Raw genomic sequence first — 230686 nt, 5'->3', positions numbered from 1 at the left:
CTTTTTCCCTGATGGCCGATAATAATTCCTTTCTGGCTTTCGCGCGAAACATAAATTACCGTACGGATATTGATAATCTTCTCCTCTTCTTTAAACTCTTCAACCTCAACTTCAACCGAATAAGGAATTTCTTTTTGGTAATGCAGAAGAATTTTCTCGCGAATAATTTCCTGCATAAAAAAGCGCTCGTTACGGTCGGTTAATTGATCTTTCGAGAAAAAGGCCGGACCTTCGGGCAAGTGCTCCAATATACGATCGAAAATAGGTTCGATATTAAATCTTTCGAGTGCCGAAATCGGAAAAACATCTGCTCCCGGAAAAGTGTTCGACCAGTGGTCGTAAAGTTTTAATACCTCTTCCTGGTTCGACAGATCGATCTTGTTTAGCAACACGATAACCGGCATGTTCGACTTACGTACTTTCTCGATGTACTCCGGATTTTTGTCTACCTTTTCTTTCACGTCGGTAACAAAAAGAATCACGTCGGCATCGATTAAAGCCGTATCAACAAACCTCATCATCGATTCCTGAAGCTTATAACTGGGCTTCAGAATACCGGGAGTATCGGAATAAACAATCTGGAAATCTTCGCCACTTACAATGCCTTTTATGCGGTGGCGTGTGGTTTGCATCTTTTGGGTGATGATAGACAGTTTTTCGCCTACCAGTGCATTCATAATTGTTGATTTACCCACATTCGGGTTGCCAACAATGTTCACAAATCCTGCTTTATGTGCCATTATTTCAAACTATTAGGTGTTCCTTCCCTTTCGGGATTTCTCTGTTATTTTTTAAAAATCGGCACAAAGATAATCGAATTCAACAAATTGCGCTCGCAACGGCATAATATTTTGATTTTCAATGCAAAAGTTTCACACAGGCGCTCGTATCCACAATCGCAATTCCTTTGATTTCAGGCTGATTTTTCGTAACTTAATTGATCCGACAGCTTTGCTAAAAAATTTTCGCCATGGATTCAATTGCTTTTTGGGACAAGGTTGGAATCTCCGTACGCGCAAGAAAAATTCTTCAAAAATTATTGGCTGAAAATCCGGTTCTGGAAAAGATCATCAGAAATGCTGACAACGTAGTTGAAATTCATGAAGCTTTGCGTAATTGGGTTTTGCCCATTTTAAAACGCAATCCGGCTGCCGAGAGCTATTACCTGGGCACATCGGCTGATGAAGAACTGGCCGAAAAATTGAACTGGCAGGATTTGGCGGCTATTCGTATTCTAGATTATATCGACAATGCGGGCAGGGAATTTCCCGATCAGAATATTGGCGGGCAACTGGCTCAAACCAATCCTTTTAAAATGCTGTGGCTGGCAACACACAAAGGAATCAGTGGAGCGGAAGCTGCCTTTTTCGAAGACATGCTTCAGTTGTTTCGCCAGTTAAATGATACACAAATCCGAACGCATCCCACAAAAAAACAGGTAGAAAACTGGATGCAAAAATACCCTTCGGGACTCGATCCGGTGGTGGAAGATCTGCGACAAGAGAACAAAATGCGGATCATCCGGATTTTGATCGATAAAATCGATAGTGGCGACATTTCCAGCCAGAGATATTCCTTTGGATCAGGATTAAGTTTTGCCGAAAAGGAAAAGCTGATGAACAAGTGGTGGCTGGATAGTAATTTTCACTTACGCTTTGCCATCCGTTCTCCGGAACTGCTGAACGAAATGCTCGACTACACGCTCACCGAAGAAACAATGAAAGTGCTTAAAAAGGCGAGGAGCAAAGGCATTCCCTTTTTTGTAAATCCTTATTACCTGTCGCTTTTAAACTCGTACATCCCCGATTATGTGGTGGGTGCCGACATGGCTATGCGTAGTTATGTAATTTACAGCAAACAACTGGTTGAGGAGTTTGGAAAAATTGTTGCCTGGGAAAAAGAAGATAAGGTGAAACCCGGCGAGCCAAATGCTGCGGGCTGGTTGCTGCCGTCGCACAATATTCACCGGCGCTACCCAAAAGTTGCCATTTTTATCCCCGATACGGTTGGTCGCGCCTGTGGCGGTTTATGTGCCAGCTGCCAACGGATGTACGATTTCCAGAGCGGGCGTTACAATTTTAATCTCGATAAACTGAAGCCACAAAAAACATGGAAAGAGCGTCTGCCCGTATTACTCGATTATTTTAGAAACGATGCCCAACTTCGCGATATTCTGATAACCGGTGGCGATGCTTTAATGAGCAGTAATAACAGTCTGAAACAAATTCTTGATGCCGTTTACAACATGGCTCTGGCGAAAATTGAAGACAATAAATCGCGTGCCGAAGGAGAAAAATATGCCGAAATTGTTCGAATCCGGATCGGAACGCGTTTGCCGGCATATTTGCCACAACGTATAACTCCCGATCTTTGTAAAGTCCTTTCAGCATTTAAAAAGAAAGCACAGAAAGCGGGCATAAAACAGTTTGTTGTTCAGGCGCACTTTCAGTCGCCAATGGAAATAACTGCGGAATCAAAACGAGCCATTCAGTTGCTTCTTGAATCGGGCTGGGTGGTTACCAACCAGGAAGTTTTTACCACGGCAGCTTCACGGCGCGGACACAGTGTAAAACTTCGCCAGGTTCTGAATGAAATCGGCGTACTTTCCTACTACACATTTACCGTAAAAGGATTTAAAGAAAACAAAAGCAATTTTACCCCGAACTCACGCCTGATGCAGGAACGAATGGAAGAAAAAATATTCGGAACGATACCGGAAAAAGAAATGGACTTTGCGCAACATCTTTTAGTTCACCCGGCTAAAATTGTGGAGAATATAAAAAAGCTGCACCGGGAAACTCAACTTCCTTTTTTATCTACCGACCGAAGTATTCTGAATTTGCCGGGAGTGGGAAAAAGTATGACATTCAGAACCATTGGCATAACGCGCTATGGCCGACGGATTCTGGAATTCGACCACGACCCGACACGCGTTCACAGCCCGATAATTCATAAAATGGAAAAGGTAATTGTTATCGAGTCAAAATCACTCGACGAATACCTGGAACAGCTTGAAGAAATGGGTGAAAACCGTGAAGATTACAACGGTGTTTACGGTTACACCATTGGCCACACCGAACCACGGATGGCCATGTACGAATACCCGGAATATGACTACCGGGTAACCGAAGAAATTACAAATCTGGAAATCTGATCACTGATTTTCCTTCACATACTTCATTACATTTATAAACGAGTCGCTGTAAAGATCATCGCTATTTTCGCTTACATACTGCAGCAGTTTTTTATGCACATCGGCTGCGGTATTTAAATAACCACCGCCCACACTGTGAAACATGAATACCACAATTGTTCCTTTTGCTTTGGCTTCCTCAACCTGTGCGATCAAATCTTTAATATCCGGATCAACCGATGTATAACTTGGTGTTTTCCATGTTTTGTACCCATTCATGGCTTCTGGGATGGGACCATCGCAACGGGCAGCCACAAACATATTTTTTATCGAATCGGTGAAATCCACTCCGCCTGCAACATAGTCACTACAGGTGTATCCGTATGATCGATCTGTCTTTCCGTCAACAGCTTTTAGCAAGGTGTTGGCTGTTTTTAACTCGGCAACAATTTGTTCGGGTGTATATGTTCTCAGGTCGTACTCGGGTTTTACCCAATCCCTCCCGGCACCATCGCAGGGATGAAACAAAGTGTGGTTACCCAGCTCGTGTCCGCGCGTTGTAATGGCGCGCCACTCTTCGGTTCGGTTATATAAACTTGGTGAATTGCCGGTGCAGAAAAATGTTCCTTTCAAACCAAACTCATCCAATTGCGGAACGGCAACATCCAAATGGCAATCCAAACCATCGTCGTAAGTAAAAACCACAGCCGCTTTGGTGCCGTTTGGCCACTTAAACTGCGCATTCGAGCTGAATGCAAAAACAGTCAGCATAACGATCAAAAGTGTTCTCATAGCTCCAAATCTTCAATTAATTCGTCACTCAATATTCCTGATCCTATTTCGCGTACTTCGCCGGTCATGCGGATTTCCCAGTCTTCATCAATTTCGATGGCCAGATTTCCACCCGGCATTTTTATGGTAAGGTTTCGTTCGGTCAATCCACGTTTTACAACTGTGCAAGCCACTGCGCACGATGAACTTCCTGATGCCAGCGTCCAGCCCGCACCGCGTTCCCAAATCATCACTTCCACTTCGTTTGGCGAAACAACTTTTGCAAATTGTACATTTATGCGGTTCGGGAACATCGGATTCGTCTCAATTTGCGGTCCGAAAGTTTTTATTTCCTTTTCATCCAATTCATCCTTTAAAACTACGCAATGCGGATTGCCCACCGACACGCAGTTAATTTCGTATCCACGGTATTCCAATTCCAGTGTCTCACCGATGCATTCCTCCTTTTCGCAATTAACAGGTATTTTTTTCGATTCGAAAATCGCCTTTCCCATATCAACTTTTATGGTGAATGCCTTGTTATTTTTCTCCTCAATCACCTCTGCCCGCACCAATCCGCCTGGCGTTTCAATGCTAAATGATTTTGATAAGGCAAAACCATAATCGTACAAATATTTGGCAAAAATACGCAGGCCATTCCCGCTTTTCTCCGCCTCCGAACCATCGGGATTCAGAATACGCAAACCAAAATCGGCTTTCTCACTCGGCACTTTCAAAAGAATGCCATCGGAGCCAATGCCAAAGTGAACATCGCAAATGCGAATTATTGCTTTTTCGGTTAATTCAAAAGTTATCTCATCCTGGTTCAAAACGATATAATCGTTGCCCAGACCGTGTGACTTTACAAAGAAGTTTTGCATCTCAAATAAATTTTTCCCAAAATTAACAGAGTTTGCCCAATCCTCAGCCGGCAACAAGCATTAAATTAATCTAAATAACCACAAAGGAATTCGCCGTAAAAATACTTGCCGATAGTTTTTTTATCTTTACGCTTCGATTTGGAACATAGTATAAAATAGACAGATATGGCAAAAATTAACGAGAATTACCTGAAACTTCAGGCGGGGTATCTTTTCCCGGAAATTGGGCGCAGAGTGAGCGAATTCATCGAAGCCAATCCCGATAAAAAAGTAATTAAAATGGGTATCGGCGATGTTACCCAACCATTGGTCCCCAGTGTTGTAAAAGCTTTTCACGAAGGCGTTGACGAGATGGCCAAAGGTGAAACGTTTAAAGGTTACGGACCGGAACAAGGTTATGCGTTCCTGCGCGAAGCCATTGCAAAACACTCGTATCAGGAGAAAGGCATTGATATTTCTGCTGATGAAATTTTTGTTTCTGACGGCTCGAAATGCGACACCGGAAATATTCAGGAGATTTTTGGCAACGACAATAAAATTGCGATTTGCGACCCGGTTTACCCGGTTTATGCCGATACAACGGTAATGAGCGGAAAAACAGGAACTTGCCAGGCAAACGGTCATTACGAAGGAATAATTTATATGCCTTGTACAAAAGAAAATGGCTTTATTCCTGAGCTGCCGACCGAAACTCCTGATCTGATTTTCCTTTGCTACCCGAACAACCCAACAGGAACAGTAGCTTCAAAAGAAGAATTGAAAAAGTGGGTTGATTATGCCATCGAAAAAAATGCGATAATTCTTTACGATGCGGCTTACGAAGCTTTTATCACCGAAGATGGAATTCCACGTTCGATTTATGAAATTGAAGGCGCGAAAAAAGTTGCCATCGAATTCCGCAGTTTCTCAAAAACAGCAGGTTTTACCGGAACACGTTGCGCGATAACCGTTATACCAAACGAGTTGGTAGCTTACGATTCAGAAGGACAAGCGCACCAGGTAAAAAAATTGTGGAACCGTCGTCAATCGACCAAGTTTAACGGTGTTTCTTACCCGGTTCAGAAAGCGGCTGCTGCCATTTACACCGAAGAAGGCAAAAAAGAGGTAGAAGAAGTAATTGCTTACTACCTGGAAAACGCCAAAATAATGCGTGAAAGTCTGGCCGAAATTGGCTACGAAGTTTACGGTGGTGTTAATGCTCCTTATGTGTGGGTGAAAACCAAAAACAACATGACATCGTGGGACTTTTTCGATAAAGTTTTAAACGAAGCGAACCTGGTTGGAACTCCGGGATCCGGTTTTGGTCCTGCAGGTGAAGGTTATTTCCGCTTTTCAGCTTTTGCCGACCGCGAAAATGTACTGGAAGCAATGGAGCGTGTTAAGAACTTAGCGTAACAAACTACAGATAAAGAAAAAACCGGACTGCAAACAGTCCGGTTTTTTTTATGTTTTAACAATTCTATTTTTAAACGTTAGCGTTCCTTTCTTCCGGGATAAACTTTTAGTGCCTCGGTTAAAATCTTCAAACAAACGCCCAAATCGTTCTTGTTCAACACATAAGCAATTCTCACTTCATCCTGTCCTTTATCAGAGCCGGTGTAAAAACCCGAGGCCGGTGCTAGAAAAACGGTCTGTCCTTCGAATTGAAAATCGGATAATAACCACGCACAAAATTTATCGGCATTGTCAACCGGAAGACGTGCAACGGTATAAAATGCCCCCATCGGAATTGGCGAATACACACCATCGATGCGGTTCAGCCCGTCGATCAAAAACTTTCGTCGCTGAACATACTCGTTGTAATTATTCAGCATGTATTCCGGATCGGCATCCAATGAAGCTTCGGCAGCAATTTGCCCGATAAGCGGCGGGCTCAAACGTGCCTGGCAAAACTTCATCACATTCTTTTTAACATCTTTGTTTTTGGTGATCAGGGCACCAATCCGCAAACCACATTCGCTGTAGCGTTTCGAAACAGAATCAACCAAAACAACATTTTGCTCAATTCCATCCAGGTGGAAAGCGGAGATATAAGGAGCGCCGGTGTAACAAAACTCGCGGTAAACCTCATCGGAAAACAAATACAGATCGTATTTTTTCACCAGGTCGCGAATGGCATTCATTTCCTGTTGCGTATACAAATATCCGGTTGGATTATTCGGATTGCAGATCATAATCCCCTTGGTTTTTGAGGTGATCAGCTTCTCGAATTCCTCTATTGGAGGTAATACAAATCCTTCTTCAATGTCGCCCGGAATCGATTTAATCTTCGCTCCGGCAACAATTGCGAACGCTTCGTAGTTGGCATAAGCCGGTTCGGGCACAATAATTTCGTCGCCCGGGTCGAGACAACTCATAAAAGCAAAGGTTACCGCCTCGCTACCTCCCGAGGTAACAATGATATCATCAGCCGTAACATCAATATCAAATTTGTGGTAATATTTCGCCAGTTTCTGACGAAACGATAAAATTCCTTCACTCGGAGTGTATTCCAATATTTCCCGGTCGATCGACCGGATGGCCGCGAGTGCTTCAGGAGGTGTTGGTAAATCGGGCTGACCGATGTTTAAATGGAACACTTTAACCCCTCTCTCTTTAGCTTCATGAGCTAACGGAGCTAATTTCCTGATTGGTGAATCAGGCATTATCCTTCCTCTGTCTGATACTGTCGGCATGTTATATAATATTTTTTAAAAGCAAGCAAAGATAAGATTATCAAACTGAAAACAATAATCTAAAATTTCAGACAAATTAATATCTTATTGCAAACTTAACTTGTAATTTCTAAGTATATGATGTCATACATGTTACTTTTACAATAAATTGTTCCAAATCCTGAGCATTTATCATGTTTTAGTCATAAATAGTGGTCTATTTTTGAACTCAGAAAAAACTCAAATATTTACTGTAATGATAATTGGAGTACCAAAGGAAATTAAAAATAACGAAAACCGTATTGCACTTACACCTGCCGGTGCTGCGGAGTTGGTTAAACATGGTCATGAAGTATACGTTCAGGCCGGCGGTGGTATGGGTAGCGGTTTCCAGGATGAAGCCTATATTGGAGCCGGAGCCAAAATGCTTCCAACTATTGAAGATGTTTACGGCATTGCCGAAATGATCATCAAAGTAAAAGAGCCGATTGAGGAGGAATACAAGCTGATTAAAGAAGGACAAATTCTTTACACTTATTTTCACTTTGCATCGTGCGAGCCTTTAACACATGCCATGATCGCAAACAAATCGATTTGTTTGGCTTACGAAACTGTTGAATTGCCTGACCGTTCGCTTCCGTTGCTTGTACCAATGAGCGAGGTTGCCGGTCGTATGTCAATTCAGGAAGGCGCTAAATACCTTGAAAAAACTTATGGTGGTTACGGTGTACTTCTTGGTGGAGTTGCCGGAGTTCTTCCTGCTAAAGTTTTGATTATTGGTGGTGGTATTGTGGGTACCGAAGCAGCTAAAATGGCTGCCGGATTGGGTGCCGATGTTACCATTATGGATGTATCGTTGAAACGCCTGCGTTACCTCGACGATATTATGCCTGCTAACGTAAAAACAATGATGAGTAACGAGTTTAACATTCGCGAGATGGTCAAATCGCACGATGTTATTATCGGTGCTGTTCTTATTCCTGGTGCCAAAGCGCCACATTTGGTTACCCGTGATATGCTGAGCACAATGAAACCGGGTACTGTTTTGGTTGACGTTGCCGTTGACCAGGGTGGATGTTTCGAAACTACAAAAGCAACAACTCACGCCGACCCAACTTATGTAATCGACCATGTATTGCATTACTGTGTGGCCAACATGCCGGGTGCTGTTCCACGTACTTCAACAATTGCGCTTACCAATGCTACACTTCCTTATGCTATTGAAATTGCAGGCAAAGGATGGAAACAAGCATGTATCGACAACGAGCCATTACGTAAAGGGCTGAATGTTGTTGACGGAAAGGTGGTTTACAAAGGCGTTGCCGAAGCTTTCGACTTGCCTTACGAAAGTGTTGAAACCGTTCTCTAAAAACCAATACGAAATAATTTCAAAAAGCCTTTTCCATTTATTTGGGAAGGGCTTTTTTATGCGTAATATATTGCTACTGCTCATTCACTTGACTGCAGATTTTTTTTCACTTGACATCTCTTTAGACTTCAATTGTGTCCGTTTAAAAGATCACTTGACATCTTTTTATACCTCACCTGACGTTTCTACAATTTCATCAAGTCCATTTTTTTTTCGAACGTCTTAATCTTTGCGAACACGCCTTTTGTTCAGATTCGCTTTTCGAAATTAATAGTATCTTTAAATCACAATTTTGCTGCCGATGAATAAAACCAAACAGAAGATTTACGAGATTATTTTTGAAGCTGATACGCCGGGGGGAAAACTTTTTGATGTGGCGCTGTTGTTTATTATTATTATAAGCGTTGCGCTGGTACTGCTGGAAAGTGTACCTGCCATCCGCGATAATCATTTACAATTACTGCATATTCTGGAATGGTGTATTACCATTATTTTCTCCATAGAATACATTCTGCGCGTTGCCATTGTTAAAAAGCCGATGCGTTACATTTTTAGTTTTTACGGCGTCATCGACCTTTTATCGGTTTTGCCCACTTACATTGGGCTGGTAGTTGCCGGATCGCACAGTTTAGTGGTAATTCGTATTCTCCGCTTACTCCGCGTTTTCCGAATATTAAAACTTACACGGTACACCGAGGCAGGCCGCTCGCTGGCGAAAGCCATTTGGCACAGCCGCGAAAAAATAAGTGTGTTCATCTTTTTTGTAAGTATGCTGGTTATCATCATCGGCACGGTTATGTACCTGGTTGAAGGGCCGGATCATGGATTTACAAGCATTCCGCGCGGAATTTATTGGGCAATCGTTACCCTAACAACAGTTGGTTATGGCGACATTAGCCCGGGAACGCCACTGGGCCAATTTCTGGCGGGTATTGTAATGATTATGGGCTACGCCATTATTGCCGTTCCAACGGGTATTGTTACTGCCGAGATTATCAATCCAACCAGCGATAAAAACACACAAGTTTGCCCGCAATGCCTGCATCCATCGCACGACGACGATGCTGTTTTTTGTAAAAAATGCGGTTCGCGGCTTAATCCTTAAAGAAACAAACAGTGATAGCATCACTTAAAGTGATACTATCACTAAAAATTGTGTCCGTTAACAATCTCGGTGTAATTGTGAATATTTAAACCCGACAAATCGGAAGCAGTTCTTTTTGAACGATTATTTTTGTGGGAAATATTTGAAAAATGAGGCAGTATTTAGATCTATTGGAAACTATTTTAGAGAAGGGAGCGGTTAAAGAAGACCGCACGGGAACAGGAACGATCAGCCGTTTTGGGCACCAAATGCGTTTTGATCTGAGCGAAGGTTTTCCGATGGTCACAACCAAAAAGCTGCACCTGAAATCGATTATTTACGAATTGCTTTGGTTTTTGAAAGGCGATACCAATGTAAAATATTTGCAGGATAACGGAGTACGAATCTGGAACGAGTGGGCCGACGACGACGGTAACCTCGGGCACATTTACGGCTACCAGTGGCGCAGCTGGCCAACACCCGATGGCGGCCACATCGATCAGATTTCGCAGGTAATTGATGCTATAAAAAACAATCCCGACTCGCGACGCCACCTGGTTAGCGCCTGGAATGTTGGCGAACTGGACAAGATGAACCTGCCACCGTGCCACATACTTTTCCAGTTTTATGTTGCCGACGGAAAATTGTCGTGCCAACTGTACCAGCGTAGTGCCGATGTATTTCTGGGCGTTCCGTTTAATATTGCATCGTACGCATTACTAACCATGATGATGGCACAGGTTTGCGATCTTGAACCAGGCGATTTTGTGCATACTTTTGGCGACGTACATATTTATTCCAATCATATTGAGCAGGTAAAATTGCAGCTATCGCGCGAACCTTATCCGCTGCCTCAAATGAAGATCAACCCGGATGTAAAAAGTATTTTCGATTTTAAATTCGAAGACTTTGAGTTGGTTGGTTACCAGTCGCACCCGCACATTAAAGGAGCTGTTGCCGTTTAAAACAATCTTAAAATGACAAATAAAATTCAAAAAAATATCTCGATAATCGTTGCTATTGCCGAGAACTTTGCCATTGGCAAAAACAACGATCTGCTGTTTCATTTGCCAACCGATTTGAAACGCTTTAAAGAAATTACCAGCGGCCACACCATTATTATGGGGCGTAACACTTTGTTGTCGTTACCAAAATGGCCACTGCCAAACCGCCGACACATTGTTATTACCGATAAACAAGACGATGTTTTCCCGGGCTGTGAAACGGTTTTCTCTATCGACGAAGCCATTGAAAAAGTGAAAGATGAAAAAGAGGCTTTTATCATCGGTGGTGGCATGATTTACAAGCAGTTCTTCCCGGTTGCCGGCAAACTTTACCTTACGCTGGTACATAAAACTTTTGATGCCGACACCTATTTCCCCGAGGTTAATTATGCCGAGTGGAATGAACTAAAACGCGAAGATCTGCACGACGAAAAGAACGATTTTGACTATTCTTACCTTGATTTAGAACGAAAATAATTTTGCGTTTGTAGCCTGGCTACTCAAATTTTAGAACATGAGAAAAAAAACTGCTTTGGTTGTAGTGCTGTGCGCTGTCAGCCTGTTTTTGTTTGCCCAAAAGCCACTGTTAAACCTGAAGTACGAGCAAAATTACACGCCTACTTACGACGAAGTAATCAATATGCTCGAACTGCTCGATTCGAAGTACGACAATGCAACACTAGTTGAAAACGGCTTTACCGACATTGGAAAACCATTGCATACCTTCATTATCAACAGTGAACCGGAATTTAATCCTGAAAAAATAAAAGCTCAGGGAAAAACAGTTTTGCTCATTAACAATGGCATTCACCCGGGCGAGCCGGAAGGAATTGACGCCTGTCTGCAATTTGCCAACGATATTCTGCGCAACAAAAACGGAATGAAAAAGTGGCTCGATAACACAGTAATTGTCATCATTCCGGTGTACAACATTGGCGGACACCTGAACCGTGGCAAATACAACCGCGCCAACCAGGCCACACCTTACGAAACCGGCTTTCGCGGAAATGCAAAAAACCTTGATCTGAACCGCGATTTTGCCAAGTGCGATTCGGAGAATGCCCGGTCGATAAACAAAATTTTTAATGAATGGGATCCCGATGTTTTTCTGGATACTCACACAACAAACGGCTCCGACCATCAATACAGCATTACTTTAATTACGCCATTCCCCGATTATTTTCCACCGGCGCAGGAAAAATTTCTGCGTAGCCAGATGATCCCCGATATTTATGAAAAAATGGAAGAGGGCGAGTATAAGCTGATTCCATATGTGAACTGGCTTAATTACCAGCCGCTGTCAGGAATTCTGCTATGGCAGGATTCGCCGAGGTATTCGTCGGGTTATGCCAGCCTGTTTAACTGCTACGGAATGATGACCGAAAACCATGTGTACAAAGACTTTGCCGACCGCGTAAAATCGTGTTACCAGTTTATTGTTGCATTAAGTGAGTTCACGTCAGAGAATTCGGAAGAAATTATTGCCAGCCGCAAACAGGGAACCGAAGAACTGTTAAAGATGCCTACCTACCCCATTTCTTACCAGGTAGACACCACGCAATACAGCACATTAACTTTTGATGGTTACGAAACCAGCGAAGAAATTATTGACAAAGTTACCGGCCTGCCACGTTTTGGCTACGACCGCTCGAAACCATTGTCGAAAGAAATTCGCTATTACGATACCTACAACACAGTGGAAGAAATTACCATTCCGGAATACTACATTCTTCCGCAAGGCTGGACCGAAGTAATTGAAAGATTAAAACTGAACGGCATTGAAATGGTACCGCTAAAAAATGATACGCTTATGGAAGTAACGGTTGATTATATCGACGAATATTCAAGTCCTAAGCAACCGTTTAACGGTCATTATATTCATAACGAAGTGACTACCAGAAGTGAGGTTCAACAAATAATGTATTACGCCGGCGACCTGTTAATTCCGGTTCGTCAACGCAAAATGAAATACATTTTGGAAATGCTGGAACCCAAAGCGATGGACTCATTTTTCCGCTGGAACTTTTTTGATTCCATTCTTGATCAGCGTGAATATTTTTCGTCGTATGGATTTGAAGAAAATGCGCTGAAATATTTAAATGACCATCCCGAGTTTAAAAAGCAGCTGGAAGAAAAACGTAAAGCCGATCCGGAATTTGCAAAGGATCACCGGGCACAGTTGAACTATATTTATAACAACACCGAATGGGCTGAAAAAACCTATAAACGATACCCGGTAGCAAAAATCTATTAAAAATAAAAAGGCCTGATTTTCGAGAATCAGGCCTTTTTATTTATGAAAGCAGTTTGCCCAGATTCGCAAACTTGTTGTTGTAATCTTCAACCGAAAGTCTGATCACCTCAAGCGCCTCATCGTGCCCGTAGGTTGCAGCAATTTCGGTGTTTGAATCAACACCCGGCATATCCTTATAGGTAAGGAAATAATGCTCCAAACGCTGAATTACAATTTCCGGCACCTGCGACACATCGGTAAAATGACCATACACGGTGTCGTTGTCCAAAACCGCAATAATTTTATCATCTGCCTGATCGCCGTCAATCATCCGGAAACCACCAATCGGACGAGCAGTTACCAGCAAGTCGCCATGCGCCAGATCCTTTTCGGTAAGCACACAAATATCAATCGGGTCGCCATCGCCTTTTATGCCTTTTCGGTTCACTTTCTGCGAACAAAATTCGCCCACTTTGGTACCACAATAGGTTTGCGGAATAAAACCGTATAAAGCGGGAACAACATTCGAGAATTTTTGTGGCCGGTCAACACGCAGGTAACCACTATCCTTGTCAATTTCGTATTTTACCGTATCGGTTGAAACCACTTCTATAAAAGCGGTTAATTCTTCGGGGGCATTATCGCCAATTGAAACACCGTGCCAGGGGTGCGATTTATAACGCAATCCCATCAATCTTCCGATGGGATCGGAAAGTCTGTCTACCATCTTAGTTAAATTATGTTTTACTATCTCAAACCAATAGTACGACTTTTGGTTCATACTAATCGGCACAAAGGTGATTAAATTTTTGTTACGTCACAACTGTCTCAGCTCTATTTCCAGCTATATCAACAGTGGCCAGCGTAACATTACCCGGCTCGTCGAGAGTAATACTAAAAGGCTTGCTTTTAAAGAGCTGAGGTTTGTGTTCCACCTTGCCCAGCAACTCCCCATCACGGATAATTTCGTAATGCGATATGGGCTCGTCATCGGCCAAAGCCGTGTTCCAGGTTAATTTGCCGTCAACGAATTTTACATCGCGCGGAGCAGAAAGAGATTCTTTCTCAATGGCCTGAAAGTAGTTACTTCCCGGCTTCACACTTTTGGCTTGCTCCTCAATCCGTTTTCGCTCTGCAGCACTCATTCCGTCGGGAGCTATTTGTGCCGCATAAAAGTTCTGTACGAGCTGGCATTTCATGGGGTCGTCATCAATTTGCCCGATTCCGATAATCAAGGTATGAACACCCGGTGTAGTCAGCGAATATTCAATAAGCGGCTTGCTCGGCAATTCATCGGTACCCACTTTTCGGAACACATCGGCAGGTGTTTGCGACCAGCGCGGTTCTTTATGGTACATGGCTGCATCGGCAAAAACTTTCATGCCGATTATTCCCATTCCTTTGGCTTCGGCAATCGGAATAACATTATTCTGCATGTTCATTTTGGTTTTGTCGTTGGCATTAATGGCAATCAGCATACCATCTAAAATGCCGTATTCATCGCGCTGAATCATATCCATCATAGCCGGTGGATTTGCGTGCCCCGAGAAACCAATATGTTTGATCAGCTTTTCATTTTTCGGATTCATCCCGGTCAGGTTGGTTCCGTCGCGTAAATCGCGAAGGGCGACCAAAGCACCAAAATTTCCATCGGGATCAAGCGGCGTTTCCAGTCCTTCGTAAAGCACATCAACCTCATCGGTATTATGCAAAGTATGGCATAGCACCATATCCAGGTAAGCGCCATCCGGGTAATAACCTTCTCCATCGCCAAACAACTGGGTTAACGAGCGTTTTACATCGTCAACCGCACATTGTACATTTTCGCCATTCGACCAGTTACTGACATTCTCCCGCTCGGGCCAACCCGATTTTCCCCAGCGCATAGCCGTTTTACTGGTCAACCAAATTGATTTGCGCAGCGCTTCGTTGTAACCATCATCTCCGGGAATGAGGTTCAGGTGTTTAAAAGCTTTGTGGAAATTCAGCTGGCTGTCGGCGTATAGGTTGGAGGTATCGAAATAATTAATGCCAAGCTCAAATGCTTTTAAAATAATAGGAACCGGGTCAACATCGTCAGGAGTCCACTGGATAGATGCCTGCCCTCCGAGACCAAGTGTGGTTACATTAAAACCCAATTTGCCAAAAGGGCGCGTCATTGGCTCCGGTAATTTTTCGGTATTACAGGCTCCAAACGACATAGCTGAAACCGCTGCTGTTGTGGTTGCCGAAACTTTGATAAAATTTCTTCGGGTTACGGGATACTTTTTTGATTTAGTCATGACAGGTAGATTTTGATTTCTATAAAATTAAATGAAATCAATTGAACTACCTAGTTTTCAACGGTAAAACAATTGCAACTAAAAGACAAATTCCATTAATAACTTACAAATCCGACAAGGGCATAAACCAGTGCGGCCTGCCAGTTTATGGCAATTTCGTTGTGGCTGTACGATTCCTGCTTATCCACCCAATCGGTTGCTGAATGCCCACCGCCAACCAGATACCCCGGCCAGGGTGCATCAATCGAATCGGCTCCCGAACGACGGTCGTGCGGAAACATTGGCGGATTGATTCCCAAACCGGTAACGTACGATCGATTATAGTAATTCTTTCCGAAGATGTGATCGACAATACCAATGGCCGCTTTTTTGTATTTTGGGTTAGGCTGAATAAGATTAGCCACCTGCAGGTTTACGGTTTGGCGGGCAACAGTTCCGTTGCAGCCCCAGTAGTAGCGGCCGCCAAGCGCACGCGAATACACATCAGCTTCTGCTTTTTCCACCAAGGCATCGGCATTGGCAATGATATTCTTTTTTATTGCAGCTTCTGCTTCCGTATTTTTTCCTTTGCGCGAAGAAAGTGCATAGGTATACATCGCCAGGTTCGACACATTTGACCAGTCCCAGTTCTCTTCTATTTTGTAATCGAATTCGGCGGCCCGTTTTTCAAAATCGCTCAAACAGCTTTCGTCGCCGGTAGTTGCCCATAGCTCGGCAGCTGCCCACAAGCGATCGTCACTATCTCTTGTCTGGTAACCTCCGGTTTTAAAATCACCCTGAACAAAACGTTTGGCCTCCGGGTTTTCCTGCAAAAAACGATAACTCACCCACGCAGCATCCAAACATTTTTGTGCGTAGGCCGCATCGTAGGGTTTAAAGTAGCGGGCAGCCATGGCCATTATTCCCACAAAATCGGCTGTTGCTGCCGAACTCCATTCCGTAAAATACCGTTTGGCATCATCGTCGCTGGCCATTATAAAACCTGAAAAGTTTTTTCGTGTAAGTTTATGCGATACCCTACCCGAGCCATCGGGATACTGCATTTTTAATATCCAGTCGGTTTCCCATTTCAGCTCCTGCAGAAAATCGGGGAATCCGGGTGCTGTTTCGGGAATGTCCAAATCCATTTTTTCGAGCTGAGGTTGAAAATGGTCCCAGGCATAAAACAATACACCTAGTGAAACACCTGCATTCACCACATATTTTCCATGATCGCCGGCATCGTGCCAGCCCCCTGTACCATCACGTTTCGAACCTTTCTTTCCGATATAATCTTCGTATGCATCATCGAGGTGACAAACATCCTGATGATAATGATTGCCTGCAAATTCGCCGTCAACAGCCATTCCGCAGCGCCATAAATAAAAGGCACGCATACTTGTTACTGCGGCAAAATTAAAGGCATCGTTTGCGATTTTAAATTCATCTGAGCGCCCAACTCCGGGAACTTCGAGGTAGTAATCGCCCGGTTTTTGAAAGTCGGAGAAATCAACATTCCATACTTCCTGATCTACATCTTTCTGATAGTTTGGCCCTGTTGTTTTGCCTTCAAAGACCACGTCGCCGGTTGCAAGCGAAACAAGTTTAAACGAAGTACACGATTGCGGAACAACAGCCGATTTTGGGCCATTGGTTAGAAAACCCAGCGAATTTAAATGAATGTTTTGTGCTAACAACGATGAGACAATGCTCAGCAAAAAGAGCAGTAAAAGAACAGGCTTCTTCATTTTGTGGTTTTATTGATTTAGGCTATGAAGATACAAATTTTAGCTTATTGTTTAGATGACAGAGTGAATAATATAAGCTTACAAATTGCTTCTCTGCCAACTGGCGGATCACCCAAAGTGAGACCATCACCAAACTGGTTTCGAAATCCCAGAAATCATTCTGCGTAAATCAGCGAAATCTGCGAGCCATCTCTCTTCAGCGAAAATCAAAAAAAAATCAGTGTTATCCGCGTTCCAAAATATTCGCAAGTGATAGCCTCACTTAGAGTGAGACCATCACCAGAGTGCGGTTACCCGCCCCAGTTCTCACGATCCAGACTGCGGTAATGGATGGCTTCCGAAAGGTGATCGGCCTGCACATTTTCTGCTCCTTCGAGATCGGCAATGGTGCGCGAAACTTTATTTACATTATTTTATATGTTGCATGTAAAATACTGTCTACTTACCACTTACTAAATGCATGAATTATAAAATGTCAAAAAATAGCTGTTTTTTTGATGTTTTTGGGATTTTCTCACTTTTCGCTGATTTGCTCCTTAATCATACTAACAGCAGGCGATTGATAGACCCTGACTATGTGGTGCAAATATTCCATATACATCCTCTATTCTTAAACTAATTGGCCAACTTCCCTTTATTCATAGGACATACAGAGCTGTCTTTCTCATTCTGTGATTCCTATTTCACCCCCCTTACCCAAAAATCCCAAAAAATATACGTCCCTCGGGTGGGATATGGTTTCACTTTTATTGTTTTTCCCAGACACTCCCCCCACTGGGAGCTGACATATACCCTACTACCTCACGATCATTGGAAGCGCTCTGATTCTCTTTATTAATACATGATGATTTTACCAAGGTAGTATGTAGGCTACTTCTAATAATATTATACTTACCTCATGAAGTTTGATGTTTAGTTTTATTAGCTGAATAATTGAAAAGGAGTTATTCACTCTTGTCTATATCACCTTTTGGACTGCATTATAATGGACATACTTTTTCTGGGATAAAACATTCCTGAATCCCACCTATTATTTCTCCTTATTACCTACCTAAATAAGACAACTTTTAAACTAATCGATTCCAAGTTCTCTGTGCATATCTCTCATGTCATTTCCAAATTCAATTTTACTTAGAGCAGCCTTACGTTTATCTTCTGGCAAACATTGGATACAAGTTGAAAATTGAATGCTTTTGTAATTTTCTTTACATTTTGGACATAACTCCATATTGTACAAATCAAAGTAAGAAGCACATTTTTTACAAGCAGTTATTGTATCTTCAAAGGATAGGTATTTAATGTTGTCGTTTAGATAAAGTAGAAATGCTTCTTTTTCAATCGTTTCAGAGTCTTTATTCTTAGCTTGTTCTCTTTGCAACCAATACCTTATATTTTTAAGGTTATGCTTGTTTTTCCATTTCTTAGACACAAAGCACTTATCTCTTACTTCGGTTGCTTCTTCATTTTCATAAAAAGTTAAAATAAGCTCATCAACAGACTTATAAACTGTTTCATCAAATTCGTACCGACATTCTGTACAAAGATATTGTGGAGATTTTCTTGTTCTTTTGTTAGGATTTCTACTCTTACATTTTGGACATAATGGGGCAGGAACATATTTATAATTTTTTAGTATGTGTGCCTTAAATTCAAATTTATCAAGATCGGGATTAGTGTCAATGTAATCTTTAGCATGTGCACTTGTTACGTCTTTTGTATATTCAGAATATTTTTTTGGGTGGGAAAGATGCTGTAATGTTAATGTTTCGTTACTACCACATATTTCACATTTATCTTTAATGATTTCAGACCTTCTGTCTTTCCAGTCTTTCGTATGCCAAGAACGTTTTCCTTCCTCTAAAGTATTCCAACAATGTGCTTTTGCGAGTTCTAAACTAATTTCATTGTTCACTAAATGATTTCTTAGCTCTATGAATTCGTGATAAGTCAACATATCAAATCTTGTTTATTGTTTTTAGATAAACTGTCGTTCAAATCTCCTTCTAATTGCAAATTGCATGAGTAGTGGCAGACTGGGTAGTAATTTCCGATCAATCCGCTACGCAGTCTTAGCGGAATACAAACCTTGATATTTACCACATCGTCTACCATTACTAATACAAAATGTTAGCCACTGGGCTATATTACTTTTCTTTATATGTCAGTTTATATTTTCCTAATTTTAAAAGGCAAATAAAAACTAAAGTCGCTTTATCAAAAGAATAGTTACTGTATGGATAGAAACAGTGAGCTACATTATTTCTAATGTTCCATCCTTTTTTAGTAAAAACATATGTAAATAAAGAAATATCCTCTGCTTTAAATAGTTTCGTGATTATTTTATTTTGCAAAAGTTCTTCTAATAGTTGTTCCTGTAATTCTCCACGTTTCTCCGTTGTGGTTGTTCCTCCTTGAAGTCTAATAAAGTCGCGTATTGCCCCCTCGAACTTTGTTGTTAATGAATCAACACACAAAACATAATTTTGAAGATTATCCTTTGACATCATAACAGCCCATTCAATCTGGGAAAAATAGTCGTGTAGCCCTGGAGCTAAAAGACTTAGCCAATCTGATTTTTCGTCTATATCTCTTTCATTTAATTCTTTTGGAAATCTTTGTCCATACCAAGAATTTGCTTGTATGAAATTAAATACCGAATGATAACTAATTTTACCCTTTAGCATTCCATAAGCGAACACTTTAATAATCAATGGAAAAACAAAAAGACTAAATTGTATTGTATAATTTCTAAATCTCTCGTTTTCTTTCACTTCTTCATCAGAAGCGTGCTTGTGATTAGAATTAATGTCAAACGTACTCGTTGAACAAAATTGATGAAAGGATTTTTTAAAACCTTCTTCTGTCATTTTATCAAGGACTTCCTCTTTTATTAACAGGTCATCACCAGAAGCAAAATACGTTAAAATCCCTTCAATAGGCATTTCAAGTATTAATTCTGATTTGCGATTTAGATAATCATTTAATAATTGAGTTTCTTTTTCAGGTAATTTTGATTCAATATGACCAAGCTCAAACCTATTTTTCAAACGTGTATATTCCTTTAAACATTCCTCATGTTTTTCTAATTCTCCAGCCTTTTTATAGTATTTAGCTTTTTCACCAAAAGAAGTATATCTAATAAAATCCTTCTCATCAGGATGCTGGTTAATTATTAAGTCTTGATTTTCTGCAAGAAGCTTGTAAAATACTTTTGGCGATTTTTGTACTTTTTCAGAAAGCTTGATTGCTGTGTTTAATGTTGTTTGGTTTGAAAAGAAACTGCCCTCACTACTAAATTCAATCCAATCAGTTATACACTCAAGTGTAAATTCGAGTTCTTTAGGTTTAACTAATGAATTGGCCATTGCTATTTCTAACACATGAGATTTAATATAATTAGGCAACTTGTTTGACTTTAACAAACTGAGAACATTCTCTTTAATTGATTCTATTTGCTGTTTTGTCTTTTCGCCAATAAACAGAACGCATTCAACAAATATGCTTATCTTATGGAAACTCTCATTATCAGAATCATTTGCCAAAGTGTCAATATTTTTAAGGTAACAATCAATAGAGATTTTAGCATATTGGTTATTCCGAGTGATATTCCAAAGGGCGTGAGAATATCGGCTTTTAATCCATGGATTTTCAACGGACTTTAATCTTTCTTGTAAGTATTTTATTTCTGAATCAGTAAACTTATCTAAGTCAGGATATGATTTAATATCGCCCTTCGAGTCTACTCTTGATAATTTAGGACTTAAATCACCATTATTTAAGGAAAATGCCAAAATTTTTCTTTCGGTTTTTATTCTATCTTTATATTCATCGTCAATCTTTTCTTCAATCGGCTTTAGTTGCTTTAATAAATCCCAAGTATCAATTGATGTAATAGATTCTAAATCCGTATAGTATTTTTCTAATATCATCTTCTTCGTTTTCAACGTGATTATTGGTTTCCTGCCTTGTGGCTCGCGTTCACATGTATGTGGTCAGGCGGGATTTAGAAAAGAAATCCTGCCAGACCCGCAGGAGGCGGCAACACTGGTTTGACTTGCCAAACAGAGATGAAATCCGCCTGCCATATTACAATTTGTTAGGCAACGTAATTATTCAATCTTTTCTATGTTTTTTGGCAAACTTCCTATCCGACATTTCATTTTTTCATAAATGTAGTATTTAAGCTTGTTTTGAAAATTGTATAAATCTTTCCCTTGAATAGGAAAGTCTGGTCCCCAATAAATATCACTTATTCTGATTCTGGGAATTATTGACCAGAAAATTTCTTTGCGGTCATTCAGGCCTTTCTCAATAAAGTTACCATTCTTGTCGCAAAGAGGTAACTTGAAATATTTTATTTTACTGTGTGGTTTTGCTGGTTTAAAGTCTTGATAGATTTGTCCTTTGAAAGGTATGGAATGTAAATCAGGATATAGAGTCAATATTCGTATCTCATCTTCTTCTGACCAATCATGTGATTTGTGTAAACTTAAAAACTGATTTAAATCTATTCCATAGAATACATGGCGATTCTTTACTTGTATCTTTTCCCATTCTTTTGTTAAAGTATTAAAATCACTTAGTTTATCATAGTGAACTTTTGAAAAATAAAAATATTCCCATTCTTCGACTGGATTTATTATTTCAAATTCTATTGCTACACCTTTTCCTTTATCACCATAATTTTGCCAAAAGCTTTTCTTCTTTATCGCTTCATGAGATGTGCTGGAAAATATGAAAGAATATTCTTTCGTGATATTTATACTACCTTTTATCTTTTCATTATCTATTCCTTGAATTTTGTAGATATCTTTTAGTTTATCTACAGCGTAAGAATATTCATTTTCGTCATTGCTATTGTGGAGGTTGTAAAGTCGTAAGGCATTTTCATTTATTATTGAAAACAAAACTGGCAAAGAAGTAAAATGAATTACCTTTTTATTTGAAGAATAGAAATAACGAGTACCCAAAAGGTTTCTATTTTTTGTAGAAATACGTGCTTTAAAATTTATTGGTCCATTCATCTCTGAGCAAGAAGATGAAAACATACCTTCTAATTTTATATTGAATTTTGTTTCAATGAGTTTCCGAAACTCACTTTCATATTTGTCAATTTCTATGTATCTCTTGTCATTCATTTTTATTTTGCCTAACGGTTGACTTTAGATTATATGCTTGTTTAAATAGAATAGTAACATTGTACACTATAACTAACCACACGCATTAATTATTTAGATTATTATGTTACGGTTTTTAAATTTCAGGTAATGGTTTCTAAAAAGAAAACTGATGTGATATATGAAGACAACACGAAAATCATTGGAAGGAATCCTAAGCCAGACACGTTTAATGAAATTCATAATTTTAGTTTTTAAGATTTGTTATTTTTGATAAAAAATTATTTGCCTTTATAAGCAATTCCTCTTCTTCTGAATTATAATTAAATCTTTGTCTGTATCTCGTGTGTGTGGTTTTGAAAAACATTACTGTAACTGATTTTTTACTTGGAGGCACAATAATCGAAAGGATTGATACGACAATTATACTTAATGGAAGGTAGAGCAAAGTCCACCACTTAAAGATCATAAATAAGATAACAGCCAGAGCCAACCACAAGACAGTCATTAGATACGTGCTGTATAAAAACCATTTAGGCTGCATGATTACCTCAAGTTTATTCTGCTCGGATTTAAATGGTGACATCTTAGCAGAAAGCGAGTTTAGAGTAAACCTTATTTTGCCATAAACTCCCGACATTATTAATATTATTACGGAGATTATCAATGCTGTTTGTTGTTCCATCTTTGTGCTTTTTAAAAGGTTGTTTTTAACGTGCTTATCTTTGTTGTATAGAGATTATAAAATCAAACAAACCGCGAAAGGAATATACTGAGTATTATCCAGACGGAAGGGTGAAGAGTGTTGGCGTTACTTTCTATCGTGAAGCACAGATTTTAACCGAAGAAGAGCGAGATCGACTATATCAGCAGTTAAAACGGGCGGCTTCAATGTGATTTCGCTATTTTCTGAACAGTGAAACGAAAGAGTGCCAAAAGATTCTTCCAACAGCGCATTTAACTGCTTTTTTCCGATATCTGTCTTTATGGTATAAATATCAGACACTCTAGCTTTTATTATAGTCTCATTGTCAGACACGGCACTATAAGTCCATATTATATCAGTACCCAATTCGTAATCATTTGCATTAAATTCTAATATGTATTCCAAATCTAAATTTTGGTTTATTGCGGATGGATTCAAATTCAACGATCTAAGTCCACTTTCTATTCTCATAAACTCCATATCATTTAATTTCGCGTGTTCTAATTTAAACTTCACCATAACGTATAGATATGTTGCAGTATGCTAAACATCTTATTAGTTATTACTGTTTTTAAGTATTGTAGGATGTGTGTTATTTCTCATTATTCGGTCTAAAGGACTTTTTATATTTGCAAGAGACTTAAAAACTTTGAATTTAATAAAACTTATACAAATTGAACTGAAGATCAATAAAATTATGCTCAAGAGACAATATGAGAAAAGTTCAATCTGGTCTTATTTCAATTCTTTTATTTCCAATTGCTCTCAAACCAAAAGTTTTATGACACAGCGAATCACTCTTGCCAAACAAAACTTATATCTATAATCTCAATACCACATGAGCCAAAAGAGCATTTTAAAGCCCCATACCGTGCTTAACATAACAAATAAACAAATTACGCCTAACGATTGAGAAAAACTCTAAAATAGGCCTTAAAATAGCTCTCAGCAATACATCATGCTTCTTCATGTGGTGCAAATTCTTAATCCTTCTACTTTATGAAAGAGATTGGGCTTTTAATTCCGCTTCTCTTCTTCTCTGTTCTATTCTTTCCTTCTCCATTCTAACCACATGAGGTGGTTTGTTTTCTCTATAGGTTACAGTTCCACGACTATGCCTAATAAAATTTCTAATCAGCTCCATTTTTACGTTTCCACTTTTGAAACTTTCAAAGCCCATATTTATCCATTCCTTTGTAAATTCCATATCGATTAGAAGTTTATCATCATCACTAAAATGATTCAAAACCTCTAGTGTTAATTCCTGACCCCATGTGAGGTTTTCTTTTTTAAACTCAAGTGATCTTTTATACTCTTTAATGTAGCTATTAAAGTTTTTACTTTTAAATAAAACTTTGGGATTAAGATGTCGCTTCATTTTTTCTGATTTATGCCACTCCTCAAATTTTAAATTAATAATACCTTTCGCAGTTTTAACTGTAAGACCATCTTTTTCGATTCTATCTCTTAAATGCTTTGATTCTTCATCCATAGGATCAAATTCAATTCCTACTTTTTGGGAAAAGTATTCGCAGACTTCTGTCACCCCCTGCTCGGTTTCTACCGAGCTAAAAAGGGGGGACTTTTTTTCCTTTAGTTTTTTTTGTTTTCTATTATTGTTATTAACATGGGTGGTTTCTCCATCCTTGGGCATGGGGTTATTTTCCACCCCTTCACAATGGGGGTTTTCTCCATCTATGGTTGATCTTTCATTTACAATCCAACTCCATTTATGTCCATTTCTTACACTCTCTATGTAACCATATTCTTTAAGGTTTCTTTTCATTACTTTGAATTTATCCACTCCAACCCCACACTTGTCTCTCATGAAGTCCATGTTAAATTCAAAATTGTCTCTGTTGCTTAAAATTAGACACATTAGCCTGAATTCGTCACCTGTTAATCTTTTATCCTTTAAAAGTCTGTTGTCTATTCTTGTGAATGGATTGTCCACATCTTTTTCAACTCGGTTGTAAGTTATCTTCTTATTCATTCCATTTCCTCCTTTTCTTTAGTTTATTAATCATTTATCCATGAGGTTTTAATATTTTTCTTCATCTGGCATGTAGATGTGAATACGTTTTCTATTGTGCCTCTTCTCAAATGCTACACTGCAAACCTTTATGTATTCTGAGCCGTTTTTAGAAACCTTTTCATAGTTTGTAGCTTTGAGACTTGCCTCTATTGTTGGATTAATTCTGAAACTATCTTCTTTCTCCTTGTCGTAACGCTCTGCTATCTCTTTAACCTTCTTTCCCTTCTTTATCAATCCTCTGTCCAAAAGACGATTAATTTTGTGAATCTTTTTTGCTGTTGGGTTAAGCTCCCTTTCATTTTCCAATGTTTTCATACTTCAATCTTTCTAAATATTTGACAATAAAAAATCCCTGCACTTTCATGCAGGGACTTTCAATAACTTGAATGGTGTTTTAATGTGCCTGGGATTACCTTATGAGGTCACCAGTTCGGGGATAGTTCCACTTCCATAACATAATTGACAGTCATCATTCATAAGGCTTCTTTTAAACGATCCTGAGCCGCTTAAAAGCTCCTTTGCTATTTCCTCAGCTTCTTCCATTGATGCTGAACGAATGTGGTGACCTTGAATTTTGAATAATTTCTCTTGTCCCTCTATGACTCTTCGAGTCTCTTCTCTCTGCTTATTCTTTCTTTCATGCTCTTTAGCTTTCAGTCTTTTCGTTATTCGTTCAGCTGATTGTTCAGCTAACTTTTCAATTTTAGCCTTCTGATCCTCGGTCAATTCTCTCCTGCTTATCTTCTGAGTACTTGGAGTTATCACCCTTTGCCTCCCATACCTATCAATTTCAATAATCATAATGCTTTGATTTATAGGTTAATTACTTTCTTTTCGACCCTACTCGCTATACCATGAGAATTAGGTTGTAGTATTCTAGCCTTCTCCTCATCTGTATACTTGAAGTTATCTGGCAGATTTTTAACCCTTTCTGACTTATCTAATACATTTTGTAGATATGTCAATCCATTCTCATGAATTTCAAGTATATAACCGTGCTCTGATCTGATTAATGATCTACTTACCATACGGTTAACTGTTAAGGCAATTGCAACCTTTTTAACATCGCTATAATTATCCACTTTATAACCTGCAACTATAAGTGCCTCTGCTAATGTATCAGGAGTTATAATTATCGCGTTGCCGTTTCTTAGAAATGTTTTGTAAATAGCTTTAAAAATTTCCTTTGTTGTTTTGGTCTGTTCAATTGTTTGAGATTTCTTAACTAGTTTAAAGGCTTCCTTTCCGCTTTTGAAGCTTGTTGTGTTTTTATTTCCAAAAGCATCGACTGAGCGGTAAGGAATGATAACTTCCATTTCCCTCAATAGTTCAAAGACCAGCTCTTGGTCTTCGATTGAATGTTTTTTCAACTGACCCAACAATGAGGATTTTTGAAACGCTGGGGTGAATAACAGGTTTGGTAAGATCTTGGTAGCAATTACTAACAATTCAGACTCTGTTAATTCCGTTTTTTGAGGCTCTTGTACCTCTGGAGCTTTGTTTAGCTCCCTTTTTTTCAATTTAATCATACTGATTAATTTTTATAATTATAAACTTGTGCCTTAAGCACGTGAATTCTAAAAAAATATTGGGGCGGTTTCAATAATGAATAGCCGCCCCAATCACCGTATTACGAAAAACTTAAATGAAGTCTTTTTAAAAGAAGGGTTTAATCAATACTTTACTGCAAATATGACATTGGGATTGTCAGAAGTTCGATTGACTACCAGCAGGAATATTTTATTAATTTTTCCACTGTCCCTTCAATTATATAACGACCTGAAGAATTAAAAATCATACATTTTTAGAAAAAAATGCACTTTTTTCATTCCTTACTTATCAATCACTTAGAATATCATTACTAAATTCTCCCCAGCAATCCCTATTAATTGACAGATTGAAAGTTTGCCCTTTTGCACCTGCATAGGTCACAGAGTCTTCAATCCCGCTATTAACAAAGCATTGTTCTAGTTCATCTTCTTGACTTAATTGATTAATTAGTTTTCTAGCTTTTTCCTCACCTTTCTCCTCCGCAAAATACCACATCAGTCTTTCTGCACTCTTCTGTTTACCCATATATAGAAACATCGTAACCTGCTCAATCAATGTTTTTTCTTTGGATGCCTTTCTCGAACGTTCCATGGTCTCTTTAATTAGTTGCCTCTTCTCTTGGTCTTTTTGAATTAATTCTAAACCATCTACATGAAATTTTTCATGTTCGTTTTCTTGAGTTTCCCAATTTACTTTCTCACTATTGCGATGGAAGTCATGGTTAATATATTTTGCTATGTATTTTGAAGGTTCTGCTCCTCGTAAATACAGACTTATGAATCTATCCTGAATCAAATCCTTTTTCTCCAACGAGGTCACTTTATTAATCTTCATTACTTTTTTAGGTTGCATTCTGAAAATGGTTTCATACTCGCATAAAAACTGACTTAATTCCATTTCAGAATCCCAGCTATAAAGCTCATTTTCCTCAGCCTGTCTGCACTTTTTGTGATCACTGTTTGGATCATCCCAAACAAAGTGATCATTGCGGTATGAACTCAAAACACGCTTGGATGGTTCGATGTCTTTCAAATATGCCTGTTCTACTTTTGCCACATTTGATTCAGGTGTGGGAAGACTACCTACTCCGTACGCCCTGTCTTGAATCTGTGCAATAGTTAGGTTGTATTGGCTCATTACCCAATCCAATCCATAATTTAAAATCTGCTCACTCAATACGCTCCCAGTAGGTGCGCTTTTTCTTTTTTCTACTACCATAAATCTCTCTCTCCTCTTTTTTACAACTGTCTCGAATCTTCATTTTCTCAACTGTCAATTTGTTACTACTATTTGTATTTAACTTCTCTTTTATTTTGTTCACTTTTTCATTTTTGAAAAAAAAGAGGCAGTCAATTCGCATTAAGTGTCATACACTTCTATTTCGCTTAATGCATTTTGACTGCCTCTTCTGAGACTAAACAGCTTCAACAAACTGCTTAACACGTGGGTTTTTGTCATGCCTCCACTATGTACGTGGTCGGCCTACGTGGGCTTCGTTAAGCCCCAAATTTTACAAATAAAAATAGAGCACCCGTTAAGATGCTCTCACTATCTAGTGTTTTATTTTCTGTGTGCAAATTAACATAGAATTATTTTAATTTCCAAATAAAAACTACAAACGAAACTCACCGTTGCGAATCATCCATCCAATCTCAGCTCCATTACGTTTTCGAAATAGAAATTTAAACCAACCTTTAATCTGTATCTCAACCATGCCTTCCCAAACCAATACATGCTCCAATATAGATGCTAGTTCAGACTTGAATACCTCCTCATCTGTAGAAAAATGACTAATGTCGGAAGATAGTGTGTTGTCAACTGAACGAATGAAGCCCTCATAATCAAATATCTTTGTATTTATTGCATTAATCTGACTCTCTAGACTATCTTTCTTTTCATGGTAGTTTTCCTTGCTTATATCACCATCCAAGTATACGTCTAACAAAGCACTAAGCCTCTTTTTTACTTTCTCTATATCGGCTTTTAGAACAACTATTTCAGCTTGTTTTAGTTCCTTATCAGTCTGTAACTGTTTGCGCTTATCTGCATCCTTTGATGCCTTTGCATACTCCTCCACATGTTGTCTTACCACAAAATACAACCATGGCCGATTGATTTGTGTTTTGCATCCGTTGGAACATTTGTAGAGGTTCGCCCTTTGCGATGGATTAACTACTTGATGCATGGTCGAACCACACTTCTTACACTTTATGAGCCCCTGTAGTAAATTTACATTCACAGTATTGTTCCCTGCATATTGTTTTTTACTATCGATTGAATCATTAGCTTTCTGCCATAACTCGGAACTGACTATTGAAGGAACTGGAATAATAATATCCTTGTATTTTCTCTCACCCTTAAAAAATGAATTTCTTGCGATAGAATGAACGGCAGCTGGAGTCCATTTTTTGTCACCTACATTGGCATTAAGGTGTGCAGCTATTGAACGTGAGCCAATACCCTTGGCTAACATATTGAAGATAGTTCGAACGTTTTCGGCTTGTACCTCATTTACCTGTGGGCGTTTATCAACTGAATCGTAGCCGTATATCTTACCGTTAAAATCACCTCCTTGTTTTGCTGCTGATAACTTTCCTGATTGTATTCTCGTTGATAATTGCTCTGCCTCCATCTCTCCAAGAGCAGACAGTATATTAATTGTTAGTGTAGCTATAGAAGTCTTCTTACCGTGCTCATCAAGTGTTATTAAATTGTCTTTCTTTATGTACAGGCATATTTTGTTCGCTACTGTACTCTCAAAAAAGTCCACCACCTCTTTATTATTACGACCTAATCGTGATACCTCATGGCACAGTATGTGTTTTATGCTGTTCTCTTCGATGTATCGGAGCATTTCCATATACTGAGGTCTTTCCTTTGCCTCAGTTCTTGATCCGCTTATTTTCTCAGCGAATACCTTTGATACTTCTATATCCAATGCTACCGCCCATTTAGTCAACTCTTCAACCTGTCTTGTATAGTCCTGATCTTCGCTACTTACACGCCCATAGATAACACCAATCTTTTTACTCATATTTGTATTGCTTCAATTCAACGATACAAATATAATATTTCCTATATGCTTTATATTATTTTTCACATCTTTTAAAATACGGTCGTAAGCACGGGCCGAGAGGCCAAGCCGGTCCATGGCATTTTTAATCAGGTTATTGCTTTCATTGTCGAGCACCACATATTCGCGTATCAGTTTCGAAGTCATTTGTGCGTTGGCGTAAACTCCCTGATGTTCCGCAAAACGATTCTCCTGAATTTTCCGGGCAGCTAAAACCCGCTCCCGAACAGCTTCACTATTCTCTGACGACTCCATCTCCGATAGTTTTTTGAACGGAACGGGAACCACCTCCAGATGAATATCGATGCGGTCGAGCAACGGCCCCGAAATTTTATTGAGGTACTTTTGCACCACTCCCGGCGCACAAACGCACTCTTTTGTGGGGTGATTGTAATACCCACACGGACACGGATTCATGGAAGCTACCAGCATAAAACTTGCCGGGTACTCCACCGAAAATTTCGCTCGTGAAATGGTAATATTCCGGTCTTCCAGCGGTTGGCGCATCACTTCCAGCACTGTTCGTTTAAACTCCGGCAATTCATCGAGGAATAAAACGCCATTGTGGGCCAGGCTAATTTCTCCCGGTTGTGGATAATTTCCGCCGCCGACCAAAGCCACGTCAGAAATCGTGTGGTGCGGACTCCGAAACGGACGGCGGGTCATCAATGATGTTTCTTTATCAATCTTCCCAACTACCGAATGAATCTTTGTGGTTTCCAGCGCTTCTTTTAACGAAAACGGAGGTAATACTGTGGGAATTCGTTTCGCCAACATCGTTTTTCCGGAACCGGGAGGCCCTACCAAAATAATATTATGAGAACCTGCCGCTGCAATTTCCAAAGCCCGTTTTACATTTTCCTGTCCTTTTACATCCGAAAAATCGAGTGGGTTATTATTCACCTGAGCATAAAACTCGGCACGGGTATCGATTACGGTTTGCTCAAGGCTTCCTTCATCATTTAAAAAGTCGATTACTTCTTTAATGTTTTCGGCACCAAAAACTTTCAGGCGATCGACAACAGCTGCTTCGCGTGCGTTTTGTTTGGGCAGAATAAATCCTTCAAAATCCTCGGCGCGGGCGTTAATGGCAATGGGTAAAACACCTTTTATGGGCTGCAAAGTTCCGTCGAGCGAGAGTTCGCCCATTAGCACATACTTTGATAATTTATCGTGATTAATTTGTCCCGATGCAGCCAAAACAGCAGCTGCCAGCGGCAAATCGTAAGCCGATCCTTCTTTACGGATATCGGCCGGAGCCATGTTAATGATGATTTTCTTTTTGGGCCATTTGTAGCCGTTTAGGCGCAAGGCAGATTCAATTCGTTGCTGACTCTCTTTCACCGCACTGTCGGGCAGCCCCACAAGCAGGAATTTAATTCCGGTGGTTACATCAACTTCAATGGTAATTGTAGTGGCATCAATGCCGAAGACTGCGCTTCCGAAGGTTTTAACTAACATAAACGGGGATTTAGTTTAATATTAGTTAAATGTAATAAAAAGCGCTGAAATTTAAAAGGTTAGTTCTAGTACAGTTTTTTGCGTTTTACCAGATACGAAAACAAAACTTCCTTAAAATCGTTGTTGATATCGGCTTCGGCCAAATCGATCTGGTATTGCCCACACCTTACTTTCAGGTCGTCGAAATACTCGCTAACCGTATTGGTGTAGTGCTGTTTTACTTCCGAAGGATTAAACTTAACCACCTGCCCGCTCTCCAAATCAACAAACTTGTGCGGACGGTTACTAAATTCAAACTCCCGCTCCAATGAATGATCGGTCACATGAAAAAGAATCACCTCGTGTTTGTTGTAACGCAGGTGTTGAAGTGCCGAAAACAACTCCTCGTTTTTCGAGCTGTCGAGCATGTCGCTAAAAATAATTACCAGCGAACGTTTATGAATATTCTCGGCAATTTGATGAAGCACCTGTGTGGTATTGGTGTTTTTTCGTAAAACGGCATTTTCGGGCTGAATGAGCTCCGAAAGTTTTCCGTACATCACCTCGGCATTTACCGATGAAATTCGTGGTGACGAATGAAACTCAATTTCGTCGGAAAAAAGTGTAAGACCAACGGCATCGCGCTGTTTACGCATCAGGTAAATTAATGCAGCGGCCGTGTAAACCGAAAAAGCCAGTTTGTTGTGTAAATGCTTTTTCCCTTTTGTATAAGGGAACAACATGGATGAAGAAGTATCGACAACCAACTGGCAACGCAGGTTGGTTTCCTCTTCGTATTGTTTTACGAAAAGTTTGTCGGTGCGCGCAAACAATTTCCAATCGACGTGCTTGGTCGACTCGCCCTGGTTATATAAGCGGTGTTCGGCAAATTCAACCGAAAATCCATGAAAAGGACTTCGGTGCAATCCGGTTATAAAACCTTCAACAACCTCGTGAGCCACCAGCCCCAGGTTATCAAAACGGTGAAATTGTTCTATGTCGATGAGATTCTTCAAAATGATAAAAAGAAAAGCAATGTTGTTCTATTGAACACCCTTCGATTACGCTCAGGGTGACGCTTAGTCGAAGTCTGGTAATTCCAAACAAAAACTGTCATTTCGGAGATGGGAAAAGTTCACTCTTTAATAAGAGATTTCTTCTCGCCTACTCGTCGAAATGACAGTTTGAATTAAATGCTATTACAGCAATGCTTCCAGCTTGTCGATAAAAGCTTGTTTTGGAGCAGCACCAACTTGTTTGTCAACAACTTCGCCGTTTTTCACAAACAATACTGTAGGAATGTTTCTGATTCCGTATTTCATTGCAACATCCTGGTTGTTGTCAACATCAACTTTACCGATTACTGCTTTGCCTTCATACTCCGTCGACATTTCTTCAACAATAGGTGCAATCATTCTGCAAGGGCCACACCAAACTGCCCAAAAATCGATCATCACCGGTTTGTCTGAATTCATTACCAATTCTTCAAAATTGGCATCTGTAATTTCTAAAGCCATATTATTATCTTTTTATTGTTGTATATCGTATCTCTGTTTTGCAAAACTAATTAATTCTGACACTCATTTCCGGTTGCTCTTCAAAAAAGTTCAGAAATCCATCCAAAGGATTTACCCTTGTAGTTCTTGAAAACATTTCAATGTACATATTGTTCTCGGGATCAAAAACATTAAATTTCAGCAGGGCTTTTCCTTTGTATTCTCCGGCCAACTGCTCAACGCGTTTTACAAAGTCTTCGGTTAATACTTTTAGCGGTATGTTAATGGTTAGACTTTTAATATATTTTTCGCGCACATCGTCGAGCAACTCAATGCTGTTCACTTTGTACTCGTAAAAATCGCTGTTAAAACGCTGCTTCACCGAACCTCTTACCATTATAAACAGCCCCACTTTACAGAATTTACTGAAGTTTACATAGTCATTTCCAAAAAAGAAAAGTTCTTTTGAATCGGTGTAGTCAGTCAGGGTCATAACGGCATACATATTTCCGTTTTTCGACTGCCCTTCGCGCGCTGCCGTAACCATTCCACCAAACGTAAAGTCTTTCCCCTGGTATTTCGAGATATCGTTGTTCAGGTCTTTCAGCGCCACATCTCTAGAGCAGAAATTGGTGATCTCCAAACGGTAATCATCAAGCGGGTGTGCTGTTAAATAAATCCCGATCAGGTTCTTCTCTTTCTCCAGCAGAATTAACTTTGCCCACTCGTCAACTTTTGGGATTGGCGGCTTTTGAATGTCCTGCCCGCCTCCCATTCCGCCGAACAAACTTTGCTGTGCACTTTGGGCTTCAAGCTGAACACGGTTACCATAACGAATCAGTTTTTCGATAAAATTAGTATCGTCGTTCTCATTTTCACCGGCAAAAAAGCAACTGCGGTTTACCCCTTCCAGGTTGGTGAAAGCTCCGGCCATAGCAAGTGCTTCGAGGTTCTTTTTATTAACCGACTGAAGGTTTACATGCTCCACCAAATCGTAAATGGTTTTAAAATGACCTCGCTCGTTACGCACATCAATAATATGCTGAACCGCTGCGGATCCAACCCCTTTAATAGCTCCCATCCCAAAACGGATATCGCCTTCAGTGTTAGCAGTAAATTTGATAAAACTCTCGTTAACATCCGGGCCAAGTACGTTCAGTTTCATGCGCTTGCACTCGGTCATTAACTTGGTAATATCAACAATATTATTAAGGTTTCGGCTAAGGTTGGCCGCCATAAACTCGGCCGGGTAATGCGCTTTTAAAAAGCCTGTCTGGTAAGCAATGTAAGCGTAACAAACCGAGTGCGATTTGTTAAATGCATACGAAGCAAATGCCTCCCAGTCTTTCCAGATTTTATTGATTACTTCGTCGGTCTGTTTCCCTTTGTTTTTACATTCGTCAACAAACTGCCGGTTAGCTTTACAGCCGTCAACAAACTTAACCTTAAGCTTTTCCATTACCGACATAATCTTCTTACCCATCGCTTTACGCAGCGTATCGGAGTCACCACGCGTAAAACCCGCCAGCAAACGCGAGAGTAACATCACTTGCTCCTGGAACACGGTAATACCGTAAGTATCGCTCAGGTATTCTTCCATCATCGGCACATCGTAATCCACTTTCTGTTTACCGTGTTTACGTGCAATATAATCGGGAATGTATTCCATTGGCCCCGGACGATAGAGCGCGTTCATGGCCACCAGGTCTTCAAAACGGTTAGGCTTCAAATCGCGCAGGTGTTTTTTCATACCGTCCGATTCAAACTGGAAGATGGCAGTGGTTTCGCCATGACTAAAAAGCTCGAATGTCTTTTCATCATCCAGCGGAATTTCGTTGATCGGAACTTCAATTCCTTTCGACAGCTTGATGTTTTCCAAACACTCTTTTATAATCGACAGGGTTTTCAGTCCGAGGAAGTCCATTTTCAGCAAACCGATGTCTTCCACAAAACGCCCGTCGTACTGTGTTGTAAGCAAATGCTCTTCGTCTTTGGTAGGCATCAACGGAATATGATCGGTTAGCGGATCACGGCTGATTAAAATTCCACAGGCGTGCACCCCGGTATTTCGCACCGAACCTTCCAGCTTCTCGGCATAGTTCAGCGTATCAACAACCAAAGGAATAGGCGAATCCTTTTCCCTTGCCAGTTCGGGGCTCTCTTTAAACGCCTTTTTGAAACTCATTTTCGGAGCTTCGGGGACCAACTTGGCCAAACGATCGGCTTCAGGTAAGGGCAATTTCAGCACACGGGCCACATCACGAATGGAAGACTTGGTAGCCATAGTACCGAACGTACAAATGTGAGCCACCTTATCCTGCCCGTATTTATTGGTTACATATTCCAATACCAGCTGTCGTCCGTCATCATCAAAGTCGATATCGACATCGGGAAGCGATATACGGTCGGGATTCAGGAAACGCTCAAAAAGCAGGTCGTATTTAATCGGGTCGATGTTGGTAATTCCGGCGCAATACGATACTGCCGCTCCGGCAGCCGAACCACGCCCCGGACCTACAAGAACGCCATTATCTTTTGCCCAGTTAATAAAGTCCTGCGTGATAAGGAAGTAACCGGGATAACCCATTGTTTTAATGGTATTCAGCTCGAAAATCAGGCGTTCTTCCACACTCTTCTCAAGCGGATCGCCATAACGTTCTTTTGCCCCTTCGAATGTAAGGTGCTCTAAAAATGCCGACTCCAGTTTTACACGAATTACCTTATCGTATCCACCCAAACGTTCGAATGCCGAATCGCCAAATTCTTCGCGCAAATCAGCTTCCGAATATTTTTCTTTAAAACTTTCCTCTGTTCCAATTTCTTCAGGAATGGGAAACATGGGCATAATCGGCGCACTATTCAACTCAAAAGACTCGATTTTTTCGGCAATTTCGTTGGTGTTCGCCAAGGCCTCGGGAAGATCTTTAAAAAGCTCATTCATTTCGGCCTGCGTTTTAAACCACTCCTGTTTGGTGTAACGCATCCGGTTCGGATCGTCAAAATCTTTCCCGGTATTCAAACAGATCAGCAAATCATGCGCTTCCGCATCCGATTCGTTAGTGAAGTGAATATCGTTGGTAGCAATTAATTTCACCCCCAATCTTTTAGCCAGCGGAACCAGTTGCTTATTTACTTTTACCTGCCAGTCGTACACCTCTTCGCGCTCGCGTTGCGATTGCGCCGGATGCCGCATCAATTCCAGGTAGTAATCTTCGCCAAACAGTTTTTTATACCAAAGAACAGCGTCTTCGGCCGCCTTTATATTATTGGCCATTATATGCTGTGCAATCTCGCCTCCCAAACAGGCCGATGATGCAATCAGTCCTTCGTGATGTTTTTCCAGCAACTCCTTATCAATACGCGGCTTGTAATAAAAACCGGTAGTAGTTGCTGTCGATATCAGCTTGATGAGGTTAATATAACCAACCCTGTTTTTTGCCAGTAAAATAAGGTGATGCCCCGAGCGGTCGACCTTATCGCTTTTATCATTAATTGTGCGGGCAGCCACATATGTTTCACATCCTAAAATGGGTTTAATCTCGGCCTTTGAACAGGCGGCATGAAACTCTTTTATGCCAAACATTGTTCCGTGATCGGTTAAAGCCAAAGCCGGCATATTATCCGATTTTGCTTTGCCAACCAGGTCGCCGATGCTGGCAGCACCATCCAGAATAGAATATTGCGAGTGTACGTGTAAATGCGTAAATGGAACCATAAAAACTATGCTAAAAAAGTTTTTAAAGATACCAATTCTCGCAGCCTTATCCGGGGGATGTTAATAATTTTTGATGGATTTTTTGGAGCAAAAAAAGCCCCGATACTTTGATCGGGACTGCTAGTCAATATTTTCAGCGATGAGCTTTGCCAGCTGCTCCATTTCCTCTGGTGGGAATTTTGTTTTGTCGGCAAAGTTCAGCAAATCATGTTCGCTTTGCATGGGCACCAAATGAATGTGTGCGTGTGGCACTTCGAGACCCAAAACCATTACCCCAACTTTTTTGCAGGGAACAGCGTTCTCCAGTCCTTTGGCCACTTTTTTGGCAAACATTTGCAAACCTGCGTAGGTTTCATCATCCAAATCAAAAAGGTAGTCTACCTCTTTCTTCGGAATTACCAAAGTGTGTCCTTTTGCAGTTGGGAAAATATCGAGAAAAGCAAAGTAATTCTCGTCCTCCGCTACTTTGTATGAAGGGATCTCACCATTGATAATTTTTGTAAAAATGCTTGCCATCGTTCTTAAATTGAAATTTCTACAATCTCAAAAGGTATTACTCCTGACGGAACTTTAATTTCAACCACATCGCCAACTTTTTTGCCCATCAATCCTTTGGCAATTGGCGTTTGTACCGATATCTTTCCTTCTTTCAGATTCGCTTCACTTTCGGGAACCAAAGTATATTGCATAGTTGCATTATTCTTTATGTTCTTGATGGTTACTTTATTCAGAATCTGAACCTGCGATGTATTAATTTTCGACTCGTCGAGAATCCTGGCATTGGCCACTTTATTTTTTATCTGGGCGATTTTAGCCTCAAGCATACCCTGGGCATCTTTAGCTGCATCGTACTCGGCATTTTCCGAGATATCTCCCTTTTCAATGGCTTCGCCAATCTGCTTCGAAATTTTAGGACGCTCAACAGTCATCAAGTGTTCCAGCTCTTTCTTTAGCTTTTCTAATCCGTCTTTTGTTAAATATGTTACTTCGGACATTTTGTATCCTCCTTTATTTAATTGTTTCGCCTCAACGTAGGCATAAAAAAATAGAAAGAATCCCGATCTGCCCGGAACTCTTCCTTTTGCAAAATTATATAATTTCTTGAATATTAAAATATTCTAAGCAAAAAAATATCGAAAACGGGTGATATTTACGCAGTTAGACATACTTCCTATTGATAATCTCGCTATATATCACGGCTTTCTTCAACGAAAACTTCTCACCCAGTATCAACGACTTCTTTTTCGTTTTTTTTGGTTGCTCAACTTTTCGCCTTAGCGGTGCTGATTTTCTTACTTCAGTACTATATTGGTATGCCGGACGAATTTCCTGTACTGGCTCTTCTTCTACCATTTCGTCCAGCACTTCCTGTGGTTGTGGCTGACGTGGCATATCCTCATTGTCATCCATCAGCATTTCCCAAAAATCCTGTGCACTGCCGGTTTCGGAAGCGGACTCTCCGGGTGCGGCACTCTTTTTACGTGTTTTATTTAGAATGCCAAACACGGCAACTATCAAGGTCAATATGATAACTACTATATCATCCATAATTTTCTATCAGCAATAAATTGTATTTTTGGCTGTTCAGTTCATAAAAGTACGAAACGTGTACGGAAATAAAAATTTTCGCGTTAAAGAATAATACTGATTATTAAAAACATTGAGCTATTGGCTCGCGCACTCCCAATGACTTTGTTTTTATATCGGCATTAACCAATTTGAAAATAATTCAAAATAGCTTAATCATTTTCAAATTGGTGTAACAAAACAAATTTAGCATCATGCAAAAAAAGAACATCAACAGGAAGTCGGGGTATTCGGGAATGAAGTATTTGTTTTTTATCGCACTAACTTTTCTGATGTATTCGTCGTGCGACGAGATTGATTCTGAGATTCCGGATGTCCCAGTAAGGATTGAACTCAACCTTAATAGTCCATTATATAACGACTTAACTTTTCCTGGCAACACAATGCTGTTAAAAAATGCAGGATTTGGCGGAATAATCGTCACCTGCTTAACCGAAGGCGAACATTTCGCCTATGACGCAGCGTGCACCCACGAAATCCTACCATCATGCCAGGTCGAGCCAACAGGCCTTATCGGAACATGCTCATGCTGCAGTTCTGAATTTCAACTCTTCTATTCTGCCACTCCTGTCAAAGGGCCGGCAGCCGCCCCTTTAAAACAATACAACATATCGCTTGTCGGAAATACATTAAAAATATACAACTAAAAATGGGCTCCACTAAGTGAAACCCATTTTCTATCGTATAAAAATTTCTTCTTAATATCTGTAGTGCTCGGGCTTAAACGGACCTTCTTTTGAAACGCCCAAATAAGCGGCTTGCTTTTCGGTAAGCTCAGTCAGTTTAACACCAATTTGCGCTAAATGCAAACGGGCAACTTCCTCATCCAGCTTTTTCGATAATGTGTAAACACCCACTTCATAATCATTCTCCCACAAATCAATTTGTGCAAGCGACTGGTTGGTAAACGAGTTACTCATTACAAACGACGGGTGCCCGGTTGCACACCCCAGGTTTACCAAACGACCTTCGGCCAACAGGTAAATACAGTGGCCATCTTCGTAAGTATATTTATCAACCTGCGGTTTGATGTTTACTTTCTCGATGCCCGGCCATTTTTCCATCCGTGCTACCTGAATTTCATTGTCGAAGTGGCCAATATTACAAACGATCGACTGATCTTTCATTTTTGCCATGTGCTCGGCAGTAATTACATCGCAGTTTCCGGTGGTGGTAACATAAATGTTTCCTTCGGGCAATGCATCTTCCATTGTTTTTACCTCGAAACCTTCCATGGCAGCCTGCAGCGCACAAATCGGATCAATCTCGGTAACAATTACGCGGGCACCATAACTGCGCATTGAGTGTGCACACCCTTTACCAACATCTCCATAACCGGCAACTACAACCACTTTTCCGGCAATCATTACATCGGTAGCACGTTTAATACCATCGGCCAGCGATTCGCGACATCCGTAAAGGTTATCGAATTTTGATTTTGTTACCGAATCGTTAACATTAATAGCCGGTACCAACAACTCTCCTTTATCGGCCATCTGATACAAACGATGCACTCCGGTAGTTGTTTCTTCCGAAACACCTTTCCATTCGGCTACCGTGCGGTGCCATTTTTGGTTATCTTCTTTTAATGTAGTTTTCAGCAACTCGAGAATTACCTCTTCTTCCTCGCTTGACGCGTCAACATCCAAAACACTGGCATCTTTTTCGGCAGCATAACCTTTGTGAATCAACAAGGTAGCATCGCCACCATCGTCAACAATCAATTGCGGGCCTTTTCCATCGGGAAAACTCATTGCCTCGCGGGTGCACCACCAGTACTCTTCCAGTGTTTCACCTTTCCAGGCAAATACAGGCACTCCGGCTTTTGCAATAGCTGCCGCCGCGTGATCCTGAGTTGAAAATATGTTACAGCTTGCCCAACGAACATCGGCTCCAAGGGCAACCAAAGTTTCAATTAAAACAGCAGTTTGCACGGTCATGTGCAAGCTACCCATTACACGCACGCCGTTAAGCGGTTTGCGCGGGCCAAATTTTTCTCTGATGGCCATTAATCCCGGCATTTCCTTCTCCGCGATCTCAATTTCTTTTCTTCCGAATTCTGCCAATGAAATATCGGCCACTTTGTAATCTAGTTTTTCCTGAACTGACACAGTCATATCTTATTACTTTAATTTTTTCAAATAAAAAGGGGTGCAAAAATAACAATTTCTGCAACAAAAAAGTTGAAAATCAACGATAAGGATTAGTTACCCATGTCGGAGAAGAACTTCACGCGCATTAAACGAATGTCATCTTCCGAGTATTCTTCTTCGCCTAATTCCTCCAGCGCATCCTCGATGGAGTCGGTTTGGGCCTCGCGGAAATATTCAAAAATATCCTCCTGATGATCTTCGTCAATCACATCATCAATGTAGTAATCGATATTTAATTTGGTTCCCGAATTCACAATCGCCTCCACTTCGCCAATCACATCGCTCACCTCAATTCCTTTTGAGTCGGCAATATCTTCAAACGACAATTTGCGGTCGATACTCTGAATGATAAACACCTTCATTTTCGATTTGTTGGCTACGGTACGTACCACCAAATCTTCCGGGCGTTCAATCTCATTTTCTTCCACATACGATTTTATGAGCGCCACAAACTCTTTTCCATACCGGCGGGCTTTCCCCTGTCCAACTCCCTGAATATTTTGCAACTCCTCGGTAGTTACCGGGTATTGAATAGACATGTCGGCCAACGACGGATCCTGGAAAATCACAAAAGGCGGCAAATTGTGCTTTTTGGCTATCTTTTTCCGAAGGTCTTTCAGCATAGCAAACAATTGCGGATCGCCACTTGCTCCTCCCGAAGGAGCACCTCCCGCACTGTTTGAATCATCCTCTTCTTCGTATTCGTGGTTTTTCACCAACATAAAGCTATGCGGCTTCTCAAGGAACTCATGCCCTTTTTCGGTAACCTTTAGCAAACCGTAATTTTCAATGTCTTTGTTGATGATTCCGGCTACCATCGACTGGCGGAACACAGCATTCCAAAAACGTTCGTCATGTTCTTTACCTGTACCAAACGATTTTAGCGTGTAATGTTTAAACGATTTTATGGCAGCAGTACTGTTGCCAATCAGGATATTGGCAATATGGTCGCCTTTGTATTTTTCGTTTACTTCCAGAATGGCTTTCAGGGCGGTAACAATTTCGTCTTTCGCCTCAATCTGCTCCTTCGGGTTCAGACAATTATCGCAGTTTCCACAATTATCCGTTCTGTAGTGCTCGCCAAAATAATGCAACAATATTATGCGGCGGCAAATGGCCGACTCGGCATACGAAACGGTATCCAACAAAAGTTGTTTACCGATCTCCTGCTCGGCAACCGGTTTCCCGTGCATAAACTTCTCCAGTTTCTGAATGTCTTTATAACTGTAAAAAGTTATGCATTGTCCTTCGCCACCATCACGACCGGCACGTCCGGTTTCCTGGTAATAACCTTCCAGACTTTTGGGAATATCGTAATGTATTACAAAACGCACATCAGGTTTATCGATACCCATACCAAAAGCAATGGTAGCCACAATCACATCCACCTCTTCCATCAGAAATTTATCCTGATTTCCTGAGCGGGTAGTGGCATCCATACCGGCATGATAGGCAAGTGCTTTAACTCCGTTCACCACTAAGGTTTCGGCCAGCTCTTCAACTTTTTTCCGGCTCAAACAATAGATAATGCCCGATTTGCCTTCGTTTTGTTTTATGAATTTTATAATCTGCGTTTCGGTTTTCACCTTTGGACGCACTTCGTAATAAAGATTCTCGCGATTAAACGATGCCTTAAAAACCTTTGCATCCAAAATACCGAGGTTCTTTTGAATATCGTGCTGAACCTTTGCAGTTGCCGTGGCTGTAAGTGCAACAATTGGCGACTTCCCTATTTCTTCAACAATCGGTTTTATCCGTCTGTACTCCGGTCTGAAATCGTGTCCCCACTCCGAAATACAATGCGCCTCATCAATGGCGTAAAACGATATCTTTATTTGCTTAAGGAATTCAATATTTTCTTCTTTTGTCAACGACTCAGGAGCAACATAAAGCAGTTTTGTTTTCCCGGCCAGCACATCTTCTTTTACCTGGGTAATGGCTGCTTTTGAAAGCGACGAATTCAGAAAATGCGCAACACTGTCTTCGGCATGTGTACCACGAATTGCATCTACCTGATTTTTCATTAGGGCAATTAAAGGGGAAATCACGATGGCAGTGCCCTCGAGAATTAAGGCCGGCAACTGATAAATCAACGACTTTCCTCCACCTGTAGGCATCAACACAAAGGTGTCTTTCCCGTCCATCACACTTTTAATCGCTTCTTCCTGTTGCCCTTTAAAACGATCGAAGCCAAAAAAACGCTGCAACTCTTCTGCTAATACAACTTTTTTACTCATATGTCCAATCTCCCAATATCTCTAGCATAAGTAAATTCTAAATTATTAAAAGTAAGCAAAATGGCAATACAATTTAATAAATTTTATATTTTAAAATAAGATGTATTTGATAAAGACTAACATTATGTGAAAAGTTTGAGCCGTGCAATATATAAGTAATATTTGAGATTTTAAATGCGAAAAATTCGTGTACATTTGTGAAGTTTTTTTTTGAAAACCAGAATTCATGAGCGAAGAGCGTACTACCAAAAAACAAGGCGAAGAAGGTTCAAAAGGAGAAATGTCCTTTCTTGAACACCTGGAGATACTTCGTTGGCACATTATCCGGTCGTCAGCGGCCATTGTTATTTTTGCCATCGTAGCATTTGTTATGAAATCGTTTATTTTCGATGTGGTTATCCTTAGTCCGAGAATGCCCGACTTTTGGACCAACCGGATGTTTGCCAAACTGGGCGACATGGTTGGATCGGAGGCATTAAAAATTAACCAGGTACCATTAAAAATGCAGAGTATAAAAATTGCAGGGCAGTTTTCTACGCATATTATGGTATCGATAATTGCCGGATTGATCATAGCTTCTCCTGTTGTTTTTTACGAATTCTGGCGTTTTATTAAACCCGCACTATACGAAAACGAACGAAAACATGCAGGAGGTGCAGTATTCTTTACTTCCGTATTATTTTTACTGGGTGTATTGTTTGGCTACTATTTAATTGTGCCCTTATCGATTCACTTTTTAGGTACCTACCAGGTAAGTAGCGAGGTTGAAAACACGATTAATCTCCGGTCGTATATCGGATCGGTTACATCTATATCGCTTGCTGCAGGAGTGGTTTTCCTTCTTCCGATTTTCTCTTACTTTTTAAGTAAAGTTGGACTTCTTACTCCTGAATTTATGAAAACATACCGACGCCATTCATATGTGGTAATGTTATTACTGTCGGCGATTATTACGCCGCCGGATATTTTTAGCCAGATTATGGTTTGTTTCCCACTGGTTTTCCTTTACGAAATAGGTATTGTCATTTCGCGCCGCGTAGTTAAAAATCGTGAAAAAGCAATGGAAGCCATGTAATTCCGTCAAAAATTGACGTTATTTGAACCATTATGATTCTTCGAGCAGAAAATATCGTTAAAAAATACCGAAAAAGAACCGTAGTAAAAGGAGTTAGTTTTCAGGTTGAGCAAGGTGAAATTGTAGGACTGCTGGGACCGAACGGCGCCGGTAAAACCACATCATTTTATATGATTGTTGGATTGATTCAGCCCTTTTCGGGAAAGATCTTTCTCGACGAAAAGGAGATCACAAAACTTCCAGTGTACAAAAGAGCACAGCGAGGTATTGGCTACCTGGCCCAGGAAGCTTCAGTATTCCGTAAGTTGAGTATTGAGGACAACATCAGGGCAGTGTTGGAAATGACTGATTATTCGAAAGAGTATCAGAAAGAAAAACTGGAAACATTGCTTGATGAGTTCAGTTTGCAGCATATCCGGAAAAGTAAAGGTATTCAGCTTTCGGGGGGTGAGCGACGCCGTACAGAAATTGCACGTGCACTGGCCATCGACCCGAAATTCATTTTACTTGATGAGCCTTTTGCCGGGGTTGACCCGATTGCGGTGGAAGACATTCAGCAAATTGTAATGCAGCTGAAAGAGAAAAATATTGGCGTGTTGATTACCGACCACAATGTACACGAAACACTGCGTATTACAGACCGCTCTTATCTCTTGTTTGAAGGAAATATCCTAAAAGCAGGAACAGCTGATGAGTTGGCTGCCGATGAGGATGTGCGCCGTGTTTACCTCGGTCAGAACTTCGAATTACGTTAGGAAAAACATTTTTACATTTTTTTTTATTTTTTTGTTTGCAGATTAAAAAATGTTTCTTTCCTTTGCAGCGCTAAAATAAAAACGGCGCTTTAAACGAAAAGCAAACCGATTTTAGCTGAGAAAAAAATCCTGAATAAATTTGGTCGATTACAAAAATGATGTATTTTTGCAGTCCCAAAATTAAGGGAGTTAAATAGGAAGGCCCGTTCGTCTAGGGGTTAGGACGCCAGGTTTTCATCCTGGTAGCAGGGGTTCGAATCCCCTACGGGCTACTAATTTTTAAAAAGAGAGAAAGAAAGAAAATGGCACATCATAAGTCAGCATTAAAAAGAATTCGTCAAGACGAAAAAAAGAGAGTACACAACAAGTACTACGCAAAAACTACACGTAATGCGATTAAAGCTTTGCGTAATGCTACTGATAAAGCTGAAGCAGAGAAAATGTATCCTTCAGTTGTTGCTATGATTGATAAATTAGCGAAACGCAATATCATTCATAAAAACAAAGCTGCAAACTTAAAATCGAAATTAACTACACAGGTTAATTCATTGTAAGAAGAGAAAAACCACATTATATAGAAAACCTCTCCGAGTTTCGGGGAGGTTTTTTTTGTGTTTCATAATCCCGTATGTTCTGTAACTATAATTTAGTATTTCCGAAATAACTAATTATAATTAATTTTAGGATAGAACTCCGGGACAAATGGGAGAATACAAAAAACTAAATATAAAAGACTGGGCTGTTGAAGATCGTCCGCGCGAGAAGTTACTAAACAAAGGACCACGATCGCTAACCGATGCCGAACTTATTGCCATATTGATTGGCTCGGGCAATATTGAAGAAACAGCCGTAGAACTCTCCAGGCGCATTTTAGCATCAGCCGACAATAATTTAAACGAACTGGGCCGTAAAGGCATCGATTACCTCACCAAATTTCAGGGAATTGGCGAAGCAAAAGCCGTTACCATTGCTGCTGCACTAGAGCTGGGCAAACGCCGGAAAGAAGCTGATGTATTCAATAAAAAGCAAATTACCGGAAGTAAAGATGCAGCTGAATATTTCCAGCCCATGCTTGGCGATCTGAATCACGAAGAGTTTTGGATTTTGCTTCTTAACCGCGGCAACCGGATAATCGACTCGTTTATTGTAAGCCAGGGAGGAATTTCAGGCACCGTAATCGATGTGCGACTGATATTAAAAAATGCGCTGGAAAAAATGGCCTGTGCCATTATTCTTTGTCACAACCATCCTTCAGGAACCATGCAGGCATCAAATGCCGATCTGAATATTACCCGTAAAATTAAAAGTGCGGCTGAAATTATGGATATAACGGTGCTCGACCATATTATTATTGGCCAGAACAATTACCTGAGTTTAGCCGACGAGGGAATGTTAAACGAATAAACCGAACGAAAATGATACTTTTTTATTCCGACGAAGTTAACCCACGGATTGAGTACATTGCAAAACTGATTTTCGCGAACATTTTGCAAACGGAAATTGCGTTTACTCAGAATTCTGCGGAATTTCGAAAGTCGGAAATCCCAAAGATCAACTATTCGTGCGAAAAATTTGGCAACGAATTTTACATTAAACCACATAAACTTATTTTTCAGAATGCACTTATAAAACCTACCATAAATTCGGTTTGGTACGAGGGTGAAAAATATTTCTGCGAAACGTCAAAAGACTCCGACTTGCCTTTCGATCCCTTTGCAGCGTCGTTTTATTTGGTTACCCGCCACGAAGAATACGTCGATAAAAACCGCGACAAACTGGGGCGTTATCCATACCAGAACAGCATATTATCGAAATATAATCTAATGCAAAAGCCAGTTGTAAATATCTGGGCAAAACTGTTGGGCAAACTGCTGAAAGAAAAATACCCGGAGTTTAGCTACAGCGAATCGAAATTTAAGTTTATTTCCACCATCGATGTCGACAATGCTTACGCTTACCAAAACAAAGGCTTTTTGCGAACAACAGCGGCCAGGGCAAAGTCGCTGATAAAAGGCAACCGGCAAGACACCCTAAAACGTAAACGGGTTTTAGACGGTGAAGAATCCGATCCGTACGACACCTACGATTACCTCGACAGTGTTTTTGCAGGAAACGAGGATAAGGTAAAATTTTTCTTTTTACTGGGCGATTACGGACGCTACGACAAAAACATTGCCCACACCAACAAGGAATACCGGGAATTGATAAAAAAGACAGCCGAAAAATACGACGTTGGTATTCACCCATCGTATGGAAGTAGCAGGAAAAAAGGCAAAAAGAAAGTAAAATTGGAAAAACAGCGACTGGAAGAAATTATTGGGAAAAGCATATCCAAAAGTCGCCAGCACTATTTACAACTAAAATTTCCGAAAACATACACCCGATTAATAAAAGCCGGAATTGAAGAAGATTACACACTGGGTTATTCAGCCCAACCGGGATTCAGGGGTGGTATCTGCACGCCCTATTGTTTTTACGATCTGAAACATGAATCGGTAACGAACCTGAAAATCATACCGTTCAACATTATGGACGGGACGTTGCGCTATTACCTGCAGTTGTCGCCGGAACAAGCTTTTGAAGAAATAAAAAGGATTATGCGGGAAGTTAAAAATGTTGGTGGTACATTTGTAAGTGTCTGGCACAACGAAACCGTAAACGATTTGGGAACATGGAAAGGTTTCAGAGAAGTGTTTGAACAGATGAACAAACTGGGATTTGAATGGGCGAATGAGTAGCCGGCATTTTTAAATGAGCAGCGTAAAAAAGATTCACTATATAAAACATGCACAAATCGATTCCGAGAAATGGAATCAATGCATTGATGGTGCGTTAAATTGCAGAATTTATGCCTACGACTGGCACCTCGACAGAACTGCCATTGAGTGGGATGCCCTGATTTATGGCGATTACGAATATGTAATGCCGCTGCCCTTTCGAAGCAAACTGGGCATAAAATACCTTTATCAACCACTTTTTTCGCAGCAGCTTGGAATCTTCCCTCCTCCATCGAAAGCGATTTTTGAAACATTTATTACAGCCATAAAAAATCGTTTTAAATACGTCGATGTGCAACTAAATGCAGTAAATATTCCCGGAGAAAATGACGGTGATATTTTTTTCGAACGTAAAAATTACCTGCTTTCGCTAACAAAAGATTTTAAATCGATCATTTCCGGCTACTCAAACAATACAAAACGAAATATTGCCAAAGCACAAAAGCAGGATCTTTCAATAATTGAAGGTATCCGGTTTGAAGATTACCTCGAATTTAAATCGAAAAATCTACCTGCCGGAGTTGATCAGTCGGCTGTCGCCAAACTGAAAAGCCTTATCGCTTTTGGCGAATACAAAGGCTTTGGAAAAATATACGGCGTATACACTCCGGGAAATGAACTTTGTGCAGCCGTTTATTTTTGCCGCTGGAAAGACCGTGTGATCTATTTTAATGCAGCCTCAAACGAAGAAGGGAAAAACACGGGAGCGATGTATTATCTGGTCAACCGTTTTATTGAAGACAATGCCGGAAAAAATCTGCTGCTGGATTTTGAAGGATCAATGATTCCGGGAGTTGAACGCTTTTACGCAGGTTTTGGAGCAAGACCCGAAACCTACTTTCAACTTAAATATAATCGTTTACCTTTGCTGCTAAGGTGGCTTAAACGATAATTGGCAATGAGGAATTTCCCGCGTTTAGTAAGTAAAAAACTGAGTCCGCTGTTTTCAACCCGAAAACTTCTCACAGCAATAACGCCTCCTTTTTTGCCCTTTTACCACACCGTTAGCAACCAGCCTTTACCACACATTTTAAATTACCCGGTAATTGATGAAAAACAGTTTAAGCAGGAACTCGATTTCTATTTGAAATATTTTAAACCTGTTTCGCTGGAAGAGCTAACAAAATCGGCCAAACCCGGCACTTTTCATTTAAGTTTTGACGACGGACTAAAAGAATGTACCGAAATAATTGCACCTATTCTTTTACAGAAAGGAATACCGGCAACTTTTTTTGTGAATAGCGGTTTTGTCGACAACAAAGAACTTTTTCATCGGTACAAAGCCAGTTTAATTGCCAATAAAATGCGCACACAACCTGATGCAGAAGCAGAAAATTACCTGCACGAAAACGGCATTCCACTAAAAGCATTATTGCAAACTCCATACTCAAAACGAGAAATACTTGATTATGCAGCAGAGTTACTTGAAATCGATTTTCAATCGTTTTTGGAGACACAAAAACCGTACATGACTACCGTCCAAATTAAAGAGTTGCATAACAAAGGTTTTTCCATTGGCGGACACAGTCATAAACACCCCGAATTCCGGAAGATTTCGGAGAAAAAACAGCTGAAGGAGATCAAAAAAAGTATGAAGTGGGTGGAGGAGAATGTAAATCCAAAAGTAAAAGCCTTTGCGTTTCCGTATACCGATGATGGCGTTTCCGGAAAACTGATAAAAAAGATACACGACAACGGATGGTGCGATATTAGTTTTGGGACGGCCGGCGTAAAATACGACGAAATCTCCAACCATTTTCAACGCTACCCCGCTGAACAACCGGGTGATTTTGAATTGAATATAAAAGCAGAATTTCTTTATTTTAAACTCCGCAAAACAATTGGCAAAGCAACAGTAAAACATTGACTTTACAGGTAAAAAAAATACGACTCAGCGAGCTGGAAAATTTTGTGAACAGCAAAGAATTTCAGAATTACGAAGTGATTCCCATTTCAACAATTCGCGCCCAATCGTATCTTGCCAATCCACACGGACATCCTGACGACATTGTACTTTATCTTGGTTTTACCGACAATAAATTGGTGGCCTTCCGAAGCATTTTTGCCGATACGCTCATTTCTGAAGATCAACTGATTCGTTTTGGGTGGTGCAGCGGAAGCTGGGTACACGAACAACACCGCCGCCTAGGTTATTCCGAACAACTTCTGCGCGAAGCATATAACGACTGGGACAAAAAACTGGCCTTCACCAATTACGCTCCCAATTCGGAAAAACTGTATTTAAAAACCGGCCTCTTTCAACCGATTCACCAGTTTGAAGGAGCGCGTTTGTATTTGTATGCAAAAACTACCAAACTTTTTCAGGCCAGAATAAATCCTGTTGCTGCAGTTCTATTCAAAATAACCGATTTTTTTATTGAGCTAATAGTTAATGTATTTGGCATCTTTTATAAGCCCAAGACAAACTCTACGGTATTATTCTCAGAAATTGAAAAACCGGATGAAGCCTGTTATCAGTTTATAAAATCCAACCCGGCTAACAGTGTTTTCAAGCGGAGAGAAGCCGAGTTAAAATGGATTTTTGAGTATCCCTGGCTGACACAACAAAAAAATGATGAAAGCTCCCGCTACCCTTTTTCATCTTTTTCGGGAAACTTTTACTACAGAACAGTTAAAGTGAAAAGAGACAATAAACTGCTGGGCCTTTTTATTTTCTCGGTACGCGAAGGTCATTTAAAAACACTGTATTTTAACCTCACCGAAGATTGCACAAAAGAAATTGCCGCCTTTTTAAAAAAATATTGCCTGAGTAATAAAATTGAGCACATTACTATTTATAAAAAGGAGCTGACAGACCAGCTTTTAAGTAGAAAATTCCCATTTTTGTACGCGAAAAGATACGGGCAAAAAATATACAGTACTTTTCAGGTATCAAATAAAAAGCAACATACATTTCAGGATGGTGACGGAGATCTCTTCTTCACCTAAAAAAAAAATTATGAACGTTCGAGTTTTAGGCAACACCCACTCCATTTTAGATCAGTATCTGGCAGAAATTCGGGATACAGGCATTCAAACCGACCCACTTCGTTTTCGTGATAACCTTAACCGTATTGGTGAAATTTTTGCATACGAAATAAGCAAAGAGATGCAGTTTGAAGTGAATGACGTTGTAACACCACTTGGCGTTGCAAAAGTTCCGAAATTATGCCAACAACCGGTTTTAGCAACTATTTTACGTGCCGGATTGGCCATGCACAACGGTTTGCTGCGTATTTTCGACCGGGCAGAAAATTGTTTTATTTCAGCCTTCAGAAAATACACCGAAGGAGGTGAATTTGAAATTGAATTTGAATACATGGCTTCGCCTTCGCTTGATAATAAAGTGGTTATACTTTCAGATCCGATGCTGGCCTCGGGAAAATCGATGGAAATTGGTTACGAAGCATTATTCAGCAAAGGAAAACCGGCGCACATTCACCTGGTGGCTATTATTGCCAGCGAAGAAGGAGTTGAGTATGTAAAGAATGCCATTAAAGACGAAAATGTGACTTTATGGCTTGGGGCTGTCGATCCTGAAATGACTCCAAAATCGTACATCGTTCCGGGACTTGGCGATGCCGGAGATTTGGCATTTGGCGAAAAAATCGATTCAAAATAGAATAAACAAGAATGCCAGCCCTTTACAGGACTGGCATTTCTTGAAAAACTCTCTCAAACTATTCTTTTGCAATTCTATCTTAAAAATATACCTCAACGGTAATATTCTCTCTTCCAAATCCTTTGTCGCTCAAAATCTCCATCGAGTCGAAGATCATATCGCTGTTTCCGCACAGGTAAAAGGAGGTATTTTTATCAAAATCTGTCTTTTTCAGGTAATCGGTCACCCTGCCGTTAAAATCGCCGCTTTTATCGCGCGATGTGCAAAGTGTGTAATTTCCTTTATTGTAATCTTCCTGCTCGTAGCCTTCCTCAGCATAACGAACCCCGTGAATTAACTGGTAATTCAAACCCGGATTACTTTTTACCATGCTATGAAACGGCGCAATTCCGGTTCCGCTGGCAATAAAAATATGCTTGTGCGTATCTTTATTTTTCACATCCAAACCAAATTTTCCGAAAGGGCCGTGCACTTCTACCATGTCGCCAACTTTCAGGTGTTTTAGTTTTGGTGAGAAGTAACCACCTTCAACTTCTTTTACCAACACCTCCAGGTTTTCCCCTTTCTCGGCACTGTAAATCGAGTATTCGCGGCTCTGATAGTCGCCTGTAATCGACAGGGACACATGTTGTCCGGCAACAAATTCGAAGCGACTTTTAGGTAAAGACAACACAAAAGTGTGTTCTGTTAATTTCCTGATTCCAACAACCTTATAATAATTTGTATCAAGCTGTACTTCTGGTTTCATATCAATTGTCATGATGTATCTAATTTTTTCTTCGACACAAAAATATGTGCAATTATTGATTTAAAGACTTTTTGGTATTCTATTTCACCGATAGTTTTAGAGAATTAACCGATTATTAACACGAATGTTCAATAGTGTGCCATAATTTTGGATAGAAATTTTCGAATATAGATCTCAATTTCTTAAAAACCAAGTAAGCAGAAAAAATGAAAGGAGTCCCGATTGATCGGGACGAGTCAAATCTTATACCATAGAAAACAAACAATAAGAAACCAATGAAAACATTAATCACCTACTGCACCACACATGGATGTACCGAAAAAACAGCTACCGAACTAAAACAGTTTTTGGGAGGCGAAGTTTTATTGATTAACCTAAAAAAAGAAGCGGTTAATGACCTTTCTTCCTTTGACCGGATAATTGTTGGCGGCTCTATTCATGCCGGCCAGATTCAGAAAAAAGTTAAAGAGTTTTGCAACGACCATCTTGAAACGCTGAAAAACAAAGAACTCGGCTTGTTTATTTGTTGTATGGAAGAAGGCGAAAAAGCGGAAATTCAGTTACACGACGCTTTCCCCGAAGGGTTGTTACTAAGTGCCAAAGCAACAGCATGCCTGGGCGGAGAGTTCGATTTTAATAAAATGAATTTCTTTCAGAAACTTATCGTAAAAAAAGTGTCGAAGGTAGAAAACAGTGTTTCGCACCTTAACCACGATGCCATCAAACGTTTCTCGCAGCAAATGAACCAGATTTTTAATCCGTTTATGTTTTTTGTTTAGAAGTTCAGGTAATAATCACGCGTTAACCTTTTAAATTTTTCGTTCCACGATCCATCATTATTATAGATTGTCAGGTGGTCAGTTACTGTAGCTGATTCCTTTTTACTCACCTCCAGTAAAACCCGGTTCGCCGGTTTTTTCTCGTTGGGAGCGATCATCGTAATTCTCGTTAAATAGAGATGGTGTTGCTGTGCCAGCCTTTCTATTTCCTTTACTGCCTGTTCGGGAAAAATAAATGCACATCGCCCCTCGTCCAATAACAACTGCGAAGTACACTGTAATAGCGTTTCGTATGATAAACTATCAGTATGCCGTGCTAAAGACCGGCTTTCATTACCCGCTTTTAACGAATTCTGAAAGAAAGGAGGATTTGACACAATCAAATCGAATTGCTGTGCAGTTTCAGCGGCATACTTTTGTAACGAAACATTCACTACTTCTACCCTGTTTTCCCAGGGCGATGCAGCTACATTTTCAGCAGCTTCTTCGGCAGCATTGTTTTCAATTTCGATCGCAGCGATTTGGGCTTTGGAGCGCTGTGCCAGCATCAGGGCAATTAAACCGGTTCCGGTTCCAATATCGAGAATCGTGTTACAGTCGCGAACATCAGCCCACGCCCCCAGCAGAATCCCATCGATTCCTACTTTCATGGCCGAACGTTGTTGTTCGATACGGAATTGTTTAAATTGAAAATAATTGTTTCTGCCCATTACATTATAAATCGCTTAATGCCATCTTTTAACCGCAGCACATTAAAATTCAACAACAATCCTAGCTTAAAATCCCCAACCTTCAAATAGGTAAGTACCTGTGCAAAATGAACATCTGTAAATGTTTCAACTGCTTTTAGCTCAATTACAATTTTGTTTTCTACTAACAGATCGATCCGATAACCATGATCTAGTTTTATATCTTTATAAATAATAGGTAGTGGCTTTTCCTTCTCAACATTCAAACCTAATGCTGTCAACTCATAATAAAGACATTCCTTGTAAGTGGACTCCAGTAGGCCCGGACCAAGTGCCTTATGAACTTCAATAGCTTTACCAATAATTAAACCAGATAATTCATTTGTATCCATCTCCTTCGTGTTTTGGTGAAAAAATAAAGTTACACAAAGATTCACCAAGACCACACAAAGAGCCACAAAGTTTATTTTACTTTGTGAATCTCTGAGTCTCCTTCGAGTTCTCTGTGTAATAAAGAAACAAAGGTTAAAATTTTTCGAAAACACCCAACCCAAACAAGGCAAAATCATATTTAATCGGGTCGTCCGGATCGAATTCACGCAAAGTGCTGGTAATTTCTTCCACCGCTTTCCAGTCGTTGGATTTTCGTTGTAGCAGCCCTAGCTTACGCCCCACATTTCCGGTATGCACATCAAGCGGTAACATCAAGGCCGATTGCGGAATTCCTTTCCATAAACCAAAATCCACTCCCGATTTATCGTTACGACACATCCAGCGCAAATACATGTTCAGGCGTTTGGCCGACGCCCCTTTGGTAACATTCGAAATATGTTTGCGTGTTCGTTCGCCTTCCGTTTCGAAAAATACAGAATGGAAGTGTGCCAATGCAGATTTTACTGTCTGTTCCTGTTGAAATCCACGTTCAAAAATGGCTTGCAAACCATTGTGATTTTTATAAATATTTCGCAGCGAACGAATAAAATAAATACAATCGTCGCCGTTAAATGTGCGGTGCACAAACTTTTGGAGGCGGTCAAGCTCCTTTTCCGAGGCGTTTAATACAAAGTCATGTGGCTGATCATCGAGCAAAGCCATTAAACGCAAGGCATTTTTTATAATAGCCGACCGGTTTCCCCAAGCAATGGTTGCTGCCAGAAAACCGGCAATCTCAATATTTTCTTTTTCGATAAACTGCTTGGGAACCTGAATCGGATCGGTTTCAATAAATTCGGGTTGGTTGTACTCTTCAACTTTTTCGTCGAGGAAATCTTTTAGATCAGCTATTTTCTCCATTCTTCAATTTTATGAAAAGATTGATACTGGATACTGGATCCCCCGACGCTTTCGGTCGGGATTTGGCTGTGGCCGATTTTCAATTCGCTTCGCTCAACTGGATACTGCGACTGCTCACTGGCGACTTTTTTCACTCGATAATTCCATCTTTGATGTGGATGATCCGGTCGGACTGTTCGGCAAAATGATCATCGTGCGTAACAATAATAAAAGTTTGCCCCAAATCGTCGCGTAATTTAAAAAGCAGGTCGTGCAATTCGTCGCGGTTGGTAGAATCAAGGTTTCCCGATGGTTCATCGGCCATTACCACCGATGGGCTGTTTATCAGCGCACGGGCCATCGCCACCCGTTGTTTTTCGCCACCCGACAATTCAGATGGTTTATGTGTCATGCGGTCGGCCAGTCCCAAATAATCGATCAGTTCTTTTGCACGCGCTTCGGCTTTTGCCTTTGGTGTTTTGGCAATAAAGGCCGGAATACAAACATTTTCCAAGGCTGTAAACTCGGGCAGTAAATGATGAAACTGAAATACAAAACCAATTTCGCGGTTCCGAAATTCTGCCAGCTTATTATCATTGAGCTCAGATATTTTCGTGTCGTTAAAAAAGAGTTCACCGCTGTCGGGTTTACTTAGTGTTCCGAGAATTTGCAACAGAGTAGTTTTCCCTGCCCCACTGGCTCCAACGATGGAATAAAGTTTCCCTTTTGGAATATCCAGGTCAATTCCCTTCAGCACCTCAAGTGCTCCGAACGATTTTGTTATGTTTTCAGCTCTTATCAATGCAATTATTTATAGGATAAACACAAATTTTACAGCTTTAGTATTTCGTACAACACATATGCGAGGTAAGCCAATAAAAGTACAATTCCTGTAAGTTTCCCCACTTTCCAGCGTTGAACAAGTAAAAGTACGATCAGTAACAATACCGATCCTGACAAAATGAGCGACGAACCCAACAGGTTTCCACCGGCTTCGATAGTACCTCCCGAAATAAGCATTACGAGAATGAAAGGGAATCCCAATCCTACCAGAATATCGAAAATATTCGAACCAATGGCATTACTAACAGCCATATCGCCACGTCCCTGGCGTGCCACAATTAGTGATGAAAACAAATCGGGAATAGAGGTTCCGATTGCCAATACGGTAAGTGCAATTATCGCTTCAGGAATATTTAATTCGTGCGATATAACAACAGCCAGCTCAACCAACACCCAACTTAATGCGGCAATTAAAACGATGGAGACAAAAAATACCAGGTAGTAACGTTTGGGTTTCGGAAAAATAAAACAAAGTACATGATCGAATGGCGCCAGAATTCCTTTCGGATTACAATCGGGTTCTTCTTCCTCATCACGTTGATTGTCTTCGTATTTAAACCACTTTCGCCAGTATACCACAGAAATTACATACAGCACATAAACGGCCAGAAAAACGCCGGTTTCCCACATTTCCAGTTTTCCGTCCCAGATAAAAACCACCAGGAGAGCCACCGAAAGCGAATAAAAAATAAGATCGCGAATTACCGGACTTTTTGTTAATGTAGCTTTTCGCACCAATGCCGATGCACCAACAATTACCAGCAGGTTAAAGATGGCACTACCTACAATGCTGCCGATACCGATTGCCTGGTGTTCGCCGGGTTTTATAACGGCAAACAAAGCCACGAACAACTCCGGGGCACTCGACCCCACAGCCATTAATGTAGCTCCGGCGGCATCGCTTGATAAGCGCAGGTCTTTCGAAATTTTATCCAAAGACGATATAAAAAACAAATCGACAACACGGGCAAGCAAAATAAAGCAAGCCAGCAACGCCAATATGGAAAGTATAATCATTAAAATGATTTTTTGTGTTTAATCCTTCAACTTGTCGGTAATACCTTTTTGTATGTCAGTAGTTTCCTTTTTTACCGTTGAAGAAACCTCATCAATGTCCTTTTTAATATCAGAAGTATGGTTATCGAGTTCGCGTTTTATTTCGTTTGTGGCTTTCTTAAACTCACGCATTCCTTTCCCCAGTGTTTTGGCAATATCGGGTATCGCTTTCGATCCGAAAAACAACAATGCCAATAGCATCACCAAAACTATCTCACCACCACTTATGAATAATAAATACTGCATCGTTAAAATTGATTTAGATCACAAATATATAAAAAGTTGGAAGTCGGAAGACCGAAGACGGAAGATAGTTTTTGAAACTTGAATACATAAATTTAAAAGAAGAATTCCTGTTCCTTTATTGCCAGAAAAAAAGGATGTCATCCCAATTAAGCGATGACATCCTTTGTATAAATTCAGTCTTCCGTCTTCCGACTTCGGACTTTGGTCTTCAAACTATTTTTTGCGTTTTGCAACTACTTTGGCAACACGGCTACGTGTGTCGTGTGCAATTGGTGTTGCAATGAAAAGCGATGAGTAAGTACCCACAACTACACCTACCAACAAAGCGAATGTAAAGCCTCGAATGGTAGCTCCACCAAATAAGAAAATAGCTAACAATACCACAAAAGTTGACAGCGATGTACTAAATGTACGACGCAGCGTGCTGTTTAATGCAGCATCAACGTTCTCTTCACGGTCGCGTTTTGGGTGCAAGCCCAGGTACTCCCTGATACGGTCGAATACAACCACGGTGTCGTTAATCGAGTAACCCAGCACTGTTAGAATGGCCGCGATAAACGCCTGGTCGATTTCCAATGAGAATGGCAGTACTCCTGATAATAATGAGAAGATACCCAATACGATTAACGAGTCGTGTGCCAATGCAGCAACGGCTCCCAAACCATATTGCCAGTCGCGGAAACGAACAAGGATATAAAGGAAAATAATGATCAGCGAGAAAGCGATTGCAATAGCTGCATCCTTACGGATATCATCCGAAATGGTAGGACCAACTTTTTGTGAACTCTGCTGATAATCCTGAGTAAATTCTTCAAGTGTTACCGACTGGTCGATCAGGTCGGCATCCTGCAAACCTTTCATTAACAAAGCTTCCACTTCGTTATCAACATCTTCGCTGCGGTCTTCGATTCTATAGTCGGTAGTAATTTTAATGTCTTCGCCCGAAGTTTTCACTTCCGGTGCTGTTCCGAAAACATCGGCCAGTGCTGCCCGTACTTCTCCAACTTCAACATCTTTCTGGAATTCTACAATATACGAACGACCACCTTTAAAATCGATACCGTAATCCAAACCACGAACAAAGAAAGATCCGATAGAAATCAGAATGAATACACCTGAAATCACATAGAACATTTTTCTTTTCTCGAGGAATTTAATTTTCATATTACGCAACCAACCTTCTGTAGCTGTTGAAGCAAACAAGATACGGCCGCCTTTTTTCAATTGCCATTCGAAAATCAAACGGGTTAAGAAAATTGCCGAGAACAATGAGGTAAGAATACCAATGATCAGCGTTGTAGCAAAACCTTTGATCGGACCTGAACCAAACAGGTAAAGTACAATACCGGTTAATAAGGTAGTAACCTGACCGTCGATAATTGCTGAGTAAGCATTTTTATAACCATCGGCAATGGCCAGTTTCACACCTTTACCGGCGCGCATTTCTTCCTGAATACGTTCGTAAATCAGCACGTTGGCATCAACCGACATACCAATGGTAAGTACGATACCTGCAATACCAGGCAGTGTAAGTACTGCACCCAATGAAGCAAGAATACCAAAGATAAAGAACATGTTGGCAACCAGTGCGATGTTTGCAGCCAAACCTGCATTTTTGCTGTAGAAGAACAACATGTAAACCAATACAAGCGCAAAAGCAATTACAAATGAAAGTAAACCACTGTTAATCGCTTTCTGACCCAGTGAAGGACCAACAATGTCTTCCTGAATGATACGTGCTGGAGCCGGCATTTTACCCGACTTCAGTACGTTTGCAAGGTCTTGTGCCTCTTCAATACTTTCCAGTCCGCTAATACTTGAACGTCCTCCGGGAATCTCGCCATTTACATTTGGGAATGAACGAACATAACCATCAAGAACAATTGCAATTGATTTACCAACGTTTTCTTTAGTCATACGTTGCCAAACCTTAGCACCTTCTGCATTCATTTGCATAGCTACTTCAGGGTTTGTGCCAAATTGGTCGAAGTCCTGACGAGCATCGGTAATTACACCACCATCAAGAGGTGCTTTTCCATCGCGGGTAGTAACTTTTAAAGCAATTAAACGGTAAAAATTACCCGCTTCATCCATCGATTTTGCAGTCCATGCAAACTTCAGATCGCGTGGGAATACACTTTTGATTTGTGGATTATTCAGGTAAGAATTAATCTTTGCTGTATCTTTCGCATTGGCTATACCTACAGCCGGGCCAGGGTAAAACTGACCGGTTTGCTGATCAGCACTTGGATTCAACAACGCGAACAACGGAAATTGCTCTTTGTACGCAGCTAAATTATCAAGTGTAGCAGTAGTATCATCGGCGGCACCGGCTTCCAGTTCCGAAAGCAAAGAGTTCTCTTCCGATTCGTCGGCAGTTGTTTCAGCCTCTGTTGTTTCAGCAGTAGCCTCATCGCCACTTTTTTCTTTTCCAAGAACTTCCAACTCTTTAATTCGCTCGTTGGCCTGAGCCAGATATGGATAAACCTCCTGGTTTTCGTATGTTTCCCAGAACTCAAGGTTTGCAGTTCCCTGCAACAGGCTACGAACACGGTTCTGATCTTTTACACCCGGCAATTCAACTAAAATTCTCCCGCTGGTTTGCAGGTTCTGAATATTAGGTTGTGCTACACCAAAACGGTCGATACGTGTACGGATGATATTAAAAGCATTGGCGATTCCAGCCTTGGTTTGCTCATCGATAATTTTTAGAACATCAGCATTACTGGTGTTAAAGTTTATCTGATCGCGCAATTCCAAAGTATTGAAAACTGAAGCCAGTTTAGCGTTCGGATCAATTTCTTCGAAAGCTTCGCCAAACAGTGCTACAAAGTCTTTTGTACTGTTTTGCTGGTTTTTAGTTGCCAGCGCCAAAGCAGCGTTAAAAGTTTCGTCGTCGCTGTAGTTCGACATCGCACGGATGATATCCTGTACTTCAACCTGAAGTGTAACGTTCATACCACCTTTAAGGTCAAGACCCAGGTTCAATTCCAGCTCCTGAACATCTTTGTAAGTAAATTTTTTCAATCCAAGGAAGTTGTAAACCACTTCACTTTTCATCGAATCAAGGTATTGAAACTCTTTTATTTCGTCACCTTGTGCATATTCAATGGCATCATCTTTTACCTTGTTCGATACCCAGGTAAATGATAATTGGTATAAACATACCGCTGCCAACAGAATTGCAAATGTTAAAACTGCACCTTTGTTTTGCATTTTAATTTGAATTTAAATGTTTATTGATATTTTTTATTTGATTGATTTCAAGCTAATTCAGGCACACATTGCACCTGTTATTCTTTTAAACGAATAAAAGAATTACGATAAAGCGTCGGCGTCTTCTTCGGGGGAAAAGACGTGATTTTGAAATACCAGGTAGTGATAGGATGAGATAAGCGGGGTAGTTTGTATAACTGCCTCTGCTTTTAAAACCTGGTAATTACGAATGGAGTGATAATTGCGTAAAAATTTGTCGTGTAACTGAGGTTTTGTATGTTTCGAATACACACGATCTTCGAATGTTTTTATAGTATTTGTAGAGGTTTGAGCAATCAGGTAAACAGCACTCTGTTCATTACTCTGCTCCTGCGATTCGGCCTGAATCTTTAAAACCTCTTCAGGATTATTTCCAAAATAATTATCCAAAACTAAGGCAGCCGCAATAATTGCCATAAACATGGCCATGCGAACTACAATACTTCTGGTTATTTTAATTTTAGAAATCATACTTTAAACTTCTCGTCTGCAACAACTTAAAACATTTGTCGTAAAAAAAACTTTTTACACTGGTTTTTACACCTTATTTTTAAGCGGAGCAAATATACCGAAATACTCCAGCTTTCCAAAAACGACAGCTGTTATTTTGAAGTATTTCGTTTAACGCCAACAATTTATGATGAATGTATTTGTATATGGATCGCTGCTGTTTCCTGAAATAGCTGATGGTTTGTGCGGGCAAAAGTTAAAATCGGAAAATGCAACTCTTAATGGTTACGCGCGCTTTGCTTTAAAAGGGGCCGACTATCCGGCAATTATAAAAAAAGATAACTTCACGGTAAAAGGAAAAGTACTTCGCAACCTCGATGAAAATGCGATATACCTGCTAACTTTTTACGAAGGCGATGAATATGGGATGGTACCGGTTAAAGTAGAAACCAATTCAGGAATTATAAATGCGGTTGCTTTTGTTTGGATGGCCGGAAATGAATTTTTGGAAGACTTTGACTGGGACGAAGATAAATTTGAATCGGAATCGCTGGCATTTTACCGCGACGAAATTGTTCCGGCAACACGGGCAGAATATTTCAGCAGAAATTAGTTGGGCAGAATGTGTTCAAGAATAGGTGCTGTATTCCGAAATTTGAATTTAAACTCCTTATTTTTACCCTTCTTGCAACACTAACCAACTAAATTAAAACGTCATGATCAAATCTGCTTTCTTTCGTTTAACCACCGCTATTTGTGTTTTATTAATCAGTTTAAATTTTGCCATGGCACAAAATAAATTAGGAATCTTTGACAACCACACCGATATTGGAGCCTGCAAACACCCCGGTTTTGCTTCGTTTAATGCAAACGACCAAACATACACAATCGGTGGATCGGGATTTAATATGTGGTTTTCCGACGACCAGTTTCATTACCTGTGGACAACACTTCAGGGCGATTTTATTTTGCGCGCCGAAGTAAAATTTCTTGGCAATGGTGTTGATCCGCACCGCAAAGTTGGTTTGATGGTTCGGAATAACCTCGACAGCAATTCGCCACATGCCAATGCAACCGTTCATGGCGACGGGCTTACATCTCTGCAATACCGAAAAACTGCAGGAGCAGATACAGAAGAAGTTAAGTCGGAAGATCAGGCACCGGATGTAATTCAGCTGGAAAGAAAAGGCTCAACTTTCATTATGTCGACAGCCAGGTTTGGCGAACCGCTTAAAGTGGTTCAACTTGACAATCTTTCGCTCGACAATGAAGTTTATGTGGGAATATATGTTTGTGCACACAACTCAGATGTTATGGAAAGTGCTGTTTACCGGAATGTGCGAATCATACGCCCCGAAAAAGAAGACTATGTGCCTTACCGGGATTACATTGGAAGCAACCTTGAAATACTGGATATTGAAAGCGGATTGCGAAAAGTGATATATCATTCGGCACATTCGATTCAGGCACCTAACTGGACTCCTGATGATGAAAAGCTGATCTATAATTCAAAAGGACATTTATTCACCTACCTGTTGGCAACAGGTGAAATAAATCCGTTGAATACCGGTTTTGCCACCAGTAACAACAACGACCACGTTTTAACTTTCGATGGAAGTTTGCTGGGCATTTCGCATCACAGTGCTGATAACGATGGAAAATCCACGATTTACTACCTGCCGGCCAAAGGCGATTCCACACCTGTTCAGGTTACAAAAACAGGACTTGGTGCCTCGTATTTTCATGGTTGGTCGCCCGATAAAAAAACGATGGTCTTTACCGGCGAACGAAACGGGCAATACGATATTTACAGCGTGGATGTTGAAAGCGGAGAAGAGACACGACTCACCAACTTCAAAACACTTGATGACGGACCGGAATACAGCCCCGATGGGAAGTACATCTTTTTTAATTCGGCCCGAAGCGGAAAAATGCAATTGTGGCGAATGGATGCCGATGGCAAAAATCAGGTACAGCTAACCGACGACAAATACAACGACTGGTTCCCGCATGTAAGCCCGGATAAAAAGTGGATCGTATTTATTTCATTTCCTGAAGATGTTGATCCTGCTGATCATCCGTTTTACAAACACTGTCTGATTCGCTTAATGCCATACGAAGGTGGCGAACCACGCATTATAGCCTACATTTACGGCGGACAGGGATCGATAAATGTTCCGAGCTGGTCGCCCGACAGCAAGAAGATTGCGTTTGTTTCGAACAGCGATTAAGTATTACCCAAACCAGATAAAAACTTATATATCATGCTAAAAACACATGTTTTTTTCTTCGCTTTAATTCTGTTACTACTTGGCTTGGGGTGCACGAATATTAACCGCAGTCCGGTTGAAGCAGGAAAGCTGGAGAATGAGATTTATTCCAGCAACTATTTCAACCTAACGATGAGCGTTCCGGGAAATTGGAAAGTGAACACTTTGGGCAAAGTGGAGAAAAAAGCAACTCCGGCAGACGAAAATAAAGCGGACACTACATTAGTGGCCAACTTGCTCATTATTTACCAGGAAATTAAAAAGGAAGAGTTTAAACCCAATCTTTCAATGATTGCAGAAAGGTGTATACTTTATCCCGAAGTTAAAAATGAGAACGACTATTTAGCGCAGGTTAAAAAGCAATATGCAAATTTAAATCCCATTACTTCCGAGATAGAGAAAACGATTTTATCAAACGATGTTGAGTGTTTTACTTTCGATCTTACCATGACAATTCAGGAAATGACGATGCAACAAACTCATTTCGCCTTGAAAAGGAATGATTTTTATATCGATATCACGATCACTTATCAAACAGATAAACAAAAGCAAGAATTGGAGGCAATTGTAAATTCGTTAAAACTAAATTAACGCCATGCGTAATCCTTTAAAATCCGGATTATTTACTCTGACAACTTTAGTACCCGTCGTTTATAATCAATAACGGCATTGTATTTCAGCAGGAAATCGCTTCCCAGCAAACCGCAGATTTTATAGTCGCTTACTTTTTGGTACAGCTCGTTAATGTGATCCATGTCCATCAAGGCAACTTTCATATTGCCGACTTTTAGCTTTCCAAAAAACAATGGTTTTATAATACCCAGCGATGTTTTTAAAGGTTCCTCGCTCATATTAGCTGCATGAAGCTCTTCGGTACCTTCCTCTTCCGACCAAATAAATTCAGCCTGGTTTTTATCAAATACCGATTTTGAGGCCCCGGTATCAATCACCCAATAAGCGGTTTCGCTTCCTTCGAATTGCGTGGGAAGAATTAAATGATAGTTCGAGGATTCCAGCTCTATAATGTCGATAGGTATTTTCGTTCGCATGGCTTCAAATTTAAAACAAATTAGCACAAAAAAAGGCCCGCAATAAGTGCGAGCCTCTGTATGCTGTAATTCTTTTTCCGAATTATAGTAAAGCGTTTACTGCAGAAACACCCTCTGCACTTGCAGCCAATTTTTCTTTTTCAGCATCGGTCAATTCGATTTCAACGATTTTCTCGATACCGTTTTTACCGATGATACAAGGAACACCGATTGAAATGTCGCTTAAACCATACTCGCCTTCAAGAAGAGCTGAACATGGGAACATTTTTTGAGAATCCAATGCAATGGCGCGAACCAATTCTGATACTGCTGCACCAGGAGCATACCATGCGCTGGTTCCCAGCAATTTTGTTAAAGTAGCACCACCAACTTTAGTAGCTTCAACTACTTCAGCTTGTTTTTCTTCACTTAAAAATTCAGTAACAGGAACACTGTTACGAACAGCTTTGTCGATTAACGGAACCATACCGGTATCGCTGTGTCCACCGATTACCATTGCAGAAATGTCAGACTGTGCGCATTCCAATGCTTCAGCCAATCTGTATTTAAAACGTGCGCTATCTAAAGCTCCACCCATACCGATAATACGGTTTTTAGGAAGACCTGTAGCTTTGTGTGCCAGGTAAGCCATTGTATCCATTGGGTTACTAACCACAATAATGATTACGTTTGGCGACTCAGCGATCAATTTTTCAGCAACGTCTTTTACAATTCCGGCATTAATACCGATCAACTCTTCACGAGTCATTCCCGGTTTACGTGGAATACCACTGGTAATTACTGCAACATCGCTACCAGCTGTTTTAGTGTAATCGTTAGTGGCACCAACGATGGTTGAGTCAAAACCGTTTAACGAAGCAGTTTGCATCAAATCCATTGCTTTTCCTTCAGCAAAACCTTCTTTGATGTCAATCAATACTATTTCTTCTGCAAAATCTTTAATTGCGATATACTCGGCACAACTTGCACCTACTGCACCTGCTCCAACTACTGTTACTTTCATTTTACTAGTGAGTTTTATTATTATAAAATCGTGTTTTCTTAAACAATTGTCTGTCAAATTGTTTTAAGGCACGCAAAGTTAATTTTTTTTCGCTATGACGGAAATAATTCAGAGTCCCCAAAATCGGTTTAACAAATTGGTAAAACATAAGATTTATGGCTCAAATCCAAAGTGATTTTTGTCACTTATGTTTGATTTTTACGAATTCGAAGCGGAATGGTTCGGCTAATTATGGCAACGCTCAAAATCGCTTAATTAAACCAGTAAGTCATTTTTAAAACCACCGCCCTGTTTCGTGAGTTCCAGTTTCCGGTAAAATAATTGTCTGTATAAACCAGGTAAATATCCGAAACGGGCTGGTAACGCCACTGAAAGCGCGAGTTGATATTCAGATTGTCGATTTGTTCGTTGTACTGCACAAAAGTCGACCAGAAAATTTTATCGGTAAAAGTGATATCCATTTTCGGGCCCACCAGCCAGAATTTTTCGCGGCTAAACGGATCGCCCAAATCCATATCGGTGTAGTTAAAATTCATGGTCAGGTTTACATAGGGTTGAAAGCGGTAACCGATCTCTCCCTGGATGTACTGAATATCGCCACTATAGAAACTACCTTTTGAGGCTTCGGCCTGCCAGGTAAACAACGACTTGCGGGTAGATTGATAGGAAACAGAGAAGAGTCCAAAATCATATTCCGATCCTTCGGGCAAATAATGTTCAGGATCCTGTGTAGGATTAAAATCGTTTCGTAGCTGTACAAAATGGTCGGTATATTCAAACCCCAATTCTGCACGGTTTGCAAAGGTTAACTCATATTCGAACTGGTATTGATGTTCTATCAAATCCTTATCAGGATTAAAATAGTTATCAAGTTTTATACTCGGTCCATGATTTACCACTTTTTTATTGGGCACAAAAGTATAACCGGCTGAAGCACCAATAAAATTATATCCTGTACGGCGCACATATCCGGCCTCGGCACGATAGTTTTCGCCTACCGAAGTTTCGAAAAGGCCCAGGTTCAGGTGCTGGGTTTTATACATTAACATGGCTCCCTGTGCATATTGTTTGTCGGGATTATCGGGTTGAAACGAACGGTGGTAAAAGAACTTTCCGTCCCAAACATTGTCTTTGCTGGCCAGGTTATAATCAAAACCAATCACCCGGTTATACATGCTGGTGTCCGATGGCACATCAAAATATTCTTTGTTAACGGCAATAAATCCAAGGCTCGACCGCGTAAACATTTTCTTCTGAACAGAAGCCACAGTAAAATTCCGCGCCAGGTTTTCACCGGTTTCCTCGGTAGTCATATTCATAAAGCCTACCCGCCAGTCGTTGCCAATTTTCCCACTCAGTCGGGCACCGGCAAGTACCGGGGCATCCAAACCAATTCTGCGCGAAAAAAACGGAGTTAAAGTATGCGAATAACCATAACTTGAAAAAAGGTCGCTGTTCTCGAGAAAGAACTGCCGTTTTTCGGGGAAGAACAATTCAAAACGGTCGATATTGGTAACCTGCTGATCAACTTCAACCTGTGCAAAATCGGGGTTATACGTCAGGTCGAGTGTCATCGACGATGAAATACCAACTTTGGCATCAAAACCAACATCGGTACGGTAATCGGTACTTGTGCCGGCCTCAAAATCTTTTGCTGCGCCACCCAATAAATACGGAATTACTGAAAATTGCATTTTTGATTTTGGTAGCGGCTCCTCAAACTGCATACGCCCGGAGTAAGCCAGCGAAGCCGTTGGAAACTGCCTTGGCACAGGCGCCCATGCCGACTTTTCGTTCGATTTCAAATCCAATCGGCTAAAGTTTACGTTCCATTCCTTACTTCCTTTCGGATACCGAACCGATTTAAACGGAATACGCATTTCGCTCACCCAACGGTTGTCGTAATGTTTGGTTTTCATTTCCCATTTGCAGTCCCAATCCAACGAAATACTGTGTCCGTTACTCATGGTACCGTCCCACTTGGCTCCCGAGGCCGAAACCCCAAATGAAAAACCGTTTGTCTGATCCAAAAATGTATCGAAAAATATAAGCAGGTTATCGTTATTTCCAAAGCTAAAATCGCGGCGGAACGATTCCATCACACGATCGCCGGGAATGGTGTCGTAAAATATTTGTGCTACGTACAAAGCTTTGTCGTCGTAAGCCATCATCATTGTTGAAGGCTGCGTGGCAAAACCGGTATCAACAGGTAGCACCCGGTAAAACTTATCTGCTTTTTGCGCTTGTTTCCAGTCGTTTTCGTCAATTACACCATCAATATTTATTACGTCCTGCAATTTCTTTACGCGATAAACATAGGCTTTATTGAAGGTATTTATCGTTGTATCCGATTTTGAGTTATAATTGTTGGCAACAGCAGTATATGCCAAAAATACACAGAGAAATAAGACCAAAGGCAACTTCATAAGAAACAGCTTTAATTGATTTAGGTATAATACGTTGGCGACAAAGATATCAAATTGTCGGAATTACAATGTGCAAATTGTCAGGTTAGATAAGTTTTACAAATAAAAAGCCTCCGACTTTTCAGCCGGAGGCACAAAAAACAATGTTCAAGCAAGATCTGCTACAAGGTGATTGCTACACCGTTGTAGAAATCAAGTATTTTCGTGCGGAAAATGTATTCGTATTTTGCTTGTATCAGATCCGACTGAGCATTGGTCAGATTTGTTTTACTCTGATTGTATTCTACCGAATTGATCATTCCCACGTTAAACTTTTCTTCGGTGTAACGGAAAGCTTCTTTCATTGAAGCCACCGCTTTATCGGTAGAAATGTAACGATTAAATGCAGCCAGCGCATTGGTGTACACCTGCTCAATGTCTCTGCGCAAAACATTGCGGTTTTGTTGTAACTGGTACTCGTAATCCGCAATTTGCAATTCTGAGTTCGAAATATTGTTCTTCACCTGGAAACGATTGAAAATCGGGATACTCAAAGTTAATCCCAAACTCGAGCGGCTGTTGTTTTTCAGCTGTTCGCCTAAATCAATGCGGTTTCCTTCAAAGTCTTTGTACTGGTTGTTATACTGGTTGTAATAGTTGGCGCCAAAACTCAAACTCGGATAACGATATCCCTTGGCAATTTCCAACTGTTTCATGGCACTTTCAACACGCAACTGTGCCGCTTTTATTTCGGGGCGTACATTAATTGCGTTGCTAAACACATCGTAAGCGTTTATCATGGTAAGGTTGGCCTGAACTTCGGGCAATACGGGCTCTTTAATCTTAAAACTTTCGGCCATGGGTAATTCCAAAAACTGGTACAAATTCAGGTAAGCCAACTGAACACGGTTTTGTGCATTTACCAAATCCAGCTCTTCGCGAGCCAGCTGCGCTTCAATTTCAAGCAAAGCTCCACGTGCTTCACTTCCTGCATCAACAAGCTGACGGGTGCGATTAATCTGCTGTTTGGTTACCTCGATGGTAGCCTCGGCAACCAGTTGTACCTCCTGCGCAAAAAGAATTTCGAGGTATTCGGCTGCAATAGCCAGCATAATATCGTCTTTTGTTTTTTGCAGATCGGCCAATGTTGCCTGCAAATCGAGCTCACGCATTTTAACGGTGTTGCTAAGCGTCATTCCGTTAAACAGTGTCATGCTGGTATTTAACCCTCCGGCTACACTAGCCGAGTTAATATTGTCGTAAGTATTGTCGTAGGTTAACGAACGGCCAAAACTAAAATCGTTGCTCACCTGGCCATTCAGGTTAGGCAGCTTATCATCTTTTGCCTGCTTAACCAGCGTTTCGTTGTAACGTGTATTTATCTCCTGCCGTTTTACCTGAAGGTTGTTTTGAATGGCGTAATCGAAACAGGTCTGTAAATCCCATTCGTTTTGCGCCTGCAGATTCAAGGCTCCGCCCGACAGTAATATTCCTAAAAATAAGGTTAAAAGATTCTTCATCATGTATTGTTTTTTGTTTTGCCACTAATTTACATAAAGCAATGTGAATTACCTACTGTTAGCCATTATTGGCTTGTGCTTCCTGAACTTTCTTCGGATCAATCTTTTCACCTTTAACTTTATCCTCTACATTCAATCCTTCGGTAATTTCAATATTTATCCCGTCAGAAAGGCCTGTGTGTACCCAACGTTTTTCGTAGTTTGGTTCTTCGGCCGTACCTATGTTCACCTCAACAAACGACGAGTCGTTCTCAAATTGAAGCAAACCTTCGGGAATAACCATCACATTGTCTTTGCGCTCCAGAACGATATTGGCGTTTGCACTGTATCCGGCACGTATAAACTGGCCTTCCTTCAGTTTCACATTTGCTTTAATCTCAAACTGAATGGCACCGTTTTCTTCCACACCTTTTGGCGAAATATATTCCAGAACGGCAGCAAATTTTTCTTTGTCGATAGCACCAATTTCCAGTTCAATTGGCATTCCTTCGCGAATTTTACCTACTTCTGTTTCGTCAACATTTCCTTCAAATATCATATCGCTCATATCGGCAACCGACGCAATGGTAGTTCCTGCGTTAAAGGTATTTGCCTGAATTACCGAGTTACCTTCTTCAACCGGAACATCCAGAACCATACCGTCGATGGTTGAGCGCACAAGCGTATTAGTAGCCGTTTCAGCCTTTTTTGTTACACCGTTTTTAATTAATTCCAGATTATTTTCGGCAGCGGTTAATTCTTCTTTTGCTGAATCGTAGGCCACTTTTGCAGCTTTAAACTCTTCGTAGGAGATCACTTCTTTATCAAATAATTTCTGCTGACGGTCGTAATCGATCTGTGCATCTTCAAAACCAATTTTTGCACGGTTTACACGAGTTTCGGCCGAATTCAGTGTCACCATATCAGGAATAATTTTGATACGGGCAACCACCTGCCCTTTGGTAATTTTATCGCCGGCTTCAACAAACAATTCATCAATAATTCCTGAAACCTGCGGAACGATCTCAATTTCAAAACGTGGAACCACCGAACCGGTAGCCACCGTTTTCATTACTACCTCGCTATAAAACGGGTTCTTGTTTTCAAAAAAATCTGTTTTCTTTTTCGATTTGTTGTACAGGAAGAAAAGCGTTCCTCCAAATATTGCAACCAATACTACAACTCCTAAAATTTTAAATACTTTCTTCATGGCTAATTTGCTTTTATTGTTTTTTGTTTCAATTTATCCTTAATCATTAATCCTTTTTTACTCGTCGCGCAAAGCATCAATCGGTTTAATACTTACCGCCCGCCGCGCCGGAATTAATCCGGCAAAAATTCCGGAAACCACCAGTACTGAAAGCGCTCCAACTGCCATTTGGAAACTGATCTCAGGGCGGCGGAAGAAAATATCATCTCCGCTACCGGCATTCATTTCCAACGCCATATTCAGCAGCTCAAGCAGGCCGACACCCAGCGCCAAACCAAGGTATCCGGCAAGTACGGTGAGGAAAACACTTTCGGCAACAATGTGAAGAATCACTTTCCCCGGAGTGGCACCAATGGCGCGCTGAATACCAATTTCCTGCGTGCGTTCTTTAATAATTACCAGCATAATATTGCTTACGCCAATTACACCGGCCAGCAAAGTTCCGATTCCCACGATCCAGGTTAGGATCTGAATTCCGGTGAAAAGTCCCATATATTTTTTCCACTCCACCTCTATGTTAAACGACCCAACAGCCTGTTGATCGTCGAGTGCAACACTGTGGCGTTCTTTCATCAATTCTTTTAAACGGCTTTCCACTTTACTCACTGGCACTCCGGGTTGCGAGGTTACCGAAAAAAAGTGCACATCGTCGCCCATGTTATAGGTCTTTTGCATGGTTGTGAACGGCATTATTATGGTTTCATTTTTCCGGCCACTACCAATATTTACGCGGGTTTCGCCTTTTACCACACCAACCACCTGGAAGTAAACGCCGTTAATTTTCAGGTATTGTCCAATTGGATCTTCGTCCTTGTCGAACATGACTTCCACCACACGTTCACCAATGTTTACCACTTTTCGCGAATGTTGAATATCGATGGTATTGATCAGTCGGCCCTGCAGCGGTGTCCACGGATCGATTTTGAAAAACTCGGGATAATCACCATAAATGTTAAAGGCGCCTGTTTTTTTACCGCGAATTACATTATCTCCGCCTCCGCTGCTTGGTCCGAACAATCGTGGCGACAAGTATTCAATATCGCTGATGTTGGCTTTTATGTATTCAATATCTGTATTTTTGTAGTTCCAGCGTCGTCCCCGTTGAAATCCTTTATAAGGCACGCTGGTGCGCTCGGTCCAGAAGAATGCCGAGTTAGATGCGAAAGCTTTAATTCCGTCCATCACCCCATTTTCAAGGGCACGACCGGCTCCCGACATAATTATCAGCATAAATATTCCCCAGAACACACCGAAAGCGGTCATAAAACTGCGCATCCGGTTTTTCTTTAAAGCGCTTAATATTTCTTTCCAAAGGTCTAAGTCGAACATTGTTTTCTGCTTTTGTTTTCGTTTCTGTTATTCGTCGCGCAAGGCTTCAATAGGTTTGATTTTTGCAGCTCGTTTTGCAGGAATATAACCCGCAATAGCTCCGGCAATTACCAGTAATAATGTTGCCGATAGGGCAATTCCCAGGTCAACGGTCGGGTTGCGGAACAAGGTTTCTCCATTTCCGCCGTTAGTTGCCGCTGAAGCTTCAAATTGTTTCTCTACGATAAAATTCAAACCTTCCATCAATCCGGTTCCCAACACCAGTCCGATGTATCCTGCAATTGTTGTGATCATTACGGCTTCCAAAAGGATTAATCCAATTACCGAAGCAGGACTGGCACCAATGGCTTTTCGGATGCCAATTTCTTTTGTGCGTTCTTTTACCACAATCAGCATGATGTTGCTTACGCCAACCACACCGGCAATCAGGGTTCCTATTCCAATAATCCAAATGAAAATATCGATCGCCTGGAAGATCTTCATGGTTTGAATTACATCTTCCAGTTTACTGTACGATCCCATGGCCGATTCATCCGTAGCGTCGAATTTATGTTTGCGCGCCAGTCTCTCCCGAACACGGTTTTCAATGGCCTGGCTTTCTTCTATTGTTTCGGCGTTAATGGTTAAGGCAAAATTATGCAGGCGGTTTGATCCGTTAAATACTTTTTGCCCCGTAGTAACCGGTATGTATGCATTTCGGTGACGTGTACCTCCTCCTTCTTTACAAATTCCAACCACTTTAAACGGAATGTTATTTACACGAACATATTCACCAACGGCCTCTTTACCATCAAAAAGTGCATCGTAAATATCTTTCCCCAACACCACCGATTTTCGGGTCTGATCGATATCAACCTGGTTCACAAAACGACCTTCTACAATTTCAATCGACTCAACATCTTTTAAATCAGGATGACAAGTTATAGCTGAATACTCGCCGTATTCGCTTCCGTAAGAGAATAAGTTTCCGCCAATATAATAACGGCCCGAGGTGTGCTCAATTCCTTCCAAATCTTTCAGGATATCGTAATCGGCATTGGTAAAACGGATTTCCCTGTTTTCCTGCATGCCTTTGTAAGGTATGCTGGTACGGCCACTCCACAACCACATGGCGTTAACGGCATCGCGCATAAAGTTTTCCGACACACCGTTGCTTAATCCATTACCGGCCCCCAGAAGGATCATCAACATAAAAATCCCCCAGGCAACGCTAAATCCGGTAAGGAAAGTGCGCATTTTATTTTTTTTGATGGTGGCAAAGATCTCCTGCCATTTATCAATATCGAACATGATAGCTTAAGTTTAAAGTGATAAGTATAAGAGCAAACTGCCCACTGAGACTGAAAACTGCGACTGCAGACTTCTCTAGGCTGTTTCCAGTTCTTTGGCGTAACGATGCTGAAAGTTTTTCAAATCGCCGTTTTTAATGATCTCATCGATCCGGCCATCTTTCAATCGGACAATTTTCTGGGTCATCGAAGCAATATCGTGCTCGTGTGTTACCAGAATAACTGTAATTCCGTCATCGTTAATTTCTTTCAGAATATCCATTACCTCGTACGATGTGCTGGTATCGAGTGCACCGGTTGGCTCATCGGCAAAAATAATTTTTGGCTGAGAGATAAGTGAACGTGCAATCGCTACACGTTGTTTTTGTCCGCCCGACATTTCGCTGGGTAAGTGCGTCGCCCAATCCAGCAAACCAACTTTATCGAGGTATTCTTCTGCAATTTTGTTTCGCTTTTTCCGATTCACTCCCTGATAATACAGCGGAAGCGCCACATTTTCAAGAGCGTTTTTAAAAGAAATCAGGTTAAACGACTGGAATACAAAACCTACTAACTCGTTGCGGAGTTTGGCGGCTTTCTTTTCCGACATATCTTTTACCAACGATCCGTTCAGATAATACGATCCTTCATCGTAGTTATCCAAAATTCCAAGGATGTTAAGTAAGGTTGATTTCCCGGAACCCGATGACCCCATTATGGAGACGAACTCTCCGGATTTGATTTCGAGGTCGATTCCTTTTAATACATGCAACGAGTTACTACCCGTTACGTACGACTTGTGAACATTGTTTAGACTAATCATGGCTTGAACTTGTTTTCTGTTTATCCGACTATTAAAAGCCGTTGATTTTTGTTTTCGAACTAAAGTTGATGAAAAAAAGGCTTACCCGAGGTCTTTTTTCGACGAACGACCTATTTGGGCATGTAAAAAAATATTTTTGAACGTTTTTTGTTTTTATAGCTTTAAAGCTTGCTTGTTTTTTCAGTTATGTGACGCACAACTTTTTGATACGTTACAATGATTTTTTGTTTTTTTGATATGGTGTTCAGAAACCTGCGATCTTTCCGTATTTTTGGCTTCTAATATTTCAGTACATGGGAACAAAATCAGTTTCATTTAAATTACCCACCAACTACAGCCCCGAATTGCTGCAAGGCCAAATTGCCAAAACACTTCGGATTAAGAACTTTTCGTACGAGCTGGAGACAAAAAGTTTGGATGCCCGGAATAAATCGAACATTCACTGGTTGGTAAAAGCTGTTGTATCATCGCCTGAAATTAAAGGGGACGAGCAGGTTGAAAAAGAAAAGCTGGAAATACCTTACAGGAAAAGCAATAAAAAAATCGTGGTTGTTGGTAGCGGCCCAGCCGGTTTCTTTAATGCTTTTGTATTACAGAAAGCCGGTTTTGATGTTACGCTGATCGAACGCGGCTCAGATGTTACAACACGTGGCAAAGCCATTTCCAACTTTGAACGAACCGGAACTTTCAACGCACAAAACAATTACGCTTTTGGTGAAGGTGGAGCCGGAACTTTCTCGGATGGTAAACTCACTTCGCGCTCTAAACGCATATCTAAAGAAAAGCAGTTTATCCTGTCGAGTTACGTGGAAGCCGGTGCACCGGAAGAGATTCTCTACATGACACACCCGCATTTGGGAACCGACAACCTCAGAAAAATAGTGCAGAATCTGCGTGAATCTTTTGAGAGTCTTGGAGGCAGATTTCTCTTTGAAACAATGCTGGAAGATGTGGTAATTACCAATTCGAACGTAAAAGAGGTTATTACATCCAAAGGTAATTTTCCGGCTGATGCGCTTTTTATTGCTCCCGGTCATTCTGCTTTCGAAACCTATAAAATGTTGATCAGAAGAGGCATTCCTTTCCGCACTAAAAACTTTGCCATTGGCAGCCGGATGGAACACACACAGGAAATCATCAACAGGGCACAGTGGGGAAAACCGCAACTTCCGGGAGTTAAAGCCGCCGAATACCGCCTCACTTCACAAGCCGACGGCAAACATTCGGTTTTTTCGTTTTGTATGTGCCCGGGCGGCATGGTTGTTCCGGCAGCGGCTTACGAAAATACCAACATCGTAAACGGCATGAGCTATTACAGACGCAACGGCAATTTTGCCAATGCTGCCTGCGTAGCCGCCATTCATCCTGATGAGCTGGCAGGAAAAACAGTTTCACCCATTGAAGCGCTGGACAACCTGCAAAAACTGGAAGAGAGTTTTTATCAATATGCAAACGGTTATGCTGCGCCTGCATGTTCTATCAACGACTTCCTGAAACAGAAAGGAAAAGGCTCGCAGTTTGAAACCAGTTACCCGCTGGGTTTAAAACCAGCTCCGCTATGGGACTTGCTGCCCAGGCCGATTGTAGAATCGATGCAGGTCGGTTTGCAGGATTTTATTCGTAAAATGCGTGGTTTCGAAAATGGCAACCTTTTAGGTTTCGAAAGTAAAACTTCATCACCCGTTCAGGTAATTCGCGACCAAAGTGGTCTATGCGAAGGATTCGAGAATATTTACATCGTTGGTGAAGGCAGCGGCTATGCCGGCGGAATTATTTCGAGTGCCGCCGATGGCATTAAAGCGGCCATGCATTTCATCGAACAAGCATAATTGTAAACTTCCGGTTAATTAGAACGTCCTTTATTTAGATTGATTCTACAAGATCGAAAAATTAGTTAATTTTGTTGTCCTTAAATAATACGAAAAACATGGCAGAAAAAAATCTACCTTTTAGCAAAGAACAGCTTGAAAGCATTATTGAAAACCACCCTACTCCGTTTCATATTTACGATGAGAAAGCAATGATTGAAAATGCACGTAATTTCAAAAAGGCATTTTCGTGGAACGAAGGTTTTAAGGAATATTATGCAATTAAAGCCGCGCCAAATCCATACCTGATGAAGATTCTGAGAGAGGAAGGTTTTGGAATTGACTGTAGTTCTGTTGCTGAGCTGGAACTGGCCAAACGTATTGGAATGAGCGGCGATGAAATTATGCTGACTTCGAACGATACGCCGGCATACGAATTTCAGCTGGCTAAAGATTTGGGCGCCATTATCAATCTCGATGATATTTCGCACATCGACTTTGTTGATAAGCATGTAGGATTGCCGGATACGATTTGTATGCGTTACAATCCGGGAAGTTTGAAAGAAGGTAATGTAATTATCGGACATCCTGAAGAAGCCAAATACGGTTTTACCCGCGACCAAATGATTGAAGGCTATAAGATCCTGAAAGAAAAGGGTGTAAAACATTTTGGTATTCACACCATGGTGGCTTCAAACGAACTGGAGTCGTCTTATTTTGTAGAAACTGCCGAGTTGCTGTTTAACTTAGTGGTTGAAGTTTACGAAAAAACAGGCGTAAAAATTGAATTTGCCAACATGGGTGGCGGAATTGGAATTCCTTACAAACCGGGTGAAAAACCTGTTGACATGGAATTTGTTAGCGCCGGGGTGAAAAAATGCTATGATGACATTATTGTTAAAGCCGGACTTGCTCCGCTGAAAATATTCTTTGAATCGGGTCGTGCCATTACCGGCCCTTACGGTTATTTGGTAACCAAAGTTCGTCACATTAAAAAGACCTATAAAACCTATGCCGGTTTGGATGCCTGTATGACCAACCTGATGCGCCCTGCACTTTACGGTGCTTACCATCACATTACGGTTATGGGAAAAGAAAATGACGAGGCAAATGTAAAATACGACGTAACCGGATCGTTGTGCGAAAACAACGATAAATTTGCCATCGACCGCATGTTGCCCGAAATTGAGCAGGATGATATAGTGGTTATTCACGACACTGGAGCACACGGCCATTCGATGGGGTTTAACTACAACGGAAAACTAAAATCTGCCGAATTGCTACTTCGTGAGAATGGCGATGTGGTTGAAATCCGTCGAGCAGAAACAATCGAGGATTATTTTGCAACGCTCGACTTCGATGGAGTGAAAGACTTTTAAAAATTCATACTTCACAATAAATTAATGAGGCCGGGCGACAAAACCCGGCCTTTTTTGTATTTTTAAAAGCACACTAAACAACAAACAATGAAGATAGGATACGACGCAAAAAGAGCATTTCTGAATACCTCCGGCCTGGGCAACTACAGCCGGAATACCCTGAATGCCCTTCAGAAATATTTTCCAGATCACCATTATGCTTTGTTCTCGCCTGAAGTTAAAGCAGCAATGCTTGAGCAGCAGGATAAGTTTGAGGTGGTAGCACCTGAAAATGCACATTCAGGATTTAAAAAAGCGATTTGGCGCTCGATACAATTGAGTGATGAAATTAAGGATCACAACCTTGATCTGTTTCACGGATTGAGCAACGAACTTCCCAAGGGAATTCATAAAACCTCCATCCCTACGCTGGTAACTATTCACGATCTGATCTTTATTCGTTATCCCGAATTTTACAAAACACTCGACCGGGCTATTTATTTCCGCAAAACAAAATATGCCTGCAATGCCGCTACCAAAATTTTAGCCATTAGCCAGCAAACCAAAGACGACATTATCGATTTTATAGATGTTGACCCGGAAAAAATAGAGATTCTCCATCAGGCCATTTCGCCCCTGTTTTTTGAGAATGCCAACACCGGAAAGATCAAGGAAAAATATAAGCTGCCCAACGATTTTATTTTGGCCGTTGGTACGGTGGAAGAGCGGAAGAATCAGCTTTCGATAATTAAAGCACTGGTTGAAAAGAACATCAAACTTCCGCTGGTTTTGGTCGGAAATCCAACATCGTATTGTAACGACATTCATAAATACATTGCCGAAAAGCAACTTCATAACCGGGTAATTTTTCTGAAAAATATTCCTGAAGCAGATCTGGCAGGCCTCTATCAACTGGCACAATTATCCATTTATATTTCGGTATTCGAAGGTTTCGGATTGCCGGTAATCGAATCAATGGCTTGCGGCTGCCCTGTAATCACATCAAAAGCTTCGTGTTTACCTGAAACCGCCGGCGATGCTGCTGTGCTTTGTTCGCCACAAAACATTGACGAGTTGGGCAACAACATTGAAAAGATACTTACCGACACCAATTTTCGTAAGGAACTAATAATGAAAGGACGCGTGAGAGCCAATGAATTTCAACCCAAAAAATATGTTGAAAAATTGATTTCTTTGTACGCCGAATTAATAGGATAAAAACAAATCCCCCTATCGTCACTTCGTTCCGAATGTCTCCGTCAGCTGACGGAGGACAGGAGCGCCGAAGAAGCGACAGGGGGTAAAAGCTATACAACAAGAGGACTATGCACAACGATTTAAAAAAAGCGGTTGAAGTTTTGAAGAGCGGGGGTATCATTCTTTACCCAACCGATACCATTTGGGGCATTGGCTGCGATGCCACCAATGCTGAAGCTGTACAACGCATTTACGATATAAAAAAACGCGAAGACTCGAAAAGCATGCTGGTTTTAATGGAGAATCCGGCTTTGCTCGATCGTTATATCGATGAAGTTCCGGAGGTAGCCTGGGATTTGGTTGACGTAAGCACAACCCCACTCACTGTAATTTATCCGGGAGCAAAAAACCTGGCTGCCAATTTAATTGCCGAAGACGGCAGTATCGGTATTCGGTTTACCAAAGAAGAGTTTACGCGTCAGCTGTTGCAACGTTTTCGCCGGCCTATCGTATCAACTTCAGCCAATAAAAGTGGCGAAAAATCGTCGGTATTTTTTGATGATATTTCGGAGGAAATAAAACAAGCGGTTGATTATATTGTGGAATACCGGCAGGATGATCGTATGCCATCGAAAGCATCGAGCGTAATAAAACTGGGGCCGGGCGGACAAATCGAAATTCTCAGAAAATAAAAAGGCCATCTGAAAAACAGATGGCCTTAAATATTTTAATTCCGTCCGGATTACATACTTTTTACGCGTCCTGATCCGGCAACAGATGCATCAACTCTGGGATTTCCTTTATAATATACACTTCCCGATCCGGCGACTCTTGCTTTTAACGTGCCATTCGATTTCACGTTACTATTGCCCGATCCGGATGTGCTAACGGTTACATCTTTGGCTTCAAATCCATCAGCTTTAAAATTACCTGACCCTGAAATGGAAACGGATAATTCGTCGGCAACACCATCGCTGTCAATCGTAATATTACCCGAGCCCGAAATAGCTCCTTTTACTTTGTCCGATGTCAGGTCTTCAATTTCAATATTTCCACTGCCACTAACAGCCAGATCGATAATACGTGCTTGAATTTCGTTAGCTAAAATATCTCCCGAACCCGAAACACCCAGTCCGTTAACATCCGGCACAGTGATGTAGATATCTATTTTGCCGGGTTTGTAATTGCGCTGAAAAATACTTTTACCCGGAAAACGAATGATCAGTTTACTCCCGCTTACTTCGGTAATAATGTCTTCAAGTGTCGACTGTTTAGCTTCTATGCGCACACTTTGCGGACTGCCTTGTTTTAGATGTACCGTTCCCGGAATTCGCAAACTTATCTCCGAGAAACTTGAAACATCGCGTGTTTCTTCTTGTGCCTTAACGGTTGAGGCCATAAACAAGCCCATTACAAAAAGGCTAAATACTAAAATTCTGGTTTTCATGTTTTTACTATTTAAATTTCTAATTCTTAATTTTCAATATCCGCACTAGACCTGGCATTCAAATTCGGCCAGAGCCAGTGATCTTTCCGGCCAATATTATTATTACGTTTTAATGACGCGACATTCGGAATAAAGTTGCACACGCCACAAAAATAATTGCACTTTTAAACGTATAAAGAAGCAATTTATGAAACAGAAACACAGCGTACCGGTGCAGATTCGGTTTAACGACATCGACCTGATGGGCCATGTTTACAATGCCAAATACCAGGAGTTTTTTGATCTGGCCCGTCTAAAATATTTCGGAACAGTTTTAGGCGACCTTATTAGCTGGACACACAAAGGATTGGTTATTGCTTCGGTAAAAGTGGATTACATGCAACCGACCTATCTCGAGGATGAAATCCATGTTGAAACATCGGTATCTTCGCTTGGCGAAAAGAGCCTGGAGATGACACAGGCGGTATACAAAAACAATGGCCCTGAGCCGGTGGCAATATGTAAATCGGTAATGGTTTGTTTTGATATGAAAGCCAGAGTTTCGGAAACAATCCCAAAGGATTGGAGAGATAAATTTGTGGATTTTGAGCCCGACTTAAGCGTCAATCAGTCCGTCGGGTAATTTTAAGGTTAGTGTACTTTCACTTTCGCTGTACGAAACGAGCATCTCTTCGTGAAACGGGATTAACAACTCCTCGCCCCGGTACGAAACCGTAAAAACAATATTTCCGGAGTAGTCATCCACCTGATCGATTACACCAATTTCGCCCAGTTTGCTATCGATTAGCATGAGGCCTTCAAAAGTCGATTCGTTTTCATCCTGCTCATCGATAATCTCCGAATGAAACAGGTAAGCGCTCGCCCCGATCAGTCGTTTGGCGTATTTTTCGTCGTCAACCCAATCAAACTTTACAATTGCCGTTTTGGACGACCGGAAACGAAAACCGTCTTTCTCCACAAAAAAAGGTACCAGCAAACCATCCAGTTCTACAAAAAAGCGGTCGCTATCTTCCACTGAATATTCAAACTGTTCGTCAAACTCCAGGACTACTTCGCCATGCACGCCATGCGTCTTTCTGAAGAATCCAACTTTTTGGCAATCGGTTTTTGGTATCGTTTCCATACTTCAAAAGTAAAGCATTTTCACTTGAAACGGTAGTTATAAGTAGAAAGTTCCAAAAATTTGCAACATAATTTTTAGCCAGAGGGGCTAAACAATAGATATTAACACAAAAAAACCATCCGTCAGCCGACGGATGGTTTTCTATAATAAGATGAGTTGTCTTTCTTAAGATTCCGCACCTTTTTCTTCTTCTGAAGTCTCAGCTTCAGCTTCAGGAGTTTCTTCAACTTCAGCAGTTGCCTCTTCTTCTGCTTCTTCAGCAGCGGCTTCAGCTTCAGCTTCTTTAACAGCAGCTTGTGCTTCGGCAGCTAATTCTGCTTCTCTTGCAGCAATAGCGGCAGCTCTTTCTTCGTTGACTTTCTTCTCAGCTTCCAGTTGTTTTTCAGCTTCTGCAGCGGCATTACCGGCCAAACGGTCGATTTTTGCCTGAATTTTAGCATCTTTTGCTGCAATCCAGCTTTCTAAACGTTTTTCAGCTTCAGCTTCATCGAAAGCTCCTTTTTTAACTCCACCCATCAGGTGTTTTTTGTACATAACACCTTTGTAAGACAAAATTGCTCTTACAGTGTCGGTTGGTTGTGCGCCTTTAACAAGCCAGTCGTAAGCTTTGTCAAAATCGAGATCGATAGTAGCAGGATCAGTGTTAGGATTGTACGTGCCAATTCTTTCAATGTACCTGCCATCTCGTGGCGCCCTGCTATCAGCTACTACAATGTGGTAGTATGCGTAGCGTTTGCGACCGTGTCGCGCTAATCTCATTTTTACTGGCATAATTCTATTTTTTAATTTTGAAAAATGTGGCGCAAAGATAGTATAAATTTCTGTTCCTGAAACTTTTGCAATACAATTTTCAAAGTCGTTTCATTTCTTAACATCTGAACTCAGAAAACGACACCAAAATTAATTCTCGCCAGCCTGTGCTTTGGCAGCATCTACCATGTCTTCGTTAGCTGTAATGGTAAACTCTACCCTGCGGTTTTGAGCTTTTCCTTCTTTGGTATCGTTGGTTGCCCGTGGCTGCGATTCGCCCATTCCTACCGAACTTAAACGCGAAGCCTCAATTCCCTCCGATTTTAAAAAACCAACAACCGATGCTGCACGCTTTTCCGATAAGGTTTGATTGTACGATTCGGCACCATCACTGTCGGTATGTCCGATGACCAGTATATCGGTATCCGGGTATTTATTGAATATCTCAACCAGTTTACCCAGGTTGTTTTGCGAGGCACTTGTAAGCTTTGAACTATCAAATTCAAAACGCACATCGGCATTTTCGTCCAGAATTAACTGAATTCCTTCTTCGCTGCGCACCACCTCGGCACCGGGCATTGTTGTTTCAATTTCTTCGGCCTGTTTATCCATTTGTTTACCAATAATTGCACCGGCACCACCACCAACAGCAGCCCCTACCAGAGCGCCTGCCGCACGGTTATCTTTTCCGCCAATTAACGCGCCCAAGGCAGCTCCTGCAGCCACTCCGATTCCTGCACCTTTTTGCGAACTGTTGGCATTTTGCAATGAGCTACAACTATTTAAAAACATTCCGGCAATAAAAAAACCGAGAACTAATACTGTAATATTCTTCATAACTGTGATCTTAATTTTTTACGAATTGATAATAAATTGAAATGATGTCGCCCTCGAATGCAGCATCCTGTGCCAAAACAAATTCGGTCTCCGATTCGGAAATTAATTTTAGCTTATAACCGGCAGTTACATCTTTTGGCTTCACCCCATCGGGAATAAATTTCCATAAGAAGTAAATGTCCTGGCCATCTTCTTCCATAAACCATTTAATTGAATGGGTGGAATTCACACAAGCCACATCCATAAAAGAGTATGTTCCGGAATTGTTATTGCTAACGAAGCTCCAATGGCTGCCCTCGAAACAATCGGGCGATGCCTGGTTAAACAACTCTTTAATTTCCACTTTGTTTCCCTGATCGGTTGTAATCGAAGACAATGTCCAGTTGCCTTTTAAACCTTTCTGCGAACTCCTGACTTGTTTTGAAGTGCTGCACGCCGCCAATAAAGCCACAAGCGCCAGCAAGAGAAATGTTTGTTTCATGTTTATTCTTTTAAATTTTGTATGTTTTGAGAACGAAATTTTTGTGTTTGTACAAGTTACGACAATCAATTTTGCATTCAAATACTTTAAATACAAAAACAAAAAAGGAGACATAATGTTGTATCTCCTTTTCTGATTTTTCATAAAAAATTAGTGATACTATCACTTGTAGTGATAGTATCACCAGCCTCTTCAAATTATCTTATTTCGTACTGTTGCTCGTAGTATTTCTGGTAGTCGCCCGAAGTTACATTCTCGAGCCATGCGGTATTTTCGAGGTACCAGTCGATGGTCAATTCAATACCTTCTTCAAACTGCAACGATGGCTCCCAGCCCAGTTCGTTTTTAATTTTGGTGGCATCAATGGCGTAACGCAAATCGTGGCCGGCGCGGTCTTTCACATAGGTAATCAGCTTTTCCGATTCGCCTTCCGGGCGGCCCAGCTTTTCATCCATTTTGCGGCACATCACCCGAATCAGGTCAATGTTTGTCCATTCATTAAAACCACCAATATTGTAGGTTTCTCCAGTTACGCCTTTATGGTAAATTACATCGATGGCCCGGGCATGATCAACCACCCACAGCCAGTCGCGAATGTTTTCGCCTTTACCATAAACCGGCAGCGGTTTGTTGTTTTTTATGTTGTGAATAAAAAGCGGAATTAATTTCTCGGGAAACTGAAACGAACCATAATTATTCGAGCAGTTTGAAATAACCGCCGGCACACCAAAAGTATCGTTATAGGCACGCACAAAATGATCGGAACTGGCTTTTGATGCCGAGTACGGACTATGCGGATCGTATGCGGTTTTTTCAGTGAACATACCTTCTTCGCCCAACGAACCATAAACCTCATCGGTTGAAATATGGTAGAAACGTTTGCCTTCGAAATTATCCTTCCAGATATGTTTTGCAGCGTTCAGCAAATTAACTGTGCCAATAACGTTGGTAAAAACAAATTCGGTCGGGTTCGAAATCGAACGATCAACATGCGACTCAGCTGCCAGGTGAATCACCCCGTCGAACTGACGCTCTTCAAACAGTTGCTGAATAAACTCACTGTCAACAATATCGCCCTTTACAAATTCGTAATTGGGTTGGTCTTCAATATCTTTTAAATTATTAAGATTACCTGCGTAAGTCAGTTTATCGAGGTTTACAATTTTGTAATCAGGGTAGTTATTTACAAATAAACGAACCACGTGAGATCCAATAAATCCTGCACCTCCGGTAATTAATATTGTCTTGTTCATCTTTTATTATTTTGAAAATCAAAAGTAGGCTTTTCGCCAGATATAGAAAAATACTTCAACAAGAAAAAGATGAAGGATGACACGGCACATACCAAGGCTGATTCTCTATCAACTATAGTTGGCTCTTAATCATCTTTGGTTGGTTTTATATCTACCTTAGTTGTTTCTTATTCGACCATGGTTGATTCACATTCATCTTTAGTTGTTTTGAAACCTACTATAGTTGGTTTACAATCATCTTTAGATAGTCCGCTATCAACTTAGGTTGACTTACAATCATCTTAGGTTGAAACAGAAACAGAATAGGTTGATTAATAATCAGAACAGGTTAAAACAGTGGGTAGTTACTTTCGCATCTTTCTGATTTGTTGAATAAGGGGATGGTCTTTGCCCAGCAGCCCGGCCAGCAACTCTACGGTTTTCGAGGCCTCCTTGTAAGCTATGGAAAGCTTCTCCTGCGATTTTCTGGTTGCATCTTTTAACCGGGCAGCGGCATCGATTTGTTCGCCTTCAGCATCCCGGGCCTCTTTTAATGTTTCTTTTAAGGTATTTATCCGGCTTGTAGGATCAAAACCGTGTTTTGTAATAAGGTCGAAACTCTCCTGGGTAATAATTGCCATTTGATTAACAAAATCGCGCTTTTGTGCTTCTTTTAAATACGCCATTGAAATTGATTTTGGGTTTTACATCGTTTAAAAATGAGACGTTTGAGCTTATAAATGTAGTCAATAAAATAAATTCGATAAATAATTTAGTGAGCAAATGTTGCTAAACAGCTGTTGTGAGTCCGTAACAAAAATCAAAAACAGAGATATATTGAGGTATCTGTTTCAACTATAGCGACACGAATGGAATACGGTAATTAATTATATATTTATATCGCTTAAATTAAGAAATTAATGAGAATCAAATCAAAGCCGGTACTTTTTACAGGGATTACAAGCGGTATATCAATAATCTTTCTGTTATCTTTCATTCAATTCTTATTCTTAAAAATTAATCCTTTTACTTTTCCATCCCTGGCATTATCCATCGTGTTTGGTGGAATTACCGGATTTTTTATTGCGCTTCTGATTAACAAGAACCAGAAAAAAAACAGAAGCATACAGGAAAGTGAAATTAAATTCAGAACACTGATTGATTTGTCGCTCGATGGAATATATGTGGAGAATGAGCGTGGGGAAATTTTGGATTGCAATACCATGGGACACAAAATGTTTGGTTACACCCGCGAAGAGATGCTACAGCTGTCGATAAGAGATCTGGTCCCGGATGAATTTGCTGAAATGCTGCCCGATGTAATTCCTGAAGAAATGGCAACGGGTGAGGTTTATGTGGAACGCGTAAACAAAAAAAAGGACGGGACGATTTTCCCGACCGAGATAAACACCAAATTTATTAACCTTAACGGAGATAAACGTTTGATCGTTTATGTAAGAGACATCACCGAGAGGAAAAAAGCAGAGAATGAACTGAGAGAGCTTATCGCCTCAAAAAACAAATTGTTTTCGGTTATCGGACACGATCTGAGAGGCTTTTACAGCAATATCGTGAGTTTCTCTGATATATTACTTACCGAATCCGGATTGGAAAAAGAGCAGGATCAACAATTTCTTTCGCATATTCAGCAATCAGCGAAACAAGCCGACGAACTGCTTCAGAATATACTCGACTGGGCTTCGCTCGAAACCAACCAGATTAAATTTAATCCTGTTCTGGTATCACTGAGTAAGATCATCGGGGAGGTTAGTCTCCAGGTTTCGAACAGAGCCGAGTTAAAAGGTGTACGAATTATTAGCCAGGTCCCTGACGATCTTTCGATTTATACAGATAAAAAATTCCTTGGCCCCATTTTGCGCAATCTGTTGGCCAATGCCATTAAATATTCGTTTGAAAAGGGAAATATTTATATTGATTGCCAAATAAACGAAAACGGTACACCCGTAATTTCGGTTAAAGATGAAGGAACAGGAATGAACCCGGACAAGTTGCAGAATATTTTTAGAGAAGGTACTGCCGAATCGTTGCCGGGAACCGGGAACGAAAAAGGGACTGGCCTTGGACTAAAGATTTGCAAAGATTTTACCGAAAAACTTAAGGGTAATATTTATGTTGAATCAGCTACCGGAAAAGGAAGTACCTTTTACATTGAACTGCCACAGCCGCAGCAAACAAACGGCAAATGAACTGCCTCGCAGCAAGCTAACGAGGTATCAATACTGAGTGTAGTTTAATAACGATGAAAGCATCGAAGTATTAACTCATTTATCCCGATACGCTCCGCTACCGGGATTAGTTCGACCATCAAATTACAGCTCGTTTCTCTCCTGTAATTTGGGCCTCACTAAATAAAATCGCCGGGTAACGCTGCATAAGCTGCAAGTCGCCCGGCGAAATGTATGCAATTATGATTGTCTTACTTTATTCCACGCACTTTTTTCTCCCAGTTCCAGGCCGAAAGTAGTGTTTCTTCTGTTCCTTTTTCAGCTTTCCAGCCCAGTTCTTCGTTGGCAAAAGTAGTGTCGGCCCAAATTTTTTCGATATCGCCTGCACGACGACCAACAATTTTATAATTCAGTTTAACACCGGTTGCTTTTTCAAAACCGTTTACAATCTCCAACACCGACAAACCATTTCCGGTACCAAGATTGAAAATTTCGTAGTTCTTTTTGTTTTTGCCTTCCAGTAGTCGCTCAATAGCTACCACGTGCGCTTTGGCCAAATCAACCACGTTAATGTAATCGCGAACGGCCGAACCGTCAACCGTATCGTAATCGTCGCCAAACACTTTCAGCTCGTCGCGTAATCCGGCAGCTGTTTGCGTAATAAAGGGCACAAGGTTTTGTGGTACGCCCAGTGGCAATTCTCCAATCAGTGCGGTTGGATGTGCTCCAATCGGGTTAAAATAGCGCAGTGCAATTCCTTTTAACTGTGGAAATGCAGCAATACTGTCGCTTAAAATATCTTCGTTAACACGCTTGGTGTTTCCGTATGGCGACTCGGCGTCTTTGCGTGGCGTATTTTCAGTAACAGGCAACACATCAGGCTGGCCGTAGACCGTACACGACGACGAGAATACAATATTTGCCACATTGTATTTCAACTGGCAATCCAGCAGGTTCATCAACGACATCAGGTTGTTGCGGTAGTACAACAAAGGTTTTTGTACCGATTCGCCAACTGCTTTCGAGGCTGCAAAATGAATAATTGCCTCGATATCGGAATTACGACTAAAAAACTCGTCGGTTTTTGCAGCATCCGCTAAATCAAACTGTTCGAATGCCGGTTTTATTCCTGAAATTTTTTCGATGTTATCCAGTACATCAATACTTGAGTTTGAAAGGTCGTCGACAATTACCACATCGTAGCCCGAAGCCTGTAATTCAACAACGGTGTGCGAACCAATGTACCCGGTTCCGCCTGTAACTAAAATCTTTTTTGCCATCACTTTTATTGATTTAGCCAGCAAAAGTAGAAAAAAACGATACAGAAATCTACACTTTGCCCACTTGTTGAGGAGGCTTTTGTAAAAACTTAATTTTTGGGCAGTTGCAGTTTACCCTTTGTTTTGTAATTTTACCGCCTAAATTCATTCAAGTGAGCTTCGGAAAAGAAATATACACACTTCTGTTACAGCACGATATTGTAATCATTCCCGGATTGGGGGCTTTTGTCTCGGAATACCGGCCGGCAGAAATCAGCGATGAGAGCGACGAGATTAAACCTCCGTCGAAAACCATTTCGTTTAACGGGCAACTAAAAAACAACGACGGTTTACTGGTTGGCCATATTGCCGAAAAACTGCATATATCGCATTTTAATGCATTGGTTCGTATTGAAAAAGAACGCGACGAAATGCTTTTTAAACTCGACAAAGGCGACGAGGTTTTTGTTGAAGGAGTGGGTACACTTTCGCACAACGAACAGGGAGAAATTGTTTTTGAGGCCTCGGAAGAAGAGAATATGCTGCTCGATTCGTTTGGCCTTGGCGCCATGTCGATAAGCGAGCCCGAGCCTGTGGAAATACCGGAAGAAGAAACCGTTGAAACCACAGAGGAAGAAACTGCTGTTGTGGAAGAAGAACAACAAAAGGCTGAGCCGGAAGTATCAGAGCCCGAACCACAGCAAGAAGAACCTGTTACCAAAGAGCCGGTGGTTGAAGAGCCGGAAATAAAAGAAGAAAAACAAGCAGTTCAAACAAAGGAAAAAGAAGCAAAAAAGAGAAAGCCGTGGCTGTTTCTGCTCATAATTATTCCTTTACTTGCCGTTTCTGTTTTTATTTATTTGAAAGGATTTAACAACACCAATGGAGACGAAGAAGAAATGCTGCCTCCAACAAAAACTACCGAAGAATTGACGATTGAACAAGCACCGGTTGCTGTTGATACTGCCTCAACAGACTCGGTATTAATAGCCGCAGAAGACTCGACGTTGGCTGCCGACACCACACAAAACATACCCGAAGCTGTTGAAATGACGACTGAAGAACAGGACTCGATGAAGTATTACCTGGTTGGCGGAAGCTTTTCGGTAAAAGAAAATGCCGATAATTATTTGCTCGAATTGCAGCAAAAAGGATACGAAGCCTTTCATGTTGGGAAAAAAGGTCGTTTCTTTATTGTAGGTATTGCCGGCTACAAAACTTTTAGCGAAGCCGATGCTGCAAAAGTGAAATATATGGAAGACAATCCGGGGTCGGAAGTTTGGGTTTACAGAAAATAAACATTTACACTTATCTCAAATAATCGTAAATGACTGAAAAAAAAGGAGCGGATTGATAGAACAAAGCAACATTTTAATTAATATTGGGTTACTATTTAACAGTTAATCCATTAAAATAATAAACAACTCAACGCTAATTAAAAACTGTAACTATGAATATAGCGCTCTGGATTATCCAAATTATTATTGCCGCTCTCTTTCTTACTACAGGTTCGCTGAAACTTGTTTTGACCAAAGACAACCTGATAAAAGTTTTCGAATGGATCGAAGATTTCACCGAACAACGACTGCGGTTAATTGGAGCGTTTGAAGTGCTGGGCGGATTAGGGCTTTTCCTTCCAGGCGTTTATTCTACACTCGAAATTTTAATCCCCATTGCGGCCATCGGGCTTACCATTATTATGGTTATGGCCACCTTTGTGCATTCAAAAAGAAAAGAAACAAAAGACCTGATATTTAATATCATCGTTTTGGTTCTGCTTTTGCTTGTTGTTGCCGGACGATTATTCCTTGTTAGGTTATAGCGCATTCCCCTTTAATTCGGTTCGTTTTTATTGATTATAACGTTCAGCTAAAGTTAGCTGTGCGTATAACTATTTATGGTTACGCTTCGTACATAATGAAACCATTTTGAACATAGTAATAACCAAAAAAACGAAAGTTATGCCTAACAGTGTTTACAAAATTGTCGAGCTGATTGGAAGCAGTCCCGTTTCGTGGGAGCAAGCAGCACAAAATGCCATAAGCACGGCATCTAAATCATTGCGCGATTTACGAATTGCAGAAGTGTGCCAAATGGACATTCATATTACCGAAGGTGAAATTGAATGTTATCGTGTAAAACTAAAAGTATCGTTTAAGTACGAAAACTAATCAGTTACAGGAAACATTCCCCAAACGAATACGCTTGAAGCATCCGAAACAATTCCCGGAGTAGCTTTCGGGAGACAAATGGTTTTGGCTGTAAGCAACAATTCATTTTATATACAAATCGCCTCAAAAGGAAAGTTGTTAAACTGCCGGATTGTTGCCCTATTCCAACATGTTAGCAATGGCCTTGTTAACCACTTCATCGGGCAGATCGTTTTGCACAGTTACATAACGCACTTCACCTCCCGCCTTTTCAGTTTGAAATAGATTGGGCACCGCCACATAAAGCGCCACCAGATCATCCCAAAGCTGCAGATGCTCTGCTTGCATTCGCGAAACAATCTCCGGATGTTGGTGCACCCAGGCAATCTGTTGTGCATACTTGGAGTTTGCGTTTTTGATCGTTTTTAGGTATGCCTCATCAACATTGTAATGATCGGTGCTATTCCCTACCACTTCCAGCGGAATGTTCTTTTGCTTGAAATAAGTGTAACTCTCCGGCGACACCGACTCATTAAAATCGGTATCGACATACGGATTGTTGTACCAAACAATTCGTTCGATTTTGTCTGCATATTCCGGATGTTGTTCTACCAATTCGGCATAAGTTTTTAACGATCCTAAGGCTACCAAAGTAATTTTTTCGGGGCAGTCTTTAAACACCGATGAAATTAATTCTTCCGAACTGACTTCAGGAGAAGTAGACTGCGATTTTTCGTCGGATGCCCATTTTATTTTTTGTGTGTACGCAGCCCAGGGCGGCAAATCTTTTTCAAGTCTTTTATCCAATCCTACCGGAATTCCCTCGTGATGATAAGCCGCCAGCAATTGGTGCACCTTAACAAAAATGGAATCGGGAGCCAGCGTTCCCTGCGAGCAGGTGATGGCTAAAACCCGGGCATCGTTCTGCGCCAAAAACATTGAAATCGCCCGCATGTCGTCAATCGCTCCATCGGTATCAATTATTACGTGGTATTTGGGTTTGCCGGAATGCGCCGACACAAACACATTACAAACAAGGCTGACCAACAACAGTGCTAAAATCTTTTTAAACATGGGCGAACGGTTATTTTGATTGACTAATGTATTGAATATTTTGAACATCATTTGCTTTACAAATCTCAGCACGGAGCGAATTCATATAAAACGAACGCTAACGACGCTGATTTAACTGACATGCGCAGATTGGAAACCAAAGAAATACGCTCTACAAAACAATCATGATTACCGGGAATCACCTACAGGAATGAAAGTAATTCAAACTTTCAGCCAACTCTCCCTCACTCCCTCTCTACGCGTAGAGAGGGACGATTGTGTCGAAGGCACAATCAGGGTGAGTCTATAAATTTTGAAGCAGATTTTGCTATTTATTTTTATTGGACTTTCAGAAAAAAAGCGCTTAACGGTTTAATCCGCTAAGCGCTCATCTCGAATAACTTTTTCAAGCTGTGATTTCGGTTACTTTATTCAACAGCTGCTTTCTGGCTATACAATTTTAATGGTTTCTCCCATTATTTCGAGCACATCGCCTTTCACCAGTTTGGCTCTTTTTCTGAACTCGGGCTCGCCATTGCGGATAACTTCGCCATCTTCAATAATGATTTTTGCGTGGCCTCCCGTTTGCGCAATTCGCAAAAGCTTCAACAGTTTTACCAGTTCAATATATTCGGTGCTCAGCTGAAATTCGCGCATTATATTCCAAGTTTTGATTTTACCGCATCCGGAATGGCATCTATGTGCACCATAATCCCGATGGTTTTCAGGCGCACGTAATCTTCCGTCATGTGCAGGTAGCCACCGTAAGCGTTACTATCGGCACCCCACGAGTTTTTGGTGTAGAAACAATCTTTTCCTTCGGCATCTTTCGAGAGTCCAACCAGGTGCATCAGGTGATCGTCGGTTGTTGTGCGGTCGTAAAACGTTTTCTGGCGTTCTTCCTGATCCACTTTTCCCTGTAACTTTTTCGGCACATCGGCTTTTCCCTTTTTGTGCACAAAAGTTTCTTCGCTGGTGTCGCCGTCCCAGGCAATACTATAACCGTTGTTCAGTGCATAATACATAACCTCCAATAATTCATCAATTGGCAGATTGTAGTATGATTCGTGCGCCCAGTTGTCAGGCACTTCAACAACACATTGTCCGTAAAACGGATGATGACTGAACGAAGTAAGCTCCACATAGTCATCCGCATTTATTTCAAATTTATCGCGAAGTTCCAATGCCGAATATTTTTTGCCTTCCAGCTCCACTTTCTCCGGCAACTTGCCCAACTCGTTTTTTAAGGCCGACTTCAATTCTTTTAGATCGGACACATCGATTTGGCCTCTTTTCTCTTTGTCAATTTTATCCGTTTCATCTCGAAGCTCTTTAATCAAGGCCGAGTGGTTGTATTTTCCATCCTTCTGTATTCCGGGAAACTCATCGTATAACATTATGCCCTGGTCGGCCACAACTTTTAATACATCGTGCGACAAACTTCCTTCTCCGAAATTGTTTTTACCATGATAAAGAAGGTACTGAAACGCCTTGTTTTTATAGTTGTAATACACAAAAAACATCTCCGACAAGTTGGTTTCGGGAAATCCTTTGCGCATAATCTCCGATTCCAAAAAACTGGTTGTAGCGAAACTCCAGCAGGTTCCGGTGCGACCCTGGCTGATAACCGGTGTATGCTTCACCTCTTTTACGATGGTAAAATCTTCTTTCTCTCCCTCTGCGTAAACAGCTGAAACCATCAGTAATAACGCAGCGAACATTGACAATAATTTCATAATAGTGCTTATAAATTTTTTAATTCTTCTTTTAACTTTTTGGTGAGGCTCGCAACAATCAAATCATACGATTCGTCAATCATTTCAGCCATCAGTTTTGACGGAACTGTTCCGTTTAACTCGATGGTATTCCACATTTGTTTGTGCAAATGATAGCCCTCGTAGATCGCCGGAAATTGTGCCCTTAGCTCAATATTTTTATCCGGATCGTTTTTTAAGCTTACCCGGTGATCATCGAGGCCCAGCAAACAAAACATCTTGTTCATCACCTTAAAAACCAATGTGGTTTCATTAAAAGGGAAACTTTCGGTAACTCCCTTTTTCCGGATGCAGTACTCGCGGATCTCTTCAATATTCATGATACCTTCTTTGGAAAGCCTAAAAATAGTAGAATCGGAAAGAAATAAAAATGATGTGGTGGTTTAATACTGAAAAAAGATTGATGCAGATTGAAAAGAGATTGATGCAGATTGAATGAGATTGTGAAACTGTTAAAATTACCAACTGAGACTGCAAACTGCGACTGGTCTCTGAACTTTTGACTTTCTACTTTTGCCTTTTGCCTTGACACTTTACATCGTCGGATAAAATGCATCTTTAAAATGCTCCAGCTCATGGCCTTGCTGAAAGAAAATAACGGTAATTACATCAAAACGGGTGTCCAGTTCGCTCTCGTGTTCGATAATATAGGCATCGGCCGCTTCAACAATGCGTTTAATTTTTGAGTTAGTTACTGCTTCCGATGGGTGTTCGTATCGTAATCCCGACCGCGCTTTCACCTCTACAATAACCAGCTCGTCACCATCCTGCGCAACAATATCAAGCTCCAAATGCCCGTGGTACCAGTTGGTGGCTTTAATTTCGTAACCCAGCTTTCGGAGATAATCCTGCGCCAGACCCTCCGCCAAATCACCCAATTCGCGTGTTGATACCATGTTGTTCAAAGTTTAAGGTAAAAGTACAAAGGCAAAAGTAAAAGTTCGATATTCAAGATCAAATATGATCAGACTCAGATTCAATCTGCATCAATCTCTTTTCAATCTACACCAATCTCAACCTCGTTCCGCTTTTAGCAACTTCCAGTTCCCAATCGCGGCCAAAAGCAAGTGCCAGATTCTTTTTATCGTGTCCTCCCGGAAATCCGTAGCAAACCGGGTAGTCAAACTCTTTCACTGCTTCGGTAAAAATCTCATGCACTGTTTGCCCAAAAGGCGACTCATTGTCTTTCATATCCGTATAATCACCCAAAATCAATCCGGCCAGATTATCCAGTTTGCCACTTAATTTCAGTTGATGAACCATCCGGTCGGTATGATACAAAAACTCGTCAATATCTTCCAGGAAAAGGATTTTACCCGCCGTATCAATGTCATATTTAGTGCCGCTTAAACTGGTAACTATGGACAAATTTCCACCAACCAATTGCCCGGCAGTTGTGCCCTGACGATCAAATTCAGTGGCATCAACACCGTAACTGATCCCCTCGCCTTTTAGCAGCGCCATCATCGAGGTGAGATCTTCTTTTGGTTCGCCTTTGTCATCAAAAAAGTAGCGCGGCATCACTCCGTGGATTGTAGGAATTTCAAGATTATGCAGGCGCGAATGCAAAATGGTAATGTCGCTAAAACCTACCATCCACTTTGGGTTTTTAAGAAATTGTGTAAAGTCGAGCCGTTCAATTATTCGCACCGTTCCGTAACCGCCACGCGAGCAGATTATCGCATCGCAATCGGAATCATCAAGGGCCTCTTGCACATCCGCAGTACGTTGTTCATCGGTGCCGGCAAACTGGAAATGTTGGGCGAAAACGTGTTTGCCCAATTTTACGGTGTAGCCTTGTTCTTCCAACCAGTTAACCGCTGGCATCACATGTTTTTCTTCAATTTTGCCGGCCGGAGAAACAATTCGGATTGTTGAGCCGGGTTGTATGGGTTGTAGTGTAATCATAAAATTTGTCAGAAGTTTGAAGATCGAAGCTGGCAGCTCATTTTTCGCTCAGCTTCAAAAAAATCAATTGTAAAAATACAAAGTAAAAAGCAAACAAAATTAAAGAGTTAATAGCTCAAACAGTTCGTCCACATCCTCCACGAAATAATCAGGATTGGTAGCACGTAAATCTTCCTCTTTTCCAAAACCGTAGCCCACTGCAATGGTAGAAATTTCGTTTTCGTTACCGCCTTCAATATCATAAACCGTATCGCCAACCATTACAATTTCTTTCGACGGCACCAATTGTTGCATGGTCAGTACATCGGCGATGATCTTATTCTTCGTAGCCTTTTTTGCATGATAATCCGCCCCCTTCACCTGAATAATGTAACGATCCATTTCAAAATGCTCGATAATTTTGTTGGCATACTTTTCCAGTTTGGCAGTGGCCACATACATTCTTTTTCCCTGCGCATCCAATTCGGCCAGCAATTCCATAATTCCATCGTACGGATCGTTCTGGTGCCAACCGTGTTCGCCATAATATTCACGGAAATAATCAACCGCCAGTTTTGTATCGCGTTCGTTCATTCCAAACTGCGTGCTAAAGCCCCACTGCAGCGGAGGTCCGATAAAAGTATCCAGAATATTTTCGTGGTAACCGTCTACCTGCATTTGCTCCAGCGCATATTTCAGCGAGTTTTTTATGCCCAGCGTATTGTCGGTGAGCGTACCGTCGAGATCGAATATAATGTGTGAAAATTGTGCCATTCAACTAAAATTTTTGCGAAGGTAATAGTTTTAAATTTGCTCCCTGAATTTTGTTATCTTTGCAGCCCTAAAATCAGTTAAAAATGGAATCGCCAGAAATGATAAAATTCGAGGCGTGAGAAATTTTAAAACCGGAGTCTACTGAAGTAAATGAGGATTTTAAAATTTTATAACAACGAAGAAGTTTGCATTTATCGCGATTCCGCCAAAATAGAATTATGAGTAAGTTCAAACGTACCCTAATTACCACAGCACTGCCTTATGCCAATGGTCCGATCCACATCGGTCACCTTGCCGGAGTTTATGTTCCTGCCGATATTTATGCGCGTTACCTTCGCCTGAAAAACGAGGATGTAATTATGATCGGTGGTTCTGACGAGCACGGTGTACCCATTACGCTGAAGGCTAAAAACGAAGGCATTACACCGCAGGATGTGGTTGACCGCTTTCACGGAATTATTAAGGATTCGTTCGAGAAATTTGGTATTTCGTTTGACGTTTACTCACGCACAAGTTCTCCGGTTCATCACGAAACAGCTTCCGAGTTTTTTAAGAAACTGTACGACGAAGGTAAGTTTGTTGAAAAAACATCGGAGCAATATTACGACGAAGCCAACAACCAGTTTTTGGCCGACCGTTACATTATTGGAACCTGCCCAAAATGTAGTTTCGAAAAAGCTTACGGCGACCAGTGCGAAAGCTGCGGAACTTCGTTGAGCCCGACCGAGCTGATCAATCCAACTTCAACCATTAGCGGGAACCAGCCGGTTTTAAAAGAAACCACACACTGGTATCTGCCGCTCGACCAGTACGAACCCTGGTTAAAAGAGTGGATTCTGGAAGGACACAAAGAATGGAAAACCAACGTTTACGGACAGTGTAAATCGTGGATCGACAGTGGTTTAATGCCACGTGCCGTAACCCGCGACCTCGACTGGGGTGTGCCTGTGCCTGTTGAAGGCGTTGAAGGCAAAGTGCTTTACGTTTGGTTTGATGCACCTATCGGTTATATTTCGGCAACAAAAGAATTGACCGAAGACTGGGAAACCTATTGGAAAGATCCGGAAACCCGCATGTTGCACTTCATCGGAAAAGACAATATTGTTTTCCACTGTATCATTTTTCCAAGTATGTTGAAAGCGGAAGGAACATTCAACCTGCCGGAAAACGTGCCGGCCAATGAGTTCCTGAACCTTGAAAACGATAAAATTTCAACTTCACGAAACTGGGCGGTTTGGTTGCACGAGTACCTGGAAGAATTCCCGGGAAAAGAAGATGTGCTGAAATATGTATTGACTGCCAATGCGCCGGAAACTAAAGACAATGATTTTACCTGGAAAGATTTCCAGAACCGAAATAACAACGAGCTGGTAGCTGTGCTCGGAAACTTTGTAAACCGTGCACTGGTGCTTACGCAGAAATATTACGAAGGCGAAGTTCCTGCACGCGGAGAATTGACTGATCACGACAAAGAAACACTTGCCGAAATTGCAAACATTAAAGGCGAGGTTGAAAAGAGTATCGACAGTTTCCGTATTCGCGAATCGCTGAAAAATGCAATGGATCTGGCACGTTTGGGTAATAAATACCTGGCCGACGAAGAACCCTGGAAAGTGATAAAAACCGATGCTGAGCGTGTAAAAACAGTTATGAATATCTGTTTGCAGATTACCGCCAACCTTACCATATGTCTGGAGCCATTCCTGCCATTTAGCATGGATAAACTACGCGGCTTCCTGAATTTGGAGAAAATGGATTGGGTAAAACTGGGCGAAACTGATTTGTTGCCAACAGGCCACAAAGTGAATAAGCCGGAATTACTTTTCGAAAAAATTGAAGACAGCGTAATTGAAGCACAATTGCAAAAACTGGCCGACACCAAAAAGGCTAACGAAATGGCGGAAGCAAAAGCAACTCCAGCAAAAGAAAACATCGAATTTGATGATTTTGTAAAAATGGATGTTCGTGCCGGAACCGTAATCGAATGCGAAAAAGTAGCCAAAACCAAAAAGCTGCTGAAGCTAAAAATCGACACCGGAATCGATCAGCGTACTGTTGTTTCGGGTATTGCCGAGTATTACCAGCCGGAAGAGTTGATTGGAAAACAGGTTTCTATTTTGGTAAACCTGGCACCGAAAAAATTGCGTGGTATCGAATCGCAGGGAATGATTTTGTGTGCTGAAAATGCTGATGGTACACTGTCGATCGTTTCTCCGGATAAGACTGTTAAAAACGGATCAGAAATACGCTAACCAATTCCCGGATGAAAATCCTCAGGACCGACTCAACAAACAAAGACTTCATTCAGCTGGTGAAACAGCTGGATGAATTACTGGCAGCAATGGATGGTCGTGAGCATGATTTTTATAATGAGTACAACAAAATCGACAGCATAAAACATGTAGTTGTTGCATACAATGGTGCTATTCCTGTTGCCTGTGGAGCCATAAAAGAATTTACATCCAACACCATGGAAGTAAAACGGATGTTCACCTGTTCCGAATTTCGGGGAAACGGATTTGCCACAAAAGTTTTAAACGAGCTGGAAACCTGGGCCGAAGAACTGGGCTACGATTACTGCATTCTGGAAACCGGGAAAAAGCTTCCTGATGCAGTTAGGCTGTACCAAAAGAGTGGTTATGAACGTATCCCAAATTACGGACAATACGTTGAAATGGAAAACAGCATTTGTTTTAAAAAGCATCTGATGAGATAAAGATAGTCGTGCCAACTATTGTTGGCGCGCTTCCGTAAGTTGCAGTACTGCTTAACGCAGATCGGCAACTTACTCAACATATACAACCGTTCTTGTACGCAGGAACGGTTTTTTTTATGAATAATTGAAATCAGACAATCACAAAGAACAACACCACCAAAATAAGCAGCATAAAAAGGATAAACTGGTTGCGCACAAACAACCCCAGGAGAATGAGAATCTCCACCTCTTCGTTCATGGGTGTTGCCAGTTCGATTGTTCCTTTATCTTTTGAAATGAATTCGTGCGAGGTAAAAGTGACAATTTCTTGTCCGTTATATTTCCAGCTCCAGCGCGATTGCCAGAAGTTTTTTATTTCCAGTTCGAAACGTTTACCGTTTATCAACACATCGCTACGCGGGTTAAATATATTTACCATTACCATGGCCAGCAGCGATTTACTGTTTCCGTCGTAGATCTCCAGTTTCGAAAGGAAAAACTCACGATTAAGCGTAAAGTAGCGGCCATTAATAATAGCCTGCGCTTTCGAACCAACCATGCTTTCCCAGTCAATGTTTCCAACTTTCTCATCGCCCTGCATGATCTCCAGCTTCGACCCAAATATTTGCTTACTCCATCTTAGCTCTTCCATTCAAAATATCCTCCATTTCAAGAAACGCAATTTATAAAAATTAGCAGGAATAATTAAAATGAATTCTGCAGCTTCATTTCATTTTTACAATCTTTAACGAAAAAACCGGCTCCTTTCGAAGCCGGCTCAAAGTCATGGTAAATCTAAACTTAAATGTCAAAGCGTATTGTTGCAATCAAAATCTATTCGCCTGATTTTTATTCAGGAATAAGCACTTTATCAATTACATGTATTACTCCGTTTTTCCCTTTAATGTCGGCTGCAATTACATTGCTATCGTTAATTTTTACTCCTTCCGAAAGGTCGACTTTAATTTTCCCGCCATTTAATGTTTTAACTGAAGTGTTTGACAGATCTCCCGACATTACTTTACCCGAAACAACATGGTAAGTTAAAATCGGTGTAAGTTGTTCTGCTGTCAGATCCTCAACGCCTTTTACGCCCAGGTTGGCAAACAATGCTTTAAAAGCATCGTTGTTTGGTGCAAATACGGTAAACGGTCCTTCGGCACTTAATGCTCCTGCCAAATCGGCTTTTGTTACTGCTTCAACCAGGATTGAAAAATCAGGATTTGAAACTGCAATCTCAACCACTGTTGATGACGAAGTGTCGTCACTACTCTTCGCTTCTGAGTTTAAAGTCAGACCAAAAGTCATTATTGCCACCAGGGCGATCGAAAAAATTTGTTTTACTGTTTTCATGATATTTAATTTTAAAAATTATTTCTACGTGTAATCTTCTCATTTCACCCCTCTTTAGTTCTCCACTCGAGTGGAGATGGTGATTGCAATGAGCCAGAGAGGTGACCGGCTCAATTGCAATCCATATTTTATTCAATTATGGAATTAATACCTTATCAATTACGTGTACAACTCCGTTGGCTCCCTGTACATCGGCTGCCACCACCTTACTTTGGTTTATCATTACACCCGATGAAAGATCCACGGTAATATTACTTCCGTCTTTTAAGGTTGGAACTTCTCCGTTCGTCAAAGCGGTTGACAGAACATTTCCGGATACCACGTGATACATAAGAATTGGTGTTAACTGCTCAGCAGTAAGATCATCGATTCCTGAAATTTCAAGATCAGCAAACAATACATCAAAAGCAGCGTTTGTTGGAGCAAATACGGTAAACGGTCCTTCGGCGCTTAAAGCATCAACCAAACCGGCTTTAACCACTGCACTTACCAGGGTGCTGAAATTTTCGTTTGCAATGGCAATATCAACTACCGATGGAGGAAGAATAACTTTATCAACCACATGGATCACTCCGTTATCCGCTTCAATATCGGCAGTGGTAACACTTGTATTCGCGTTAATGGTTACGCCCTCACCCACCTGAATGTACATCGACATGTTGTTGTCGCTAAAAGTTGACAGCGTTGGAAAATATCCGGTAGCCAAATCGGTTGACATGGCTTTGCTGCCAATTACGTGGTACAATAGAATTGAGGTCAGCGTTTCTACCGGAACGTCATCGAGCGAAGTGGCTCCCAAATCAGATAGAAGCGCCGTAAAAGCATCGTTAGTTGGCGCAAAAACAGTCAACTCTGCCTCACTATCCGCAACAGCACCAACCAAGTCAGCTTTCATTAGCGCTTCAACCAGAATTGAAAACTCCGAATTAGCCACAGCAATGTCTGCTATGGTATTCGACATTTGTGATTCAGGAACCAAAACAGCATCGATTACGTGAATTACACCATTTGTTCCCTGTATATCGGTAGCAACTACTTTAATAGTTCCGTTAAGCATTACGTCTCCGTCAATGGTCACTTCAAATTCTTCTCCCGAAATTGCCGCTACTGCTCCGGCCGAAAGTTCGGTTGACAAAACATTATCACCAACCACGTGATAGGTTAATATCGATGTCAGATCTTCAACACTTACATCATCTAAACCTGAAATTTCGAGCGCTGCAAAAAGTGCTGCAAATGCATTGTTTGTTGGTGCAAACACGGTAAAAGGACCGTCGGCACTTAATGCACCTGCCAAATCAGCTTTAACAACTGCACTTACCAGCGATGAGAAATTATCGGAATAAGTGGCCAAATCAACAACTGTTGGCGGCAACAACACTTTGTCGATAACATGAATTACACCATTCGACGCCATTACGTCGGCAGTGGTAACATTGGCGTTGTTAATCATTACACCGCCATTAACATTAACCAGCAGTGAAAGTGGAGTCCCGTCGGGTGAGCCAGTGTTTAATGTTGCCACTGCTCCCGATTCCAGGTTGTTCGAGTATGCTAAATCGCCCACTACATGATATTTAAGCACGGCTGTTAAAGTAGCTGCATCAATATCATCGAGGCTGCTTACGCCCAAATCGGTTAACAAAGTTGCAAAGGCAGCATCAGTTGGTGCAAATACGGTAATATTTTGCTCGGTACTTAAAAATTCAGCCAAACCGGCTTTTTGGGCTGCCTGAATTAACACATTAAACGAACCCGCTTCAGCAGCCACGTCTACAATCGTTTTTTCCATTTCAGGATCCGGCATCGGATCATCGTCATCATTACATGCAGTAAAACTTAGCGTCAATACCAGTAATAGGACCGGTAGTAAACTAAACCGGTTTTTTGTCTTTTTTAATAATTCAATCGTTTTCATAATTCTAGTTTAAAAGTGGATAAATAAATGTTTCTGTTTTCGTTCTCTGAAATTGTTTTCTTGTCTTCATTTTGTTTAACTACAACTAATACAATCTTAAACACTTTTTTGTTTATTCTTTTCTATTTTTTATTAAACATCTATGCCTATATAACACCTATAAATCAATACTCAAAGGCCCTGCAGAAGTTTTGTTAATATTTGTTAATTTCAGATTTCAATTAAGTATGAAAGCAAACAATAAGGATACTGATCTTCCCCACTGCTTTTGAAATGGACCAAATGAACCTGCGTATATTTGATGAAAATCTCGCAATTACGGCTATCGCAATACTATTATTTTGTATTTATTGAAATTGATATATATCACAGAGATGCTTGATATTCAACAGACTATTGATTTATATCATAGTAAAATAGTAGGATAATACGATCAATTCTTATAAATTTAGAGGTGATGATCTGAAAAATAAAATGATATTGATACAAGATGCCTGGTCAATATCACTTTATACTTCTTAGGAGCTACTAGTACATCTATCTGCATAACCTGACATTTGTGGACCATGCAAAAGGACAAATCCGATTTCCCGGAAATTGAACTCCTCAGAAAAGATATTTTTGCCTTAACCCAACGTTTAAATCTTGTTGAAAGCAAACTGGAAGAACTGCAAACTCAAGGTGTTGTTCGAGAAAAGACGTTGACTGTTGAACCAGGTGAAGATTTCGACCTAAAACTTCCGTTTAACGAAAAAGGCTCAATAGAATTTGGAGTTGGAGAATCAGGAATGGCCTGGCTCGGCAACATTGTACTTTTTATTGGTATCACTTTTCTGGGTTCTTACATTCAAAACACCGGCACGGCAATTCTTTCATCGCTTGTTGGATTTGTTGCCGTAGCAGGATTATATTTAAGTTCGTGGTTTACGCGCCAGTCTTACTCGTTTCTTTCAAAACTTTTTGCTTTTAACGGACATTTACTGATCTTCTATTTCACCCTGCGCCTGCACTTCTTTCAGGAAAATCCGGTTATCAAAAACGAAACCTTAGGCCTGATCCTTTTGTTTTTGGTAAGTTTCTCGTTGTTGTTCAAAGCCTACCAAAAACAATCGCAAATTATGTCGGGCATTGTTCTGATAATGTTGCTGTTTTGCGGCATTTTAGGGAAGAACGTAAGTATTGTTTCGGGCGTTACCTTATTGGTTGCCGTTATTTCTATGTTTTTATATTACCGTTTCGCTTGGCTGAAACTTACTTTTGCTTTCATTTTTCTTGTTTATCTGGCACATGTAAACTGGTTGATAAACAATCCTATAATTGGCAACACCCCCGATTTTATTGCATCGCCGGGATTTGGTTATTGGTTTTTTATTCTTAGCTGGTTTGTTTTTTCCATGCTGGCACTCCTCCCCCGAAAAGAGGCAATATCAAACGAATTTGTAATTGCCTTGGTGGTATGGAACGGATTAGGATTTATCGTAATTCTGGGGTTGATTGTTGTTACCTATTTCTCAGAAAATTATGTTCCAATATTTGTTCTGTTAACGCTTTTCTGCCTCATCTATTCTGTGGTACTAAAACTTTGGTCGTCGTTAACCATCACCGCCCCCATGTATGTCCTTTTTGGATTTTTATCGCTGAGTGTTGCCATCTACGGTATTTTCGGGCTGCCCGAATCGCACGCCTATTTTGCACTTCAAAGTTTGCTGGTAGTGTCGATGGCCCTGTGGTACCGCTCGCGTTTTATAGTGATTATGAACACACTTCTTTTCCTGACATTGCTAACGGTTTATCTGTCGCAACACGAAAGCCAAAACCTGATAAACTTATCGTATATGCTTGTGGCCTTTGTTTCCGCGCGTATACTCAACTGGAAGAAAGAACGCCTCAACATCAAAACAGAAATGGTTCGCAACTTCTATCTACTCGCGGGCTTTGTAATGACACTGGTAACTTTTTACTATTTGTTCCCCGTATCATACATTACCGCTTCGTGGATTTTTGCCGCAGTGCTCTTCTTTATTTTGAGCTTGCTGCTAAAACGGAAAAAATACCGATGGCTGGCTATCGCATCACTTGTTGCTTCGGCCATCCGGCTGTTATTCATCGACATGAAAAACGTTGACATTGGATACCGGGTACTCATATTTCTGGCACTGGCAATTATTTCGATTACGGTATCCATTTTATATACAAAATACTATATCAAAAAGAAGGAAGAAACAGACTGATTCCTTCTGTTGAATGAAATTCGCAACTGACTAATCAAACAAATATGAAGCTCAAAAAAATTCAGAAAGGCCCATTACCCCTCCTGGTTCTGGTACTGTTCATTTTCGGCTACGGTTGTTCAAGTCAACTGTCTGAAGCTGACAATCACAATCCGGAAATAAACAATTCGACGGAACAAATCGCAGTTAAAACAGCCGGTATTACAGAAATTGCGGTTGAAGCGCCACCGTTAACCGATGGCATTTTCCCTTGCAACGATTGTCATTCGGAGATAGAAGCCAATCCGGAACGAAGAGAACTGGTTGACATGCACGATGACATTACAGCAATCTTTAACCACGATAGTGATAACCGGTGGTGTTTGGATTGCCACGACCTTAACAACCGCGATTCGCTTCGTTTGGCCAGTGGTCAATTACTGGATTTTAAAGAATCGTACAAATTGTGCGGACAGTGCCACGGATTAAAACTTCGAGACTGGAAAGTGGGAGTTCACGGCAAAAGAACAGGCGAATGGAATGGGAAAAAGGAATATTTGCTTTGTGTGCATTGCCATGATCCGCATTCGCCAAAATTTGAGCTGTTAACACCGGAGCCCCCGCCGGTAATGCAGGAAAACATTAGCTATTTGAACCGTAAACAGAAAGACGATGAAACAAAATAAAACACGAAGATCCTTCCTGAAAAATATATCCCTGGCTTCAATGGCTGCGCTGACTGCTACCGGATGTAATATGAAAGAACTGGATGAATTTTTCCAGCGGAACTTCAGAACCCTTTCAGATAAAGAAAAGGAAGACATAATTAAAAATCTGGAGCAAAAGTACAAGCAGAAATACAACAAAGAGTTCCAGGTTTCGGCCCAACCGGCCATGGAGCAGGTTGAATTTGCTTATGCGCTCGATTTATCGCGGTGTGTGGGCTGCCGAAAATGTGTTTATGCCTGTGTCGATGAAAATAACCAATCGCGGTCGCCACAAATTCACTGGATACAGGTGCTGCAAATGGAAAAGGAAAAAGGTATTGACTTTGCCCATTCCGATGTGCATTACAACCCTGAGAAAGTTCCTGAAAAAGGCCACTTTTATCTGCCTGTTGCCTGCCAGCAATGTCGCACTCCGCAGTGTACAACGGTTTGCCCGGTAAAAGCAACCTGGCAGGAGCCCGATGGAATTGTAGTTATCGATTATAACTGGTGTATCGGGTGTCGCTATTGTATGGCCGCCTGCCCGTACGGAGCACGGCACTTTAACTGGGGCGAACCGGAAGTTCCGGAGGAGGAACTCAATACCGATGTGCACTACCTCGGAAACCGACCTCGCGTAAAAGGTGTAGTTGAAAAATGTACTTTTTGTATTCAGCGTGTACGAAAAGGGAAATATCCGTCGTGTGTTGAGATTTGTCCGGTTGGAGCACGCAAATTCGGAAATCTGCTTGATCCTGAAAGTGAGATCAGATATATACTCGAAAATAAACGGGTACTGGTGCTTAAAGAAGAGTTAAATACACAGCCGCGGTTTTATTATTTCTTCGGTGTGTAACTCCTTTCTGCAAGCTACTTTAAACAAGAAATTAAGAAATAACTAAGAATTTTCGCTATGAATTTCATTCGCTTTATAAACGGGAGTATCAAATTAATCCTAAAAGGTTCCAACGCTTATTATGCCTGGTTGTTCTTCCTGATTGTACTGGTAGTTTGGGGGGCATTTGGTTATGCCGATCAGCTGAACGAAGGCCTGATAACGACAAATATGCGCGATTCCGTTTCGTGGGCTTTTTACATTGGCAACTTCACGTTTCTTGTGGGAATTGCAGCTGCCGCAATTATGCTCGTAATTCCGGCATATATTTACAACTGGAAACCCATAAAAGAAATCGTTATTTTTGGAGAACTACTGGCTGTTTGCGCAGTAATAATGTGCATAGCATTTATTGTTGTCGACATTGGAAATCCGCTTCGTTTCTGGCACATGCTACCACTGGTTGGCACCATGAACTTCCCATATTCAATGCTCTCGTGGGACTTTTTCTTCCTGCTGGCCTACCTTATTATCAACCTCACTGTTGTTACCCATTTATTGTATTGCATTTTTTACAAGAAACCCTACAATAAAAAAATGGCGCAGATTATCGTGCTGATAAGTATTCCAATGGCGGTTGGAATTCATACCGTAACCGCATTCTTATACAATGCCCTACCCGCCCGTCCGTTTTGGAACAGTGCCCTGCTGGCTCCACGATTTTTAGCATCTGCGTTCTGTTCAGGCCCGGCCATACTTATTATACTGTTTCAGATACTCCGCAAAATCACCAAATTCGAGATTCAAGACAAAGCAATCTGGACCATTGCCGAGTTAATGGTTTATTCCATGTTTATCTACTTGTTTTTCACGATTGCCGAACTGTTTAAAGAATTCTATTCAGGAACCGAACACCTCCTTTACTGGAAGTATCTCCTTTTTGGAATTGGCGACTCAAAAGAAATTGTGCCCTACAGTTGGTCTTCCATAACGATGGGATTTATTGCCTTTGTGCTCTTCCTTATACCGAAAACCCGTAAAAACTTTGTTACGCTAAACATTGGAGCTGTGCTTATTTATGCCAGTGTTTACGTTGAAAAAGGAATTGCCCTTATTATTCCCGGATTTACGCCGGATGTTTTGGGACAAATATACGTTTACACACCTTCTATAACGGAAATCAGAACAGCAGCAATGATCTTTTCGCTGGGATTTTTACTTTTTACATTTCTGGTAAAAATTGCCATTGCCATTGTTTTTGAGAATTACAGAATATCAGACATCAGTAAAAAAGAGAAACATTTAATTCGCGAAATTCCAACAACCTAAAGAATCCTTAATATTTAAACCATTCACACAAAATTTTCCAGTTCTAAAAGCCGGACTGTGTATTCATTTGGAGAATCACTCCCTCCATATTTATTTCATTTCTGGATAATAATTATATTTTTACAGAACATAATAATAAACCTCTGGAACAATCCAGACCTTTAATTCACTAAAAAAATTACTATGAAATCCGTTAAAACCTTTATCACATTAATCTTTTTCCTTTTCTCATTGTCATGTTTTAGTCAGGTAAAAGTCACCAGCTACTCAATCTACGCCATTGGAGTTTCCGCTCCTTTTAATGATCTGTTTGCCGGAGAAATTAAAGTATTCACTAATCAAGGCCAACTATTTGAGAACACCAGCATTGAACTCAGCGGCAGCTATAAATTTGTACCGAAACCCTACCATCAGTTTTCTGTTGGTTTAGGCTTTGGCCTTATCCCCGAATCCGGAGAAGATGCCTTCTTTTCGGCTCCTCTTTCGTTGGAAATTTTCCCGATACAATCGTTTAAACAACTTTCTGTGGTAATTGAAGTTGCGCCGGAGTACTATTTTAATAACGAAATTCTTAATCTGCGGCATTTATGGGGAATCAGGTATTCCTTTGAAAAAAGTGCCCGAAACGAAGCATTCTGAACAATTTAGGCCCGGCAAGAACAAGACCTTTTTATCCCAATTTCTCTCAGTTTTACCATAACATTAATTTGAGCCCATGATTAATATGATTTTTGTTAACATTAGCCAAAAACCATAGTGATTCTGAGGTGCGTACATTTAAAACCCCTAATTTTGCCACTCGATTTTCAATAACAATTTTCAACATGGCAGATAAAGAGCAAAAACTGTTCACCGATTTTGCACCCATCACAACAGAAGAGTGGGAAGCAAAAATTAATGCCGATTTAAAAGGCAAAGACTACGAGCGCTCTCTCGTTTGGAATACTTACGAGGGATTCAAAGTTCGCCCGTATTACCGTCAGGAAAACCTTGCAGGAAAAGAATACCTGGAAAGCTTACCGGGAGAATTTCCATATGTGCGGGGAAACAATAAAACCAACAATGATTGGTTCATTCGTCAAAACATCTTTGTTACCGATTTTGAAGAAGCTAACAAAAAAGCTTTAGAAGTTCTTGGAAAAGGTATCACCTCTTTAGGTTTCCTTTTCAGCGAATGTGGTTCGGTTACCAAGGAAAGCCTGGGCGTGTTGCTAAAAGACATTTGTCTGGAAGCAGCCGAAATTAACCTGGTTTGCCCTTGCGATAACAACCACTGCGCCGAAGCTTTTGCAGCTTACGTTTCGGAAGGCAACTGGGACAACGATAAAGTGATTGCTTCGGCATCACTCGATCCTATTGGCACTTTCACTTTAAAAGGTAAAATTGAAGAAGATGCAGTAGCAAAACTGGTTCCGGCTGTTGAGGCTGCAAAAGCCGTTAAGAATTTCCGCGTAATTGGCGTTCACGGAAAATTCTTCGCAAACAGCGGATCATCTATCGTTCAGGAGTTGGCCTTTGCGCTGGCGCAGGGTGCTGAGTACTTAACACAGCTAACCGAAGCCGGTGTTAGTGTTGACGATGCAGCCAGAGCGATTAAATTCAACATGGGTATCAGCAACAACTATTTTATGGAAATAGCCAAGTTGCGTGCCGGCCGACTTTTATGGTCGAAAATTGTTGAAGCTTACGGACCGGAGTGCAAGTGTTCGGCAAAAATGATCGTTCACAGCGAAACCAACCGTTTCAACAAAACAGTTTATGATCCGTATGTAAACATGCTGCGTACACAAACCGAAGCTATGTCGGCCACTTTGGGTGGTGCACACTCGGTTACCGTACTTCCTTTTAACGCTATTTACGAAGAAACTACTCCATTCTCGGAGCGTATTGCACGTAACCAGCAAATCCTGTTAAAAGAAGAATCGCACTTCGATAAGATTGCCGATCCTTCAGCAGGTTCGTACTACATTGAAACGCTTACTGAAGCGTTGGCCGATCAGGCCTGGGAACTTTTCCTTGCGGTTCAGGAAAAAGGTGGTTTCATTGCTGCTTTCAAAGAAGGATTTGTTCAGGCAGAGGTTAAAGCAATGGCTGCTGACCGTGATAAAAAAATCGCTCAGCGTCGCGAAAACCTGTTAGGAACCAACCAGTTCCCTAACTTCACTGAGAAAATGAAAGCTGATTTCGACGGTTCATTGTTTGAAGCAGTTGACCTGGCAGAAGAAGGAGCTGAAGTGGAAACACTGAAACCTTACCGTGGTGCTCAGCCATTTGAAGCACTGCGCTACACAACCGACATGTACTCGCGTGAGAACAAACGCCCACTGGCATTTATGCTTACCATTGGTAACCTTACTTTCCGCAAGGCACGCGCACAGTTCAGCTGTAATTTCTTTGCAGTTGCCGGTTTCGATGTACAGGATAATAACGGATTCGCAACAGTTGAAGAAGGTGTTGCCGCAGCAAAAGCAGCAGGCGCCGACATTGTTGTGGTTTGTAGTTCAGATGAAGAGTATGCTGAAATTGTTCCTGCAGTAGCAGAGCAATTGGATGAAGAAATTCTGGTTGTTGCCGGAGCTCCTGCCTGTGCAGACGAGTTGAAAGCAAAAGGTATCACCAATTTCGTTCATGTAAAAAGCAACATTCTTGAGGAACTTAAAGCGTATCAAACAAAGCTAGGTATCTAAATCAAATGATACTGGATGTCAGATCCTCGATTCTGGATATTCAGAATCAAGTATCCGGAATCAAGAATCCAGTATTTAAAATCAAGTTAAAATGAAACCGAATTTTAAAGATATAAATATCAAAGCAGCTACCGAGCAGGCGAAAGTTGCCGACTGGGCTGCAAAAAATAACATCAAAAAAGACTGGTTAACACCGGAGCAGATTCCTGTTAAACCGGTTTACACCAAAGAAGACCTTGAAGGTATGGAGCACCTGAACTACGCAGCAGGTTTAGCACCTTTCCTTCGCGGACCATACTCGGCAATGTATGCTATGCGTCCATGGACCATCCGTCAGTACGCTGGTTTCTCAACTGCCGAAGAATCAAACGCATTCTACCGTCGTAACCTTGCGGCCGGTCAGAAAGGTTTGTCAGTGGCATTCGATCTGGCTACACACCGCGGATACGACTCAGACCACGAACGTGTGGTTGGCGACGTTGGTAAAGCCGGTGTGGCTATCGACTCCATCCTGGATATGAAGATCCTTTTCGATCAGATTCCATTGGATAAAATGTCGGTATCGATGACCATGAACGGTGCTGTTCTTCCTGTGCTGGCATTTTACATCGTTACAGGTTTGGAACAAGGCGCTACTTTAGAGCAACTTTCAGGAACAATTCAGAACGATATTCTGAAAGAATTTATGGTGCGTAACACTTACATTTACCCACCGGAATTCTCGATGAAAATTATTGCCGACATTTTTGAGTTCACTTCTCAAAATATGCCGAAATTCAACTCGATCTCCATTTCGGGATACCACATGCAGGAAGCCGGTGCAACCGCCGATATTGAAATGGCGTACACCCTTGCCGATGGTCTGGATTACTTACGCACAGGTGTTAAAGCCGGTTTGGATATCGACGCTTTTGCGCCACGTTTGTCGTTCTTCTGGGCAGTGGGAATGAACCACTTTATGGAAATTGCAAAAATGCGTGCCGCTCGTATGATCTGGGCAAAACTGGTAAAACAGTTTAACCCGAAAAATCCAAAATCGATGGCATTGCGTACGCACTCGCAAACTTCGGGCTGGTCGTTAACCGAGCAGGATCCGTTTAACAACGTTGGCCGTACTGCTATTGAAGCAATGGCAGCAACACTGGGTGGAACACAAAGTTTGCACACCAACGCGCTTGATGAGGCGATTGCATTGCCAACCGATTTCTCGGCTCGTATTGCACGTAATACGCAGTTGTACATCCAACAGGAAACTGAACTTTGTCGTTCGGCCGATCCATGGGCAGGTTCGTACTACGTTGAAGCATTAACACACGAGCTGGCACAAAAAGCATGGGCACATATCGAAGAGGTTGAAAAACTGGGCGGTATGGCCAAAGCTATTGAAACCGGTGTGCCAAAAATGCGTATCGAAGAAGCTGCAGCGCGTGCACAGGGACGTATTGACGGTGGAACACAAACCATTGTGGGTATTAACAAATACCGTTTGGAGAAAGAAGATCCGATCGACATTCTGGATATCGATAACACTGCAGTTCGTAAATCGCAAATCGAAAGATTGAACAAGCTGCGTGCCGAGCGTAACGAAGAAGACGTGCAAAAAGCGTTGGCAGCCATTACAAAAGCTGCCGAAACAGGCGAAGGCAACTTGTTGGCCTTGTCGGTTGAAGCCGCTAAAAAACGTGCTTCGTTAGGCGAAATATCAGATGCTTGCGAAAAAGTTTCAGGACGTTATAAAGCAGTAATCAGAACTATTGAAGGCGTGTATAAAGCAGAAGCACAAGACAAGTCGGAGTTCCAGGAAGCTCAGGCTTTGGCGAAGAAATTCGCAGAGATGGAAGGCCGTCAGCCACGTATTATGATCGCTAAAATGGGTCAGGATGGTCACGACCGTGGTGCAAAAGTTGTTGCTACCGGTTATGCCGACCTTGGTTTCGATGTTGACATGGGACCATTATTCCAGACTCCTGAAGAAAGTGCGAAACAAGCCGTTGAAAACGACGTGCATGTTGTAGGTGTTTCTTCGCTTGCAGCAGGTCATAAAACACTGGTTCCTTCCATTATCGAAGAGCTGAAAAAACTGGGAAGAGAAGATATCATGGTTATTTGTGGTGGTGTAATTCCTCACCAGGATTACCAATACCTGTACGATGCAGGTGCAGTTGCCATTTTTGGCCCGGGTACCAGCGTTGCAGGTGCAGGTAAAAAGATCCTTGAGATTTTGATCGAAGCCTATAAAGAAGACTAGATCAAGGCAAAAGGATAAAGTCAAAAAATTGAATGAGTCGTCCTAAAATAGGTTGACAGATTTTTAAAGATATTTCATAAAACCGTTGAAGCTAGCTTCAACGGTTTTTTCATGTACTAAATTAGGAGTTTTCATTTTCAAACTCAAATGTGGTCTTTCTCCATTGTAGGTTTCAACTGATTCTTTCACCAGTAATTCCAATTCCTTCCTGTTATTGCATGTTGTAATTAAAAATTCCTGCTTTAGTATCCCGTTAATTCTTTCGGCTAGTGCATTTTGGTAGCAATCATAGCCATCAGTCATGGATGGTGTGATGGAGTGCTTTCTGAGTTGATCCTGATATATTGCTGCGCAATATTGAAGTCCACGGTCTGAGTGATGAATCAGAGGAAGTTTTGTATTCCTGTTACCTATGGCCATTTTCAGGGCACTTAGCATATGTTCCGTGCTCAGATTATTACTTACCTGGTATCCCATAATCTTGCGGCTAAATGCGTCGGTAACCGATGAAAGATAGTGAGTGCGCTCCCTGCTCTTGATATAAGTAATGTCGCTAACGAAAACCTGCTCTGCTCGTTGAGGAACAAGCCCTTGTACTAAGTTTGGATGCTTGTGTAGCCAATGTTTTGACTGGGTTGTTTTTGTATAATTTTTCTTTGGTCTTATTAGTAAGTTTTCAGCACGTAAATAATCAAACAGAGCATCTCTGCCTATCTTAATGTGCAATGAGTCAAAATCATTTTTCAATAAATAATACAGTTTTCGGGTTCCAAGGCGGGGCATTTTCATCCTCATCTCCCGGAGAAGTGGTTTAATTTGTGAAAACTCTTTTTCCCGCTGTCTTCTGCGCTGTTCCAACTGATAAACAGCTTGGCGGCTGATACCAAACAATCGGCAACTACAAGCTAAGCTTACTTGCCCTTTTTCTTGGAGTTTTCGGATTGTTTGGTTAAATACTTTTTTCGGATTGCCGTCCCGTACTGCTGATCCGAGATATCGATCATCGTATTCAGTATCTTGTTTCTGATCCGTTCATCGGCAAGCTCCTTTTCCAGGCGTTTGATCTTTTGGGCTGGAGTTTCTTTTCTTTTTGGACTTGGCATAAAATGAATCTGTGGTTTACTCCAGTCTAAGTTACCATGTTTTCGGAGCCAAACCAAAACTGTACTTCGCCCTTGGATCCCATAAAGCCTTTGGGCTTGTTTGTATGTCATCTCGCCCTTTTCGACCTGCGAAACTACCGCCAATTTAAAGCCCATGTTGTAATCACGCTGGCTCCGCCTTTTCTTTGATTTTGTTGATGTTCCCATAATAAGTCGTTTTTGTGTCAACTTATTTCAGGACGAGACAGACAAAATATATAAAGCCGGTTCTGTTTGGGACCGGCTTTTATTTTGCTTTCACAATCCAACCCGTACCGGGTTGTGTTTGCAACATTTTGCAATGTTGCTATTATAATCGAACGCATACTGCGTTCTTTTTTTCGGTGGATTGATCCAACTGAATAAACTCGGAACCAGTTTGATTTTAGTAACACAGCAACTACTGCAATCCACGAAGGAATCCGGTACGGATTCGATTATAATAACAGCACCAGATCACAATAGAAAACGGAAACCCGGTACGGGTTTGATAAACCACCAACTCAATTGATCCTCAATAAAACAAAACGAATCAAAAAGATGCAAAAGGATTATACCAACTAACGATTTATTGCAAATAGTAAATTTGTCTTGCAATAATGACATCAATCAGTTTCATAAATTGAATTTATGCTATTTTTACCAGCACAATTGATCAAAAAACTAAAATCATCAACATGAGGAAAAATCTCTTTTTCATTTTACTGTTTCTGTTTAGTATTACCAGTGCTTTTGCACAATACACACCGTTTTACCAATACACCTTACTGGCTCCTGAGGTAATGGATGAAATTATCGGAGAATCATCGGGCGAAACGGCAATCAATCACGTTTTTGAAATGGTGGGTTACCAGCGTAACCGGCCGGCAAGTGAATATGGTTCAGCATATTTCCGCGAAGGGAAATACGTGCTGGACAAGTTAAATGAATACGGAATTGCCGGAGCAGAAATAGAACGTTTCGACGGCGGTAAAACCTGGGACGGAATAAAAGGAGAATTATGGGAAGTTGAACCGGGAAAAATAAAACTGGCCGACTATAAAGATATTGCCCTTTCGCTGGCAGAAGGAAGCAAACCAACCGATGTTACTGCCGAATTAGTATGGGTAGAAGAAGGTCTGAAAAGCGACTTTGAAGGATTGGATGTTAAAGGCAAAATTGTTGTAACATCCGCTACGGTTAGCAGAGTTCATAATACAGCAATTGAAAAAGGTGCACTGGGTGTTGTTGCTTTTGGCTCAAGCCGCGAACTTACTGCGCCACTTGCCATACCAGCCAGCGGAATCAGAGGAGAAAATGCAACTTTCGGTTTTTACCTCACGCCGCGTGAAGGTTACAAATTACGCGACCGCTTAATTCATGGCGAAAAGATTAAAGTACATGCTGTTGTCGAGTCGCAAATGTTGCCTTACGATTTGCAGGTGCCAACCTGCGTTATTCCAGGTAGCGATCCTGACGCCGGTGAAGTTATTCTTTCAGCACATATTTTCGAAGGATACACCAAACAGGGAGCCAACGATAACGTTTCAGGTGGTGCAGCCATTTTGGAAGTGGCACGCATAATCAACCAATTGGTTGCCGATGGCCGCATTCCACAACCAAAAAGAAGTATCCGTTTTATCTGGGTGCCTGAATTTTCGGGAACAATTCCGTGGGTAAGTGCCCATGCTGATATTATGGAACAAACGCTTTGTAACATCAACCTCGATATGGTTGGACTGCATCTGAAAAGTAACAATTCGTTTTTTAGCCTGATGCGTACCACATTTGGAAATCCGCACTACATAAACGATGTAATGGAAAACTACTTTGTTTACATGGGTGAAGCAAACCGCGAAATTCTTGCCAACAGAAGTAACAAAAGAATTGCGAACCAGATTATCGCCCCAAGCGGAACGGACGATGCGTTTTATTACCAGATTGAGCAACATTACGGCTCATCTGACCATGAAGTGTTTAACAACTGGACCACGCATGTGCCGGGCGTAATGCTGATTACCTGGCCTGATATGTATTACCACACTTCGCAGGATACTCCGGATAAACTTGATGCCACACAAATGAAACGCGCTGCGGTTATTGCAGCAGCCGGCGCTTATAACATTGCATCAGCCGACGAAGAAATGGCCGGATCAATTGCGACAACGTCATTTTCTTACGGATCGAAAAGAATGGGGATTGAATTGGGTCGCGCGTTGGATGAGCTGAAATACACCGATGCAGAGTCGTTTGAAACGACATGCAAAAAAGTGAAAGTTTATCTGGAAGCTACCTGCAAAAACGAACTTGCCACACTTCAATCGGTAACAGAACTGGCAACGGATAGCAAAATACTTGCTACGCAACTGGAAACCTTATCGGCATCAACAAAGCAGCTTTTCGAGGCCAACTCTGTTGTTCTGGATAATCAAATTGAACTAACAGCTTCAAAGCTTGGGTTAGAAGTCCCGTCATATAAGTTAACAAAACTGGAAAAAGAAGCCAGCGAATTCATTCCTGTTCCTTCGGAAAAAATAAAGGTTGGCGCGTTCCGTGTTGAAGGAGCGGTACGTAATTTACCCAAGGCTATTCAGGAAAAATATCCGTACACAAACATTGCCAGCACTACCGAACTTTGTGCATTGATTAATGGAAAAAACAGTGCCCTGGATATTAAAAAGATGTTGGATACACAACACAAAGAAGTCTCGGATTTGCAAAGCGTTTTAAATTATTGCGGATTGCTAAAAGAAGCAGGACTTCTAAATTAAATGTTTCATGAAATAAATTCATCGTTTGACTTGAAGTCATACAATGAAGGAAAAGATATTGAAGCCGGTTCCGAAAAGGGCCGGCTTTTATTTTGCTATAACTCCTTTAACGCCGCAACCACTTCTTCCACATCAGCCCTTCCTCCGTGGCTCGAGCTTACTTTTGCAAAACGTACTTTACCTGCTTTGTCAACTACAAATGTCGAAGGATAAGCTGTTTCCTTTGGTGCATCCCATCTCAGGCCGTATTTATTTATCATGGAATAGTTTTGATCTAGGGCAAAGTAAAATCCTTCAGGAAAAGTAAAGTCTTCAGCAAATTCCTCTGCTTTTTCCTGCAAAACTTCCGAAGGTCCCGGATAAATCATAAGAATCTTTGCACCGTACTTTTTAAATTGATCGGCTTCGGAAACAAACTCCCCTACCTGGCGGGTACAAACCGGACACTGATATTCGGGCCAGCCCCTCAGAACAATCAGAACAAGCGGCGACTCATTGTATAATTTGTTCATTGGGACTTCGCTTCCATCAATTAACTGTGCAGTAAAATCAATGATTTTATCTCCGGTTTTTACGTTGGCATGAGGTTGCGAAAATGCAGGAACAAAAATAATGGCCAATAAAATGGTAATAATTGTTTTCATGTTGAAGTATTTTTTCTGATAGCACTAAAACATATAACAAAGCGAAAAGTTCTTCATATCTATAAATGGTAAACCACTACTTTTTTTTACCGAAAATCAATAACTAAAAGACAAGGAGACAGAAAGCAGTTGTATGAAGTTAATTCAATAAAAAAGGCGAATTCCCACGAATCCGCCTTACCTTTTCTCATCATTCAGCCTCTAATCAATTACTACACTATGTTCGTAAATATCATTTTCATTAGTCAATACTACCTCGTACACTCCGTAATTCAGTTCAGATAAGTCGATGGCCTTGTGTATTGCAAAATCCTTACCCAAAGCTACTTCCGTCAACAAAGTATTGTTTTCGTATACATACAGATTAATATTTTCATTTTCGAAGTTCAAATACGAAAGTTTAATCTGATCTCCTTCCTGAAAAAAGTATGGGTCTACTGTTTTTCGCACATCCATTACTTCAACTTCGCCGTACTCAATTGATAACTGCTTACGAATTTCTTCATCACCAGTTCTTACAGAATACCAATAAATACCATTGTCAAGTGCCGAAAAGTCATAACGTTTCTCCATCTCACTTCTCGGAACTTCTGAATTCATCTCGTAAATACTGTTTCCGTATTCGTCTGTTAATTCAATCTCAAAGTGAACCATTTCACCGCTCGAGATTTCAACCACCGTTGCCTCATTTTCGTTGGCTTCCATATTCACTCTCAAATTTCCTGATGCCATGGCAACACTTGCTACACACATTGCAATAATTCCTACAAATAAAGTTTTCATGTTTCTAAATTTTTAAATTCTGATTTCTAATTGTTTTGTTTTCTACAAGAGAAAGGAATCAACTCCTACTTTTGTTCATTCTTTAGCCTTTTTCTTTAAACATTATCATGAAACAAAAGGCCTTAGCCCAATAATAGCAAGCATTCCAAGAGTATGTTAATTACATGTTAATGTGCAAACTTAACGAGGAAAAACTATGGAACCTCAAGCCAGCGAAAAGAGAAGTATCTCAATCATTTACAGATAAGAAGGTGTATCCGGTTCATGATTAAAGCGTTTCAATGTTGATTAGAAGACGAAAACTGGATACTGCCAAGCTCCAATTTTTACACAAAAAAAGCGAACCCCATCGGATTCGCTTTACCAAAACTAACTAATCTAACTATACTTACGAAAAATGCTAATTGAGAGTTATTTCGTATTCATATGTTCCGTTGTTACTTACCAAAACGGCCTCGTAGCTGCCATTGTTAAGTTTCGAAAGATCGATGGCGTGATGTAAGGCAAAATCCGATCCCAGTACATCTTCATGAATCAAACTGTTGCTTTTTTCATCATACAGATACAATTTTACATCGCCAGCTCCATAGTTCAGATATGAGATGTCTAATCGATCATTGTATAACCCGAAATACGGATCAACCTGTTTCACCTGATCAACAACTTTTACATCGCCGCCTTTTACTGCGAGCGTGGTCATATTTTGTTCATTGTCAAGCTTCACCCAAAAGGTGTATTCTCCATCGCTAAGTTTTGAGAAATCAAAAGTGTTTAAAACCAGTTTCATTGGTTGCTGAATTTGCTTGTAATAAATAATATCGTTGTTCCTGTTGCGGATTTCCATTTCAAATTGGCTTTCTACTGCATTGGTAACACGAACATGCGCCTCAGCACCTTCGCCTTCCGAAATACTTACACTTAGGTTTCCTGTCGCCATAACAACTCCTGCACTTAATGCAAGCGCAAGTGTTAAAAGAACTTTGTTTAATTGTTTCATAACTTGTTTTCTTTATTTAATTGTTTTCGCTTTCTGTGACTGAAATATATGGATAAAGTTTAAAAGGATCCTGTTAATTGAATGTTAAAGACTTTTTAGTCTTTTATTATCAGTCCATTATACCTGTGTTAATGTCATGTTAAGCACTAAAACTGTTGAAAAACGTGATAAAATATGGGAGATTAGAAAGAGTAAAAATTACCGTTTATTCGCCAGAACCTACCGCTTATTTGCCAGAACCTACCGCTTATATAAAAACAAAATATTTTTTACAATTAATTCTATCTTTGTTAGGAATGACTGCTTACAACGCCATAATAATAGACGACGAAAAGAACGTGCAGGAGGCTTTGAAGATCCTGCTTCAACGCAATTGTCCGAATATAAACATCTGCGATACGGCAAGCTCGGCAAACCAGGGGCGCGAATTATTAAAAAAATGGGATGTGCAATTAATCTTCCTCGATATCTCGATGCCCGGAGAAAATGGCTTCGATTTTCTGGATAGCATAAAAAAAGAAGATTACGCCATTATTTTTACCACAGCCTACGAAGAATATGCCTTACGTGCCATTAAAACAAATGCCATTGATTACCTGCTAAAACCTATTGATCCGGAAGAATTAAAGGAAGCAGTAAACAAGGCAACATCGCATCTCGATCTTCGCCGGCAGAACCAGGATATACAAAAAACGTATGGCGAATCGTTAAACAATCTTACCCGTCAGGCCAACGAAGGTTTTGTTTATGCTCCTAAAATAACGGTAATCCAAAAGTTTGGTTTTCAGATTATTGAAATCGAAAAAATCAGGTATATCGAAGCTGATGGAGCCTATTCTGTGCTTCATCTTTCGGGTCTCGACAAAGTAGTATCGAGCAGACCGGTTGGAGATATTGAAAAGATTCTTGATCCTTCCATCTTTATCCGCATCCATAAATCCACCTTGATAAACTTAAATTTTCTTCGGGGTTTTTCGAGTTTCGAAGGCAATTATGCCATTATGGACGACCAAACGGAATTGGCTATTTCGCGAAGAAAATACAATGAGTTTAAGGAAGCTGTTTCCAAATATTCCAAATCAATTGAGTAGTGAAAAAATTTCTGTTAATACCAACACTAATTTTATGTATCACTCAGCTTGTTTGCGGACAAAATCCGTTTATAACAAACTATACAATTGCCGATGGCTTACCCACCAACAAGGTATTTTGTGTATTGCAGGATAAGAATGATTTTATGTGGTTCGGCACTTCCGCCGGAGTTGTTCGTTTTGATGGCACAAGCTACACGCGGTACACCACCAAAGACGGGATGAGCTACAACCGTATTGCCCGGATGAAGGAAGATATGGAAGGCAGAATTTGGTGCATGAACATTGATGGCTCGGTTAACTACATTTATAAGAACGAGGTTTTCAACGAAAAAAATGCTCCTTTCCTGAGCGAAATTAAAACCGACTTTTATTATCACGATTTATTTCAGGATAAAGACTCCACCATTTACCTGTTTAATGGCACCGGAGAAGTTGCGGTGATAAAAGGAAACAGTTTTATCGACTACCTGCCGTCAAGCTTAAACGGAGCTGTAATTTTCAATATCACCAGAAACACCAATAACAATCTGCTTTTTTGGGATAGTAACCGAATAGTAGAAAAAAGCAGTGTAGATGAGTTACTGGAAAACCACCCGCTTGATTTTAATGTTACCCGAGTTACCTTATCGCCCGACGGAGTTACCTATGTATGTGATATGGATGGCAATATTCACCTGTTCCAGGGCTCGCGACTGATTTCGAAAAACTTTGTACACGTTGATGCCCAGGTGGTAAACGACATGCTGATTAAGGGTGAATTCCTGTGGGTGTCGACATTCGATAACGGACTGTATTGTTTTAAAAACGACAGTCTGGTATTTCATCATGCCATGAAAAAGATTCAGAACCTGGTGCTCGATGCTCAAAATAATTTATGGACCGCTTCAACTACCTACGGTATTTTTAAAATTAACGACGGCATATTAAAATACCAAACCATTGAAGCCGAGCAGTTTGATGAAAAAGGAGTAAGAGCAATAGCCCCGTCAAATGATGATTTTTTGTGGCTAACGAATGGCGAATCATTATTCATTTTTAAGGATGGTAAACTCTTCGATAACAAATTAGATATTGGAGAATATATACTCGATCAAATTATTCAGCTTAGCGATAATTCACTGCTGATAAGTGGCATTAATACTCAATTGTACATATACAAGAATCTTAGAATCAATCCGAAAAACAACACTATTGAATACGACAATTTAAACAAGTCGAATATTCATGTTAGGAAACCCGTTGTCGATTCATCCGAGTCGAAAGTAAATTTTTATTTAAACGACAATTTATTTTTTCGCGAACTAAAAGGTAATTACCCGCAATTTCGCGTAAAATATACCGACTGGGGACGAATACGTAATATTTTTCTGAATTACAACAATGATTTAATTGTAAATGGGAACACCAACCATATTGTTGCCGGCGGTCAAATTTCCACCGATTCAACTTACAGTGTTTTCGACGGAAAATGGATCGCATCGAACATTACAATCGACTCAACCACCGAAGTCCTTCAAATTGAAGAAGCCGACAATTCAGAACTTGTTTTAATACACAACGACAGTATTTACAGTCTTATCGACAACATGGAAGATCATATCAGCCTGAAAATAAAAGATATGATTTACTACGACAAAACGGTTTTTCTGTACAATCAACAAACGGTTTATTTTATTTCAAATCCAACAGATGTTATCAAGGGCGAAACGGCGGTGCTTAATCGTTTAAATATCACTTTCAACAATATTAACGACCTGTATTGCCAGAACGAAATTTTATATGTTGCTTCCGACGACGGGCTAACACTTATTCCGGTAAGCGAATGTGTTAATGCCGTTTCGATCCCAACAAAACCCTATTTTTCGAAAGTAACACTCGATGAAAAAGAAATGGCGGTGGCCAAAGGTGAAATCGTATATAAAAACAAAGACCGCTTAAACATTGAATTTTCGAGTCTTAATTTCTCATCGTCGCCATCGAATTTTGCATACATGCTCGAAGGCGTTAATAACGATTGGATTACCGGTACCGAAAAACAGGTGGTATACCTTAACCTAAAACCGGGGCACTACACATTTAAGCTAAAATCGAGAAAAAATATGGAGCCCTACAGCGAAGTAATCGAACTTCCTGTTACCGTTATACCTACTTTCTTTCAACGAGTAAGCACAAGAATCGGGGCACTGCTTCTCCTGCTGTTTCTGGGATTCCTGATGGTGAGAAACTACTACCGCCGTCAACTTCGCGAACGTGAAAAAGACAATCAGCTGGTTACGCTCGAAAACCGAGCTTTGCAGTCGATGATGAATCCCCACTTTATATTTAATTCGCTGGGCTCGATTCAGAAGTTTTTACTGCAAAACAAGTCAGAAGAAGCCGGAGCTTATCTTTCGCGATTTGCAAGACTAATCAGGCAAACCATGAATTCCATTAAATCAAACTCCGTATTACTGGATGATGAAGTGGAACGTTTGCGAAATTATATTGAGCTGGAGCAGTTCAGAATGGAAAACCATTTTGAATTTAGCGTAATTCTCGACGACCAATTGCAGCAAGACGACTACAACATTCCATCGATGATTGTGCAACCATTTGTTGAAAACGCCATTTGGCACGGCATTTCACAACTGCAGGGCAAAGGAAAAATTACCATACGTTTTAATTACGTTAATGAAAAAAGTATCCGTATTATAATAGAAGACAACGGTATTGGTTTCGAAAAATCAAAAGCATTCTCAAAAACGAAAAGCCACCTGAATATGGCGTCGAACCTCACACAAAAAAGAATTCAGCTGATTGGTGAAAAATACCAGGTAAAAACCCAACTTAGTTATGAAGAACTTTACCCGGGAGAAACAAATCCGGGAGCAAAAATTACACTTTTGGTGCCAATTGTTGAGTAAGCCAAAAACCACTTATTCGGTAGAACCTACCGCTTATTAGCCAGAACCTACCGTTTATAAAATACCTAATTTTATTTAAAACCAATTACGTAATATTGTAATGCAATTAAGAAAACAGTTCTTTAAATTATTTATAAAAAGAAACAAGAAGAATTTATCTCCTCACATTCGGTTCCTTGTTTAAGCTTGATAAAGGTTACAAACACCGCGGTTATTAACTACGCAAACGCAAACTGTCCTTCACTGTCCCTGAAAGCAAACTAATAGTTAAGATCAAGACAAACAAAACAAGGAATACAAAGCCAACCCGCTACCTCAAGGGTTGGCTTTTTTTTTGCTTCAATTTCAAACTTTTCCGGTAATCACGGGTTACACCTCCAACAGCATTCATAATTAAGGTCAAACAATTTGTTTTAATGCTAAATATGGTATTTTTAGAAGTTAAATTTTAAACAGCTCGAAATGCGTGATCAAACATTAGCAAAACTATTTACCACTGCTTTTCACGAAAACTGGGAGGAATTGGCTTTTTCCGATTTTGAAGGTGGTGATTTTATTTACAAAGACATTGCAGGAACCATAAAATCGCTGCACCTGTTTTATCAACTTGCCGGTTTGCAACGCGGCGATAAAATTGCAGTTCTGGGAAGAAACTCATCGCAATGGGCAGCCACTTTTTTGTCGGCACTTTCTGCAGGGCTTGTAATTGTTCCTATTCTGCCCGATTTTAACAAGAGCGATACCAACCACATTATCAACCACTCCGAATCGAAACTGGTTATTGGAGCAAGCGCTCTTCTTGAAAAGGTTGACCTTGAAGTTTCGGAAAAACTGCAGGCAGTAATTAAGCTCGAAGATTTTAGTTTATATGCCGCAAAAAACGAAAATATACAATACAAACTCAACGACGGGTTTCAATATTACAAAGAAAACCGGTTAAGTAAAGCAGCTTTTGTTTTTGAAGAATGGGAACCCGAAGAAATGTGTATTATCTCGTATACATCGGGCACATCAGGTTTTACTAAAGGCGTAATGATACCTGAACGAAGCCTTCTTTCGAACATTATTTTTGCACAGGAACACATGCCGTTAAAAGCCGGTAACAAAATAGTTTCGTTTTTGCCAATGGCGCATGTTTACGGACTGCTTTTCGAATTTTTATTCCCGGTTAGCAAGGGATGCCACATTACTTTCCTAAGTAAAATGCCTTCTCCGGCAGTTATCACAAAAGCTTTTGGCGAAATAAAACCACACCTTATTTTATCGGTTCCGCTGGTAATTGAGAAGATCTATAAAAAGCGTATTCTTCCGGCAATTGAAAAAACTTCGGTAAAATTTTTACTGAAATTGCCGATCATTTCAAATATCATTCTGAAAAAGATCAGAACTAAAATGATTGAAACATTTGGCGGCCGCTTCTACGAGATTGTGATTGGAGGAGCACCACTGAGTGCCGATGTGGAGGCATTCTTTAAACGTATAAACTTTCCTTTTACCATTGGCTACGGAATGACCGAGTGCGGCCCGCTGATTAGTTATGAAGCGTGGGACAAAACAATGCCCTCTTCGGCCGGAACGCTTGTTGATCGCATGGAAGTTCGGATCGATTCGAAAGATCCGTATAATGTAGTGGGAGAAATTCAGGTAAAAGGCGAAAATGTAATGCTGGGTTATTATAAAAACGAAAAGGAAACCAAAGCCGTGCTTACCGAAGATGGCTGGCTAAAAACCGGCGACCTGGGTGTAATTGATCAGAACAACTTTATTTATATTCGCGGACGCTCGAAAAATATGCTGCTTGGCCCCTCGGGACAGAATATCTACCCCGAAGAAATTGAAGCAAAACTTTGCAACCAAAGTTATATTGCCGAGTGTGTGGTTGTTGAGCGCGACCATAAACTGGTGGCATTGGTTTACCCCGATTTTGAATCGATGAAAACCGATAATATTGACGAAAAAGAGCTGCCGGCAATAATGGCCGAGAACCAAAAAAAGGCCAATGCCGAATTGCCGCGTTACGAACATGTTAGCCGCATTGAGCTGGTTGACGAAGAGTTCGAAAAAACGCCAAAACGAAATATTAAACGTTACAAATACGTATAAAAAAACATTCAGAATAACCGAGAGTCACCAACCGAAATTAAGACAAACAATATGCGTCGAACTCTCCCTCATTCCCTCTCTTCTCGAAGAGAGGGACGATTGTGTCGGAGGCACAATCAGGGTGAGTTTATAATTTTGAAGTAAATTCTTGCTATTTACTTTAGTGAGCTTTCAAAAAAAACTCCGGGAAAATTCCCGGAGTTTTTTATTAATATATCGTCTGAATCTATTGCTCCAGTTTGTCTAAATGCACATCCATTTGTGGGAAAGGAATTACAATTCCGGCCTCATCGAGTGCAATTTTTCCAGCTTCGTACACATCAAAATATACTTTCCAGTAATCGGCAGGCAAAGTATAGGGCCGAACGGCGAGGTTCACCGAACTGTCGCCCAGACCTTTTACACCAACAAAAGGTGCCGGTTCTTTCAGTACTTTCGGATGGCTTTCAATTATCTTCATTAGCACATCTTTGGCCTGTTTAATATTTGAACCGTAAGAAATACCAAAATCCATATCCACCCTTATCAAACCTTCAGTAGTATAATTTACAATGTCGTTGCCCGATACCGAGGCATTGGGTAAGATTACAGTTTTGTTTTCGGGTGTTAAAAGTATAGTAACAAAAATGTGTATCTCTTTAACGGTTCCCAGGTGCCCTTGTGAAACAATCAAATCGCCCACTTTGAAGGGTTTAAAAGCCAGTATCATTACTCCTGCGGCAAAATTCGCCAGTGTTCCCTGCATCGCCATGCCAACAGCAAGTCCGGCAGCACCAAGCACCGCAATAAACGACGTGGTTTCAATCCCCACCATTTTGGCAATACTTATCAGAAGCATCACCTTTAAAAGAATGTTTATTAAACTTTGTAAAAACCCGCTCACCGAAACATTAACGTGGCGTTTCTCCATAACTTTTGCAGTTCTCCGGGTAATAATTTTAATAATCCAAAAACCCAGTATCAGAACTACAATGGCCGCAATTACCTTTAAACCGTAGGTAATTATCAAATCATAGGCCTTTTCAATATAACCTGTTACTTGTTCATTCATAGTACATTAATTAATAATATTCTTCAAGTTAGGTAAAAATCAAACCTGAATCAATAGGCGGCAGAACAAATGTTCACATACAAATTAAACAGGAAATATTGCTACATTTGTTTCAACTAACTACTACTTAATGAACTTAAAGTCAAGTAAACTCTTTTCTGAGGATCGCCTGTTATCGCTGGATTTCTTTCGCGGAATTACGATGTTTCTGTTGGTAGCTGAAGGCACACATTTGTGGTCGGTTTTAGTTGAGCCTCCAATTGCGGAAACCGTCGTTGAAAGTTTCTTTCTGCAATTTCATCACCATCCGTGGAACGGGTTGCGTTTTTGGGATCTTATTCAACCCTTTTTTATGTTTATCGTTGGTGTGGCAATGCCATTTTCGTATGCCAAACGAAAAAAACGGGGCGACTCACAAACAACAATCACCCGGCATATCATACAACGTTGCATTATTCTTTTGGCATTTGGTGTAGCCCTGCACTGTGGCTACAAACGAAAATTGGTTTGGGAATTTTGGAACGTTTTATCGCAACTTTCGGTAACCATTTTAATCGCTTACTTTTTAATGCACTGCAAGTGGTCAACACAAATTATTGTTTCGTTTGGCTTATTGCTGCTAACTGAAATTCTTTATCGTACTTTCCCGCTTGATGGCTATAATCAACCCTTTGTAAAAGATCATAATTTCGGGAGTTGGGTTGACATGCTATTAATGGGAAAAATTAACAACGGCGGTGGCTGGGTAGCCATCAACTGTATTCCAACAGCCGCACATACCATTTGGGGCGTAGTGGCCGGGCAACTGTTGCAGTCGGGTAAAAGCCAGACTGAAAAAGTAAAAAAATTAGCAATTGGAGGTTTGATTATTCTGCTCATGGGTTATTTACTCGACTGGACTTCGGTAACACCAATCATAAAACGTATTTCCACCTCGTCGTTTGTTTTGGCATCGGGTGGCTGGGCACTGCTGGTACTGGCTTTTAGCTACTGGCTTATCGACATAAAAAAAATCAACCAATGGATTTTCCCTTTTGTAGTTGTTGGCACCAACTCCATTTTTATCTATCTTTTCTCGAATACGGTTGGAGGCCAATGGTTAAACGGATTCGTAGCCATTTTTACTACAGGTTTTCTGAGCTGGTTTAAAACTCCTGAATTTTTGATAAACCTCACAACTGCCTTAAGCGTTCTCGTCTTGGAATGTTTGCTTTGCTATTACCTCTTTATAAAACGAATATATTTTAGAGTTTAAAACTTACTTGATATCAACTAAATTTATAAAATGATGAAAACAAATCGTAGGAACTTTTTAAGAACTACAGCCGCTGCAACGGCAGGAACAATGCTTGTGTCTCCGGCATTTGCAATGAATAGCGCAAAACCGCGTTACCAGATTTCATTAGCCGAATGGTCGTTTCACAAGGCTTTGTTTGCCAATGAAATGACAAATCTCGACTTTCCGAAAGTTACCCGTGAACTGGGAATTGACGGAGTGGAATATGTAAACCAGTTTTTTAAAGACAAAGCAAAGGACGAAAAATACCTTGGCGAACTAAAGAAAATTGCAAAGAACGAAGGTGTTGCCAACGTGCTAATTATGTGCGATGGCGAAGGAATGGTTGGCCATCCGGAAAAAGACGAGCGTGTAAAAACAGTTGAAAATCATAAAAAATGGGTTGATGCCGCTGCATTTTTGGGCTGCCATTCAATTCGTGTAAATGCCGGAAGCCGGGGTACATTTGAAGAGCAACAAAAACTTGCTGCTGATGGACTACACATGCTTTGCGAATATGGCGATACCCAAAAAATTAACATTATTGTTGAAAACCATGGTGGTTTATCGAGCAATGGTGAATGGCTTTCGGGGGTAATGAAAATGGTTGACCACAAACGTGTGGGCACTTTGCCTGATTTCGGAAACTTTATGATTAACCGCGACACCGGCGAAGAATACGACCGCTACAAAGGCGTTGAACTTTTAATGCCTTATGCAAAAGGTGTGAGTGCAAAAACAAATGTATTTAATGCAGCCGGCGACGAAGCCAATATGGATTATTACCGACTGATGAAAATTGTTGACGAGGCCGGTTACAAAGGTTTTGTGGGTATTGAATTTGAAGGTTCCGAGCTGTCGGAGCGCGAAGGTGTAATAGCCACAAAGGCACTTCTTGAAAAAGTATTTAAAACATTATAGACACGTAACAACTTATTAACTAACTCTTTTCAGTCGATTTACCATTAATTTTTGTTAATCCTGCTTTATTTCGAAACAATAAAGTGGTGTACGCGTAAATCTAAACAACTTTGTATACCTGAAATGACTTAAAGGGGTTGATTGAAAAACTTAATACAAAGTTGAAAAGGTAATTAGTTGTTTGTCTTTCAAAAAAAAGGGGAAGCGATGAATATTCATCGCTTCCCTTATTTTTATATACCTCTACTGAAATGGAGCAATTGTTATTTTCGTCCGGAACAACCGCCAGCGTTGAACGGCTTTCTTCGCCGGACGATTTATATATCCGACCTTTACCCAGGGTGACGTAATTCATAGAATTACTCTGCCCCGGGCTAAAATATATCGCACTTCAGCGCTTTTTATTAAAAGCCCCCAAGGGGGCGACAGGCAATAACCCGGTGCGACTGACGAAAGTCAGGAAGCGCCGGGAAAAAGAGAATGAAGCAGATCTAGTCCGGCGAAGAAAGTTGAATAAAGATTTTTCGTTGTCCCGGACGAAATAATTAAAAGAAACTATAAGCTGACTGTATACCCCATAGTTAACAATGCACCAAATGTTTTATCAACTTTGTCTGGAATAAAACAATCCTAATGTTTGTTTCGGTAGAATGGGAAGTTCGGATCAATCCTTCCGTCGCCGCCTCGTCCGCCGTCGCCAATTTCAAATAAGAATACCAATCCCACACTAATTTGTGTGGTTAACGACAAACGGCGGTTGTATTTTAGCAGATCAGCCCCCTCTTCGTTGGCATAAGTGAAATTAGGCACCCCGTCGATAATGCCTGAGTTTAAAACGGTACATGTTCCATCAATTTCAAACAGTAAATTATCGCTTAGGGCATAATCAAAACCAATTCCTCCGCCTACGTGAAATGCCGGCCATTTTTTCTGCTCCGAGATGGATGTTCCCCGCGCATAAAGCACATCTGCACCTTCACCATCATTAAAAGCATAATCTATTACGTTCAAATCAAAACCAGGCAAAGGTTCTTCCTGAGAGAAATCCCGGTACCTTAATTCAGTACCCACCAATGCCACAACACCTGTAAGTTTAAAAAAAGGCGTAAAGGTTTTGTCGGGCATAAAAAAGTATTTGTAGTTAACAGCCACATTAAACAAGCGGGTGTTGTACTCCAGTGGAGAAACAATAAACTCATCCTGGTAATACTGAAAATAAGGCGTAAGAAAATAGTTAAAAACTGGTGGATCGTCGTTAAAACCTTTCAGGTGTGTATAATCCAGCTCTATGCCAAAATAGGTTTTTTCGGTAACCTGAAACAGAATTTCACCTTCCAAACCGGCCGATAATTGCGGGGTAAATCTGTCGCTGCTGGTAGCCGGCGAAGCAAGCAAAGCGTTGGGATGTGGCACATCAGAAGTTCCGAATTCGGACATAAGCATACCCGAATTGGCTGCCACCCTGAAACCTATAAGCTGTGCATTTACAGAAAATGCACCAACCATAAGCGACATAAAAACAAATAGCAATTTTCTCACAACCATCTCTTTGACTTACAGCGTTTAATTTAAGCCGTTTTTATCAGAAATGGAAACAATGTAAAATAAATCTATCGTCTTTCTTTTACCTGCGATGCATCAACCAGCTTGTAAAGTTTATCGGCACGGCGGATTACTTCATCGATTGGCACAGAGATTCGTTGTCCTTTTAAGCCTTCTTCAACCGGTTGTAGATCGAAACGAATTTCGCTGACGTTGTTTTGATAAACCCCTGTTGTTGGGCCGGTAACAATTATCTCGTCCCCCACTTTCAGGTTGTTGGTTTCCAGTTTGAATTCGGCTACACCAATTTTTTTGAAATAGTTGGTGCATTTCCCGATATACAATTTGCGTTTGCTCGCCCTTGATCCATAGTTTTTACTCCACTCACCCAGTCGCTGACCAAGATAATAACCATCCCAGAATCCACGGTTAAAAACAGTTTCCAGGCGCGTATTCCAGTCCTCAACTTTTTCTTCGGTAAACGATTCGTCAAAATAAGCATCAACAGCCTCGCGGTAGCACTGCGCAACTGTTTTTACGTATTCGGCTGAACGGGCACGCCCTTCAATTTTTAGCACCGAAACTCCGGCATCGAGAATTTTATTGAGGAAATGAATGGTTTTCAAATCTTTGGGCGACATGATGTATTCGTTGTCGATCTCCAGCTCGGCACCGGTTTCTTTATCGGTAACCGTGTAAGCCCGGCGACAGGTTTGCAGGCACGCACCACGGTTTGCCGACGAGTTCATTTCGTGCAAACTGAGGTAACATTTACCACTGGTAGCCATACACAGTGCACCGTGCACAAACATTTCAATTTTCATCAGTTCGCCGTTTGGCCCGGTAATATTTTGCTTTTTAATCTGGTCGCTGATTTCCCAAACGCGCCCAAGGTTCATTTCGCGCGCCAGCACCACTACATCGGCAAAATTGGAGTAAAATTTTACAGCTTCGATGTTGGTGATATTTACCTGAGTTGAGATATGCACCTCAAGATTAACGGAACGGGCGTATTGAATTACCGAAACATCGGCTGCAATAACTGCCGACACTCCGGCTTCTTTAGCGGCATCAATAACTTCGTGCATTTTATCCAGTTCGCCGTCGAAAATTTCCACGTTCATGGTAAGGTAAGTTTTCACCTTATTTTCGGTGGCAATACGTACGATTTTACGCAGGTCGTCGAGATTAAAATTATTAGACGAGCGCGAACGCATGTTAAGGTTTTCAACACCAAAATATACCGATCCGGCTCCTCCCTGAATGGCTGCCATTAACGATTCGTACGAACCAACCGGCGCCATTATTTCCACATCTCTTCTTTCCATTGCTTATGCGTGAAGTTTTAAAAATTGCGGTGCAAAGTTAAGAGTTTTTGGGAATTACGCATGTGATGAAAATAATGAGGACATCGCTTATCCCATTCATCAGGTGGGTTATGTATTTTTTACCGTTGCCCATACGTTCCTTAGCATTCACCATGTGTTCCTTAACGCTGCTCAAGGGTTCCTTAGCGCTTAACACGTGTTCCTTAAAGCTGCTCATGCGTTCCTTAGCGCTTACCACATATTCCTTAAAAGCTGCTCATGCGTTCCTTGACGCTTACCTTGTGTTCCTTCACGTTGCTCATGAGTTCCTTCACGCCATCTTCCATTCCTTAACAACCTTTATGTGTTCCTTGGCGTTATTCATGACACAGTTTATTGAACATTACCCATTGAATTTCCGGAGGAAGATTATTTGAGAGTCACAAACATCCTAAAAACAGCGATGCCCTCACTCAAACTCAGAGTAAGGGCATCACACCTCTATTCTTATTGCTTAAACAAACTTTTCGCGTTTCTGTAAATTAAAAAGGCCGTACAAAACAAACACCAAAGTGGCGATCCCCATAAAAATCCGGTTCTTCCGGATTATTCCTATCCAGATCACTTCGTTCAGGTTATTTGGTATTTCAAACGGGTTCAGAAAAACATCCCACTGCGTACCCTGCATTAAATCTTCGCGCAATATCAGCAGTGCCACACCAATTAAAACCATGGTTACCGCTGTTCCGTTTCCGTTTTTAACAATGGTGGAGAACATAAATGCCATCGATCCTAAAAATATAATCGGATACATTAACTGGTACGACATTTCAAGCAGGTTAATTTTGTACAGCAGCACCGAAGCCAGGGCCGAAAACAGAAAGATAATAACAAATACCAGCGTATAGATCATTACCAAACGCACCAGCCAAACTTTATAACGGTAGTTCGGTATTCCGAAAAGTATTTCCAGCATCCGCGAATCATCGTCGTTTTGTATACCAAAAACCGAGGGATAGAAAATGAGCAAAATGCCAGGAAATATCAGTAAGCTATACACCATTTCTTCCGACATGGAGCCGCCGTTATATACCGTTTGTATGGCAAAAAATAAAAAGAAACCAAGTGCTGCTATTAAAAACCATATAAAGCGGTTGGCAAAAATGATTCGTAAATTATACCGTATCATTTTAATTAAAATATACAGCCTGTTTTTTATATCGAATTGTCTTTCCATAATTCCTTAAACAAAGTCTTTTAACAAACACAAATAAGCATCCTCAAGGTTTGGCAATACATTAACCGCGTCGGGCGCCGGCTTTTCTTTTGCCAGGCAACGCATCTTAATATTTTCGCCATCGCGCATGTGGTGAACAATCATTTGTTTATTGGCCATATTATCGAATTCCTTAGCCGGAACCGAAAACTGCCAAACAAAATTATTACCCATATTCACCATATCGTTTGGTGTTCCGAAATATTTCAGGTTACCGCGGTTAATTACGGCTACCTGGTTACACGAACTTGAAATATCTTCGATAATGTGAGTCGAGAAAATTACGATCCGCTCACGGCTCAGCTCTACCAGCAGGTTACGGAAACGAATACGTTCGCGCGGGTCGAGACCGGCGGTAGGTTCGTCAACCACCAAAATACGTGGCAGGTTCAGCAGAATTTGTGCAATACCAATCCGTTGTTTCATACCGCCCGAGAATGCACCGATTTTATCTGTCCGGCGCTCCCACATATGAACACTTTTTAGTACATATTCCAAACGGTCTTCACGCGTTTTGGTATCTTTTATACCTTTCAGGATAGCCTGATAATCGAGGAATTCCCATGCCGACATATTTTCGTAGGTTCCAAAAGCCTGTGGTAAATACCCGATCAATCCCTGCAATTCCTCACGGTATTTTTGGGTATCCATTCCGTTAATCCAGATCTTTCCGTAACTCTGCTCGAGCACACCGGTAATAATCCGCATCATGGTTGACTTACCGGCACCGTTTGGTCCAAGTAATCCAAACATACCCGTTTTAATCTCCAGCGAAACGCCGTTTAATGCACGGAAAGGTTTCTTGCGTTTTCCGATCACAGGAATTTGGCGAACCATGTTAAAGTATCCACGACGCAGGGCACCAAAACGCCCTTCGATACGCGCAATATTTACGTCTTTGTTATGGATGTATTCTGCTGTTGCATAGAACACCAACAGAACATACCAAATAATCGCAAGGAAAATCACCATGCCCAGGTTATCCCAGTCTTTGTAGAAATAGAGCAGGAAAACAAGCGGCACGATCCAGAACAATATGTTATATATCCACTTATTCAGTTTAAGATAAAAAGCTTTACCCGTTGCTTCGTGTTTATTGATCAGCACCTGGTTTAGCGGTACCCTTAATAGGAAAAGGAAGAAGAAAACACCGTGCGACAACACCCACATCCACAAATGGCTTTCGATGTAGAAAAAGGTGAAATAAGCCACAAAAACAAACAGCGGTATCTGCCATACAAGGTCAGAAAAATCGCGGAGATGCTTATAATCTTTCGTTAATCCGGCACGCTCGCGAATTCTTAATCCCGATTTCCACTCACGTACAAATCGCGAATCGCGGTCGTAAATTTTCACCAGCCTTCTTACTTTAATTCTTATCGGCTCGTTTTCATCTACAATTTTTTCGCTGGCCTGGCGCAAACTGGTCATTGTAAAAGCGACAACACCCGGCACCAAAATAATCAACAGAATAAAATCAAGCAGTTGCCATACAAAGCTATCCACGCGCAAGTAAATAAGAACAGCACCTATAATAAACACCGCTAACATGCCCAGTTTTAATCCAAGATGTAACGATTTAATCCAATCTAACGCATTTTCCATTCCGGCGTATAATGTTGGAATGAAAACCAGGGTAAGCACCGTACTTAATGCCAAACCACCAATTACAGTAATGGCAAACGGAGCGCCAATGGCACCCACATATTCGGCCTGCCCCATTGCCAGCGGAAATAACGCAACAATGGTAGTAATGGCAGTAATTAAAATCGGGCGAACACGCGAAAGACCGGCAGCCATTAAAGCACGCGACTTCCGGAAGCCCCGCTTTCGGAGAATGTTGGTATAATCAATCAGTATAATTCCGTTGTTCACCACCACCCCAATCAGGATAATAAAGCCCATTAAAGTGTTGGCGTTAAACAGGCTGTTTCCTGTAAAAATAAGTGCCAGGAATGATCCGATAGCCGCAAGCGGAATAGAGAAAATCAGCACAAACGGTGTTGATACCGATTCGAAAACCGATGCCAGAATCATTAAAATAAGAATGAATGCAGCGGCAATCAGAAACTTAAATTCGGCATACTGATCTTCTTCGTGGATTACCTCAACGGCAACTCCGGAAGGTAGTTTATAAGCACCGATTATTTCGTCAATCTCCAACCGGTAAGCCTCCAGCAGATCTTTCGATTCGCTGGCCTCATCAACAAACCGGTAGGTTAATTCAATCTGTTTTTCCTGGTTTACACGGGTAATGCTGGCCATTCCTTCGGCATACACCATATCGGCCAGTTCATCCATATCATAGGTTGCGCCCTGGTTATTGCTTACCTGCAGGCGACGAAGATCTTCAATACCTTTTTCAATCTCCTCTTCTTCAACACCATCGGGTAATTTTTCTTTGATTACGATTTCATATTCTTCCGTACCCTGTTTGAAATTCACACCCGAGGTGAACTGGCTTGTAAATGTTCCCAACTCCGAAGTTATATTCTGAAGTGTAATTCCGTATTCGGTCAGCAGCATCTGGTTGAAATACATATGTACTTCGGGCCGGTTGTTCGCCACACTAATGTTTGCACGACGAATCGTTTCAAGATCTTCGATGTAGTACAGTAAGTCTTCAGCCACACCTTTCATTACCTCAAAGTTTTCGCCTTTTATCACCACGCGTTCCTGATTCGAGCCAATTCCCATAAATTGCTGGAATCCCTGCGTACCAGAACGACCACCGCCGCCACCACCACGGAAACGTGCACTCGACGTAGGTGCATCAAGTCCAACCTCTCCCTGCGAAACATTACGAAGACGATCTTCAACATCTTTTTTGATTTCTTCAATGCTACGGTCATCAATATCTTTGTAATCTTCACGAAGAATAAATGTCAGAATCGCCTCCTCGGCCTCGATATTGGCAGACAGGTCCTGCTTTTCAGCAACATCTTCCAGCCTGCTTTCCACATCGGCAACAACTTTGTCGGTTGCTTCCAGTGTTGTACCGGTTGGCATGGTAACGTAAATATTGAATTGCTCCTCTTCCACCTCCTGAAGGTTGGTAACACTAACTGCCAACACTATAAATACGGTTAAAAAGAAGAATACCAATGCACCGATAATCGTACGCGCAGGAACACGCATACTGGCTTTCAGCAGCAGAATATAAATTTGAATAATTCGGTTATTGGTGGTTACTTTTTCGTAAAACACATTGTGTTGGCGCTTTATGCGCAACAGCAAGTGAGCCGCCATTGGAATGAGCAGCAAAGCCACAAATAACGAAACTATAAGCGTTGAAATAATGGAAACGCCCACGTGGTTACCCAGCAGTTTTACCATGTAATCGGCCGAGAAAACAAAGGGTAAAAATACGGTAACAGTTGTAAGTGTAGCCGCTACAATCGAACGCCAAACCTCTTTTGTTCCCTGCGTTACCGATTGCTCGGGGCTCATTTTATTCCCCGAGAGCCGGTAAATATTTTCGAGCACAACAATACTATTGTCGAGCAGCATTCCGATGGCCAAAACCAGGCCAACCAGCGTTAAACTGTTCAGCGAAATATTAAAAGCGTAAAACAGGTTGAATGCGGTAAATACCGAAATTGGAATGGCCAGTGCAATAAATGAAACAATGCGCAGGTTTTTCAGGAACATCCAAAGTACAAAAATGGCCAGCAAGCCTCCAACCAGTGCCAGATCAATAATCTGATCGATGTTTTTCTCCATGGTTTCGGCCAGGTTAGTCTGGACCACGATTTGTACATCTTTGGCAGCCAGTTTTCTGTTTAATTCCGCAATTTCGGCCTGTACGTTATGCGACAGTTCGATAAGGTTGGCCTGCGAATCGCTCACCAGGCTCATCGAAACCGCATCCAATCCGTTTATACGACTGATCGATGTTTCTTCTTTTACGCCAAAAAATACATCGGCTACATCTTTTAAATAAATCGGGCCATCGGCCACAACTATGTTTTCGATATCCGAAACTTTATCGTATTCAGCCGTAACATGCACAAAATACTGCTTCTGTGCATCGTGCAGGTAACCGGTAAATGTTCGGTTGGTAGAATTGCCTGAAATAGCACTTCGAATTTGAGCCGGTGTAATTCCGTAAGCTTCGCAGGCACCTGCATCGTAGGTTACTTCAATTGAACGCTCTTTACCACCAAAAACCGAAACCGAAGCCACCCCGTCAATGTTCTCCATTTGGGCGGTAATTTCCTGGTCAACGATATTACGCACACGATCAACTCCCCCGCTACCACGAATCTGCAGTTCCATAAACTGATTGGTAAGCTGATCCAGATCAACGCGGTTAACCGTTACAGTAAAGTTATCATCGAGCTCGCCGGCAATCAAATCAATCTTCTCCTGCAATTTCAGGAAAGTGTATTTAAAATTGACGTTCTGTTTAAAATTTACCTGTATAGATGCCGATCGGTTATTTATAGACGACTCCATATCTTCAATACCTTCCATCGTCCCGATCGCTCCTTCAACCGGAATAACGGCCTGATTTTCCAAATAGCTCGGATCGACCTCAATCTGCGACCGGATCTGGACATACAGCATCGGGAGCTCGGCATTTGGCATGAGTTCCACCGGCAACTGTTTGTAAGAGATATAACCCAACATGGTTAATCCCAGAAACAGCATACTGATGAATATTTTTCTGTTGATAATGAATTTCATAATTTTCGTTTAATGGAACGCTGATGACGCAGGTTTAGCTGATATTCACAGATTTATTATTAGTAAATATTTTCCTCCGTATTTCTGGTTTCTTCCCAAAGTTTAGCAGTAAACCAATTTCTATATTCGTCGCTTTCAAATAATTTATCAGTTGAAACTCATGCGCTTCAGTCACAGTTTCGGTTGCTTTTAGCTCAAGAATTACAACATCCTCCACAATAATATCGGCATAATATTCTCCAACTACATCACCCTGATAACTTACTTTTATTGGTTTCTGCGATTCAACTTTCAACTCCTCATTTTGCAACTCAATTAAAAGTGCATTGTGATAGACTTTTTCAAGAAAACCATATCCCAATTCATTGTAGACCTTATAGAAGCATTTAATTATTGCTTCGGTTAAATCAGAATATTTGTAATCCATTTTCATCTATCAGCGAGCTTCAGTTAAATCAACGTCATCTGTGTTCTAATTCTTCTTCACAAAAACACTCCTCACCCTATCCAAAACATCGTAAACACAAGGTATTACAATAAGGGTAAGCAAAGTTGATGTTACCAAACCGCCAACCACTGCCAGCGCCATTGGCGAACGCAACGATGCACTTTCGCCAAAACCAACGGTAAGTGGTAACAGGGCTAATATGGTTGTTAAACTGGTCATAACAATTGGCCGAATACGTTGCTGCCCGGCTTGCAGAATGGCTTGTTTTCGTTCTACTCCTTCGCGGATGAGCTGATTGATACGGTCGACCAGAATGATCGAGTCGTTTACGGCAATACCCACCAACATAATCACCCCGATAATGGCCATGATGTTGAATGTTTTTCCGAGAATAAAGAAAACAAGAACACTACCCACCACAGCCAGCGGAATAGTTAACAGAATGGTAAACGGGTGAATGAGCGACTCGAACTGAGAGGCCAGCACCATGTATACCAACACAATGGAAAGCAACAATGCAAAAGTAAGGTTAGTCAACGATTCCTGACGTTTCTCCTCTTCTCCGGTTACCATGATTCGGTAATCGGGTAATAAATCGATGCCTGCTGTTTGCACACGAATATCGTTTGCTACATGATCCAATGGAATACCGTCTTCCAACTGTGCTGTAACTTTTCCTATGCGGTTCTGGTTCCTTCTGAAAATTTCTTTGGGCGATACGCCGTAACTGATATCGGCAATTTCGCTTAAACGGAAAACCTGATCGCCCGATGTAATAATCAGCGAACCGATTTCATCGATACCTTTCTCCGGAACTTTAATGGTAATATCCTGCATCTCGCCACTGCGTTCCAGTGCTCCGGCATCTTTACCCTGCAACTGATCCTGCATTTGCGTAATTACATTGTTGATATCGATGTTGTACATTCCGGCACGCATGCGGTCGACATGAATTTCAACTTCAGGCGCACCATCTTCAATCGATGTTTGAATATTAAACAGGCCGTTAACACCCTGCATTTTTTCTTTTACCTGGTTAACAACACGCTCAATTTCGTCCAGTTCCTCGCCACGAACCTCAACCACAACAGGTGCTTCGTCGGTTCCAAGAATCGACTGCAGTGCACTTTCTTCCTGTGAGAAATTCACTTCCAGTCCTTCGATATTGGCTGTTAACTGATCGAGTGTTTTTACAATACTTTCGGTTGATATGGTTGATTCAGGTTTAAGAATCACCTTCAACTCTGCCGTATTTTCGCCTTCAAAAACAGCATTCTGGTCACCCGAAATACTTGATGACGGACCGGCCTGCGAATAAATTTTATCCAGGTTGTCACCCAGGTAGTCCATTAAAATACCTTCCAGGTTTCTCACTGTCGACTCTGTGCGTTCCAGTTCTGTTCCTTCCTGCAATTTCAGGTTAACAGTAAGTTCGTGCGTTTGTGTTTTTGGCATAAACTCGGTACCAATCTGCGGTATCAATAAACCGGCTCCACCAATGGCTAAAGTTGTAATGATTATTACCACCCATTTTGCATCAATAACTTTTGATAGAAAACGGCCATAACCGCCAACTTTTACCGATTTTGATTTCAGCGGCGCGGTTTGTTTACGGTAAAAACGGTGGTACATCATCGGGATTAAGAAGATAGCCACAACCAACGACGAAAGCAGTGAAAATGCTACCGTCCAGGCCTGATCTTTAAACAACTCGCCCGAAGCACCGTGTAAATAAACGATGGGCAGGAAAACGATAATGGTTGTAAGTGTTGATGCCGTAATAGCACCTCCCACCTGGGCAGTTCCGTTTATTGCTGCATCTTTTACACTCATACCGTTTTCGTGGTTTCGGAATATATTCTCCAAAACCACAATGGCATTGTCAACCAACATACCCGCACCTAAGGCGAGCCCTCCCAATGTCATAATATTTATGGTGAGGTGGTTAAAATACATCAGGTTGAAAGTGGCCACAATTGAAATCGGAATGGCAATACTTACAATCAGTGTAGTTCCGAAACGACGAAGGAAAACAAACAAAACCACCACGGCCAGCAAAATACCCAGCAAAGCAGTTTCCTGTACTTCGCCAATGGCACTGCTGATAAAACGCCCCTGGTTGGTAACGCCAATCAACTCATAACCCGGAAGTGCTTTTTCAATGTCTACCAACGCTTCGTTGATCTGTTCAACAGCATTTACCGTATTGAATTTTGTTTCTTTAAAAATGGAAAGCCCCAAACAACGTTCGCCGTTAATATGAACAATGTTTGTTGGTTCTTTATTACCGATAGAAACCGCTGCCACGTCTTTCAGATAAACCGGAGCCATTGAGCCCTGATTTTGACTGGCATTTGTTTCGGTGCTGCGAACCGCTTTGTACCCCACAATCAGGTTCTCAAAATCCTCAACAGTTTGCAACATCGATACACCCTTTACAATGTATTGCGTACCCATGTCGGTAATTTGACCACCGGAAACGTTGCGGTTAAAATTCTGAATGCGCGAAGCTACTTCATCCATGCTAAGCCCCTGCGCATCGAGCCGGTAAATATCGGTTTCAATAATAATTTCACTTTCTTCCTGGCCCGACAGCTCAACCTCGGCAACACCTTCCAAACGAACCAACTCGTTTCTAACGTAGTTTTGAGCTACTTTTCGCAGCTCGTTCATGTTGGTAATTTCGTTGTGCTTTAGCCCAATTATCATTACCGGGGTGGTGTTCGGATCGTGTTGGGTGATCTGAAGTTCGTCGATATCGGAATTCTGGGTAAGCGTATTCAAGGCCTTTTGCAGGTCGAGAAAAGCTTCGTCCATATCTTTATTCCAGGCGTATTCCACGGTTATTTGTGCCGATCCTACCCTTGATGAAGAAGTTACCTGCACCACGTCGGACTGGCGAATGGCAAGCGCTTCGATGTTTTCAACAAACTGCTGCTCCATTTCTTCCGGAGGCCGCTCGCCCGAAGTCACTTCCACAAAAATGCGGGGTGAATTCAGATCGGGAAACAGATCGACTCCCAATTTATCGTACGAAATGTAGCCCAGCAACAAAACGCCAAGCACCACCATTAAAACGGTAACCGGGTAATCGACAGAAAATTGCGTTAATTTTTTCATAACTGATTTGTCTTTGTTTTACCGGCTACACTATAAAATCACTTTTACTTTTGAATTATCGCGGAGTGTTTCAAATCCTTTTATAATTAAACGGTCGTTCGCGTTAAGGCCTTCAACTACTTCAATTTCATCCTGGTTGGAGATACCTGTTGTGATGCGACGATCGTTGGCAGCGCTGTTACGCCCAACAATAAATACATATTTTCCGCGCGAGCCGGTCATTATCACGTCTTTCGGGATAACAACGGCACTGTCTTTTTGAGCCGTAATAATGTTGGCTTTTATAAACATTCCCGGACGTAGTTTCAACTCCGGATTATCAATTTCGAGCTTACCAGTAAATGTGCGTGTTTCGTCGCTGATAATTGGCGACAGTTCGGTAACATGCCCCACAAGCGTATCTTCAGTAAGCGTATAGTTTGTAATCATTACTTCCTGTCCGGTTGTAACTTCCGAAATGTTTTTCTCGGGCAAGTTAATCTCTACATACATTTTGTTGTAGTTCATCAGGCTAACCATACTTTCGCCGGACGATACGCGAACACCCTCGGTGTAATATGGCAACGCAACGATAATTCCTGAAAAAGGAGCAACAACCTGCATTTTTGCCAACTGTATTTCAGCACTTTCGAAATTGTTTTTGGCTGAAATCATCGAAACTTCTGAGTTACGCATTTCGAGAAGAGTTACACCACCTTTTTCGTACAACGACTTCTGCTTTTCGTATTCCTGCTGCGAAATCTCGAGATTCAGTTTTGTCGACTCAATATTCAGCCCGTTCAGGTATTCTGCATTTTCCAGTTTTATAATAACCTGACCTTTTTCAACGCGGTCGCCCAATTGAAATTTGCGGCCCGTTCTCGGGTTGGTTTGCAAAATATAATTTCCCTGAATTTCAGAACTCAATTCAGTTTCGTACACGGCTTTTGCAGTTCCGGTAGTGCTTACAAATTGCTGAATACTTTTAAGCTTGATGTTTTCAACTGAAACAGGAACAGCTAACTCAGTTGACTCAGAACCGGTTTGGTTGTTACACGAAATGGCGGCAACAACAACACCTAACAGGATAAGTAATTTTATATGTTTCATTTTTGGTATATTTTTCATCTTATTAAAATTGTTTGTTTTCTAAGGAATAAGATGGAACTCGGCCCGATTATTCGGGACTCGTTTCAGTTTTATTCTTGACCATCGGTTACGTACAATTCCTCAGGAATAATGGCTTCGTCTTTTTCGAAATCGTACAACGATTGTATTTTTAGGTTTAATAACTCGATTTTATAATTGATAAGTGCCTGGCTTAATGCCACTTTCTGCGACGAAAGCTGGTTTTGATACAGGTTTAAATCCATACCTGTCAGGTCGCCGTTTTCGTAACGCTCCAGGTTAATTTCGTAGGTTAGCTGAGCATTGCGCTCATTTTGTCTGGCCAGTTCAATCTGGTTCAACTGGTTTAGGATGTTACGGTAAACCTGGCGAATATCAACAACAATTTGTTTCTTTTCTTCATTCAGGTTCAACTCCTGCGACTCGATAGCTGCTTCGGCCGCGGCAATTCGTGCTTTACGCTCGCCCCAGTCGAAAATTGGGATATTAAAACTGATACCTACCGACGGACTTTTTGTTGGGTTTTGGTAAATATTTCCCAACTCATTGTTATCGCCGGTAATACCAAATCGCAAATTCATATCTCCTCTGAATTCGTTCTGTGCTTTGGTTCTGATCAGATCAAACTGACTGGTTTCCACATCGATTTCGCGTTGACGCAGCTCCATTCTTGATTCCAAACCATTTTCAATGGCTTTATCCAAATCAACAGGAACAGGGTTTACACTCACGTCGGCTAAAATCATGATATCTTCAAAAAGATCCATGCCTAAATAAAGCTTCAATTGATCTTTGGCGTTTTCGAAGGTTACTTCGCTGTTTTGCAATGTAGATTTTGCCGATGCCAGGTTTAATTCTGCCTGGTATTCTTCTTCTTTTGCTGCCAAACCGGCTTCAACCTTGTTTTTTATTATGTCGTAACTTTTTTGTGTATTGGCCAGTTCGTCTTTTGCAATCGACAAGTTCATTTGCGCCATATAAACATTGTAGAAAAACTCCGTCACTCTTCTTTCAAGGTTCAGGTACTGCATGGCGTAACTGATTCGGGCATTTTCAAAGTTCAGCTCCAGCTCCTTCAATTGAAGTTTTAAAGTGTTATAAGTAAATAAGGGCTGATTCAGGTTCAAATACAGGTTATTAAAAAAGACCTCACTTTCGGTAAACGATGAACTTGAATTATTACTCGACCAGCCAAACTCGTTGGTTAGCGAGATGGTACCATCGGTTATTAAAATTGGCTGAGCAACTGTAAACAAGGTACTTGTTTCGAAGTTTTCGTTGGTATACCACTCGGAAACACGGTTGTCGAAACGCCGCTGTTTACTGTAATTTACAGGATTAACCTGCAACGAGAAACGTGATTTCAGAGCGGCTCGCTGGGCTTCCAGGTTTTTTTGGTAGCGCTCGAGATTTAACAACGAGAGCTTCAAATCAGGGCTTCCCGTTTCGGCAATACTCAAAGCCCTTTCAAGGGTTAAGGCCTCTTGTGCCTGAACAGCAAAAGTTGCAGCCGCCATAAGAAACAAGGCAATTGCCAGCTTTTGCATAAGTTTGATTTTTGTTTTCATCTTCTTTAAAATTTTTCTTCAATGGTTCCGTTCCGAACTTGTTCTTGTTTTGCAAGCACTTAGATCGAAACGTATGCTGATTTATTTTATAATTTCACAATTTTTACTGCGTCGGCGTATATCATTCGCAGTTCAGTTTTATCCGTTAATTCAATTACCGCCTTTTCCGACGAGAAATAAAATGAGCCTAAATGCACCCACCCGGTTTCGGCACTTTGCGAATCAAGGAAAGCTTCTTCCGCTCCGTCGTCGCCATGAATAATAAAGTTTAAACTTCCCTTCTCTTCTCCACGGTTACGGCCAAATCCGCGTCCTTTATAAAAGTGGTAATAAACGTCGTAGTAACCGGCTTCTTTTACCGGAACATTCCAGCGGGCAACCTGCTCGCCATTTCCGCCTTTTATGTAGTAGGCCGAACGAACGTACTCGCCATAAAACTCATCGCTGGTTGTGGCGGTCCACGACAACGGCGGTCTCCACTGGTTTACACTCGAATATTTCTGTTTTGTCTCTTCTTCTTTTACAATTAGTTTTTCGAGCAAACTCACCTGGTGATTTTCAGTAATTTCGAAACCCGGATCTTCGTTATCCACAATTTCTTCATTCGGTAGTTTTGTTTGAACCGGAGTTGAACTGATACGTTCTCCTTCCCACACCCTGGCTTTCAGGTCTTCTTCCACTTCGCGGAACATTTCCATATAGGTTTGCGGAACGTTCTTCGATGTTAAAGAATTAAAAATAACCATCCGCGGCGCACCATCAAACAGGTAGCTCAGTTCTTTCGTTTGGTGGGCTGCCAATTCAATCAGCTTGTCTATTGCATCTTCCGAGCCCATTCCCGGAGGGCCAAAACCACGGCCACCGCCGCCACCTCCAAGTCGGAACGTGAGTTTTACCAAACCATCAACATCCGAAAAGTTGGTAACCTTCAGCGAGATCATGGTTTTCATGGCATCGCCCGATTTTACTTTTACACCTTTTATGGGCGAAACCAGGTAGCCCGGCAACGTTTTGGCCTTAAACCAACCGTTCATCATTGGCTCAAGCTCAATACCAAACCTGGCTTTAATCTCTTCGTCAAATTCCTCGAACGAAATATTCTGGTACTTATATTTTTCCAATACGCCACGCAGAAAATCTTCAAAATCTTCTTCGCCGGCTTCCAGTTTTACGGTTGAGAAAAGCACATCGCCTTTCAGTTTAATCACGCTGTTTACGATATCGCTTTGATCAGGGTCGGCAAGAATTTCCTCGAACGAATAATCCTGCAAGGCAATATTGGCCATAATCTCGGGGCTTTCACCACTCATGCTACTCATAAAAATCGATCGCATATCGGTAGACTGGCTTTTTAAATAAGCCTCGAAAACGCGATTGGTAATCGGCCATTTATCCGATTGAATATTGTTTTGAAAATTGTATAACCACGGAAAAATAAAGTACGGATTTTGCGACTGATCCATGCTCATTTCACCACGCCTCCAACGGCGTTCGGTTTCATTTTCTTCGGTAAATTTCTCAAGAAACTGCCCAAGCACGCGCAACTCTTTATCTTCATCGGTCATCTCGCCACCGCCTCCACGGCCTCTCCACCGGTCCATTCGTTCTTTTTGTTTTTCAAAATCGGCTTCGCGAAACATGTAGCCTTTTTCCTGAATAAGCACCTTGCCGGGCTGAATAACTTCCTGTACCGATGTCCACATGCGCTCGTAGGTTTTAAACTGCGCCGGAACTTCAACCAATGCCAGTTTATCGGAATTGTACTCCAGGTTATAACCACGTTGGAAATCTTCGAAACGTTCGTAAATTACGGAAGCCAGTGTGTCTTTCGATTCGGGGAAAACAGTACTGAAATGGTCGTGACCTTCGATAAGCCAGATGCCAAATTCGAAATCGTTATGCTCCAGACTTTTATATTCGTATTTACCAATTGCCAACGAAAGTTGTGTTAGCGGTGTTTGCGGTTCAAAATGGAACTTACCTGCCGAAACGGCTGTCATTTCACCTTCCGAAACCGCCTGCAATCCTTCTTTTGTATTCACCGTTAACGAATAATCCACAAACTCGGGTTTGTACCAACTCACATCTTCAGAGCTGTAGGTAACACCAACTTTCGGATACCAGTTGGCTTCACGCGTAAGCAACACATAGTCAGGCGTTACAAAAGCGTAACGTTTATCCACATTCAATACAAATTGTCCGTATTTTTCCTGCCGTAATTCTTCGTCGATATCCAGGTAGCAATACGCTTCGTCGATTGTTCCGTTGTATGTAAATTCAACTTTTGTACTATCGCCCGGTTGCAATCCAGGTTGATCGGAAACAATAACCAAATGATCTTCGCGTACAAATGGTGCTGTTTTTCCGTTTATTTTCAGATCGGTAATTTCAAGGCCCGCATTTAAACTAAAAATCAGTTTCGACAAAGGCTGCTGCAAATTGTTTTTTAGCAACATTGCCGATTGAACATTCAACGACTCGCCATTATGATCGAGTACAATATCGTGCGAAAGCACATCGGCCAGTGGTTCTTTTACATATTGATTATTCAGCTCGATAATATCGGCTCGTAAAGCTTCGGTTTTTTTGAAACTGTTGATGTGATTAAAAGCCAGATAACCGGCTCCACCAATAAATATTACACTGAAAATAAGCGACACGTAAGTCATTGCTTCTGACTGTGGCAGTCGTTTCAGTAAGAAAATGGTAAGGAAAATGAAACCTGATCCAAGCCCGAAATATATTCCGCGATGGATAAGAATTACATCAAGATTGCTAAATCCAACAATATCGGAACTTAACATGGGGATGTTAAACGCCATGTAATCGAAAATGTAATAATATTTTGCCTGTAAGAGAAAGAGGGTGATCCCGATATAACCAAGCACCAACACAAAAGTGATGGCCTGGTTGCGGATTACACTCATCAGCAAAAACGACAAGCCCATAATAAAAACAAGGGTTGGAATACTTATCAGCACCAGATATACGCCGTACGAAACCCAATCGATGGGAGTACCTTTTGCCAGCGCATTAAAAACAAGTGCCAGAATTACCACAGCAACGTTAAGAATCATAAACACCTGCATGTTGCCCAGTGTTTTTCCGATAACGTATTCGCCGTTGGTCATCGACCGCATGTATATTACCTCGGTAGTATCTAATTTTTTATCGCGTTTTAAAAAGTCGGACGCCAAAAACACAGCAATTACCGCCTGGGCCACATTTAATATCAGCAAATTAAAATACGGGATAGCACTCGGAATAGCACGAATGGCCCAGCTTTCGCCACCGCCGCCTTCAATCACCATTCCGAAGTTCATTCCAAACAATACGAATAATGAGAGGATACTGAATATGCGGAAAAACCAGCTGCGGAATAGTGTTTTCCGCTCGTATTTTGCTATTGAGAATATGTTATGTAACGAAATCATTTTTCCGGTTTTAAGCGTTAGACCATTGGTTTAGTTTGTTTTCCATAAAGTGCACATAAGCGTGCTCCAGGTTCGGGTCCATAGGTTTTCCCTGGTAACCGTTAATTTCATTGGCAACAACCTGCACCTCCCAGCCTCCGTCGATTGGGATGGTAGAAATTACAGGGTATTTTTCGTTTATCTCCAGGTATTCCTGTTCAGTAGCTTCAATAACCCAAACATGGCCTTCGGCTTCTTTTACCAGTTGCTCGGGCGATCCGGCAAATGCCAGTTTCCCCTGGTTGAGTAATGCCATATTATCGCAGGTACTCGAAATATCGCCCACAATGTGTGTCGACAGGATAATAATTACGTCGCGGGTACTAATGGTTGAAAGCAGGTTACGGAAGCGGATACGTTCTTCGGGATCGAGACCGGTGGTAGGCTCATCAACAATAATAATCTGCGGATCATTTATCAGTGCCTGGGCAATTCCCAAACGGCGTTTCATACCACCCGAAAGTTTATTTGCATTTCGGTCGCGCACTTCAAACAAACCTACCTCTTCCAGCATTTGGTCAACCGCACTTCGGCGTGCTGCGCCGCTTTTCATTCCCGCCAACCGGGCTGTATAATCCAGGAACTCAGAGGTTTTCAGCTTCGAGAAGAAACTAAAATCCTGGGGCAAATACCCCAACATCGAGCGAATTTCGCGCCGGTTTTTCGAAAGTTCGTAGTCGTTATAATATACCTTTCCGCTTGTTGGTTTCATTAAAGTTACCAAAATGCGCATAAGGGTTGATTTTCCAGCCCCGTTTGGCCCCAAAAGGCCAAACATTCCGTTTGGAATTTCAAGGTTGAGATTGTTTACAGCGTAACTACCTCCCTTGTAGATTTTGTTTAAATTTTCTATTTTAATATGCACTTTGCAATAAAATTTTTAGAGAACACTGCCTTGGACTTACAAAGCATAAAATCGTTTAATATTGTTGGTGCACTTTTATGATTTAAATTACACTCCTCAGCAGATTTCTTCCATTTTTTATGATTACAAAAAATAATTTGCTGCCGGCAGATGCATAATAATACCAATAAGCCAAACCTTATAAAAACAAAAAAGCTCTGCAAAAACTTGCAAAGCTGCTACTTTCGTTTTATAGATTAAGAAAGTAAGGGAGTTAACAATTACAGATTAAAAACACCATTATTTATAGTTTTAGCGTATATCTATGATCTTTTACACAGTCGGTTAACACAACTTCGTAGGTACCTCTTTTTAAGTGACTAAAATCCAGGCGGGTTTGAATAGTCAGATCGCGGCCAAGGTTCGACCCGTCAATATGTTCTCCGTTTTGGTATATATTAACATACACCGGTTTATTCCGGGTATTTAAAAATGACAGATTAACCATTTTTCCATTTACCTTATAATAGGGCTCGTAACAAAAGGAAGCACTACTAACGATAATTTGCTTATCCTCAACTTTCACTACACGGTTTATACTTTGGTTGCCGTAGTTGACGCTAATACAATACAAACCATCACCCAATTCTGAAAAATCGAACATTTTTTTAAACTCTGTCTGATGTTCGGTTTCCTTGTGGTATAGCAACTCACCGTCGAAACTGGTAAGGCTCACCTGCAAGGGTGCTTCGTGAGAAAAACTATAGGCAAGCATTGCCGTGTTTTCTTTCACCTGAACAACATTCATTTTTGGTAACTCGGTGGCACTTGCCGCTCCCGCAACAAGAAATGCCAGGACTATAACAGCCCAAACTTTTGTTTTCATGACTTTTTCATTTAATTGTTTCTTACTTAATAGACACAAAAACAGCACCTTCGTTACGCTATTTTGGAACTTGTCGACCAACAACAAGGTAACGTCGGTCAACACAAAAAAAACCGATCTCAACAACCCGCTTAATCAATCAATATTTAGGGTAAACAAAAGTAAAAGGTAAAAAAAAAGGCCATCAGTTAATTTCTGACAGCCTTATCTAAAAAACCAATAACATTTTCTGACTATTTTTCTAAACTAAACGTAAATTCATTATTATAAGAACTCAGGATCACTTCGTATTTTCCAGCTCTCAGTGCTGAAAGGTCGTATCCGGAAGCTACATTAAACTCTTTACCCAAATCTGATTGGTAAACCAAACCGTTTTCGTCGTAAATGTTTAAGCTCAGTTTCTCCTCATCAAAATTCAAATAAGACATTTTCAATATACCATCAGCAAAGGCGAAGAAAGGATCAATTCTTAATTTCGACTCGCCAACAAAAATACCATTTGAAGCTACTTCGATATCTTTAATTAAACGCGTGTCGTTTACACGAAGATTCATGGTATAGTTTCCGTTTTCCAGATTTTTGAAATCGTAGATCTTTTGGTAAGAAGTTAATGGCTTTGTTGTTTGTTTGTAATAAACCAACTCACCATCTTCGGCATGAATGCTCAACTCGAACAACGATGCATTTTCATTCATAATTGTTACTACCGCTTTGTCGGCTGACATAGGAGTTACACTCATTTTCGGTTTCTCAACGGCTGTTGCAACTGCTACAATCGCAACTGCCAATACTGTAGATAATAATTTAATTGTTTTCATAACCATTCGTTTTTTTGTTTAACATTGAATGACAGTACAAACATACATGTTTTACAGCATATATGCCAAACAACATGTTTAAAAAATTAAATAACTACATTATATTTAACATTAGACTTAACATGAAGATCGTTAACAATGTCTTAACACCTTTATTTACAAGCTCTACAGAAATTGATTTCTCCCATATCAATTTTCGTGCCATTTTTGATTTTACATGTTAAGCAAATTTTAGCATTTCTTTAGGAAACAGTTAAGCCAATCGATTAAATACCTTATAGTCTTTATTTGCAACACATTAACCCCTGCACAACCCCAAGCCCAACAACTGCCGCTCCACTACTAAAATCACCAAAATTCTGTCAATACACACAAATTACCGCCCCGGAACACCTTCAACTACACAAACAGATATCAATATAAATCCGGCAAAAACCGGATTCCAAAACAAAAAAAAGGCTGCCGGAAAACTCCGACAGCCTTTTCAAACCAATAACATTTTCTGATCTATTTTTCTAAACTAAACGAAAAATCATTACTCATTGAAGTCAAAACCACTTCATATTTACCCGCAGCCAAAGCTGAAAGGTCAAAGCCTGTTGCAATATTAAACTCCTGACCTAATTTCGATTCGTATACCAAACCGCTCTCATCGTAAATATTCAAACTCAACCTTTCCTGATCGAAATTCAAATAGGTAAGTTTTAACACATTGTCTGAAAACCCAAAGTAAGGATCGATTCTCATTTTCGACTCACCCACTACAATTCCTTTTGAAGAAACATTAATGTCTCTTACCAATCGTGTATCGTTCACACGAAGATCCATCGTATAATCTCCGTCTTCAATATTTTTAAAATCAAAAATTTTCTGATAAGTAAGAGATGGGTTTGCCGCTTGCTTATAATACACCAAACCAGCATCTTTAGCACTAATACTCAACTCAAACACTGCCTCTGTACCATTAAGAATAGAAACAACTGCCCTGTCTTCAGACAAAGGCACGATATCCATTTTCGGTTTCTCTACGGCTGTTGCAACTGCTACAATTGCCAGCGCCATTACTGTTGTTAAAAATTTAATTGTTTTCATAACTATTTTCTTTAATTGTTTTCATTTTAAAATCACTCTGCAAACATACATGTTTTACAGCATGCATGCCAAATAACATATTAAAATAATTAAGTATGTTGAAATAATTTAACATTGGAGCAAACTTGCGATTTTACTCATCTCCCTAAAACCCTTATTAAAAGGCTTTATGTTGATTAGACACATTGACTTACAATTATCATGCCATGTTGTATTTTAGCATGTTAAATAATTTTTAGTAATTTGTGAATAAACAGTAAAATATGCATATAAATATCCGGCATCTCGTTGAAGGAGCCAGAGAAGCAAAAGGAACAGTTATAATTATCGATGTTTTACGGGCATTTTCCACTGCTTGTTATGCTATCAACAAAGGCATCGAAACCATTATTCCGGTGGGCGATATCGATTTAGCTTATCAATTAAAAGAGGCTAACCCCGATTACCTTTTAACAGGCGAACGACACGAGCGAAAACCCGAAGGTTTTGATTTTGGAAATTCACCAACACATATTAACGACGCAGCTATTACGGCCAAAACAATGGTTCAGACCACCAGCTCGGGCACGCAGGGAATTGCAAATGCCATAAATGCGGACGAAATAATTACAGGCAGCTTTGTTAATGCAGGTGCTATTATTAATTATATACGAAAAACCAATCCGAAGGAGGTTTCGCTGGTTTGTATGGGTTTTGCCTGCAGCTACCCCACTGCCGAAGATACACTGTGTGCCGAATACATAAAAAATGAACTGGAAGGACAGCCAAACGATTTTGCGACCATGGTACAAAAGATTAAAGAAACCGATGGTGCCCGTTTTTTTGATCCGGCCACCGAAGACTGGTCGCCCGAAAGCGATTTTCACCTGTGCATGGATTTAAACCGTTTTGATTTTATATTGAAAGTTGAAAAGGTTGGTGATTTAAATTATCTTCGAAAGCTCAAAATTTAACCTGTTTATACCTATATAAAATAAGGTATAACAAAAGCCTTGTAACAATGCAACAATACGATTTCGACGAAATAGTTCCGCGCAAAGGAACCAACTGTTTAAAACACGATGCCCTCGAACGTTTTTTTAATTCGGCTGATGCCCTGCCACTTTGGGTAGCCGACATGGATTTTAAAACACCCGATTTTATTGTTAATGCAATAAAAGAACGAGCCGAACACGAGATTTACGGTTACACCTTTCGTTCCGATTCGTATTACGAGGCGGTGATTAATTGGATGAGTCGGCGACATCAGTGGGATATCAAAAAAGAATGGATCTCTTTCAGTCCGGGTGTTGTTGCAGGACTGACTTACGCCATTGAAAGTTTTTCGAAACCGGGCGACGGTGTTATCGTTCAGCCTCCGGTGTATTTCCCGTTTTTCGACAGTGTGAAAGGCACCAACCGGAAAATGATCCAGAATCCGCTGAAAATGGAAAACGGTCGTTATACTTTCGATCTGGAAGATTTGAAATCGAAGATCGATGCAAACACCAAACTGCTGCTGCTGTGTAATCCGCAAAATCCGGGCGGTATGGTTTGGACACGCGAAGAACTGGTTGCCCTGACAGATATTTGTCTGGAGAATAACATCATGATCATTTCGGATGAAATTCATTCCGATTTAATTTACAAGGGTCATAAACACATTCCGCTTGCCACTCTTTCGGAAGAGGTAGCACAAAACTGTATGGTGAGTATGGCGCCCAGCAAAACGTTTAATGTTGCCGGGCTTACCTCATCGCTGGTTATCATTCCAAACAAACGAAAGCTGGCTGCCTACGAACGCACCATTGGCGTAGGGCATTTACACATGGGTAATATTTTTGGCACGGTAGCATTAGAGGCGGCCTACACGCACGGCGACGAATGGCTGGCGCAATTGCTGGATTACCTTTGGGGCAACTATCAGCTGCTTGAAAGTTTTATTCAGGAAAAGCTGCCGCGTGTTAAAGTAATGAAACCGGAAGCTACTTACCTCATCTGGATGGACTTTTCGGATTACGGTATGAAAAACGAGGAGCTGGCAAAATTCACCGTTGAAAAAGCGGGTGTGGCGCTAAATGATGGTGGTCGTTTTGGTATTGGCGGCGATGGTTTCCTTCGTCTTAATATCGGTTGCCCGCGCAGTGTATTGCAGGAAGCGCTGAATCGTTTAGAAAAGGCTTTCGGATAGGGATTATTTAATTTTACCGGGATTCTTTTTAACAAAGTCGCCCCAGTTTTTATACTCCTTCGATTTTTGCGGCTTGCTCATTTGTATAAAATGACAAATGGCCACCGCCACAGCATCGGTTTCGTCGAGCAATTGATCCATGTCTTTTAGGTCGTACACTTTTTGCAGGAAATAAGCTACCTGTTCTTTCGAGGCACGGCCCATTCCGGTTATGGCTTGTTTTACCAGCAAGGGAGCGTATTCATGAATCGGCACATCAAACATCAGTGCGGCGGCCATTAATACGCCTTGACCTCGGCCCAGTTTTAACATCGACTGTACGTTTTTACCATAAAAGGGTGCTTCAATGGCCATTACATCGGGGCGATATTCTTTTACCAGGTGCAGCGCCCGCTCGTGCAGATATTTCAGTCTCATGTAATGATCAGAGTATCGTTTGGGCGTAATGTTTCCCATGTGCAAAATAACCGGTTTTTTGTTTCTAATCTCAACCAAACCATAGCCGGTTACCGTTGTGCCGGGGTCGATGCCCAATATACGAAGCGGTTTATCCATTCGATGAAAATAGTAATTTGTTGCTAACCTGCTGGCAAAAGTACTGATATTGTTTATTTGAAACACATAGACACATAGAACACATTAGACTACTTTCTCAATTAAAAGTTTTTTGATTGCCTATTGCTATTTGCCAATTGCTTATTCAATCTATGATCGTTAATCGTTCTTTGTGTTACTTCGTGCCTCCTTTGTGAATCTTTGTGGTTTAAAATTTTACCACAAAGCACTCAAAGTCCCCACTAAGTTTCACAAAGTTGTTCTGGCATCTATAATCGAAATCCATAAGATCATCATTCACCGTCGTTTTCTCCTGTCGAGTTGCTGCACCAGCACACCCGAAATAATAAACAGCAAACCAACAAATGTGGTAACGTAAATGGTTTCTTTTAAAATAAGATGAATAAATACCAGCGACAGAAACGGTGCAAAAAATACCAGGTTGCCAATTTTGGCATTGCTATTGGTTAGGTTCATGGCTTTTAACCACAACACGTAGGTAATACCCACCTCAAAAACACCGGAGTAAATGGTGGCGATAAATGCTTCGCCCCAATGCACTTTAAACGACGAGAACAGCGCCACCACCGGAGTCAGGTAGATAAGCCCGATGGCAAAGTTGAGAAAGAGTTTCACTACCTGGTCGCGCGTGTCTTTTACATTGAATATCCAGTACAACGACCACAGTATGGAGCTCCCAACCGCCAGCGCCACGCCAAGCGGATTGGTGTTGCTAAATCCATTGAATCCTCCCTGCGACGAAATAAAAAACACGCCAACAAAACTGATGAGTAAGGCCACAAAACTTATCCAGCTGATCTTCTGCTTGAGCATCGGCACCGAAAGCAGCGCCAACGTTATCGGCCAGATCATATTCAGTGGTTGCGCCACCTGCGCCGGAAGCAGGGAATAAGCCTTAAACAAAACCAAATAATATAGCAGCGGGTTAAAAGCCCCCATCAGCAGCGAATACAACCATTCGCGTTTGGTTTGCCGAAATATTAAATGTGTTTTCCGCTGCGCTACCAACACAAAAAACAGCAGCACCACCGTTACGGCCGACACATAAAATATTAGCTGAATAAAATCGTACTCGCGCAGCGCCAGTTTAAACGATGTGGCAACGGTTGACCAGAATAACACGGCCAAGCCGGCGTATAAATAGGTTTTTACGGTTTGCGACATAGCTGGAAAATCAGAACGCCAAAGTACGAAAAGAAATTGAATGGTTTTTTGCCTAATGTCATACAGAAAAAGGGGAAACCGACAATCTTTTGACTGGTGTAGCGATTACATTTTACGACTAGCGACTTTTCGACCAATGTAATACTTACATTCCGAAACTAGCATCCTTTTGAGCAATGTAAAAACTACATTCGGAAACTAGCATCCTTTTGGGCAATGTAAAAACTACATTCGCTAAGGGAGATTTTTTACGTGTAATTTGTACATTCCAAAAAACTGTTTTTTCAATGTAATGAAAAGCGGTTATATTTAATGCAGTAAAACTCAAATTCGCTGTAATTATAAACACATATAGCAGTAACAAAACATTGAGTCATATTATCGATGAACATAATTCTGAAAGCAACGCAACCATAACCGTCAAAAACCAATCCTAAAAGAAAACATTGATCCCAAAAAGCTATCATGAGAAAAGCACTAATCTTCTTAGTTTTCGTTTTTGCAACCACAACCTGGTCTTGTGATAAACAAGACAAATGTGATGGTGTTGATTGTTTTACACCTCCAGCACCCTTTGTTTTTGAGTTGGTTGATAAATCAACAGGAGAAAATCTATTTACATCAGGTGTATTTAGTCCTGAAGACATTAACATTGTAAATATCGATGACCATAGCAACGTTGAATTTCAATTTATTGATGAAAACGATTTTAATGTTATTACCATTCATTCAATAGGTTGGAAAACCCAGACTGTTACTTACTCCATTGAAATCTCATCAGAAAGTTTGTTTACCTTGTTTGTTGATGCTGTAAGGTTGAGTGAGAATTGTTGTGCTTTTACACGGTATAATGAAATAGAAATATACGGTTCGGAATTTGAATTGAACGAACTAGATGGAGTATATAAAATATTAGTTGAATAAAGACTGATACAGTGATTCCTAAAACTCCGAATTCTCAATAGCCCGCTCAAACAATCCTTCTTTATTTTCCGGCTCCCTATCCGGGTAAACTTTTCGTAGTTCCCGGTATTTCTCGCGCGATTCTTCAATAAACACACTTCCCGGATAACTGGTTAGTATTTGTTTGTACAGCTCTTTCGCTTTTTCTGCCTGCCCCAGGTGGTAATTATTAATTTCGGCCAGCAGGTACAAGGAATCGTCGCCCAGCAAGTCGTAACTAAAATCGGTAACAATAGTTTGCAAATACTCGGCAGCCATTGCGTAGTTCTGCTTATCCATTTCAATTTTTGCCTTGCGGAAAAGGATATTATCCACCAGCGAATGATACGGAAATGATTCTGCCAAACCATCGAGGATCGTCATAGCCTCATCGCTTTTGTTTTGGAAAAAGCGCAAATCAGCTTTGGCAAACATGGTTAGCGGAACCGCTGTAGTATCGAGGTTAAGGTTATTACCAATCAGCATCGACAGCTCCATGGCATCGTTGGCCGTTAGTTTCGAAGTGCTGGCTTTTAACACATCCAACTGTGCTTTTGCCCAGCTGAAGTTACCCATGTAATAACCCAATTTTGCTTTTTTCAGTTTTACCTCGTCGCCCAATGTATTCTTTTTGTTGGCTTCAATTACCTGCGAATAAATCAGCATGGCTTCCCACTGATCGTCGGCATACACATAGATATCCGCCATTTCGGTTTTCAACAAACCCAGCTCTTCGGGTTTTAGTTGCGGCACTTTCTCACCTTTCTCCAAAACAGCAATTGCTTTTTCTGTATCATTCAGGTAAAAGGCCAGCAAATGCGCATACTCGCGCACCAAATTCAAGGTAGCCGGACCAATGCCCAGGTATATCAAACCGTTTTCAAAATCGGTAGCCAAAGCTTTACCTTGCTCAGGGTCGCCATCTCCCTCGTTGGTATATTCCATGTATTTTGCATGAATATTCCGGGCAAAAGCCTGCGGAAAATATGGCGTTTCTTCTCCTTTGTCCAGTATATATTCGTACGCTTTTTGTGCCTGGGCGTACTCCTTATTTCGTAAGGCCATGTCGCCCAATTGTGCAATCTGTCCATCTTCTGCCCCGGTTCGTTTATCCAAAGCAATCGACTGGCGCAGCGCACTCGAAAATTTCTTTTCCTGCAGAAAAAACCAGATCAGCAAACGATTGTAGCCAATTACATTCGGCTCGCCCTGAATACGTTTCAGCACCTGCCCCCTAAACTGGTCGCGCAAACCATCATCAATATCCAGCCGCATGGCCGACGCCAAACTGCTTTGTACCCGCGCCAGATGTTGCTCTCCTTCGCGTAACAGATTCAGGTATTCTTCCATCATGTTGGTGTAATCGCGCAAATACAGATACGACCGCGCCAATTCGTAATTAAACGACTCTTCGGGCATGGCAGCTCTTCCTTTTAAATAGGTATCGCGCGCCAAACCGTATTCGCCCCAGCCCAAAAACGAATTGGCAGTGATTAAATACGCGCCCCGGTTGGCCGGCACTTTGTCGATCGCCTCACGAAACATTGCATCAGCTTCCTCCATGCGGTTTTGCTCTTTATATACCTGCCCCAAATGCACGTAATATTCCGGACGCGGTGGTTTTTGCTTTTTAATCTCGCGCTGAATTTCCGTCTCGGCCTCGCCATATTGCGCCAAACCTATCAGGCTGTTAATGTAATACCTGAAATAGGTACTGTTGCGGGTGAGCTGATACACCTCTTTCAGCAAAGGCGCTGCTTTTTCAAAGTCCTTCGCATTGTAGTAACGAATTGCCAGACTCGATTTGGTTTGAACCTCGGACTGCTGTTGCTGTGCAAAACCGGCATTCAATCCCGTAATTAAGAGGAGTAGTATAATGAAGTGTCTCATTGTTTTCAGCTTGTTGTACAAAAATAACACAGTTGTTTAAACTATACTTTTTTTAAGAACAATTTTGAGAGTTAGGAGTTTAATCAATTTTAGTTTGATTTTAAACTTTTACATTTGCAGAAATTTTTCATGAACTGTCTAAATGTTATTTGTCGGAAATATTCTGATGGATTTTTTATTTAGACAAGGCAAAATTGACGCGAATAGCACCAGCTATTTAAGGAAGTTTTGCAGCAGAATAAATGAAAAAGACGCAGAATAGAACGATATAATAATTTTTAGTCAGTTTAGGATATGGCACATGAGTTGAATGGCAGAGAACGCCTGCCGAAGTGGATGAAGATGAAAATGCCGAAGGGGGAAAGCTATTCGAAGGTAAAGAACCTGGTGAATAAACATGGTTTGCACACCATTTGCACCAGCGGAAACTGCCCGAATATTGGCGAATGCTGGAACCGGGGAACAGCAACATTTATGATTTTAGGAAATATTTGTACCCGCAAATGTAAATTCTGTGCCGTACCTAATGGAATGCCACTTGCCCCAGATTTGGAAGAGCCAAAAAAACTGGCCGAATCGGTGCGCATTATGGGCGTAAAACACTGTGTTATTACTTCGGTTGACCGTGATGATCTGGAAGATCAGGGTGCCGGAATCTGGGCTGAAACCATTCGCGAAGTAAAACGTGTGAACCCGGAAACCAAAATTGAAGTGCTGATTCCTGATTTCAGAGGAAAAATGGAATTGGTGCAACAGGTGATTGATGCCGGTCCGGATGTGATCTCGCATAACCTGGAAACCACTGAAGAACGCACTCCGTTTATACGTTTTGCTGCAAAATACCGCCGTAGCCTGGACGTAATTAAATATGTTGCCGACAATTTCGGACGGGCAAAATCGGGTATTATGCTTGGCTTAGGTGAAACCCACGAAGATGTGCTAAAAACAATGGACGACTTGCTGGAAGCAGGTTGTAAGGTAATGACCATCGGTCAATACCTGGCGCCAACGACAAAACATATGCCTGTGGTTGAATACATCGAACCGGAGAAATTTGTGGAGTACCGCAACATCGGTATCCGCAAAGGTTTTAAGTTTGTGGAAAGCTCACCACTGGTGCGCAGCTCATACCGGGCCGAAGAACATGTAAAAGCGTAAGGAGAGTGATCAGTATACAGTCACAGTTGGCAGTTTAACAATAGAACAGTTTAGCAATTATAAAATTTGAGTTACTGACTGAGAAAGGTTCAAAAAACTCGTAACTCGCGGCTAGTAGCTCGTAGCTAAAAACAAAAAAATGGCAGATTTTAATTACGTCGATCTTGGATTAAAAGAATACAAAGCGTGCTGGGATTACCAGGAGGAACGCCTTCAGGAGCTTACCACCCAAAAACGCAGCACAGGCAAACCCACTGCCGATAACCATTTCATCCTGGTTGAGCACCCACATGTTTACACTCTGGGTAAAAGTGGCGACGAAGCCAACATGATGGCCAATGCCGAATTTTTAAAGAAGATTGAAGCCACCTATTTCAAGATAAACCGCGGTGGCGATATCACTTATCACGGACCTGGCCAATTGGTTGGTTACCCGATTATCGACCTGGAACATTACAAAATTGGCGTGCGCGAATACATTGAACGAATGGAGGATGCCATTATTGCAACGGTTGCCGAATACGGACTGGAAGCCGGAAGAAAAGAAGGTGCTACCGGCGTGTGGCTGCAACCCGACCACAAAGTGCGTGCACGAAAAATCTGCGCAATCGGAGTACGTGTGAGCCGTTATGTTACCATGCATGGTTTTGCACTAAACGTAAACACCGACATGCGTTACTACAACTACATCAATCCGTGTGGTTTTGCCTCATCGGCTGTAACTTCCATTCAGCAGGAGCTGGGCAAAGAAATTTCGATGGACGAGGTGAAAGAGATTGCCAAGAAGAAATTCAACGAAGCTTATTGAGACTATTAGTCATTGTTCGATTAAATTAGACTGGATACTTGAAGCTTGCAGCTAGTGGCTAGCAGCTAATAACTACTGGTCAGAAACATTTATCTTTTTAACAATCTCAGCCTCGGCATTGTCGTACACTTTACGGATTCGCGGATCGTTAAAATTCATGGTACGCTCTTCAAAAGCCATGTCGTTTATGCGCCCAAACAGGCGTTCTTTAGCACTGCGAATATCTTTCCCGTAGATGTGGTACGAATCCGCCTGCCAGTTCATGCGCCCCAGTTTTACAGTCCTACCTGTCTTCTCCGCAATTCCGGCGGCAACCACATCTTTGCTAAATTGAATAAACCCGAACATATTCAGGAATCCGGCATTCCAGGCATCGTTACTTCGGTAGCGGATATTGCTGTTCAGCCACCAAATGCCGTCTTCGTCTTCCAGAATGCGGTACCACAACGATTGTAAACTTGGCGGATCGTCGCAGGTAAAATCAATGTTGGGCATCCAGGTAATCATTTGTGCCTGCCGTGTAAAAGGCTGTTCGGCCAGTTTATTGATCACATTTTTTATCTGGTCAACTTTAAAATCACCAACTTCTTTTGATTCTCCGTCCACCAGTTCTTTCCAAACACCATAGTTTTGCAGTCGCCCGTGATAGGTATATTCCGGACGTTTATCTTCCGGATCGTTCATGTTTTTTACCAGGTGGTCTTTTAGTCCTTCCAGTTCCAGCACGTATTCGCGCAAATCGTCAACCCCACCGGGAAAGGCCATGTGTATCATCGGATCGGTCTCCGGCTCCAGAATCGTTAAATTCATGGTACAGTCGATACTCAGCGGATCACCCGGTCGGTCGTACTGCGTTTTAAAACGGGTTCCTTGCCCGTACAAATAAATAAGTGCTGTTTCATAAGCTTCGGCCAACGATCTTCCTGTTACCGAAATCACCGGAATATTTTTCATTTCAATAGTTTAATCTATTCGATTGATCGAAAGGATTTAAAGATAGAAAATATGTATTCGGTAAAATAAATATTGGCAAAAAAATGCCATGGTTATCGGAATCAATACCCATAACCATAACCATAATCGGCCTCTATATAAACCTTATCATCCATTGGGTAATTACCTTCCTGTAAGGAAAAAGAAGAACAGCTTGCTGATGCCCAGATACCAACACCACCTTTAATATTTGAAAATACCTGAACCGGTTCGGAAAAGAAATCATCATCGAGCCAAAAATGCAGATTCGCTGTATTCAGATACTCGTAATATTCTTCGGAAATCGAATACAGGCATATGTCCCGGATTTTGAAACTGGCATTATTATCATAATTGCTGTAGCCATACGAATAAGAACTGTACCCAAGCTCAAACCTCAACTTCATTTTTTTCCCGTTAAAGCTGTCGTCGTTAAAAATGGCATATTGATTAGTGGGAGTGCCGGTAATTAATTCATCCGCCTCATTTATAGCTTCGTTAAGTTGAGGATTTAGAATCTCAACCCATTCATATTGTTGCCTTATAAGTATTGTATCCGAATGTATGATCATTCCATCAGGCATGTACCTAAGCAATTCCTGCCCTTCAATCGATTTAGATTGCAAGCGATAATAATTGTGCTGCTGCCCATTATCATCAAATTCAATACTAAATTCAGTCCTCCCCGAGTAACCGTAACCATTTGTATTAAGAGCAGTTGTTGTATCCCAGGCCGATATTTCAATAGCTTCCGGCACGGTTGTTTCACAACTAACGGGGCTGAAACCATCGGCTACAATTTCAAGCCGGTAGCTTTTTCCTGCCTCCCCGATAACCGACGACGTGTATTTCCCGATCATAACCGGGGTTTCCGATCCATAAACCATTTCTTTTACGGGTTTTAATGTTTCGGCAAATTCATCGTCGACATATAAATCTACTTTGGCATTTGCTACCACCACATTAGCGAAACTATCTTCAAGCTTGCTTCTGCTTTGCAACAATTTAACAGTAACCGTATCGCCTGATACAACAAGGCCGTTAACCACCAGTATTGGTTTTATTTCATCGCCTTTAAACTCGATTTCCTTTTCGCAGGAAGCAAGAAATAAGAAAAGAACAGAAAAGAGTGTTGGTATTATTTGTGTGAATTTCATGGTATTCGAAATATTTTTTGAGTTTAAGGATACTTTAGAACTTAAAAGTGTAACTAACAGAAGGAATTAACGGAAACAAACTCACTTGTTTCAGTACCGGTTTCCTTTTATAATAATCTCCTTCAGGAGAGGGAACAACGATTGTTTTGCTGTCCCAATACACGAAAAAAGGATTCTGACGACTGTATGCATTATACAGCCCGACTGTCCAGGTGCGAACGCCGTGCTTTTTTTGCTTATGGAAATTCATACTTAAATCGAGGCGGTGATACGCCGGCATCCGGTAACTGTTTCGGCCACCGTAATAAGTTATCATTCCATCTGACTGATACCTGCCCATCCCGGGGAGCATTGCCGCATAATCCTGAGCTCCAAGGGTGGTTGCATTTCCGGTTCCGTAAACCCAGGCTAAGCCTATATCAAATTTTTTACTGAACTCGTGATTAAGCACAAGGTTAACATCGTGTCGGCGGTCGTATTTTGCAGGAAATGTTTCGCCAAAATTCAGATTGTCGAATTTGCGGTTTGACCACGACAAGGTATAACCCAGCCATCCGGTAGTTTTTCCGGTTTTCTTTTCCAGCATAAATTCGGCACCGTACGACCAGCCTTTACCGGTTTCAATTTTGCTTTCCCAGCCTTCGCTAACTCCCGAAAACGTTGCTCCGGGTTTGTACTCAATCAGGTTATCCATTTTTTTGTAAAAGGCTTCAACCGAAAATTCGTATCCCTTGTTGTGCTTATAAGCTGCTCCCAGCGCCCATTGTTGCGAATTCTGAGGTTTTACATTTTGGGTAGTGGGTAACCACAAATCGGTAGGAAGGCTTATGGTTGCAGAGCTCAGCAAATGAATATACTGGCTCATTTTGGCATAAGAAGCTTTTACCGATAAATTATCAGAAACCAGGTAACGCAAAGCCATACGAGGCTGAAACGATGTATAATTGGTATTCTGCACATTAAACCACGAAAAGTGCAACCCGATATTGGCATTCAAACGCCGAGTGATGTTCCAGCTGTCTTCCACATAAGCATCCAATTCGGTTGCAGCTATATTTTCATTGCCATAAGTTGTATCCTGATCCAATTGATACCCATCTTCATCAATGGTTGTTTTTTCATGGTTCACCCCCGGCCTGAAAGTATGCCAGGTATTTGAGGCCCCAAATTTTAACGAATGATTTATTGCGGGGTAATAATCAAAATCTATCTTCGCAGTAACATCATTTATCCCCGACAAATAACGAAAATAATCCCTGTCATAATGTTCCTGTTCAGTGTATTCATAATCACTCTCAACATCAAACCTGTATTTGCTGTAGGTGAGGGTAGCATTACTAAATAACTTAGGGCTAAAAACGTGGTTCCAACGTAAGGCTGAAGTAATGTTTCCCCAACCAAGGTTATCATTATATTTATCGGAATAGTTCGTCTGAACCGAGGTAAATTCAGATTTCTCATAAGCCTTATCCTTGCCACTGTACACCGACAGGAACAAACGATCGCGATCAGAAAACCTGTGGTTTATTTTTGCATTCAGATCATAGAAATAATACCCTGCGTTTATATCTTCATTATCGGCTTTTTTATTGGCTAATTGAATAAACGGCTGTGCCAATAAATCGATGTATGTTCGCCTGCCGGAAACAATAAAAGCTGTTTTTCCTTTATTGATAGGACCTTCAAACGAAAAGCGCGAAGAAATAAGGCCTACCGAAAACTCGCCTTTGTACTCCTGGTCGTTCCCTTCTTTCATTCGAATATCAACCACCGACGACAGGCGCCCGCCAAAACGTGCCGGAAAACCTCCTTTGTAAAGATTTACTGTTTTTACCGCGTTGGAATTAAACACCGAAAAGAATCCGAACAAATGACTGGCATTGTAAACGGGAACCCCATCAAGCAAAAACAAATTCTGATCGGCACCGCCTCCCCGAACATAAATTCCACTGGTGCCTTCTGTACCGGCCTGAACTCCCGGCAACAGCTGAATAACTTTTAAAACATCGGGCTCGCCAAGTATAACCGGTAATTTCTCAATACGCGCAGTCGGGAGCTCAATTAAACTCATTTGGGTACGTTCAACATTCGATTTCGAGGCGTGTACAGTAATTTCGTCAAGATCGGCCATTTGTTTCAGCTTCATATTGATTACCGTATCCTTTTGTAAATTTAAACCGAGGATTTGTTTGTTATAACCAACAAAAGAAAACTGCAAGCTATGCTGCCCGGCGGGTAGCGTGAGACTATAGAAGCCGTAAACATTACTAACGGTACCTTTCTTTTCTAAGGTTTCATAAATATTGGCATTAATAAGCGATTCGCCGGTGGTTAAATCCGTAACATATCCACTAATTGTTACGTTCTGTGCAAGAACAAGATGAACACTACATAATAGTGCGAAACAGAGGTAAAATGGTTTCATTGAAAATGGGTTAAAATTTTATTTGGCCAAATATACCCTTACAATAAATTTAAAAATGATAACAAATATTAAGTAAACTAAACATAAGCTAACAAATGCAATTAAATGCTAACAGGTGTTAACAGCTGATGGCAATAAGCTAAAACCATCAGTTTTGCATTTTTTTAAGAAGTCTTTGATTTCTTAGGAATTTATTTTCAAAACTTTTATACTTTTATCCGACTAAATGATTTTAAATTATAATCTATAACCAATTAACCATGAGTACTAAATCGACTTCGAGAAGAAGTTTCTTAAAAGGTGCGCTGGCTGCAGGAGCCGGCCTGGTTATCGTTCCGCGCCACGTGTTGGGCGGCAACGGATATCTCGCACCATCCGACCAGTTAACAAAAGCAATTATTGGTGTCGGCTCAATGGGCCGCGGCCATATTCCTTACGAGGGCACACGCGTTGTTGCCATTTGCGATGTGGATACCGAACACCTTAAACTGGCAAAAAACCTGATTAATCACGATGTAAAACAATTCACTGATTTTAGGGAAGTGTGCCAGCTGCCCGAAGTTGACATTGTGCACATTGCCACACCACCACACTGGCACGGAATTATGGCCGTTGAAGCCGCAAAAGCCGGAAAAGACATTTGGTGCGAAAAGCCAATGACACGCACTATTGGCGAAGGGAAAAGAGTAATGGAAGCGGTAAATGCGCATGGCCGTATGTTCCGTCTGAACACCTGGTTCCGTTTTAAAGACCAGTTTTACGGACTGGGAACCGATGTAAAACCACTAAAAAAAGTGATTGACAGTGGCATTTTAGGATGGCCGCTAAAAGTTACTGTAAGCGGAATTACCGGCTACAACTGGAAGTTCTACTGGCAGGGCAAACACAACCTTGCTCCGCAACCGGTTCCGAAAAACCTTAATTACGATATGTGGCTCGGGCCTGCGCCATACAAACCTTACAATGTTGAGCGCGTTCATGCCAATTTCCGCGGCTACTGGGATTACGATGGCGGCGGATTGGGCGATATGGGTCAGCACTATCTCGACCCTGTTCAATACATGCTGGGCAAAGACAATACCAGCCCGGTAAAAATAGAGGTTGACGCACCACAGCAACATTACGATGCCGTGGGTACCTGGCGACGAGTAACTTATACTTATGCCGATGGTTGCCAGATCATTCTCGATGGCGAAAACCGCGACAAAGATGCAGCCTATATTGAAGGTCCTAACGGCAAAATCTACCAGGGATTCCGTTCGGATATTCCAAACCTGCAAAGCTTTATTAAAACCTTACCTGATCCTGAACCTCAGATCGGTATTTTCTCTGAATCGGTGAAAACACGCAAGAAGTTTGCACTGAACGAGACCAACGGATTCCGGTCGGCAACGCTTGTAAACTTAGGTATTACAGCAGTCCGGCTGGGACGCACATTGCATTTTGATCCTGAGAAACTTGAGTTTATTGATGATGAAGGTGCAAACCGTCTGATCAATCAGCCAATGCGCGCACCGTGGACGATCTGACCCCCATCCCACTAAAGGGGGGTAAAACATTTGCGACGAAAATGGAACAAATCCCTTAAGGGGATTTAGGGGTAAAAATTTAATTATTAAGGATTAATGATAAAGGATTAATTACAATGAAAAAATATATAGTTCAAATTACTACGATCCTGTTGCTGGCCTGCCTGAGTATGGCCGGAATGGCACAGGATAACCGAACACTCGACACGAAAGTTGCCGATGTGCTTGCACAAATGCCAACCAAAAATCTGACTCACCGCGACAAAGCGATGAACGACATCTTTTTGATGGGTAACGAAGGATACCAGAAACTGGCAGCACAACTTGTTCCGTTGGGCACCGGCGACGACACAGCAGTGCGTTTTGCGCTGAACAGTTTTTCGCGTTATGCCAGTCAGTTTGGCAAATGTGAAGAACGTGTTTTTGCAGAAGAGAACCTTTTAAAAGCACTCAACACTGCGAATGACGTTGAGGTAAAGACTTATCTTCTTAATCAACTAAACCTGGTTGCCGGCGAAAAGACAGTTGAGCAGGTAAAAAGCTACTTAACTGATGAACAACTGGCAGAACCGGCAGCACAAACCATTTTGTCGACCGAAGACCCAAAAACCGCAGAGGTGTTTCTTGCGGCATTCCCAAAAACTGAAGGGAATACACAAATGACCATCGTTCGGGCTTTGGGACAGCTAAAATGCAAACGCGCCGTTCCGCTGATTACTCCATTGGGTAGTTCAGATAGTGAGCCGATGCAAAAAACAGCTCTGGCGGCACTGGCAAATATCGGATCTCCCGATTCGTATAAAACCTTGTTAAGTGCTGCGTCGGCTGTGGACTTTAATTACGATGCCACCAATGCAGCCGAAGCATTTCTAACTTACACCAAACGTTTGGGCGAGCAAAACGAACTGGAACTAATGGAAAAAGCTTGCAAAGCTATTTTTAAAGCCAATTCGGCAAGCGACCATTTACACAATTATTCTACAGCGCTTCGTATTTATGCCAATAACTTGGGTTATGAAGCCACCCCTCTTTTATTGGAGGCTGTTGATTCGCCGGATAAAGCGTTTCGCTACTCAGTATTAAATATTGCCGAAAACCTGGGAGGTGTTGCCGACACGCGTAAATGGATTGCGAAAGCAGAGACTTCCAACGCCGAAGTAAAAGCAGAAATTATTGATATGTTGGGAAGACGAGGTTGTGCGCAGGCAAACGATTTTGTTTTGGCGAGCCTCAATTCAGCAAGTGAAGTTGTTCGCACTGAAGCAGTGAATGTTTTGGCAAAACTACAGGGAAGTAAAGCTATTCAAACCTTAACTGCACATCTGGCGCAAGGAAAAGATATTGAAGCAACAACAAAGGTGCTGAATACGCTGCTTGACAAAGACCATTTATACCTGATTGCCGGAAATCTGGATCAATCAACAGGAAAAACCAAAGCAGCTTTTATTAATCTTATCGGCGCTAAAGCCGGATCGCAATATTTTGATGACATACTGGCCGTCACTTCGTCTTCAAACACAGATGAAAAATCAGCTGCATTTGCCGCGCTGAAACAAGTTTCTTCTTACGAAAATACCGACGCACTATTAAAACTGTTGCTTGCTGTTACTGAACCTTCTGAAATTACGGAAACACAGCTGGCATTGATAGCTGCCGTTGATGGTATTGCCGAAGAGCAGAAAGCAAACGGCAAAGTATTGAGCACATTGGAACAAACCAATAAAAAAGCCCGCCTCTTCCCTATTTTGCCAACAATTGGTGGCGAAACAGCCCTTGAAACTGTTACCGGATATTTTAATTCATCAAGCGGTGAGCAGAAACAAGCTGCATTTACCGCCTTAACCAACTGGCAGGATTATGCCGCTTCAAAACCATTATTCGAAATCTGTAAATCGGGTAACGAAACTTTCAGTCAGCCGGCATTCGAAAGTTTTGTTCGCAGGGTTGCCGGTGCAGATCTTCCTGACGACCAGAAACTGCTGCAATACCGCAAGGTTATGCAATATGCTTCGTCAGCTGCCGAACAGAAAAACGTGATCGCTGCCATTGGACGTTTAAAAACATTCCTTTCGTTGGTGTACCTGGAGCAATACCTGGAAAAAGAAGAGCTGACAGCGACAACCTCGCGTGCGATTATGAATATCGCCATGCCAAACAGTGAAGGAGAAGGCGGTTTAACGGGCGACATCGTTCGTCGGATTTTGGGTAAAGCTGAGCAGGCTTTGTCGGGCGAAGACAGTGCTTACGACAAAATAAATATTCAGAATTACCTGAAAGCGATGCTAAAAGACAAAGGTTATGTATCAATGTTCAACGGCAAAAACCTGGAAGGATGGCAAGGTATGCTTTTGGATGGCAACCCGATAAAAATTGCCAAACTAAGCGATACAGAGCGCGCCAAAGAGCAGGAATCAGCCAATATTAAAATGTTGGAAAACTGGAGCGTAAAAGATGGAATGATCATTTTTAACGGACACGGTGCTAACCTGGTTTCGAAAAAGATTTACAAAGATTTTGATATGATTGTTGACTGGCGCATTAGCAAAAAGGGCGACAGCGGCATTTACCTGCGTGGAACACCGCAAGTGCAGATTTGGGATACCTCGCGTGTTGAAGTGGGTGCCCAGGTTGGCTCAGGTGGTTTATACAACAACAATCCTGAGAATGTGCGCAATCCCTTGCTGGTTGCCGATAACCCGATTGATGAATGGAACACTTTCCGCATAACCATGGTGGGAGAAAATGTAACCGTTTATCTAAATGGCGAACTGGTGGTTGACAATGTAAAAATGGACAACTACTGGGACCGCAGCATTCCGATTTTTAGCGAAGGAACCATTGAACTGCAAGCACACGGCAACGAACTGGCTTTCCGCGATGTGTATGTTCGTGAAATTAACACCAAAGAAATTGGGTTAACTCAGGAAGAGATCGACGAAGGATTTGTTTCGTTGTTCAACGGTAAAAACCTTAATGGATGGCAAGGAAACAAGACCGACTATTACGCCGAAAACGGCGAATTGGTGGTAAATCCTAAAATGGGTGGCCATGGCAACCTGTTCACCGAAAAAGAATACGGCGACTTTGTTTTCCGTTTTGAATTTAAACTCACTCCGGGCGCGAATAATGGTCTGGGAATTCGTGCCCCGCTTGAAGGCGATGCCGCTTATGTGGGTATGGAATTACAAATTCTGGATAACACAGCACCTATTTATGCCAACTTGCACGAGTATCAATACCACGGATCGGTTTACGGAACTATTCCTGCCAAACGCGGCTTTTTAAATCCGGTTGGCGACTGGAATACACAGGAAGTTGTGGTGAAAGGAACTAAAATTAAAATCACCCTGAACGGTGAAGTGATTTTGGATGGCGATATTGCCGATGCCCGCGAGCATGGAACCAAAGATGGTAAAGATCATCCGGGCCTGCAAAACGACAAAGGTTTTATCGGATTTCTGGGACATGGCTCAGAATTGTGGTTCCGGAATATCCGGATTAAGGATTTAAGCGAATAATCAATTCAAAGAAATAAAGTGATGGTCTCGCACAAAATGAGGCCATCATTTTACAAAACTAACTTATGAAAATCAGTACTACCATTTTTACTTTAATGCTTGCACTTTTTGTTTGTGGCTGCCAAACAAACGACGTGCCGACCAAACCCAATGTAGTATTGATTATGGCCGACGACATGGGTTACGAATGTATTGGCGCTTATGGTTCAACCTCGTATAAAACGCCAAACATTGATCGGTTAGCATCCAAAGGATTTCTATTCTCCAATTGTGTTTCTCAGCCTTTATGCACTCCTTCGCGGGTGAAAATTATGACCGGGAAATACAATTACCGCAATTATGATTTTTTTGGTCACTTAAACCTCTCAGAGTATTCCATTGGAAACATCATGCAAGATGCCGGTTATGAAACTTGTATTGCAGGAAAATGGCAGTTAAACGGGTTGGCCTACCAAGACCAGATTGCCGACTGGAATGATAACACCCGCCCCAATAAATTCGGTTTTAATGAGTATTGTTTATGGCAGCTTACCAAAGGACGTGATCAGGGAGAACGATATGCCAATCCATTAATTGAACAAAACGGCAAGGTATTGGAGAGAAATGCCAACGATTACGGCCCTGATATTTTTGCGAACTATATTCTGGATTTTATTGAACGGAATAAGGACAAACCATTTTTTGCCTATTACCCGATGGTGCTGGTTCACGATCCTTTTGTTCCAACACCCGATTCGGAAGATTGGAACCAACCTGAATTACGTTACAAAAACGACACAGCTTATTTTAAGGACATGGTTGCCTACACCGATAAAATTGTAGGAAAGATTATCCATAAACTTCAGGAATTGGGCCTCGAAGAGAATACCATACTAATTTTTACGGGCGATAACGGCACGCACCCAACTATTTATTCTCAATTAAGTGATGAAACAATTCAGGGAGCCAAAGGAAACACCATCGATGCAGGTGTTCATGTCCCGCTTATTGTTTCGTGGCCCTCTCAAATTCAAAACAACTCCGTTTTTGAACCTCTAATTGAATTCAGCGATTTCTTTCCAACACTGGCAGATGTTGTGGGTGCCGAACTTGAATCGGATGGCAAAAGTTTTTATCCTTTATTACGTGGAGAAAAGTACGTTCCGCGCGAAACTGCATTTGTGCATTACGATCCGCAATGGGGAGCCAATGTAAACAAATACCGAAACCAGTTTATTCGCACATTAGACTATAAACTTTATCCCGACGGACGTTTTTATAGCCTACAATCAGATAAACTGGAAAAGGTTCCGTTACCTACTGATTCTTTGAATACGGAAGAGTTGGAAGTAAGATCGATGTTGGAAAAAGAACTGGAAAAACATCCAAAATGGCAGTAACATTCAGATAGTGTCTGCATTAAACGTGCTAACCTCTCGAATTAAAATTTAAAAAGGCCATCTTCCAGACTGTTAGATGGTTTTTCAATATAGGTTACACCGGGCAGCAATTTGAAATCTTCAGATTAAAAACGGCCGGGCTTTGTGCAAAAACCTCTTCCATTGCCTGAGATAAGGCTTGCATAATATCAGCCAGCTCGCCGCTAATTATACTGCTCATTTTGCCGGGTTCCACTTCAATGGTTGGGTTGTTTGCCAAAAGTGACAAAAACGTATCAACCGGTTTTTCAAAATCGTCACTTAAGGGGTAAAGGCTTATTTCAACAGCAACTTGCATGTTTATTTGTTTTTACGTACCAGCGCTACAATAAAAGCCGGTTCGTGATTATCTTTCTCCGCAGTTCGGTCCATTACCCGAAAATCGGGCGCAAAACGCACGCCATAAGTCAACTCCGGAGCTCCAAACTTCGTTAAGGCTTTCTCCAAACTTTTAGGAGTATAGAATGCTGCATTTTTAAATACCGGATCGTTCTCAGCATTTTTTGCCAGCTGTGAGTTTCCATTCAGGCAACCCAGTAATAAATATCCTCCAGGTTTTAATACACGATAGATTTCATTCAACACCACATCTTTGCTGGTTACAAATTCCATCATCGTTACCGAAGCCACCACATCAAAACTTTCGTTTTTAAAAGGCAAATCTCCTGCATCAGCCTTCAAAACATCGGCATCCAGATTTTTCTCAATAGCCTGGCATAACATCGCATCCGAAATGTCGGTGGCAATAACATCAAAACCCTTGTTTACAAACAGCTGTGTCCAGTGACCGGTTCCGCACCCCAGTTCCAGCATTTTCCCTTTCGGCACTTTCTGCAGCGCTTCAACCAGTAGCTTTTCTTCTATCGCATCAATTTCTTTCCCTGCCTGAGTTTGGTAATAGTCATCGTACGCAACTGCTATTTCTTCATTTTTAAATACGTTCATCTTTCTCGGTTTTGGTTCTCATCACACGAAAACAAAGATGCCATCTTTCTACATAAAGTAAAAAAAGATGGCATCTTTCCTGTTTCGATCAACAGTTTGCTTAATTCTTTTTCACATACTGCGTAAGAATTACGATCTGCTGGCCATTCACTTTTCCCTCAATTTGTTCGGGATTATCGTGTACCAACATGATATTTCGTACCGCAGTTCCGCGCTTGGCTGTGAAACCACCACCTTTTACGTTCAGGTCTTTTATCAATACAACTGTATCTCCGGCCTGTAAAACAGCGCCGTTGCTGTCGAGGTGTTTTACCACATCATCCTGATCAATTCCTTCGCCTGTTGCTTCGGCCCACTCCTTTGTTTCTTCGTCGAGATAAAGCATATCAAGCAAGTCTTGAGGCCAGCCTTCAGCTTTTAAACGGTTTAACATTCTCCAGGCCACCACCTGAACGGCAGGGACTGTGCTCCACATGCTGTCGTTTAAACAACGCCAGTGGTTGGCATCCATCGTCTCCGGGTCGTTGATCTGGCCTGAGCAGGTTGTACAAATATAAATGCTGTCTTTTTCGCTTTCCTGTGTTGCAGGCGGCACGGTAAATACCCCCAGGTTATCTTCCGATCCGCATAATTCACAAACCGAAGTGCGCTTTTGTAATTCTCTTTCTACACTCATTATTGCTTAGTTGTGACAAAGGATGGCATCCGTTTATGTTTCCATTCATACGGCTGCCATCCTTTTATTTCTTCAGTCTTTCGACTGCTATGGTTTTTTAAAATAACTTCTTAAATCCGATTACATCTTTTACTTCCTGCAAAGTTTTTGCAGCTGATTCCTGAGCTTTTTCAGCACCCATTTTAGCCACTTTTGCCAGGTAAGCATCATCCTGCAGAATATCAATAATACGCTCGCGGATTGGTGCTGTGTAGGCAATAATATCTTCTGCCAGTTGTTTTTTCAGGTCGCCGTAACGGATTTCACACTTGTTGTACAATTCATCAAAATGTGCCACTGTATCAGGTGTAGAAACGATATCCAAAAGCGTAAATAAGTTCTGAACAGCTTCCGGTTTTTCCTGGTTCATTTCAGTTGGACCTGAATCAGTAACGGCACGCATCACTTTCTTACGAATCGATTTTGGATCTTCGTAAAGGTTGATTGCATTACCTTCCGATTTTCCCATTTTACCGCTGCCATCCAATCCCGGAACTTTAATCATATCGCCGCCACCAAAGGTATACGGACGCGGAATTGGAAATATATCACATTTGTACATGCGATTAAAACGTTTGGCAAATTTGCGCGCCATTTCCAGGTTTTGCTCCTGGTCTTTTCCAACCGGCACAAAATGTGCTTTGTGAATAATAATGTCTGAAGCCATTAAAACAGGGTAAGTCAACAATCCGGCATTCACGTTATCCGGATTCTGACGGGCTTTATCTTTAAACGACGTTGTACGTTCCAGTTCGCCCAAATAGGCATTCATATTTAATAACGCATACAATTCCGAAACCTCAGGAACATCGCTCTGAATAAATATCGTTGATTTTTCAGGGTCGATACCACAAGCCAGATATTCGGCCAACACCTGGCGCACTCCCGACTGCAAATTCTCAGGCGTTGGGTGCGTAGTCAGCGAGTGAATATCAGCAATAAAAAAGTAGCAGTTAAAATCGTCCTGCATTTTTAAGAAATTCTGCACGGCCCCGAAATAGTTTCCGAGGTGCAAATATCCTGTCGGTCGTATACCGCTTACAACTGTCGGTTTATTCATTTTTCTTTTTTGCTAAGCGCCATGCGCATAACGCAAAGCGTGATAATTTTTTAAGTGAGTGCAAAAATAGAGATTAGTGGGGAAAGTAAAAAAATAAAATTCGTTACGGTCTAAAAATTAATACTGAAGGGGCAGTATTGTATGAAATCGAGCGGAAATCACGAATCAATCAGATCGACAACCTGAGCTCCGGTGCAGGCGATCAGATCTTTTGGATTGATTTTTATCTGCATACCACGTTTCCCGGCACTCACAAAAATGTATTCGAAATTCAGGCAGGTTTCGTGAATAAAGATCGGATATGGTTTTTTCATTCCCATTGGCGAACATGCACCACGAATGTATCCGGTGAGCCCCAGTAATTCTTTCATCAGCACCATCTCCACGCTTTTATTCCCCGATATTTTTGCTGCCTTTTTCAAGTTAAGTTCGGCAACACCGGGAACTACAGCGACAAACACACCTGTGTTCTTTCCTCTTAAAACAAGGGTTTTGAAAACCTGCTCAACATTCTGCCCCAGCGATTCGGCAACATGTGTGGCACTTAGGTCCGCCTCATCAACGTGGTATTCAACCAGCTCGTACGCTATCTTTTTGCTGTCGAGCAAACGGGCAGCATTTGTTTTTTTCATCGTAAAAGAATTTGAGCACAAAAGTTGAAAATTTTGCCCGATTCCCCAAGCGAAAAGGATTTTGAGAGGCACGAAATCTGTTGCGTTTGACAAGCGTTAAAGAATCTGAAATATTTTTTCAAAATAAAATATTAATTAGCTTTACGTACTGTTGATATAAATAGATGTACAAGAATAACATATACGGAAAAGAATGGCACTGGCGTAACGTGAAAATGGAAACACGGGATGCTGCTTATTTTTTCTGTTATAAACTGAAAAGGGATTTGTCGTATTCGTAGGGCAAGTCCCTTTTTGTGTTTCTGACAGACAATTAATTATAAACCTAAAAGATAGATCATGACTAGACAAAAGAAGATTTTTCTTGATGAATCGGAAATGCCAAAACAATGGTATAACCTGGCTCCCGATCTCCCATCGCCGTTGAACCCACCACTTGGCCCGGATGGAAATCCTGTGGGTCCTGAAATGCTGGCCCCGGTTTTCCCGATGAACCTGATTGAGCAGGAAGTTAGCCAGGAGCGCTGGATTGACATTCCTGAAGGAATTCGCGAAATTCTGGTACAATGGCGGCCAAGTCCCTTAATTCGTGCTTACGAACTGGAAGAAGCGCTGGGAACTCCGGCAAAGATCTATTACAAAAACGAAGGTGTATCGCCGGCCGGTAGTCATAAACCCAATACGGCTGTGGCGCAAGCCTGGTACAACAAAGAGTTTGGTATTAAAAAACTAACCACTGAAACCGGTGCCGGACAGTGGGGTTCTGCCCTATCGTATGCCTGTGCACAAATTGGCGGTATCGAGTGTAAAGTTTTTATGGTGCGTGTAAGTTTCGATCAAAAGCCTTTCCGAAAGATGATGATGGAAACCTGGGGCGGAAAATGCATTGCCAGCCCGAGCACAGAAACACAAGCAGGTCGCGATATTTTAGCACAGTTTCCTGATACACCGGGAAGTTTGGGAATTGCCATTTCAGAAGCTGTTGAAGCTGCAGTTACCGATCCAACAGGCGGAACCCGTTACTCATTGGGATCGGTGTTGAACCACGTAATGTTGCACCAAACTATAATTGGTTTGGAAGCCAAAAAACAGCTGGCAAAAGTGGGCATTAAAAACCCTGATGTGGTTATTGGCTGCTGTGGCGGCGGTAGTAACTTCGCTGGTCTTTCGTTCCCGTTTATGTACGATAAAATTCATGGTGCCGACATCCAGATTATCGGAGCCGAACCATTTAGCTGCCCGACTTTAACAAAAGCTCCGTTTATTTACGATAACGGCGATGTGGCACAAATGACACCGCTTTTGGCGATGAACAGCCTGGGACACAACTTTGTTCCGGCACCAATTCACGCCGGTGGTTTGCGCTACCACGGAATGGCTCCGCTGGTAAGTGCTGCATTGCGAGATGGTTTAATGGATGCGGTAGCTGTTCACCAAAGCGAATGTTTCGAGGCCGGTCTATTGTTCTCAAAAACCGAAGGAATTATTCCCGCTCCGGAAACAACACACGCCATTGCCGCTACCATCCGCGAAGCTAAAAAAGCCAAGGAAGAAGGAAAAGAGAAAACAATCCTTTTCAACTTTAGCGGACATGGTTTGATGGACCTTGTTGGGTACAATAAATATTTAGGTGGCGAATTGCACGATTACGAATACCCGGAATCGGAAATTGCAGCTAACCTGAAAAAACTGGAAGGATACCCTTTGCCAAAATAGGAAGATTGGAGGATTAGAATATTAGAATGGCGCACTGCATTTTGTAGTGCGCTTTTTCTTTGCTGTTTTTAAAAGAACGCATAAATCAACGCTTCGTTATCCGATTTTAAAACGTCGCGAATATCCTCGTAAAAATGTTGTTTCCCCACTAGCAATGCTGATAACTCAGTGGTGTATGGTTCAACAAAATAGTTGCCTTGAAGATTTGCATTCTCAATATGACCTTTTTTTACTTCGAGATAGATTTCCAGTGTCCGTCCATCTATTTCCGCCTTATTGGTAAACGTGTATTTTGGCGAGTAGCCCCAACGCCAGTCCCAGGTTGTAAATTTTTCGTCAACCAGCTTTTTTATGGCTTCCTCATCTTCTGCAGAAATCGTATAACTTTCAGCGCCATCTTTTTTCAATTGCACGTTAATCAGAAAATCGATAAATGCCTCAATATCCATTTCGTTTTTCAGGAACGGAGAAATATTGGCCACCTTACTTCGGTTCGACTGCACCGCTTTACTTGTGTATTTCCCGGGGATAACTTTTATGCTGTTTCCCAGGTTTTCCAGATCGGAGTTAAACAACAAAGTACCGTGGTGCAACACCCGGTTTTTAAAAACGTGCTCGGCATTTCCCGAGATTTTCAATCCCTCAATCAGCAAATCGTTTCTGCCCGATGTTGTGGCTTCAATATCCAGCTGAGCCAGCGCTTCAACCACCGGTTCGGTAAACTGCTTAAACGAAATCTCTGCCGGACTTTTTACATTTTTAATAAAAGCAAAATTTACATTTCCCGCATCGTGATAAACAGTGCCGCCACCCGAAATACGACGTGCAACCGTAATATCATTCTCGCGCACATAGCGGTAATTTACTTCGCCCAGCGCATTTTGGTGTTTGCCTACCACAACCGTTTTATCGCTTTGCCAAAGCATAAAAATATCGTCGTCGAAATTTTTTAGCAGGTACTCTTCGGTAGCCAGGCAGTAAAAAGGATTGTTGTTTTTAAGTACGATACAAAGCATAATCAAATTTTTACATTTTGCGATTTACAAAATGTAAGTTACAAAATGTAACATTTGAGCATAAAAAAACCACCCGCCAAAAGACGAATGGATTCTTGTGATATGGAGCATATTGCTAATTTACGGGCTTTAACATTACATACTAATTTCCTGAATATTAAAAATGTCAAAACCGCCTCTGCTCTCAGAGGCGGATTCAATCTTAAGTTACCACAACCTTTAGTTAGAAGATTGCAGCTTTATTTTAATATCGTTTTTGTTAGCATCAACATTTACAACTTCCGATTTTTTCTCGTAAGAAATATAAGTTGTAACCACCTTGTATTCTCCAGGTTTTACTCCTTCAAACGAGAAATTACCATCAAAATCGGTGTATGCTTTCCTATCGGTTCCTTCCAACTTTACTTCAACACCTACAAGCGACTCCCCTGATAATTCGTCGGCAATAGAACCTGAAATCATCATTGTAGCCTGGCTTTCGGTATCAGTACTTTTCGATTTGTTATCGTCTTCTTTTGCATTTACCGCTAAAACTGAAATAACCAGTAATGCTGCTATTAGTAATTTTTTCATTCGTTTATATTTTTAATTTTTAGCTGTAACTCATGTAACTCACGATGAATTTTAATTCTTCTTGTTTGTTAATATGAAGAATAAAAATTCATGGTCGTTTCATAATATTCATTTTTTGTTTTGTCGATCTTGTACTACAAAAATACAGGATGACAATTACGGAGTAGTTACACTTCTATTACAGTTTAATTAAATCCGTTTTTATTTTGTGCAGCCAAACAATTAGTATTTCCGCTCGCTTATCAGGTTACCTTGCTCATCGTATTTCTTCCAGACTCCGGTTTTTTCGCCATTATCATATTCCAGTTCATACAACAAATGCCCGTAGTCGTTCCAAATCACCCATTTACCATGTTTTTTCCCGTTTTTGTAACGTGCAACCGACACCTTAATTCCGTGCTCGTTAAACATCACCCATTTGCCGTGCATCTGGTTGTATTTGTACGAACGTATTTCATTAACATGCCCGTTTTTAAAGTAAATGGTTGCTTTTCCGTGTTTTTCACCATTCTTTACCTTCACTTCGCTTTGCAGCGTATTATCATCGTAATAACCCTGGTAGGTTCCGGTGTACTTTTTGGAATTCTTGTAATAAATTCCATCAATTTCTTCAATTTTTTGTGCTTTCGATGCAGTGATTATCAAAGCCAAAAATCCAACTAAAACCAATAATTTCTTCATTTCAATTTGAGTAAACTCAATAAGAGGAAAGCCCCGGAAGAACCGGAGCTTTTAAAATCGGTTTTTAGGCCGACTTTAATAAACACTGCATTATCAATGCTTTATAACCTCTTTTTGATTGTCATTTAAATACATTAATGAAATCTTATAACTCAGCATTAATCCATGTCCATCCTGAAATGTCGATGGCATCTGAATCTTTACCTGAATTTAGTGTGTATTTGCTGGTTTCGCCATCCATTAAAGTAGCGTCAGGATTAGCACCATCAATTTGTACATTCGATAATGCACCTGCGTCTTTCATATCAAGATCGATAGTATAACCTTCCATGTGTAAGCCGGTAATTGTAGCTCCCGATTCTTTTTTGAACTGCAACCCTGTACCGCCAACAGTCGACATAGCAGTTACATTAGTAAATACCGGGTTATTGTTGTCTTTATCGCCTTCGAAAACAGTTGAGAAACCAGCGATAGTGTGCGATACATAAGTATTGGTAATTCCACCGCTCCAACCTTCAGTCCAGTCGATAGCGTCGTCTTCGCAGTTTTCAACATAAATGTTTGTAACCGTTGCCGTACCACCAAAGAATTCGATACCGTCGTCAGATCCGTCGAAAATAGCAAGGTTTTCAAGCGTAGTTTCCGATCCCACAGCATATAATGAAACACCGTTGTATTGTGATTCTTCGTTGATTTGTGCACCTGTTCCACGAATAACCAGGTTGGTAACCGAACCTGAATTATCTGTATCGCTGGTTCCTCCGTAAATAAATCCACCAACTTCGGCTTCTGCATTTACGCCAGCAGTAGTTGTTGCTTTTCCACAGATTGTTAAACCACCCCAGTCGCCCGGCTGGCTAAGGTCTGAAGAAATAACTACAGGATTGTTTGCTTCACCGTTGATAAAGATCTGACCACCCATCAATACTGCGATGTAAACATCAGTTCCACCGTTATCGGCGTGAATTTTTGTTCCTGCAGGAATAGTCAGCGAAGCACCATCCTGAACAATGTACGAACCCGTTAAACGGTAAGTTTTACTTGCATCAAGAGTTACATCCGAGTCAACATTTCCACTCAATTCTACAACTTCTGCCAGTTCTGCGTCAATCCATGTCCACTCTGTTGGATCAACAGTTGCAGGAGCATTGTATGATTTTGTAGGGTCAGCCTCTTCACCATCGATAATTACATTTGCCAATGGGCCATTGTCTTTCATATCGATAGACACTGAATAACCACTTAACGATAAGCCGGTGATGGTCATTCCCGACTCTTTTTTGAATTGCAAAGCAGTACCACCGGTTGTAGAAACCGCTGTAAGGTTGTTAATTTTTGGATTGTTGTTGTCCTTATCACCTTCAATTACGGTTGAAAAACCTTCGATTGTGTGCTCAACGTAAGCATTATTTACTGTTCCGCTCCAACCTTCAGTCCAGTCGATGGCATCATCTTCGTTGTTTTGCAAAAAGATGTTGGTAACAGAAACAGTTCCTCCAAAAAATTCGATACCATCATCCGATCCGTTGATTACAGCAATGTTATTAAGCGTAGTTCCCGATCCAAGGGCATAACAGGAAACACCATTGTATTGCGATTCTTCGTTGATTTGAGCACCTGTACCTTTAATTACCAGGTAAGTCACCGATCCCGAATTATCGGTATCATCATTACCTCCGTAGATAAATCCACCTACTTCAGCTTCTGAATTTGCTCCGGCAGTAGTAGTTGCTTTACCGCAAATGGTTAAACCACCCCAGTCGCCCGGATTGGCATTTGGCGAAGACATTACAACAGGGTTGCCAGCAGTACCGTTGATTTCGATTTTACCACCCATCAGTACGGCAAGGTAAACACCTGTACCACCCGCATCGGCAATAATGTTGGTTCCGGCAGGAATGGTAAGTTTGGCACCATCGGCTACAATAAAAGAACCACTTAGGTTGTACGAAACACCTGCGCTAAGCGTGTAATTCTCTTCAAGGGTTCCTTCCATTATACCATTGTCGAGTTTTTCAACAACAGTAAGCGTTGGAGTAATCGGATCATCGTCATCGCAGCTAACAAAAACTGCTGTTGCCAATAAAGCAAGACCTAAAAATTTGATTAATTGTTTTTTCATCTTTTCTCTAATTTTAATTATACGTTTCACTAATTTTTTAATGCAGATTTATTTTGAGACTTAAACTTAGGTTGATACCTTTTTTGTAAGAGTTAACCACATCGGTGAATGCCTCACCCGACAATGGTTTAATTTCCTGTGTTTGTTCGATTTCAGGATTGAGCAGGTTTTTTGCCGAAAACTTTATTGCAAAGGTTTTATTGATCACTTTGCTCATTACCAGATCAACCGTAGTAAATCCTTTCTCCATAATTTCGTTATTGAATAAGGTTGCGCTGTTGGCAAAGTCTTCGGGTGCACCAAGTGCCAGAATTTTATCCGATGAATAGTTACCCGTTAAAGTGGCCTGAAACTCATTATCGGTATTGGTTGAATAACTTAAAGCACCGTTAAAAATAAACCCGGCAGCTCCCTGTAATTCGGTTTCGGTTTTGTTGTTGTATTGGAAAATATCGTACAAATCCTGACTGTGCCACATTTTTGTAGCGTTCAGTGTCATGTTCAAATCTGGTGTTCCTGAAGTTTCGGCTTTAATGATACCAAAGCGAGCTTCAGCTTCCACTCCGTAAACGTCGGCACGCTCGCCGGTGTTGGCAAAGTAAAAGTTACCCGACGATCCGCGTGTTTGCGCCATGTTAATCGGGTCGTTGATCATTTTGTAGAATCCGGTTACCGAGAACAACTCGCCACGATCGGGGAAAAACTCCCATTTCAGGTCGAAGTTGTAATTGTCGGATTTTACCAGCTCGGGATTACCTTTTGTTACACGGCCGGTTGGGGAAACATATTCAAAGGGCGCTAATTCCTTAAACTCAGGAAGTGTAATTGTTTTACTGGCTACAAAACGCAACGATTGTTTTTCGGTAGCCTGGTATTTTAACATCAGGGCAGGCAGAATATTATCGTACGACTCATCAAGACTGCCAACTCTTCCTACATAGTTGGTTACATTCCAGTTTACTTCTAATTCATCGCGTTCGTAACGCACACCCGCGTTACCACTCAATTTCCCTTTTCCGAAATCAACATTAAGATATCCGGCGTATACATTTAATGTAGCATCGTAAAAATCCGGATCTACTTCGCGAATTCTCAAGTCGCCACTGTTGTACAGATTAAGATTCAGAAATGCCTCATCCAAATTATCGATGGACTGTACGGTTACATTTTTAGCGCGAACTCCGTAGGGAAGCGAATAAAAGTCTCGTCCTTTCATTCTGAAGTTTCCACCAAGATTCAACCTTAAGGTCTTATCATCTTCATCGATAAAAGTGATGTTATCTTTCAGGTAAGCGTTCAGTTCATCGTCGCTAATGGTTTGCATCGACTTTTTTTGCTGGAAATCGCCTACATAGGCAAAACCAACCGAATTTTCGTCGAGCATATTCACTTCGTTATGAATACGGTTTGGCTCGTCGGCATTAACAATATTGTATCCAACTGCCCATTCCAGGCGGTTGTTTTCGGTAATATTGTGTGTTCCGAGTAACTGGTTAATTATAAGCTGTGTTTCTTTTAAGTTCTGGTCGCGTGTAAATGCTGCTTCTTGCTGTGGCAACTGGTCATACGCGTATCCTTCTCCGTTTCTACCTTGCTCGTACAACTCGTCAACGGTTTTGAAAATGACCATACTATTGAAATTCAAGGTGTGATCGTTGCTAAAATCGTATGCCAGGTTCAGCAAACCGGTGGTATTGAATTCTGTTTGAAATGTTTCGGCATCGGTATACGAATTGTCCAGCACATTCGACCGGTATTTTTTGTAGGTACCAGTGCGGTATTCAAAATCGTTTGAATGAGAAAGCGTAGCAAATACAGAGAACTCGTTATCAAATAGTTCAAACTTTTTACCTCCCGTTAACGACAAACCACGGTTTAACGGAAATTTCTGATCCTCAGTGTTCCAGCTTTGATATTTTAAAGCATCGCCAGTTGTGTAAGTGCGACTATACGCACCAAAAACATTTACATCGTTGATGTTTTGCGTGGCTTTGAAATTGCCAAAAGTTCCATCTTTTACAATATTGGTTGAGGTTCCGGTCGAAACTTCCAGTTCAATATCTTCAGAATAGGTTTTCGAACCGATATTTACGGCTCCCGAAGCCTGGTCGCCATAGGTTTCAACGGCAAAGGTTTTGTTGATCCCAACGTTGCCGATTATATCTGTTGAGAACAGGTTCAGATCGATATTTTTCTTCTCCACATCATCCGATGGAATTGGCAAACCGTTCATGGTTGTAGTTAAATACCTGTCGCCTAAACCACGGATGTAAATATCGCCGCTGCCCTCGTTTTTGGTTACGCCGGTAATTTTTGATGTTGCCGTAGCCGCATCAGATACTCCCATGCTCGACATTCGTTGCGATCCGATACTCTCTTTAATTCCCGAGGCATTTTTCTGATCGATAAGCAACATCGCCTCCGACTCGCGCTTGGCTTTTGCCACCACCTGAACACCTTCAAGTTCCAATGTTGCCGGCAATAACGCTACATTTAACTCTACGTTATTGTCCGGTTTAACTTCCACCTGAAATTCCTGTGTATCGTACGAAATAAAAGAAACAGCGATGGTATGGCTACCAACTGCTACATTGGGTATTACGTAATTTCCATCGAAATCGGTAATTGTTCCTTGTGTTGTTCCTTTAATTAATACAGTGGTCCCGATCAGGGCCTCTTTTGTTTTGGCATCGGTTACAGTTCCTTTAATTGTACCTGTTTGAGCCGTAACTACCATTACCTGAATTAGCAACAGAATGCTAATAAAAAAACGTTTCATATATTTTAAAAGTTGCAGTGTTTATTTATAAACTCATAGAATTTATACAGGCAAAGCAACCCGATATATATTACAGGCGAATTAAAGACTATTTAAACTTGTATTACATTGTTTTAACGGTTTTGTAATTATCGGGGGAAAGGTGAAATGTTATTGCAATAAGTGATTTCAAATCTTAATTATTATGATGATTTACCCTTTCTGCACAAGTTCTGGTTCATTTTCGTCCGGAACAACTTTCAGCTTCGATCGTCTTCCATCGCCGGACGAGATCAACTTCATCCACTAACCCGGCGTTTCCTGACTGCCGTCAGTCACACCGGGTTATTGCCTGTCGCCCCGTTGGGGCTCTTAATAAAAAGCCATGAAAGTGTGTTCCCGAATAGCCCTGGGTTTCAATTAAAAAGGCCTCCGGAACTACCGGAAGCCTTCAACTTATCAATTTTGGCGTTTAACTATTCTCTCGAATTTACTGTTTTGCCAGCGAGAACAGGAACTCAATACCACCTTCGGGTTTATTACGGGCCGAGATATTTCCTTTATGCAGCTGGATGGCGTTTCTAACAATCGACAATCCCAGGCCTGTTCCGCCCAATTCGCGGGTACGACCGGAATCGATACGGTAGAAACGTTCAAAAATACGGTTAAGGTGTTCCTCCGGAATTCCTCTACCGGTATCCGAATAACTGAAATAATGGAATTTCGTATCTTCCAGGTAATTCCGAATTTCAATTTTCACATTCTCTCCGGCATAATTGATGGAGTTTTCCAAAAGGTTCTGGAATACCGATGAGAGCAGCGAATCGTTTCCGTTTACCACCACATCTTTGTCAATATCCAGTTTACACTTCATGTTTTTGGCAGCCATTCTGCTCTCGAGGTTCTCCACCACATCCGAAACAATGTTTTTGATATAAACCGGTTTAATCTCGAACAATTCGCCGGCATCCTCAATATTATTCAACAACGAGATATCGTTTAACAGCAGATGTAATCTTTCGGCCTGTTTACTGGCTCTTTCGATAAAGTACTGCTGTTTCTCCTTGTCGATATTCGGATTCGACATCAATGTTTCGATGTATCCTTTTATTGAAGCCAGCGGTGTTTTTAATTCGTGCGCAATGTTCGAAGTTAACTGCTGTTTTAGCAGGCGACGTTTTTCGGGCCGGGTAATATCGGTGATCAGAATCTCGAAACTCTTATCGGCAAACACAATACACATCAGTTTAAAATAACTGTCGTCTTTGTGAATCGTAAACTCGATTTGCGGCAACTCGTTACTTTGGAACTCAGTGTCTTTGTGCAGGTTCTTTTCCAAAAATTTGTTGATCTTTTCAAACTCCGGAATGGTAAAAAAGTTTTCGGCAGAGATGGTCATCGTATCAGAAATGATACTTACGAACTGAATGAAGTTACTGTTCACCAGCATCTTCTTCTTTTGAGGTGTAAAAAATCCTATGCCTTCATTCAGAATGTTCATGTGATTGGCCAGGCGGTCTTTTTCCAGCGCAATGGAATTGTTGGCCTCGTGCAGGTTATTGTAGATTTTTACAATCTGCGAACCAATTTCACCCAACTCGTTATCAGGGAATTTGCCTTCTTCTTCATTGATTGGCTCATTCTTTCCGGCTTTTATCGCAAAATCCTTCAGTTTGGTAATTGATATGGAAAGGCGTTTTGTAAGCTCATTAATCACCAGCCAGATGACCAGGAAAATGGCGATAATGAAAAAGATGAACAAACGCTCGGCTTTCAGGAAATTCTCCACGTTTACGTCGTACACCATGGCAGCCCGTACAAAATAGTCGTCGTAACTTCGGGCATAGTAATAAAAGTCGGTTCCGGTGGTTGCCGAGTGACGAATATTGGCTCCCTCGCCACCGAACAATGCTTTTTGCACTTCGGGACGCTCGAAATGGTTTTCCATTTTTTTGTATTCGTACACAAAACTGTCGTACAAAACAATCCCTCTCCTGTCGATAATGGTCAGGCGAATGTTGTCTTGCGGAATGAGAACTTTTAAGGTATCTGCACTGCTAAAGTTTTGCGTTTCCATTAAGTTGTAATGTTCGATGTAGTTGTGGGCTACCTCGGTAACATTACGCAATGTATTTTCAAGCTGCGACGTTTTGTAGTTTTTCTCGCGCTGCAACTGAAACAACATTATGGCTACTGTAAACAGTAAAAATACTGCTATAAAGTAGTAAAAGATTTTCCGTCTGAATGTCTGCTGAATCGGCACCTTGTATTGTTTTAATTATTTTTATTCTGATCTGTTTTCTATCGAATTTATGGCTGCTTAAACGCATAACCATAACCTGATTTTCCTTTTATGTATTGACCGTATTTGCCAATCTTTTTGCGAAGTCGTGCAATGTTTACATCCACATTTCGCTCGGTAACAATAACATCGTCGTTCCAAACGCGGTCGAGTATTTCATTTCGGCCAATGTATTGTCCCTGGTGTTTTAGCAAGAGAGTGATTATTTCAAATTCTTTGCGGGTAAGACTAACAGGCTCGTCGTCAATCTGCACCGTTTTACTGTTTGCATCTACCTCAAGACCTTCAACTTTGTACACCTTGGTTTGCTTCAAATTTGGTTGGCCACGCTTCAGTACGGCTTTAATCCGCGCTACCATTTCTTTAATCGAAAATGGTTTTGATATGTAATCGTCGCCACCCACGTTAAACCCGGTGAGGATATCGTTTTCGGCGGTTTTGGCGGTCATAAAAATAATAGGCAAAGTAAGCTGCATCTCCCTTCTTATCTTATCGGCCATTTTGTACCCCGACATTTCTCCCATCATCACATCAAGCAAAATCAGGTCGAATTCTTCCAGTGGCAGTTTTAGTGCCTGCTCGGCCGAATGTGCCACTGATGTTTCGAAACCTTCGCTTGACAAGTTGAACTCTAAAATTTCACATAAATCTTTTTCGTCGTCAACTACTAATATTTTCGGATTTGATCCCATGATAATTAATTTTCACTCTAACATTCAGGATACTAAAAATACATTATCCTTCATAATAACCTGAGTTCGATTCAAAATATTAACCTCAGAAATACAGAAATGTGCAAGATTTGGATTAAAAATATTGAAAGAATAGCGGGCTATTTTAAAATATTTTTGGTTCAAAGATTGTGCTTTTCTGTATTTTCCTTCGGATTTCACTAATTTTTACATAAATCGTTTCATATTTTCTTAAATTATCCCGATAGTTCTTCTAAAATCTGAATCAATTTCTGCTAAAAATTAATAGAAACTGAGGCAAGATTTTGAATCGAACTCAGGTTAATAACAAGCTTACTTCAGGTCTTTATGTCGTATATCCTTGCCTTCGATGGAATAAATAGCCGCCTCTGCGATGTTTGTGGCCTGATCAGCAATACGTTCGATGGTGCTAACCATACTGTTCATATTGATGAAACTCATCAGTAGTTCTTTATCTTCGTTTGAGGACACACTTTTTTTAATGGCCTTTTTCAACATTTTTTTATTGAGCTCATCAACAACAGCATCGTTTTTTATCGTCCAGATGGCATAATCCTTATCATCGTTGGTAAATGCCAGCAACGATTTGTTAACCATATTAGAACTCTGAATAAGCATGTTGGAAACCACTTCTGAAAGTTTGGTGTACACTTCGGGGGTTTTAATGCTTTCAACAAAATTCAGTACATTAATTACCATATCCCCAACACGCTCGAGGCTCATAATAATACGATAACAAGCCATAATTTTCCGGATATCGGAAGCCACCGGCTGGTATAAAGTGATGGTATTAATGATCTTGTCGCTGATTTTAACTTCCATCTTATCCAGCGTATTCTCGTTGTCGTACAACTCTTTGCTTTTTTCCTTCGGAAATTTTGTTTCGCCTGTTGAAATGAGCGTCTCCAACAAATCGAGTTGGTGAAGCACCAGGTTGGCAAACTCTTCAAAATCGCTCATTATCGCTTTTATGGCATCATCCTTCTTTAAAGTCATAACTGTAGAATTTTAATGAAGTTAAAAAATTAACCGAATTTCCCGGTCAGGTATTCTTCTGTACGACGGTCTTTTGGATTGGTAAACATATCTTTTGTTTTACCATATTCAACCAATTCGCCGAGGTACATAAACATTGAATAATCAGAGATTCGTGCTGCCTGCGACATGTTGTGTGTCACCATCAGTATCGAATAATTCTCTTTTAACTTTACCAGCAAGTCTTCGATTTTTGAAGTTGCCACAGGATCTAGTGCCGAGGTGGGTTCGTCGAGTAAAATCACTTCCGGATCGAACGCCAGCGCCCTCGCAATACAAAGTCGTTGTTGCTGACCACCTGAAAGGAATGTTCCTTTTTTATGCAAAGTATCTTTTACCTCGTCCCAAAGTGTAACGTCGCGCAATGAGCGCTCAACCACTTCGTCGCGTTCTTTTTTCTTTAAACGAATGCCGTTTAATTTATAGCCGGCAATTACGTTGTCGTAAATGCTCAATGTCGGGAACGGATTCGGACGTTGAAATACCATACCAGCCATACGACGTAATTGAATGGTTGGCATGTCGGTAATATCCTTGCCGTTTAAAATGAGCGATCCTTTGGTTTCGATGTTTTCGTACAACTCGTGCATGCGGTTAATGGCACGCAACATGGTACTTTTTCCGCATCCCGACGGGCCCATAATTGCTGTTACCGCGTTTCGTTTAATATCGGCCGAAACGTCCTTTACAGCATAATTCCCCTTATCGTACGCAACCGATAGATTGCGAATAGAAAGTACAGGATCTTTGATATTTACGTTATCTTCTTTCATACTATTTCTTCTCTATTTCGTTCGGGCAGCTATTCGTTTCGATACCAGGTTTAAGGTCAGTACCATTCCCATCAGTAATAACGATGAGCTCCAAATCAGGTCTACCATATTCGGGTCGTTGTAAAACTCCCAGATTAACAGGGGTATTGCACTTGTTGGTTTGGTAATGTCCAAATTAATTACTGAGCTGCCCAGTGCTGTGAGCATTAATGGTGCTGTTTCTCCAAGAATACGCGAAATACCCAGTAAAATACCTGTTAGCAAACCGCTAAATCCGGTTGGAATAAGCACGCGCAGAATTACTTTGTAATACGGCACACCCAATGCAACAGCTGCTTCTTTAATCGACTCAGGGATCATTTTCAGCGTTTCCTCCGTTGAGCGCACAATCATAGGCAACATCATAATCGATAAGGACACACTACCTGCCAGCGCCGAAAAACCGCTGGTAATGGGCTTTACGATCCACATGTAAGCAATAAGTCCTAATACGATAGAAGGAACACCCTGCAAAATATCCGAAATATTTCGGGTAAGATTTGCCAGCAGTTTTCCCGGATTCTCGTACAGGTAAATGCCTGTAATAACTCCAACCGGAATGGCAATAACCGACGCCAGAACCACCATTAACAATGTTCCTGTAATTCCGTTTGCAATACCCCCGGGAATTAACTCGCCATTGCTCAGTGCAGTCATTGCCTCGAAAGTATTTGGTGGCGTTTTGATAATAAAATCCAGGCTGATCTGACGATAACCTTTTTCCACCAATTTGTAAATAATAAGTACAATTGGCGAAATGGTTATGAGCGACATAAAGAGCACAAGTCCTTTGAATAGCTTGTCTTTCAAAGTTCTTCGACTGAGATTTGCCACCGTTATTTTTGCTGCAGAATTCATGTTACCCCATTCGTTTAATGATGAACTTACCAATGGCATTGATTATTCCGGTCATCAGGAACAGCAATAAACCAATAGCAATCAAAGAGCTGAGTTTCAAACCATCGGCTTCGCCAAACTGGTTGGCAATTACCGAGGCCATTGTGTTTCCCGTGCTGAAAAATCCATCGGGGACGATATTGGCGTTACCGATCAGCATGGTTACTGCCATGGTTTCGCCCAATGCACGCCCGAAAGACAAAATGTAACCGGCAATAATACCCGATCGTGCCGATGGTACAACCACATTAAAGATCACTTCCGAGCGGGTAGCTCCAAGCGAATAGGCTGCTTCTTTCAGCTCGTTCGGTACCATGGTAATAATTTCGTTACTCAGCGATGTGGCGTAAGGAATGATCATAATTGCCAGAATAATGCTGGCGGTGAAAATTCCAAATCCCTGGTTGGGTAATCCCAGATCGATAAGCAGCGGACGAAGCACATAAAACCCCCACAAACCGTAAACAATTGAAGGAATTCCGGCAAGCAGATCGACCATGGGTCCCAGTATTTTTGCAATTCGGGTTCCGCGGTAATACTCGCCCAGAAACAATGAAACCGAAAACGATAAGGGTAAACTGATAAGCAGCGCCGCTACCGACGTAATGATTGTTCCGGCAATAAACGGAAGCGCTCCGTAGTTTTCTTTTCCTTCGGTTGGATTCCAGTTGTTCGACCAAATAAAACTCAGCCCAAAACTTTTCAGTGCAGGAATGGCACCTTCAACCAACGAAAAGATCATTCCCCCAGCTACAAAAAGTATAACGAACGATGAGAGCAGGAGAACGCCTTTTGTTATTTTATCGCTGTTCATTTGGTGGACTTTAAGAAGCTGAGAAAACTGCTTTGCCGGCAGCTTTCCCAGTTTCATTAAATCTGTTTTCTATAACTAAACCTTACTATTTTAACAATGGTTGCCCATCGAAAGTAACCGAGCGTAAAATCGCTTTGGCTTTTTCGGCAGCTGCATCCGGAAGCGGCGCGTAGTGTACCTTTTCGGCCTGACCTTGTGCATCGGCACTTACCAACCAATCAAGGAAAGTAACTGTTGCCAGCGCCTGATCTTTAGCGCGACCATCGTAGTTTTGCTCTTTGTAAAGAATGATCCATGTGAAACCGCTGATCGGGTATGATTCAGGATCGTCAGAATTGGTCAGCATGATACGGGTATCGGCAGGAATTTCTCCTTTTGCAGCAGCACTAACCGAAGCAATTGATGGCTCGATATAGTTACCTGCGCTGTTTTGCACCAATGCGGTTTGGATTTTCTGTGCAAATGCATATTCCGAACCGATGTAACCAATGGCTCCTTCAGTTTGGCTAATAGTACCTGCAACTCCGGGATTTCCTTTAGCACCCATTCCAACAGGCCATTGTAACGATTTTCCTGTTCCTACAGCATCAGCCCATTTTGTGCTGATCTTAGTCATGTAGTCACTGAAAATGTAAGTTGTTCCGCTACCATCCGAACGGTGTACGAAAGTGATTTCCATATCAGGAAGGGCCAGGCCTTCGTTGTTGGCTTTAATTGCCGGATCGTTCCAGTTGGTAATTTCACCCATGAAAATTTTCTCCAGCAATTCGTTCGATAGTTTGAGGCCATCAACACCAGGAAGGTTATAAGCAATAACAACAGCACCCAATACAGTTGGAATGTGAACTACTTCAGCAGGCATTTCAGCCAGTTTATCGTCGCTCAGGTAAGCATCGGTTGCTCCAAAGTCAACCACTTTATCGGTTAAACTGCGGATACCGCCGCCTGAACCGATTCCGCCATAAGTAAGCAGTGTCCCAAATTCTGAAGTATAGTTCTTAAACACCATATTGTAATATGGCATCGGGAAAGTAGCTCCCGCAGCTGTTAAAGTCACTTTCGAAGTTCCGGCTTTTTCTCCACCTTGTTTGTTTGACGAGTTAGAGCAAGCTCCCAGAATAAATACTGTTAAAACCAGTAAGGCTAAATTCTTCATCTTTATTTATTTAAAATTTCCAGTTTTCTGTTTTCTGTTTTCTGTTTTCTTTGGCTGATTAAAATTTAAACTCAGCACTTAAATACAGGTAGGTGATATTCTCTGCATCTACCTTATCGGGGTTAAAGAAGCGTACGTTTGGCGTAAATTTCACACCTTTTACAGGAGCGTACTCCACACCTGCGATCATTAACTGGCCATCTTTGTTAATGTTCCATGCTTCGGTTTCACCTTCCACTTTATCCGAGTTCAGATCATCGTAACGGGCAAACAGTTTCCAGTTGCTGCTTGGCTTGTACCAGCTGTAGAACGATGTTCCGTAATGATTCTGACCGTCTACCATTTTGTAGTTCGACTGGTAGTTATACTCTCCGGCCAGTGTAAATTTACCGTTGGTGTAAGCCAGCAGCGTAGCCAGCGACTTTTGTTTTACCTCGTCGCCGGTTTGGTCAACAAACACTCGTGCCAATACATTTTTAACCGGCTTAATAGTTGCTCCAGCTCCGTAGCGCAACAAGTCGTCGCCCTGAACTTTTTTGTAACCTTCGCCATTGATCACCGAAAAATCGGCACTGATAAAATCGGCAAATTTGTAGTCGATATTAAAACCAAGGTCGGCACTTGAGTTGAATTTATACTCATCCTGGTACGATTTCATCATGTAACGGTTTCCCCAAAGTTTTTCAGAAACTTTAAATTGGGTAGTTGAAATCATTCCGAACGACGCTTTCAGATTATCTTTTGAATATTGCACGTAGGCATTTTTAAGAAATGCCGACAACTGGTGGCCACCTCCATCGTTCGGATCGCCCACATCAAAAACAACTTTAGCATAAAACTCTTCGCTAAAATTGTACTCGTAACCTAAATAAGCACGGGTGTTTTCAAACTCCGAAGCAGATTCTCCATCGGAAAATGCAGTATGAAAGTTGGTGAAAATCAAAGCGAGTGGTTTTCCATTTGGTTTAAACTCTTCGGTTTTTTCCTGACTAAATCCTGTTATTACGATTCCTTGAATCAACAATAACAGCAATGACATTTTTTTCATTTTATAACTTAAGATTGAATTTTGTCTGTTATTTTACGAAGGCAAAAGTGTAGCAACGCTATTACACCCGAATTACAATAATATTACAAAACGATTAATTTATTTCGCGCAACACAGCGTAAACAGCTGTATTTCAACACCTGCTTTATTGCAATACTAAAATTACAAAAATGTAACACGCCATTTTTTAATTGAGGGAATAGAAATTTTTGGATGGGATAGTTTGTTTTTGGCAGACAAGGGAGCTTAGCACATTCATTATCTCCGAGAATCACCAACAGAGATGAAAGTAAAACAAACTTTCAGTTAACTCTCCCTCACTCCCTCTCTACTGGTAGAGAGGGACGATTGTGTCAAAGGCACAATCAGGGTGAGTCAATAAATTTTGAGCCAGATTTTGCTATTGGCTTTCAAGTAACTTTCAGAAAAAAAGTCCGGGTCTGTATACAAGACATTTATACAGCCCCGGACCTTTACTTTGATGTTACTAAACCGCACGCAGTACAATACCGCATTATCAAGGCCTTGGTTATTTTGGGTTATTCCATCCGGTTAAAATTTCGCCCAAAGCATAATCAAGAAATACAACTACAATTATTACGATTGCAATAATTCCAATAATCTTTACTATTTTCTTATTCATTGTTAATTAATTTAGGTTGATATACCGTGAGTGATAACGCTGAAGAACCGCTGAAACCTTTACACATTAAACTCTTGTATCTTAATGCATTTATTCCTTACTGTCATATCTATCCCAGCGTTGTTTCCAATCCTTCAAAAAATCGTATCGCCATTTACCAATAGTCCATTGACATTCATAGGCAGGTAAATCGAGATCGATATAATGATTAGGAAATTTATCTTCATCGTAATGCCTGAACTGACCACCCCAGCTTTCTTTTGTAGGGTCATCAACATCCCCAACATTTCCGATAACCGAAGATGTTAAATATAAAATGGAAGGACTATCGCCCTCCTTCAAACTGCTTTTTGGCCAGTTGGCAACCGGAAATACATCTCCACACTTTTCGGCAAATAAACCGCTATGATCCGACCCATGATTTCTGATGTTGTGATCAACAAAAGCGGTATAAGCCCACTCTCCTTCCTGCAACCCCGACTGGTAAACTCCTCTGAATGTTTCATGAGTTCCCCGGGGAAGAATGCCATTCTCTATCCACCATAATTCAGCATATTTATTCTCCATGAAATCAAAAATGAAGTCTCTGCTGGCGGTATCGTGTAGAGTGTTTGAGGAACTAATGTAGTAGATTCTAATTTTATCAGCTATATCAGGTGCATCATACAGCGCTTGTGCAGTTGTTGTTATACTTCCCCATACAAGAATCCAAAGTGGGTTTTCCTTCGTGTAATTCCGCGCGGTTTTTATAATCCATTGCGATCCTTCAGAGGATTTTTCGAGAGCCGGCAAACCTGGATGTTCCGAGCCAAGAGTAACCAAACCCAAAAGTGTTTTTTCATCCATCAGATCGTTATACCCGTTTTGACGCAGATGATCAACATCTATCCGTTTTATCCAGGATGAGATCAATTCTACGTGGGGAATCGTGTCCCAGGGGTGGGCCTCTATCTGCGTACAGGGGGTGGAAACAATTCCTTTAATTTTCAATATATCGCTATAATGAACTGCCCTGAACAATGATTGAATATCATCAGGGTCGCCTCCTAAATCGGTGTCGATTATTACATCGAATGTCATGTTTGATTCTGACTTCGAATTGCAGCTCATTACTGCCAAAACGACCAGAACTAAAAATAGCATTGCCAGGTTCCGATATAAACACCTCATAATTTAATTCTTTTGTATTAAAGCCCCCTTCATTATGTCAGTATAACGGTCACTTGTATGAGTAGTGGCAGATTTCGAGGTAGTTTCCGCTCAAACCTTGAAATTTACCACATCGCCTGCCATTACTTGTACATAATGTTTTACTTATTCCGGGGCATTTTGCCATTTATTCCATATCGGACTTAAGTCCACACCAGTGGCCTTAGACATTATCAACTCAATCTCATTGTATTTAAATGCTCTTTGATTTTCATTTGACCAATTAAGCAATCCAAGCATAGCATCCTTAAAGGATTTATTCCCGTTGGTTTGTTTTTGAATATACTCATCTAAATCATAAGCCATTAAAGCTCCTCTTGAAAAAAGATTTTTTCCTATTCTAAAATCAGAGGCATATTGGGTTGAACCCAGAATAGATAATTCCTTTAAGGTTTTGGTTTTTATAAAATCCGGAGCATTGTCTATGTTGGACTTCCACCAGTTTAATGTTTCTTCGTTATGAAGGATACTTTGGAAAGAAACATACCATATAAATCCTTCATTTAACCAGATTGTTTCTATAAGTGGTGCCACTTGCCATGTAAATGGGCGGTATCCTTCACCCCAGGATCTTAACGGAATCCATGAATGTCCCATATGATGTATGATAGTTCCTAAATCTCTATTGGGATTATATTCCTGGGAAATATCCCTGTGTGCTGTCATGCTATTTAGATGTTCCATATTAAAACCATAGTCATGTCTTTCTGAAATTGGTTTAAGAAACTCATATACTAAGGTGTAATGAGGCATGGGAATGTATCCAAAATAATCAGCAAGTTTCTGCAGCGATAATAAACCTGTATTCCCGATACCTTCCAAATCATCGGTTGTCGCAGCATAGGCCGCTACAAATAAAGGAATTTGTGCTTCTTCAACTCGAATCACCTGAACGCCTTTACCTAAGAGATACTGAGCATCAACCAGTGTGGCATAGTTTTCAGCCTCATAACTATCCGTTCCGTATTTTCGGTTGGTATCAGGTCTTAAGGTACTAAAAATAGGCCATGAAGGGTCGGTATTGATCGTTAGATTGACGGCCTCTGTTTCCAGTCCTTCAATAAATCCAAATACTGAATACCCAAACAGTCCCAGATAGTCTTTTCTTGCTTTGGAACTCGTGGAGGCATCTAATAAATCAATTTCCATTTTTTGTATGTCGACCGTATAACTCACCTTATTCAGAAGATCATTACTTTCTCCGAATGTAAAGAAGCTTCCGTCCCCTATCATCCCTCGCAACTGCTTACCACTAGTTGTATAACCAACAACATCATCAATAAAAGCTATGTAGTTTGTCAGAATATAGGTTCCCGGTGCACTTCTAGGAATCACTAAATTGGCATCACTGGCCGATAGCGCATCAAATGTGATTTGAATAGTTACTTTATTTAAGTCTGCCTGCTTGTTAAGCAAATAGCTAATCTTTTGCTGTGCGCTTAGATTTGTAATAGCTATGGTAAATGAAAATAGAACGATAATTCTTCTCATGTTGATAATGTTATGTAACGGTAAATTGCATGTTACGTAAGGGTTTGCGTGTGATTCTCTGTCCGCATACGGACGAGAGAATGAGCGGAAAACCGCTGCTCGCAAACCACTGAAACCCTTATGGAATATGCAAAATGTTGTGTGGTCGTTTTTTTATTCTGTTTTTATTGTAATCATATTCGAACGTGTAATCAAACTTGACTCATAAGGATTTTCACTTTTAGAAGGGTCACCAATTGTTGCAACAATACGGTACTCAGGGTTAGATAATAGAATATTCATCATCTCCTTTAAACTCTTAAATTCATTTGTTTTCATTGATTTAAATTTAAACGAATCCAGCTTAAGAGTCTTAGTAATAATTGTGTCACCAGCTAGTATCAAAGGATTATCAGGAGTGAATCTGAAATCATCATTTATTCCCCAATAAGAGTCTTTCTCTGAATAAAAATTTAAAAGAAAATTATTTAGTGCAATATATTCACAGTTGTTTTCAAACTTTATGGTTACTTCTTCTAGTGAATTTGATTTTTTGTTTTCTTTAAATTCAATTGTAAATCTGTATTTACCTATTATTTGTTCTGTATCCTGCTGATTTTTTTTGTCTCCTGCTCTCGCCAATATTCCACTTGAAAATAGAACTCCAAAAGTTAATAAAAGTACAAGTTTGATAATTTTCATTTCTAATTGCTTTAATTGGTTATATCGTCTATTTATGAATCTGATTGTCTTTGCAAAATGCCACACAACGTATGTGGATGTTTCAATGCAACATATATCTTATTAGTCTGCACCGCTGTAATTCTTTAATAATGTTCTTGTTAAGGTCGGAATTCGGGCCGATTTTAGTTTCTATTTTTGCAAGAGAAGTTTTCAATGTATCGGGCATTTTGTTGTTTAGTGCACTAAATGTAAGCAAAACTTATGTTATACCAATTATTTTTAAAACTGAGACTTAAGCGAAGTTTTAAAATTATAATGGTTAATGCCGATAGACAATTGAAAAGCATTAAAGAGTATAACGATTTTAAGGCTCAATTCAATTGCTAATCGGTATAAACAGTTGTTGGCGGGGTAAAAAACAGGTTCCGCTATTGGTGGTAAGCTTTCCGCAGCTGCTTATTAGCCGTTCTCCCACAAAAAAAGTCAGTTCTCCCACGGGTGCAAGCACTTCTCCCATATAAAAAGGGCGTTCTCCCATGGTTTTAAGCCGTTCTCCCCCACTTGCGGGCGGTTCTCCCATGCTTTTGAAGTGTTCTCCCTTACATTTTTCCGGTTCTCCCGCGGGAGAATTTACAAAATGTCAGGGATAAGTGGTTTTTATGTGTACAAATTGACTTTTTGCCAGGGGATAAAGCAAAAAAAACCGGGGCGGTCTCCTCTCCACCCCGGTAAAACTCACAAATACCAAAAATTAATCGCTAAGATCACCGTTGTTGCTTCCCGAACTCCGATGTTTGTTTTTATAAATATTGCGGTAGCCTTTCAGTCGTGCTTCGTTTTTCCAGAACACATAGCGGCCGCAGTTTTTAATTTCGTCGGCAGCTTGTTGCATATAGGTGTAGGCGCGGTCGCGGATAATTTTTACCTGGTGGTCGATTTCCTTTTCGCCATTGGCTTGTGCCAGCACTATGGCCAGTTCGTCGGCAGTAGTATCCGCCAGCGGAAGTAAAGTAACATCAAAATTAATTAATGCCAATAGTTCGGGATTGGCCTCGCCCAGGGCAACCAGGTTGCTTAAATCCTGAATCATATCGGCATCGCCGGTTCCGTCGGCAATGTCGCTCACCTTTTTTAACAGGCGCGGGTCGTTACGGAAAGCATACCGGAAATCGTGCAGCAAGCGGCCGTGCAGTTCGTAAGCTGCCGGTGCCCGCTCTTCCCATTCTTTTTGGGCATCCTGTGGCGTATGTTGTTCGCGTTTCCACATCGCCTCGGCTGTGCGGCAGGCACCGTTGCGCACTGTTAACGAATCGATAGTTGTTTCGGGTAAACCCGCGCCCATTAACTCAGCCTTGTCGTCGAGGCTCCATAAATAAAGGTTTTCATTCTCCTGAATTGCACTTTCTACAGGAATTCCAGGTGCTTTTACTTCTTCGGCCGGAATGGCCATAAATGCATCGTAACATGCATCGTAATCTTGTCGGTCTGACATGGTTTTTTTGATTTTATTCGTATCGGGGATACGAGGTTTAACATATAATTCACTTCAAGTTATGGCTTATAGTAAACATATGCAAAATTTGTTTTTATGTTTTGTAGCAGGGTGCTGGAGATGTAATGCACACAACCTTAGCGCATAAAAGAGTCCGGGGCTGTATACAATACTTTTATACAGCCCCGGACTTTTGCTATTTGTGGTTTCAAAAAACGGAATGCGATACAATCGCGCACCGCCGTGTTGTCGTCAAACAATAAACAAAAAAAAGAGGAGACTAGCGCCTCCTCTTTCCTTATATCTGTTTTGAAATCTCTAATTTCTTGTATTGGTAATAAAATCGCGTTCCGATTTAACCAGGTTAATCGAATGAAGCAACAAGTTTTCCAATTCGGTATGTATTTTAAAGTACAACTGCGAATTGCGTGTGTTTACCAATTGCTGTTTCACACGTTTGAATTGCTGTTTCTCGTTTTTACGCAACAACTCAACCACAAGGTCTATTTCTTTAATCAGCTCATCAATACCATCGAAGCTCTGATTTTTCACCATTTTCGTTACCTTTTTCAGAATTGCAGTTACCTTATCGATGGTAGCGGTTAATTCTGCCGCCTGCTCTTCGGTAAATGGTTTGTGGTTGTTTTCAACATGGGCAATCATCGGGCTAAGCATATAATGCACTGCGTGTGCCATTTCGCGTTTGTGCTCGATCATTTGCACATAGTAGTGTGTTGTTTCTGCCGAGCTATCCATCAGTTTCTCAGCAATCCTAAACACCTTATCCTTGTTCTTTTTCGCTTTTTTCGACAATACTTTGCAGGCTTCTTCGGCTTTGCGCAGGCCGCCTCTGTCTTCGTTTAAAAAGCTTTGCATACCCACCTCAAGTATATCGGTAGTGTTAGACAGGCCTTTTAAAATTTGTTTGGCGCTTTTGGCAATAATATCTTCTGTTGCATCCTCGTCCTTAATATTATCTTCTTCTTCGGCTACTTTTGCCTGAGCACGTTTACGGAAAAGAATCTGAGTTCGTACCACCATAAAAATGGCCACTGCAATAAATACAAAGATCATAAACTTACCGCTAAGCGAGATAATCAGGGCAATTAATCCTGCCACAGAAAAAGCAATTAAAGCCGTTAAAAACCAACCGCCAATTACGGCAAACACACCCGAAATACGGTATACGGCACTGTCGCGATCCCATGCGCGGTCTGACAATGAAGTACCCATTGCCACCATAAAGGTTACGTAGGTAGTTGAAAGTGGTAATTTTAACGACGTACCAATTGCAATAAGAATACTGGCCACTACCAGGTTTACCGATGCACGAATTTTATCGAATGCCGGTGCTTCTGCGTCGTCGTTATAATACGAATGTTTTTCGAACCTTGACTTCAGCGTATTCCCAACTGCCGCCGGCATCGTCTTTTGTACTTTTTTGTTGAAATTGGTAAAACCGCGCACCATAACACGTGCAGCCAGTGACGAACCAAAACGCTCGTCGCCTGCATCCTGGCGGCTAAGGTTAATTTCTGTTTCGGTAACGGCACGTGCCTTTTTCGACATGATTAAAGTAATAACCATTACCAAACCTGAAACTATTAGCATGTAAAGCGGAGTACTGCTCTTTCCGGCCAGATTTGCCATCGAGAACTGGTCGGCAGGCATTCCGGATGCCATCCAGTCCTGGAACGATTTAAATCCGGCTACCGGCACTCCAATAAAGTTTACAAGGTCGTTTCCGGCAAAGGCCATGGCCAGCGCAAACGTACCAACCATTACAACAACCTTAAGAATTTTAATATTGAATATCCATTTCAGCAATTGAATAAATACCACCCAAAAGCCAAAACTTACCAGTAATATAAATCCAACATTATGCTTGAAATAATCCTGAAGGGTTTCTCCCGATGCCAGTTCAACGCCTGCAAATGAAGACCCTTTCATTCCTTTAATAAAAATAAAGTAGGTTATTGCGGTAATGGCAAGTCCTCCGAATGCCGACCCGAAGTATTTCATTGGCCCGCGGTAGCGAAACGAAAAGATAAAACGGGTGATGTACATTACCAGTGCCCCCACACTAAATGCGATAAACACCGAGAGCAGAATACCCGTTATAATTGCCAGCGCTTTACTGGAGTTTATGTAATTCGACAATTCGGCAGCTACCGAAAGGCCCATTCCCTTGATTTTAACGGCGGCAACTGCCACGGCCGATCCAAGCAACTCGAAAACGATACTTACCGTTGTTGATGTTGGCATGCCAAAGGTGTTAAACAAATCGAGAAGAATTACATCGGTGATCATTACGGCCAGAAATATGACCATGATCTCGGCAAAATAAAACTGATCGGGATGAAAAATACCTTTTCGGGCTACTTCCATCATTCCATTCGAAAATGTCGCTCCAACCAGTACACCAATACTGGCCATCAGAAAGATAACCCATTTTGGGGCAGCTTTCGATCCAATTGCAGAATTTAAAAAGTTTACTGCATCGTTACTTACTCCAACAATTAAATCGGAAATTGCCAAAGCAAAGAGAACGACCACCAGAATTAAATAAAAATTTTCCATTTATTTGTTTTTAATTATGCTGTCTGATAACAATCTACTTAAAACTTTAATCATTTTGTAATCGCTGGCAAAGGTGTTCCAAAAACGGAATATTTTTGTTACATTTTGATTACATTTTGATTACATTTTCGCCTCTCAGGTGCAATATATGAATAAACAATAATCGATTTCAAATTACGAATAATAAAAAAGCCGGAATAACTATTCCGGCTTTAAAAAATACTATGTATTGATTTTTAATTCTTTTGAACTGTATTGGTTATAAAATCGCGGTACGCTTTCATCAGGTTTATAGTGTGTAATAACAAATACTCCATCTCCGAAATCAATTTGAAGAACAACTGAGAGTTTCGCGTATTAACCATTTTATTTTTAATACGTTTAATCTGGTTTTTCTCCATCTTGTAAATTTGTTCCAGAATCTTGTCGCGCTCTTCAATTATTTGATCGATGTCTTCAAACGTCTTTTCTTCAATATCTTTCAGTACTGATTTAAAGAACTGATCAATATTACCTGCAACATCTTTTAATTCCGTATGCTGTTCTTCAATAAACGGTTTATGGTTGTTCTCAATGTGCTTAATCATTGGCTCCAACATAAAATGTACGGCGTGTGCCATTTCGCGTTTATGCTCCATCATTTGCACATAGAAATGACTGGCATCAAACGGGCCTTCAGCCAATTTTGTAATGGTTGAATAAACTTTGTCGCGGTTTCGTTTCGACCGTTTCGAGAATTTCTTAGACGTTTCCTGTACCTTTTTCAAGCCGGCCCGGTCTTCTTTTAAGAAGTATTTAATACCTTCTTTAACCACCTCGTCGCTCGATTTAACGGCTTTTATCATTTGTCTCGAACTCTTCTCAATTATCTCTTCCTGTGCGTCAGCATCTTCAATAACTTCATCTTCTTCGGCCTGCAGCTGATCACGTTTTTTCATTAAGGTGTGCGTACGGATAACCATAATTATCGCCACCACAACAAAAACGAAGATCATGAACTTACCGCTAACTGCAATGAGTAAGGCCACAAGTCCTGAAACTGAAAAAGCAATTAATGCGGTTAAAAACCAGCCACCTATTACGGCAAAAACTCCTGAGATACGGTATACCGCACTTTCGCGATCCCACGCACGATCGGATAACGAAGTACCCATTGCAACCATAAAGGTTACGTATGTGGTTGATAACGGAAGTTTAAGCGATGTACCAATGGCGATTAAGATACTTGCCACCACCAGGTTTACCGATGCCCGCACCTTATCAAACGATGGCGGATCCTGATCGTCTTCGCTAACATACGAATGCGGTTCGAAACGAGAGCTTATCCCCCCGGTTAATGCCGATGGAAGTATGTTGGCTACGCGGTTATTAAATTTTGTTGCTCCGCGAACGATTACCCGGGCTGCAAACGACGAACCAAAACGCTCATCGCCTTCATTTTGTCTCGAAAGGTCGAGCGAAGTTGCAATAACCGACTTTGCCTTTTTCGACATGATCAGGGTTACAATCATCACCAGTCCGGCAATCAATAACATGTAGGTTGGTGTTCCCACTTTTCCGGCCAGCATTGCCATCGAAAAGGTATCAGGATCAGTAGCTCCCTGTGCTACCCATGCCTGGAACGAATTGAAACCGGCCAGCGGCACACCAATAAAGTTTACCAGGTCGTTTCCGGCAAAAGCCATAGCCAGCGCAAATGTACCGGCCAGCACCACAACCTTCAATATTTTTATATTAAAAATCCATTTCAGCAGCTGAATAAATATTACCCAAAAGCCAAAACTATAGATCAGCATTAATCCTGTATGATGTTTTACCCACTCCTGAATTGTTTCGCCACTGCTTAACTCAATATTCGCGAAAGTTGAACCTTTCATACCTTTTATCACAATAAAATAGGTAATTACAGTAATGGCCAAACCTCCAAAAGCCGAACCAAAATATTTCATCGGTCCGCGATATTTAAAGGTAAACAACATACGTGTTAAATACTGCACAAGAGCTCCAACCGTAAAGGCCACAAACACCGAGAGCAGTATTCCGGTAATAATGGCCAGTGCCTTACTCGAATTAATGTATTGCGACAGCTCCATCAATACCGAACCTCCGGCAACCTTAATTTTTACAACCGATACCGCCACGGCAGCCCCAAGCAATTCGAAAACAATGGAAACGGTTGTAGACGTAGGCATTCCGAAGGTATTGAACATATCAAGCAGAATAACATCGGTTATCATTACTGCCAGAAAAATGATCATGATTTCGGAAAAGACAAACATCTCGGGATGAAAAATACCCTTTCGGGCTACTTCCATCATTCCACTTGAAAATGTAGCCCCAATCAGCACCCCTAAACTGGCCATTAGAAATATCACCCATTTTGGAGCTGCTTTCGAACCCACAGCCGAATTGAGGAAGTTTACTGCATCGTTACTTACACCTACAATCAGGTCTGAAATAGCTAATGCAAAAAGTACAATTACAAGAATCAGGTAAAAGTTTTCCATTAAATTTGGTTTTAAATAAAGGTCGGCAAATATAAAGCAAGTAAAAAGTTTAATCGTTTTGTAATATTAATAAAATATTAACTAACCATGAAATTACCATTAACCAATTAATAACCACTTTTTTATACGGCATTTGAAACCTTAATTTGTAACGTTCGATTTTCGAACAACAGACAGAACATAACATAATATTATTAAATGAGAACATATTCTTCGAAATTCCTTGCCTCACTGGTTGCCTTTATTTTAACCTTGCTGGCCTTTGGAATCGCTTTGCTGGCACACTACTTTGGCGAGAATATTTTGGTTATAACCATTTCTACAGTAGCCTTTTCTGTAGCCGCCTACTTTTCCATTTTATACATTATTAAGAAATACATTATCGATCGTATCCGCCCCTTGTATAATACCATTCGCGATTTGCCACTGAGCGGAAAGAAAATGGAGGAAAAAATCGACTCGAACAGTTTGCTTTTAAACGTAAAAAACGAGGTTGAAGAATGGGCCAAAACGCAATTGAAAGAAATTGAGCGACTTAAAGAGCTGGAGAAATACCGCAAAGATTTTGTAGGAAACGTATCGCACGAATTAAAAACACCAATTTTTAATATCCAGGGATATGTTCTTACGCTTTTGGAAGGCGGCCTGGAAGACCCCAAAATCAATAAACTGTATCTGAAACGCACAGAAAAAAGTATCGACCGTATGGTATCGATTGTTGAAGACCTGGAATCGATCACCAAACTGGAATCGGGAGAGTTGCAGCTAAACATGACCCGTTTTGATATTGTAAAAACCGTTGAGGAGGTTATTGAAATGGAACACTGGCAAGCTTCGGAAAGCCAAATCACAGTGCAGATCATTAACAAACCCGACAGGCCCATTTATGTGCGTGCCGACAAAAAGCGTATTCTCGAAGTAATTACCAACCTTATTGTTAACGGCGTAAAATACGGCAAACAAAACGGTTACGTAAACATTTCATTCCACGATTTAGAGGACAATATAATTGTTGAGGTTGCCGATAACGGTATTGGTATCGAGAAAAAAGATCTTCGACGTATTTTTGAGCGCTTCTTCCGTGTCGACAAGTCGCGTTCGCGCGAGCAAGGTGGCACCGGACTCGGACTTTCGATTGTAAAACACATTATCGAAGCTCATAATCAATCTATTAACGTACGAAGTGTGCTCGACCAGGGAACCACATTCAATTTTACACTCGAAAAGCAAAAGTAGCCCAATCAAAACTTTCCGTAAAAAAAACCGTAAGAGTGGCTATTAATTTGTATTTTGGTTCGATTAAGCACTATTTTAGATTCGTGTTTATTTTTTGTTTAAAGGAAAGTTAATTGTTCTGTAATAAGCAGCATTTACTTTTGTCAAGAATTTTATGTTATGAGTGAAAATCAATTTAAAGTTTTACTGGTTGATGACGAGTTGGATATCCTCGAATTTCTGAGTTACAACCTTGAAAAAGAAGGATACGAGGTATTTACTGCCCGAAATGGTGCGGAAGCAATAAAGGTTGCAGAAAAACAGTTACCCCACCTCATTATACTCGACGTAATGATGCCGGAAATGGATGGAATTGCCGCGTGCGAAGAGCTTCGGAAAATTCCGGCACTGAGCAGCACCGTGATTGCCTTTTTAACTGCGCGTGGCGAAGACTATTCGCAAATTGCAGGTTTTGAGGCCGGAGCCGACGATTACATCACCAAACCGGTTCGCCCAAAAGTATTGGTTAGCCGCGTAAAAGCACTGCTAAAACGTACCGGCGAAGCTACACAACCTGTTGAAGTGGTTGACACCAACACCGTAACAATTGGCAACCTTCTTATTGACAAAGAACGCTACCTGATTCGTATTGGCGACAACGAAATGATATTGCCAAGAAAAGAATTTGAACTCCTTTCGCTTTTGGTTTCGAAACCCGGAAAAGTATTTACCCGCGAGGAAATTTACTATTCGGTTTGGGGCGAAAACGTTGTGGTTGGCGACCGGACAATCGATGTTCATATCCGCAAACTACGCGAAAAAATCGGCAACGAGCACATTAAAACGCTCAAAGGAATTGGTTACAAATTTGTTGAATAACAAAGATTAAGATATTATAACGAAAGGGGCTTTTTAAAGTCCCTTTTTTTTGTCTCTACTCACTGGAAGTCCTTTTTCGGCTATAGGAAAAAGGATTAAAAAATGCCACCACTGACTGATAAGAAACTAAAAATATAGATGATGAGTTACTGAGAAATCGTTTGATCACACAAAATAAAGCACCAGATAAAGTACAATAAAACCAAGCCCGTAACCGGCCACCAACTGTTTCAGATCGTGTTTACCAAGAATAAGCCGTGCAGTTCCGATTAAGCCCGATAGCAAAACAACTATTAAAACCGAATAAACCGGGTTCACGCCGTTTCGGAACGACAGTGCAAACAAGGTTCCGCTTAAACCTCCAATGGCTGCCATGTGGTTACTGATTTTCCATTTTAGCGAAACAACAAGCAACACAACAAGCACCAGCACCGATGCCAGCATAAACAATTTAAACTCGGGAACAGCCTGTACCTTTCGTAATAAAATAAAACCGAGGTAGTAAAAAACCGATGCACTTAATAGCGGGATTAAACGATCGCGGTTGCCGGGCATATTAATATCAAAACGCGGATTTAGCGAAAGAACTGCCACTGAAAGCATAGGCAAAATACAGGTAGTAAAAAACACTACCAACAACACAAAACGTTTGGCTTCCCACAAAAGTAAATCGAAATAAAATCCGGAATTCAAGAGCAGAAACATGCCAATGGTCGGAATCAATACCGGGTGAAATATTACAGATATAATTCGTGCTATTTTCTCCGACATCTTATAATTCTTTTCGTAAACGCGCTACCGGTACTCCCAGCTGCTCGCGATATTTTGCAACAGTTCTTCGCGCAATATTGTATGATTTTTCTTTAAGAATTTTGGCCAGTTTCTCATCGGTAAGAGGTTTACGTTTATCCTCTCCTTCGATACATTCCTGCAGAATTTTTTTGATCTCGCGTGTTGAAACCTCTTCACCGTCGTCTTTTGCCAAACCTTCGGAAAAGAAATATTTCAGCGGGTAAATTCCAAAATGCGTTTGAATGTATTTACTGTTCGAAACCCTTGATATGGTTGAAATATCAAGCCCCGTTCTTTCGGCAATGTCTTTTAAAATCATCGGACGAAGTTTTGTTTCGTCGCCTTCCTGAAAATACTCTTTCTGAAAGCTGATAATCTCCGACATGGTAAGCAACAGAGTCGTTTGCCGCTGGTGTATGGCATCGATAAACCATTTTGCCGAATCCAGTTTTTGTTTCACAAAAGTTACCGCTTCTTTGTCGGTTTTTTGTGCCTTCTGGTTCTGGCTCATGGTTCTCAGCATCTCGGTATAGGTGTCGTTGATTTTAAGCTCCGGAACGTTTCGCTGGTTTAACGAAAGACTCAATTCCCCGTCGACCAATTCCAGAATAAAATCGGGAACAATATGCTGATTTGATTTATTTAAAGGATTACTGTAAGAACTGCCCGGTTTGGGATTTAATTTAAGTACCTCGTCGATACCCTTTTTTAGCTCCTCATCCGAAAGCTCCAGTTTTGTTCTGATTTTATCGTAATGCTTTTTTGTGAACTCCGGGAAATAGTCTTTTACAATGGTTTTAGCCAATTGAAATCCCTTGTCCTCTTTCCGCTCCAGTTGCAGCAATAAACATTCGCGTAAATCGCGTGCTGCAATTCCGGGAGGATCAAAATCCTGAATAGCCAATAAAATCTTCTCCAGTTTTTCCTCCGGAACATCGAGGTTCATATTAAAGGCCAAATCATCGCTGATGGCCATTAAATCGCGGCGGAGGTATCCGTCGTCATCAATGTTCCCGATAATATATTCGGCAAGTTGCTGCTCCTCATCATCCAAATCGGCCAGCCCCAGTTGTTCATGCAAAAATTCATGAAAACTTGTACCTACCGAAAACGGCACATCGATGTATTTATCGTCTTTTGAATAATTATTTACGTTTAACTTGTAGGTTGGAATTTCCTCGTCTTCGTAATAATCGTCCATCGAAAACTCTTCGTTGTCAACATCCGTATTATTATCCTGTCCATCATCCATTTGGTCGACATCCGACGAGGGATTATCCGATTCCAATTCCAGAACCGGATTTTCTTCCAGCTCCTTTTTAATCCGCTGCTCGAGTTGCATAGTTGGGATTTCCAAAAGTTTGATCACCTGAATTTGCTGAGGTGATAACTTTTGGAGCAGCTTCTGTTGTAGTGATAGTTTTTGCTCCATAATCCCAATTGTTACCTCCGTAAAAATAACATTTTTTTCGGAGTAGCTTTTCTAAATTACACCATCAAAATTCAGCATTTTTAGGTGCACGCGGAAAGGCAATTACATCGCGGATGTTGCCCATTCCGGTAACAAAAAGCATAAGACGCTCGAAGCCAAGGCCAAAGCCACTGTGCACTACCGAACCAAAACGTCGCGTATCAAGGTACCACCACATTTCCTCTGTCGGAATATCCATTTCCTCCATACGTTTTGTCAGCTTTTCAAGGTCTTCCTCACGTTGCGAACCACCAATAATTTCGCCAATGCCCGGAAACAATACATCCATTGCTCCAACAGTTTTACCGTCGTCGTTCTGTTTCATGTAGAACGCTTTAATGTCTTTCGGGTAATCGATAAGAATTACCGGACACTTAAAGTGTTTCTCTACCAGGTAACGTTCGTGCTCGCTTTGCAGGTCAACGCCCCAGTCAACCGGGAACTGGAATTTTTTCTTTTTATAAGGTTTCGAGTTTTTCAGAATATCAATTGCCTCGGTGTATGGCAAACGTATAAAATCGTTTTTCAGAACAAACTCCAGCTTTTCGATCAAATCCATCGAGCGCTGGTCCTGAGGTTTGTTTTTCTCCTCTTCTTTCAGTCGCTGAGCCAAAAACTGCAGATCGTCCATACAATTATCAAGCGCATACTGAATACAGTATTTCAGGAATTCTTCCGCCAGGTCCATGTTGTCTTTCAGATCATAAAAAGCCATCTCAGGCTCGATCATCCAGAATTCTGCCAGGTGACGTGTTGTATTTGAATTCTCGGCGCGGAATGTTGGGCCGAAAGTATAAATCTCGCCAAGCGCCAACGCACCCAACTCGCCTTCCAACTGACCGGAAACCGTTAGGTTAGTAGCTTTTCCGAAAAAGTCCTGGCTGTAATCTACCTCTCCTTCTTCGGTTAACGGCGGATTTTTTGCATCCAATGTTGAAACACGGAACATCTGTCCGGCTCCCTCGGCATCGCTGGCCGTTACAATTGGCGTGTGCAGGTAGTTAAATCCTTTTTCGTTAAAATATTTATGAATGGCAAATGCCATCGCGTGCCGGATACGAAAAACTGCACTAAAAGTATTGGTACGGAAACGCAGGTGTGCATTTTCGCGCAAGAATTCCAGCGAGTGTTTCTTTGGCTGGATCGGATATTTTTCAGGATCAGCTTTTCCGAGCAAATCAATTGATTTTGCGTTCAGCTCAACATTTTGACCACTTCCGGCTGATTCAACCAATTCTCCGGTAACTGCAATTGCAGCTCCGGTTGTTATATCGCGTAATAGTGCTTCGTCGAAACTTTCAACATCAACCACCACCTGAAGATTATGAATGGTAGATCCGTCATTCAACGCAATAAAATTTACATTTTTACTTCCGCGTTTTGTCCTCACCCAACCTTTGGCAACAACTTCGCTGCCTGTTTCTCCATTCTTCAGAATCTCTTTAATTTTCAAACGTGCCATGATGTTTATTTTTTCTGCCTTTAATTTGTCTGTTCAGCTTTTTACAGCCTTTTAACTTTTCGAATTTTGAGCTTACAAATTTATACTTTATTAGCAATTATGTAACTGTAAGAAACATTTTCGTCCTATTTTTAATACTTACGTGAAATAAACTGACCCTACGAATCAACTTCTTTATGCTGAATTAACAGGAAGCCCTACAATTCCTGAAAAATGTGCCTTCGGATAAAATTTTATTATCCACGCAAGTTTTTAAGTCCGGCCGTGTCAAACCAATGATATAATTTAATTCAGACGGTAAAATGAAAATCACAGAGGACATAAAAATAAGCGACAACGGATTTGTTTTCAACTCACGAACCGGCGATTCATTCAACCTGAATCCTTTCGCATTGGAACTCATGAAAAATATTGAAGCTGAAAAAAGCTTTGATCAGATTAAAACGGAAGTTATGGAGAAATACGACATTGATGACCTTTCGTTTGAAAAGGATTTTTACGAATTCTGCGCGTTGTTAAAGCATCACCAAATTGTTTTACAAGACAATCCGCTCGATTTCAAATAATAGTCATGAACAAGCAAAAAATCACACTTGCTGTAACCGGATTGAACAACACCGATAATCCGGGGGCCGGTGTACCATTTATTCGTGGCATAAAAGAATCGGAAGCGTTTGATGCCCGCATTATCGGGCTGGTCTACGAAAACCTGGAACCGGGAATTTACATGGAAAACCTGTGCGACCGAATTTTCCAGATACCTTATCCCTCATCCGGTTCGGATGAATTGATTGAGCGTATTGAAAATATTCATCAACAGGAACATATCGATGTTCTTATTCCAAATCTGGATGCCGAACTTTTTTCTTTTATGAAAAATGAAGGGCGATTGCGAAGCCGTGGAATTCAGACTTTTCTACCCAACCTGAAACAGTTTCAGGAACGAGAAAAAGACAAACTTCCGGAATTTGGCAAGAAATACGACATTAAGGTGCCGGGAAGTATCAACATGAGTACTCTGGGGCAGATCAAGGACCTTGAAGACAAATATAATTACCCGGTGATGATAAAAGGCCAGTTTTACGACGCTTATGTAGCTCACAACGAAGAACAGGCAAAACAGGCTTTTCATACGATCGCATCGAAATGGGGATTTCCGGTAATTGCACAGGAATTTGTGAAAGGAACCGAGGTAAACGTTATTGCACTGGGCGATGGAAAAGGAAATACTATTGCCGCTGTTCCCATGCGTAAACAGTATATTACCGATAAAGGAAAAGCCTGGGGTGGCATTACACTTGCCGACGAAAAGATGATGGAACTTACCCGTTCCATTATTTCAAAAACAAAATGGAAAGGCGGAATGGAACTCGAATTGATAAAAACCAATGGTGGCGAATATTACCTCATCGAGATTAATCCACGCGTTCCGGCCTGGGTTTACCTCGCCGTTGGTGCCGGTCAAAATATTCCCGAGGCACTTGTAAAACTTGCTCTCGGAATGGACGTACAAGCGATGACAAAATATAAAATCGGGAAAATGTTCGTCCGCTATTCGTACGATGCCATTGTTGACCTCGAAAAATTTGCGGCCATATCAATGAATAAGGAAATATAAAACTCAGAAATCATGACAAAATTAGTATACGAAAAACCTGTAATCAGCAAGATTACAGCTGGCATACCCTCCAAATTTGGATTGCCTACCAGGCAAAAGTTTATTCCTGATATCGACGGGATTCCGGTTGAAAAGATCATGGAAGAGTACGGTTCTCCGGTATTTGTTCTTTCAGAAAAAACGATGCGCAATACCTTTGCCCAAGCCAAACAGGCTTTTGAAACCCGCTACCCGAAAGTACAGTTTGCATGGTCGTATAAAACAAACTATCTAAATGCTGTTTGCAGCATTTTTCACGACCAAGGTGCCTGGGCAGAAGTAGTTTCTGCTTTCGAATTTCAGAAAGCACTTTCGCTGGGCGTTAACGGTTCAAATATCCTTTTTAATGGCCCCGAAAAATCGGAAGAAGATTTAAAACTGGCCATTGAACACAATGCCTGCATCCATATCGACCATTTTGATGAACTGTATTTGCTGATAAAAGTTACCCGCGAATTGGATAAAAAAGCACGGGTGGCCATCCGCATTAACCTCGATGCAGGAATTTACCCCATTTGGGACCGTTTTGGTTTTAACTATGAAAACGGAGAAGCCTGGAATGCCATTAACCGGATTATGCTGGCTGAAAAACTTGATTTGATTGGCCTGCATACACATATCGGCACTTACATTATGTCGGCAAATGCCTATGCAGCTGCTGCATCGAAACTGGCCAACCTTTACATGGCAACGCATCGTAAGTTCGATTACTGGCTGAAATACATCGATTTGGGCGGAGGGTTTGCATCGAAAAACACATTGAAAGGTGCTTACATGCCGGGAACAGAAACCTGCCCGTCGTTTGATGAATATGCCGAAGCCATTTCAAATGCATTGATTTCCTCGGAAATCCCGCACGAAAATCTTCCGGTGCTGTTTTTGGAAACCGGCCGGGCACTGATCGACGATGCCGGCTACCTGCTGACAACTGTTTTGGCCAATAAACGATCAACTACAGGGCGGCGAACCATGGTAATCGATGCCGGAGTAAACCTGCTTTTTACCTCTTTCTGGTATAACCTGGGGGTTTATCCTACACGCCAACTATCCAGTCACCTGGAAGAAAGCACCATTTACGGACCGCTTTGTATGAACATCGATGTAATCCGCGATGCCATTAACTTTCCGCAGGTAAAAACCGGCGAAAAGCTGGTTATCGAACGGGTTGGCGCCTACAACATGACACAGTGGATGCAGTTTATTACTTTCAGGCCCAATGTGGTGATGATCGATTTGGAGGGGAAAATGCACATTGTTCGCAAAAAAGAGAATCTTGACACGCTTACAAGTCTGGAACAAAATCCGAAAAGATAAATGATTACATTTCCTTCCATAAAACGAAAAGAAATTGTTCAGTCGGTACTCAACAGCTACTCGCAGGTGTTTTTTTCAGGTTCGAATTTTTTGGCGGTGCTGTTGATCATTATCAGCTTTTTTGATTACGGTGCCGGTATAGGTGGCCTTTTGGCAGTGCTGGTAGCAAACCTGCTGGCCTATGGCCTGGGCTACAACAAATACCTCATCAGTTCCGGCATTTATGGATATAATGCTTTGCTTGTTGGCCTGGGAGTTGGGCTGTTTTATCAGCCATCTTTTGAAGTTTATGCGCTTATCGTTATTGCTGCCGTGGTCACGTTTTTTATTACCATTGTTTTTCAGGGTGTACTCGGAAAATACGGTTTGCCTTTTCTGAGCATTCCCTTTTTGTTTGGAATATGGATCGTGGCCTTGTCGGGAGGCGACCTTACAGCACTGAATATTAGCGAACGGGGCATATTTACCTACAACGAACTGTATGCTTTGGGCGGACAACATTTTGTTGATTTTTACGACTTTCTGGAAAAACACATTTCCAATTCATTTGTAAGAATCTATTTTCACTCGCTGGGAGCTATTTTCTTCCAAAGTCACTTGCTTGCCGGGATTATCATTGCCATCGGATTGCTTATTTATTCACGAATTACCTTCGTGCTATCCATTCTTGGTTTTTCGGTGGCCTTTCTTTTTTATCGATTGGTGGGCATCGAGTTTAGTTCGCTGGGTTATACGTTTATTGGTTTTAATTATATTCTTACTGCCATTGCTTTGGGTGGCTACTACCTTGTTCCGGGGCGCGTAAGTTTTGGCTGGATTATCCTGCTGTTACCGGCAGTGGTTTTAATTACCACCAGTACGCAACAAATTTTTATTCTTTTGCGTGTATCGGCCTATTCGTTACCCTTCAATATTGTGGTTTTAATGTTTTTATATGCTTTGAAACTACGTGAAAAACGACCACGAAAATTATTGGAGACTCCGGTGCAATTAGGCAAACCCGAAAAAAACCTTTACCTGTATTCTGGAAATTTAAAACGTTTTCCGGCTGCGTATCCGGTGTCGGCTACTTTGCCGTTTTTAGGCGAGTGGACCGTTAGCCAGGGACACAACGGCGAATACACACACAAAGATGCCTGGCGCCATGCCTGGGATTTTGTGATAACCGATCGGAACGGAGAACAATACAACGGCTCGGGCGATTTTCACGAAGATTATTTCTGTTTCGGGAAGGCAGTGCTGGCTCCGTTCGAAGGAACGGTGGTTGAGGCTGTAAATCACATTAAAGACAACACCATTGGCGATGTAAACACCAAAGAAAACTGGGGAAATACGGTCATCATAAAACACAACGATTACCTGTATGCCAAACTCAGCCACTTAAAATATCACTCGGTGGAGGTTAAAGCAGGCGACCAGGTAAAAAAAGGACAGTTGCTGGGCCGCTGCGGAAATTCAGGCCGCTCGCCCTACCCGCATTTGCACTTTCAGTTCCAGGTTACGCCTTATATTGGTTCCGTAACGCTCGATTATCCTTTTGGCAATTATCTGCTGAAAGAAAACAATGGCTATACACAGAAGAATTTTGAGTTTCCGAAGAAAGACGATATTGTAGTTAATCCGGTAAAAAACGAGATACTATCCAAGGCGCTGCATTTTATTCCCGGGCAACGTATGAATATTAGCGTTGAAGTTGATTCGCCAAAAGAAAAGTGGCAAAAAATGGCCGGCAATTTCTCGTGGCTGGTTCAAACCGATGTGTACAACAGCACTTTTATTAGATGCGACAAAGACCAGAGTCTGGCTTACCTCCACAACACCGACGAGCAGCATTATTTCACCAATTTTACCGGAACCAAATATTCGCCACTCTACTGGTTTTTTGTGGCGCTTTTTAATGTTCCCATCGGGTTCCTTGCCAATAGCCGAATTAATGATTCCATCCCGATTAACCTGATGTTTACAGGGGCACTAAAGTTCTTGCAGGATTTTATAGCACCGCTTTATCTCTTTCTGAATATCGATTATAAGCTTGTCATCAAAGATGCCGGAGATATTCTTTCATCGGGCGATGTGCAAATGAAGGCCGAAATCAACAAAAAGATACTTGGGAAAACGGTGAATACGTATGAGATGGAAATCAAAATATCGCAGGAGAATGTGATTCAGATTTCAGTGAATTTTAACGAAGCAAAGATCAATATAACATGTCAAAACGAATTGTAACAGTACTACTATTCATGGCTGTTTTTTCGGTATTAAATGCACAAACAAACTGGAATTATACCGAAGTAGACAAAAAGTCGTACGAACTTTTTCAGCAAAAAAAATGGAAAGAGTTGATTGAATTCAACAATGAGGCCTGCGAAAAAGGCATTGAATATTTCTATTTGCAGGCCCGCACCGGAATCGCCTGGTATAACCTGGGAAAATACCGGAAAGCCAGTAAGTGGTTTTTTAAAGCCTGGGAAAACGACCAGCATTTTGAGTGGCTGCAGGAGTACCTGTACTATAGTTTGGTGTATTCGGGCAGATATGTGGAAGCCAGCAAACTGGCAGTGGATTTTAGCAATGAATTACAACAAAAAATCAATTTCCAAAAAATGAAACCTCTGCAGATTGCTATTGAAGGAGGCTACAGCTGGAACCCCGATATTGAACAACTGCTGGGAAGCAACATGCATAACGATTTGGAAGTTGGCCCGGACTACGGAGAAGCTTTCTATTTTAAGAACTACCATTTTGAATCGTTGGATTACAGCCATCAAATTGCTCCGGGGGTAATTTTGAATCATAATCTAACGCATGTTGGAACTGACAAGATGGAGCAACTTTATTGGGGCTCGCATTATAATTTCCAGATCGATGTAAAACAAAATCAGTATTTCCTGAATCCGGTTTTTGCACTTGGAAAATTGTATTTTTCCCCGTCAATGAACATTACCTGGGGTAAATCGGCATTACTTCTGGGCAATTACGATCCAAATACCTTTTATACTTCAAACTATAAATTTTCCGATTACATTTTTACAACGTCTGTCTGGACCAACTGGGGTAATTTTTCGCCCGGCGCCGAAATTAACCTTGCCAATATTGCCAACGAGGGATTTAAACAAGCTTCGGCCTGGTTAACCATATACCCGCTTTCAAACAGTAATCTGTATTTAACTCCGCGTGTTTACTTTAAAAGCGACAACGACAACAGTTTTGGCTACAATACTTTTGGCCTGTCGGGAGGATTCCAGCTGGGACAGTTTCATTTTTACGGCAATTACCTGAACGGAGAAATGGAAAACTTTATCGAGTCGGGGGGGTATGTTATTGCCAATTTCCCGGGCCGTTCCACCCGAAAATACATGGGAAGTATTTATTTCCCTTTTGCTAAACGATACCAGTTTGTGGTGCGCTATCTGAATCAGGATGTAAGCGAACGGTACAGGGTTTACCAAAACGCCACCCTTTTTAACGAGAAAGCGTACAACTACATAAAACATACAATTACAGCAGGAATATCATGGAAATTTTAAGAAATAAATTACTGGCCCTATTGCTTTTTGCGGCAACGTCAACAAACGTTTTTGCACAGGCAAACCAGGAAGCTCTGGAAAGCGCTTTCGGAAGAAGTTACGAGTTTGAAAAAAACGGCGACTTTTCGGCGGCAATGGATCCGTTAAAGAAAGTTTACGATGAATCGTCGTATGAAATAAATCTGCGTTTAGGGTGGCTGAATTACAATGCCGGGCTTTTTGATGAGTCGGTTATTTTTTACAGCAATGCACAAAAACTAAAACCTTATGCCGAGGAATCACGTTTTGGTCTGATTCTTCCGCTGGCTGCACTGGGCAAATGGAATGAGGTTATCGATCTTTACAATAAAATACTTGAAATCAACCCGAACAATACGGTGGCCATGTATCGGCTGGGCCTGGTTTACTACGGACGAAAGGATTACGACAAGGCTTATCCTTTGTTTAAAAAGGTGGTCGACCTTTATCCGTTTGGCTACGATGGACTGTTGATGCTCGGATGGACCTCCTATTTTCTCGGAAACTACAACCAGGCAAAAGTACTGTTCAACAAAGTAAAACTATACAGTCCCAACGACGCTTCGGCAAACGAGGGATTAATGTTAATCAAGTAAAAACAGGATTGTTTATGTAGAAAGTTCTGCCCGAAAACCGGTAGCCGGATAAAACCAACCGCTGCCGGTTTTCGATTCGCTGTTTACCTGTTCCTGCATTTGGCTCCACCCTGGTTGCACACGCCACAAGCCCGCTGGCCCATTCTTTTTCCATTTTGGCCATGTTGTTGATTAGCTCCAACAATTTCGGCATAAGTTGCTTCCGATAAAACTTTTGGTGTATACTCCTGATCGCGAAACGACAAGTTGTGGGTAAATGCCCGAATATGATTTTCTGATCCCCACAACAGGTTTTCGTAAACTGTTGCGATTTGGCCTTCAGGTTTTGCTTCAAGCAGTTCCTGCAAATCTTTAATATCCACCTCTTCGATAAAAGCGCCAACCTCAAGTGCTGCCACCAACGATTCTGATCCTTTTGCAACGAGCGAATCATATAGTGCTGCCAGCTCCATATTTCTGAATTTTCCGGGTTCTTCATAAGCCGGATCCTCCAGCTTATAAGTTTCAAGCAGAAAACCTATTGCCTCAAAATGGCGGGTTTCGCTTCGGGTAATATTACTAAAAGGCATTAATTGCCATTTTTCGTAAAGTACGGTGTAAACATCGTGGGCGAGCTTTTCTTCTTCACGCATTAACTGTAAACCTGCCTTTTCTTCTTCAGTTAAAGAATTGGCAAACGTGGAGCCAAGGCTTACAAAAAACGTAAGCAAAAACAATGCTGAATAAAACTTTAATGTTTTCATTTCTAAGTATTTTATTTACCAGTTAGACACCGGAAACACAAAAAACTTGTGCCAAAAAAAGCCCCGGATTAAAATCCGGAGCTCGCCCAATTTCATAATAATTATTTATGAAATTTTCATCGTCCCTGAGTCAGAAATTCGGCCCGGTTCCGTCGCAAATTCCGGTTCCGGGAACAAATGTGCTGCTGCTGTCGCTATTATCGTCGTCCGAATTACCATTGCGTATTTCGTCATATTCTTCCTGCGAGATAACTGTTGGCATATAACTCTCGCCCATTGCGTTTAAAACAGCCGAAAAAGCTTTCAGGTGAAATGTCGATCCACGCAAAAGATTACCATAAACCCGTTTCAGCGTTTCATTTTCTGTAGCATCAATCCGGTTCTTCAAATCAGCAATATCATATTCTTCGATAAATGCGCCCACTTTCAGCGCTTCGGCAACACTTGTTTTTCCCTGTTCGCTTAGTTGAGCATAAAGCACTGTAAATGTTTCATTTGTATAATTGCCTACACCTTCAAGATAAGGATCCTCCAGCCCGAAACCGTTAATTAAATACAAAATGGCCGATGTATGTGCTGTTTCGCTTTTCGAGATATTATTGAAAACCGGAAGACTATGAGTTGCATAGAGCGTTACATAAACATCGTGCGCAAACTTCTCCTCTTCGCGCATCAGCAATAGTCCATCTATGTCTGCATCGTTTATGTTTGCCGAGAAATTACAGCTGTCGCCCAATAAAGCTGTTATCTCCGAACTTTTTACTTCTTCGCTGGCTATTATTTCTTCAACTGCCACATCGGTTGTCGACTCTGAACAGGCATAGAAAAGCATTGTCATTACTGCCACTAATCCAAATACTCTGATTGTTTTCATCTTTCAAAATTTTTAAAGTTTATTAATCATCGTCCATTCGGCAGAATGCGATTAGTTATTCAACCTGATACAATTACCACGTCGTCCCTGGTTCCCGTTCTTATTGCCGCGGCCTTTACCCTGACCCCGGGCATAAACCTGGTTTCTACACCGGTTACCCTGTGCACGAAAACCGGCATTACCGTTACCACGGCCCTTACGGTTGAACTGTCCATTTCCCCGACCTTGCCCCGCACCAGCACTAGTCCTAAGCTGGATGTATTGAGCCTTCTGCTCTTCGGTTAAAAGCGATTTCACTTCGTTACGGTGTGCCTCCACATTCTTCAGCATTTCAGTTCTGATCTCGCTTTTCTCAATTGCATTTACTGTTGAGCGTCTTTGTTCACGTAGTTCAGCCATCGTTTTTTGGTGACTTGCTTCGAGTTCTTGAATACTTGTTTTCTGTTCCTCGGTCAGGTCAGAAATTTGAGCCAGACACGGAAGATTCGGGTTGTTTTGTACCTGATTTGCATTTCTTCCGCGTTGTGCAAATACAGTTGTTGTGGTTAACACCAGGGCAAAGAACACCCAGGCAACGTTAATTAACTTGCTTGTTTTCATCGTATTAAAATTTATTAGTTTTTTTTAAGGTATAAGATGTAACTCCCGATGAATTCTAATTATTCTTGCCTGCAGATTTTAGAAAGCTAAAATTCATGCCTGTTTCATCTTATCAAAAATTTAAGTTGTTACTTACTCTCTGTTTTGCCGCCCGAAGCGACGGCCGCCACGTTGAGGTAAAGAAACGTCTTCTTTCAATTTTGTCATCGACAGGAAAATTTCTTTTAGTTTCTCCTGTTGGTTCTCGTCGCAAACTGCTTTCATATCGAGATAATAATCTATCGTCAAATCCTTTAAGGTTTTGTGCATCTCGCCAATTTCGCTTGAAATAGCGTGTAGTTTCGTGGTGTTAGTCTCAGCTTTTCCCATTTCCTCCACCATTTCAACACGAAGAAGTGAAAGTTGATCCGATATCCGGCGTGCACTCCGGTTATAGTTTCTGTTCAATTCCCTAAAATAGTCGACCTGATCGGGTTGCAGGTTGAGCTGCTCGCGGAAAAAACGCGTCCGTTGCTCCGAGGGCATTTCAACTTGTTGTTGCGTTCCGGCTGCTTTTTTATCCTGTTGTTTGTGGTACCAAAACGAAATTCCCATGGACAGGTTTGTGGCTGCCAGAATTACAATTACCCAGATTAATATGCGATATTTATTTTTTGTTGCCATTTGTTATTTCATTAAAAATGCTTCGATTGGTTCGGCTTCCAGTTCGTTCCAGTAAGGAATCACTTCTTGCTCAGTGAAACCACTGCCGGCAATATTTGCCTTAGGCGCCTGCCCCAGCTTAAACCCGCCATATACACCCAATAACAAAAGTATTGAAAAGGCCACCGGCTGTAAAATACGAACCAAAACCGGACGTACCGCTGGCTGTTCTTCGGCCTGTTTCGCAATCCGCTCTTTTACACGGGTATAAAAGAATGGATTCTCATCGTTTACCTTATCATTATCCAGAATTTGGAGTGTATTTTTCATTTCCGCTGTAAAACGAGCACACTCCGAACATTCGTCCAGGTGTTTCTGAACCTGTTCCATTTCGGATACCGGCAACTCCTTTTCCAGGAAAAAAATCAACTTGTTATGTACGCTTTTACACTTCATCTTCAGTATTGTTATTTGTATGACACGTTCATTTTTAAAAACTTGCGCTTACAGGCACTTTTTTTTGTAGCACTTGTATAATTTTTTCTGCAGGCCTTTTTTGGCCCTGAACAACAGCGACTCAACCGACGAAACCGAAAGATCCATAACCTCTGCAATTTCCTGGTACGACAGTTCCTCGTATTTACTCAGGGTAAAAGCCACTTTCTGGTTTTGTGGTAAACTGTTAATGGCCTCTCGTAAAATAATTGCCCGCTGTTGGTTCTCGAGTTCGTATTCCGGCTCGTCGGTATTCGAGGTACTTACCTGCATTACTTCCCTGTTTTTTGCCGCCACCTCATCTTCGAACGAATGAAACCACTTGCGCTTTTTGTTGTCGCGAATGTGGTTGAGTGAGCGGTTTACTGCAATTCGGTACAACCAGGTTGAGAGTTTTGCATCGGCCCTGAATTTATCGATGTTACGGTACACCTCAACAAAAACATCCTGCGCAATATCTTCAGCATCTTCGCGGTTCTGCACCAAACCATAGCAGGTATTCACCACCAGTTTCTGATGCGTGTCGACCAGCGTTTTAAAAGCCGCTTCACTTCCCTGTTTTAGTTGATCAATTATATCGGTGTCGGACATTCTGATTCGAAAAAAAACACTATGTAAATGTACTTGTAATTATTCAGAAAGTAATTTGTAAATATCGCGGGGTGTAACGTCATTATTCTCGCCGATAGCACGCAGGGTTTCTGTTGGTTTTGCCGCAATATTGTTCTTTTCCAGAATTTGCATTAACTCATCGGTGCTTTTATTCAGTTCTTTCGAGAAATCGTCGAGGGTTTTGCGCCCAACACCCATTCCCTGTCCAGCATTGCCCGGTTGTTTAACAATTATCTCGTAAATCTCCAGAGGCGTTGAATTATTTGCCCCGGCAATTTGCTGCAAACTTTGGGTATGAATATCGTTGTAAGCGATTTTATGCGTGTCCAGTTTCCGGGTTATGGCGTCAACCGAATCCAAATCCAACTGCTGCGCCAGTTCGGTTAGCGTTAACAGCTCGGCATGAGGTACGGGTGCCCGCTCTTCGGTTTTCTCCCAGGAGTTGGTGGCCGTTTCGCTTAAATCCATTACCGTTTGAAAAGGAGGAATGGAAAATACAGTGCCAAAAAAGAACACCAGCACTACCACAATGGAAAAAATAAGTTCCTTCTTTTTATTAAAGCCTTTTGTGCTTTTCGATTTTAGATAAGAGACAAAAGATTTCCAGTTTACCGAAAACAGGTGAAAAACGGAAAGCACGATAAACGCCAGCGAAAACAGGGTATGAACGGCCTGCCAGCCTTCTTTTGACAAACCTGCCAGCTCCCAGTTTACCCAATGGGCGTAGCGCCCCGGAGGAGCTACATACAAAATTACACCCGAAACCAGGATCACTAAAATTCCCCAGGTTAACCCAAAACTGATAAAGGCTCGCCAGCTAAACTTCGTTTTCATATCTTTTTAATTTATGTCTTTGTTTAAATTTTAAGGTATGACACAGAAGCTTTGGAAAACTTGCGCGGGTGTTTTAGAAAATTATGAATTTCTATTTTTGCCCCCTTAATCCCCAAAAGGGGGAAAATTCCTCTCCGCCAGCGGGCGGAAGGTTAGAAGGGGTCAATGAAAGCGAAACAATATTTTCTAATTCGATTCTGGAATACTCTCTTTCACCGGAGACTTTTTGCGTTCAATCCAATAATACGCAATCGGCAACACCAAAAGTGTTAAAAATGTTGATGTTACCAGACCTCCGATGACCACTGTTGCCAGCGGGCGTTGTACCTCGGAACCGGGACCGGTGTTAAAAGCCATTGGAATAAAACCCAAACTCGCTACCAGAGCCGTCATTAACACCGGGCGCAAACGATCAACTGATCCTTCGATTACCAGCTTTTTGAGGTTGCCTTTTTTCTCTTTCCGGAGCATATTTATATGATCGACAAGCACAATACCATTCAACACCGCAACCCCGAACAGAGCTACAAATCCAATGCTTGCCGTTACCGACAAATACATTCCCCGAAGCCACAACAAAAACACTCCTCCCGACAAAGCGAATGGCAGGTTCAGTAAAATCAGGATTGCGTAACGCATTTTTCCGAAGTTCAGGTACATTAAACCGATAATGATAAAAATGGAAAGCGGCACTACCAGCATTAAATGGCGCATGGCACGGCGCTGATTTTCGAAAGTTCCCCCATAATCGATAAAATAACCTGACGGAATACTGGCACTTTTATCAATCTGTTCCTGCAGTTGCGAAACGTAGGTTCCCAGATCAATGTCTTTTATGTTGATACCAACAATTAATCTTCGCCAGCCATTTTCGCGTTGAATCTCACGCGGGCCTTCCTGCAATTCGATATTTGCCACACGTTTTAGCGGAATATAACCGCCGCCCGGCAGATGCACCGGCGCTTCCGCAATTTTTGGCAACTGGTCGCGTATATTTTCCGGATAACGAACCACGATTCCAAAATGTCGTTGTCCTTCGTACAATTGCCCCGCTTCCTGTCCACCAATACCGGCCTCAACCACTTTCTGCACATCGTCCACATTTAAACCGAATGAGGCTACCGCTTCACGATCGATATTTACGGTTAAGTAAGGTTGACCTGCTGATTGTTCCACATAATAATTGTCAGTACCCGGTAAACCGGACAACAATCCCGAAATATTCTCACCAATTTCATCGAGCACATCTAAATCTTCGCCGTAAATTTTTACTGCCAAATCGGATTTTACACCACTGGTTAACTCATCAACACGCATGGCAATTGGCTGAGTGAAGTTATACGCCAAACCGGGTTCAGTTTGTAAATACGGCTCTATCCTACTTATAATGTCTTCCTTTGTTACGCCTTTCGACCATTCTTCAATGGGTTTCAGTACCACCCACACATCGGTTTGATGCACGCCCATCCAGTCGTTGGCCAAATCCGACCGACCTGTTTTGGGAACCACGGTCTCCACCTCAGGAATATTTTCCATGATCTTACCGGCCAGCCAATCGGCATTTTCCATCGATTCTTCCAACGTTACCGACGGCATCCGAACCTGCTCGATAAGAATAGAACCTTCATCGAGCTCCGGCAGGAATTCCGTTCCCAGTCGTGTCATTAAAAATATCGATACGATAAAGATGGCTAAAGCTGAAGATCCCACAAACCAGATTTTGTTCATGTTCTTTTCCAGTCCTTTTTGGTAGCGCGGCCGCATCCATTCGATCAGGTAATTCCGGCGAACTTTTACCTTTTTACGAAATACAATGGACGACATGGCCGGAACAAAAATGAGTGCCAGCAACAACGATCCAAACACCGCTGCTGCCACCGTTATCGCCATCGGGCGGAACAAAATACCTTCCATTCCCTTGAAAGTCATAATCGGAACATAAACCATCAGAATAATGAGTACACCAAAAAAGATGGGGCGAACCACATGATTAGCCGCCTTCCGAATAATCTCATCTTTCGACTCCTTCTTATTCTTTTGCAGGTCGTGAACAATATTTTCCACCATTACCACCGAACCATCTACAACCATTCCAAAGTCGATCGCTCCCAAACTCATGAGGTTAGCAGCCAGCCCGAATTCGCGCATTCCGATAAAGGCAAACAACATTGAGAACGGGATTACCATAGCCACAATCAGCGCTCCGGAGATTTCTCCAAGTAGCAAAAGCAACACAACAATTACCAAAAAACCACCTTCCAAAAGGTTGGTAGAAATGGTTGATGTTGTTCGTTTAATCAGGTCCGACTGGTCGTAAAATTTTTCAACGCTAACACCTTCCGGCAGACTCCGGTTTATTTCTTCAATTTTATCTTCGATCTCCGAAATCACTTCGCGGCCGTTTCCACCACGCAACATCATAACAATTCCGGTAATTACCTCGCCTTTCCCGTCTTTGGTAACACCACCCTGCCTGATCTGCTTGCCTTCAACAACGCTTGCAATATCTTTTATAAAAATGGGCTTGTTATCAATGTTTTTTACGATGATATTCCGCACATCATCCATACTGGTAATCTGTCCAACACCACGAATAATGTATTGCTCGCCGTTGTGCTGAATGTAATTTCCGCCCGACACACTGTTATTTTGTGCAATGGCATCCATCACTTCAGAAATACCGATGCTATAGGTGCGCAACAAACCCGGCTGAATGATAACGTTGTACTGTTTTACAAAGCCGCCAAACGAATTGATCTCCGTTACTCCCCGTACAATTTTTAGTTGCGGGGCAATTAACCAGTCCTGAATTTCGCGCAGTTCCGACAGTGAATAATTTTCACCTTTTACCACATACTGGTAAATTTCGCCAAGTGCAGTTGAAATCGGCCCCAGCGAAGGACTTGAAACACCCGGAGGCAACTCGTCGACAATGGATTGCAGTCGCTGACTAACGATCTGCCGGGCAAAATAAATATCTGTTCCCTCATCGAACTCAACGGTAACCGCCGACAGTCCGAATTGTGAAATGGACCGGACTTCAGCCACATCGGGCAAACCGTTCATGGCCGTTTCAATGGGGTAACTTACCAGCTTCTCCACATCGAAAGGAGAATACCTGCCGGCTTTTGTAATCACCAAAACCTGCACCGGCGTAACATCCGGCTGCGAGTTAATGGGCAGGTTTATCAACGAAAAGTAACCCGCAACAGCCATTAATACCACCAGGGATAAGGCTACGTATTTTTGACGAACACTAAATGAAATTATATTTTGAAGCATCAGCCGAGGATTTTTAAGGTTTTATTCTTCAGAAATAATATCGAAACGAGACAGCGCTTTCAGGCTAAATACTTTTGTAACTGCCACTTCTTCGCCGGCACTAAGCCCTGAGGCAACAAAAACAAAATCGCCTTTTATCTGATCCACTTCAATGGGCCGGCGCTCAAAAGTATTCGCATCCTTTTTCACAAAAACAATTGGCTGATCGCCGTCGTAGGTAAGCGCCTGCAACAGAATGGCCACAGTTTCCTTTTGCGATCCGGACGTGATTGCCAACCGCAGATTCTCCCCCGGTTTTGGCCAGCCATCTTCTGATGGAATGATAATATTTACCACCACCGAGCGGCTGGTTTCGTCAAGCCCCGGATTTACCGAAGTAATTTTCCCTTTTATCGTAACATCTTCCTGCTCGCGTTTTGAAATATCAACCGCATTACCCGGTTCCACCAATACCGCATCGCCCGGCGAAACATAACCGCGAACAAGTACCTCGTGAGTATCAAGTACACGGGAGAGGTTTTCCAGCGCATTTACCGATTGCCCCAGTTCCACAAAATTCTTCTCGATAACACCATCGATTGGTGCAACTATTTTTAATGTCGGCTCAAAATTTCCGGAGTCAGAGAACTTGGCAATCTCCGAATCGGGAACACCAACCGCCCGCAACTTGGCATAGGCCGATTTTAACGATGCCGATGCACGCTGGTATTCAGCTGTTGCCTGCTCCAATTCACTGGTAGAACTAATTCGTTCCTCAACCAATTGCTCTAAACGGGCCAGGCGACTTTTCTGAAACGCTTCCTGCGCATAAGCCTGTAAATATTCCGAAATCAGGTTCCCGTATTCCAGACTTTGTATACGATACAGTTCCTGGCCTTTATTCACCCTGTCGCCTTCGTAAACCTTAATTGCAGTTACCTGCCCGTTAATTGGCGTACTGATAATGCTGGAATGCCCCGGCGATGGGAAAACAACGCCCGGTGCCAAAATCTGATGATCAACAAACTCACTTTTTATCGCTTCCGTTTTTATAGAAAGTTCGTTGCGCTCTTTATCCGACAACTTAATCAGCATTGTTTTTTCCGTGTCATCCTTTAACGATGGCGGAACATCGGTTTCAACAACTACTTCCTTTTTCGGCTCATTTCCTGAATTACAGGCGGCAAATGCGAAAAGGATCATTACAATTCCGAAGTGAATAAATTTGGATTTCATATCGTTTATTGAGTATGTTTAATAGATTAATTCCTGATTAAGATACTGCTCCAATGCAGCCAGTTGCATATAATAATCGCGGAGGGCAGTTAAATAACGCTGCTCACTTTTTAAGTAAATCTGTTGCGCATTTAATAGTTCGAGAAGGTCGATTTCGCCCAGTTGGTAGGCTCGTAACGACATGCTCTGGAGTTTCGATGAACGTTCCTGCATCGAATCGTGGTAACGATTTACAATCGACCGGCTCACCGAATAATTGTGCCAGGCATATTCAATTTCCTTTTTCATGTTCAGGCGGATTTCCTTTTGGTTCCAGAGCAGCTCCTCCTTTCGGGCGGTGGCCATTTGTATCTTTCCCTTCTGATCGAACGGATACCAGATAGGAATGCTCAGCCCTACTTCGAAACCGTTAAAATCGTAGCCGGTTCCGTAATCCTGTTTGTAGAGGCTAAACCGAACATCGGGCAGGATGTTGCTTTTGGCTTCTTTCAGAAAATAATCGGAAGCGTTCAGCAAATTCATCGAAGCGCGGTAAGCCGGCTGCTCTTCCTGAACTGCCAGTGCCTGAATTTGCGAAATATCGATGTCGGTGGCATAAAGCGTATCGGCAAACTGAATACTGTACTTCTGCTCTTCAACGGGCAATCCTATCACATTAAAAAGTCCGTAGCGTGCCTGGTGCAAAATCCACTCACTCTGGTCGAGATCATTGCGGGCTTCATCCAGCTGAATTTCAGCATTTGCCAAATCGATGCCGTTTCCCAAACCCGTTTCAAACTTGGTATAAACAGCATTGTAAAGGTCTTGTGCAAGCTTTAACTGGTTTTCGCGCGAGCGCTGCAGATAAAGCGCATACACCACCTCGATGTATTTACTTTTTACCTGCGAACTGATTTCCTTCTCTTTAGCAACAATAACATTTTGTTGCGCCTCCACTTCCTGCTTCAAAGCTTTTACACGATAAACCGACGTTAAGGGGAAATCCACTTCCTGTGTTATGGCCACACGCTTTTCGGCAAACGGCGCCGTTGGATCATCGCTGATACCTTCCTTAAAATAACTGATTTCGGGAGCAGAAACGCCCGTGTTGATTCTCCACTCGTTTTCTTTTTGAACCAGACGCGCCCGCATCTGGTTAAGCCCGGCATTGTTAGAGATAGCCTGTTCTACGGCCTGTTGAATAGTTAACAACTCGTCTTGTGCGTAAACGTTACCAGCCAGAAATAACAAGAAAACCAAACTGAATTTTGTTAGTCTTATCATGGTTTTTTGAATTTACAATCAAGTTCTTGTGTATTAAATTACAAAGACTTTCGCATTTTGTTTAACAAATGGCAGTAAAATTATTTATGAGCCATAGTTAATAATTATAAAAACCGTTATAAACATTTGACACATTTAATTGAAAAAACCGGCACAGCTGTTGCCTGAAACTTTACAGAGGATAATTATTCTTGGTTGTTATCCCGGGAGTTTGCCCTTTTATTCCTGCCCCGGTTCAACCGGACCACTGTAAGGCGACACCAGTTTTCGCCCACGATATGAAAATCGTTTCGACATGTACGACAAAATTTCGTTGGCCGTACTTTCAATAGGTTTATTGGAAACGTTGATGACCGTAAATCCTCCCCGATCGAAAATAAACATGGCTTTCCGAATCTCTTCGCGCACGGCACGCTGATCGACGTATGATTCAACGTGGTGATTATCCCAACTTGCAATTCTTTTCTGACGATGTGCAATTAACTGGTTGGCACCAATATGTAATCCAAACACACGGTTAGGATCCACCTCAAACAGCTCATCAGGTGGCTGAACTCCCGGCACCAGGGGGACGTTGGCCACTTTCCAACCGTACATGGCCAGGTACACACTAAGCGGAGTTTTTCCGGCACGCGAAACACCGGTTAAAATAATTTCGGCATTACGTAAACGCGCGGGGCTCATCCCGTCGTCTTGCGACAGGGTAAATTCTATTGAATCGATCCGATCGAAATACTGGTGATTAATTTCGCGGTATAAGCCCGGATGCACCATCGGCTCTACATCAAGCGTATCGTCCAAATAGTTGGCCAGTTCACCCATTAAATCAATCACGCGAACCTTAAACTCTGCTCCCAGCTCATTGATTTTGTGTCGCAGGTCAGGGTTAACCATCGTATGAGCAATAAGTCCGTTATCGGCCTTCGCTTTCATGATAATATCGAAAACTTCGTCTTCGGTGGTCACTCTTCCAATTATCTCAACCGGAATTTTGTTTTCAGGATACTGAATCAATAAGGCCTGAACCAGGTTGTTACCGGCGATTCCTGTTCCGCCTGATACAACATAAATTGGTGCCGGTGAAGTTTTGCTCATAACGCTGCGCTTATCTTTTAAAGGGAACAAACAGAATAAGAACTTAGTTTATCACAAAAAGCAAATTATCTTAAATAGTGCTGCAATCATTAATTATTCAGGTTTTAATTGCATTTCAAAACGGGCGTTATTTCCCACGTTTTGTTTTGAAAACAGATCCGGATGATAGTCGTTATCGAGATACTTCGCGGTTTGATCGAGGTAGAAATCGCTGGCCGGAATACCACTGGTTCCGGTTGGAATAACGGTCTGTGAATCGTCCCAGTTTGCCGTGCTGAAAATATGTCGGTGTGATGCGCCGTGCATGGTTTCATACAAATTTTTGTACGAATACGAATACGGGCATACCGTATGAAAACTTCCGGGAACTTCAAAAGGCCCGCGGTTAAGTTTTAGCGCTTTATCCAAAACCGAAACAACACCAAGCGGATGTTTTAAGGTGATTGTATGAATGCTGCCCCACTTCCATTGTTCAACATCCGTTCCCAATTGGGTGGTCAGGTCGGTAACAGTTTCCCTGAACGATTGGACAATAATATCATCAAAAGTTTCTTTTTCATCGGTCATAACATTGTCGGTCCATTGAGATTGTCCTTCAGCCAGCAGGTTTATCATCAGGTTTTCCAGTAACATTTTCTGTCCTAACATTCCCTGGAATAACTCAGGCGACAACTCATCTTTAACCAGATTCTCCATCGATTTTCGGTACAGAATTTCAAAAATGGAGGCTGCCTGACTTTCACGTGTAAGGTTATAATCCCAACTTTTTAATTTGCTGAAAGCCGCTTGTTCTGTTTCATTAAAATCCGGTTGCTTTTGTAACGACTCAACAAAAACGTTTGTCATCTGCTCTGCCGTTTTCGATTTCCAGTCGCTATGCATGGCTTTAACATCGTCGATACCCAGCTTTTCCTTTTCTTCCAGCATTTCCCTGATACGGTCGATACGGCTGGGTGTTGCAAACCAGTGACTGATGTAATACGGATAATCGTCGGGCGCTGTTTTGTTGTTGGCCGACGACACGTAGCCTCTTTCCGGATTAAACTCGTAAGGCAGTTCCTCGAATGGAACCAGTCCCTGCCAGTCGTATTTACTGCTGTCGCCCGGATAGATTTGAATACCCGAACCGGCGCGAATGGGCACTCCGGCGCTGCATTGTAAGCCAATATTTCCTTTCACATCGGCATAAACCACATTTTGGCTCACCGATTTAAACGTGCTTACAGCACTGCGGAAATCGCTCCAGTTATTGGCACGGTTCAACAGAAAAACGGTGCGAATTTCGTTGCTCATTTCATTGCCCAGCCAGCGAATAGAAAGTGGCGTTTCTTTTTCCTTTTTAAAACGATTTACCATGGGGCCGCGGTGGGTAAACTTCAGCTCCTCTTCAAACTCCTCTCCCTCTTTGGTTTTAATGGTTTCCTTCTTAATGTTGAGATCGTGCCAGGCTCCATCGAACCAGTATTTTGTTGAATCTTCGTTTAATTTTTCGGCATAAAAATCAAGGTCGTCCACCATAACGTTGGTCATTCCCCAGGCAATGCTGTCGTTATGGCCACAAATCACAAAAGGCTGCCCGGGAACCACAAGACCGGTTACATTCATTTTCCCCTCGACAACCTGGTGCATCTGGTACCAGATTCCCGGAGCAAACAAACCCAAATGCATGTCGTTAGCCAAAAGCGGCTTTCCGGTGTTGCTTTTTTTACCGGCAACCGCCCAGTTGTTACTACCGTTAAAAATCTCAGCACCTAATTCCGTTAAATTTTCGGTGGCGGATAGTAAAGTTTCAGCTGCCTCTATCTCAATATTCCCAAACTCGGGATAAATGGCTGTTTTATGGTTTTTCAGATCGGGAATCAGCTCAGCAATTTTCTCATCCGAAACTTCTGCACGCAACTGGTGCAAATAGTACTCGGTTCCCCATCCCATGGATAAATCCCACGACATGTAACCAATCAGATTTATACAATGCACCGGTTCCCACATTTCAGGTTCATACTGCAATATTTTAAACTCGGGAGGTAGCGGATATTTTCGGATGTACTGGTTTATACCATCGGAATATGCTTCGAGCGCAGCCACAATTTCAGGCGATGAACTTGCCAGTATCTTTTCCGATTTTTGCTGAATACGAAGTGCACGCATCATCAGGTCGGTTTCCAGCTGGTCCTTTCCCAAAATTTCTGATAGTCGTCCCTGTGTTACGCGGCGCAATAAATCCATTTGCCACAGCCGGTCCTGTGCCATTGCAAAACCCACAGCACGGTACAAATCGGCTTCATTTTCGGCGTAAATATGCGGAATGGCGTGCTCATCGCGAAATATGGAAACCGGCTCACTGAGTCCTTCCAGTTTCAGGCTCTCGTTATAATCGGGCACTGCCGAAGTTTTAACATTCTGCAACACCGCAAAGCCAACAACAACAGCAAGAACAAGGAAGCCAAGCACTCCTAATAATACAAGTTTTAAAGTATTCATTTTGAAATTGATTTTTTGGGACAATGGATTACTCTCCGAATTTTCTATATTTAATCCTTAAAAATAATTCAAAATCAGACATTATGAAGAAGCTTGTAATTCTTTTTTTCCTTGGAATTTATGCACTGGCCGGTTTTGCACAGGAAGCCGATAAGATTGTTGGTGTGTGGTGGAATGACGAAAAAACCACTAAGATTGAAGTAGAGAAAAAAGATGGGAAATACATTGGTACCATTGTGTACATGATTCCTGAGAAATACGAAAACGGAGCACCACCAAAAGATGATGAAAACCCGGATCCGGCATTACGCGACCGCTCGGTGGTGGGAATACAAATTCTTAAAGGCTTTGAATACGATGCCAAAAAAGAAGAATGGATAAACGGTACAATTTACGATCCGAAATCGGGGAAAACCTACGATTGCTACAGCTGGATGGAAGGCGAAGATTTGCTGAAACTAAAAGGTTTTGTTGCCGGAATACGCATGCTGGGCCGTAGTTCGGAGTGGTATCGAACAACATTATAAAAGTAAGACTGAAGTTCGTGCTTTGAAGCAATTAGAAAAAGGAAATTGTTTCAGGTCACGGGATACTTTTTCGGAGAAACAGGGTACTTGGGAGTAAAACTGCCCGGGCACCCTCTTTTTTTATACCTGATTTGTTTAAGCAATCGTATTTTAAATCACTAACTCCCCCATCTTATCAATCTCTAATATCCTGGCAGCGACAATTCATCCCACAAATTCCACAGTTCGGTAAAGCAAATTTCATGAGCTAAAGTTTTCGGCGGAATTTTGAAGCAGAAAACAATACAACAAGTCATGAAAACACTTTTAACATTTAGCTTCATTTTTCTTTCTGTCCTTGCTTTTGCGCAGGTAAACATATCCGGAAAAGTTGTTACCAAAAACGGAGAGCCCATTCCGGGAGTGAATATTTACCTTGAAAACACCTACGACGGAGCCAGTTCGGATGGAGAAGGAAATTTCAGTTTCGAAACAACAGAAACAGGCCAACAAACACTGGTGGCCTCTTTTATTGGCTACAAAACCTGGAGCCAAACAATTGATTTACAAAACAACGTGGTTTTGCAGATAGAGATGCAGGAAAGCGTGAACAGTATTGATGCTGTAACTATTACTGCCGGGAGTTTTGCTGCCGATGATGAATCACGGGCATCGGTAATGAAATCGCTGGATGTGTATACTACACCAAGTGCCAACGGCGATGTAATGGCGGCCATTCGCACTATGCCCGGCACACAGGCTTCTGCCGACGACGGACGTTTACTGGTTCGCGGTGGCGATGCCTATGAGACTTCCACCTATATTGATGGACTGGTTGCATCAAAACCTTACTACTCCAAAACTCCCGATGTGGCAACCCGCGGTCGGTTTGCACCATCATTATTTAGCGGTGTTCAATTTAATACAGGAGGTTACTCCGCCGAGTACGGCCAAGCGCTGTCTTCTGTATTGGTTTTGAAATCTACCGATCTTCCTGAAGCAGACAACACCGGCATTTCCTTAATGACCATTGGTGCTGAAGCCAACCGCACCGAGCGCTGGGAAAATACATCGTTGAATGTATCGGGTGGTTATACCAACCTGAGTTTATACGACAAGATTTTTAAAAGTAATGTGGATTGGGAAAAACCTGTGGAGTCGGTGAACGGAACCGCAGTTTTTCGTCACAAAACAAGCTCAAGCGGCATGTTTAAAGCCTACATTACTACCGATTATGGTAATCTCGCTTACCTGGTTCCGGCCGGTAATGACGGAGAAAAAATGAAGATCAGCAGCAAAGGCGGAACCGTTTATTCCAATCTTTCGTACCGCGACTGTTTTTCAGAGAAATCGTGTTATCGTATCGGAGTGTCTTCCACCTACCAGGACAACCGTTTGGGATTGGGAGCTGACGATGTGAATACAAAAGAACTCAACATTGAATCGCGCTTTGCCCTTGTGCACGATCTTTCCGAAGGTGTGAAACTAACCTGGGGAGCCAACGAAACTTACAATAAATACGATCAGGACTACATTGAGAATGAGGGTGCTGTATACAATGGCTCTTTCGACGACCATTTGCTGGGAGCTTTTATCGAGCCGGAGATTAAATTCACAAAAAAATTTGGTATCCGTCCGGGATTGCGTACCGAATACTCGTCGGTAATTAATAAAATGAACGTAGCACCACGCTTTGCCCTGGCTTTAAAAACGGGAGAAAAAGCACAATTGTCCGGAGCATGGGGATTGTATTACCAAACGCCACAAGCCGATTACCTGAAGATAAACACGGATCTGGATTTTGAACAGGCCATGCATTATATTCTCAGCTACCAGTTTGGTGATAACTCGGAGCGTTTGTTCCGCACCGAAGCGTATTACAAAAAATACAATGACCTGATAACTTATTCGGTGGGAGAAAACGGATTGCCCAAAAACCTGCAAAACGACGGAAGCGGTTATGCTGCCGGTTTAGATATTTTTTGGCGCGATCAGCTTAGTATAAAAGGATTCGACTACTGGATTACCTACTCTTACATCGATACTAAACGAAAATACCAGTATTACCCTGAAAAAGCCACCCCTTATTTCATCTCTGACCACAATTTTTCGGTAGTGGGCAAATATTGGGTGAATAAAATAAACACCCAGTTTGGTGCTTCGTTTACGGCTGCCAGCGGACGTCCGTTCAATGATCCTAATTCATCGGAGTTTAACAGCGAGCGCACCAAAATGTATTCCGATCTTAGTTTGAATATGAGCCATGTGTTTTACATTGGCAATCAATATTCGGTGTTATACTGCTCGGTAAATAATGTTTTGGGAAATAACAATGTACTGAACTACCGCCCCACAAATGTTGCGGATGCCCAGGGTAACTACTCGCTTGTTCCGGTAAAACGCGATTTAAAACGTTTTGTGTTTATCGGGTTGTTCCTGAATTTTTAACAGTCATCAAAATGAATTGCTGTCAATCTACAATTCATCTCACAAAATCAACAGTTCGGTAAGGAAGAATTTCAAAAATGCCCGTTTCAGCGGAACTTTGAATCAGCAAATAAATCAAACAGTAATAATCATTAATACTCAAAGTCATGAAAACAATTATCACCATCCTACTCGTAGTCCTTTCAACTACTGCTTTTTCTTCGAAGTACGAAGAAACCATGAAAACAAACATCGACAAATTATACCAGCTGCACACTTCTGCCGAATTGCAGGTTTTAGCCAACCAGTTCGAACGTATTGGCAATGCCGAACAAGACAAATGGTTGCCCAACTATTACGCAGCGTATTGTTTTATCCGCTCTACCTTTTTTGATGAAATGGATGATGATGCCAAACATGCCCAATTGGACAAAGCACAGGCTTTAGTGGATCAGCTGATGAAAACAAACGACGACGAATCAGAAGTTTATGCTTTACAGGCTTTGTTGTATCAGATACGGATAACCGACATGAGCAAGGGTGCCAAATATTCGATGAAAGCATCGGATGCCATTAAACAGGCAGAACGTTTAAATCCGGAGAATCCACGGGTATATTACCTGCGAGGAAGCAATACTTTCCATACGCCGAAGTTTTTTGGTGGCGGTGCCGAAAAAGCCAAACCCGACCTGGAAAAAGCTGCCAAAATGTTTGAATCAAACCAACCAACCAATCCTCTAATGCCAACCTGGGGCAATGTGCATAACGAGCAGTTGCTTAGCCAGTGCGAGCAGTAAATTCCTTAGTTTTTAAGTATAAATAGAACGAGATTGGTGGAACTGCAAGTAAAATTCCGTTCCATCTTTCTCTTTTGATTTCTATCACTGGTAATTTTACTATCTTGAAAACTCAAAAATCAAATAAAACAAAACAAATGCGCAAGCGCGTAATCATCAACTGGCTGGTAGCCATTGTTTTTTCCATTCTTATTGGCATGGTAACTTCTGTGCTTATGGGCGGATCGTTAAACGTTCCCTTCAGGCAGTTCCTGTGGAGTGCCGGTTATTCGTTAAGCCTGGGCCTCCCGCTGTTTGCCAACGGGTACCTTTTCGGATGGTTCGAAAAACGTTACATCGATTGGGTAAATCGTCCGGGAACAAGTGTAGTTCGTGCCCTGCTTATGCATCTTTTATATTCCAGTTTTGTCATCTGGACCGTAAACTGGTTTTGGTTTATTCATGTAATGGATCGCGAGTGGGCCTCATTTTGGGAATACAACCGCGGAACCATTATTGCGGAGTACATCATTTTTATTATCGTAGCATCGATTATTTATGCCATTTCGTTTTTTAAAGCCTGGCGTAACGAGGTACGACAAAAGGAAGAGGTAAAACGCGAATCGCTGGCCCTGAAATACAAAGTGCTGCAGGATCAGATCAATCCGCATTTTCTTTTTAACAGCCTGAATGTGCTTGGGAGCCTCATCGATATTGATGTGGAAAAAGCCAAACAGTTTACACGCGAACTCTCCAAATTTTACCGCGATGTGCTGCAGTTTAAAGACCTCGATATTAT

192 protein-coding genes, 1 tRNA gene and 1 pseudogene (2 of these 194 only partly in view) are annotated in these 230686 nt (G+C 41.4%); 67 read left to right on the top strand and 127 right to left on the bottom strand.

Translation table 11 applies throughout. The annotated features are described in order from the left end of the window. On the bottom strand, window positions 1-740 hold the 5' portion of the coding sequence (era, locus tag LH29_RS16370) for a GTPase Era (protein ID WP_045031746.1). The gene continues 145 nt to the left of window position 1, outside the view; the window shows 740 of its 885 coding nt (coding positions 1-740); its start codon is at window positions 738-740; its stop codon lies off the left edge, out of view. A gap of 230 nt (window positions 741-970) precedes the next feature. On the opposite strand from era, the gene LH29_RS16365 reads away from it, so the two are divergent. After that, window positions 971-3154: a KamA family radical SAM protein gene (locus LH29_RS16365; protein ID WP_045031744.1), complete on the top strand. Its 2184-nt coding sequence runs from the start codon at window positions 971-973 to the stop codon at window positions 3152-3154. On the opposite strand, the gene LH29_RS16360 is transcribed toward LH29_RS16365, so the two are convergent. Continuing rightward, window positions 3155-3925: a polysaccharide deacetylase family protein gene (locus LH29_RS16360; RefSeq protein ID WP_045031742.1), complete on the bottom strand. Its 771-nt coding sequence runs from the start codon at window positions 3923-3925 to the stop codon at window positions 3155-3157. Beyond that, window positions 3922-4785: a diaminopimelate epimerase gene (gene dapF / locus LH29_RS16355; RefSeq protein ID WP_045031996.1), complete on the bottom strand. Its 864-nt coding sequence runs from the start codon at window positions 4783-4785 to the stop codon at window positions 3922-3924. Before dapF ends, LH29_RS16360 begins: the two co-directional genes overlap by 4 nt. Before the next feature lie 165 nt (window positions 4786-4950). Between dapF and LH29_RS16350 the strand changes: the two genes are divergently transcribed. Beyond that, window positions 4951-6180: an LL-diaminopimelate aminotransferase gene (locus tag LH29_RS16350; RefSeq protein WP_045031740.1), complete on the top strand. Its 1230-nt coding sequence runs from the start codon at window positions 4951-4953 to the stop codon at window positions 6178-6180. Window positions 6181-6257: 77 nt separating this feature from the next. Here the strand turns inward: LH29_RS16350 and LH29_RS16345 are convergent, their stop codons facing one another. Next, the gene (locus LH29_RS16345) at window positions 6258-7460 is read right to left on the bottom strand and encodes a pyridoxal phosphate-dependent aminotransferase (protein ID WP_045031739.1); all 1203 of its coding nucleotides are present in this window, start codon (window positions 7458-7460) and stop codon (window positions 6258-6260) included. 235 nt (window positions 7461-7695) lie between these two features. Between LH29_RS16345 and ald the strand changes: the two genes are divergently transcribed. From ald to LH29_RS16320, 5 genes are all read left to right on the top strand, one after another. After that, a complete protein-coding gene (gene ald / locus LH29_RS16340) occupies window positions 7696-8808 on the top strand; it encodes an alanine dehydrogenase (RefSeq protein ID WP_045031737.1) in 1113 nt (370 codons plus the stop codon). A 301-nt stretch (window positions 8809-9109) separates the two neighbouring features. Further along, a complete protein-coding gene (locus LH29_RS16335; RefSeq protein WP_045031735.1) occupies window positions 9110-9913 on the top strand; it encodes an ion transporter in 804 nt (267 codons plus the stop codon). Window positions 9914-10062: 149 nt separating this feature from the next. Next, entirely contained in the window at window positions 10063-10857 is a 795-nt protein-coding gene (locus tag LH29_RS16330; RefSeq protein WP_045031734.1) for a thymidylate synthase, read from the top strand. 12 nt (window positions 10858-10869) lie between these two features. Beyond that, window positions 10870-11373, top strand: a complete 504-nt coding sequence (locus LH29_RS16325) for a dihydrofolate reductase (RefSeq protein ID WP_045031732.1) — start codon at window positions 10870-10872, stop codon at window positions 11371-11373. A gap of 37 nt (window positions 11374-11410) precedes the next feature. Then, window positions 11411-13150 carry a M14 family zinc carboxypeptidase gene (locus LH29_RS16320; RefSeq protein WP_045031730.1) on the top strand — a complete coding sequence of 580 codons (1740 nt, stop codon included), beginning with the start codon at window positions 11411-11413 and terminating at the stop codon, window positions 13148-13150. Window positions 13151-13190: 40 nt separating this feature from the next. On the opposite strand, the gene LH29_RS16315 is transcribed toward LH29_RS16320, so the two are convergent. The 22 genes and pseudogenes from LH29_RS16315 to LH29_RS16215 form a co-directional block, all read right to left on the bottom strand. After that, complete coding sequence (locus LH29_RS16315) at window positions 13191-13856, bottom strand: inorganic pyrophosphatase (RefSeq protein ID WP_045031994.1); 666 nt, start codon at window positions 13854-13856, stop codon at window positions 13191-13193. 85 nt (window positions 13857-13941) lie between these two features. Next, window positions 13942-15411 (bottom strand): aldo/keto reductase, encoded by a 1470-nt coding sequence (locus tag LH29_RS16310; RefSeq protein WP_045031728.1) that lies wholly within the window; start codon window positions 15409-15411, stop codon window positions 13942-13944. Window positions 15412-15506: 95 nt separating this feature from the next. Further along, on the bottom strand, window positions 15507-17138 hold the full coding sequence (locus tag LH29_RS16305; protein WP_045031726.1) for a glycoside hydrolase family 9 protein: 1632 nt from the start codon (window positions 17136-17138) through the stop codon (window positions 15507-15509). Window positions 17139-17428: 290 nt separating this feature from the next. Further along, a pseudogene (locus tag LH29_RS25140) lies at window positions 17429-17536 on the bottom strand (magnesium chelatase subunit ChlI family protein); the annotation flags it as partial. 674 nt (window positions 17537-18210) lie between these two features. Then, window positions 18211-19092 carry a hypothetical protein gene (locus tag LH29_RS16300; RefSeq protein WP_045031723.1) on the bottom strand — a complete coding sequence of 294 codons (882 nt, stop codon included), beginning with the start codon at window positions 19090-19092 and terminating at the stop codon, window positions 18211-18213. 190 nt (window positions 19093-19282) lie between these two features. After that, window positions 19283-21067: a DUF4209 domain-containing protein gene (locus LH29_RS16295; RefSeq protein ID WP_045031722.1), complete on the bottom strand. Its 1785-nt coding sequence runs from the start codon at window positions 21065-21067 to the stop codon at window positions 19283-19285. A gap of 180 nt (window positions 21068-21247) precedes the next feature. Then, window positions 21248-22276 (bottom strand): DUF2971 domain-containing protein, encoded by a 1029-nt coding sequence (locus LH29_RS16290; RefSeq protein WP_045031720.1) that lies wholly within the window; start codon window positions 22274-22276, stop codon window positions 21248-21250. Window positions 22277-22502: 226 nt separating this feature from the next. Further along, window positions 22503-22940, bottom strand: a complete 438-nt coding sequence (locus LH29_RS16285; RefSeq protein ID WP_045031719.1) for a hypothetical protein — start codon at window positions 22938-22940, stop codon at window positions 22503-22505. Window positions 22941-23066: 126 nt separating this feature from the next. Continuing rightward, complete coding sequence (locus tag LH29_RS16280) at window positions 23067-23480, bottom strand: hypothetical protein (protein WP_045031718.1); 414 nt, start codon at window positions 23478-23480, stop codon at window positions 23067-23069. A gap of 478 nt (window positions 23481-23958) precedes the next feature. Beyond that, complete coding sequence (locus LH29_RS16275) at window positions 23959-24954, bottom strand: conserved phage C-terminal domain-containing protein (RefSeq protein WP_045031717.1); 996 nt, start codon at window positions 24952-24954, stop codon at window positions 23959-23961. 48 nt (window positions 24955-25002) lie between these two features. Beyond that, window positions 25003-25311 carry a hypothetical protein gene (locus LH29_RS16270; protein ID WP_045031715.1) on the bottom strand — a complete coding sequence of 103 codons (309 nt, stop codon included), beginning with the start codon at window positions 25309-25311 and terminating at the stop codon, window positions 25003-25005. 99 nt (window positions 25312-25410) lie between these two features. Next, window positions 25411-25797, bottom strand: a complete 387-nt coding sequence (locus LH29_RS16265) for a hypothetical protein (RefSeq protein ID WP_045031712.1) — start codon at window positions 25795-25797, stop codon at window positions 25411-25413. Window positions 25798-25808: 11 nt separating this feature from the next. Further along, the gene (locus LH29_RS16260) at window positions 25809-26525 is read right to left on the bottom strand and encodes a hypothetical protein (RefSeq protein WP_045031710.1); all 717 of its coding nucleotides are present in this window, start codon (window positions 26523-26525) and stop codon (window positions 25809-25811) included. 310 nt (window positions 26526-26835) lie between these two features. Beyond that, window positions 26836-27765: a hypothetical protein gene (locus LH29_RS16255; protein ID WP_045031707.1), complete on the bottom strand. Its 930-nt coding sequence runs from the start codon at window positions 27763-27765 to the stop codon at window positions 26836-26838. 394 nt (window positions 27766-28159) lie between these two features. Continuing rightward, window positions 28160-29581 carry a recombinase family protein gene (locus LH29_RS16250; RefSeq protein WP_045031705.1) on the bottom strand — a complete coding sequence of 474 codons (1422 nt, stop codon included), beginning with the start codon at window positions 29579-29581 and terminating at the stop codon, window positions 28160-28162. 12 nt (window positions 29582-29593) lie between these two features. Further along, the gene (locus LH29_RS16245; protein ID WP_045031703.1) at window positions 29594-31081 is read right to left on the bottom strand and encodes a YifB family Mg chelatase-like AAA ATPase; all 1488 of its coding nucleotides are present in this window, start codon (window positions 31079-31081) and stop codon (window positions 29594-29596) included. Between the two features lie 65 nt (window positions 31082-31146). Beyond that, window positions 31147-32076: a DUF58 domain-containing protein gene (locus LH29_RS16240; RefSeq protein ID WP_045031701.1), complete on the bottom strand. Its 930-nt coding sequence runs from the start codon at window positions 32074-32076 to the stop codon at window positions 31147-31149. Window positions 32077-32259: 183 nt separating this feature from the next. Continuing rightward, entirely contained in the window at window positions 32260-32577 is a 318-nt protein-coding gene (gene trxA, locus LH29_RS16235; RefSeq protein WP_045031698.1) for a thioredoxin, read from the bottom strand. Window positions 32578-32623: 46 nt separating this feature from the next. Beyond that, window positions 32624-36271: a DNA polymerase III subunit alpha gene (gene dnaE, locus LH29_RS16230; protein ID WP_045031695.1), complete on the bottom strand. Its 3648-nt coding sequence runs from the start codon at window positions 36269-36271 to the stop codon at window positions 32624-32626. Window positions 36272-36391: 120 nt separating this feature from the next. Further along, entirely contained in the window at window positions 36392-36787 is a 396-nt protein-coding gene (locus LH29_RS16225; protein WP_045031693.1) for an HIT family protein, read from the bottom strand. Window positions 36788-36792: 5 nt separating this feature from the next. Next, entirely contained in the window at window positions 36793-37266 is a 474-nt protein-coding gene (gene greA, locus LH29_RS16220) for a transcription elongation factor GreA (protein ID WP_045031690.1), read from the bottom strand. A 163-nt stretch (window positions 37267-37429) separates the two neighbouring features. Next, complete coding sequence (locus LH29_RS16215) at window positions 37430-37819, bottom strand: hypothetical protein (RefSeq protein WP_045031688.1); 390 nt, start codon at window positions 37817-37819, stop codon at window positions 37430-37432. 233 nt (window positions 37820-38052) lie between these two features. Here LH29_RS16215 and LH29_RS16210 point away from each other — a divergent pair, with 233 nt between their 5' ends. Next, complete coding sequence (locus tag LH29_RS16210; protein ID WP_045031686.1) at window positions 38053-38505, top strand: Rieske (2Fe-2S) protein; 453 nt, start codon at window positions 38053-38055, stop codon at window positions 38503-38505. Between the two features lie 51 nt (window positions 38506-38556). On the opposite strand, the gene ahcY is transcribed toward LH29_RS16210, so the two are convergent. Further along, window positions 38557-39975 carry an adenosylhomocysteinase gene (gene ahcY / locus LH29_RS16205; RefSeq protein ID WP_045031683.1) on the bottom strand — a complete coding sequence of 473 codons (1419 nt, stop codon included), beginning with the start codon at window positions 39973-39975 and terminating at the stop codon, window positions 38557-38559. Window positions 39976-40061: 86 nt separating this feature from the next. Continuing rightward, complete coding sequence (recQ, locus tag LH29_RS16200) at window positions 40062-42248, bottom strand: DNA helicase RecQ (protein WP_045031681.1); 2187 nt, start codon at window positions 42246-42248, stop codon at window positions 40062-40064. A gap of 226 nt (window positions 42249-42474) precedes the next feature. Between recQ and tatC the strand changes: the two genes are divergently transcribed. The 10 genes from tatC to upp all read left to right on the top strand — a co-directional run bounded on the left by tatC (window position 42475) and on the right by upp (window position 50477). Next, a complete protein-coding gene (gene tatC / locus LH29_RS16195; RefSeq protein WP_045031679.1) occupies window positions 42475-43323 on the top strand; it encodes a twin-arginine translocase subunit TatC in 849 nt (282 codons plus the stop codon). Between the two features lie 32 nt (window positions 43324-43355). After that, window positions 43356-44078, top strand: a complete 723-nt coding sequence (lptB, locus tag LH29_RS16190; RefSeq protein WP_045031676.1) for an LPS export ABC transporter ATP-binding protein — start codon at window positions 43356-43358, stop codon at window positions 44076-44078. Window positions 44079-44278: 200 nt separating this feature from the next. Beyond that, window positions 44279-44350: transfer RNA gene (locus LH29_RS16185), tRNA-Glu, on the top strand. 30 nt (window positions 44351-44380) lie between these two features. Then, the gene (gene rpsT / locus LH29_RS16180) at window positions 44381-44632 is read left to right on the top strand and encodes a 30S ribosomal protein S20 (RefSeq protein ID WP_038556318.1); all 252 of its coding nucleotides are present in this window, start codon (window positions 44381-44383) and stop codon (window positions 44630-44632) included. A gap of 148 nt (window positions 44633-44780) precedes the next feature. Next, window positions 44781-45482 carry a RadC family protein gene (gene radC / locus LH29_RS16175; RefSeq protein ID WP_045031674.1) on the top strand — a complete coding sequence of 234 codons (702 nt, stop codon included), beginning with the start codon at window positions 44781-44783 and terminating at the stop codon, window positions 45480-45482. Between the two features lie 11 nt (window positions 45483-45493). Continuing rightward, window positions 45494-46816 (top strand): polysaccharide deacetylase family protein, encoded by a 1323-nt coding sequence (locus tag LH29_RS16170; protein ID WP_045031671.1) that lies wholly within the window; start codon window positions 45494-45496, stop codon window positions 46814-46816. Between the two features lie 13 nt (window positions 46817-46829). Beyond that, window positions 46830-47747, top strand: a complete 918-nt coding sequence (locus LH29_RS16165) for a hypothetical protein (RefSeq protein WP_045031669.1) — start codon at window positions 46830-46832, stop codon at window positions 47745-47747. A 6-nt stretch (window positions 47748-47753) separates the two neighbouring features. Next, a complete protein-coding gene (locus LH29_RS16160) occupies window positions 47754-48722 on the top strand; it encodes a polysaccharide deacetylase family protein (protein WP_045031667.1) in 969 nt (322 codons plus the stop codon). After that, window positions 48719-49804, top strand: coding sequence for a hypothetical protein (locus LH29_RS16155; protein WP_045031666.1), 1086 nt, complete (start codon window positions 48719-48721; stop codon window positions 49802-49804). The genes LH29_RS16160 and LH29_RS16155 overlap by 4 nt, the downstream gene beginning before the upstream one ends. Before the next feature lie 10 nt (window positions 49805-49814). Beyond that, a complete protein-coding gene (gene upp, locus LH29_RS16150) occupies window positions 49815-50477 on the top strand; it encodes a uracil phosphoribosyltransferase (protein WP_045031991.1) in 663 nt (220 codons plus the stop codon). A gap of 79 nt (window positions 50478-50556) precedes the next feature. On the opposite strand, the gene LH29_RS16145 is transcribed toward upp, so the two are convergent. Further along, entirely contained in the window at window positions 50557-51237 is a 681-nt protein-coding gene (locus LH29_RS16145) for an FAD-binding oxidoreductase (protein ID WP_052671021.1), read from the bottom strand. 263 nt (window positions 51238-51500) lie between these two features. On the opposite strand from LH29_RS16145, the gene LH29_RS16140 reads away from it, so the two are divergent. Further along, window positions 51501-52004: a flavodoxin domain-containing protein gene (locus LH29_RS16140; RefSeq protein ID WP_045031663.1), complete on the top strand. Its 504-nt coding sequence runs from the start codon at window positions 51501-51503 to the stop codon at window positions 52002-52004. Here LH29_RS16140 and LH29_RS16135 read toward each other — a convergent pair. From LH29_RS16135 to LH29_RS16100, 8 genes are all read right to left on the bottom strand, one after another. Beyond that, window positions 52001-52714 carry a tRNA1(Val) (adenine(37)-N6)-methyltransferase gene (locus LH29_RS16135; RefSeq protein ID WP_045031660.1) on the bottom strand — a complete coding sequence of 238 codons (714 nt, stop codon included), beginning with the start codon at window positions 52712-52714 and terminating at the stop codon, window positions 52001-52003. The genes LH29_RS16140 and LH29_RS16135 overlap by 4 nt on opposite strands. Beyond that, window positions 52714-53085 carry a GxxExxY protein gene (locus tag LH29_RS16130; RefSeq protein ID WP_045031659.1) on the bottom strand — a complete coding sequence of 124 codons (372 nt, stop codon included), beginning with the start codon at window positions 53083-53085 and terminating at the stop codon, window positions 52714-52716. Before LH29_RS16130 ends, LH29_RS16135 begins: the two co-directional genes overlap by 1 nt. 133 nt (window positions 53086-53218) lie before the next feature. Beyond that, a complete protein-coding gene (locus LH29_RS16125) occupies window positions 53219-53986 on the bottom strand; it encodes a TIGR02757 family protein (RefSeq protein ID WP_045031658.1) in 768 nt (255 codons plus the stop codon). A gap of 130 nt (window positions 53987-54116) precedes the next feature. Continuing rightward, window positions 54117-54767 carry an ABC transporter ATP-binding protein gene (locus LH29_RS16120; RefSeq protein ID WP_045031657.1) on the bottom strand — a complete coding sequence of 217 codons (651 nt, stop codon included), beginning with the start codon at window positions 54765-54767 and terminating at the stop codon, window positions 54117-54119. A 29-nt stretch (window positions 54768-54796) separates the two neighbouring features. Continuing rightward, window positions 54797-55825 (bottom strand): calcium/sodium antiporter, encoded by a 1029-nt coding sequence (locus LH29_RS16115; protein WP_045031655.1) that lies wholly within the window; start codon window positions 55823-55825, stop codon window positions 54797-54799. 18 nt (window positions 55826-55843) lie between these two features. Further along, a complete protein-coding gene (locus LH29_RS16110; protein WP_045031653.1) occupies window positions 55844-56110 on the bottom strand; it encodes a Sec-independent protein translocase subunit TatA/TatB in 267 nt (88 codons plus the stop codon). A 213-nt stretch (window positions 56111-56323) separates the two neighbouring features. After that, window positions 56324-59326: a protein translocase subunit SecDF gene (secDF, locus tag LH29_RS16105; RefSeq protein ID WP_045031651.1), complete on the bottom strand. Its 3003-nt coding sequence runs from the start codon at window positions 59324-59326 to the stop codon at window positions 56324-56326. Between the two features lie 102 nt (window positions 59327-59428). Further along, window positions 59429-59836: a hypothetical protein gene (locus tag LH29_RS16100; protein WP_045031649.1), complete on the bottom strand. Its 408-nt coding sequence runs from the start codon at window positions 59834-59836 to the stop codon at window positions 59429-59431. A gap of 166 nt (window positions 59837-60002) precedes the next feature. Here LH29_RS16100 and LH29_RS16095 point away from each other — a divergent pair, with 166 nt between their 5' ends. From LH29_RS16095 to LH29_RS16085, 3 genes are all read left to right on the top strand, one after another. Further along, the gene (locus LH29_RS16095; RefSeq protein WP_045031647.1) at window positions 60003-60428 is read left to right on the top strand and encodes a gamma-glutamylcyclotransferase family protein; all 426 of its coding nucleotides are present in this window, start codon (window positions 60003-60005) and stop codon (window positions 60426-60428) included. A gap of 103 nt (window positions 60429-60531) precedes the next feature. Beyond that, window positions 60532-62046 (top strand): TolB family protein, encoded by a 1515-nt coding sequence (locus LH29_RS16090; protein WP_045031645.1) that lies wholly within the window; start codon window positions 60532-60534, stop codon window positions 62044-62046. Window positions 62047-62079: 33 nt separating this feature from the next. Continuing rightward, window positions 62080-62676 (top strand): hypothetical protein, encoded by a 597-nt coding sequence (locus tag LH29_RS16085; protein ID WP_157493731.1) that lies wholly within the window; start codon window positions 62080-62082, stop codon window positions 62674-62676. A gap of 32 nt (window positions 62677-62708) precedes the next feature. On the opposite strand, the gene LH29_RS16080 is transcribed toward LH29_RS16085, so the two are convergent. From LH29_RS16080 to LH29_RS16045, 8 genes are all read right to left on the bottom strand, one after another. Beyond that, a complete protein-coding gene (locus tag LH29_RS16080; RefSeq protein WP_045031640.1) occupies window positions 62709-63134 on the bottom strand; it encodes an aspartyl protease family protein in 426 nt (141 codons plus the stop codon). Window positions 63135-63216: 82 nt separating this feature from the next. Next, on the bottom strand, window positions 63217-64137 hold the full coding sequence (locus tag LH29_RS16075) for a malate dehydrogenase (protein WP_045031638.1): 921 nt from the start codon (window positions 64135-64137) through the stop codon (window positions 63217-63219). 251 nt (window positions 64138-64388) lie between these two features. Further along, window positions 64389-66563, bottom strand: a complete 2175-nt coding sequence (locus LH29_RS16070; protein ID WP_157493730.1) for a DUF5916 domain-containing protein — start codon at window positions 66561-66563, stop codon at window positions 64389-64391. Between the two features lie 161 nt (window positions 66564-66724). Beyond that, a complete protein-coding gene (locus tag LH29_RS16065; RefSeq protein WP_052671019.1) occupies window positions 66725-68065 on the bottom strand; it encodes a TolC family protein in 1341 nt (446 codons plus the stop codon). 55 nt (window positions 68066-68120) lie between these two features. Then, window positions 68121-69251 carry an efflux RND transporter periplasmic adaptor subunit gene (locus tag LH29_RS16060; RefSeq protein WP_045031636.1) on the bottom strand — a complete coding sequence of 377 codons (1131 nt, stop codon included), beginning with the start codon at window positions 69249-69251 and terminating at the stop codon, window positions 68121-68123. Window positions 69252-69308: 57 nt separating this feature from the next. Next, window positions 69309-70580, bottom strand: a complete 1272-nt coding sequence (locus LH29_RS16055; protein WP_045031634.1) for an ABC transporter permease — start codon at window positions 70578-70580, stop codon at window positions 69309-69311. A gap of 27 nt (window positions 70581-70607) precedes the next feature. Next, window positions 70608-71870: an ABC transporter permease gene (locus LH29_RS16050; protein ID WP_045031632.1), complete on the bottom strand. Its 1263-nt coding sequence runs from the start codon at window positions 71868-71870 to the stop codon at window positions 70608-70610. 75 nt (window positions 71871-71945) lie between these two features. Further along, the gene (locus LH29_RS16045) at window positions 71946-72671 is read right to left on the bottom strand and encodes an ABC transporter ATP-binding protein (protein ID WP_045031630.1); all 726 of its coding nucleotides are present in this window, start codon (window positions 72669-72671) and stop codon (window positions 71946-71948) included. Between the two features lie 293 nt (window positions 72672-72964). Here LH29_RS16045 and LH29_RS16040 point away from each other — a divergent pair, with 293 nt between their 5' ends. The 4 genes from LH29_RS16040 to LH29_RS16025 all read left to right on the top strand — a co-directional run bounded on the left by LH29_RS16040 (window position 72965) and on the right by LH29_RS16025 (window position 77726). Next, window positions 72965-74500, top strand: coding sequence for an NAD(P)/FAD-dependent oxidoreductase (locus tag LH29_RS16040; RefSeq protein ID WP_045031628.1), 1536 nt, complete (start codon window positions 72965-72967; stop codon window positions 74498-74500). 98 nt (window positions 74501-74598) lie between these two features. Beyond that, the gene (locus tag LH29_RS16035; RefSeq protein ID WP_045031626.1) at window positions 74599-75858 is read left to right on the top strand and encodes a diaminopimelate decarboxylase family protein; all 1260 of its coding nucleotides are present in this window, start codon (window positions 74599-74601) and stop codon (window positions 75856-75858) included. A gap of 87 nt (window positions 75859-75945) precedes the next feature. Then, window positions 75946-77055: a glycosyltransferase family 4 protein gene (locus LH29_RS16030; protein ID WP_045031623.1), complete on the top strand. Its 1110-nt coding sequence runs from the start codon at window positions 75946-75948 to the stop codon at window positions 77053-77055. A gap of 107 nt (window positions 77056-77162) precedes the next feature. Next, the gene (locus LH29_RS16025) at window positions 77163-77726 is read left to right on the top strand and encodes an L-threonylcarbamoyladenylate synthase (protein WP_045031621.1); all 564 of its coding nucleotides are present in this window, start codon (window positions 77163-77165) and stop codon (window positions 77724-77726) included. Between the two features lie 50 nt (window positions 77727-77776). On the opposite strand, the gene LH29_RS23965 is transcribed toward LH29_RS16025, so the two are convergent. Continuing rightward, a complete protein-coding gene (locus tag LH29_RS23965) occupies window positions 77777-78481 on the bottom strand; it encodes a head GIN domain-containing protein (RefSeq protein WP_052671018.1) in 705 nt (234 codons plus the stop codon). A gap of 187 nt (window positions 78482-78668) precedes the next feature. Here LH29_RS23965 and LH29_RS16015 point away from each other — a divergent pair, with 187 nt between their 5' ends. Next, the gene (locus tag LH29_RS16015; RefSeq protein ID WP_045031619.1) at window positions 78669-79103 is read left to right on the top strand and encodes an acyl-CoA thioesterase; all 435 of its coding nucleotides are present in this window, start codon (window positions 78669-78671) and stop codon (window positions 79101-79103) included. Here the strand turns inward: LH29_RS16015 and LH29_RS16010 are convergent. The 6 genes from LH29_RS16010 to LH29_RS15985 form a co-directional block, all read right to left on the bottom strand. Further along, complete coding sequence (locus LH29_RS16010; protein ID WP_045031617.1) at window positions 79077-79604, bottom strand: ribosome maturation factor RimM; 528 nt, start codon at window positions 79602-79604, stop codon at window positions 79077-79079. The two genes, LH29_RS16015 and LH29_RS16010, sit on opposite strands and share 27 nt — an antisense overlap. A 165-nt stretch (window positions 79605-79769) precedes the next feature. After that, complete coding sequence (locus LH29_RS16005) at window positions 79770-80363, bottom strand: 30S ribosomal protein S16 (protein WP_316932498.1); 594 nt, start codon at window positions 80361-80363, stop codon at window positions 79770-79772. 141 nt (window positions 80364-80504) lie between these two features. After that, entirely contained in the window at window positions 80505-81191 is a 687-nt protein-coding gene (locus LH29_RS16000; RefSeq protein WP_045031613.1) for an OmpA family protein, read from the bottom strand. A 10-nt stretch (window positions 81192-81201) separates the two neighbouring features. Next, window positions 81202-81672, bottom strand: a complete 471-nt coding sequence (locus LH29_RS23960) for a lipocalin family protein (RefSeq protein WP_198152480.1) — start codon at window positions 81670-81672, stop codon at window positions 81202-81204. A 197-nt stretch (window positions 81673-81869) separates the two neighbouring features. Continuing rightward, window positions 81870-82925: a dTDP-glucose 4,6-dehydratase gene (gene rfbB, locus LH29_RS15990; RefSeq protein ID WP_045031611.1), complete on the bottom strand. Its 1056-nt coding sequence runs from the start codon at window positions 82923-82925 to the stop codon at window positions 81870-81872. 344 nt (window positions 82926-83269) lie between these two features. Next, window positions 83270-83590 (bottom strand): hypothetical protein, encoded by a 321-nt coding sequence (locus tag LH29_RS15985; protein ID WP_045031608.1) that lies wholly within the window; start codon window positions 83588-83590, stop codon window positions 83270-83272. 234 nt (window positions 83591-83824) lie between these two features. On the opposite strand from LH29_RS15985, the gene LH29_RS23955 reads away from it, so the two are divergent. Beyond that, window positions 83825-85111 carry a PAS domain-containing sensor histidine kinase gene (locus LH29_RS23955; RefSeq protein WP_052671016.1) on the top strand — a complete coding sequence of 429 codons (1287 nt, stop codon included), beginning with the start codon at window positions 83825-83827 and terminating at the stop codon, window positions 85109-85111. A gap of 230 nt (window positions 85112-85341) precedes the next feature. On the opposite strand, the gene galE is transcribed toward LH29_RS23955, so the two are convergent. After that, window positions 85342-86370: a UDP-glucose 4-epimerase GalE gene (gene galE, locus LH29_RS15975; RefSeq protein ID WP_045031606.1), complete on the bottom strand. Its 1029-nt coding sequence runs from the start codon at window positions 86368-86370 to the stop codon at window positions 85342-85344. Between the two features lie 152 nt (window positions 86371-86522). Between galE and LH29_RS15970 the strand changes: the two genes are divergently transcribed. From LH29_RS15970 to LH29_RS15960, 3 genes are all read left to right on the top strand, one after another. Further along, window positions 86523-87647, top strand: coding sequence for an HU domain-containing protein (locus tag LH29_RS15970; RefSeq protein ID WP_157493729.1), 1125 nt, complete (start codon window positions 86523-86525; stop codon window positions 87645-87647). Between the two features lie 152 nt (window positions 87648-87799). After that, window positions 87800-88171: a DoxX family protein gene (locus tag LH29_RS15965; RefSeq protein ID WP_045031602.1), complete on the top strand. Its 372-nt coding sequence runs from the start codon at window positions 87800-87802 to the stop codon at window positions 88169-88171. Between the two features lie 139 nt (window positions 88172-88310). Then, a complete protein-coding gene (locus tag LH29_RS15960; RefSeq protein ID WP_045031599.1) occupies window positions 88311-88520 on the top strand; it encodes a dodecin family protein in 210 nt (69 codons plus the stop codon). A gap of 159 nt (window positions 88521-88679) precedes the next feature. On the opposite strand, the gene LH29_RS15955 is transcribed toward LH29_RS15960, so the two are convergent. The 7 genes from LH29_RS15955 to LH29_RS15925 form a co-directional block, all read right to left on the bottom strand. Then, a complete protein-coding gene (locus LH29_RS15955) occupies window positions 88680-89573 on the bottom strand; it encodes a nucleoside hydrolase (RefSeq protein ID WP_198152479.1) in 894 nt (297 codons plus the stop codon). 429 nt (window positions 89574-90002) lie between these two features. After that, a complete protein-coding gene (locus tag LH29_RS15950) occupies window positions 90003-90209 on the bottom strand; it encodes an RNA-binding S4 domain-containing protein (protein ID WP_045031595.1) in 207 nt (68 codons plus the stop codon). Next, window positions 90209-91288, bottom strand: a complete 1080-nt coding sequence (locus LH29_RS15945; RefSeq protein WP_045031592.1) for a C1 family peptidase — start codon at window positions 91286-91288, stop codon at window positions 90209-90211. The genes LH29_RS15950 and LH29_RS15945 overlap by 1 nt, the downstream gene beginning before the upstream one ends. 8 nt (window positions 91289-91296) lie before the next feature. Beyond that, window positions 91297-91647: an MmcQ/YjbR family DNA-binding protein gene (locus tag LH29_RS15940; RefSeq protein ID WP_045031590.1), complete on the bottom strand. Its 351-nt coding sequence runs from the start codon at window positions 91645-91647 to the stop codon at window positions 91297-91299. Window positions 91648-91860: 213 nt separating this feature from the next. After that, window positions 91861-92223 (bottom strand): YraN family protein, encoded by a 363-nt coding sequence (locus LH29_RS15935; protein ID WP_045031588.1) that lies wholly within the window; start codon window positions 92221-92223, stop codon window positions 91861-91863. Between the two features lie 106 nt (window positions 92224-92329). Then, complete coding sequence (locus LH29_RS15930; RefSeq protein WP_045031586.1) at window positions 92330-93235, bottom strand: S66 peptidase family protein; 906 nt, start codon at window positions 93233-93235, stop codon at window positions 92330-92332. Window positions 93236-93334: 99 nt separating this feature from the next. Further along, the gene (locus LH29_RS15925) at window positions 93335-93988 is read right to left on the bottom strand and encodes an HAD hydrolase-like protein (protein WP_045031584.1); all 654 of its coding nucleotides are present in this window, start codon (window positions 93986-93988) and stop codon (window positions 93335-93337) included. A 218-nt stretch (window positions 93989-94206) separates the two neighbouring features. Between LH29_RS15925 and metG the strand changes: the two genes are divergently transcribed. Together metG and LH29_RS15915 are read left to right on the top strand one after the other, a co-directional pair. Further along, window positions 94207-96240 (top strand): methionine--tRNA ligase, encoded by a 2034-nt coding sequence (gene metG, locus LH29_RS15920; protein WP_045031582.1) that lies wholly within the window; start codon window positions 94207-94209, stop codon window positions 96238-96240. Between the two features lie 11 nt (window positions 96241-96251). Beyond that, on the top strand, window positions 96252-96704 hold the full coding sequence (locus LH29_RS15915; RefSeq protein ID WP_045031580.1) for a GNAT family N-acetyltransferase: 453 nt from the start codon (window positions 96252-96254) through the stop codon (window positions 96702-96704). Between the two features lie 130 nt (window positions 96705-96834). On the opposite strand, the gene LH29_RS15910 is transcribed toward LH29_RS15915, so the two are convergent. The 3 genes from LH29_RS15910 to LH29_RS15900 all read right to left on the bottom strand — a co-directional run bounded on the left by LH29_RS15910 (window position 96835) and on the right by LH29_RS15900 (window position 99954). Further along, on the bottom strand, window positions 96835-97335 hold the full coding sequence (locus tag LH29_RS15910) for a hypothetical protein (protein WP_045031578.1): 501 nt from the start codon (window positions 97333-97335) through the stop codon (window positions 96835-96837). 197 nt (window positions 97336-97532) lie between these two features. Then, a complete protein-coding gene (locus LH29_RS15905; RefSeq protein WP_045031575.1) occupies window positions 97533-98036 on the bottom strand; it encodes a fasciclin domain-containing protein in 504 nt (167 codons plus the stop codon). 136 nt (window positions 98037-98172) lie between these two features. Further along, a complete protein-coding gene (locus LH29_RS15900) occupies window positions 98173-99954 on the bottom strand; it encodes a fasciclin domain-containing protein (RefSeq protein WP_045031574.1) in 1782 nt (593 codons plus the stop codon). Window positions 99955-100520: 566 nt separating this feature from the next. On the opposite strand from LH29_RS15900, the gene LH29_RS15895 reads away from it, so the two are divergent. From LH29_RS15895 to scpA, 7 genes are all read left to right on the top strand, one after another. Beyond that, complete coding sequence (locus LH29_RS15895; protein WP_045031572.1) at window positions 100521-102185, top strand: hypothetical protein; 1665 nt, start codon at window positions 100521-100523, stop codon at window positions 102183-102185. 44 nt (window positions 102186-102229) lie between these two features. Further along, on the top strand, window positions 102230-102850 hold the full coding sequence (locus LH29_RS23950) for a cytochrome c3 family protein (protein ID WP_052671015.1): 621 nt from the start codon (window positions 102230-102232) through the stop codon (window positions 102848-102850). Next, complete coding sequence (locus LH29_RS15885; RefSeq protein ID WP_045031571.1) at window positions 102837-103727, top strand: 4Fe-4S dicluster domain-containing protein; 891 nt, start codon at window positions 102837-102839, stop codon at window positions 103725-103727. Before LH29_RS23950 ends, LH29_RS15885 begins: the two co-directional genes overlap by 14 nt. Before the next feature lie 57 nt (window positions 103728-103784). After that, the gene (dsrP, locus tag LH29_RS15880) at window positions 103785-105035 is read left to right on the top strand and encodes a sulfate reduction electron transfer complex DsrMKJOP subunit DsrP (RefSeq protein WP_045031570.1); all 1251 of its coding nucleotides are present in this window, start codon (window positions 103785-103787) and stop codon (window positions 105033-105035) included. A 183-nt stretch (window positions 105036-105218) separates the two neighbouring features. Further along, window positions 105219-105674 (top strand): hypothetical protein, encoded by a 456-nt coding sequence (locus LH29_RS15875; protein ID WP_045031568.1) that lies wholly within the window; start codon window positions 105219-105221, stop codon window positions 105672-105674. A gap of 185 nt (window positions 105675-105859) precedes the next feature. Beyond that, window positions 105860-107722 carry a methylmalonyl-CoA mutase family protein gene (locus LH29_RS15870; RefSeq protein WP_045031567.1) on the top strand — a complete coding sequence of 621 codons (1863 nt, stop codon included), beginning with the start codon at window positions 105860-105862 and terminating at the stop codon, window positions 107720-107722. 91 nt (window positions 107723-107813) lie between these two features. Beyond that, the gene (gene scpA, locus LH29_RS15865) at window positions 107814-109970 is read left to right on the top strand and encodes a methylmalonyl-CoA mutase (protein WP_045031565.1); all 2157 of its coding nucleotides are present in this window, start codon (window positions 107814-107816) and stop codon (window positions 109968-109970) included. A 63-nt stretch (window positions 109971-110033) separates the two neighbouring features. Here the strand turns inward: scpA and LH29_RS15860 are convergent. Beyond that, window positions 110034-111280, bottom strand: a protein-coding gene (locus LH29_RS15860) for an IS3 family transposase (RefSeq protein ID WP_394330986.1) whose coding sequence is annotated in 2 segments (ribosomal slippage) — window positions 110034-110920 and window positions 110920-111280 — 1248 coding nt in all. Because the reading frame shifts where the segments join, the coding sequence is not laid out codon by codon here. A gap of 509 nt (window positions 111281-111789) precedes the next feature. On the opposite strand from LH29_RS15860, the gene LH29_RS15850 reads away from it, so the two are divergent. After that, window positions 111790-113862: a M28 family peptidase gene (locus LH29_RS15850; protein ID WP_045031561.1), complete on the top strand. Its 2073-nt coding sequence runs from the start codon at window positions 111790-111792 to the stop codon at window positions 113860-113862. A 95-nt stretch (window positions 113863-113957) separates the two neighbouring features. Here the strand turns inward: LH29_RS15850 and LH29_RS15845 are convergent, their stop codons facing one another. The 3 genes from LH29_RS15845 to LH29_RS15835 all read right to left on the bottom strand — a co-directional run bounded on the left by LH29_RS15845 (window position 113958) and on the right by LH29_RS15835 (window position 116286). Further along, entirely contained in the window at window positions 113958-114506 is a 549-nt protein-coding gene (locus LH29_RS15845) for a peroxiredoxin family protein (protein ID WP_045031559.1), read from the bottom strand. Window positions 114507-114707: 201 nt separating this feature from the next. Beyond that, a complete protein-coding gene (locus tag LH29_RS15840) occupies window positions 114708-115289 on the bottom strand; it encodes a hypothetical protein (protein ID WP_045031557.1) in 582 nt (193 codons plus the stop codon). 400 nt (window positions 115290-115689) lie between these two features. Then, window positions 115690-116286 carry a hypothetical protein gene (locus LH29_RS15835; RefSeq protein WP_045031555.1) on the bottom strand — a complete coding sequence of 199 codons (597 nt, stop codon included), beginning with the start codon at window positions 116284-116286 and terminating at the stop codon, window positions 115690-115692. Window positions 116287-116582: 296 nt separating this feature from the next. Between LH29_RS15835 and LH29_RS15830 the strand changes: the two genes are divergently transcribed. The 3 genes from LH29_RS15830 to LH29_RS15820 all read left to right on the top strand — a co-directional run bounded on the left by LH29_RS15830 (window position 116583) and on the right by LH29_RS15820 (window position 122386). Then, complete coding sequence (locus tag LH29_RS15830; RefSeq protein ID WP_045031554.1) at window positions 116583-117377, top strand: LytR/AlgR family response regulator transcription factor; 795 nt, start codon at window positions 116583-116585, stop codon at window positions 117375-117377. After that, entirely contained in the window at window positions 117377-120283 is a 2907-nt protein-coding gene (locus LH29_RS15825) for a sensor histidine kinase (RefSeq protein WP_045031551.1), read from the top strand. The genes LH29_RS15830 and LH29_RS15825 overlap by 1 nt, the downstream gene beginning before the upstream one ends. A gap of 462 nt (window positions 120284-120745) precedes the next feature. Beyond that, window positions 120746-122386, top strand: a complete 1641-nt coding sequence (locus tag LH29_RS15820) for an AMP-binding protein (RefSeq protein WP_045031549.1) — start codon at window positions 120746-120748, stop codon at window positions 122384-122386. A gap of 226 nt (window positions 122387-122612) precedes the next feature. Here the strand turns inward: LH29_RS15820 and LH29_RS15815 are convergent, their stop codons facing one another. After that, window positions 122613-123437 carry a mechanosensitive ion channel family protein gene (locus LH29_RS15815; RefSeq protein ID WP_045031547.1) on the bottom strand — a complete coding sequence of 275 codons (825 nt, stop codon included), beginning with the start codon at window positions 123435-123437 and terminating at the stop codon, window positions 122613-122615. 130 nt (window positions 123438-123567) lie between these two features. On the opposite strand from LH29_RS15815, the gene LH29_RS15810 reads away from it, so the two are divergent. Both LH29_RS15810 and LH29_RS15805 read left to right on the top strand, forming a co-directional pair. Then, window positions 123568-124692 (top strand): acyltransferase family protein, encoded by a 1125-nt coding sequence (locus LH29_RS15810; RefSeq protein WP_045031545.1) that lies wholly within the window; start codon window positions 123568-123570, stop codon window positions 124690-124692. A 30-nt stretch (window positions 124693-124722) separates the two neighbouring features. Beyond that, window positions 124723-125634, top strand: a complete 912-nt coding sequence (locus LH29_RS15805) for a sugar phosphate isomerase/epimerase family protein (protein WP_045031543.1) — start codon at window positions 124723-124725, stop codon at window positions 125632-125634. 630 nt (window positions 125635-126264) lie between these two features. Here the strand turns inward: LH29_RS15805 and LH29_RS15795 are convergent. From LH29_RS15795 to LH29_RS15730, 13 genes are all read right to left on the bottom strand, one after another. After that, a complete protein-coding gene (locus tag LH29_RS15795) occupies window positions 126265-127173 on the bottom strand; it encodes a hypothetical protein (protein WP_157493727.1) in 909 nt (302 codons plus the stop codon). Window positions 127174-127244: 71 nt separating this feature from the next. After that, window positions 127245-128504 (bottom strand): peptidase U32 family protein, encoded by a 1260-nt coding sequence (locus LH29_RS15790; protein WP_045031536.1) that lies wholly within the window; start codon window positions 128502-128504, stop codon window positions 127245-127247. Window positions 128505-128997: 493 nt separating this feature from the next. Continuing rightward, window positions 128998-129672 carry a hypothetical protein gene (locus LH29_RS15780; protein ID WP_198152478.1) on the bottom strand — a complete coding sequence of 225 codons (675 nt, stop codon included), beginning with the start codon at window positions 129670-129672 and terminating at the stop codon, window positions 128998-129000. Between the two features lie 54 nt (window positions 129673-129726). Then, window positions 129727-134448, bottom strand: coding sequence for an efflux RND transporter permease subunit (locus LH29_RS15775; protein ID WP_045031530.1), 4722 nt, complete (start codon window positions 134446-134448; stop codon window positions 129727-129729). A gap of 34 nt (window positions 134449-134482) precedes the next feature. After that, window positions 134483-134875, bottom strand: a complete 393-nt coding sequence (locus tag LH29_RS15770; protein ID WP_045031973.1) for a GxxExxY protein — start codon at window positions 134873-134875, stop codon at window positions 134483-134485. 45 nt (window positions 134876-134920) lie between these two features. Further along, the gene (locus LH29_RS15765) at window positions 134921-138016 is read right to left on the bottom strand and encodes an efflux RND transporter permease subunit (protein WP_045031528.1); all 3096 of its coding nucleotides are present in this window, start codon (window positions 138014-138016) and stop codon (window positions 134921-134923) included. A 30-nt stretch (window positions 138017-138046) separates the two neighbouring features. Next, entirely contained in the window at window positions 138047-139105 is a 1059-nt protein-coding gene (locus LH29_RS15760) for an efflux RND transporter periplasmic adaptor subunit (protein WP_045031972.1), read from the bottom strand. A gap of 89 nt (window positions 139106-139194) precedes the next feature. Continuing rightward, window positions 139195-140691 (bottom strand): TolC family protein, encoded by a 1497-nt coding sequence (locus LH29_RS15755; protein WP_045031526.1) that lies wholly within the window; start codon window positions 140689-140691, stop codon window positions 139195-139197. Window positions 140692-140777: 86 nt separating this feature from the next. Then, window positions 140778-144125, bottom strand: coding sequence for a golvesin C-terminal-like domain-containing protein (locus LH29_RS15750; RefSeq protein ID WP_045031524.1), 3348 nt, complete (start codon window positions 144123-144125; stop codon window positions 140778-140780). A gap of 10 nt (window positions 144126-144135) precedes the next feature. Beyond that, window positions 144136-145029 carry an ABC transporter ATP-binding protein gene (locus LH29_RS15745; RefSeq protein ID WP_045031522.1) on the bottom strand — a complete coding sequence of 298 codons (894 nt, stop codon included), beginning with the start codon at window positions 145027-145029 and terminating at the stop codon, window positions 144136-144138. Window positions 145030-145312: 283 nt separating this feature from the next. Continuing rightward, window positions 145313-145894, bottom strand: a complete 582-nt coding sequence (locus LH29_RS15740; RefSeq protein ID WP_045031519.1) for a hypothetical protein — start codon at window positions 145892-145894, stop codon at window positions 145313-145315. 233 nt (window positions 145895-146127) lie between these two features. Further along, window positions 146128-146712 (bottom strand): hypothetical protein, encoded by a 585-nt coding sequence (locus LH29_RS15735; protein WP_157493726.1) that lies wholly within the window; start codon window positions 146710-146712, stop codon window positions 146128-146130. 507 nt (window positions 146713-147219) lie between these two features. Then, the gene (locus LH29_RS15730; protein ID WP_045031516.1) at window positions 147220-147804 is read right to left on the bottom strand and encodes a hypothetical protein; all 585 of its coding nucleotides are present in this window, start codon (window positions 147802-147804) and stop codon (window positions 147220-147222) included. A 263-nt stretch (window positions 147805-148067) separates the two neighbouring features. Between LH29_RS15730 and LH29_RS15725 the strand changes: the two genes are divergently transcribed. Together LH29_RS15725 and LH29_RS15720 are read left to right on the top strand one after the other, a co-directional pair. After that, window positions 148068-148757: a 2-phosphosulfolactate phosphatase gene (locus LH29_RS15725; RefSeq protein ID WP_045031515.1), complete on the top strand. Its 690-nt coding sequence runs from the start codon at window positions 148068-148070 to the stop codon at window positions 148755-148757. A gap of 47 nt (window positions 148758-148804) precedes the next feature. Continuing rightward, the gene (locus LH29_RS15720; protein ID WP_045031514.1) at window positions 148805-149974 is read left to right on the top strand and encodes a MalY/PatB family protein; all 1170 of its coding nucleotides are present in this window, start codon (window positions 148805-148807) and stop codon (window positions 149972-149974) included. A gap of 3 nt (window positions 149975-149977) precedes the next feature. Here LH29_RS15720 and ruvC read toward each other — a convergent pair whose 3' ends face one another. Then, window positions 149978-150529, bottom strand: coding sequence for a crossover junction endodeoxyribonuclease RuvC (gene ruvC / locus LH29_RS15715; protein WP_045031512.1), 552 nt, complete (start codon window positions 150527-150529; stop codon window positions 149978-149980). A 297-nt stretch (window positions 150530-150826) separates the two neighbouring features. After that, window positions 150827-151714, bottom strand: coding sequence for a DMT family transporter (locus tag LH29_RS15710; protein ID WP_045031510.1), 888 nt, complete (start codon window positions 151712-151714; stop codon window positions 150827-150829). A 465-nt stretch (window positions 151715-152179) separates the two neighbouring features. On the opposite strand from LH29_RS15710, the gene LH29_RS15705 reads away from it, so the two are divergent. Continuing rightward, a complete protein-coding gene (locus LH29_RS15705) occupies window positions 152180-152638 on the top strand; it encodes a hypothetical protein (RefSeq protein WP_045031508.1) in 459 nt (152 codons plus the stop codon). Between the two features lie 18 nt (window positions 152639-152656). On the opposite strand, the gene LH29_RS15700 is transcribed toward LH29_RS15705, so the two are convergent. Beyond that, window positions 152657-154546 (bottom strand): tetratricopeptide repeat protein, encoded by a 1890-nt coding sequence (locus tag LH29_RS15700; protein ID WP_082063759.1) that lies wholly within the window; start codon window positions 154544-154546, stop codon window positions 152657-152659. 294 nt (window positions 154547-154840) lie between these two features. On the opposite strand from LH29_RS15700, the gene lipA reads away from it, so the two are divergent. Together lipA and lipB are read left to right on the top strand one after the other, a co-directional pair. Beyond that, the gene (gene lipA / locus LH29_RS15695; protein ID WP_045031505.1) at window positions 154841-155704 is read left to right on the top strand and encodes a lipoyl synthase; all 864 of its coding nucleotides are present in this window, start codon (window positions 154841-154843) and stop codon (window positions 155702-155704) included. 139 nt (window positions 155705-155843) lie between these two features. Continuing rightward, window positions 155844-156512 (top strand): lipoyl(octanoyl) transferase LipB, encoded by a 669-nt coding sequence (gene lipB, locus LH29_RS15690; protein WP_045031504.1) that lies wholly within the window; start codon window positions 155844-155846, stop codon window positions 156510-156512. A gap of 72 nt (window positions 156513-156584) precedes the next feature. On the opposite strand, the gene LH29_RS23945 is transcribed toward lipB, so the two are convergent. From LH29_RS23945 to LH29_RS15675, 3 genes are all read right to left on the bottom strand, one after another. Next, window positions 156585-157466 (bottom strand): thymidylate synthase, encoded by an 882-nt coding sequence (locus tag LH29_RS23945; protein WP_052671013.1) that lies wholly within the window; start codon window positions 157464-157466, stop codon window positions 156585-156587. A 101-nt stretch (window positions 157467-157567) separates the two neighbouring features. Beyond that, window positions 157568-158641 carry a DUF4249 domain-containing protein gene (locus LH29_RS15680; protein WP_045031502.1) on the bottom strand — a complete coding sequence of 358 codons (1074 nt, stop codon included), beginning with the start codon at window positions 158639-158641 and terminating at the stop codon, window positions 157568-157570. Window positions 158642-158675: 34 nt separating this feature from the next. Further along, entirely contained in the window at window positions 158676-161066 is a 2391-nt protein-coding gene (locus LH29_RS15675) for a TonB-dependent receptor (protein ID WP_045031500.1), read from the bottom strand. Window positions 161067-161326: 260 nt separating this feature from the next. Here LH29_RS15675 and LH29_RS15670 point away from each other — a divergent pair, with 260 nt between their 5' ends. The 3 genes from LH29_RS15670 (at window position 161327) to LH29_RS15660 (ending at window position 167492) form a co-directional block, all read left to right on the top strand. After that, window positions 161327-162595 (top strand): Gfo/Idh/MocA family oxidoreductase, encoded by a 1269-nt coding sequence (locus tag LH29_RS15670; RefSeq protein WP_045031497.1) that lies wholly within the window; start codon window positions 161327-161329, stop codon window positions 162593-162595. Window positions 162596-162711: 116 nt separating this feature from the next. After that, window positions 162712-166113: a DUF1080 domain-containing protein gene (locus LH29_RS15665; RefSeq protein WP_045031495.1), complete on the top strand. Its 3402-nt coding sequence runs from the start codon at window positions 162712-162714 to the stop codon at window positions 166111-166113. A 65-nt stretch (window positions 166114-166178) separates the two neighbouring features. After that, on the top strand, window positions 166179-167492 hold the full coding sequence (locus tag LH29_RS15660) for a sulfatase-like hydrolase/transferase (protein WP_198152476.1): 1314 nt from the start codon (window positions 166179-166181) through the stop codon (window positions 167490-167492). A 94-nt stretch (window positions 167493-167586) separates the two neighbouring features. Here LH29_RS15660 and LH29_RS15655 read toward each other — a convergent pair whose 3' ends face one another. The 5 genes from LH29_RS15655 to ybaK form a co-directional block, all read right to left on the bottom strand. Continuing rightward, window positions 167587-167829, bottom strand: a complete 243-nt coding sequence (locus tag LH29_RS15655; protein WP_045031493.1) for a YkoF family thiamine/hydroxymethylpyrimidine-binding protein — start codon at window positions 167827-167829, stop codon at window positions 167587-167589. 2 nt (window positions 167830-167831) lie between these two features. Next, window positions 167832-168476: a class I SAM-dependent methyltransferase gene (locus LH29_RS15650; protein WP_052671012.1), complete on the bottom strand. Its 645-nt coding sequence runs from the start codon at window positions 168474-168476 to the stop codon at window positions 167832-167834. A gap of 100 nt (window positions 168477-168576) precedes the next feature. Next, complete coding sequence (locus LH29_RS15645) at window positions 168577-169152, bottom strand: PhnA domain-containing protein (protein WP_045031491.1); 576 nt, start codon at window positions 169150-169152, stop codon at window positions 168577-168579. A gap of 97 nt (window positions 169153-169249) precedes the next feature. Next, the gene (trpS, locus tag LH29_RS15640) at window positions 169250-170251 is read right to left on the bottom strand and encodes a tryptophan--tRNA ligase (RefSeq protein ID WP_045031490.1); all 1002 of its coding nucleotides are present in this window, start codon (window positions 170249-170251) and stop codon (window positions 169250-169252) included. Between the two features lie 158 nt (window positions 170252-170409). After that, window positions 170410-170883, bottom strand: coding sequence for a Cys-tRNA(Pro) deacylase (gene ybaK, locus LH29_RS15635; RefSeq protein WP_045031488.1), 474 nt, complete (start codon window positions 170881-170883; stop codon window positions 170410-170412). A 339-nt stretch (window positions 170884-171222) separates the two neighbouring features. On the opposite strand from ybaK, the gene LH29_RS15630 reads away from it, so the two are divergent. Then, window positions 171223-172599, top strand: coding sequence for a TrpB-like pyridoxal phosphate-dependent enzyme (locus LH29_RS15630; protein ID WP_045031486.1), 1377 nt, complete (start codon window positions 171223-171225; stop codon window positions 172597-172599). A 68-nt stretch (window positions 172600-172667) separates the two neighbouring features. Here LH29_RS15630 and LH29_RS15625 read toward each other — a convergent pair whose 3' ends face one another. The 20 genes from LH29_RS15625 to LH29_RS15530 form a co-directional block, all read right to left on the bottom strand. Further along, window positions 172668-173615 (bottom strand): lipoate--protein ligase, encoded by a 948-nt coding sequence (locus LH29_RS15625; RefSeq protein WP_045031484.1) that lies wholly within the window; start codon window positions 173613-173615, stop codon window positions 172668-172670. Window positions 173616-173834: 219 nt separating this feature from the next. After that, window positions 173835-174188, bottom strand: a complete 354-nt coding sequence (locus LH29_RS15620) for a carboxypeptidase-like regulatory domain-containing protein (protein WP_045031482.1) — start codon at window positions 174186-174188, stop codon at window positions 173835-173837. Window positions 174189-174410: 222 nt separating this feature from the next. Next, window positions 174411-174869 (bottom strand): toxin-antitoxin system YwqK family antitoxin, encoded by a 459-nt coding sequence (locus tag LH29_RS15615; RefSeq protein ID WP_045031480.1) that lies wholly within the window; start codon window positions 174867-174869, stop codon window positions 174411-174413. Between the two features lie 145 nt (window positions 174870-175014). Continuing rightward, window positions 175015-176991, bottom strand: a complete 1977-nt coding sequence (locus tag LH29_RS15610) for an autotransporter outer membrane beta-barrel domain-containing protein (protein WP_045031478.1) — start codon at window positions 176989-176991, stop codon at window positions 175015-175017. Window positions 176992-177028: 37 nt separating this feature from the next. After that, on the bottom strand, window positions 177029-179770 hold the full coding sequence (locus LH29_RS15605) for a TonB-dependent receptor (protein ID WP_045031475.1): 2742 nt from the start codon (window positions 179768-179770) through the stop codon (window positions 177029-177031). Between the two features lie 469 nt (window positions 179771-180239). Further along, window positions 180240-182012, bottom strand: coding sequence for a sensor histidine kinase (locus LH29_RS15600; RefSeq protein WP_045031472.1), 1773 nt, complete (start codon window positions 182010-182012; stop codon window positions 180240-180242). Window positions 182013-182059: 47 nt separating this feature from the next. Next, on the bottom strand, window positions 182060-182743 hold the full coding sequence (locus LH29_RS15595) for a response regulator transcription factor (RefSeq protein WP_045031470.1): 684 nt from the start codon (window positions 182741-182743) through the stop codon (window positions 182060-182062). A gap of 333 nt (window positions 182744-183076) precedes the next feature. Continuing rightward, the gene (locus LH29_RS15590) at window positions 183077-183760 is read right to left on the bottom strand and encodes a phosphate signaling complex PhoU family protein (protein ID WP_045031467.1); all 684 of its coding nucleotides are present in this window, start codon (window positions 183758-183760) and stop codon (window positions 183077-183079) included. 29 nt (window positions 183761-183789) lie between these two features. After that, window positions 183790-184572, bottom strand: coding sequence for a phosphate ABC transporter ATP-binding protein PstB (gene pstB / locus LH29_RS15585; protein ID WP_045031465.1), 783 nt, complete (start codon window positions 184570-184572; stop codon window positions 183790-183792). A 12-nt stretch (window positions 184573-184584) separates the two neighbouring features. Then, entirely contained in the window at window positions 184585-185469 is an 885-nt protein-coding gene (gene pstA / locus LH29_RS15580; protein ID WP_157493740.1) for a phosphate ABC transporter permease PstA, read from the bottom strand. A gap of 1 nt (window position 185470) precedes the next feature. Continuing rightward, window positions 185471-186322 carry a phosphate ABC transporter permease subunit PstC gene (pstC, locus tag LH29_RS15575; RefSeq protein ID WP_045031962.1) on the bottom strand — a complete coding sequence of 284 codons (852 nt, stop codon included), beginning with the start codon at window positions 186320-186322 and terminating at the stop codon, window positions 185471-185473. An 85-nt stretch (window positions 186323-186407) separates the two neighbouring features. Next, window positions 186408-187478, bottom strand: coding sequence for a phosphate ABC transporter substrate-binding protein PstS (pstS, locus tag LH29_RS15570; protein WP_045031463.1), 1071 nt, complete (start codon window positions 187476-187478; stop codon window positions 186408-186410). Window positions 187479-187536: 58 nt separating this feature from the next. Next, on the bottom strand, window positions 187537-188517 hold the full coding sequence (locus LH29_RS15565) for a hypothetical protein (protein WP_157493725.1): 981 nt from the start codon (window positions 188515-188517) through the stop codon (window positions 187537-187539). A 742-nt stretch (window positions 188518-189259) separates the two neighbouring features. Next, window positions 189260-190339 carry a nucleoside hydrolase-like domain-containing protein gene (locus LH29_RS15560; protein WP_232302854.1) on the bottom strand — a complete coding sequence of 360 codons (1080 nt, stop codon included), beginning with the start codon at window positions 190337-190339 and terminating at the stop codon, window positions 189260-189262. Window positions 190340-190483: 144 nt separating this feature from the next. Further along, window positions 190484-191869 carry a M61 family metallopeptidase gene (locus LH29_RS15555; RefSeq protein ID WP_045031459.1) on the bottom strand — a complete coding sequence of 462 codons (1386 nt, stop codon included), beginning with the start codon at window positions 191867-191869 and terminating at the stop codon, window positions 190484-190486. Window positions 191870-192022: 153 nt separating this feature from the next. Further along, window positions 192023-192550 carry a hypothetical protein gene (locus LH29_RS15550; protein WP_157493724.1) on the bottom strand — a complete coding sequence of 176 codons (528 nt, stop codon included), beginning with the start codon at window positions 192548-192550 and terminating at the stop codon, window positions 192023-192025. Window positions 192551-192908: 358 nt separating this feature from the next. Beyond that, window positions 192909-193112: a hypothetical protein gene (locus tag LH29_RS15545; protein ID WP_045031455.1), complete on the bottom strand. Its 204-nt coding sequence runs from the start codon at window positions 193110-193112 to the stop codon at window positions 192909-192911. A 171-nt stretch (window positions 193113-193283) separates the two neighbouring features. Further along, a complete protein-coding gene (locus LH29_RS15540; RefSeq protein WP_045031453.1) occupies window positions 193284-194024 on the bottom strand; it encodes a hypothetical protein in 741 nt (246 codons plus the stop codon). A 318-nt stretch (window positions 194025-194342) separates the two neighbouring features. Further along, on the bottom strand, window positions 194343-196604 hold the full coding sequence (locus LH29_RS15535) for an inorganic phosphate transporter (protein WP_045031451.1): 2262 nt from the start codon (window positions 196602-196604) through the stop codon (window positions 194343-194345). A 236-nt stretch (window positions 196605-196840) separates the two neighbouring features. Further along, window positions 196841-199111, bottom strand: coding sequence for an inorganic phosphate transporter (locus LH29_RS15530; RefSeq protein ID WP_045031449.1), 2271 nt, complete (start codon window positions 199109-199111; stop codon window positions 196841-196843). Between the two features lie 198 nt (window positions 199112-199309). On the opposite strand from LH29_RS15530, the gene LH29_RS15525 reads away from it, so the two are divergent. Continuing rightward, on the top strand, window positions 199310-200347 hold the full coding sequence (locus LH29_RS15525; protein ID WP_045031447.1) for a sensor histidine kinase: 1038 nt from the start codon (window positions 199310-199312) through the stop codon (window positions 200345-200347). A gap of 159 nt (window positions 200348-200506) precedes the next feature. Next, entirely contained in the window at window positions 200507-201205 is a 699-nt protein-coding gene (locus LH29_RS15520) for a response regulator transcription factor (RefSeq protein ID WP_045031446.1), read from the top strand. 165 nt (window positions 201206-201370) lie between these two features. On the opposite strand, the gene LH29_RS15515 is transcribed toward LH29_RS15520, so the two are convergent. The 3 genes from LH29_RS15515 to asnS all read right to left on the bottom strand — a co-directional run bounded on the left by LH29_RS15515 (window position 201371) and on the right by asnS (window position 204930). Continuing rightward, window positions 201371-201976: a phosphatase PAP2 family protein gene (locus tag LH29_RS15515; protein ID WP_045031445.1), complete on the bottom strand. Its 606-nt coding sequence runs from the start codon at window positions 201974-201976 to the stop codon at window positions 201371-201373. A gap of 1 nt (window position 201977) precedes the next feature. Further along, on the bottom strand, window positions 201978-203429 hold the full coding sequence (gene rpoN / locus LH29_RS15510) for an RNA polymerase factor sigma-54 (RefSeq protein ID WP_045031444.1): 1452 nt from the start codon (window positions 203427-203429) through the stop codon (window positions 201978-201980). A gap of 64 nt (window positions 203430-203493) precedes the next feature. Continuing rightward, on the bottom strand, window positions 203494-204930 hold the full coding sequence (asnS, locus tag LH29_RS15505) for an asparagine--tRNA ligase (RefSeq protein ID WP_045031443.1): 1437 nt from the start codon (window positions 204928-204930) through the stop codon (window positions 203494-203496). Between the two features lie 302 nt (window positions 204931-205232). Between asnS and LH29_RS15500 the strand changes: the two genes are divergently transcribed. Genes LH29_RS15500 through LH29_RS15475 form a run of 6 tightly spaced genes read left to right on the top strand, consistent with a single transcriptional unit; the run spans window position 205233 to window position 212042 of the window. Continuing rightward, window positions 205233-205496, top strand: a complete 264-nt coding sequence (locus LH29_RS15500) for a PqqD family protein (RefSeq protein WP_045031442.1) — start codon at window positions 205233-205235, stop codon at window positions 205494-205496. Window positions 205497-205501: 5 nt separating this feature from the next. Continuing rightward, complete coding sequence (locus LH29_RS15495; protein WP_045031440.1) at window positions 205502-206548, top strand: ATP-grasp domain-containing protein; 1047 nt, start codon at window positions 205502-205504, stop codon at window positions 206546-206548. A 12-nt stretch (window positions 206549-206560) separates the two neighbouring features. Beyond that, a complete protein-coding gene (locus LH29_RS15490) occupies window positions 206561-207901 on the top strand; it encodes an alanine racemase (RefSeq protein ID WP_045031438.1) in 1341 nt (446 codons plus the stop codon). Next, entirely contained in the window at window positions 207902-210127 is a 2226-nt protein-coding gene (locus tag LH29_RS15485) for an urea transporter (protein ID WP_052671009.1), read from the top strand. Then, a complete protein-coding gene (locus tag LH29_RS15480) occupies window positions 210109-211428 on the top strand; it encodes a tetratricopeptide repeat protein (RefSeq protein WP_045031436.1) in 1320 nt (439 codons plus the stop codon). The genes LH29_RS15485 and LH29_RS15480 overlap by 19 nt, the downstream gene beginning before the upstream one ends. Next, entirely contained in the window at window positions 211416-212042 is a 627-nt protein-coding gene (locus LH29_RS15475) for a tetratricopeptide repeat protein (RefSeq protein WP_045031433.1), read from the top strand. The genes LH29_RS15480 and LH29_RS15475 overlap by 13 nt, the downstream gene beginning before the upstream one ends. 83 nt (window positions 212043-212125) lie before the next feature. On the opposite strand, the gene LH29_RS15470 is transcribed toward LH29_RS15475, so the two are convergent. From LH29_RS15470 to LH29_RS15415, 12 genes are all read right to left on the bottom strand, one after another. Next, window positions 212126-212785, bottom strand: coding sequence for a DUF2202 domain-containing protein (locus LH29_RS15470; RefSeq protein WP_045031431.1), 660 nt, complete (start codon window positions 212783-212785; stop codon window positions 212126-212128). A gap of 130 nt (window positions 212786-212915) precedes the next feature. After that, complete coding sequence (locus tag LH29_RS15465) at window positions 212916-213659, bottom strand: DUF2202 domain-containing protein (protein ID WP_052671008.1); 744 nt, start codon at window positions 213657-213659, stop codon at window positions 212916-212918. A 51-nt stretch (window positions 213660-213710) separates the two neighbouring features. Next, window positions 213711-214259 (bottom strand): Spy/CpxP family protein refolding chaperone, encoded by a 549-nt coding sequence (locus tag LH29_RS15460; RefSeq protein WP_045031430.1) that lies wholly within the window; start codon window positions 214257-214259, stop codon window positions 213711-213713. A gap of 132 nt (window positions 214260-214391) precedes the next feature. Beyond that, window positions 214392-214922, bottom strand: coding sequence for a periplasmic heavy metal sensor (locus LH29_RS15455; RefSeq protein WP_045031428.1), 531 nt, complete (start codon window positions 214920-214922; stop codon window positions 214392-214394). Window positions 214923-214925: 3 nt separating this feature from the next. Beyond that, on the bottom strand, window positions 214926-215357 hold the full coding sequence (locus tag LH29_RS15450; RefSeq protein ID WP_045031426.1) for an anti-sigma factor family protein: 432 nt from the start codon (window positions 215355-215357) through the stop codon (window positions 214926-214928). Between the two features lie 48 nt (window positions 215358-215405). Further along, the gene (locus LH29_RS15445) at window positions 215406-215987 is read right to left on the bottom strand and encodes an RNA polymerase sigma factor (RefSeq protein WP_045031424.1); all 582 of its coding nucleotides are present in this window, start codon (window positions 215985-215987) and stop codon (window positions 215406-215408) included. Between the two features lie 39 nt (window positions 215988-216026). Further along, on the bottom strand, window positions 216027-216842 hold the full coding sequence (locus tag LH29_RS15440; protein ID WP_045031422.1) for a DUF4405 domain-containing protein: 816 nt from the start codon (window positions 216840-216842) through the stop codon (window positions 216027-216029). Window positions 216843-217028: 186 nt separating this feature from the next. Then, window positions 217029-220124 (bottom strand): efflux RND transporter permease subunit, encoded by a 3096-nt coding sequence (locus LH29_RS15435; protein ID WP_045031419.1) that lies wholly within the window; start codon window positions 220122-220124, stop codon window positions 217029-217031. Between the two features lie 21 nt (window positions 220125-220145). Next, window positions 220146-221339, bottom strand: coding sequence for an efflux RND transporter periplasmic adaptor subunit (locus LH29_RS15430; protein WP_045031417.1), 1194 nt, complete (start codon window positions 221337-221339; stop codon window positions 220146-220148). 18 nt (window positions 221340-221357) lie between these two features. Beyond that, window positions 221358-222602, bottom strand: coding sequence for a TolC family protein (locus tag LH29_RS15425; protein WP_045031415.1), 1245 nt, complete (start codon window positions 222600-222602; stop codon window positions 221358-221360). A gap of 219 nt (window positions 222603-222821) precedes the next feature. Next, complete coding sequence (locus LH29_RS15420) at window positions 222822-223697, bottom strand: pyruvate, water dikinase regulatory protein (RefSeq protein ID WP_045031414.1); 876 nt, start codon at window positions 223695-223697, stop codon at window positions 222822-222824. Window positions 223698-223790: 93 nt separating this feature from the next. Beyond that, window positions 223791-226178, bottom strand: coding sequence for a penicillin acylase family protein (locus LH29_RS15415; RefSeq protein WP_045031411.1), 2388 nt, complete (start codon window positions 226176-226178; stop codon window positions 223791-223793). A gap of 83 nt (window positions 226179-226261) precedes the next feature. On the opposite strand from LH29_RS15415, the gene LH29_RS15410 reads away from it, so the two are divergent. The 4 genes from LH29_RS15410 to LH29_RS15395 form a co-directional block, all read left to right on the top strand. Continuing rightward, window positions 226262-226705, top strand: a complete 444-nt coding sequence (locus tag LH29_RS15410; RefSeq protein ID WP_045031956.1) for a DUF2147 domain-containing protein — start codon at window positions 226262-226264, stop codon at window positions 226703-226705. Window positions 226706-226999: 294 nt separating this feature from the next. Beyond that, window positions 227000-229132 carry a TonB-dependent receptor gene (locus tag LH29_RS15405; RefSeq protein WP_045031409.1) on the top strand — a complete coding sequence of 711 codons (2133 nt, stop codon included), beginning with the start codon at window positions 227000-227002 and terminating at the stop codon, window positions 229130-229132. A gap of 146 nt (window positions 229133-229278) precedes the next feature. Then, window positions 229279-229908, top strand: a complete 630-nt coding sequence (locus tag LH29_RS15400; protein WP_045031407.1) for a tetratricopeptide repeat protein — start codon at window positions 229279-229281, stop codon at window positions 229906-229908. Between the two features lie 137 nt (window positions 229909-230045). Next, a protein-coding gene (locus LH29_RS15395; protein WP_045031954.1) for a sensor histidine kinase crosses the window boundary here: on the top strand, window positions 230046-230686 show its 5' portion. It continues 397 nt past the right edge of the window; 641 of the gene's 1038 nt are visible here — the first part of the coding sequence; the start codon lies at window positions 230046-230048; the stop codon falls past the right edge of the window.

The organism is Draconibacterium sediminis (genome assembly GCF_000949475.1).
GTDB lineage: Bacteria > Bacteroidota > Bacteroidia > Bacteroidales > Prolixibacteraceae > Draconibacterium > Draconibacterium sediminis.
Note: the sequence above shows the minus strand (reverse complement) of the source record. Positions and strands in the feature narration are given on the sequence as shown.

Bases quoted from the DNA above. Each gene is read 5' to 3' on its own strand.
- LH29_RS15455 (WP_045031428.1), bottom strand. From the start codon at position 214,922: ATGGCAACAAAAAATAAATATCGCATATTAATCTGGGTAATTGTAATT.
- LH29_RS23960 (WP_198152480.1), bottom strand. From the start codon at position 81,672: ATGAAACAAACATTTCTCTTGCTGGCGCTTGTGGCTTTATTGGCGGCG.
- LH29_RS15525 (WP_045031447.1), top strand. From the start codon at position 199,310: ATGAGAACATATTCTTCGAAATTCCTTGCCTCACTGGTTGCCTTTATT.
- scpA (WP_045031565.1), top strand. From the start codon at position 107,814: ATGAAACCGAATTTTAAAGATATAAATATCAAAGCAGCTACCGAGCAG.
- LH29_RS16330 (WP_045031734.1), top strand. From the start codon at position 10,063: ATGAGGCAGTATTTAGATCTATTGGAAACTATTTTAGAGAAGGGAGCG.
- LH29_RS16225 (WP_045031693.1), bottom strand. From the start codon at position 36,787: ATGGCAAGCATTTTTACAAAAATTATCAATGGTGAGATCCCTTCATAC.
- LH29_RS15645 (WP_045031491.1), bottom strand. From the start codon at position 169,152: ATGAGTGTAGAAAGAGAATTACAAAAGCGCACTTCGGTTTGTGAATTA.
- LH29_RS15775 (WP_045031530.1), bottom strand. From the start codon at position 134,448: ATGAAATTCATTATCAACAGAAAAATATTCATCAGTATGCTGTTTCTG.
- LH29_RS15935 (WP_045031588.1), bottom strand. From the start codon at position 92,223: ATGGTATCAACACGCGAATTGGGTGATTTGGCGGAGGGTCTGGCGCAG.
- LH29_RS16000 (WP_045031613.1), bottom strand. From the start codon at position 81,191: ATGAAGAATATTACAGTATTAGTTCTCGGTTTTTTTATTGCCGGAATG.
- LH29_RS15790 (WP_045031536.1), bottom strand. From the start codon at position 128,504: ATGGAAAGAAGAGATGTGGAAATAATGGCGCCGGTTGGTTCGTACGAA.
- LH29_RS15470 (WP_045031431.1), bottom strand. From the start codon at position 212,785: ATGAAAACATTAAAGTTTTATTCAGCATTGTTTTTGCTTACGTTTTTT.
- LH29_RS15850 (WP_045031561.1), top strand. From the start codon at position 111,790: ATGAGGAAAAATCTCTTTTTCATTTTACTGTTTCTGTTTAGTATTACC.
- ald (WP_045031737.1), top strand. From the start codon at position 7,696: ATGATAATTGGAGTACCAAAGGAAATTAAAAATAACGAAAACCGTATT.
- LH29_RS16045 (WP_045031630.1), bottom strand. From the start codon at position 72,671: ATGATTAGTCTAAACAATGTTCACAAGTCGTACGTAACGGGTAGTAAC.
- LH29_RS15410 (WP_045031956.1), top strand. From the start codon at position 226,262: ATGAAGAAGCTTGTAATTCTTTTTTTCCTTGGAATTTATGCACTGGCC.
- LH29_RS16090 (WP_045031645.1), top strand. From the start codon at position 60,532: ATGATCAAATCTGCTTTCTTTCGTTTAACCACCGCTATTTGTGTTTTA.
- asnS (WP_045031443.1), bottom strand. From the start codon at position 204,930: ATGGCACGTTTGAAAATTAAAGAGATTCTGAAGAATGGAGAAACAGGC.
- LH29_RS15845 (WP_045031559.1), bottom strand. From the start codon at position 114,506: ATGAAAACAATTATTACCATTTTATTGGCCATTATTTTTGTTCCTGCA.
- LH29_RS15660 (WP_198152476.1), top strand. From the start codon at position 166,179: ATGAAAATCAGTACTACCATTTTTACTTTAATGCTTGCACTTTTTGTT.
- LH29_RS15405 (WP_045031409.1), top strand. From the start codon at position 227,000: ATGAAAACACTTTTAACATTTAGCTTCATTTTTCTTTCTGTCCTTGCT.
- LH29_RS16125 (WP_045031658.1), bottom strand. From the start codon at position 53,986: ATGGAGAAAATAGCTGATCTAAAAGATTTCCTCGACGAAAAAGTTGAA.
- LH29_RS15805 (WP_045031543.1), top strand. From the start codon at position 124,723: ATGATGAAAACAAATCGTAGGAACTTTTTAAGAACTACAGCCGCTGCA.
- LH29_RS15555 (WP_045031459.1), bottom strand. From the start codon at position 191,869: ATGAGAAGAATTATCGTTCTATTTTCATTTACCATAGCTATTACAAAT.
- ybaK (WP_045031488.1), bottom strand. From the start codon at position 170,883: ATGAAAAAAACAAATGCTGCCCGTTTGCTCGACAGCAAAAAGATAGCG.
- LH29_RS15965 (WP_045031602.1), top strand. From the start codon at position 87,800: ATGAATATAGCGCTCTGGATTATCCAAATTATTATTGCCGCTCTCTTT.
- LH29_RS16130 (WP_045031659.1), bottom strand. From the start codon at position 53,085: ATGGATACAAATGAATTATCTGGTTTAATTATTGGTAAAGCTATTGAA.
- pstA (WP_157493740.1), bottom strand. From the start codon at position 185,469: ATGAATTCTGCAGCAAAAATAACGGTGGCAAATCTCAGTCGAAGAACT.
- LH29_RS16320 (WP_045031730.1), top strand. From the start codon at position 11,411: ATGAGAAAAAAAACTGCTTTGGTTGTAGTGCTGTGCGCTGTCAGCCTG.
- LH29_RS23950 (WP_052671015.1), top strand. From the start codon at position 102,230: ATGAAGCTCAAAAAAATTCAGAAAGGCCCATTACCCCTCCTGGTTCTG.
- LH29_RS15740 (WP_045031519.1), bottom strand. From the start codon at position 145,894: ATGAAAACAAAAGTTTGGGCTGTTATAGTCCTGGCATTTCTTGTTGCG.
- LH29_RS15835 (WP_045031555.1), bottom strand. From the start codon at position 116,286: ATGAAACAATTAAACAAAGTTCTTTTAACACTTGCGCTTGCATTAAGT.
- LH29_RS16040 (WP_045031628.1), top strand. From the start codon at position 72,965: ATGGGAACAAAATCAGTTTCATTTAAATTACCCACCAACTACAGCCCC.
- LH29_RS16030 (WP_045031623.1), top strand. From the start codon at position 75,946: ATGAAGATAGGATACGACGCAAAAAGAGCATTTCTGAATACCTCCGGC.
- LH29_RS15545 (WP_045031455.1), bottom strand. From the start codon at position 193,112: ATGGGAGAACCGCCCGCAAGTGGGGGAGAACGGCTTAAAACCATGGGA.
- LH29_RS16360 (WP_045031742.1), bottom strand. From the start codon at position 3,925: ATGAGAACACTTTTGATCGTTATGCTGACTGTTTTTGCATTCAGCTCG.
- LH29_RS15475 (WP_045031433.1), top strand. From the start codon at position 211,416: ATGGAAATTTTAAGAAATAAATTACTGGCCCTATTGCTTTTTGCGGCA.
- LH29_RS23965 (WP_052671018.1), bottom strand. From the start codon at position 78,481: ATGAAAACCAGAATTTTAGTATTTAGCCTTTTTGTAATGGGCTTGTTT.
- LH29_RS16080 (WP_045031640.1), bottom strand. From the start codon at position 63,134: ATGCGAACGAAAATACCTATCGACATTATAGAGCTGGAATCCTCGAAC.
- LH29_RS15465 (WP_052671008.1), bottom strand. From the start codon at position 213,659: ATGAAAACAATCAGAGTATTTGGATTAGTGGCAGTAATGACAATGCTT.
- LH29_RS15665 (WP_045031495.1), top strand. From the start codon at position 162,712: ATGAAAAAATATATAGTTCAAATTACTACGATCCTGTTGCTGGCCTGC.
- LH29_RS16050 (WP_045031632.1), bottom strand. From the start codon at position 71,870: ATGTTCGATATTGATAAATGGCAGGAGATCTTTGCCACCATCAAAAAA.
- LH29_RS15450 (WP_045031426.1), bottom strand. From the start codon at position 215,357: ATGAAGTGTAAAAGCGTACATAACAAGTTGATTTTTTTCCTGGAAAAG.
- LH29_RS16160 (WP_045031667.1), top strand. From the start codon at position 47,754: ATGAGGAATTTCCCGCGTTTAGTAAGTAAAAAACTGAGTCCGCTGTTT.
- LH29_RS16335 (WP_045031735.1), top strand. From the start codon at position 9,110: ATGAATAAAACCAAACAGAAGATTTACGAGATTATTTTTGAAGCTGAT.
- LH29_RS16210 (WP_045031686.1), top strand. From the start codon at position 38,053: ATGCAAAAAAAGAACATCAACAGGAAGTCGGGGTATTCGGGAATGAAG.
- LH29_RS16095 (WP_045031647.1), top strand. From the start codon at position 60,003: ATGATGAATGTATTTGTATATGGATCGCTGCTGTTTCCTGAAATAGCT.
- lipB (WP_045031504.1), top strand. From the start codon at position 155,844: ATGGCAGATTTTAATTACGTCGATCTTGGATTAAAAGAATACAAAGCG.
- LH29_RS16110 (WP_045031653.1), bottom strand. From the start codon at position 56,110: ATGCAGTATTTATTATTCATAAGTGGTGGTGAGATAGTTTTGGTGATG.
- LH29_RS15430 (WP_045031417.1), bottom strand. From the start codon at position 221,339: ATGAAATCCAAATTTATTCACTTCGGAATTGTAATGATCCTTTTCGCA.
- metG (WP_045031582.1), top strand. From the start codon at position 94,207: ATGAGTAAGTTCAAACGTACCCTAATTACCACAGCACTGCCTTATGCC.
- dnaE (WP_045031695.1), bottom strand. From the start codon at position 36,271: ATGGTTCCATTTACGCATTTACACGTACACTCGCAATATTCTATTCTG.
- LH29_RS15900 (WP_045031574.1), bottom strand. From the start codon at position 99,954: ATGAAAACGATTGAATTATTAAAAAAGACAAAAAACCGGTTTAGTTTA.
- ruvC (WP_045031512.1), bottom strand. From the start codon at position 150,529: ATGGATAAACCGCTTCGTATATTGGGCATCGACCCCGGCACAACGGTA.
- LH29_RS15910 (WP_045031578.1), bottom strand. From the start codon at position 97,335: ATGGAAGAGCTAAGATGGAGTAAGCAAATATTTGGGTCGAAGCTGGAG.
- LH29_RS16245 (WP_045031703.1), bottom strand. From the start codon at position 31,081: ATGTTAGTTAAAACCTTCGGAAGCGCAGTCTTCGGCATTGATGCCACT.
- LH29_RS15590 (WP_045031467.1), bottom strand. From the start codon at position 183,760: ATGACTTTAAAGAAGGATGATGCCATAAAAGCGATAATGAGCGATTTT.
- LH29_RS15630 (WP_045031486.1), top strand. From the start codon at position 171,223: ATGACTAGACAAAAGAAGATTTTTCTTGATGAATCGGAAATGCCAAAA.
- trxA (WP_045031698.1), bottom strand. From the start codon at position 32,577: ATGGCTTTAGAAATTACAGATGCCAATTTTGAAGAATTGGTAATGAAT.
- LH29_RS15950 (WP_045031595.1), bottom strand. From the start codon at position 90,209: ATGCGCGAATTTCAGCTGAGCACCGAATATATTGAACTGGTAAAACTG.
- LH29_RS15610 (WP_045031478.1), bottom strand. From the start codon at position 176,991: ATGAAAAAACAATTAATCAAATTTTTAGGTCTTGCTTTATTGGCAACA.
- LH29_RS15875 (WP_045031568.1), top strand. From the start codon at position 105,219: ATGAAATCCGTTAAAACCTTTATCACATTAATCTTTTTCCTTTTCTCA.
- lptB (WP_045031676.1), top strand. From the start codon at position 43,356: ATGATTCTTCGAGCAGAAAATATCGTTAAAAAATACCGAAAAAGAACC.
- LH29_RS15420 (WP_045031414.1), bottom strand. From the start codon at position 223,697: ATGAGCAAAACTTCACCGGCACCAATTTATGTTGTATCAGGCGGAACA.
- LH29_RS15815 (WP_045031547.1), bottom strand. From the start codon at position 123,437: ATGAATGAACAAGTAACAGGTTATATTGAAAAGGCCTATGATTTGATA.
- LH29_RS16270 (WP_045031715.1), bottom strand. From the start codon at position 25,311: ATGAAAACATTGGAAAATGAAAGGGAGCTTAACCCAACAGCAAAAAAG.
- LH29_RS15530 (WP_045031449.1), bottom strand. From the start codon at position 199,111: ATGGAAAACTTTTACCTGATTCTTGTAATTGTACTTTTTGCATTAGCT.
- LH29_RS16165 (WP_045031669.1), top strand. From the start codon at position 46,830: ATGAGCAGCGTAAAAAAGATTCACTATATAAAACATGCACAAATCGAT.
- LH29_RS23945 (WP_052671013.1), bottom strand. From the start codon at position 157,466: ATGAAAAATATTCCGGTGATTTCGGTAACAGGAAGATCGTTGGCCGAA.
- LH29_RS16115 (WP_045031655.1), bottom strand. From the start codon at position 55,825: ATGATTATACTTTCCATATTGGCGTTGCTGGCTTGCTTTATTTTGCTT.
- LH29_RS15480 (WP_045031436.1), top strand. From the start codon at position 210,109: ATGTCAAAACGAATTGTAACAGTACTACTATTCATGGCTGTTTTTTCG.
- LH29_RS16010 (WP_045031617.1), bottom strand. From the start codon at position 79,604: ATGGAAACGATACCAAAAACCGATTGCCAAAAAGTTGGATTCTTCAGA.
- LH29_RS15650 (WP_052671012.1), bottom strand. From the start codon at position 168,476: ATGAACGTATTTAAAAATGAAGAAATAGCAGTTGCGTACGATGACTAT.
- LH29_RS15770 (WP_045031973.1), bottom strand. From the start codon at position 134,875: ATGGATTACAAATATTCTGATTTAACCGAAGCAATAATTAAATGCTTC.
- pstC (WP_045031962.1), bottom strand. From the start codon at position 186,322: ATGAACAGCGATAAAATAACAAAAGGCGTTCTCCTGCTCTCATCGTTC.
- LH29_RS16310 (WP_045031728.1), bottom strand. From the start codon at position 15,411: ATGACTAAATCAAAAAAGTATCCCGTAACCCGAAGAAATTTTATCAAA.
- LH29_RS16265 (WP_045031712.1), bottom strand. From the start codon at position 25,797: ATGATTATTGAAATTGATAGGTATGGGAGGCAAAGGGTGATAACTCCA.
- LH29_RS16325 (WP_045031732.1), top strand. From the start codon at position 10,870: ATGACAAATAAAATTCAAAAAAATATCTCGATAATCGTTGCTATTGCC.
- tatC (WP_045031679.1), top strand. From the start codon at position 42,475: ATGAGCGAAGAGCGTACTACCAAAAAACAAGGCGAAGAAGGTTCAAAA.
- greA (WP_045031690.1), bottom strand. From the start codon at position 37,266: ATGTCCGAAGTAACATATTTAACAAAAGACGGATTAGAAAAGCTAAAG.
- LH29_RS15670 (WP_045031497.1), top strand. From the start codon at position 161,327: ATGAGTACTAAATCGACTTCGAGAAGAAGTTTCTTAAAAGGTGCGCTG.
- LH29_RS15720 (WP_045031514.1), top strand. From the start codon at position 148,805: ATGCAACAATACGATTTCGACGAAATAGTTCCGCGCAAAGGAACCAAC.
- LH29_RS16085 (WP_157493731.1), top strand. From the start codon at position 62,080: ATGCTAAAAACACATGTTTTTTTCTTCGCTTTAATTCTGTTACTACTT.
- LH29_RS16005 (WP_316932498.1), bottom strand. From the start codon at position 80,363: ATGAGATTAGCGCGACACGGTCGCAAACGCTACGCATACTACCACATT.
- LH29_RS15485 (WP_052671009.1), top strand. From the start codon at position 207,902: ATGATTACATTTCCTTCCATAAAACGAAAAGAAATTGTTCAGTCGGTA.
- LH29_RS16260 (WP_045031710.1), bottom strand. From the start codon at position 26,525: ATGATTAAATTGAAAAAAAGGGAGCTAAACAAAGCTCCAGAGGTACAA.
- LH29_RS16305 (WP_045031726.1), bottom strand. From the start codon at position 17,138: ATGAAGAAGCCTGTTCTTTTACTGCTCTTTTTGCTGAGCATTGTCTCA.
- LH29_RS16315 (WP_045031994.1), bottom strand. From the start codon at position 13,856: ATGGTAGACAGACTTTCCGATCCCATCGGAAGATTGATGGGATTGCGT.
- LH29_RS15820 (WP_045031549.1), top strand. From the start codon at position 120,746: ATGCGTGATCAAACATTAGCAAAACTATTTACCACTGCTTTTCACGAA.
- LH29_RS15515 (WP_045031445.1), bottom strand. From the start codon at position 201,976: ATGTCGGAGAAAATAGCACGAATTATATCTGTAATATTTCACCCGGTA.
- LH29_RS16025 (WP_045031621.1), top strand. From the start codon at position 77,163: ATGCACAACGATTTAAAAAAAGCGGTTGAAGTTTTGAAGAGCGGGGGT.
- LH29_RS15930 (WP_045031586.1), bottom strand. From the start codon at position 93,235: ATGATTACACTACAACCCATACAACCCGGCTCAACAATCCGAATTGTT.
- LH29_RS15780 (WP_198152478.1), bottom strand. From the start codon at position 129,672: ATGATACGGTATAATTTACGAATCATTTTTGCCAACCGCTTTATATGG.
- LH29_RS15760 (WP_045031972.1), bottom strand. From the start codon at position 139,105: ATGAAACATATAAAATTACTTATCCTGTTAGGTGTTGTTGTTGCCGCC.
- LH29_RS15655 (WP_045031493.1), bottom strand. From the start codon at position 167,829: ATGCAAGTTGCTGTTGAAATAAGCCTTTACCCCTTAAGTGACGATTTT.
- LH29_RS15840 (WP_045031557.1), bottom strand. From the start codon at position 115,289: ATGAAAACTTTATTTGTAGGAATTATTGCAATGTGTGTAGCAAGTGTT.
- LH29_RS16345 (WP_045031739.1), bottom strand. From the start codon at position 7,460: ATGCCGACAGTATCAGACAGAGGAAGGATAATGCCTGATTCACCAATC.
- LH29_RS15940 (WP_045031590.1), bottom strand. From the start codon at position 91,647: ATGAATATTGAAGAGATCCGCGAGTACTGCATCCGGAAAAAGGGAGTT.
- LH29_RS15620 (WP_045031482.1), bottom strand. From the start codon at position 174,188: ATGAAAAAATTACTAATAGCAGCATTACTGGTTATTTCAGTTTTAGCG.
- LH29_RS15755 (WP_045031526.1), bottom strand. From the start codon at position 140,691: ATGAAAACAAAAATCAAACTTATGCAAAAGCTGGCAATTGCCTTGTTT.
- LH29_RS16295 (WP_045031722.1), bottom strand. From the start codon at position 21,067: ATGATATTAGAAAAATACTATACGGATTTAGAATCTATTACATCAATT.
- LH29_RS15415 (WP_045031411.1), bottom strand. From the start codon at position 226,178: ATGAATACTTTAAAACTTGTATTATTAGGAGTGCTTGGCTTCCTTGTT.
- LH29_RS15700 (WP_082063759.1), bottom strand. From the start codon at position 154,546: ATGAGACACTTCATTATACTACTCCTCTTAATTACGGGATTGAATGCC.
- LH29_RS15550 (WP_157493724.1), bottom strand. From the start codon at position 192,550: ATGAAAATTATCAAACTTGTACTTTTATTAACTTTTGGAGTTCTATTT.
- LH29_RS16035 (WP_045031626.1), top strand. From the start codon at position 74,599: ATGGCAGAAAAAAATCTACCTTTTAGCAAAGAACAGCTTGAAAGCATT.
- LH29_RS15680 (WP_045031502.1), bottom strand. From the start codon at position 158,641: ATGAAATTCACACAAATAATACCAACACTCTTTTCTGTTCTTTTCTTA.
- LH29_RS16075 (WP_045031638.1), bottom strand. From the start codon at position 64,137: ATGAAAGTAACAGTAGTTGGAGCAGGTGCAGTAGGTGCAAGTTGTGCC.
- LH29_RS15710 (WP_045031510.1), bottom strand. From the start codon at position 151,714: ATGTCGCAAACCGTAAAAACCTATTTATACGCCGGCTTGGCCGTGTTA.
- LH29_RS16275 (WP_045031717.1), bottom strand. From the start codon at position 24,954: ATGAATAAGAAGATAACTTACAACCGAGTTGAAAAAGATGTGGACAAT.
- LH29_RS15460 (WP_045031430.1), bottom strand. From the start codon at position 214,259: ATGAAAACAAGCAAGTTAATTAACGTTGCCTGGGTGTTCTTTGCCCTG.
- LH29_RS15905 (WP_045031575.1), bottom strand. From the start codon at position 98,036: ATGAAAACAGTAAAACAAATTTTTTCGATCGCCCTGGTGGCAATAATG.
- LH29_RS15440 (WP_045031422.1), bottom strand. From the start codon at position 216,842: ATGAAAACGAAGTTTAGCTGGCGAGCCTTTATCAGTTTTGGGTTAACC.
- LH29_RS16135 (WP_045031660.1), bottom strand. From the start codon at position 52,714: ATGGGCAGAAACAATTATTTTCAATTTAAACAATTCCGTATCGAACAA.
- LH29_RS16255 (WP_045031707.1), bottom strand. From the start codon at position 27,765: ATGGTAGTAGAAAAAAGAAAAAGCGCACCTACTGGGAGCGTATTGAGT.
- LH29_RS16055 (WP_045031634.1), bottom strand. From the start codon at position 70,580: ATGTTCGACTTAGACCTTTGGAAAGAAATATTAAGCGCTTTAAAGAAA.
- LH29_RS15565 (WP_157493725.1), bottom strand. From the start codon at position 188,517: ATGTCATTGCTGTTATTGTTGATTCAAGGAATCGTAATAACAGGATTT.
- LH29_RS16215 (WP_045031688.1), bottom strand. From the start codon at position 37,819: ATGGATGATATAGTAGTTATCATATTGACCTTGATAGTTGCCGTGTTT.
- LH29_RS15560 (WP_232302854.1), bottom strand. From the start codon at position 190,339: ATGAGGTGTTTATATCGGAACCTGGCAATGCTATTTTTAGTTCTGGTC.
- LH29_RS15895 (WP_045031572.1), top strand. From the start codon at position 100,521: ATGCAAAAGGACAAATCCGATTTCCCGGAAATTGAACTCCTCAGAAAA.
- LH29_RS15400 (WP_045031407.1), top strand. From the start codon at position 229,279: ATGAAAACAATTATCACCATCCTACTCGTAGTCCTTTCAACTACTGCT.
- LH29_RS15425 (WP_045031415.1), bottom strand. From the start codon at position 222,602: ATGATAAGACTAACAAAATTCAGTTTGGTTTTCTTGTTATTTCTGGCT.
- secDF (WP_045031651.1), bottom strand. From the start codon at position 59,326: ATGCAAAACAAAGGTGCAGTTTTAACATTTGCAATTCTGTTGGCAGCG.
- pstS (WP_045031463.1), bottom strand. From the start codon at position 187,478: ATGAAGAATTTAGCCTTACTGGTTTTAACAGTATTTATTCTGGGAGCT.
- LH29_RS15945 (WP_045031592.1), bottom strand. From the start codon at position 91,288: ATGAAATTATTGTCAATGTTCGCTGCGTTATTACTGATGGTTTCAGCT.
- LH29_RS15750 (WP_045031524.1), bottom strand. From the start codon at position 144,125: ATGATTTCGTTACATAACATATTCTCAATAGCAAAATACGAGCGGAAA.
- LH29_RS15625 (WP_045031484.1), bottom strand. From the start codon at position 173,615: ATGCTTTGTATCGTACTTAAAAACAACAATCCTTTTTACTGCCTGGCT.
- LH29_RS16170 (WP_045031671.1), top strand. From the start codon at position 45,494: ATGATACTTTTTTATTCCGACGAAGTTAACCCACGGATTGAGTACATT.
- LH29_RS16350 (WP_045031740.1), top strand. From the start codon at position 4,951: ATGGCAAAAATTAACGAGAATTACCTGAAACTTCAGGCGGGGTATCTT.
- LH29_RS15445 (WP_045031424.1), bottom strand. From the start codon at position 215,987: ATGTCCGACACCGATATAATTGATCAACTAAAACAGGGAAGTGAAGCG.
- LH29_RS16100 (WP_045031649.1), bottom strand. From the start codon at position 59,836: ATGATTTCTAAAATTAAAATAACCAGAAGTATTGTAGTTCGCATGGCC.
- rpoN (WP_045031444.1), bottom strand. From the start codon at position 203,429: ATGGAGCAAAAACTATCACTACAACAGAAGCTGCTCCAAAAGTTATCA.
- LH29_RS15925 (WP_045031584.1), bottom strand. From the start codon at position 93,988: ATGGCACAATTTTCACACATTATATTCGATCTCGACGGTACGCTCACC.
- LH29_RS15595 (WP_045031470.1), bottom strand. From the start codon at position 182,743: ATGGGATCAAATCCGAAAATATTAGTAGTTGACGACGAAAAAGATTTA.
- LH29_RS16365 (WP_045031744.1), top strand. From the start codon at position 971: ATGGATTCAATTGCTTTTTGGGACAAGGTTGGAATCTCCGTACGCGCA.
- LH29_RS15435 (WP_045031419.1), bottom strand. From the start codon at position 220,124: ATGCTTCAAAATATAATTTCATTTAGTGTTCGTCAAAAATACGTAGCC.
- dsrP (WP_045031570.1), top strand. From the start codon at position 103,785: ATGAATTTCATTCGCTTTATAAACGGGAGTATCAAATTAATCCTAAAA.
- LH29_RS15830 (WP_045031554.1), top strand. From the start codon at position 116,583: ATGACTGCTTACAACGCCATAATAATAGACGACGAAAAGAACGTGCAG.
- LH29_RS15605 (WP_045031475.1), bottom strand. From the start codon at position 179,770: ATGAAACGTTTTTTTATTAGCATTCTGTTGCTAATTCAGGTAATGGTA.
- LH29_RS15675 (WP_045031500.1), bottom strand. From the start codon at position 161,066: ATGAAACCATTTTACCTCTGTTTCGCACTATTATGTAGTGTTCATCTT.
- LH29_RS16285 (WP_045031719.1), bottom strand. From the start codon at position 22,940: ATGGAACAACAAACAGCATTGATAATCTCCGTAATAATATTAATAATG.
- LH29_RS15765 (WP_045031528.1), bottom strand. From the start codon at position 138,016: ATGAAAAAATTAACGCAATTTTCTGTCGATTACCCGGTTACCGTTTTA.
- recQ (WP_045031681.1), bottom strand. From the start codon at position 42,248: ATGAGTAAAAAAGTTGTATTAGCAGAAGAGTTGCAGCGTTTTTTTGGC.
- LH29_RS15490 (WP_045031438.1), top strand. From the start codon at position 206,561: ATGACAAAATTAGTATACGAAAAACCTGTAATCAGCAAGATTACAGCT.
- LH29_RS15955 (WP_198152479.1), bottom strand. From the start codon at position 89,573: ATGTTTAAAAAGATTTTAGCACTGTTGTTGGTCAGCCTTGTTTGTAAT.
- galE (WP_045031606.1), bottom strand. From the start codon at position 86,370: ATGGCAAAAAAGATTTTAGTTACAGGCGGAACCGGGTACATTGGTTCG.
- LH29_RS15500 (WP_045031442.1), top strand. From the start codon at position 205,233: ATGAAAATCACAGAGGACATAAAAATAAGCGACAACGGATTTGTTTTC.
- LH29_RS15730 (WP_045031516.1), bottom strand. From the start codon at position 147,804: ATGAAAACAATTAAATTTTTAACAACAGTAATGGCGCTGGCAATTGTA.
- rfbB (WP_045031611.1), bottom strand. From the start codon at position 82,925: ATGAACAAGACAATATTAATTACCGGAGGTGCAGGATTTATTGGATCT.
- LH29_RS15915 (WP_045031580.1), top strand. From the start codon at position 96,252: ATGAAAATCCTCAGGACCGACTCAACAAACAAAGACTTCATTCAGCTG.
- LH29_RS16300 (WP_045031723.1), bottom strand. From the start codon at position 19,092: ATGTTGACTTATCACGAATTCATAGAGCTAAGAAATCATTTAGTGAAC.
- LH29_RS15735 (WP_157493726.1), bottom strand. From the start codon at position 146,712: ATGAAAACAATTAAATTATTATCTACAGTATTGGCAGTTGCGATTGTA.
- LH29_RS16290 (WP_045031720.1), bottom strand. From the start codon at position 22,276: ATGAATGACAAGAGATACATAGAAATTGACAAATATGAAAGTGAGTTT.
- LH29_RS16140 (WP_045031663.1), top strand. From the start codon at position 51,501: ATGAAAACATTAATCACCTACTGCACCACACATGGATGTACCGAAAAA.
- LH29_RS16065 (WP_052671019.1), bottom strand. From the start codon at position 68,065: ATGATGAAGAATCTTTTAACCTTATTTTTAGGAATATTACTGTCGGGC.
- LH29_RS15520 (WP_045031446.1), top strand. From the start codon at position 200,507: ATGAGTGAAAATCAATTTAAAGTTTTACTGGTTGATGACGAGTTGGAT.
- LH29_RS15985 (WP_045031608.1), bottom strand. From the start codon at position 83,590: ATGGCGTATTTAAAAGAAGCACAAAAGCGCGATTTTGTTAATCAAATG.
- radC (WP_045031674.1), top strand. From the start codon at position 44,781: ATGGGAGAATACAAAAAACTAAATATAAAAGACTGGGCTGTTGAAGAT.
- trpS (WP_045031490.1), bottom strand. From the start codon at position 170,251: ATGAATAAACCGACAGTTGTAAGCGGTATACGACCGACAGGATATTTG.
- LH29_RS15810 (WP_045031545.1), top strand. From the start codon at position 123,568: ATGAACTTAAAGTCAAGTAAACTCTTTTCTGAGGATCGCCTGTTATCG.
- LH29_RS16145 (WP_052671021.1), bottom strand. From the start codon at position 51,237: ATGACAATTGATATGAAACCAGAAGTACAGCTTGATACAAATTATTAT.
- dapF (WP_045031996.1), bottom strand. From the start codon at position 4,785: ATGCAAAACTTCTTTGTAAAGTCACACGGTCTGGGCAACGATTATATC.
- LH29_RS15615 (WP_045031480.1), bottom strand. From the start codon at position 174,869: ATGAAGAAATTATTGGTTTTAGTTGGATTTTTGGCTTTGATAATCACT.
- LH29_RS16250 (WP_045031705.1), bottom strand. From the start codon at position 29,581: ATGAGTAAAAAGATTGGTGTTATCTATGGGCGTGTAAGTAGCGAAGAT.
- rpsT (WP_038556318.1), top strand. From the start codon at position 44,381: ATGGCACATCATAAGTCAGCATTAAAAAGAATTCGTCAAGACGAAAAA.
- LH29_RS23955 (WP_052671016.1), top strand. From the start codon at position 83,825: ATGAGAATCAAATCAAAGCCGGTACTTTTTACAGGGATTACAAGCGGT.
- lipA (WP_045031505.1), top strand. From the start codon at position 154,841: ATGGCACATGAGTTGAATGGCAGAGAACGCCTGCCGAAGTGGATGAAG.
- LH29_RS15535 (WP_045031451.1), bottom strand. From the start codon at position 196,604: ATGGAAAATTTTTATTTAATTCTGGTGGTCGTTCTCTTTGCTTTGGCA.
- LH29_RS16280 (WP_045031718.1), bottom strand. From the start codon at position 23,480: ATGGTGAAGTTTAAATTAGAACACGCGAAATTAAATGATATGGAGTTT.
- ahcY (WP_045031683.1), bottom strand. From the start codon at position 39,975: ATGACTGTGTCAGTTCAGGAAAAACTAGATTACAAAGTGGCCGATATT.
- LH29_RS15870 (WP_045031567.1), top strand. From the start codon at position 105,860: ATGGCAGATAAAGAGCAAAAACTGTTCACCGATTTTGCACCCATCACA.
- LH29_RS15725 (WP_045031515.1), top strand. From the start codon at position 148,068: ATGCATATAAATATCCGGCATCTCGTTGAAGGAGCCAGAGAAGCAAAA.
- LH29_RS16015 (WP_045031619.1), top strand. From the start codon at position 78,669: ATGAAACAGAAACACAGCGTACCGGTGCAGATTCGGTTTAACGACATC.
- pstB (WP_045031465.1), bottom strand. From the start codon at position 184,572: ATGAAAGAAGATAACGTAAATATCAAAGATCCTGTACTTTCTATTCGC.
- upp (WP_045031991.1), top strand. From the start codon at position 49,815: ATGAACGTTCGAGTTTTAGGCAACACCCACTCCATTTTAGATCAGTAT.
- LH29_RS16060 (WP_045031636.1), bottom strand. From the start codon at position 69,251: ATGAAGAAAGTATTTAAAATTTTAGGAGTTGTAGTATTGGTTGCAATA.
- LH29_RS15705 (WP_045031508.1), top strand. From the start codon at position 152,180: ATGAGAAAAGCACTAATCTTCTTAGTTTTCGTTTTTGCAACCACAACC.
- LH29_RS16070 (WP_157493730.1), bottom strand. From the start codon at position 66,563: ATGAAGTTGCCTTTGGTCTTATTTCTCTGTGTATTTTTGGCATATACT.
- LH29_RS15960 (WP_045031599.1), top strand. From the start codon at position 88,311: ATGCCTAACAGTGTTTACAAAATTGTCGAGCTGATTGGAAGCAGTCCC.
- LH29_RS15495 (WP_045031440.1), top strand. From the start codon at position 205,502: ATGAACAAGCAAAAAATCACACTTGCTGTAACCGGATTGAACAACACC.
- LH29_RS15885 (WP_045031571.1), top strand. From the start codon at position 102,837: ATGAAACAAAATAAAACACGAAGATCCTTCCTGAAAAATATATCCCTG.
- LH29_RS15540 (WP_045031453.1), bottom strand. From the start codon at position 194,024: ATGTCAGACCGACAAGATTACGATGCATGTTACGATGCATTTATGGCC.